This window comes from Microbacterium sp. Leaf161 (assembly GCF_001423645.1).
In the GTDB taxonomy this organism is placed as follows: Bacteria; Actinomycetota; Actinomycetes; order Actinomycetales; family Microbacteriaceae; genus Microbacterium; species Microbacterium forte.
In genome coordinates this window covers 1-225817 of record NZ_LMOW01000003.1, presented here as the reverse complement: position 1 = coordinate 225817, position 225817 = coordinate 1, and the positions used below count along the sequence as shown (strand labels likewise).

The 225817-nt window shown below is 67.5% G+C and carries 219 protein-coding genes, 4 tRNA genes and 1 rRNA gene (1 of these 224 cut by a window edge); 61 read left to right on the top strand and 163 right to left on the bottom strand.

Features of this window, described 5'->3' with window-relative positions; genetic code table 11:
* Positions 1–853: the 5' portion of a 2-isopropylmalate synthase gene (gene leuA, locus ASF87_RS16310; protein ID WP_042537624.1), read on the bottom strand. Its footprint begins 902 nt before the window's first position; 853 of the gene's 1755 nt are visible here — the first part of the coding sequence; its start codon is at positions 851–853; the stop codon falls past the left edge of the window.
* Between the two features lie 197 nt (positions 854–1050).
* Between leuA and ASF87_RS16305 the strand changes: the two genes are divergently transcribed.
* Positions 1051–1689: a hypothetical protein gene (locus tag ASF87_RS16305; protein ID WP_056377382.1), complete on the top strand. Its 639-nt coding sequence runs from the start codon at positions 1051–1053 to the stop codon at positions 1687–1689.
* Here ASF87_RS16305 and ASF87_RS16300 read toward each other — a convergent pair.
* The 12 genes from ASF87_RS16300 to hrcA form a co-directional block, all read right to left on the bottom strand.
* Complete coding sequence (locus ASF87_RS16300) at positions 1686–2636, bottom strand: quinone oxidoreductase family protein (RefSeq protein WP_056377379.1); 951 nt, start codon at positions 2634–2636, stop codon at positions 1686–1688. The two genes, ASF87_RS16305 and ASF87_RS16300, sit on opposite strands and share 4 nt — an antisense overlap.
* A gap of 15 nt (positions 2637–2651) precedes the next feature.
* Complete coding sequence (locus ASF87_RS16295; protein WP_056377377.1) at positions 2652–3137, bottom strand: hypothetical protein; 486 nt, start codon at positions 3135–3137, stop codon at positions 2652–2654.
* Entirely contained in the window at positions 3134–4117 is a 984-nt protein-coding gene (locus tag ASF87_RS16290) for a hypothetical protein (RefSeq protein ID WP_056377376.1), read from the bottom strand. The genes ASF87_RS16295 and ASF87_RS16290 overlap by 4 nt, the downstream gene beginning before the upstream one ends.
* On the bottom strand, positions 4107–4634 hold the full coding sequence (locus ASF87_RS16285) for an RNA polymerase sigma factor (RefSeq protein ID WP_056377373.1): 528 nt from the start codon (positions 4632–4634) through the stop codon (positions 4107–4109). Before ASF87_RS16285 ends, ASF87_RS16290 begins: the two co-directional genes overlap by 11 nt.
* Positions 4635–4685: 51 nt before the next feature.
* Positions 4686–5582: a GTPase Era gene (gene era, locus ASF87_RS16280; protein WP_200933779.1), complete on the bottom strand. Its 897-nt coding sequence runs from the start codon at positions 5580–5582 to the stop codon at positions 4686–4688.
* The gene (locus ASF87_RS16275; protein WP_042537638.1) at positions 5575–6870 is read right to left on the bottom strand and encodes a hemolysin family protein; all 1296 of its coding nucleotides are present in this window, start codon (positions 6868–6870) and stop codon (positions 5575–5577) included. The genes era and ASF87_RS16275 overlap by 8 nt, the downstream gene beginning before the upstream one ends.
* The gene (gene ybeY, locus ASF87_RS16270) at positions 6867–7325 is read right to left on the bottom strand and encodes an rRNA maturation RNase YbeY (RefSeq protein WP_042537641.1); all 459 of its coding nucleotides are present in this window, start codon (positions 7323–7325) and stop codon (positions 6867–6869) included. The genes ASF87_RS16275 and ybeY overlap by 4 nt, the downstream gene beginning before the upstream one ends.
* Before the next feature lie 16 nt (positions 7326–7341).
* Entirely contained in the window at positions 7342–8367 is a 1026-nt protein-coding gene (locus ASF87_RS16265) for a PhoH family protein (RefSeq protein ID WP_235558991.1), read from the bottom strand.
* 64 nt (positions 8368–8431) lie between these two features.
* On the bottom strand, positions 8432–8779 hold the full coding sequence (locus ASF87_RS16260; protein ID WP_042537645.1) for an HIT domain-containing protein: 348 nt from the start codon (positions 8777–8779) through the stop codon (positions 8432–8434).
* A gap of 45 nt (positions 8780–8824) precedes the next feature.
* On the bottom strand, positions 8825–9553 hold the full coding sequence (locus ASF87_RS16255) for a 16S rRNA (uracil(1498)-N(3))-methyltransferase (protein ID WP_056377367.1): 729 nt from the start codon (positions 9551–9553) through the stop codon (positions 8825–8827).
* A gap of 14 nt (positions 9554–9567) precedes the next feature.
* Entirely contained in the window at positions 9568–10683 is a 1116-nt protein-coding gene (dnaJ, locus tag ASF87_RS16250; protein ID WP_042537649.1) for a molecular chaperone DnaJ, read from the bottom strand.
* Positions 10684–10722: 39 nt separating this feature from the next.
* Complete coding sequence (hrcA, locus tag ASF87_RS16245) at positions 10723–11754, bottom strand: heat-inducible transcriptional repressor HrcA (protein WP_042537651.1); 1032 nt, start codon at positions 11752–11754, stop codon at positions 10723–10725.
* Positions 11755–11845: 91 nt separating this feature from the next.
* Here hrcA and ASF87_RS16240 point away from each other — a divergent pair, with 91 nt between their 5' ends.
* Complete coding sequence (locus ASF87_RS16240; RefSeq protein WP_056377365.1) at positions 11846–13261, top strand: carboxylesterase/lipase family protein; 1416 nt, start codon at positions 11846–11848, stop codon at positions 13259–13261.
* A 13-nt stretch (positions 13262–13274) separates the two neighbouring features.
* Here ASF87_RS16240 and hemW read toward each other — a convergent pair whose 3' ends face one another.
* The 3 genes from hemW to lepA all read right to left on the bottom strand — a co-directional run bounded on the left by hemW (position 13275) and on the right by lepA (position 17088).
* Positions 13275–14492 (bottom strand): radical SAM family heme chaperone HemW, encoded by a 1218-nt coding sequence (hemW, locus tag ASF87_RS16235; protein ID WP_056377363.1) that lies wholly within the window; start codon positions 14490–14492, stop codon positions 13275–13277.
* A 16-nt stretch (positions 14493–14508) separates the two neighbouring features.
* Positions 14509–15162: a DUF1990 family protein gene (locus ASF87_RS16230; protein WP_056377361.1), complete on the bottom strand. Its 654-nt coding sequence runs from the start codon at positions 15160–15162 to the stop codon at positions 14509–14511.
* A gap of 72 nt (positions 15163–15234) precedes the next feature.
* Entirely contained in the window at positions 15235–17088 is a 1854-nt protein-coding gene (gene lepA / locus ASF87_RS16225) for a translation elongation factor 4 (RefSeq protein ID WP_056377359.1), read from the bottom strand.
* A gap of 276 nt (positions 17089–17364) precedes the next feature.
* Between lepA and ASF87_RS16220 the strand changes: the two genes are divergently transcribed.
* The 5 genes from ASF87_RS16220 (at position 17365) to ASF87_RS16200 (ending at position 23873) form a co-directional block, all read left to right on the top strand.
* Positions 17365–18348, top strand: coding sequence for an ABC transporter permease (locus tag ASF87_RS16220; protein WP_042537659.1), 984 nt, complete (start codon positions 17365–17367; stop codon positions 18346–18348).
* Positions 18348–19265 carry an ABC transporter permease gene (locus tag ASF87_RS16215; RefSeq protein ID WP_042537660.1) on the top strand — a complete coding sequence of 306 codons (918 nt, stop codon included), beginning with the start codon at positions 18348–18350 and terminating at the stop codon, positions 19263–19265. Before ASF87_RS16220 ends, ASF87_RS16215 begins: the two co-directional genes overlap by 1 nt.
* On the top strand, positions 19262–21193 hold the full coding sequence (locus ASF87_RS16210; RefSeq protein ID WP_056377356.1) for an ABC transporter ATP-binding protein: 1932 nt from the start codon (positions 19262–19264) through the stop codon (positions 21191–21193). Before ASF87_RS16215 ends, ASF87_RS16210 begins: the two co-directional genes overlap by 4 nt.
* A 117-nt stretch (positions 21194–21310) precedes the next feature.
* On the top strand, positions 21311–23023 hold the full coding sequence (locus tag ASF87_RS16205; RefSeq protein ID WP_042537665.1) for an ABC transporter family substrate-binding protein: 1713 nt from the start codon (positions 21311–21313) through the stop codon (positions 23021–23023).
* Positions 23024–23105: 82 nt separating this feature from the next.
* Complete coding sequence (locus tag ASF87_RS16200; protein ID WP_082508961.1) at positions 23106–23873, top strand: alpha/beta fold hydrolase; 768 nt, start codon at positions 23106–23108, stop codon at positions 23871–23873.
* Here ASF87_RS16200 and ASF87_RS16195 read toward each other — a convergent pair.
* Positions 23824–25089: an MFS transporter gene (locus ASF87_RS16195; RefSeq protein ID WP_056377354.1), complete on the bottom strand. Its 1266-nt coding sequence runs from the start codon at positions 25087–25089 to the stop codon at positions 23824–23826. The genes ASF87_RS16200 and ASF87_RS16195 overlap by 50 nt on opposite strands.
* A gap of 236 nt (positions 25090–25325) precedes the next feature.
* Between ASF87_RS16195 and rpsT the strand changes: the two genes are divergently transcribed.
* Positions 25326–25586 (top strand): 30S ribosomal protein S20, encoded by a 261-nt coding sequence (gene rpsT / locus ASF87_RS16190; RefSeq protein WP_042537672.1) that lies wholly within the window; start codon positions 25326–25328, stop codon positions 25584–25586.
* 168 nt (positions 25587–25754) lie between these two features.
* Here rpsT and holA read toward each other — a convergent pair whose 3' ends face one another.
* The 3 genes from holA to ASF87_RS16175 form a co-directional block, all read right to left on the bottom strand.
* The gene (holA, locus tag ASF87_RS16185) at positions 25755–26792 is read right to left on the bottom strand and encodes a DNA polymerase III subunit delta (protein ID WP_056377352.1); all 1038 of its coding nucleotides are present in this window, start codon (positions 26790–26792) and stop codon (positions 25755–25757) included.
* Positions 26793–26832: 40 nt separating this feature from the next.
* Positions 26833–29106 (bottom strand): ComEC/Rec2 family competence protein, encoded by a 2274-nt coding sequence (locus ASF87_RS16180; protein ID WP_200933778.1) that lies wholly within the window; start codon positions 29104–29106, stop codon positions 26833–26835.
* A gap of 342 nt (positions 29107–29448) precedes the next feature.
* Complete coding sequence (locus ASF87_RS16175) at positions 29449–30816, bottom strand: D-alanyl-D-alanine carboxypeptidase family protein (protein WP_056377350.1); 1368 nt, start codon at positions 30814–30816, stop codon at positions 29449–29451.
* 248 nt (positions 30817–31064) lie between these two features.
* Here ASF87_RS16175 and ASF87_RS16170 point away from each other — a divergent pair, with 248 nt between their 5' ends.
* A complete protein-coding gene (locus ASF87_RS16170; protein ID WP_082508959.1) occupies positions 31065–32342 on the top strand; it encodes an NAD(P)/FAD-dependent oxidoreductase in 1278 nt (425 codons plus the stop codon).
* 25 nt (positions 32343–32367) lie between these two features.
* Here ASF87_RS16170 and ASF87_RS16165 read toward each other — a convergent pair whose 3' ends face one another.
* The 4 genes from ASF87_RS16165 to ASF87_RS16150 form a co-directional block, all read right to left on the bottom strand.
* Positions 32368–33264 carry a hypothetical protein gene (locus ASF87_RS16165; protein ID WP_056377345.1) on the bottom strand — a complete coding sequence of 299 codons (897 nt, stop codon included), beginning with the start codon at positions 33262–33264 and terminating at the stop codon, positions 32368–32370.
* 110 nt (positions 33265–33374) lie between these two features.
* A complete protein-coding gene (locus ASF87_RS16160) occupies positions 33375–33974 on the bottom strand; it encodes a ComEA family DNA-binding protein (protein WP_056377343.1) in 600 nt (199 codons plus the stop codon).
* A gap of 117 nt (positions 33975–34091) precedes the next feature.
* The gene (gene leuS / locus ASF87_RS16155) at positions 34092–36668 is read right to left on the bottom strand and encodes a leucine--tRNA ligase (RefSeq protein WP_056377697.1); all 2577 of its coding nucleotides are present in this window, start codon (positions 36666–36668) and stop codon (positions 34092–34094) included.
* A gap of 33 nt (positions 36669–36701) precedes the next feature.
* Complete coding sequence (locus ASF87_RS16150; RefSeq protein ID WP_056377341.1) at positions 36702–38027, bottom strand: anthranilate synthase component I family protein; 1326 nt, start codon at positions 38025–38027, stop codon at positions 36702–36704.
* A gap of 41 nt (positions 38028–38068) precedes the next feature.
* Here ASF87_RS16150 and ASF87_RS16145 point away from each other — a divergent pair, with 41 nt between their 5' ends.
* Genes ASF87_RS16145 through ASF87_RS16135 form a run of 3 tightly spaced genes read left to right on the top strand, consistent with a single transcriptional unit; the run spans position 38069 to position 40647 of the window.
* Positions 38069–38740 carry a DedA family protein gene (locus ASF87_RS16145; protein WP_042537680.1) on the top strand — a complete coding sequence of 224 codons (672 nt, stop codon included), beginning with the start codon at positions 38069–38071 and terminating at the stop codon, positions 38738–38740.
* A gap of 4 nt (positions 38741–38744) precedes the next feature.
* A complete protein-coding gene (locus ASF87_RS16140; protein ID WP_042537681.1) occupies positions 38745–39770 on the top strand; it encodes an App1 family protein in 1026 nt (341 codons plus the stop codon).
* Position 39771: 1 nt separating this feature from the next.
* Positions 39772–40647: a hypothetical protein gene (locus ASF87_RS16135; protein WP_056377339.1), complete on the top strand. Its 876-nt coding sequence runs from the start codon at positions 39772–39774 to the stop codon at positions 40645–40647.
* A 4-nt stretch (positions 40648–40651) separates the two neighbouring features.
* On the opposite strand, the gene ASF87_RS16130 is transcribed toward ASF87_RS16135, so the two are convergent.
* The 6 genes from ASF87_RS16130 to ASF87_RS16105 form a co-directional block, all read right to left on the bottom strand.
* Positions 40652–41839 carry a glycoside hydrolase family 3 N-terminal domain-containing protein gene (locus tag ASF87_RS16130; protein ID WP_056377337.1) on the bottom strand — a complete coding sequence of 396 codons (1188 nt, stop codon included), beginning with the start codon at positions 41837–41839 and terminating at the stop codon, positions 40652–40654.
* 4 nt (positions 41840–41843) lie between these two features.
* Complete coding sequence (locus tag ASF87_RS16125; RefSeq protein ID WP_056377335.1) at positions 41844–42500, bottom strand: SDR family oxidoreductase; 657 nt, start codon at positions 42498–42500, stop codon at positions 41844–41846.
* A 45-nt stretch (positions 42501–42545) separates the two neighbouring features.
* On the bottom strand, positions 42546–43073 hold the full coding sequence (locus ASF87_RS16120; protein ID WP_056377332.1) for a hypothetical protein: 528 nt from the start codon (positions 43071–43073) through the stop codon (positions 42546–42548).
* A complete protein-coding gene (locus tag ASF87_RS16115; RefSeq protein WP_056377330.1) occupies positions 43070–43861 on the bottom strand; it encodes a hypothetical protein in 792 nt (263 codons plus the stop codon). The genes ASF87_RS16120 and ASF87_RS16115 overlap by 4 nt, the downstream gene beginning before the upstream one ends.
* A gap of 66 nt (positions 43862–43927) precedes the next feature.
* On the bottom strand, positions 43928–44992 hold the full coding sequence (locus ASF87_RS16110; RefSeq protein ID WP_056377328.1) for an NAD(P)-binding domain-containing protein: 1065 nt from the start codon (positions 44990–44992) through the stop codon (positions 43928–43930).
* A 42-nt stretch (positions 44993–45034) separates the two neighbouring features.
* On the bottom strand, positions 45035–45475 hold the full coding sequence (locus ASF87_RS16105) for a GNAT family N-acetyltransferase (RefSeq protein ID WP_056377326.1): 441 nt from the start codon (positions 45473–45475) through the stop codon (positions 45035–45037).
* Positions 45476–45583: 108 nt separating this feature from the next.
* Here ASF87_RS16105 and ASF87_RS16100 point away from each other — a divergent pair.
* The 3 genes from ASF87_RS16100 (at position 45584) to ASF87_RS16090 (ending at position 47299) form a co-directional block, all read left to right on the top strand.
* Positions 45584–45656: transfer RNA gene (locus ASF87_RS16100), tRNA-Ala, on the top strand.
* Positions 45657–45877: 221 nt separating this feature from the next.
* A complete protein-coding gene (locus ASF87_RS16095; RefSeq protein WP_153302212.1) occupies positions 45878–46993 on the top strand; it encodes an AI-2E family transporter in 1116 nt (371 codons plus the stop codon).
* 123 nt (positions 46994–47116) lie between these two features.
* The gene (locus ASF87_RS16090; RefSeq protein WP_056377692.1) at positions 47117–47299 is read left to right on the top strand and encodes a hypothetical protein; all 183 of its coding nucleotides are present in this window, start codon (positions 47117–47119) and stop codon (positions 47297–47299) included.
* A gap of 61 nt (positions 47300–47360) precedes the next feature.
* Here the strand turns inward: ASF87_RS16090 and ASF87_RS16085 are convergent, their stop codons facing one another.
* From ASF87_RS16085 to rplU, 11 genes are all read right to left on the bottom strand, one after another.
* Positions 47361–47546 (bottom strand): hypothetical protein, encoded by a 186-nt coding sequence (locus ASF87_RS16085; RefSeq protein ID WP_228385526.1) that lies wholly within the window; start codon positions 47544–47546, stop codon positions 47361–47363.
* Positions 47547–47748: 202 nt separating this feature from the next.
* Complete coding sequence (locus tag ASF87_RS16080; RefSeq protein ID WP_056377323.1) at positions 47749–48438, bottom strand: SDR family oxidoreductase; 690 nt, start codon at positions 48436–48438, stop codon at positions 47749–47751.
* A 1-nt stretch (position 48439) separates the two neighbouring features.
* Positions 48440–48823: a ribosome silencing factor gene (gene rsfS, locus ASF87_RS16075; protein WP_042537705.1), complete on the bottom strand. Its 384-nt coding sequence runs from the start codon at positions 48821–48823 to the stop codon at positions 48440–48442.
* Entirely contained in the window at positions 48823–49977 is a 1155-nt protein-coding gene (locus tag ASF87_RS16070) for a hypothetical protein (protein ID WP_056377321.1), read from the bottom strand. The genes rsfS and ASF87_RS16070 overlap by 1 nt, the downstream gene beginning before the upstream one ends.
* On the bottom strand, positions 49974–50576 hold the full coding sequence (gene nadD / locus ASF87_RS16065; RefSeq protein ID WP_042537707.1) for a nicotinate-nucleotide adenylyltransferase: 603 nt from the start codon (positions 50574–50576) through the stop codon (positions 49974–49976). Before nadD ends, ASF87_RS16070 begins: the two co-directional genes overlap by 4 nt.
* A gap of 6 nt (positions 50577–50582) precedes the next feature.
* Positions 50583–50807, bottom strand: a complete 225-nt coding sequence (locus ASF87_RS16060) for a hypothetical protein (RefSeq protein WP_042537709.1) — start codon at positions 50805–50807, stop codon at positions 50583–50585.
* A gap of 66 nt (positions 50808–50873) precedes the next feature.
* Complete coding sequence (locus ASF87_RS16055) at positions 50874–52127, bottom strand: glutamate-5-semialdehyde dehydrogenase (RefSeq protein ID WP_056377319.1); 1254 nt, start codon at positions 52125–52127, stop codon at positions 50874–50876.
* Between the two features lie 9 nt (positions 52128–52136).
* The gene (gene proB / locus ASF87_RS16050) at positions 52137–52922 is read right to left on the bottom strand and encodes a glutamate 5-kinase (protein ID WP_042537714.1); all 786 of its coding nucleotides are present in this window, start codon (positions 52920–52922) and stop codon (positions 52137–52139) included.
* Complete coding sequence (gene obgE, locus ASF87_RS16045; protein WP_056377318.1) at positions 52919–54421, bottom strand: GTPase ObgE; 1503 nt, start codon at positions 54419–54421, stop codon at positions 52919–52921. The genes proB and obgE overlap by 4 nt, the downstream gene beginning before the upstream one ends.
* A gap of 140 nt (positions 54422–54561) precedes the next feature.
* Positions 54562–54819 carry a 50S ribosomal protein L27 gene (gene rpmA / locus ASF87_RS16040; protein WP_028501603.1) on the bottom strand — a complete coding sequence of 86 codons (258 nt, stop codon included), beginning with the start codon at positions 54817–54819 and terminating at the stop codon, positions 54562–54564.
* An 18-nt stretch (positions 54820–54837) separates the two neighbouring features.
* Positions 54838–55146 carry a 50S ribosomal protein L21 gene (gene rplU / locus ASF87_RS16035; RefSeq protein WP_072591411.1) on the bottom strand — a complete coding sequence of 103 codons (309 nt, stop codon included), beginning with the start codon at positions 55144–55146 and terminating at the stop codon, positions 54838–54840.
* 211 nt (positions 55147–55357) lie between these two features.
* On the opposite strand from rplU, the gene ASF87_RS16030 reads away from it, so the two are divergent.
* A complete protein-coding gene (locus ASF87_RS16030; protein ID WP_056377315.1) occupies positions 55358–55624 on the top strand; it encodes a DUF4031 domain-containing protein in 267 nt (88 codons plus the stop codon).
* On the opposite strand, the gene ASF87_RS16025 is transcribed toward ASF87_RS16030, so the two are convergent.
* Complete coding sequence (locus ASF87_RS16025; protein WP_056377314.1) at positions 55589–58138, bottom strand: Rne/Rng family ribonuclease; 2550 nt, start codon at positions 58136–58138, stop codon at positions 55589–55591. The genes ASF87_RS16030 and ASF87_RS16025 overlap by 36 nt on opposite strands.
* 281 nt (positions 58139–58419) lie before the next feature.
* On the opposite strand from ASF87_RS16025, the gene ASF87_RS16020 reads away from it, so the two are divergent.
* A complete protein-coding gene (locus ASF87_RS16020; RefSeq protein ID WP_056377312.1) occupies positions 58420–59037 on the top strand; it encodes a vitamin K epoxide reductase family protein in 618 nt (205 codons plus the stop codon).
* Between the two features lie 72 nt (positions 59038–59109).
* Here ASF87_RS16020 and ndk read toward each other — a convergent pair whose 3' ends face one another.
* From ndk to ileS, 4 genes are read right to left on the bottom strand one after another with little or no spacing between them, the layout of a single operon-like run.
* Positions 59110–59526 (bottom strand): nucleoside-diphosphate kinase, encoded by a 417-nt coding sequence (gene ndk / locus ASF87_RS16015; protein ID WP_056377310.1) that lies wholly within the window; start codon positions 59524–59526, stop codon positions 59110–59112.
* A 1-nt stretch (position 59527) separates the two neighbouring features.
* The gene (locus ASF87_RS16010; protein WP_056377690.1) at positions 59528–59941 is read right to left on the bottom strand and encodes a DUF4233 domain-containing protein; all 414 of its coding nucleotides are present in this window, start codon (positions 59939–59941) and stop codon (positions 59528–59530) included.
* On the bottom strand, positions 59938–61290 hold the full coding sequence (locus tag ASF87_RS16005; RefSeq protein ID WP_056377308.1) for a bifunctional folylpolyglutamate synthase/dihydrofolate synthase: 1353 nt from the start codon (positions 61288–61290) through the stop codon (positions 59938–59940). The genes ASF87_RS16010 and ASF87_RS16005 overlap by 4 nt, the downstream gene beginning before the upstream one ends.
* Complete coding sequence (gene ileS / locus ASF87_RS16000) at positions 61287–64652, bottom strand: isoleucine--tRNA ligase (protein WP_056377306.1); 3366 nt, start codon at positions 64650–64652, stop codon at positions 61287–61289. Before ileS ends, ASF87_RS16005 begins: the two co-directional genes overlap by 4 nt.
* A gap of 300 nt (positions 64653–64952) precedes the next feature.
* Here ileS and ASF87_RS15995 point away from each other — a divergent pair, with 300 nt between their 5' ends.
* Positions 64953–65603, top strand: a complete 651-nt coding sequence (locus ASF87_RS15995; protein WP_056377304.1) for a pentapeptide repeat-containing protein — start codon at positions 64953–64955, stop codon at positions 65601–65603.
* Here ASF87_RS15995 and ASF87_RS15990 read toward each other — a convergent pair.
* The 4 genes from ASF87_RS15990 to ASF87_RS15975 all read right to left on the bottom strand — a co-directional run bounded on the left by ASF87_RS15990 (position 65593) and on the right by ASF87_RS15975 (position 70562).
* A complete protein-coding gene (locus ASF87_RS15990) occupies positions 65593–67101 on the bottom strand; it encodes an ATP-binding cassette domain-containing protein (protein WP_056377301.1) in 1509 nt (502 codons plus the stop codon). The genes ASF87_RS15995 and ASF87_RS15990 overlap by 11 nt on opposite strands.
* Positions 67098–67910, bottom strand: coding sequence for an ABC transporter permease (locus ASF87_RS15985; RefSeq protein ID WP_056377299.1), 813 nt, complete (start codon positions 67908–67910; stop codon positions 67098–67100). The genes ASF87_RS15990 and ASF87_RS15985 overlap by 4 nt, the downstream gene beginning before the upstream one ends.
* Positions 67907–68848, bottom strand: coding sequence for an ABC transporter permease (locus tag ASF87_RS15980; RefSeq protein WP_056377296.1), 942 nt, complete (start codon positions 68846–68848; stop codon positions 67907–67909). The genes ASF87_RS15985 and ASF87_RS15980 overlap by 4 nt, the downstream gene beginning before the upstream one ends.
* A 103-nt stretch (positions 68849–68951) precedes the next feature.
* Positions 68952–70562 carry an ABC transporter substrate-binding protein gene (locus tag ASF87_RS15975; RefSeq protein ID WP_056377293.1) on the bottom strand — a complete coding sequence of 537 codons (1611 nt, stop codon included), beginning with the start codon at positions 70560–70562 and terminating at the stop codon, positions 68952–68954.
* A 156-nt stretch (positions 70563–70718) separates the two neighbouring features.
* On the opposite strand from ASF87_RS15975, the gene ASF87_RS15970 reads away from it, so the two are divergent.
* The 7 genes from ASF87_RS15970 (at position 70719) to ASF87_RS15940 (ending at position 76730) form a co-directional block, all read left to right on the top strand.
* Positions 70719–71123 (top strand): YbaB/EbfC family nucleoid-associated protein, encoded by a 405-nt coding sequence (locus ASF87_RS15970; RefSeq protein ID WP_056377291.1) that lies wholly within the window; start codon positions 70719–70721, stop codon positions 71121–71123.
* Complete coding sequence (locus ASF87_RS15965) at positions 71123–71416, top strand: WXG100 family type VII secretion target (protein WP_056377290.1); 294 nt, start codon at positions 71123–71125, stop codon at positions 71414–71416. The genes ASF87_RS15970 and ASF87_RS15965 overlap by 1 nt, the downstream gene beginning before the upstream one ends.
* Positions 71417–71456: 40 nt before the next feature.
* Entirely contained in the window at positions 71457–71780 is a 324-nt protein-coding gene (locus tag ASF87_RS15960; RefSeq protein WP_056377287.1) for a hypothetical protein, read from the top strand.
* Complete coding sequence (locus ASF87_RS15955; RefSeq protein ID WP_056377286.1) at positions 71777–73348, top strand: hypothetical protein; 1572 nt, start codon at positions 71777–71779, stop codon at positions 73346–73348. Before ASF87_RS15960 ends, ASF87_RS15955 begins: the two co-directional genes overlap by 4 nt.
* Before the next feature lies 1 nt (position 73349).
* Positions 73350–73823 carry a hypothetical protein gene (locus tag ASF87_RS15950; RefSeq protein WP_056377284.1) on the top strand — a complete coding sequence of 158 codons (474 nt, stop codon included), beginning with the start codon at positions 73350–73352 and terminating at the stop codon, positions 73821–73823.
* 97 nt (positions 73824–73920) lie between these two features.
* On the top strand, positions 73921–76515 hold the full coding sequence (valS, locus tag ASF87_RS15945; RefSeq protein ID WP_056377280.1) for a valine--tRNA ligase: 2595 nt from the start codon (positions 73921–73923) through the stop codon (positions 76513–76515).
* The gene (locus ASF87_RS15940; protein ID WP_056377278.1) at positions 76515–76730 is read left to right on the top strand and encodes a hypothetical protein; all 216 of its coding nucleotides are present in this window, start codon (positions 76515–76517) and stop codon (positions 76728–76730) included. The genes valS and ASF87_RS15940 overlap by 1 nt, the downstream gene beginning before the upstream one ends.
* Positions 76731–76796: 66 nt before the next feature.
* Here ASF87_RS15940 and ASF87_RS15935 read toward each other — a convergent pair whose 3' ends face one another.
* The 4 genes from ASF87_RS15935 to tdh all read right to left on the bottom strand — a co-directional run bounded on the left by ASF87_RS15935 (position 76797) and on the right by tdh (position 79931).
* Positions 76797–77015 carry a hypothetical protein gene (locus tag ASF87_RS15935; RefSeq protein WP_056377276.1) on the bottom strand — a complete coding sequence of 73 codons (219 nt, stop codon included), beginning with the start codon at positions 77013–77015 and terminating at the stop codon, positions 76797–76799.
* Positions 77012–77635 (bottom strand): ArsR/SmtB family transcription factor, encoded by a 624-nt coding sequence (locus tag ASF87_RS15930; RefSeq protein ID WP_056377274.1) that lies wholly within the window; start codon positions 77633–77635, stop codon positions 77012–77014. The genes ASF87_RS15935 and ASF87_RS15930 overlap by 4 nt, the downstream gene beginning before the upstream one ends.
* 74 nt (positions 77636–77709) lie before the next feature.
* Positions 77710–78888 (bottom strand): glycine C-acetyltransferase, encoded by a 1179-nt coding sequence (locus tag ASF87_RS15925; RefSeq protein WP_056377272.1) that lies wholly within the window; start codon positions 78886–78888, stop codon positions 77710–77712.
* Positions 78888–79931: an L-threonine 3-dehydrogenase gene (gene tdh / locus ASF87_RS15920; RefSeq protein ID WP_056377270.1), complete on the bottom strand. Its 1044-nt coding sequence runs from the start codon at positions 79929–79931 to the stop codon at positions 78888–78890. The genes ASF87_RS15925 and tdh overlap by 1 nt, the downstream gene beginning before the upstream one ends.
* 81 nt (positions 79932–80012) lie before the next feature.
* Between tdh and ASF87_RS15915 the strand changes: the two genes are divergently transcribed.
* Together ASF87_RS15915 and ASF87_RS15910 are read left to right on the top strand one after the other, a co-directional pair.
* A complete protein-coding gene (locus ASF87_RS15915; RefSeq protein ID WP_056377268.1) occupies positions 80013–80921 on the top strand; it encodes a LysR family transcriptional regulator in 909 nt (302 codons plus the stop codon).
* Entirely contained in the window at positions 80918–82969 is a 2052-nt protein-coding gene (locus ASF87_RS15910) for a M3 family metallopeptidase (RefSeq protein ID WP_056377266.1), read from the top strand. The genes ASF87_RS15915 and ASF87_RS15910 overlap by 4 nt, the downstream gene beginning before the upstream one ends.
* A gap of 25 nt (positions 82970–82994) precedes the next feature.
* On the opposite strand, the gene ASF87_RS15905 is transcribed toward ASF87_RS15910, so the two are convergent.
* The 11 genes from ASF87_RS15905 to ASF87_RS15855 all read right to left on the bottom strand — a co-directional run bounded on the left by ASF87_RS15905 (position 82995) and on the right by ASF87_RS15855 (position 92937).
* Positions 82995–83531: an NUDIX hydrolase gene (locus tag ASF87_RS15905; protein WP_082508956.1), complete on the bottom strand. Its 537-nt coding sequence runs from the start codon at positions 83529–83531 to the stop codon at positions 82995–82997.
* On the bottom strand, positions 83528–84796 hold the full coding sequence (clpX, locus tag ASF87_RS15900; RefSeq protein ID WP_042540765.1) for an ATP-dependent Clp protease ATP-binding subunit ClpX: 1269 nt from the start codon (positions 84794–84796) through the stop codon (positions 83528–83530). Before clpX ends, ASF87_RS15905 begins: the two co-directional genes overlap by 4 nt.
* A gap of 168 nt (positions 84797–84964) precedes the next feature.
* Positions 84965–85816, bottom strand: a complete 852-nt coding sequence (locus ASF87_RS15895) for an aldehyde dehydrogenase family protein (RefSeq protein ID WP_056377262.1) — start codon at positions 85814–85816, stop codon at positions 84965–84967.
* The gene (locus ASF87_RS15890) at positions 85813–87255 is read right to left on the bottom strand and encodes an aldehyde dehydrogenase family protein (protein WP_056377259.1); all 1443 of its coding nucleotides are present in this window, start codon (positions 87253–87255) and stop codon (positions 85813–85815) included. The genes ASF87_RS15895 and ASF87_RS15890 overlap by 4 nt, the downstream gene beginning before the upstream one ends.
* An 11-nt stretch (positions 87256–87266) precedes the next feature.
* Positions 87267–88268, bottom strand: coding sequence for a deoxyribose-phosphate aldolase (gene deoC, locus ASF87_RS15885; protein WP_082508955.1), 1002 nt, complete (start codon positions 88266–88268; stop codon positions 87267–87269).
* A complete protein-coding gene (locus tag ASF87_RS15880; RefSeq protein WP_056377254.1) occupies positions 88265–89200 on the bottom strand; it encodes a sugar-binding transcriptional regulator in 936 nt (311 codons plus the stop codon). The genes deoC and ASF87_RS15880 overlap by 4 nt, the downstream gene beginning before the upstream one ends.
* A 154-nt stretch (positions 89201–89354) precedes the next feature.
* Positions 89355–89996, bottom strand: a complete 642-nt coding sequence (locus ASF87_RS15875) for an ATP-dependent Clp protease proteolytic subunit (protein ID WP_042540774.1) — start codon at positions 89994–89996, stop codon at positions 89355–89357.
* Positions 89997–90016: 20 nt separating this feature from the next.
* Positions 90017–90613, bottom strand: a complete 597-nt coding sequence (locus tag ASF87_RS15870) for an ATP-dependent Clp protease proteolytic subunit (RefSeq protein WP_042540775.1) — start codon at positions 90611–90613, stop codon at positions 90017–90019.
* A gap of 81 nt (positions 90614–90694) precedes the next feature.
* Positions 90695–91192, bottom strand: coding sequence for a tetratricopeptide repeat protein (locus ASF87_RS15865; protein ID WP_235558977.1), 498 nt, complete (start codon positions 91190–91192; stop codon positions 90695–90697).
* Positions 91193–91274: 82 nt separating this feature from the next.
* Entirely contained in the window at positions 91275–92801 is a 1527-nt protein-coding gene (gene tig / locus ASF87_RS15860; RefSeq protein ID WP_042540776.1) for a trigger factor, read from the bottom strand.
* Positions 92802–92863: 62 nt separating this feature from the next.
* A tRNA-Pro gene (locus ASF87_RS15855) sits at positions 92864–92937 on the bottom strand.
* Positions 92938–93046: 109 nt separating this feature from the next.
* On the opposite strand from ASF87_RS15855, the gene ASF87_RS15850 reads away from it, so the two are divergent.
* A tRNA-Gly gene (locus tag ASF87_RS15850) sits at positions 93047–93117 on the top strand.
* A 119-nt stretch (positions 93118–93236) separates the two neighbouring features.
* Complete coding sequence (locus ASF87_RS15845) at positions 93237–94442, top strand: hypothetical protein (protein ID WP_056377253.1); 1206 nt, start codon at positions 93237–93239, stop codon at positions 94440–94442.
* A 73-nt stretch (positions 94443–94515) separates the two neighbouring features.
* Here ASF87_RS15845 and ASF87_RS15840 read toward each other — a convergent pair whose 3' ends face one another.
* The 16 genes from ASF87_RS15840 to ASF87_RS15765 all read right to left on the bottom strand — a co-directional run bounded on the left by ASF87_RS15840 (position 94516) and on the right by ASF87_RS15765 (position 110434).
* Entirely contained in the window at positions 94516–94869 is a 354-nt protein-coding gene (locus ASF87_RS15840; protein WP_042540778.1) for an RNA polymerase-binding protein RbpA, read from the bottom strand.
* Positions 94869–95117 (bottom strand): preprotein translocase subunit SecG, encoded by a 249-nt coding sequence (secG, locus tag ASF87_RS15835; RefSeq protein WP_042540779.1) that lies wholly within the window; start codon positions 95115–95117, stop codon positions 94869–94871. Before secG ends, ASF87_RS15840 begins: the two co-directional genes overlap by 1 nt.
* Positions 95118–95198: 81 nt before the next feature.
* Positions 95199–95990, bottom strand: coding sequence for a triose-phosphate isomerase (gene tpiA / locus ASF87_RS15830; RefSeq protein ID WP_056377250.1), 792 nt, complete (start codon positions 95988–95990; stop codon positions 95199–95201).
* Entirely contained in the window at positions 95981–97195 is a 1215-nt protein-coding gene (locus ASF87_RS15825; RefSeq protein ID WP_056377248.1) for a phosphoglycerate kinase, read from the bottom strand. The genes tpiA and ASF87_RS15825 overlap by 10 nt, the downstream gene beginning before the upstream one ends.
* Before the next feature lie 10 nt (positions 97196–97205).
* Positions 97206–98216 carry a type I glyceraldehyde-3-phosphate dehydrogenase gene (gene gap / locus ASF87_RS15820; RefSeq protein WP_042540782.1) on the bottom strand — a complete coding sequence of 337 codons (1011 nt, stop codon included), beginning with the start codon at positions 98214–98216 and terminating at the stop codon, positions 97206–97208.
* Positions 98217–98331: 115 nt separating this feature from the next.
* The gene (locus ASF87_RS15815) at positions 98332–98958 is read right to left on the bottom strand and encodes a superoxide dismutase (protein ID WP_042540783.1); all 627 of its coding nucleotides are present in this window, start codon (positions 98956–98958) and stop codon (positions 98332–98334) included.
* Between the two features lie 187 nt (positions 98959–99145).
* The gene (gene whiA, locus ASF87_RS15810; RefSeq protein WP_042540784.1) at positions 99146–100123 is read right to left on the bottom strand and encodes a DNA-binding protein WhiA; all 978 of its coding nucleotides are present in this window, start codon (positions 100121–100123) and stop codon (positions 99146–99148) included.
* 68 nt (positions 100124–100191) lie between these two features.
* Positions 100192–101064 carry an RNase adapter RapZ gene (gene rapZ / locus ASF87_RS15805; RefSeq protein WP_056377245.1) on the bottom strand — a complete coding sequence of 291 codons (873 nt, stop codon included), beginning with the start codon at positions 101062–101064 and terminating at the stop codon, positions 100192–100194.
* A 29-nt stretch (positions 101065–101093) separates the two neighbouring features.
* Positions 101094–103010, bottom strand: coding sequence for an excinuclease ABC subunit UvrC (uvrC, locus tag ASF87_RS15800; RefSeq protein ID WP_056377243.1), 1917 nt, complete (start codon positions 103008–103010; stop codon positions 101094–101096).
* Positions 103010–105898 carry an excinuclease ABC subunit UvrA gene (gene uvrA / locus ASF87_RS15795; RefSeq protein WP_056377241.1) on the bottom strand — a complete coding sequence of 963 codons (2889 nt, stop codon included), beginning with the start codon at positions 105896–105898 and terminating at the stop codon, positions 103010–103012. Before uvrA ends, uvrC begins: the two co-directional genes overlap by 1 nt.
* Before the next feature lie 63 nt (positions 105899–105961).
* Positions 105962–106486, bottom strand: coding sequence for a hypothetical protein (locus ASF87_RS15790; protein WP_056377238.1), 525 nt, complete (start codon positions 106484–106486; stop codon positions 105962–105964).
* Positions 106483–107742 (bottom strand): DUF58 domain-containing protein, encoded by a 1260-nt coding sequence (locus ASF87_RS15785; protein ID WP_056377237.1) that lies wholly within the window; start codon positions 107740–107742, stop codon positions 106483–106485. The genes ASF87_RS15790 and ASF87_RS15785 overlap by 4 nt, the downstream gene beginning before the upstream one ends.
* Positions 107739–108704 carry an AAA family ATPase gene (locus ASF87_RS15780; protein WP_056377234.1) on the bottom strand — a complete coding sequence of 322 codons (966 nt, stop codon included), beginning with the start codon at positions 108702–108704 and terminating at the stop codon, positions 107739–107741. Before ASF87_RS15780 ends, ASF87_RS15785 begins: the two co-directional genes overlap by 4 nt.
* Before the next feature lies 1 nt (position 108705).
* A complete protein-coding gene (locus tag ASF87_RS15775; RefSeq protein ID WP_157550129.1) occupies positions 108706–109242 on the bottom strand; it encodes a hypothetical protein in 537 nt (178 codons plus the stop codon).
* The gene (locus tag ASF87_RS15770) at positions 109239–109970 is read right to left on the bottom strand and encodes a DUF4129 domain-containing protein (RefSeq protein ID WP_056377229.1); all 732 of its coding nucleotides are present in this window, start codon (positions 109968–109970) and stop codon (positions 109239–109241) included. The genes ASF87_RS15775 and ASF87_RS15770 overlap by 4 nt, the downstream gene beginning before the upstream one ends.
* 20 nt (positions 109971–109990) lie before the next feature.
* Complete coding sequence (locus ASF87_RS15765) at positions 109991–110434, bottom strand: MarR family winged helix-turn-helix transcriptional regulator (RefSeq protein WP_042541605.1); 444 nt, start codon at positions 110432–110434, stop codon at positions 109991–109993.
* Positions 110435–110479: 45 nt separating this feature from the next.
* Between ASF87_RS15765 and ASF87_RS15760 the strand changes: the two genes are divergently transcribed.
* Positions 110480–110722 carry a hypothetical protein gene (locus ASF87_RS15760; protein ID WP_042541606.1) on the top strand — a complete coding sequence of 81 codons (243 nt, stop codon included), beginning with the start codon at positions 110480–110482 and terminating at the stop codon, positions 110720–110722.
* Positions 110723–110731: 9 nt separating this feature from the next.
* On the opposite strand, the gene ASF87_RS15755 is transcribed toward ASF87_RS15760, so the two are convergent.
* Positions 110732–111064, bottom strand: a complete 333-nt coding sequence (locus ASF87_RS15755) for a TfoX/Sxy family protein (RefSeq protein ID WP_082508954.1) — start codon at positions 111062–111064, stop codon at positions 110732–110734.
* Positions 111065–111083: 19 nt separating this feature from the next.
* Complete coding sequence (gene uvrB, locus ASF87_RS15750; protein WP_042541608.1) at positions 111084–113156, bottom strand: excinuclease ABC subunit UvrB; 2073 nt, start codon at positions 113154–113156, stop codon at positions 111084–111086.
* 64 nt (positions 113157–113220) lie between these two features.
* Here uvrB and ASF87_RS15745 point away from each other — a divergent pair, with 64 nt between their 5' ends.
* Entirely contained in the window at positions 113221–113841 is a 621-nt protein-coding gene (locus ASF87_RS15745) for a DUF4126 domain-containing protein (RefSeq protein WP_056377227.1), read from the top strand.
* Here ASF87_RS15745 and ASF87_RS15740 read toward each other — a convergent pair.
* The 10 genes from ASF87_RS15740 to rpsA all read right to left on the bottom strand — a co-directional run bounded on the left by ASF87_RS15740 (position 113814) and on the right by rpsA (position 124725).
* Positions 113814–114605 (bottom strand): GNAT family N-acetyltransferase, encoded by a 792-nt coding sequence (locus ASF87_RS15740; RefSeq protein WP_056377225.1) that lies wholly within the window; start codon positions 114603–114605, stop codon positions 113814–113816. The genes ASF87_RS15745 and ASF87_RS15740 overlap by 28 nt on opposite strands.
* A gap of 60 nt (positions 114606–114665) precedes the next feature.
* Entirely contained in the window at positions 114666–115898 is a 1233-nt protein-coding gene (locus tag ASF87_RS15735; protein WP_056377223.1) for an MFS transporter, read from the bottom strand.
* Positions 115874–116473, bottom strand: coding sequence for a dephospho-CoA kinase (gene coaE / locus ASF87_RS15730; protein ID WP_056377222.1), 600 nt, complete (start codon positions 116471–116473; stop codon positions 115874–115876). The genes ASF87_RS15735 and coaE overlap by 25 nt, the downstream gene beginning before the upstream one ends.
* A 32-nt stretch (positions 116474–116505) precedes the next feature.
* The gene (locus ASF87_RS15725; RefSeq protein WP_079113069.1) at positions 116506–117090 is read right to left on the bottom strand and encodes a CoA-binding protein; all 585 of its coding nucleotides are present in this window, start codon (positions 117088–117090) and stop codon (positions 116506–116508) included.
* Complete coding sequence (locus ASF87_RS15720; protein ID WP_056377219.1) at positions 117087–118391, bottom strand: O-acetylhomoserine aminocarboxypropyltransferase/cysteine synthase family protein; 1305 nt, start codon at positions 118389–118391, stop codon at positions 117087–117089. The genes ASF87_RS15725 and ASF87_RS15720 overlap by 4 nt, the downstream gene beginning before the upstream one ends.
* Complete coding sequence (acs, locus tag ASF87_RS15715; RefSeq protein ID WP_056377217.1) at positions 118391–120400, bottom strand: acetate--CoA ligase; 2010 nt, start codon at positions 120398–120400, stop codon at positions 118391–118393. The genes ASF87_RS15720 and acs overlap by 1 nt, the downstream gene beginning before the upstream one ends.
* A complete protein-coding gene (locus tag ASF87_RS15710) occupies positions 120391–121245 on the bottom strand; it encodes an ABC transporter permease (protein ID WP_056377215.1) in 855 nt (284 codons plus the stop codon). The genes acs and ASF87_RS15710 overlap by 10 nt, the downstream gene beginning before the upstream one ends.
* Positions 121242–122288 (bottom strand): aliphatic sulfonate ABC transporter substrate-binding protein, encoded by a 1047-nt coding sequence (locus tag ASF87_RS15705; protein WP_056377212.1) that lies wholly within the window; start codon positions 122286–122288, stop codon positions 121242–121244. The genes ASF87_RS15710 and ASF87_RS15705 overlap by 4 nt, the downstream gene beginning before the upstream one ends.
* Positions 122285–123136, bottom strand: a complete 852-nt coding sequence (locus tag ASF87_RS15700) for an ABC transporter ATP-binding protein (protein WP_056377210.1) — start codon at positions 123134–123136, stop codon at positions 122285–122287. Before ASF87_RS15700 ends, ASF87_RS15705 begins: the two co-directional genes overlap by 4 nt.
* Positions 123137–123270: 134 nt before the next feature.
* The gene (gene rpsA, locus ASF87_RS15695; RefSeq protein WP_056377208.1) at positions 123271–124725 is read right to left on the bottom strand and encodes a 30S ribosomal protein S1; all 1455 of its coding nucleotides are present in this window, start codon (positions 124723–124725) and stop codon (positions 123271–123273) included.
* A gap of 204 nt (positions 124726–124929) precedes the next feature.
* On the opposite strand from rpsA, the gene ASF87_RS15690 reads away from it, so the two are divergent.
* Entirely contained in the window at positions 124930–125865 is a 936-nt protein-coding gene (locus ASF87_RS15690; protein WP_056377206.1) for a 5'-3' exonuclease, read from the top strand.
* Between the two features lies 1 nt (position 125866).
* On the opposite strand, the gene ASF87_RS15685 is transcribed toward ASF87_RS15690, so the two are convergent.
* Together ASF87_RS15685 and trpD are read right to left on the bottom strand one after the other, a co-directional pair.
* A complete protein-coding gene (locus ASF87_RS15685; protein ID WP_056377682.1) occupies positions 125867–126853 on the bottom strand; it encodes a PHP domain-containing protein in 987 nt (328 codons plus the stop codon).
* 8 nt (positions 126854–126861) lie between these two features.
* Complete coding sequence (gene trpD / locus ASF87_RS15680; RefSeq protein ID WP_042538391.1) at positions 126862–127926, bottom strand: anthranilate phosphoribosyltransferase; 1065 nt, start codon at positions 127924–127926, stop codon at positions 126862–126864.
* Positions 127927–128118: 192 nt separating this feature from the next.
* Between trpD and ctaE the strand changes: the two genes are divergently transcribed.
* From ctaE to ASF87_RS15645, 7 genes are all read left to right on the top strand, one after another.
* The gene (ctaE, locus tag ASF87_RS15675; protein WP_153302215.1) at positions 128119–128772 is read left to right on the top strand and encodes an aa3-type cytochrome oxidase subunit III; all 654 of its coding nucleotides are present in this window, start codon (positions 128119–128121) and stop codon (positions 128770–128772) included.
* Positions 128773–128792: 20 nt separating this feature from the next.
* The gene (qcrC, locus tag ASF87_RS15670; protein ID WP_056377205.1) at positions 128793–129596 is read left to right on the top strand and encodes a cytochrome bc1 complex diheme cytochrome c subunit; all 804 of its coding nucleotides are present in this window, start codon (positions 128793–128795) and stop codon (positions 129594–129596) included.
* A gap of 36 nt (positions 129597–129632) precedes the next feature.
* Entirely contained in the window at positions 129633–130709 is a 1077-nt protein-coding gene (gene qcrA, locus ASF87_RS15665) for a cytochrome bc1 complex Rieske iron-sulfur subunit (RefSeq protein ID WP_042538395.1), read from the top strand.
* The gene (qcrB, locus tag ASF87_RS15660; protein ID WP_056377203.1) at positions 130706–132520 is read left to right on the top strand and encodes a cytochrome bc1 complex cytochrome b subunit; all 1815 of its coding nucleotides are present in this window, start codon (positions 130706–130708) and stop codon (positions 132518–132520) included. The genes qcrA and qcrB overlap by 4 nt, the downstream gene beginning before the upstream one ends.
* 94 nt (positions 132521–132614) lie before the next feature.
* The gene (locus ASF87_RS15655) at positions 132615–133028 is read left to right on the top strand and encodes a RidA family protein (RefSeq protein ID WP_056377201.1); all 414 of its coding nucleotides are present in this window, start codon (positions 132615–132617) and stop codon (positions 133026–133028) included.
* On the top strand, positions 133025–133525 hold the full coding sequence (locus tag ASF87_RS15650; protein ID WP_056377198.1) for a GNAT family N-acetyltransferase: 501 nt from the start codon (positions 133025–133027) through the stop codon (positions 133523–133525). The genes ASF87_RS15655 and ASF87_RS15650 overlap by 4 nt, the downstream gene beginning before the upstream one ends.
* An 86-nt stretch (positions 133526–133611) precedes the next feature.
* Positions 133612–134031 (top strand): rhodanese-like domain-containing protein, encoded by a 420-nt coding sequence (locus tag ASF87_RS15645; RefSeq protein ID WP_056377196.1) that lies wholly within the window; start codon positions 133612–133614, stop codon positions 134029–134031.
* A 55-nt stretch (positions 134032–134086) separates the two neighbouring features.
* Here ASF87_RS15645 and ASF87_RS15640 read toward each other — a convergent pair whose 3' ends face one another.
* From ASF87_RS15640 to ASF87_RS15620, 5 genes are all read right to left on the bottom strand, one after another.
* Positions 134087–134521 carry a cytochrome c oxidase subunit 4 gene (locus ASF87_RS15640; protein ID WP_042538402.1) on the bottom strand — a complete coding sequence of 145 codons (435 nt, stop codon included), beginning with the start codon at positions 134519–134521 and terminating at the stop codon, positions 134087–134089.
* Positions 134522–134524: 3 nt separating this feature from the next.
* The gene (gene ctaD, locus ASF87_RS15635; protein WP_042538403.1) at positions 134525–136258 is read right to left on the bottom strand and encodes an aa3-type cytochrome oxidase subunit I; all 1734 of its coding nucleotides are present in this window, start codon (positions 136256–136258) and stop codon (positions 134525–134527) included.
* Between the two features lie 3 nt (positions 136259–136261).
* Complete coding sequence (gene ctaC, locus ASF87_RS15630) at positions 136262–137161, bottom strand: aa3-type cytochrome oxidase subunit II (RefSeq protein WP_056377194.1); 900 nt, start codon at positions 137159–137161, stop codon at positions 136262–136264.
* A 96-nt stretch (positions 137162–137257) separates the two neighbouring features.
* The gene (gene erpA / locus ASF87_RS15625) at positions 137258–137623 is read right to left on the bottom strand and encodes an iron-sulfur cluster insertion protein ErpA (RefSeq protein WP_056377192.1); all 366 of its coding nucleotides are present in this window, start codon (positions 137621–137623) and stop codon (positions 137258–137260) included.
* Between the two features lie 71 nt (positions 137624–137694).
* A complete protein-coding gene (locus ASF87_RS15620) occupies positions 137695–139116 on the bottom strand; it encodes a dipeptidase (RefSeq protein ID WP_056377190.1) in 1422 nt (473 codons plus the stop codon).
* A gap of 46 nt (positions 139117–139162) precedes the next feature.
* Here ASF87_RS15620 and ASF87_RS15615 point away from each other — a divergent pair, with 46 nt between their 5' ends.
* Entirely contained in the window at positions 139163–139750 is a 588-nt protein-coding gene (locus ASF87_RS15615) for a DUF3043 domain-containing protein (protein ID WP_056377188.1), read from the top strand.
* 74 nt (positions 139751–139824) lie between these two features.
* Here the strand turns inward: ASF87_RS15615 and ASF87_RS15610 are convergent, their stop codons facing one another.
* From ASF87_RS15610 to ASF87_RS15480, 27 genes are all read right to left on the bottom strand, one after another.
* Positions 139825–140847: a quinone-dependent dihydroorotate dehydrogenase gene (locus tag ASF87_RS15610; protein WP_056377186.1), complete on the bottom strand. Its 1023-nt coding sequence runs from the start codon at positions 140845–140847 to the stop codon at positions 139825–139827.
* A 10-nt stretch (positions 140848–140857) separates the two neighbouring features.
* Positions 140858–141328: a transcriptional regulator NrdR gene (gene nrdR / locus ASF87_RS15605; protein ID WP_042538415.1), complete on the bottom strand. Its 471-nt coding sequence runs from the start codon at positions 141326–141328 to the stop codon at positions 140858–140860.
* 10 nt (positions 141329–141338) lie between these two features.
* Positions 141339–142643: a histidinol dehydrogenase gene (gene hisD, locus ASF87_RS15600; protein ID WP_056377185.1), complete on the bottom strand. Its 1305-nt coding sequence runs from the start codon at positions 142641–142643 to the stop codon at positions 141339–141341.
* 2 nt (positions 142644–142645) lie between these two features.
* Positions 142646–144040: a hypothetical protein gene (locus ASF87_RS15595; protein WP_056377183.1), complete on the bottom strand. Its 1395-nt coding sequence runs from the start codon at positions 144038–144040 to the stop codon at positions 142646–142648.
* Between the two features lie 112 nt (positions 144041–144152).
* Positions 144153–147671 (bottom strand): DNA polymerase III subunit alpha, encoded by a 3519-nt coding sequence (gene dnaE / locus ASF87_RS15590; RefSeq protein ID WP_042538419.1) that lies wholly within the window; start codon positions 147669–147671, stop codon positions 144153–144155.
* A 70-nt stretch (positions 147672–147741) separates the two neighbouring features.
* The gene (locus ASF87_RS15585; protein WP_056377181.1) at positions 147742–148869 is read right to left on the bottom strand and encodes a hypothetical protein; all 1128 of its coding nucleotides are present in this window, start codon (positions 148867–148869) and stop codon (positions 147742–147744) included.
* Positions 148856–149440 carry an RNA polymerase sigma factor gene (locus ASF87_RS15580; protein WP_056377179.1) on the bottom strand — a complete coding sequence of 195 codons (585 nt, stop codon included), beginning with the start codon at positions 149438–149440 and terminating at the stop codon, positions 148856–148858. The genes ASF87_RS15585 and ASF87_RS15580 overlap by 14 nt, the downstream gene beginning before the upstream one ends.
* A 31-nt stretch (positions 149441–149471) precedes the next feature.
* Positions 149472–150071 carry a GNAT family N-acetyltransferase gene (locus ASF87_RS15575; protein ID WP_056377177.1) on the bottom strand — a complete coding sequence of 200 codons (600 nt, stop codon included), beginning with the start codon at positions 150069–150071 and terminating at the stop codon, positions 149472–149474.
* Positions 150072–150114: 43 nt separating this feature from the next.
* Entirely contained in the window at positions 150115–151035 is a 921-nt protein-coding gene (locus ASF87_RS15570) for an RluA family pseudouridine synthase (protein WP_056377174.1), read from the bottom strand.
* A gap of 2 nt (positions 151036–151037) precedes the next feature.
* Positions 151038–151688: a signal peptidase II gene (gene lspA, locus ASF87_RS15565; protein WP_082508953.1), complete on the bottom strand. Its 651-nt coding sequence runs from the start codon at positions 151686–151688 to the stop codon at positions 151038–151040.
* A 9-nt stretch (positions 151689–151697) separates the two neighbouring features.
* Positions 151698–152303, bottom strand: coding sequence for a DivIVA domain-containing protein (locus ASF87_RS15560; RefSeq protein WP_056377173.1), 606 nt, complete (start codon positions 152301–152303; stop codon positions 151698–151700).
* 155 nt (positions 152304–152458) lie between these two features.
* Positions 152459–152758: a YggT family protein gene (locus ASF87_RS15555; RefSeq protein WP_042538428.1), complete on the bottom strand. Its 300-nt coding sequence runs from the start codon at positions 152756–152758 to the stop codon at positions 152459–152461.
* Positions 152759–152761: 3 nt separating this feature from the next.
* A complete protein-coding gene (locus tag ASF87_RS15550; protein WP_042538430.1) occupies positions 152762–153238 on the bottom strand; it encodes a cell division protein SepF in 477 nt (158 codons plus the stop codon).
* Between the two features lie 42 nt (positions 153239–153280).
* On the bottom strand, positions 153281–153985 hold the full coding sequence (locus tag ASF87_RS15545; protein WP_056377171.1) for a YggS family pyridoxal phosphate-dependent enzyme: 705 nt from the start codon (positions 153983–153985) through the stop codon (positions 153281–153283).
* A complete protein-coding gene (gene ftsZ, locus ASF87_RS15540) occupies positions 153982–155133 on the bottom strand; it encodes a cell division protein FtsZ (RefSeq protein ID WP_042538433.1) in 1152 nt (383 codons plus the stop codon). Before ftsZ ends, ASF87_RS15545 begins: the two co-directional genes overlap by 4 nt.
* A gap of 176 nt (positions 155134–155309) precedes the next feature.
* A complete protein-coding gene (locus tag ASF87_RS15535; RefSeq protein WP_056377169.1) occupies positions 155310–156257 on the bottom strand; it encodes an FtsQ-type POTRA domain-containing protein in 948 nt (315 codons plus the stop codon).
* 3 nt (positions 156258–156260) lie between these two features.
* Positions 156261–157658: a UDP-N-acetylmuramate--L-alanine ligase gene (murC, locus tag ASF87_RS15530; RefSeq protein WP_056377167.1), complete on the bottom strand. Its 1398-nt coding sequence runs from the start codon at positions 157656–157658 to the stop codon at positions 156261–156263.
* 64 nt (positions 157659–157722) lie between these two features.
* Entirely contained in the window at positions 157723–158799 is a 1077-nt protein-coding gene (locus tag ASF87_RS15525; RefSeq protein WP_056377164.1) for a UDP-N-acetylglucosamine--N-acetylmuramyl-(pentapeptide) pyrophosphoryl-undecaprenol N-acetylglucosamine transferase, read from the bottom strand.
* Complete coding sequence (ftsW, locus tag ASF87_RS15520) at positions 158796–160034, bottom strand: putative lipid II flippase FtsW (RefSeq protein WP_056377163.1); 1239 nt, start codon at positions 160032–160034, stop codon at positions 158796–158798. Before ftsW ends, ASF87_RS15525 begins: the two co-directional genes overlap by 4 nt.
* Entirely contained in the window at positions 160003–161541 is a 1539-nt protein-coding gene (gene murD / locus ASF87_RS15515) for a UDP-N-acetylmuramoyl-L-alanine--D-glutamate ligase (RefSeq protein ID WP_056377161.1), read from the bottom strand. Before murD ends, ftsW begins: the two co-directional genes overlap by 32 nt.
* Positions 161531–162643, bottom strand: coding sequence for a phospho-N-acetylmuramoyl-pentapeptide-transferase (mraY, locus tag ASF87_RS15510; RefSeq protein WP_056377159.1), 1113 nt, complete (start codon positions 162641–162643; stop codon positions 161531–161533). Before mraY ends, murD begins: the two co-directional genes overlap by 11 nt.
* Complete coding sequence (locus ASF87_RS15505; protein ID WP_042538446.1) at positions 162640–164052, bottom strand: UDP-N-acetylmuramoyl-tripeptide--D-alanyl-D-alanine ligase; 1413 nt, start codon at positions 164050–164052, stop codon at positions 162640–162642. The genes mraY and ASF87_RS15505 overlap by 4 nt, the downstream gene beginning before the upstream one ends.
* A 28-nt stretch (positions 164053–164080) precedes the next feature.
* A complete protein-coding gene (locus ASF87_RS15500; RefSeq protein ID WP_056377157.1) occupies positions 164081–165868 on the bottom strand; it encodes a peptidoglycan D,D-transpeptidase FtsI family protein in 1788 nt (595 codons plus the stop codon).
* A gap of 39 nt (positions 165869–165907) precedes the next feature.
* Positions 165908–166483, bottom strand: a complete 576-nt coding sequence (locus tag ASF87_RS15495; RefSeq protein ID WP_056377154.1) for a hypothetical protein — start codon at positions 166481–166483, stop codon at positions 165908–165910.
* Positions 166480–167418 (bottom strand): 16S rRNA (cytosine(1402)-N(4))-methyltransferase RsmH, encoded by a 939-nt coding sequence (rsmH, locus tag ASF87_RS15490; protein WP_042538452.1) that lies wholly within the window; start codon positions 167416–167418, stop codon positions 166480–166482. Before rsmH ends, ASF87_RS15495 begins: the two co-directional genes overlap by 4 nt.
* A gap of 117 nt (positions 167419–167535) precedes the next feature.
* Positions 167536–167967, bottom strand: a complete 432-nt coding sequence (gene mraZ, locus ASF87_RS15485; protein WP_042538455.1) for a division/cell wall cluster transcriptional repressor MraZ — start codon at positions 167965–167967, stop codon at positions 167536–167538.
* A gap of 293 nt (positions 167968–168260) precedes the next feature.
* Entirely contained in the window at positions 168261–168632 is a 372-nt protein-coding gene (locus ASF87_RS15480) for a DUF3040 domain-containing protein (RefSeq protein ID WP_042538457.1), read from the bottom strand.
* Between the two features lie 161 nt (positions 168633–168793).
* Here ASF87_RS15480 and ASF87_RS15475 point away from each other — a divergent pair, with 161 nt between their 5' ends.
* Positions 168794–169819: a polyprenyl synthetase family protein gene (locus tag ASF87_RS15475; RefSeq protein WP_442922280.1), complete on the top strand. Its 1026-nt coding sequence runs from the start codon at positions 168794–168796 to the stop codon at positions 169817–169819.
* A gap of 37 nt (positions 169820–169856) precedes the next feature.
* Here ASF87_RS15475 and ASF87_RS15470 read toward each other — a convergent pair whose 3' ends face one another.
* Positions 169857–170201: an Rv2175c family DNA-binding protein gene (locus tag ASF87_RS15470; RefSeq protein ID WP_327037350.1), complete on the bottom strand. Its 345-nt coding sequence runs from the start codon at positions 170199–170201 to the stop codon at positions 169857–169859.
* Between the two features lie 218 nt (positions 170202–170419).
* Here ASF87_RS15470 and ASF87_RS15465 point away from each other — a divergent pair, with 218 nt between their 5' ends.
* Together ASF87_RS15465 and pknB are read left to right on the top strand one after the other, a co-directional pair.
* Complete coding sequence (locus ASF87_RS15465) at positions 170420–171619, top strand: LysM peptidoglycan-binding domain-containing protein (RefSeq protein ID WP_056377151.1); 1200 nt, start codon at positions 170420–170422, stop codon at positions 171617–171619.
* A 79-nt stretch (positions 171620–171698) separates the two neighbouring features.
* On the top strand, positions 171699–173645 hold the full coding sequence (pknB, locus tag ASF87_RS15460) for a Stk1 family PASTA domain-containing Ser/Thr kinase (RefSeq protein ID WP_042538463.1): 1947 nt from the start codon (positions 171699–171701) through the stop codon (positions 173643–173645).
* A 115-nt stretch (positions 173646–173760) separates the two neighbouring features.
* Here pknB and ASF87_RS15455 read toward each other — a convergent pair whose 3' ends face one another.
* Together ASF87_RS15455 and ASF87_RS15450 are read right to left on the bottom strand one after the other, a co-directional pair.
* The gene (locus ASF87_RS15455) at positions 173761–175101 is read right to left on the bottom strand and encodes a class II 3-deoxy-7-phosphoheptulonate synthase (protein WP_042538465.1); all 1341 of its coding nucleotides are present in this window, start codon (positions 175099–175101) and stop codon (positions 173761–173763) included.
* A 38-nt stretch (positions 175102–175139) separates the two neighbouring features.
* Entirely contained in the window at positions 175140–175838 is a 699-nt protein-coding gene (locus ASF87_RS15450; RefSeq protein WP_042538590.1) for a lysophospholipid acyltransferase family protein, read from the bottom strand.
* 150 nt (positions 175839–175988) lie between these two features.
* Between ASF87_RS15450 and ASF87_RS15445 the strand changes: the two genes are divergently transcribed.
* A complete protein-coding gene (locus ASF87_RS15445; RefSeq protein ID WP_056377148.1) occupies positions 175989–177821 on the top strand; it encodes an AMP-dependent synthetase/ligase in 1833 nt (610 codons plus the stop codon).
* 60 nt (positions 177822–177881) lie between these two features.
* Here ASF87_RS15445 and def read toward each other — a convergent pair whose 3' ends face one another.
* The 3 genes from def to ASF87_RS15430 form a co-directional block, all read right to left on the bottom strand.
* Positions 177882–178373, bottom strand: coding sequence for a peptide deformylase (gene def / locus ASF87_RS15440; protein ID WP_056377146.1), 492 nt, complete (start codon positions 178371–178373; stop codon positions 177882–177884).
* Positions 178373–180505, bottom strand: coding sequence for a nucleotide-binding protein (locus ASF87_RS15435; RefSeq protein WP_157550128.1), 2133 nt, complete (start codon positions 180503–180505; stop codon positions 178373–178375). Before ASF87_RS15435 ends, def begins: the two co-directional genes overlap by 1 nt.
* A 66-nt stretch (positions 180506–180571) precedes the next feature.
* The gene (locus tag ASF87_RS15430; RefSeq protein WP_056377678.1) at positions 180572–183979 is read right to left on the bottom strand and encodes a pyruvate carboxylase; all 3408 of its coding nucleotides are present in this window, start codon (positions 183977–183979) and stop codon (positions 180572–180574) included.
* 94 nt (positions 183980–184073) lie between these two features.
* On the opposite strand from ASF87_RS15430, the gene ASF87_RS15425 reads away from it, so the two are divergent.
* Positions 184074–184886, top strand: coding sequence for a ParA family protein (locus ASF87_RS15425; RefSeq protein WP_042538598.1), 813 nt, complete (start codon positions 184074–184076; stop codon positions 184884–184886).
* An 81-nt stretch (positions 184887–184967) separates the two neighbouring features.
* Here the strand turns inward: ASF87_RS15425 and ASF87_RS15420 are convergent, their stop codons facing one another.
* The 3 genes from ASF87_RS15420 to ASF87_RS15410 form a co-directional block, all read right to left on the bottom strand.
* Complete coding sequence (locus ASF87_RS15420; RefSeq protein ID WP_042538471.1) at positions 184968–185513, bottom strand: MerR family transcriptional regulator; 546 nt, start codon at positions 185511–185513, stop codon at positions 184968–184970.
* A 99-nt stretch (positions 185514–185612) separates the two neighbouring features.
* Positions 185613–186299 (bottom strand): transcriptional regulator FtsR, encoded by a 687-nt coding sequence (ftsR, locus tag ASF87_RS15415; protein ID WP_042538473.1) that lies wholly within the window; start codon positions 186297–186299, stop codon positions 185613–185615.
* On the bottom strand, positions 186299–186784 hold the full coding sequence (locus ASF87_RS15410; protein WP_153302217.1) for an FHA domain-containing protein: 486 nt from the start codon (positions 186782–186784) through the stop codon (positions 186299–186301). Before ASF87_RS15410 ends, ftsR begins: the two co-directional genes overlap by 1 nt.
* A 99-nt stretch (positions 186785–186883) precedes the next feature.
* Between ASF87_RS15410 and ASF87_RS15405 the strand changes: the two genes are divergently transcribed.
* Complete coding sequence (locus ASF87_RS15405; RefSeq protein ID WP_056377145.1) at positions 186884–187543, top strand: copper resistance CopC family protein; 660 nt, start codon at positions 186884–186886, stop codon at positions 187541–187543.
* A gap of 9 nt (positions 187544–187552) precedes the next feature.
* On the top strand, positions 187553–188950 hold the full coding sequence (gene lpdA / locus ASF87_RS15400; protein ID WP_042538477.1) for a dihydrolipoyl dehydrogenase: 1398 nt from the start codon (positions 187553–187555) through the stop codon (positions 188948–188950).
* A 58-nt stretch (positions 188951–189008) separates the two neighbouring features.
* Here lpdA and ASF87_RS15395 read toward each other — a convergent pair whose 3' ends face one another.
* Genes ASF87_RS15395 through ASF87_RS15375 form a run of 5 tightly spaced genes read right to left on the bottom strand, consistent with a single transcriptional unit; the run spans position 189009 to position 192288 of the window.
* A complete protein-coding gene (locus ASF87_RS15395; protein WP_056377142.1) occupies positions 189009–189728 on the bottom strand; it encodes a methyltransferase domain-containing protein in 720 nt (239 codons plus the stop codon).
* Positions 189725–190879, bottom strand: a complete 1155-nt coding sequence (locus tag ASF87_RS15390; RefSeq protein ID WP_056377140.1) for a type III polyketide synthase — start codon at positions 190877–190879, stop codon at positions 189725–189727. The genes ASF87_RS15395 and ASF87_RS15390 overlap by 4 nt, the downstream gene beginning before the upstream one ends.
* 54 nt (positions 190880–190933) lie before the next feature.
* Positions 190934–191578, bottom strand: a complete 645-nt coding sequence (locus tag ASF87_RS15385) for a CYTH domain-containing protein (RefSeq protein WP_056377138.1) — start codon at positions 191576–191578, stop codon at positions 190934–190936.
* A complete protein-coding gene (locus ASF87_RS15380) occupies positions 191571–191783 on the bottom strand; it encodes a hypothetical protein (protein ID WP_042538484.1) in 213 nt (70 codons plus the stop codon). The genes ASF87_RS15385 and ASF87_RS15380 overlap by 8 nt, the downstream gene beginning before the upstream one ends.
* Before the next feature lie 34 nt (positions 191784–191817).
* Positions 191818–192288: a prepilin peptidase gene (locus ASF87_RS15375; RefSeq protein ID WP_056377135.1), complete on the bottom strand. Its 471-nt coding sequence runs from the start codon at positions 192286–192288 to the stop codon at positions 191818–191820.
* A 132-nt stretch (positions 192289–192420) separates the two neighbouring features.
* On the opposite strand from ASF87_RS15375, the gene ASF87_RS15370 reads away from it, so the two are divergent.
* From ASF87_RS15370 to ASF87_RS15360, 3 genes are read left to right on the top strand one after another with little or no spacing between them, the layout of a single operon-like run.
* A complete protein-coding gene (locus ASF87_RS15370; protein ID WP_042538487.1) occupies positions 192421–193218 on the top strand; it encodes a hypothetical protein in 798 nt (265 codons plus the stop codon).
* Positions 193215–194756 carry a DNA polymerase Y family protein gene (locus tag ASF87_RS15365; RefSeq protein ID WP_056377133.1) on the top strand — a complete coding sequence of 514 codons (1542 nt, stop codon included), beginning with the start codon at positions 193215–193217 and terminating at the stop codon, positions 194754–194756. The genes ASF87_RS15370 and ASF87_RS15365 overlap by 4 nt, the downstream gene beginning before the upstream one ends.
* Positions 194756–198217, top strand: coding sequence for an error-prone DNA polymerase (locus ASF87_RS15360; RefSeq protein WP_056377130.1), 3462 nt, complete (start codon positions 194756–194758; stop codon positions 198215–198217). The genes ASF87_RS15365 and ASF87_RS15360 overlap by 1 nt, the downstream gene beginning before the upstream one ends.
* A 5-nt stretch (positions 198218–198222) precedes the next feature.
* On the opposite strand, the gene ASF87_RS15355 is transcribed toward ASF87_RS15360, so the two are convergent.
* On the bottom strand, positions 198223–198612 hold the full coding sequence (locus tag ASF87_RS15355; RefSeq protein ID WP_056377128.1) for a hypothetical protein: 390 nt from the start codon (positions 198610–198612) through the stop codon (positions 198223–198225).
* 270 nt (positions 198613–198882) lie between these two features.
* Complete coding sequence (locus ASF87_RS15350) at positions 198883–199485, bottom strand: TetR/AcrR family transcriptional regulator C-terminal domain-containing protein (RefSeq protein WP_056377126.1); 603 nt, start codon at positions 199483–199485, stop codon at positions 198883–198885.
* Between the two features lie 180 nt (positions 199486–199665).
* Here ASF87_RS15350 and ASF87_RS15345 point away from each other — a divergent pair, with 180 nt between their 5' ends.
* The 4 genes from ASF87_RS15345 to ASF87_RS15330 all read left to right on the top strand — a co-directional run bounded on the left by ASF87_RS15345 (position 199666) and on the right by ASF87_RS15330 (position 203294).
* The gene (locus ASF87_RS15345; protein ID WP_056377124.1) at positions 199666–200901 is read left to right on the top strand and encodes a hypothetical protein; all 1236 of its coding nucleotides are present in this window, start codon (positions 199666–199668) and stop codon (positions 200899–200901) included.
* Positions 200901–202490, top strand: coding sequence for an amidohydrolase (locus tag ASF87_RS15340; RefSeq protein ID WP_056377122.1), 1590 nt, complete (start codon positions 200901–200903; stop codon positions 202488–202490). Before ASF87_RS15345 ends, ASF87_RS15340 begins: the two co-directional genes overlap by 1 nt.
* 188 nt (positions 202491–202678) lie before the next feature.
* Positions 202679–202963 carry a hypothetical protein gene (locus tag ASF87_RS15335; protein WP_235558976.1) on the top strand — a complete coding sequence of 95 codons (285 nt, stop codon included), beginning with the start codon at positions 202679–202681 and terminating at the stop codon, positions 202961–202963.
* Between the two features lie 55 nt (positions 202964–203018).
* Positions 203019–203294 (top strand): hypothetical protein, encoded by a 276-nt coding sequence (locus ASF87_RS15330; protein WP_056377119.1) that lies wholly within the window; start codon positions 203019–203021, stop codon positions 203292–203294.
* 84 nt (positions 203295–203378) lie between these two features.
* On the opposite strand, the gene ASF87_RS17755 is transcribed toward ASF87_RS15330, so the two are convergent.
* Both ASF87_RS17755 and ASF87_RS15325 read right to left on the bottom strand, forming a co-directional pair.
* On the bottom strand, positions 203379–203546 hold the full coding sequence (locus ASF87_RS17755) for a hypothetical protein (RefSeq protein ID WP_157550127.1): 168 nt from the start codon (positions 203544–203546) through the stop codon (positions 203379–203381).
* A gap of 161 nt (positions 203547–203707) precedes the next feature.
* Positions 203708–203784 (bottom strand) — tRNA-Pro (locus ASF87_RS15325).
* A gap of 118 nt (positions 203785–203902) precedes the next feature.
* On the opposite strand from ASF87_RS15325, the gene ASF87_RS15320 reads away from it, so the two are divergent.
* From ASF87_RS15320 to ASF87_RS15295, 6 genes are all read left to right on the top strand, one after another.
* On the top strand, positions 203903–204487 hold the full coding sequence (locus tag ASF87_RS15320; RefSeq protein ID WP_056377118.1) for a GNAT family N-acetyltransferase: 585 nt from the start codon (positions 203903–203905) through the stop codon (positions 204485–204487).
* Complete coding sequence (locus ASF87_RS15315) at positions 204484–204681, top strand: hypothetical protein (protein ID WP_056377117.1); 198 nt, start codon at positions 204484–204486, stop codon at positions 204679–204681. Before ASF87_RS15320 ends, ASF87_RS15315 begins: the two co-directional genes overlap by 4 nt.
* 21 nt (positions 204682–204702) lie before the next feature.
* Positions 204703–205158 carry a hypothetical protein gene (locus tag ASF87_RS15310; RefSeq protein ID WP_056377676.1) on the top strand — a complete coding sequence of 152 codons (456 nt, stop codon included), beginning with the start codon at positions 204703–204705 and terminating at the stop codon, positions 205156–205158.
* A 40-nt stretch (positions 205159–205198) separates the two neighbouring features.
* Positions 205199–205867, top strand: coding sequence for a lysoplasmalogenase (locus ASF87_RS15305; RefSeq protein WP_056377116.1), 669 nt, complete (start codon positions 205199–205201; stop codon positions 205865–205867).
* Positions 205867–206229, top strand: coding sequence for an RNA-binding S4 domain-containing protein (locus ASF87_RS15300; RefSeq protein WP_056377114.1), 363 nt, complete (start codon positions 205867–205869; stop codon positions 206227–206229). Before ASF87_RS15305 ends, ASF87_RS15300 begins: the two co-directional genes overlap by 1 nt.
* Positions 206230–206292: 63 nt before the next feature.
* A complete protein-coding gene (locus ASF87_RS15295; protein WP_056377113.1) occupies positions 206293–207750 on the top strand; it encodes an HNH endonuclease signature motif containing protein in 1458 nt (485 codons plus the stop codon).
* 22 nt (positions 207751–207772) lie between these two features.
* Here ASF87_RS15295 and ASF87_RS15290 read toward each other — a convergent pair whose 3' ends face one another.
* From ASF87_RS15290 to ASF87_RS15215, 17 genes are all read right to left on the bottom strand, one after another.
* Positions 207773–208783 (bottom strand): NUDIX domain-containing protein, encoded by a 1011-nt coding sequence (locus ASF87_RS15290; protein ID WP_056377110.1) that lies wholly within the window; start codon positions 208781–208783, stop codon positions 207773–207775.
* 88 nt (positions 208784–208871) lie between these two features.
* Positions 208872–210392 (bottom strand): ribosome biogenesis GTPase Der, encoded by a 1521-nt coding sequence (der, locus tag ASF87_RS15285; protein ID WP_042541643.1) that lies wholly within the window; start codon positions 210390–210392, stop codon positions 208872–208874.
* Complete coding sequence (cmk, locus tag ASF87_RS15280) at positions 210385–211059, bottom strand: (d)CMP kinase (RefSeq protein WP_056377106.1); 675 nt, start codon at positions 211057–211059, stop codon at positions 210385–210387. The genes der and cmk overlap by 8 nt, the downstream gene beginning before the upstream one ends.
* Positions 211052–212197: a prephenate dehydrogenase gene (locus ASF87_RS15275; protein ID WP_082508951.1), complete on the bottom strand. Its 1146-nt coding sequence runs from the start codon at positions 212195–212197 to the stop codon at positions 211052–211054. The genes cmk and ASF87_RS15275 overlap by 8 nt, the downstream gene beginning before the upstream one ends.
* Positions 212194–212982, bottom strand: a complete 789-nt coding sequence (locus ASF87_RS15270) for a pseudouridine synthase (protein ID WP_042541645.1) — start codon at positions 212980–212982, stop codon at positions 212194–212196. Before ASF87_RS15270 ends, ASF87_RS15275 begins: the two co-directional genes overlap by 4 nt.
* 168 nt (positions 212983–213150) lie before the next feature.
* A complete protein-coding gene (gene scpB, locus ASF87_RS15265) occupies positions 213151–213753 on the bottom strand; it encodes an SMC-Scp complex subunit ScpB (RefSeq protein WP_056377104.1) in 603 nt (200 codons plus the stop codon).
* Positions 213743–214588 carry a segregation and condensation protein A gene (locus tag ASF87_RS15260; protein WP_056377672.1) on the bottom strand — a complete coding sequence of 282 codons (846 nt, stop codon included), beginning with the start codon at positions 214586–214588 and terminating at the stop codon, positions 213743–213745. The genes scpB and ASF87_RS15260 overlap by 11 nt, the downstream gene beginning before the upstream one ends.
* Positions 214589–214655: 67 nt before the next feature.
* Positions 214656–215489 (bottom strand): ParA family protein, encoded by an 834-nt coding sequence (locus ASF87_RS15255; RefSeq protein WP_042541658.1) that lies wholly within the window; start codon positions 215487–215489, stop codon positions 214656–214658.
* Between the two features lie 159 nt (positions 215490–215648).
* Positions 215649–216551 carry a site-specific tyrosine recombinase XerD gene (gene xerD, locus ASF87_RS15250; RefSeq protein ID WP_056377101.1) on the bottom strand — a complete coding sequence of 301 codons (903 nt, stop codon included), beginning with the start codon at positions 216549–216551 and terminating at the stop codon, positions 215649–215651.
* A 2-nt stretch (positions 216552–216553) separates the two neighbouring features.
* Positions 216554–217132, bottom strand: a complete 579-nt coding sequence (locus tag ASF87_RS15245; protein ID WP_042541648.1) for an NUDIX domain-containing protein — start codon at positions 217130–217132, stop codon at positions 216554–216556.
* Positions 217133–217146: 14 nt separating this feature from the next.
* Entirely contained in the window at positions 217147–218844 is a 1698-nt protein-coding gene (locus ASF87_RS15240; RefSeq protein WP_042541649.1) for a CTP synthase, read from the bottom strand.
* 17 nt (positions 218845–218861) lie between these two features.
* Positions 218862–220577: a DNA repair protein RecN gene (gene recN / locus ASF87_RS15235; RefSeq protein WP_442922806.1), complete on the bottom strand. Its 1716-nt coding sequence runs from the start codon at positions 220575–220577 to the stop codon at positions 218862–218864.
* On the bottom strand, positions 220550–221464 hold the full coding sequence (locus tag ASF87_RS15230) for an NAD kinase (protein ID WP_042541651.1): 915 nt from the start codon (positions 221462–221464) through the stop codon (positions 220550–220552). The genes recN and ASF87_RS15230 overlap by 28 nt, the downstream gene beginning before the upstream one ends.
* Positions 221461–222258: a TlyA family RNA methyltransferase gene (locus ASF87_RS15225; protein WP_042541652.1), complete on the bottom strand. Its 798-nt coding sequence runs from the start codon at positions 222256–222258 to the stop codon at positions 221461–221463. Before ASF87_RS15225 ends, ASF87_RS15230 begins: the two co-directional genes overlap by 4 nt.
* On the bottom strand, positions 222255–222431 hold the full coding sequence (locus tag ASF87_RS17855; RefSeq protein WP_164481691.1) for a hypothetical protein: 177 nt from the start codon (positions 222429–222431) through the stop codon (positions 222255–222257). Before ASF87_RS17855 ends, ASF87_RS15225 begins: the two co-directional genes overlap by 4 nt.
* Positions 222432–222492: 61 nt before the next feature.
* Complete coding sequence (locus ASF87_RS15220) at positions 222493–223530, bottom strand: HAD-IIA family hydrolase (protein ID WP_056377097.1); 1038 nt, start codon at positions 223528–223530, stop codon at positions 222493–222495.
* Positions 223530–224309 (bottom strand): hypothetical protein, encoded by a 780-nt coding sequence (locus ASF87_RS15215; protein ID WP_056377095.1) that lies wholly within the window; start codon positions 224307–224309, stop codon positions 223530–223532. Before ASF87_RS15215 ends, ASF87_RS15220 begins: the two co-directional genes overlap by 1 nt.
* A 102-nt stretch (positions 224310–224411) precedes the next feature.
* Here ASF87_RS15215 and ASF87_RS17750 point away from each other — a divergent pair, with 102 nt between their 5' ends.
* On the top strand, positions 224412–225578 hold the full coding sequence (locus tag ASF87_RS17750) for a hypothetical protein (RefSeq protein WP_157550126.1): 1167 nt from the start codon (positions 224412–224414) through the stop codon (positions 225576–225578).
* 150 nt (positions 225579–225728) lie between these two features.
* Here the strand turns inward: ASF87_RS17750 and rrf are convergent.
* Positions 225729–225817, bottom strand: a 5S ribosomal RNA gene (gene rrf / locus ASF87_RS15205); the annotation flags it as partial.

Here is a 225817-nt window from a genome sequence, read left to right as displayed (position 1 = left end):
CGCCGTTGCCGAACAGGCAGCCCTCGATGCGGTCGGCGCCGGCCATGTATCCGAGCTCGGCGGCGGCGATCGCGGTTCCGCGGTCGTTGTGGGGGTGCAGCGAGAGGATGACGTTCTCGCGGTGTGCGAGGTTGCGGCTCATCCACTCGATCGAGTCTGCGTAGACATTCGGCGAGGCCATCTCGACAGTGGCGGGGAGGTTGATGATCACCTTGCGGTCGGGAGTCGGCTCGAAGACCTCGATCACCTGGTTGCAGACATCGACCGCGAACTCGAGCTCGGTGCCGGTGTAGCTCTCGGGCGAGTACTCGTAGTAGACCTTGGTGTCAGGGATCGTCTTCTCGTACTGACGGCACAGACGTGCACCCTCGAGCGCGATATCGATGATGCCCTGCTTGTCGGTGCGGAACACGACCTCACGCTGCAGCACGCTGGTCGAGTTGTAGAGGTGCACGATGGCCTGCTTCGCGCCGGCGATCGACTCGTAGGTGCGCGCGATCAGGTGCTCGCGAGCCTGCGTCAGCACCTGGATCGTCACGTCGTCGGGGATCAGGTTCTCTTCGATGAGCTGACGGACGAAGTCGAAATCGGTCTGGCTGGCCGAGGGGAACCCGACCTCGATCTCCTTGTAGCCCATGCTGACGAGCAGTTCGAACATGACGCGCTTGCGCTCGGGCGACATCGGGTCGATGAGCGCCTGGTTTCCGTCGCGGAGATCGACCGCGCACCAGCGAGGAGCTTCGGTGATCCGGGCGTCGGGCCAGGTGCGGTCGGGCAGGTTGACCGTGATCTGCTCGTGGTACGGCCGGTACTTGTGGATCGGCATCGCGGACGGGCGCTGAGTGTTCTGCATGATGGGGCTTCTTCTCTTCGTCAGAAATGTGAACGGGCCAACACAAGCGCCGCGACGAGGAAGGCCCTAGCTTTAGGACTCGTCGCGGCAGCTAAGAAGAAGCAGACCGCCGAAAGGCATGCGGCCATGGTAGCAGGGATCCGGAAGTCGTCTGACTCGCTGCTGAGACGATCCACCGACACGAGACACTGTCAGACATGGGCACATCGCGCAGTCGCATGCTTCTCGCCGTCGTCGCACTCGTGGGGGCACTCGGCCTCGCCGCGTGCACCGCCGGCATCGGCTCCTCCCCCGCGCCCACGAGCTCGGGATCGCCCACGTGGGATGCCGCGAACGCGGCACCGCCGGAGGGCCGCGTCATCGGCACGGGCACGGTTCTCGACGTCGCCGGCGAGGCGCAGCTGTGCCTCGGAGTCGTCGCCGAGTCCTACCCGCCCCAGTGCACGGGGATCCCGCTCGATGGCTGGACGTGGGAGGGGGTCGACGGCAGCGAGACCAGCGGAGACACGACGTGGGGCACCTACGCCGTCTACGGCGCCTTCGACGGCGAGCGGTACACCGTCACCGACCCGCCCATCATGCTCGCGCTCTACGATCCCGTCCGCCCGGAGGACCCGGCGAACGGTGTCGACGGCACGAGCTCCGAGGCCGACCTGATGCGAGTACATGATGACCTGTCGGCGTCACTGGGACGCGATGCCCTGACCCTCTGGACCGAGCGCGGCTATGTCTGGGTCAGCGTCGTCTGGGACGACGGCACGCTGCAGGATGTGGTCGATGAGGCATACGGTGACGGAGTCGTCCTCGTGACGTCGGCTCTGCGCCAGATCGACTAGGACGACGGGATCAGCGCGAGCTTGCCGCCGGGGTGACCGCCGGAGAGCAACCGCAGTGCAGCAGGCGCCTCGTCGAGCGGGAAGGTGCGCGCCATAGGGACGACGAGGTCGCCGTTCTGCGCGAGCGCGACCAGCTCGGCACGGATGTCGTCGCGGAACCGGGCGCTCTCAGGCATGGATCCTGCTATCACCTGGATGCCGTCGGCACCGGCCCGCTGCGCCGCGGCGATCGTCACGATGCGACGACGTTCGTCGACCAGTTCGAGGGACACGTCGATGGCTTCATCGGTACCGACGGCATCGAGCGCCGCGACCACCGCGCCGCCGGCCGCTGCCGTTCTCACGCGGTCAGCCAGCCCCGGGCCGTAGGTGACGGGGATGCCGCCGAAGCGCTCGACGACGTCGAATCTCTTCGCACTCGCGGTGCCGATCACGCGGATGCCGCGCAGCGCCGCCTGCTGAAGCACGCTCACCCCGACCGCACCTGATGCGCCGTGGAGCAGAATCGTCTCGCCCGGGGCAGAGCCCGTGACCCAGAGCATCTCGGCTGCCGTGGTTCCGGCCAGCAGCAGGTTCGCCGCCTCCGGGTGAGTGAGGGTGGTCGGCTTCGCGAAGATCTTCTCGGCGGGGACGGTCAGCTCGGTCGCGTAGCCCCCGCGCACCCGAAAAGCGACGACCTCGTCGCCCACGGCCGCGTCACCGGATCCGATACGGGTGTCCGGGCCGAGCGCGCTGATCCGTCCGGAGACCTCGTAGCCGATCGGAACCGGGAGCTGCGCCCCGGAGCGGGCGGACGCGACATGCTTGGCGTCCGCCGGATTCACGCCGGCCGCGTGCACCCGGATCGTGACCTCCCCGCGGCCCGGGGGCGAGACCTCGTGCTCGACGAACTCCCATGTGTCAGGGGCGCCCCACGAAGACGCGATCCAATGCTCGGCGATTGTCATGTCGCGACCCTACCCTCAGAAGACGCACCGGACATTGGTCGCCGTTCCGGCGATGTTGGCCCACCCTCCTGCGGGTGCGGTGGCGAGCACCGTGGAGTTGTTGCGTGCCTGGGCATAGCCCGCCGACCGCGCGTCCGCGATCGACTTCGCCGAGAACGACGACGGGATCGAGAGTATCCCGCAGATGCTCCAGCTCAACTTCGCGCCGCTCAACGACGATCCGGTGTAGACGCACACGGTGCCTGTGGCGCAGCTGCCCACCGAAGCCGCCGAGACAGCGCTGCGCTGTTCCAGCACGACGAGATCCATCCCCAGCCTGGGCCACACGGCATGCTGCGCATCGACGATCACCCCGCCGGGAACCTCCGCCATCACGTCGAGGATCAGCGGGTCGATGCTCCCGCCCGTGTCGGCTCCGGCGTCCGCGAATGCCGGAGCGCCGAGCATCAGTATGCTGAGCAATCCGCCGACGACTGCGGCGAGCAGCCCCCGACGTCTCATCTCACGAGATCCTCATCGACGTCCCACATCGTGTACGAGATGATCGTGCCACCGGCCATCAGATCGTTCGTGATGAGGTTGGTCCGCTCGACGCCGATGATCCTCCCGGTGTCGAGAGACAGGAGCACGACGTCGCTCGCAGCCCCGTCCGTCGTGATCACTCGCAGTCCTGCGGCCTGCCGTCCCAGGCGGTCGGCAGTCGTGCCGAGCGCCTCCACTCCGTCCGCATCCGCGAGGATGTCGAGCACCTGCGACTCCTGGGCGTTCGTGAGGGTCCATTGCTCGAGCACCGATGTCGCAGCGGCGACGACTTCGGACCCGGTCGGATCCGACGGCATACCGAACGCCATGAGGGCCGCGGACACGTCCTCGCGGGAATCGCCGAAGACGTCGGGAACGGGGGTCGAGAACTGACCGGGCTCGATGGGCAGGTCTACGACGACCTCGCCCGAGCTGCTGATCTCCGCGCCGACGTTCGCAGACGCGTCGGTCGGGTCATAAGGCACACCCCTCACCGAGACCATCCGCCCCGAGAGGTCGGGTTCCCAGCGAAGGGTGTTGAGCTGCGGGACCACCTTCGTCGCCCCGGTGCTGCCGTTGATGTCCAGCCCCCACGTCGCCGACCTCACGACGCGCTCCGGATCGGCAGGTCCAGGCGTCGCGCGGAGCGTCGCCTGCGCCGTGTCGAGCGTCTCGGCCGTGCCCTCCCCTGCAGCGAAGTCCAGGGGTGCGGGCGAGCCTGCGACCGCCGCCCACTGGGGAACCAGGACGGCGACGGCCACGACCACGGCCGCGGCCGCCATCGCGATGCCGGAAGCCCATCCGAGAGCACGCCTCCGCTGAGGCCGAGGCTTCGAAGCGGTGCGGATGATCCGATCCCTTGTCCGCTCCGCCGCGGGGTCCGGCTTCGCATCGCGTGGCGTCCGGGCGGGATCGGCCTCCGTCAGGACGCGTTCAAGCAGAGCATGGTCATCCGTCATGATCCCTCCGCCCCTCCAGTCCGAGCTCCGCACACAACTTCGCCTGTGCACGCGAGAGCGTCTTCCGTACCCGGAGACGCGGGCTGCGCAGCAACTCGGCGATCTCCCCCACTGCGAGCCCATCCCAGTACGTCAGCATGATGATACGCCGCTCACGCCCGGTGAGGACACCCAGAGCTGCGAGCACCCTCGCGCGAGTGGCCAGGGCAGGCGGGTCCTTCTCTCCGGACACACCACCGTGCACGGCGTCGATGGCCGTGCGCCGCAGCGTCGACCGACCCGATCGCCCTCCGAGCACCCGATCGGCCGCGCGGATCAACCAGATCCGATCCATCGGCTTCGTCGGAACGAGCCGGGACCATGCCAGGAGGAAGATCTCGGAGACGATCTCCGTCACCTCAGCGGGGTCCTCGACGACGCCTTCGACATGATGCCTGACCGCCGCCCAGTTGGCGTCGAAGAGCCGGGTGAAGGCTTCGTCCCTCTGGGTCTCACGGTTCTCACCGCGGGCGCTCATCTCTCTCGTCCGCCGGAGCACCCGATCCGCGTCGCGTCTCGGAGTCGCATGTCAGAAGCCGAGGCGGCCGAGCTGCTTCGGGTCGCGCTGCCATTCCTTCGCGACCTTGACGTGCAGGCCCAGGAAGACCCTCGTGCCGAGGAGCTCTTCGATGCCGGCACGGGCGCGGCGTCCGACGTCGGCCAGACGCTTGCCCTTGTGACCGATGATGATCGCCTTCTGGCTGTCGCGCTCCACCACGATCGACGCATGCACATCGGTCAGGTCGGTTCCTTCGCGGGGGGCGATGTCGTCGATCACGACCGCGATCGAGTGGGGAAGCTCGTCTCGGACCCCGTCGAGCGCCGCCTCGCGGATCATCTCTGCGATGCGATCCTCTTCCGACTCATCGGTCGTGATTCCCTCGCCGTAGAGGGCGGGGCCCACCGGCATGAGGGAGAGGACTTCATCCGCGAGGACCTCGAGCTGGTCGTTCGTGAGCGCCGAGATCGGGATCACCGCATCCCAGTCCTCGCGCAGCGCATCGACCTCCAGGAGACGCTCGGTGATCTCGTCGCGGTTCGCGGCATCGGTCTTGGTGACGATGGCGATCTTCTTGGCGCGACGGTATCCGTCGAGCGAGGCAGCGATGCGGCGATCGCCCGGTCCGACCTTCTCGGTCGCCGGCACGCAGAAGCCGATCACATCGACATCGCCGAGCACCTGCTCGACGAGGTCGTTCAGGCGCTCGCCCAGAAGCGTACGGGGCTTGTGGATGCCGGGGGTGTCGACGATGACGAGCTGCCCCGCGGGGCGGTTCACGATCCCGCGGATCGCGCGGCGGGTCGTCTGCGGCTTCTCACTCGTGATGGCGATCTTCTCGCCGACCAGCGCATTCGTGAGAGTCGACTTTCCGACGTTCGGGCGCCCCACGAAGGTCACGAACCCGCTTCGCGTCTGCTCAGTCATCGTTTCCGTCTCTCTCATCTGCGGCGTTATCCGCGTCGTCTGCCGCGCGTTCGACGAACACGGTCGCGATTCCGCGGCCGCGTCCTCGAGACGCGCCGCCGGTGAGGGTCAGCCCCTCCACCGTCGCCGTCGATCCCGGTTGCGGAACCTGGCCCAGTGCCTTGCCCAGCAGACCGCCGATGGAGTCCACGTCCTCGTCCTCGAGTTCGAGACCGAACAGATCGCCGACGTCCTCCAGCGAGAGTCGGGAGCTCACGCGGTAGCGTCCGTCGCCCAGTTCGACGACTTCAGCTGATACCTGATCGTACTCGTCGGAGATCTCGCCGACGAGCTCCTCGATGAGGTCCTCCAGCGTGACGAGGCCCGATATGCCTCCGTGTTCATCGATCACGAGGCACACGTGCACGGCGTCGCGCTTCATCTGCTGAAGCAGCGTCTCGGCGCGCATGGACTCGGGCACGAAGGTCGCCGGACGCGAGATGGGGCGGATGGACGCCGTGCGCCAGGCGTTCTCATCGCGGAAGGCGAACAGCACCAGGTCCTTCAGGTACAGCACGCCGACGACGTCGTCGGCGTCGTCGTCGACCACCGGCATGCGTGACACACCACGCTGCAGGAACAGCGTCATGGCCTCGCTCGTCGTCGCGGTCGCATCGACCGTCACCATCTCGGTGCGGGGCACCATCACGGCACGGACGAACTGGTCGGTGAAGTCGAACACCGAGTGGATGAGGTCGCGATCGTCGGCCTCGATCAGGTCGTTCGAGGCGGCCTCGTCGACCATGCTGAGCAGCTGCTCCTCGGACGTGAACGAGCTGCGGCCGCGTCCGGGGGTGACCCGGTTGCCGAGCAGCACCAGTCCCTGGGCGAGCGGCCCGAGGATGATGCGAAGCCCGCGGACGATCCGCGCATTCGCGCGGAGCATGCCTTCGGCGTGATGCCGGCCGAAGGAACGCGGGCTCGCCCCCACCAGCACGAAGCTGATGCCCGTCATCAGCAGAGCCGCCGCGAGCATCGCCCACCAGATGTTGTCGAACAGGATGCTGAACGCGACCGTGACGAGCACGGCGGCTGCCGTCTCGGCGAGCACGCGGATGAACGCGACGGCGTTGACGTGTGCGTCCGGGTCAGCCGCGATCCGCACCAGCTGGCTGCCGTTGCGCCCTTCGGCCCCCATCTCCTCGATGTCCGAACGCGACGTGACCCCGAAGGCCGCGTCGATCGCCGCCATGAGCCCGCCGAACGCGACGAGCAGAACAGCGCCTGCGAGAAGGAGAGCGGCGGTCATCGTCGACGTTCAGCCGCGGCGAAGCCCTGGATGAGCTCCTTCTGCAGTCCGAACATCTCGCGCTCCTCTTCGGGCTCGGCGTGATCGAAGCCGAGGAGGTGCAGCAGTCCGTGCGTGGTGAGCAGGATCAGCTCATCCATCAGAGTGTGGCCGGCTGCCTGCGCCTGGGCCTCGGCGACCTGAGGGCACAGCACGATGTCTCCGAGCAGCCCTGGTGCCGTGGGGCGATCTTCGGTGCCGGGGCGCAGCTCATCCATCGGAAAGCTGAGAACGTCGGTCGGACCCGGCTCGTCCATCCACTGCACGTGAAGGGCCTCCATGGCGCCCTCGTCGACGAGGACGATCGCGACCTCGGCATCCGGGCTCACGTGCATCTGCGCCAGGTTGAAGTCGGTCAGCCGCTGCAGCACGGTCTCGTCGACATCGATCGCCGACTCGTTGTTGATCTCGATCATGGCTGTGCTCGTTTCATCAGGAGAGGCCTCGCTTCGGCATCCGGTCCCGGGGTCCTGGTCGTTGAGCGCCTCGGCGGTCGGCGCGATTGGCGAACTCCGCGGCTTGCTCGCGCTCGAAGCGCTGCGCAGTGCGGCGCTCGTCGTACTCGCTGTACGCGTCGACGATGCGTCCGACGAGCGAATGCCGCACGACGTCGTCGCTCGTGAGTCGTGCGAAGTGGATGTCGTCGATGCCGTCGAGCACTCGGGTCACGAGGCGGAGCCCCGAGGATCCCTGCGGGAGGTCGACCTGAGTGATGTCACCGGTGACGACCATCTTCGAGCCGAAGCCGAGACGCGTGAGGAACATCTTCATCTGCTCGGGCGTCGTGTTCTGCGCCTCGTCGAGAACCACGAACGAGTCGTTCAGCGTGCGGCCGCGCATGTACGCGAGCGGCGCGACCTCGATGGTTCCCGTCGCCATCAGGCGAGGGACGATCTCGGGATCCATCATCTCGTTGAGCGCGTCATAGAGCGGACGCAGGTACGGGTCGATCTTGTCGGTGAGAGTGCCGGGGAGGAAGCCGAGACGTTCCCCTGCTTCGACAGCGGGGCGCGTCAGGATGATCCGGGTGACCTCCTTGCGCTGCAGCGCCTGGACGGCTTTCGCCATCGCCAGATAGGTCTTGCCCGTTCCGGCCGGACCGATGCCGAACACGATCGTGTTCTCCTCGATCGCGTCCACGTACTCCTTCTGTCCCAGGGTCTTGGGCCGGATGACCTTGCCGCGAGTCGACAGGATGGCCTCGCCGAGCACCTCGCTCGGGCGGGGTCCTCCGTCGTTTCGGAGCATGCGCGCCGAGCTCGTGACGTCGCTGGGAGCGAGGTCGTGGCCGGCCTTGGTCATGGTCATCAGCTCGTCGACGAGACTCTTCGCCTTCGCGACGGCGTCCGCCGTGCCCGTGAGAGTGATCTCGTTGCCGCGGACGAGCACCTGCACGTCGCGGTGCTCCTTCTCGAGTATCCGCAGCAGGCGGTCCTGCGGTCCGAGCAGCTGCACCATGGCGACGCCGTCGGCATAGATCTTCTCGACAGCGGTGTCGGATGCGGTGACAGGGTCGTTTTCGTCAGAAGCCAACGAGCTTGTTCTCCTCGATATCGGCGAGCACATGGGCGTGCACGTGGAAGACGGATTGGGCGGCGCTCGCGCCGTTGTTGAAGATGAGGCGGTACTCGCCGTTCGCATGCTCTGCGGCGAGCTGCTTGGCCGCGGCGACCATCTCGGCGAGAAGCCCCGGGTCGCCCTGAGCCAGCTCGGTGACGTCTCGGTAATCCTCGGTCTTGGGAACCACGAGCGCGTGCAGAGGTGCCTGCGGGTTGATGTCGCGAATCGCGAACACCCGGCCGGTGTCCAGCAGGATCTCACCCGGGATGTCGCCGTTGAGGATGCGCGTGAAGATCGAGGGCTCGGACATGCTCTCAGTCTACTGACCGCAGCCCGGCGGGGTCCGTTCCCTCGTTCACCAGCGGCCGAGCGCCACCGACAGCACGGCGATCGCCGCAGGACCCGCAGTAGAGGTTCGCAGCACCGTCTCCCCGAGGAGGACCCGTTCCGCACCGGCCTCGGAGAGCTTTGTGAGCTCCTCATCGGAGATCCCGCCCTCCGGGCCGACGACCAGCACGATGTCGCGGCCGTCCGGCTCGAGCTCGGACAATCGCGTCGATGCGCCTGGATCCAGCAGCAGCAGTTGCTGGGACGCTGCACGCGCCGCGAGATCTGCCGTCGTCGCCGGAGGCAAGACCTCGGGAACCCACGCGCGGTGCGCCTGCTTGGCGGCCTCTCGGACGATCGTCGACCAGCGTTCGCGCCCCTTGACGGCCTTCGGCCCCTCCCAACGGGACACGCTGCGGCTGGCCTGCCACGGGACGATCTCGTCGACCCCGAGTTCACACGCCGCCTGCACCGCCAGCTCGTCGCGGTCGCCCTTCGCCAGAGCCTGTGCAAGAACGATCCGCGGATGCGGTGCGGGTTCTTCGGATCGGGCCGACACGCGCACCTCGACGCGAGACGGTGACACCTCCTCGGCGACGCCGCTGAGCCAGACCCCTGCACCATCGCCGACCGTGACCGCCTCGCCGACGCGGAGCCGCCGGACGACCGCGGCGTGCTTGGCCTCAGCCCCGGTGAGCGACACGAGGTCGCCGACCGCGGCATCCGAGGAGTTCTCGACGAGGAAGTGGAGTGCCATGATCGCCGACCGGATCAGTGCGAACGGAAGCGGTCGCGGAGCTTCGAGAACAGTCCCTGCTGGAACTGCGCCAGCTGCGGACCCGGGGCCTTCGTCTTCTTCGCGAAGTCCTCGATCAGCGCGCGCTGCGCAGAGTCCAGCTTGGTCGGGGTGACCACCTGCACGCCGACACGCAGGTCGCCCCGCTGGTTGCCTCGCAGCGGAGTGATGCCGCGGCCCTTGATGGTCAGCACGTCGCCCGACTGCACGCCCGAGCGGATCTCGAGGTCGACCTCGCCGTCGAGCCCCTGGATGGTCGTCTCGGTGCCGAGGACGGCGTCGGGCATCGACACCTCGAGTGTGGCGAGCAGGTCGTCGCCGTCACGGCTGAAGGAGGGGTGCGGGTTGACGGAGACCTCGACGTACAGGTCGCCGTTCGGGCCGCCGGCCTTGCCGACCTCGCCGGAGCCGGGAAGCTGAAGACGGAGTCCGGTCTCGACGCCGGCAGGGATGTCGAGAGAGACGGTGCGGCGTGAGCGCACCCGACCCTGTCCTCCGCACGTGCCGCACGGGTACGGGATGGTGGTGCCGTAGCCCTCGCAGGTGCCGCAGGGCTGAGACGTCACGACGTTGCCGAGCAGGCTCCGCACCTGACGCTGAACGTGACCGGAACCGCCGCAGATGTCGCAGGTGACGGGCGACGTTCCCTCCTGGCAGCACGAGCCGTTGCAGGTCTCGCACAGCACGGCCGTGTCGACCTCGATGTCGCGGTGCGCGCCGAAGACGACGTCGCCGAGATCCAGGGTCACGCGCACCAGCGCGTCCTGGCCGCGCTCGCGCCGTGACCGCGGACGCGCTCCGCGCCCGCCGCCCTGGCCTGCGCCGAAGAACGTCTCGAAGATGTCTCCGAAGCCCCCGAACCCGCCGAAGTCGTTCGCTGCTCCGTCTCCCCCGCCCATGTCGTAACGGCGGCGGGAGTCGTCGTCGCTCAGCACGTCATAGGCGTGCGTCACGAGCTTGAACCGCTCAGCGGCGTCTTCACCCGGGTTCACGTCGGGGTGGAGTTGACGGGCGAGGCGCCGGTACGCCTTCTTGATCTCATCGGTGGAGGCGTCGCGAGAGACGCCGAGTACCTCGTAGTGGTCTGCCACAATGGCCCTTCTGCGTGTGCTGTCATCTGGGCGGCCGCGTCAGCGGGCCGCCTCGTCTTCGTCGAGCATCCGCGACAGGTAGCGGGCAACCGCCCGCGCCGCCGCAAGATTGCTCGGATAGTCCATGCGCGTCGGCCCCATCACGCCGACGCGCGCCGTGCCGCTGGGGGCGGCGTAGTTGCTGGCGACGATCGATGCCTCACCGAGTCCGAATGACGCGTTCTCGGTGCCGATGCTGGCTGCGAGGCCATGAGAGTCCGCCTCCATCTCGCTCATCAGGCGCAGCAGAGTCACCTGTTCTTCGATCGCCTCGAGGATGGGATGGATGCTGCCGCGGAAGTCCTGCTCGCGCTTCGCGAGGGTCGCCGCACCCGCCATCACCAGGCGCTCTTGACGGAACGCGCCGAGCTCGTCGATGACGATGGTCGCGAGTGCGCGGAGCACGATGTCGTGCGAGTGCTCGTCGTCGGTGAGCAGGGTCTGCAGCCGCTCGGCCGCATCGCTCACCGCCCGTCCGGTGATCAGCGCCGACAGCCGCGCACGGAGCAGGGCCATGTCGGCATCGTCGACATCGACGGGCAAGGGAGCGATCCGCTGCGAGACGCCGCCCGCGTCGGTGACGAGCACGATGAGTAGCCGATTGGGAGCGAGCGCCACGAGCTCGAGATGCGTCAGGTGCGCGCGGGCGAACGACGGGTACTGCGCGAGGGCGACCTGACCCGTGAGCTGCGTGAGCACCCGGACGGTGCGCACCATCAGGTCGTCGAGGTCGGAGGGGGCGGTGAGGAAGGACTCGATCGCCGTGCGCTGGGCGACCGAGAGCGGCCGCAGCTGCGCGAGGTGGTCGACGAAGACGCGATACCCCTTGTCGGTGGGGACTCGACCGGACGACGTATGCGGGGCGGCGATCAGCTCTTCGTCTTCGAGAAGTGCCATGTCGTTGCGGATCGTCGCAGCCGACACGCCGAAGGAGTAGCGGTCGACGATCGACCTGCTGCCGACGGGCTCGTGGGTCTCGACGTAGTCCTGCACGATCGCGCGGAGAACCCGGAGGCCTCTTTCACTGACCATCGCAACTCCCTCCCTTTGGCACTCACTGGCTACGAGTGCCAATTCTACCCGCCCGTGCCGACCGCATGCTGATCGCCATACGATGACGGGTATGAGTGTCGCCCCACAGGTCGCGGTCTCCGCCGGAATCGTGCGCGGCGAGGTGGTCGATGGTGTTCGGCGTTTCCTCGGCATCCCGTACGCGGCGGCGCCCTTCGGACCGAATCGCTTCCGCGAGCCTCAGCCGGCTCCTTCACGGGACGGCATCCGGGATGCCACGGCGTTCGGGCCGACCGCGCCTCAGCTGCCATACCCCGCTGCCATCGGCGAGCTGTTGGGCTCGGTCGAGATTCCGGGCGACGACATCCTCTCCGCCAACATCTGGACGCCCCAGGACGCCGACCGCGCCCCGGTCGTCGTCTGGATCCACGGTGGCGCGCTCGAACGAGGCACCGCAGCCATCCCGCTGTATGACGGCGCCGGCTTCGCACGCGCCGGGATCGTCTTCGTGTCGATCAACTATCGCCTGGGATCCGAGGGATTCTCCGTGCTCGAGGACGCTCCCCGGAACCTCGGATTGCAGGATGCAGCAGCGGGGCTCGCCTGGGTGCACCGCGAGATCGCCTCCTTCGGCGGAGAGCCGGAGCAGATCACGGTCATGGGCGAGTCCGCGGGCGGTGCGATCGTCGCGGGGCTCCTCGCGAACGCTTCGTCTCGGGCGCGGATCGCGCGGGCCATCATCGAGTCGGGCCCGCTCGAAGCGCAGACGGCGAAGAAGGCCGGCCGCGTCACGGCGCAGCTCGCCAAGCGGCTCGGAGTCGCCGCCGACCGAGCGGGTTTCGCGACGGTCTCCCCCGAGCAGCTGCTGGAGGCACGGCGCCAGCAGGCCGCAGGGTCATCTCCGCTCGGCGGAGCCCCAGGATTCCAGTTCGCTGTGGATGCCGGGTCTCTGCCGCGTTCTCCGCACGAGGTCCTCGCCGGCGCCGACGTGCCGCTCCTCATCGGGAGCAACACCGACGAGTACCGGCTCTGGTTCCCACCCGCAGCCCTCGCCCGGATCAGCGAGATGAAGCTGCTGCTCGGACGACTCGCTCTGCGGATCCCCCGCCGAGCGGTGGCCGCCTATCGCTCGGCCTTTCCCGGCGCGACCACGGGCGAGATCTTCGGCCAGCTCGCGACCGACATCATGCTGCGAGGGCCGCTGACGACGCTGGCGAACGCGCGCACGGCACCGACCTACGTCTACGAGTTCGCGTGGCGGAGTCCCGTCCGCGACCTGCGTGCCGCGCACGCGCTCGAGCTGGGGTTCGTCTTCGATCGCCTCGGCGACCCCGAGGCGAAGCGCCTCGCAGGCGCTGAGGCGCCGCAGGGGCTCGCCGATGAGATGCACTCCGCGTGGGTCTCCTTCATCAAGACCGGGGACCCCGGCTGGCCGGTCTTCGGTGCGGAGCGCAACACCCGCCTGTTCGACACCGACAGCGCCACGGTGCCGCAGCGACGGACCGACGCGCTCGACCTGCTTCCGTAGCGCGCGTCTCTGCTCAGTCGGTGAGTTCGCGTACGACGGCGTCGGCGAGCAGCCGACCGCGCAGAGTGAGCTGAACGCGTCCGCGCACTGCGGCGGCCGGGTCGACGAGTCCGTCCGCGATCAGGCCGGCGACCCTGGTGCGTTTGTCTGCCTGGAGGTCGGCGACCGCGATCCCCTCGCGGATCCGGCTCAGGAGCAGGACCCGCTCCAGCATCGTGGACTCCTCGTCGGGGCGCTCGGTGCCCGCCGCGGGCGACTCCGAGGCCGCGAGACGCTGAGCGTAGGCGGCCGGGTGCTTGACGTTCCACCACCGCAGACCAGCGACATGGCTGTGCGCACCGGGGCCGAACCCCCACCAGTCGCTTCCCCGCCAGTATGCGAGGTTGTGTCGCGAGCGCTGGTCCACGCTGCGAGACCAGTTGCTGATCTCGTACCATTCGAAGCCCGCCGCCGCGAGACGCGCATCGGCGAGCTCGTACATGTCGGCCTGCAGATCGTCGTCCGGCGATGGCACCTCGCCCCGGCGGATCTGCCGGGCGAGCTTGGTGCCGTCCTCGATGATCAGCGCATAGGCCGAGATGTGGTCGGAGTCGAGCGCCAGCGCCGCATCGATCGAAGATTCCCAGTCAGCCAGCGACTCCCCCGGCGCTCCGTAGATCAGGTCGACGCTGACCGCGAGACCCGCATCCTTCGCTGCCGCGACGGCTGTCGTCACGTTCTCGGGCCGGTGGGTGCGGTCGAGAGCCGCGAGCACATGGGGAACGGCCGACTGCATGCCGATCGACAGCCGCGTGACCCCGGCATCCGCGAGGGTTCGAGCGACTGCCGGCGTCACCGTATCGGGGTTCGCCTCGACCGTGATCTCCGCGCCATCCGTCAGACCGAACGCGTCGGTCGCCGCACCCAGCATCCGGGCAAGATCCCCGGCGGGCAGCAGGGTCGGCGTGCCTCCGCCGAAGAACACCGTGTCCATGGGGCGCAGCGCGCCCGCGTCCGCGAGGACGCGTCTCGCGAGGTCGATCTCCGTGATCAGCGTCGAGGCGTAGTCCTCCTGCTTCGCGCCTCGGAGTTCGCCGGACGTGTAGGTGTTGAAGTCGCAGTAGCCGCAGCGCACCCGGCAGAACGGGACGTGGAGATAGGCGGAGAACGGCACAGCGGGGTCGATCGGCAGATCGGACGGAAGACGGCCGTCGGCCGGTGCCGGATCGCCGAGAGGAAGCGGACCGGCCATCAGAGAGGTGCGGCCATCAGACGGGGGTCGCGTACAGCGGCGAGATCGCCCGCAGATAGCGCGCGAAGAGCTCACGTCGGCGACGCTTCACGAGAGGCGGGATGACGCGGTAGAGCAGGGAGTTGGGGGCGTCGAACGCCCGCACCGTGAACCAGACCTCGTCGTTGTCTTCGCGCCAGTCGATGTCGAACGACTCCTCGCCCCGCACGACCGACCCGCCGACGGTGCCGAGCACGAAGCCGATCCGTCGCTTCTCCTCGGTCACCGAAATCACGCGAAGCTCGGCATCCGCTCGCATCCCGCTCACACGCCCATGCAGACGAAGAGTCATCCCCGGCCCTGCGAACGGAGTTCCCTCGGCATCGAAACGCTGCTCGACGTCGTTCTTGCTCGGGGCGATCGGATTTCCCTCGGCATCGAAACTCACCCCGGCGTACCCGGGGCCGGGAGCCGGACGGACATCATCGACGCTCAGACCTGAGGCACGCTGCGCCGTCCAGGTGAGGAGTGCTTCGCCCGCAGACTGGAACCGCTCGACACCGCTGCCGATCCGCCAGGAGTTCTCCGCAGGGATGCTGCGCTCCGGCGGGTACTGCATCAGGTCGGGCGCGTGGGTCGCACCCACGGCCGCATAGTCCACCGTGTCGTCTCGGAAAGTCCCGCGCCGCATGTTTTCGAGCCTACTTCCCGTTCCCTGGAGGATCACCCTGTACGCGCCGGAACAGCCCGACCCGGAGAACTCCTACTTCTTTTCCTTGCCTTCGACATCTCCCGAGAGCGCAGCGATGAACGCCTCCTGGGGGACCTCGACCCGTCCGACCATCTTCATGCGCTTCTTGCCCTCCTTCTGCTTCTCGAGGAGCTTGCGCTTACGGCTGATGTCACCGCCGTAGCACTTGGCGAGCACGTCCTTGCGGAGCGCCCTGATCGTCTCGCGGGCGATGATCCTGGCGCCGATGGCGGCCTGGATCGGCACCTCGAAGTTCTGGCGAGGGATCAGCTTGCGCAGTCGCTCCGTCATGAGGGTGCCGTACGCGTAGGCCTTGTCACGATGCACGATCGAGCTGAACGCATCGACCTTGTCGCCCTGCAACAGGATGTCGACCTTCACGAGGTCCGCCTCCTGCTGTCCGGCGGGCTCGTAGTCGAGCGACGCGTAGCCCTGAGTCTTGGATTTGAGCTGATCGAAGAAATCGAAGACGATCTCGCCGAGCGGCATCATGTAGCGCAGCTCCACGCGCTCCTCCGAGAAGTACTCCATGCCCAGAAGCGAGCCGCGGCGGGACTGGCAGAGCTCCATGACGGTGCCGACATAGTCCTTGGGCAGCAGGATGGCCGTCTTGACCATGGGCTCGGACACGGAGCCGATGCGCCCGTCGGGGTATTCGCTCGGGTTCGTGACCGTAACGGTCTCGCCGGTGTCGCTGGTGAGCACCTCGTAGATCACGCTGGGCGCGGTCGTGATGAGGTCGAGACCGAACTCGCGCTCGAGACGTTCGGTGATGATCTCGAGGTGCAGCAGGCCGAGGAAACCGCAGCGGAACCCGAATCCGAGGGCGACCGAGGTCTCCGGCTCGTACTGGAGCGAGGCGTCGGAGAGCTTCAGCTTGTCGAGCGCCTCGCGAAGGTCGGCGTAGTCGCTGCCGTCGATCGGATAGATGCCCGAGAAGACCATGGGCTTCGGATCCGTGTACCCCGGAAGCGCCTGGGTCGACGGCTTCCGTGCCGTGGTCACGGTGTCGCCGACCTTGGAGAGCCGCACGTCCTTCACGCCGGTGATGAGGTAGCCGACCTCGCCGACGCCCAGCCCCTTGGTGGGCACCGGCTCTGGGCTCGACACGCCGACCTCGAGCGCCTCGTGCGTCGCGCCGGTCGACATCATCTGGATGCGCTCGCGCGGCGACAGACTTCCGTCGATCATGCGGACGTAGGTGACCACGCCTCGGTAGGCGTCGTAGACAGAGTCGAAGATCATGGCGCGGGCCGGGGCGTCGGCATCGCCGACGGGCGCCGGGATCTCCTTGACCAGGCGATCGAGCAGCTCCTCGACCCCCACACCGGTCTTGCCCGAAACCCGCAGCACGTCCTCCGGCTTGCCGCCGATGAGCGATGCAAGTTCCTTGGCGTACTTGTCGGGATCGGCCGCCGGCAGATCGATCTTGTTCAGCACCGGGATGATGTGCAGATCGTTCTCGAGCGCGAGATAGAGGTTCGCGAGCGTCTGGGCCTCGATGCCCTGGGCAGCGTCGACGAGCAGGATCGCTCCCTCGCACGCGGCGAGAGAACGTGACACCTCGTACGTGAAGTCGACGTGCCCCGGGGTGTCGATCATGTTGAGCGCGAAGGTCTCGCCGTCGATCTCCCACGGCATCCGCACGGCCTGGCTCTTGATGGTGATGCCGCGCTCGCGCTCGATGTCCATGCGGTCGAGGTACTGCGCGCGCATGTCACGGTCCGAGACCACGCCGGTGATCTGGAGCATGCGGTCGGCGAGGGTCGACTTGCCGTGATCGATGTGCGCGATGATGCAGAAATTGCGGATCTGCGCCGAAGGCGTCGCGGCAGGCTGAAGCGGAGTGAGGGCGCGTGGTGACATGTCCTGACGATTCTACGGTGAGGCGCGACTAATGCCCGCTTCGTCCGATCCGACCCGGCCAGCGATATGCCGATTCAATCAGGATGGTGATATTCTGCCGAGGTTGCCCGGGAGCCATCCGTGACACCGGATCCCGTGAGCGATAAGACTCCGTCACACACCAGGTGCCGAGGTCGATTCGCGCAGATCGGCAGACGGTGAACGACTGTCTCCCTCCGGCTCAGCGTTGCGTCGGCAGGCTCCGTGCGCGTCTGAAATAGAGAGAGAACCATCACCTTGATCAAGTATCTGTTGCGCCGCCTGCTGGGTTGGGTGCTGATGATCGTCATCGCGACGAACATCACGTACTTCCTCGCGTGGCTGTACCTCGACCCTGAGAACAACTACGTCGGACGGCGTCCTCCTCTCTCCGCCGACCAGATCGACAATCTGCTGGGTCCTCGCAACCTCAGCGAGTCGGTGCCTCTCATCGAGCGATGGTGGACCTGGTTCTCGAACATCCTCTTCCACTGGAACTGGGGCCTCAGCCCGACGGGCGAGTCGATCAACGAGCAGGTCGCCTACCGCGTCTGGATCAGTGCCGAGCTCGTGCTCGGTGCGACGATCATCACGACGATCCTCGGCATCGCCCTCGGCGTGTACACCGCCTCGCGGCAGTACAAGCTCGCTGACCGCATCGGTCAGGGCACGAGCATCATCACGATGAACATCCCCACCGTCGTCGCCGGCTTCGCTCTGGTCCTCCTGGCGATCAACTTCAACAACGCGGTCGGCACGACCGTCTTCTACGTGGTGGGTTCGTCCAGTCAGGGGGTGGAGGGCTTCTTCCCCGTGCTCGTCGATGTGCTGCAGCATCTGACCCTCCCCACGCTGGCCCTCGTACTCACGGGGTATGCCGGCATCCACTTCCTCCAGCGCTCGCTGCTGCTCGACAACATCAAGGCCGACTACGTGCGCACCGCGCGGGCGAAGGGGCTGACCAAGCAGCAGGCGATCCGCAAGCACGCTCTGCGAACGTCGCTGATCCCCGTCACGACGCAGGTCGCGTTCACCATCCCGGCCGTCTTCACGGGTGCGGTGCTGACCGAGACGATCTTCAACTGGAACGGGATGGGGCGCTACTTCATCCAGACCCTCAACAACAACGACATCCACGGCGTCGTCGCGGTCGCGGCATTCGGCGCCCTGATGACCGCGATCGGCGCGATCCTCGCCGACATTGCCGTCGTCGTCCTCGATCCGAGAGTGCGGGTGAGCTGATGGCTCTGGAAAGCATCGGGGTCTCCCCCGAAATCGCAGACAAGCCGAAGAACCGCAAGCGCACTTCGATGCTGACGCTGTACACGCGTCGCTTCATGCGCAACCGCGGCGCGCTGATCGGCGTCGTCATCCTCGCCCTGCTGGTGGTCTTCGCGATCGTCGGTCCGCTGATCTCGCCCTATTCGCACACCGACCTCGACTTCCTCGCGCTGCGCACGGGGCCGTCGGCCGAGCACTGGTTCGGGACGAACGGATCGGGCAACGACAACTTCGCGCAGGTCGCCGTAGGCCTCCAGCGCTCGATGATGATCGCTGCGCTGGTGGCGATCGGCACGACCGTGGTCTCGGCCATCGTCGGTGCGACGGCCGCGTACTTCGGCGGACGCTACGAGCGCATCATGCTCGCCATCATCCACTTCATGATGGTCGTGCCGAACTTCCTCATCCTCGCGATGATCTCGAACGACGCCGGCGGAAACTGGCTCGTGATCTCGCTCGTGATGATCTTCATCGTCGGATGGTTCTTCCCCGCGCGCGTCATCTGGACGCTGTCGCTGTCGATCCGTGAGCGCGAGTACGTCCACGCCGCCCGCTACGCCGGCCTGTCGGGCATGCGGATCGTGATCCGCCACATGCTGCCGAACATCGGCTCGCTGCTGGTGATCAACTTCACCCTCGGCGTCGTCTCGGCGGTGCTCACCGAGACCGCCCTGTCGTTCCTCGGGTTCGGTGTGAAGCTGCCCGACGTCTCGCTCGGTGCGCTCATCGGATACGGCTCGAGCACGCTCGTGAGTGCGCCGTGGCTGTTCTACTTCCCCGCGGCGGCGCTGACGCTGCTCACCGTCTCGATGGCACTCATCGCCGACGGTCTGCGCGACGCCCTCGATCCGACCTCGGCGGCTGGAGGTCGCGCATGAGTACTGTTCTTTCGGTCCGAGACCTCAAGGTCAGCTTCCCGTCCGAAGCTGGTCGCGTGGACGCCGTGCGTGGCGTCTCCTTCGATCTCGAAGCGGGCAAGACGCTCGGCATCGTCGGCGAGTCCGGCTCCGGCAAGTCCGTCACCTCGCTCGCGATCATGGGCCTGCTCGACGACAATGCCAAGGTCAGCGGCTCCATCATCTACGACGGCCAGGAGCTTCTCGGCAAGTCCGACAAGCAGCTCTCGGTGATCCGCGGCAACGGCATGGCCATGGTCTTCCAGGACCCGCTGACCTCGCTCACTCCGGTCTTCACGATCGGCGACCAGCTGATCGAGGCGCTCACCGTGCACCGTCGACTGTCGAAGAAGGATGCCTGGGACCGCTCGGTCGAGCTGCTGAAGCTCGTGGGGATCCCCGAGGCGGAGCGCCGGATGAAGGCGTTCCCGCACGAGTTCTCCGGCGGCATGCGTCAGCGCGTCGTGATCGCCATCGCGATGGCCAACAATCCGAAGCTGATCATCGCCGACGAGCCGACCACCGCGCTCGACGTCACCATCCAGGCTCAGATCCTCGAGCTCATGGAGAAGGCGCAGGAGGAGACCGGCGCCGCGATGATCATCATCACCCACGACATGGGCGTCGTCGCGAAGACCGCCGACGACGTACTCGTGATGTACGCGGGAAAGCCCGTCGAGCACGCACCGGTGCGCGAGCTGTTCTACCGCACCCGGATGCCGTACTCGATCGGCCTGCTCGGAGCCATCCCCCGCGTCGACAAGACCGAGAAGGTGCCGCTGATCCCGATCAAGGGCAACCCTCCGCTGCTGATCAACCTGCCGGATGCGTGCCCGTTCGCGGCGCGCTGCCCGATCGCGATCGATGCGTGCCGTGAGCGTGAGCCCGACCTGCTGCCGATCACCACGAGCGGGCACACCGATCACTCGGTCGCCTGCATCCGCGCGAACGACATCGACGACGATGGGAAGATCGGCGGGCTGCCGGTGTTCCCGATCCCCGAGATCCCCGAGAGCACGCTCGCCAAGGTGCCGCGCGAGGATCGCCCGATCACGCTGGAGGCGGTCAACCTCAACAAGATCTTCCCGCTGATGAAGGGTGCCTTCTTCAAGCGCAAGGTCGGCGAGGTGCACGCTGTCAAGGGCATCAGCTTCGACATCCGCCAGGGTGAGACCCTCGCGATCGTCGGCGAGTCCGGCAGCGGCAAGACCACGACGCTGCTGCAGATCATGGACCTGGTCGAGCAGGAGGACGGCGACATCCGGATCGGCGGCACCAGCGTCGCCGACATCAAGAACCGTGCAGAGGAGCGCAAGCTCCGCCGCGACCTGCAGATCGTGTTCCAGGATCCGATGGGGGCACTCGACCCTCGAATGACCGTCTGGGACATCATCGCCGAGCCGATGCTCGCGATCGGCATGAGCAAGGACGATGTGTTCGACCGCGTCGAAGAGCTCATGGGGCTCGTCGGTCTCGACCCCGCGCACAGCGATCGATTCCCCCAGGCGTTCTCGGGCGGCCAGCGTCAGCGCATCGGCATCGCACGAGCACTGTCGACGAACCCCAAGATCGTCGTGCTCGACGAGCCCGTCTCGGCGCTCGACGTCTCGATCCAGGCCGGCGTGATCAACCTGCTCGACGAGCTGAAGGCCAAGCTCGGCCTGTCGTATCTGTTCGTCGCCCATGACCTCGCGGTCGTGCGGCACATCGCCGACCGGGTCGCTGTGATGTACAAGGGATCGTTCGTCGAGCACGGTGATGTCGATCAGGTGTTCGACGATCCGCAGCATCCGTACACGAAGGCGCTGCTGTCGGCGATCCCGATTCCCGACCCTGACATCGAGCGCACCCGCGAGCGGATCATCCTCCCGGTCGAGGGCTTCGATGCCGAGGCGATCGCCGCCAGCTGACCTGTATACCGATGTGCACAGTCCGGTAACGGTTCCGTGTCCCTGGGGTTTCGCCCGCGAGTTGCGGGGTTAGTCTGCCCCTATCCCAAGTAAGGCCGACAGGCACTAAGGAGTACCATGAAACGGCATCAGAAGCTGATGGGCATCGCTGCTCTCGGCGCCGCCTTCGCACTCGTCATGAGCGGGTGTGCACCGGCAGGCAACGGCGGCGGCAACAGCGGCGAAGGCGAAGCTCAGACGGTCGAGGGCGCGGACTACAACCCGCAGCCCCGCGAGAACCTCGCAGAGGGTGGCGAACTCCGCATCCCGATCTCGAACATCGCCGAGCAGCTGAACTACTTCCACAGCGACGGCGACGCGCGCGTCACGCAGGTCGGCACGTGGTTCCGCCCGCAGATCCTGCTCATGGATCCTGACGGCACGGTCAAGAAGAACGACGCGTACCTCGACGACTACTCCTTCGGTGTCGAGGACGGCAAGACCGTCCTGCACTTCAAGGTCAACGAGAAGGCGGTCTGGAACGACGGCACGCCGATCGACGTCACCGCGTTCAAGGCCACCTGGGAAGCCCAGAACGGCGAGAACGAGGAATACCAGCCGAACGCGACCGACGGCTGGAAGGAGATCGAGTCCGTCGAGGCCGGCGAGAACGACCGCGACGTCATCGTCACCTTCAAGGGCGAGTTCGCCTGGCCCGAGATGGTCTACTCGCAGCTGCTGCACCCGGCGGTCAACACGCCTGAACTCTTCAACACCGCCTTCCTCGGCGACTGGCACCCGGAGTGGGGCGCTGGCCCCTACACGGTCGAGAACTTCGACAAGACCGGCGGCGTCGTCACCCTCGTCCCGAACGAGAAGTGGTGGGGCAACGCTCCGCTGCTCGACAAGGTCTCCTTCATCCAGATGGAGCCGACCGCGGCGGTCAACGCACTGCGCAACGGCGAGGTCGACATGGCCGAGACCGGCAGCGCCGAGCTGCTCGCACAGGTCGAGGGCCTCGAAGGTGTCAAGACCTACAAGGGTCAGGCCACCGCGAACGCGATCTTCACGCTGAACTCGACCAACCCCGTGCTTGCCGACCTCGAGGTCCGCAAGGCCGTGTTCGAGGCCATCAGCATCGAGCAGGTCAAGGACATCGTCTTCAACGGTCTGAACTACACGGAGGAGCCCGCCGGTTCCCTCACGCTGTTCTCGTTCCAGCCGAACTACATCAACGCTCTGGAAGAGGCCGGCCGCAAGGACGGCGACACCGAGGGCGCCAACAAGCTCCTCGATGAGGCCGGCTGGGTCGCCGGTGCCGACGGCATCCGCGAGAAGGACGGCCAGCGCCTGTCGCTCGTCTTCCCGAACCACTCCGACACCGAGACCGCTCGTGCCCGCACGCTCGCGGTGCAGGCTCAGCTGAAGGAGGTCGGTGTCGAGGTCGTCATCGACCAGCGTCCGTCGGCGGACTTCGCAGAGGACTACACCACGCAGAACGGTGACATCTTCTTCCTCAACTTCACGTCGTCCGACCCGTTCGGTGCTGCCTGGTTCTGCCAGCTGTACTGCTCGGACAGCGGTCTGAACCTCTCGGGCACCGGCACCGAGGAGATCGACAAGATGATCCACGATGAGCTCGAGACGATCTCCGACCCGGTCGAGCAGACCAAGAAGGCCATGGAGATGGAGTCCGAGATCTTCGCGAAGACCTGGGGCGTCATCCCGGTCCTCAACGGCCCGGAGATCTGGACCGTCAAGGAGGGTCTCGCCAACCTCACGCCCGAGCCCTACGTGGGTCTCGACCTCTTCGGCATCACGCCGGTGGAGAACGTGGGATACGAGAAGTAATCCATTCGGAGCCTGACTCGTCAGTGCTTCGCAGCGGGGTCGGTGGTTCATCCACCGGCCCCGCTTTCTCTATGCTGAAGGCGTGAACGTCCAGATCGTCTTCGTGCACGGCATCCGCACGTCCGCGACGATGTGGCGCTCGCAACTCGAGTTCCTCGCCGACCAGGGCATACCCGCCATCGCTGTCGATCTTCCCGGCCACGGCACGCGGATGGACGAGGACTTCACCCTGCACGAGGCGCTTCACACGATCGACGTCGCCGTGCGCGACGCCGCCACTCGAGGGCCCGTACTGCTCGTCGGACACTCGATGGGCGGCTTGCTGTCGCTCGCCTATGTCGGGGGCGCCGAGGCGCCGAGAGTCGCCGGACTGGTGGCTGCGTCGTGCACGTCGCTCCCCCGCGGCGCCGGGCTTGCGGCGTATCGTGCGATCGCCCGGGCGGTCGATCGCCTGCCAGATCGCGGGATGTGGCTCACACGGCGGTTTCTCGCCGCGACGATCCCGATCGAGACGCGCGGAGACTTCGCCGCGGGAGGTTACGCCCTGGATACGCAGGACACGGCCCTCCGGAACCTCGCCACCCTCGACCTCGCGACGGCCGTCTCTCGCATCGAGGTGCCGCTGTGGTTCGTGAACGGGCAGTGGGATCAGCTGCGGGTCAACGAAGCCCTCTTCCGACGGCTCGCGCCGCACGCCGAGCTGATCGTCGTGCCTCGCACCACCCATCTCGTCACCGCGATGCGTCCGCAGATCTTCAACGCCGTCCTGCGTCTGGCCGTCGCGACCATCGAGTCCGAAGCTACGGCTGCGGCAACGGATCCCGGGCAGGCTGCCTCGCGAGAGCGGTGAGCCCGCCGCCGACGAGCGACAGCACGGCGGCGACGACGAACACGAGCCAGAACCCGCCGACGAGCGCCACGAGTCCTGCGCCGAGTACAGGGCCGATCAGCTGGCCGAGGGCGGCGGTGACGTAGACGATGCCGAGGTCGCGGGCGTGATCCTTCTCGTCGGGAAGCAGATCGGCGGCGAAGGCGAGTCCGACTGTGGAGAACGCGCCGTAGCCCAGCCCCATGAGCGCCGCCGCGACCATCGTCGCCTCGAACGTCGGGACGACGGCGATCACGATGCCGGAGGCCGCCTGCACGAACGTGGCCAGGATGGTGAGGGTGCGTCTGTTGCCGGTGCGATCGGACAGCACGCCCGTGACCACCGACGCGAGCACCACGAACAGCGTGTAGTCCACGATCAGGAGCAGCAGATTGTCTTGCGCCACCGTCGTCTCCTGGTTCAGCCCGTGGAGCAGGAAGAAGAGGAACAGCGCGGTGCCCAGCGCGTTGCCGATGTTGGTCACGAGGCGGCCTGACAGCATCCAGGCGAAGTCCCTATCGCGCAGCGATGCCAGCAGACGACGATCACTTGTGCCCGGCCGGGTGCGGACGAGCGCAGGCGGGTCGGGAAGGAGCAGCGCCGCGGCCGTTCCCACGACACTGATCACCGCAGCGAGCAGAAGGTAGGCGTCGCGGATGCCGAGGCCGAGGAGCACCACGAGGCCGACCCCCAGGACGATCCCCACCGCCTGACTCGACCCGACGGCAGCGGCTGCCGCGCCCCGCTGCGTCGTCGGGAGCTGGTCGGCGATGAGTGCGGTGAAGGCGGCCGACGACACCGAGACTCCGATGGAAACCCCGACCCATGCGGCGCCCACGGCCCAGGGGCCTTCGCTGAAGCCGGTGACGACGAGGAAGACCGCGGTGACGAGCACGCCGCCGATCGCCCACGGACGCCGGCGTCGGCGTGCGACTCGTGCTCGGTCTGACAGGGTGCCGGCCACCGGACCTGCGACGATGCCGGCGAGACCGCCGATGCCGAGCACGAACCCCGAGGAGATGACGCCGCTGATCCAGTCGTCCTCCGCAGTGTCGAGCTGGAGTGGCAGCAGAAGCTGCACGGGCGTGAGCTGCACCGTCCAGATGGCCAGCCATGCGAGGGTGAACACGGTCATCCATCCCGGCCCGACCCTGCGCGAGCTGGGCATCGGCGAGACAGCTGGGAGGGCGGGGCTCATGTCGCTCCTTGACGTCGATCTCGCGACGCGAGTGTCGGGATACTGATGATTGTGCACCCGCAAGCACGGATGCCGCACCCGCAAAAGGGTGCATGATCCCGTTTAGGGTGAACCGGCCGGATGCTGGTAGAGTTGGTTCTTGGCTTGCGTGTGGGTTCTTCCCTCACGACCGCCGAGTGGAAGCCCTCTTCTTCTGCCGGCATTTCCTAACAACTCCGTACAGAAAGCGTCCACACGTGGCAAACATCAAGTCGCAGATCAAGCGCAACAAGACCAACGACAAGGCTCACGAGCGCAACAAGGCCGTGAAGAGCGAGCTGAAGACGCACATCCGCGCGACGCGCGCTGCTGTCATCTCCGGCGACAAGGCTGCAGCCGAGAAGGCTCTGAAGGCCGCCTCCCGCAAGCTCGACAAGGCCGTCAGCAAGGGTGTCATCCACCAGAACCAGGCTGCGAACCGCAAGTCCTCCATCGCCAAGCAGGTCTCCGCTCTCTGAGCTGATTCCACGCCTGACGGTGTGACAAGAGCCCGTCCCGTTCGCGGGGCGGGCTCTTTCGCGTGCGCTGATGTGCACTTGCCATACGTCGGGCATGCGTGGCGGCGCTCATTCGCCGGGGCGAAGAGCGTGGATGTCAGTGATGGTGCCGCGCGACCGCAGCGACGCTCACTCGCCGAACGGCTGACGGGTCGCGATGACCGTGAGCATGCGCTCGAGCGCGAAGATCGGGTCGCGCGCCGCGCCCTTGACCTCGGCATCGGCGCGCGCCGTCGCCTGGATTGCCATGCCGAGCGAGCGCTCGTTCCACCCGGCGAGGTCGCGCCGCGCGCGGTCGACCTGCCAGTCCTTCATTCCGAGCCGCTGGGCGAGCTGACGGCTGGGTTCGCGGTTGCCGGCGACGCGTGCCATCGTCCGCAGCTTCATCGCGAAGGCGGCGACCATCGGCACCGGGTCGGCGCCGGATGCGAGCGCATGGCGCAGCGCGACCAGGGCGTCGCCGTAGCGTCCGGCGATCGCCGTGTCGGCGACGACGAAGGCCGACACCTCGACGCGCCCGCCGTAGTACTTCGTGACGACATCTTCGGTGATGTCGCCCTCGACGTCGACGATCAACTGCTGACATGCCGCCGCAAGCTCGGTGAGGTCATCGGCGAACGCCGAGACCAGGGCGCGCAGCGCAGGCGGTGCGATCCGCTTCTTGGCCGCCTTGAACTCCCCTGCGGCGAAGTCGACGCGATCGCTGTCACGCTTGACCGCGGGGCACGGGATCTCGATGCCGTCGCCTGTGCCGGCGCGCACGGCGTCGAGCAGCTTCTTGCCTCGGACGCTGGCTCCGGTGTGCCGGAGGATGACCGTCGCACCCTCCTGGGGGTGATCCAGATAGGAGACAGCCTCCTGCAGGAAGGCATCCGAGCACTTCTCGACACCCGACACGCGCACGAGACGGGGCTCGCCGAACAGCGACGGCGAGGTCAACGAAAGGAGGGTGCCGGGCGCGTAGTCATCAGCGCGGACATCGGTCACCTCGAGCGCAGGGTCTTCGGTGCGGAGGTAGTCGCGCACTCCGGCGATCGCACGCTCTGCGCAGACCTCTTCAGGGCCGAACACGAGCACGACGGGAGCCGGTCGTGGCTCGCGCCAGGAGACCTGCGCGATCTTGGCTGCCTTCGCTCCGCCGCGGGAGGGGGTACGAGAAGCAGCCATGCTTCCAGACTACCGGGGGCCGCAGACGTCGCCCTCGTCGTCAGGGCGGCTGTCTCTCTGTCCAGACCTGCAGCTCGTCCCCATCGAGACCGACGAGCAGTCGGCCCTGCTGGTCGGTGCGCAGCACCCGCGCTCCGGCGGCCGCGAGCGACGCGAGTGACTCTGCTCGCGGATGCCCGTAGTCGTTGTCGATGCCGGCACTGAACAGGGCGATGATCGGGCGCAGGTCCTGATAGAGCCGGACGTCCTGGTCGGCGCTGCCGTGGTGTGCGACCTTGACCACCGCGTAGCTGCCCCTGAGATGCGCGGTGCGCACCAGCATCCGCTGAGCCTCCGCCGACAGGTCGCCGAGAAAGAGAGCCCGCGGCACACCGCCGCCTTCGACCTCGAGAACCACGCTCTGGTCGTTGCCTGGCGGGAACACCTCGGATCCGCGCTGCGGCCACAGCACCTGCCACGATGCGGTGCCCAGCTCCCCCTGCATCCCCGCCGTCGCGAGGGTGACCGCCGCGCCACCGTCAGCGAGGCGCTGCAGCATCAGCTCGTCGCCGCTCTCCCCCGGCGGTCCGTGCAGCACCGCCCCGACTCTCCCCTGCACGGCGGTGACGCCGCCCACGTGATCGAGGTCGAAGTGCGTGAGAACGAGCATGTCGATGTACTCGACGCCGAGACTGCGCAGGCAGGCAGCCAGGGGCTCGGGCTCCGGGCCCGTGTCGATCAGCGCGATCCGGCCGTCCGACCTGACGAGGAGCGCATCTCCTTGGCCGACGTCGCAGGCGGCGATCGACCAGCCGTCCGGGCTGGTGGCGCTCGCGAGCGGCCCGTCGAGGGCGACGTGGGCGCTGCCCAAGGCGAGCATCACTGCGATGACGGATGCTGACGCAGCTCTGACAATCGGGACCGTGCGGCATCCGCCGGTCAGAATCACCCCGGCCGCCGCGCTCACGATGCCGACGAGCGCTGCGCTTGGGATGCCGGGAGCCACGGCGACCTGCGCGTACGGAAGTCGCGCGGTGATGCCGGCCGTCTGAGCGATCCAGGCGGCCGGCAACCACGCGGAGGCGGCCAGAAGGTCTGCGAGCAATGGCAGCGGAGCCGCGAGGCATGCGAGGAGGCCGATGATCGTGGCGATCGGTGCCGCAGGGGCGGCCAGCAGGTTCGCCGCCAGACCGACGAGTGACTGCTGCTCGGCGAACAGGGCGATGACGGGACCGCACACCAGCTGTGCTGCCGTCGGCACGGCGATCGCGAGAGCGAGCGGCTGCGGCATCCACCGTGCGAGTCCGCGGGTGAGTGACGGCGAGAGCATGATCAGCGCACCCGATGCGGCGACCGACAGTGCGAACCCCGCGGTGGAGGCCAGCCATGGGTCGGCGATGAGGATGCCGCTCGCGCTGAGCGCCAGCATTCCGGCCCCGGCGCTCGGCCGGCCAAGCAGCAATGACAGCATCGCGACGCCGGCCATGACCGCCGCCCGGATCACGCTGGGTTCCGGCGTCACGAGGACGACGAAACCCGTGAGCGCGACGGCAGCTGCGACGACCCGCGTCACACGTCCGGCCCCGCACAGCGCGGCCAGCCAGAAGACGGCCCCGACGACGATCGCGCAATTCGCACCGCTGACCGCGGTCAGATGACTGAGTCCGCTCGTGCGCATGTCGTCGCTCAGTTCGGTCGACACCGCGCGAGTATCCCCGACCGCGAGGCCAGGGAGCAGGCCGGCTCCCGGTTCGGGAAGGCGTGTGGACCGCTCGATGAAGGCGCTCCGGGCATCGGCCGCCACCGCGAACGCGCCGGACGCCGCAACCTCGACCGACGCGGTGCTCGCGAACACCACGAGCGCCGACCTCTCCCCCGCGTCCGTCGCCGCTGCCTCGCCTGTCACTGTGAGCGTCGCGCCGAGATCGAACCCGTCGGCCGGATCGATGCCGACCCGCACCGGAGCCGATGCCCCACGCACCGACCCCGGTGACCCGATGCCGGTGAGCTGCACTTCCATCCACAGTCGCCCGTCCCGACCCACCGATGCCGACGACGTGACCTCCCCCCTCACCTCGACCACCCGCCCATCCCACGACGCCGCGTTGACGCGGGCGGGCATCGCGGTCATGGCTGCGATGGACACGGCCGCAGCGGCGGCAAGGAGCACCACGATCAGTCCTGCCCTCGACGCAGCATGTTCCCGACGCTTCAGCACGATCCCCAGCACCACGATCGCGCCGCATCCGCTCCCCAGCGCGCACCATCCTGCCGCAGCAGGGACGAACACACAGAGGAGCGCGACCATCCACACAGCCACCGCGATGGGCAGCATCCGCAGATCCCGCCTCACGCGAGCACGACGTCGCGGATCACAGTGAGCATCCCTCGACTGCTCGCCCTCGTCGCGGATGCTCCCATCAGAAGAACCTAGGATCCCCCGAAGCAGCCTCGCCGACATGGACCCGAGCACTGTGCACAAGCGTCGACGACGCCGCAGTGTGCAGAAGCGTCGAGCGACACCATGGCGGCTCCTGCACGACCTCGAGGAGTGCGCGCGGCCACACTTGGTGCTAGCTGAGGGAAGGCGGAACAGCCAGCACTGCTCTCAATGTCCCCAGCACGAGGATCGTGTGCGAGATCGCTGTGGTTGCAGTCCCCGTGTTGCTGAACAGCTTCAGTCCCCGGCATCCATCAGGGAGCCGAGCTCGGACGGGTGGGTGAGCCGCCACCATTCGGTGGGCTGGTCGATGCTCCCCGCGATCTTCACAGGAGCGGTGACCGTGTTCGGTCCGGCTGTCCAGGTGACACTTCCCACGACCGTGCCGTCGCGGTACGTGGGCGGGGTCTCGATGTCCATCGTCAGCTCGATCGGCGTGTCCGACCAGGTGAAGATCGACGCACTCTCGGCGATGACCATCTTGGCGGCAGACCCCCAGGGCGTTGAGATAGATCCGACCTCCTGGCCCTCGGTCGCGACGGGCACCTGGTGGAAACCGGAGCGGATGCTCTCGAGTACGGCGATCACCGTGGCATTCACCGCCGCATGCGATGATCCCCCGAGGACGACGCCGGTGACCGCGAGCGGATCGGCAGCGCCCACGTCGAGTGTCGCCGTGTACAGCAGGTTGTGCGTGCCCTCGCCCAGGTTCCCGGTCTTCAGCCCCGTGATCCCCGCTGTGCCGAGAAGGTCGTTGGTGTTGTACAGCGGACCGGCGCCGGGGATGGAGACCGACGACGTCGCGACGATCTTCGCGATCGCCGGATGCGCGGCAGCGAGCTTCGCGATGGCCAGCAGGTCGGCGGGTGTGCTCGTGTTGCGCGGACTGATGCCCGTGGGCTCCGCGACCGTCGTTCCAGAGAGTCCGCGGGCTGCGAGCCAGTCGCGCGTCGCGCCGAGGAACGCGTTCTGCGAGCCGAAGATCTGCGATGACAGCGCCTGGGCGTAGTTGCTCGCGGAAGGGATGAGCATGACGGCCAGGGCATCATGCAGCGACATCGAGGTGCCGGTGGGCATCGGAGCGATGGTCGCGCCCTGCACGTAGTACTCGTCGTACAGATCGTGGTCGGCCTTGCCGAACATGATGGTCGGTCCGGGGTCGTCCGCGGAGGCGAGCGGCGCCGCGTCGAGGATGACGAGGGCGGTGATGAGCTTGGTGATGCTCGCGATCGGGAGCGGTTCGCCCGTCCCTGTCGCCGACCAGGTCCCGCTGGCTGCGTCGCCCAGATAGGCGTCGGCGCCGGCGATGCTGATCGCTGATGCTGCGGCCGTATGCGTGGGGATGGCAGCAGCGTCACCAACCGGAACCTGCGGTGCGCGAGTGGTCACCGCCGGCGGATTCACCGGCGCCGTGAGTGCCGACCCGACATAGCCTCCTGTCACGGCCAGCAGCAGAACGAGGCAGACGGCGGTGATGACGAGCCCTCGTCGCCTGCGTCGTCTGCGCGCCGCAGGATCGATCCCGTCACCGCTGAACTCCTGCTCGTGCGCCATGAGCTCAGCGAAATCGGACAGCTCATCCACCGGCTGGTCGGGTGCCGTCATCGAAAGACCCTCATCGCGCCCCACCTGTCACTCGCACTCCTCAGAAGAACCCATCCTCGCGTATGTCCGCAGTCTCCGGTATCGGCCGTTCGGGGGACAGATGTGCGACAGACGGCGGACCACCCTGCTCGCCAGGGCATCCCCGTACGCTGGTGCCATGGAGCGGACGCTGGATCGAATCGACGGTGACGAACGCGCGACGATCGGCCGGCGCGCGGCGACGATCCGCCGAGGGAAGGTTGTCGCGAATGCATGACGTGATCGTGATCGGCGCAGGACTCGCGGGGCTCCGATGCGCCGGGCGGCTCGCCGCGCAGGGCCTCGATGTCATCGTCCTCGACGCCGCGGATGCGGTGGGGGGACGCCAGCGCACCGACATCATCGACGGGTTCCGGCTGGATCGCGGCTTTCAGGTGCTCAATCCGGCCTACCCGGCGCTCCGCCGCAGCGTCGATCTCGACGCGCTCGCGCTGGGGACCTTCCCGGTCGGTGTGGGGGTGCGCACCGCGGATGGGATGGCCGAGCTGCGGCATCCGTTGCGGCACCCGATGTCGATCGGCACGTCGTTGCGCAGCGGCCTGGTGAACGGTCGGGATGCCGTCGCGCTGGCACGCTGGGCCGCGCCGGCATTGGTGCGTCCGCTCTCTCGTCTTGCCCGGAGCGATGTCACCGTGCGCGAGGGCTGGGAGGCCGTGGGCCTGCGTGGCCCGCTCCGCACCGCCGTGCTCGAGCCGTTCCTCGCCGGGGTCCTGGCGGAGAGCCAGTTCGAGACGTCGAACGCGTTCGCCCGGCTGCTCGTGCGGTACTTCGCGCTCGGCCGCCCTGGCCTGCCCGCACAAGGGATAGCTGCGGTCCCGGAGCAGCTCGCCGCCCGCGCACGCACGGCGGGCGCCGACATCCGTCTCGATTCCCGTGCGGAGCGGATATCGGCGCGCGGCGATGGCGTGCGGGTGGCACTGGCCGACGGCGACTCCGTCGGGTCTGCTCGGGTGGTCGTCGCGGTCGGTCCCCATGACGTCGCCGGTCTCACCGGACTTCTCACTCCCGCGACGAACGGCCTGCAGACATGGTGGTTCGCCGCCGCCGAACCACCGACCGGATCCGCGTTGCTCACCGTCGATGGGCGCCGAGACCGCGGCCCCGTCGTCAACACCGTCGTGATGACGCACACAGTGCCCTCGTACGCGCCGGCCGGACGTCACCTCATCGCCGCGACATGCCTGCTGCCACGCGGCGGCGATCCGGCCGAAGAGCACGAAGTCCGCCTCCACCTGAGTGAGATCTGGGGTGCAGACACCAGCACGTGGGAGTTGATACGGCGCGACGACATCGAAGACGCGCTCCCGGCCCAACTGGCACCCCTCGGAGCAGCGCGACCGCCGCGCTACGCCGAGCGCCTGTACGTCGCAGGGGACCATCGAGACACCGCGTCGATTCAAGGCGCCCTCGCGTCTGGCGAGCGTGCCGCGCGTGCGGTGCTGTCTGACGCGGGGTATTCGGGGAGCACCGCACCGCTTCACGGCTGACGTGCGATGACGTCGCGGCTCGCGGTCACGGCCGACGAGGCGTCAGCAGCGATCGGTAACCTCCGGTGACGGACACGCCGACGCCCAACGGCATACCCGCTCTGAAGAACTGCGTGCATGTCAGCAGGCCGAGCGTCAAGAGCGCCGCTCCGCCACCCAACGTCACTGCTGTGCCTCCGGCGCTGGTGAGCTGCCACGGCAGGGGCGCCAGACCGAGCAGGAGGACACCCAGCGCGACGAGCCATACATCGAGCCGCCAGTAGAACGAGAAGCTCCACCAGAACGCCGAGGACGAATCGGGAACACCGAATCGCCGCACCACGGCGAGGAACCAGAGCTTCTTGAACAGCGATCCCACAACCGCTCCGGTCATCAGCGCGGCAAGGCCTCCGTAGACGCCGATGAGGAACACGGCATCCGATTCCGCGTCGAGGATCATCGCGTCCTGCCCCGCATCCGCGTGCCGGACCAGGAGAGAGAGCAGCCAGGGCATCGCGATCAGCCACGCGACGAACGGCGGGAGGATCCACGCGGCGTGGACGACGACAGGGAGCGGTCGGAAGACGGCGACATTGGTGACCTCGTTCTTGATCATCGTCCCGCGACGAAGGAGCTCGCCCAGGAACGTGAGGATTCCTCCGATGAAGAACGCGAAGAACGGCGGGAGCAGGATCTCGACGACAGTGGGGTACTCGTCCACGAAAGGCAGATTCATGCGTCCGGGCTCATCGATCGCGTAGGGGATGCTGTAGACGGCCGCCATGACGAGGCCGAGCGCGATCGAGAGCACCCCGACGCAGAGAAGCACCCACCACCAGCGACGCGGGATCAGCTCGATCGACTCCGCATCCATCGCGGAGGCGATCCCCGCGGAGGACTTCCTCGCGGATGCCTTCTTCTTCGTCCCGTTCTTCGCAGCCATGATGACTCCCCCTCCGGCTGCTCAGTCTGTCACTCCCACGCGCGACGACGACGACGGGACGATCGAGCTGTGCGGCAGCCCGACCAGCTCCGGGGGCGATCCCTCGCGCGTCACACGCGCACCGCGTCACGGATGCCGGCGAGCATCTTCTCTCCGATGCCCGGCACGGCGAGCAGATCATCGACCGAGGCGAACCGCCCGTTCTCCTCTCGCCACGCGATGATGCGCTCCGCCAGCGCAGGACCGATACGCGGCAGAGTCTCGAGCGCTGCCTGATCAGCCGTGTTGAGATCGACTCGGTCATCGCCAGGCGTGGATCCTCCTGTGTCTGCAGCAGCTGCTCCGACCACCGGCACGATGATCTGCTCGCCGTCCGAGAGCACGCGGGCGAGATTGATCGCGGCAAGGTCGGCGTCTTCGGTCGTTCCCCCGGCAGCAGCCACCGCGTCGACCAACCGCGCATCGAGGTCGAGGACGTAGAGCCCAGGATTCGCCACGGCTCCGAGCACATGGACGTACAGCTCGCCCGATGAGCCTGCGGTCCTCTCACCTCCGGTCGACAGCGGCACGGACTCCGTGGGTGCGGCCTGGCCCCGCATCAACCCGAGCCCGACTGCGGCCGAGAGCACGACGAGCGCAAGCACGATCGCTGCGCCGACGCCCAGCCTCAGCCGTCGCGGGGGTGTCGACGCAGACGGGGACTCGGGCATGCGACAACGCTAAGGGGCCCGCCGAGGGAGGAAAGACGTCCGGCCGCCCATCGGGGAGAACCCCCGCAGGCGGCCGGATGTGCAGAGCGGATGAGTCGGCGGTGATGAACCGCGGGATCAGCCCTTGACGACTATGCTGACGATCTTCGGAGCGCGCACGACGACCTTGATGATCTCGCGGTCGCCGATCGAACGGATGACCCGCTCATCGGCGCGAGCCAGTGCTTCGAGCTCGGCCTCGCCGATGCGCGCCGGCACCTCGAGCTGGGCGCGGACCTTGCCGCCCACCTGCACGACAGCGGTCACCGTGTCTTCGACGAGGAGAGCCGGGTCGGCGGACCGCCACGTGACGAGACCGACGGAGGGCTCGTGGCCGAGGATCTCCCAGATCTCCTCCGCGGTGTGCGGGGCGATCAGGTCGAGCATCACCGCGACCGTCTCGGCGGCTTCGCGGACAGCCGGATCAGCCGCACCGGCAGCACCGTCGATGGTCTTGCGGGTGATATTCACCAGCTCCATCAGACGGGCGACGAGAACGTTGAACTTCGTCTGCTCGACGAGGGCCGGAGCATCGGCGAGGAGCTTGTGCGTCGCACGGCGCAGCGCCGAGTCGCCTCCGGCGAACACCACGTCGACCGGGGACGACACCTCACGGGCGATCCGCAGCGCACGCGCCAGGAATTTCTGGGCGCCCGTGGTCGAGACGTCTGCCCAGTCCTTGTCGTCTTCGACCGGGCCGGCGAAGGCGAGGCCGACACGCAGTGCATCGGCACCGTAGGCGTCGAGCTCCTCTTCGAAGAGCACCAGGTTGCCCTTGCTCTTCGACATCTTCGCGCCGTCGAGCAGGACCATGCCCTGGTTGATCAGGTTCGAGAAGGGCTCGGTGAAGTCGATCAGCCCCATGTCGAACAGCACCTTGGTGATGAAGCGCGCGTAGAGCAGGTGCAGAATGGCGTGCTCGACGCCGCCGATGTACGAGTCAACCGGCGACCAGCGAGCCGCCTGAGCCGGATCGAATGCCACGGTGTCGCTGTTCGGCGAGAGGAAGCGCAGGAAGTACCACGAGCTGTCGACGAACGTGTCCATCGTGTCGGGGTCGCGCAGCACCGGGTCGCCGCTCGCGGAATCCACCGTGCGCACCCAGCTCTCGGCCGCGCCGAGAGGCGAGGATCCCTTGGGCTTCAGGTCGAGTCCTTCGACGCTGGGCAGCTTCACCGGCAGCTGGTCTTCAGGCACGGGGATGATCCGGCCGTCCTCGGCGTGCAGCATCGGGATCGGCGTGCCCCAGAAGCGCTGGCGAGAGATCAGCCAGTCGCGCAGTCGGTAGTTCTTCGCCGCCCGACCGGTGCCGGACGCCTCGAGCTGCTCGATCGCGCGGGCGATCGCGTTGCGCTTCGACAGACCGTTGAGGGGGCCGGAGTTGATCATCCGTCCCTCGCCGGTCAGCGCGATGCCCGTGGACGCGGGGTTCTGCTCGTCGAGTGCCGCGCCGGTGTCGATGGGCACGCCCTCCTCGTCGACCTCGATGACCGGCATCGCGCCGGTGATGGGAGCCGTCGTGTCGACGACGACCTTGACCGGCAGGTCGAAGGCACGCGCGAAGTCGAGATCGCGCTGGTCGTGCGCAGGCACGGCCATCACTGCTCCGTGCCCGTAGTCGGCCAGCACGTAGTCGGCCGCCCAGACCGGCAGCTTCTCGCCGCTGACAGGGTTGATCGCGTACCGCTCGAGGAAGACGCCGGTCTTCGGGCGATCCGTCGCCTGACGGTCGACATCGGTGGTCTTCTGCACATCGGCCAGATACTTCTGGAAGCGCTCGCGCACCTCGACAGGAGCATCCGCCGCCAGCTCGGACGCCAGGTCGGAGTCAGGTGCCACCACGAAGAAGGTCGCGCCGTGCAGCGTGTCAGGCCGCGTCGAGAACACCGTGACCGGCTCCTCACGTCCCTCGATGCGGAAATCGACGTCGGCGCCGATCGAGCGGCCGATCCAGTTGCGCTGCATCTGCAGCACCTTGTGCGGCCAGAAGCCCTCGAGTTGGTTCAGGTCGTCGAGCAGTCGGTCGGCGTAGTCCGTGATCTTGAAGTACCACTGCGTCAGCTTCTTCTTCACGACCTCGGCGCCGCAGCGATCGCAGCGTCCGTCGACGACCTGCTCGTTCGCGAGCACCGTCTGGTCGTTCGGGCACCAGTTGACGGCGCTCTTCTTGCGATAGGCCAAGCCACGCTCGTGCAGCTTCAGGAACAGCCACTGGTTCCAGCGGTAGTACTCGGGGTCAGAGGTGTGCAGCACGCGCGACCAGTCGAACGAGACGCCGTAGTTCTGGAACGCCTGCTTCTGCTGGGCGATGTTCTGGTACGTCCACTCGCGCGGGTCGGCTCCCTGGCGGATCGCCGCGTTCTCGGCCGGCAGACCGAAGGAGTCCCAGCCGATCGGGTTGAGCACGTTGTGCCCGCGGTGGCGCCAGAACCGGGCCACGATGTCGGAGTAGAGGTAGTTCTCGGCGTGGCCCATGTGCAGGTCACCCGAGGGGTACGGGAACATCGCCAGCACGTAGCGGCGGGGCCGCTTGTCGTCGTCGCCGCCGGTGAGGAACGTCTCGTTCTCCGCCCAGTACTTCTGCCACTTGGCCTGGATAGCGTGCGCCGAGGAGGTCTCCTCGTCGACGGGAGAGGTGGACAGGTTCTCAGACAACGAACGCACGACCAATCTGAAGGGAAAAGGGGGTCAGTTCAGGATATCGGAAGCCCAGGCCGCAGGCATTTCCGCTCCCAGCGCCGAGAGGGGTGCGCGCGCCTTCGTCGCGACCTCTGCGACCTCGGATGCGGCAACCGATCGCCACGTGATCCCGCCGCCCGCACCGACGACCGCCTCTGCACCGTCGAGGACGATGCTGCGGATGACCATCGCGAGATCGAGTGCCCCGTCATCGCCGATATACCCGAAGCATCCGGCATACACACCCCGCGGCGCGCCCTCCAGGTCGTGCAGACGCGTCATCGCCGAGAGCTTCGGCGCGCCTGTCATGCTGCCGGCAGGAAAGGATGCCTCGAGGAGGGCACTCGCCGTCGTGCCTGCGGCCGCGGTGCCGCTGACAGTGCTGACGAGCTGATGCACCGCCGGATAGGTCTCGACCGCCCACAGCGCGTCGACACGGATCGACCCCGGTTCGCAGACCCTCGACAGGTCGTTGCGCATCAGGTCGACGATCATGACGTTCTCGGCGCGCTCCTTCGCATCGACGGCGAGCTCGGACGCGAGTGCGGCGTCGTGCGCGTCGTCAACGCCGCGGGGTCGCGTCCCCTTGATCGGACGCGTGCGGATGACTCCGTCTTCCGCATGGAGGAACTGCTCAGGGCTGGCACTGAGCAGCGAGCGACCGCCGATGCGGATGAAACCGCCGTGATGCGCCGGGGTGGCCGCGCGGAGTCGTCGATACACCGCGACGCCGTCGTGCACCCCGGGGACGGTGAAGCGCGTGGTCAGGCACAACTGGTAGGCGATTCCCGCGCGGATCAGCTCGCGGCAGCGCTCGATGAGTGCGGCGTACTCGGTCGGAGTGTGCCGCGCCTCGACGCGCCTCGACGCGCCACCATGCAGGGCCGGTTCGCCATCGAGTGCCGTCATCGCCGCGGCGTGCGTCACGAAGACGCCCCACTCTTCGAGATCCGTCTCGGCCGCGGCCACCCAGACGTCACCGGTCGCGTGGTCGAAGGCGGCCAGCCGGGAGATACGCAGCCAGGCCCCGCCCGGCACGTCGGCCGCCTCCGAAACAGGGGCTCCCGCTGCTCGGGCGCCGCTCTCGTAATCGCACCACCCGACCCACCCTCCCCGCAGCAGCGGGCCCGCGTCGGAAGCAGCAGTGCCTACATCCAGTCGGACGTCCCCGGGGAATGACGACGCAAGGCCGGTTCCGATGAAGCTCCATCCTTCGGACGCATCGGCCCCGGCGTCGAGCCAGAACACGTCTGCGCACTCACGCTCGAGCGCGAGGAAGAGCGCTTCGGGCGCCACCCGGTCGCCGAGGACGCGGGCGCTCAGAGGTTCGGGCACGTTCTCAGCCTAGGCCGCGGCGAGTCCCGTATTCTCAAGGAGTGGACGAGTTCGTGCCGTGGCTGATCGACTTCATGCGGTCCATCGACCCGGTCGCCCGCACGCTCGTCGCGGGGCTCGCCGTGATGCTCGAGACCAGCGTTCTGATCGGTCTCGTCTTCCCCGGCGACACGGTCGTGCTCGTCGCATCCATCGGCATCACCAGCCTCCCTCAGGCCGTGGCGATGGTCGTCTCCGTCGTGCTCGGCGCGTTGATCGGCGAGAGCATCGGTTTCTGGCTGGGGCGATGGATCGGCCCCCACATCCGCGCCTCCTGGGTCGGTCGTCGGGTCGGCGAGGAGAACTGGGTGCGTGCCGAGCGATACCTCGCGCGCCGCGGGGGCATCGCGATCTTCCTCTCGCGCTTCCTGCCCGTGCTGCATTCTCTCGTGCCCCTGACAGTGGGCATGAGTCACTATTCGTACCGCCGGTTCCTCGCGTGGACGGCGCCCGCCTGCCTGCTCTGGGCGACGGCCTACGTGAGCATCACATCGCTCGCCGCCGGCAGCTTCGATGAGCTCGCCGACCGGGTGCACTACGCGGGGTACATCTTCGTCGGCATCATCGCGCTCTTCCTCATCGCTGTATTCGTCGGCAAGAAGGTGATCTCGCGCCTCGAGTCGCGTCACCTCGACATCTCCGACACGAAGGACTCGACCGACGTGAAAGACTGAAGCAATGGCTTCGTCACCTCCGGCGCCCCGGATCCACTGGTTCGCACGCCTCGAACACCGCCTCCACGTGTGGCGCGAGGGACGAGCGCGCCGTCGCGGTCGTACCGCGACCATCCTCCCCTTCCCCGGTTACGGCGGGCCCGGGTGGGTACGAGTCGTCGGACGCGTGCTCATCGTCCCGCCCGCGCGGAGCACGAAAGACGGCGAGCCGGCGAGCGTCCGCGGCTGGCGGAGCTTCGTCGGAATCCCGGTGAGCTTCGCGAAGGTCGCCGTGCAGATCGGCGACTCGACGCACTACGTCGTCGCTGACCGAGGCGGGGTGATCGACTCGGTCGTGCACGCCGACCTCGAGCCCGGGTGGCAGACGTTCACGTTCTCCGTCGAGGGACAGGATCCGGTCGAGACGACCGCGTTCATCGTCGCCGAGTCGACGCACTTCGGCGTGGTCTCCGACGTCGACGACACCGTGATGGTGACGGCTCTCCCCCGTCCGTTCATCGCCGCCTGGAACTCCTTCGTCGTCGACGAGCACGCGCGCATCCCCGTCCCGGGTATGGCCGTGCTTCTCGATCAGGTGCTGCGCGAGTACCCAGGCGCCCCGATGGTCTACCTGTCGACCGGTGCCTGGAATGTCGCCCCCACCCTCCGGCGCTTCCTCGGGCGCCACCTCTTTCCTGCAGGCTCCATGCTCCTGACCGACTGGGGTCCCACGCACGACCGTTGGTTCCGCAGCGGCCGAGAGCACAAGCTCACCAACCTGCGTCGCCTGGCCACCGAGTTCCCGCACGTGAAGTGGCTGCTGATCGGCGACGACGGCCAGCACGACGAGTCCATCTATTCGGAGTTCATGGACGAGCACCCCGATTCGATCGCCGGCGTCGCCATCCGGCGGCTGCTGCCGGCCGAGGCGGTTCTCGCGGGTGGACGCGCCGGTCACGAGCAGCATGCCGAAGGCGTCGCCCCCTGGGTCAGCGCCGAAGACGGCGCGGGACTCCGTGACCTGCTCGGCAAAGCCGGCATCCTCCGCTGACATGATCACGTCGCTTCCGCGGACCGACTGGCTGGAGCGTGAGCGAGCGCACCAGGCGAGAGCCGACGCGCTCACGGCAGAGCACAGGGAGCGGGCTGCCCGAGGCGAGAAGCACCCGGTGTGGGACTTCCTCTTCACCTACTACAGCTACAAGCCTGCGCAGCTGCGTCGGTGGCACCCGGGCGCCGGGATCGAGCTGGAACACGCCCCCGAGCGGCTGACGTGGCGCTGGTACTCCCCCGGCCGGACCGAAGACGGTGCGATCCCGGATGCCGCCGTGTTCGCGCGCGAGAAGGCAGACCTCGCCGGTCTGGTAGAGCGGATGCTGCGCCGCACCGCCTCGCGCCCCGGTCAGTTCGGATGCTTCGGGCTGCACGAGTGGGCGATGGTCTACCGTGCCGACGAACACAGGCATCCGGTGCCCTTGCGTCTCGGACAGGCAGGCACCGATCTCGTCGTCGAGAGTCACGACCTCAGGTGCACGCATTTCGATGCCTTTCGGTTCTTCACGCCCGAAGCGGTGCCGCGCAACCGCACAGAGCTGACCCGCGACGACCAGCCTCTGTTCGAGCAGCCGGGTTGTCTGCACGCCGGCATGGACCTGTACAAATGGGCGGTCAAGCTCGGCCCTCTGGTGCCGGGCGATCTGCTGCTCGATGCGTTCGAGCTCGCGAGGGACATCCGCCTTCTCGACATGCAGGCCGCTCCTTATGATCTGGCACCGTGGGGCATCGTGCCCGTGCCGATCGAGACCGCCGAGGGCAAAGCGGACTACGTGCGTCAGCAGCGCGTCTTCGCCGAGCGAGGCACGCGACTTCGCGGCGAACTCCTGCACGCGTGGCTCGGCTCGGCTGAGCCCGCCGCAGTCGCGAGCTGACGAGTCAGCCCGCCGGCTCGCACTCCGGGCACAGCGCCCAGTCCGTCGTCGCCGACATGGACTGCAGGCGCAGCGACATCACCCGTGTCGCCGCCTCGGCGAGGCGATCGGCGGGGAGCGAGCCTGCATCGACCGCCGCAGTGAGCCCCTGCACGATCTGGCCGGCGGTGTCGGGCGTGGAGCCCGCGATCATGAGCACGAGATCGGTTCCGGCGACGACCGCCGACACCGCGTTGCGCACCGGGTCGGAGTACTCCGGAATCCCCGAGGACTGCAGCATCCCGAGGTCGTCTGTCACGATCACTCCGTCGAAGCCCAGTTCCTCCCGGGCGATCTCGTGCCAGCGCGCCGAGAGGGACGCAGGGGCCGGATCCACCGACGTGTAGGCAAGGTGACCGAACATGAGCAGTGAGGCGCCGGCGTCCACACCGGCGACGAACGGCACCGCATCGGTCGCACGCCATTCGTCGAGGGTCTCACCGGTCGTCGGGATCGCCTGATGGGAGTCGCCCGGCGCCGCACCGTGACCGGGGAAGTGCTTCAGCGTGGAGGCGACGACCTGCTCCTGCGCCTCCGTGGCGGCCACGACCCGCTCCGCGGCAGTCTGAGGATCGGTTCCGAGTGCCCGATCGTAGATGAACGATGTCAAATCGGCTGTGATGTCTGCGACCGTGCCGAAGTTCACGGTGATCCCGGCCTTCGCCACCAGCGCAGCCCGTGCGGAGAAGGCCGCCGCTGCGTCCGCGACCGGCTGCGACTTGAGACCGGTCGAGGCCGGGAACACGTCGCTGCCGAGGCGCGACACGATCCCGCCCTCCTGATCGACCGCGACGAGCGGCGGCAGTGCAGGATCGACGGTGAGAGCGGCCGTGAGAGTTCGCAGCTCGTCATCCGTCGCGGGGATGTTCGCGCCCATCAGGACGAATCCGCCGATGCCCTGCTGCATGTACGCGTGGAGGGCTGCGGCATCCGTCGTAGGAATGTGCCCCATCACGATGCTCGCCGCCTGTTCGGCCGTCGTCATCTCCGAGACGAGGGCCGCTGCGTGGTCATTCGTTCCCGAAGCGGAGACATCCGACCGGACGTCGCCGACACGTACTGTGTCGTGAGTCGATGCGGACGCGGGTGCGGATGCCAGAGCCAGGCCGGCGATCACCGCCGCTCCGACCGCCCCGAAGCGACGCCGCCGCATGGCCTCAGGCGCTGAGGGCGTCGACGATGGGAACCGCCGTGTCGTCCGTGCCGTTTCCGAATCTGATGGTGCGGCCGAAGGTCGACGGGTTGCCGACGACCTCGGCGATCACGGCTGCCACATCGGCGCGGGCGACCTCCCCCTTGCCCTCGGGATCGAGGACGATGCGACCCGTGGGCTCGTCGAACGTGAGCGTGCCAGGGCCGAGGATCGTGCCGTCGAGGTCTGTCGATCGCAGGTGCTCGTCTGCCGCCCACTTCGCATCGGCGTAGGCGAAGAAGCCGTCGCTCTCGGGCACTCCGTGGTCGGCCTTCGAGCCGAGCCAGGAGACCATGACATAGCGCTTCACACCTGCAGCCTCGGCGGCATCCATGGTTCGGATCGCGGCGTCGCGGTCGACGGCGTAGGTGCGCTCAGGAGAGCCGCCACCGGCCCCCGCCGACCAGACCACGGCGTCGTGTCCGCGGATGATCTCCGCGAGCGCATCGGTGTCGAAGGTCTCGACGTCCGCGACGAGCGCGTGCGCCCCCGTCGCTTCGACCTCTGAGACATGGTCGGGATTGCGGATGACCGAGGTCACCTCGTCGCCGCGGGCGACGAGGATCGGGGCGAGGAGAAGTGCGATGCGGCCGTGGCCGCCGAAGACGATGATTCGCGACATGTCTTCACCCTACGCGCCTGCGCCGACGTCGGCTCGGGCATGCGCTCAGCGCGGCCCCTGCGAGCTGTCGATGACGAACGCCTGAGGGTGCCCGGGAAGATACCGGACGACGACCGGCTCGCCGGAGGGCAGGTACGCGTCGCGATCAGGATAGACCGCAGGAGTGAAGAAGTTGCTCTCGATCGTGTACTCGATGCCCGAAGAGGTCGTGAAGGTGACCCAGTCGCCATCGATGGTTCCGGTCGTCGGCTGACCGTGCTCATGGATGTACGCACGCGTGATGGGGACGCCGGTGAGGCTCAGGATGGGGATCACGAGGTTCGCGACCATCACGAACGCGAGGATCCGGAACATGATCCGCAGGGCCGTGCCGCCTGCCCTCCCCCGCGCCGCGTTCTCACCGTGCAGCAGCCCCTCACGCTCGCGGAGGCGTCGGAGCGCGACGCCGGGCGCTGCGCCGGGTGCGGACACCGCGAACAGTCCGAGGATCGAGAACCCGGCGATGAACACCATCGTGTATCCGTGCGAGGCCGGGAAGTTGATCAGCCAGATCAGAGTGTCGAGAACGTTCATCGTCCGGCCTCCTTCTCGACCGTCACGGCCACGGTGTGCGGATCCTCGCGTCGATAGAAGGCCCAGATCGGCGCGCCGACCTGGAATCGCGAGATCGCCTCGGGAAAGGCGAACACCGTCGTGTCGGCCTCCCAGGTCGCGGCGCCCTCCGGAGCCATGAGCACCTTGAGCGCCAGCTCGCTCTGCCCCTCGAGGCGGCGTCCGGTGGGGCGCACCTCGAGCACGGATGCCGGCACCTGCGTGCCACTCGTTCGCGCTCTCACCAGATGAGGGTCGATCAGACCCCGTTCGATCCGCCACTGCAGCATCGCGTCCCGCACCGCGGGGTCGGTGATGTCGGCGAGCTCGACCGTGTCCTGATCGCTGAGGCTGTATCGGACCGGGACCGGCTGCCCCACCTGCAGGGCCCCGATCTCGCTGTGATCGACGAGCATCCGCAGCTGCCCGACGAAGTCCTCGCCCACTCCTGGAGTGACTCGGATGAACAGGTCGTACTGGGGCACATCGTTCACGGTCAGACCGGTTCTCGAGATCTCGACGAGGCGGCCCACGCCGATCTGCGACTCGCCCCTCACCTTCCGGCGGCGACCGAAGCCCGACATCGTGCCTCCGAAGGTGAGGAGCAGTCCCCACGCGACCCCGATGAAGATCGGCCCTCCGAGGGTGTCCTCTCCCGAGAACGGAAGGATCGACTCCCGCTGGTTCACACCGAAGAGACCCTCTCCGGTCCAGATGACGAGCCAGGCCGACAGCAGCAGCCAGACGACCAGGAGCACGATGCGGATCATGCCCTCAGCGTAGCGACGGGGTATCGCTCGATCACGCGCCCGGGAGACGGCCCCGTCCCGGCCGTTCTACGAGGTGCGCAGGGATTCCCTCGCCAGCGCGCGTTGCACGCCCTTCGCCGCCGAGCGCCCCGCCCGGTTCGCACCGATCGTGCTCGCCGACGGGCCATAGCCGACGAGTTGGACCCGCGGATCCTGCACCGCCGTCGTGCCGCGGCCTCCACGGTCGAGTTGGATGCCGCCGGCCGCACTGCGCAGATGCAGCGGGGCGAGGTGCGCGATGGCGGGTCGGAATCCTGTCGCCCACAGGATCACGTCGACGCGCTCGAACGAGCCGTCGGCCCAGCGGACGCCGTCCGGTTCGATACGAGCGAACATCGGACGGCGTGCGGCGTACGCCCCGAGACGCTCGGCCTCGTGCTCCTGCGGTCGCAGCATGAGTCCGGTCACGCTCACGACGCTCTGCGGAGGCAGCCCCTGTGCGACTCGCTGTTCGACGAGAGCGACCGCCGCTGCCCCGGCCTCGGGAGTGAAGTCATCGTCGCGCCACACCGGCTCGCGACGCGTGACCCAGAGCGTGTCGGTGAGGGGTGCGAGGGCTCCGAGGAACTGGACGGCCGACGCACCGCCGCCCACGACCAGGACCCGCTTGCCCACGAAGTGCTCCGGTCCCGGATAGTCGACCGTGTGCAGCTGCTCGCCGAGGAACGTCTCCATGCCCGGGTAGTGCGGCAGGAACGGATGCGTCCAGGTGCCGGTGGCGTTGACGAGGGTGCGGGTGCGCCACTGCCGGTCCCCGGCGTGGACCACCAGGAACCCGTCGTCGTCGATCACCCGGTCGACGCGGACAGGCCGGATCACCGGCAGACCGTGAGCATGCTCGTAGGCGGCGAAATAAGCCGGGACGGCGACGTTGGCGCGCTGTCCATCGCGCGAAGGAGGTGACTCCCCCGGCAGCTCGGCCACTCCGTGCACGTCGCGCATCGTCAACGCATCCCACCGGTGCCGCCACGCGCCCCCTGGCTCGGAATCCGAGTCGAGCACGACATGGGAGATGCCCAGACGGGTCAAATGGAAGGAGGCCGACAGACCGGCCTGACCGGCGCCGATCACGACGCTGTCCAGGATGCTCACGGTGGTGACAACACCCGCGATCGCGCCGTTGTTCCGCAGGCCTCAGAGTGCGATCTGGTAGTGGGTGTACCCCGTGTGCGTCGCCACGCTGTCGTAGAGCGCGCGAGCCGTCATGTTGGTCTCCTGAGTCAGCCAGTAGACCTTCTCGCATCCGTGCTCCGCGGCCCAGCCCCGCACGTGCGCGATCAGCAGCCGCCCCGTTCCGGAGCCTCGCGATGCCGTATCGACATAGAGATCCTCGAGGTAACAGTAGGCAGATCTGCTCCACGTCGCCGGGTGGGTGAGCCAGTGCACGATGCCGATAGCGCGTCCGGCGTCGTCGCGGGCGACGGCGCCGTGCAGCTCCCGATCCTCGACGAGCCGCCGGAACGTGTCAGCCGTGATCTCGTCCGAGAGCTGGGTGCCGTAGAACGTCAGATATCCGCGCCACAGACCCGACCATTCGTCGAAGTCCGCCTGTGTGATCGCGTTGATCGTCGTCATGCCGTCGAGCCTAACGCGACGCGCCCGGGAGGCCCTCGTCGATTGGTGTTGCGCGCGATCCGTGTAGTACTCTGTTCAAGTTGCTTCGAGCACTGAGGAAGCAGTTCTGGGCCTGTGGCGCAGCTGGTAGCGCACCTGCATGGCATGCAGGGGGTCGGGGGTTCGAGTCCCCCCAGGTCCACATACAGAAGGCCCCGCGAGAGATCGCGGGGCCTTCTTTTTGTCTGCCCCTGCTCAGCGTCGGTGGAGGCTCGGCGAACGCGTGTCATCACGAGGCGGAGCGCCAGGGACTTGCCATCGCCTGCCGCTCCGGATAGAAAGGCCAGGCCGTCCTCGTCAGTGAGACGGTCTTCGACGAGGTGGAGGACGCACGTGCTGGGACTGTTCCGACGACAGGAGATCATGTCGTCCCCGCCATCAGACGGCCCGCGGCCGATCGCAGAACCCGGCCTCTGGTCACGCGGTGTCGGACTCGCCGCCACCCGAAGCCTGCAGACGCTGTCGGTGCTCGCCCTGGTCGCCGTCGGCGTCCTGGTGATCACGCAGCTCTCGCTGGTGTTCATCCCGGTGACGATCGCGCTGATCCTCGCCTCGGCCATCCACCCGCTCGTCGCTCTCATGCGCCGTCGCGGGGTGCCGTCGATCCTGGCGACGTGGATCGCACTGATCGGGATCCTCGCGATTCTCGGCGGGATCGTCTGGGTGATCGTCCTGACGGTCCGCTCGCAGTGGGACGACCTCATCGACTCGGCCACCGACGGCATCACCCAGGTGACGGCCTGGCTCGACACCCTGCCGTTCAACCTCGCGTCGTTCGACCTCGATGAGGTGTGGGCCGGTGTCGGAGACTTCCTGACGAGCGCATCGTTCGGACGCGGAGCGCTGGCCGGCGTCTCAGCCACCGCGAGCTTCTTCACCGGCCTCGCGCTGATGATCGTCGTGCTGTTCTTCTTCCTCAAGGACGGACCGCGCATCTGGGAGTTCCTGCTGCGGCCCTTCACCGGAGCCAGCTACGACCGCGCCCGCCGCATCGGCGACAAGACGGTCGATGTGTTCGGGGGCTACATCCGCGGGACCTCGATCGTCGCGGCGGCCGACGCCCTCGGCATCGGCATCGGCCTGGCGATCCTCCAGATCCCGCTCGCCCTGCCCCTCGCCGTGATCGTGTTCCTCACAGCGTTCATCCCGCTCGTCGGCGCGACCGCGGCAGGGATCCTCGCGGCACTCGTGGCACTCGTCACACACGGACCGGTGGCTGCCCTCATCGTGGTCGGCATCGTGGTGCTCGTGAACCAGCTCGAGGGCAACTTCCTGCAACCGGTCGTGATGGCTCGCTCACTCAAGCTGCACGCCCTCGTGATCCTGCTCGCTCTGACCACCGGGACGATCCTGGGTGGGATCGTGGGAGCGGTCCTCTCGGTGCCCATCGCCGCCGTCGCCTGGGGCATCATCACCGTATGGGACGGACCGCACACGCCCGCGAAGCCGTTCCGCAAGAAGCGCCCCGAGACGGTCTGAGTGCGCCTGTGAAGGTCGGCAGCGGCGCCCGGTACTCCCCCGGGACTGCATCCGTCAACCCGCTCCCTCTCAGACGATGAGCCGCCCTACCGTGGCCCTCACATCCCACGAGAGGAGTCGATGATGACGAACAATCCGATACCCCCGCTCGTCCCGCGGCCGGACGATGACGGAGAGATCGACGGTGTCCCCCACCGCGAAGTCGATGGGGAGCCCGTGCTCGACACGGACGCCGATGCCGACCAGGTCGACGGTGCTGCCGCTGACCGCCTGGCCGCAGAGAAGCCGCTGGGCGAGGACTCCTGAGTCCCACCTTGGCGCAGAAGTGCGCGGCAGGTCCCTCCCCGGGTCCTGCCGCGCAGTCTGTTCAGTTCGAGAGAAGGGGTGGCAGATGCGGGATCGCGATGGGCCTCGTCGCCCGACTCGAATCCTGCACCCGAGTGACCTCTTCGAGGACTTCGGTGGCGGTGGCGTATCGCACTGCCAGAGGCAGATCACGAAGCCACACGACCTCGACCTCGGTGTCGGCGTATTCGTACACACTCGCCACCACGTGCCGCGGATCGTGCGACTCGTACCGTCGGTCGTTTATCACCCATTCCGATGGCGTGACACGATGCAGCACGTATCTAGGATCTGGATCTCCGGACATGTGATTTCCCTCCACGACTTTCTCCCCCACTGCACATCATCCACGGTGCCGCCCCAGGCCCACAGGGGCTTGACAGCTGCGAGAGAGACTGCAGGGAAGGGGATCAGCCGCGAGGACGAATCGTCAGGTCGGTGAGAGCGGCGTCGTCCGGGAGGTCGAGTGCGGTGAGGATCGTCGTCGCGACCGAGTCAGCCGTGATGAAGCGGTCCGGATCGTAGTCGCGCCCCTCCTGCTGGTGCACGCGCTCCTGCATGGGCGTCGCTGTGCGACCGGGATAGATCGAGGTGACCCGCACCCCGTGCTCGGCCTCCTCGGCCCGCAGGGAGTCGGCGAGAGCCTTGAGCCCGTGCTTCGACGCGGCGTACGCCGACCAGCCTGCGTGCGCGTGAAGCCCCGCGCCGGAGTTGACGAACACCACCCGAGCACCGGAGACGCGCAGCAGCGGCAGCAGCAGGCGTGTCAGCTCTGCGGGCCCCACGAGGTTCACGGCGAGCTGACGCTCCCACAGGTTCGCCGCCAGGTCGGCCACCGGCCCGAGGTCGACGACGCCCGCTGCATGGATCAGCGAGTCGACTCGTTCGGGAAGCGCCTGCTTCGACAGCGCCCATGACAGTCTTCCGGGCTGTGCCAGGTCACCGACGATCGCCGATGCACCCGGAAGCGCCGCGGTGATCTCCTTGGCGCGCCCCGCATCACGGGCCAGCACGACGACCTGATCGCCCCGATCGAGCAGTCGGCGCGCGACGACGGAGCCGATGCCGGAACCGGCACCGGTGATCAGGTGGACGCTCACGTCAGTCGCGGTCTGCTGCAGCGGAGTCTGCGAGCTCGAACGGCACCACAGGGCAGTCCTTCCACAGGCGCTCGAGGCCGTAGTAGACCCGCTCCTCCTGGTGGAAGACGTGCACGATCAGGTCGCCGAAGTCGAGGAGCACCCAGCGGGCCTCCGCACGACCCTCACGGCGGACCCGCTTGTGGCCGGCTTCGATGAGCTTGTCCTCGATCTCATCGGCGATGGCGGCGACGTTCCGCTCACTGTTTCCGGTGACGAGCAGGAAGATGTCGACGAGCGGAAGAGGCTCCGACACGTTGAGGGCGACGAGATCTTCACCGCCCTTCGAGACGGCGGCGTCGGCCGCGAGCTGGAGCATCTCTTCGGCGGTTTCAGGTGACTGCATTAGAACACATTCGAGTTGAAGGCGACGATCAGGGAAACGCCCAGCGCGAGCGCAAGACCACCCGCCACGATCGCGAGGATGAGCATGAGTTTGTTGCCCTTTTCGGGGGCGGGTGGGCGGATGACCTCACCGGCGGGCTTGATGGTGCTGACGGCCGCACTGGCGGCGATCGGCGTGGGCGACGATGCCGGAGGCAGCTCGCCGTCGATCAGCACGGCGTCCACATCCTTGCCGTCTGTGGTGCCGTGCGCGTGACCCTGCGAACCGAGGCCCTTGGGCAGTTCGTACGAGCCGGTCACGAGGATCTCCCCCGTGGAGGCGACCGGGCCAGACAGCGACCCGTCTCCCGGAGAGGGGTTGAAGATGAGCGTGTTCGGAGCCAGATGCTGCGATCCGGTCGAGTCGCCGACGGTCAGAAGCTCGTCGAACGACGGTGAGAAGGGCTTGCGGGTCTCCGCGCCGTCGGTGAGCAGCTCCTGCCCGAAGGCGGAGTTCACCGTGGGGCGTTCCCCTTCGGCGATGTCGACGTCATCGGACTCGGCCACATCGGCCAGGACGTCGTCGTTCGCATCGACCGGATCTGCGTCGATGCCGAGTTCGGCCACGACCGCAGAGGTGTCGCCCGCTTCGGGAGCGGTCTGAGCGTCGTCATCCGTGGCCTCGACGGACGTCGAAGCACTGACGGGAGCGGGGAGGCCCTCGACAGCAGTGTCGTCTTCGTCATCGTCATCATCATCGGATGCAGAGGACGCAGAGGACGCAGGAATCTCGCTCTTCGGCTCGGATGCGGGCTCGACGGGCTGCGTCTCTTCGGCCGCATTCTCGGGGGCCGATCCCTCAGGAGCATCGGACTCATCGACAGGAACCGATCCCGTCGTGGCGCGCTCGCGCTCGCGAACCTGTCGACGTGTCAGCCCCACAGTCCCGTGGGAGGTATCCCCCTCGATGTCGCTCGCGCCTGACCCGGCCGGCGGGGTGGGCTCGACCTTGGTCGACTCGGGCGCCTCTGGCTTCGGCGGCACGGGTGGAGCCGCGACGGCAGCCGCGGCTGCAGCCTCCTCCACCGAAATGACCGGCGTGGAACCCGTCAGCCGGATCTCACGCAGCTGCTTTCGCGTCAGCGGACCGTGACTCTGCTGATCCGATGTACTCATGCCTTGCTCCGATACAGATGATGCTTCGCGATGTATTGAACGACTCCGTCGGGGACGAGGTACCAGACCGGCTCGTCGTCGCGGACCCGCACGCGGCAGGCCGTCGACGAAATGGACAGCGCCGGCACCTCCAGTTGGCTGACGTTGTCGCTGGGGAGGCCGTCAGTGCTCAGAACGTGTCCTGGACGCGAGACCGCGACGAAGTGGGCCAACTCCCACAGTTCATCATGGTCCCTCCAACTGAGAATTTGCGCCACGGCGTCGGCACCGGTGATGAAGAAGAGCTCTGCGTCGGGGCGCTTCTCCTTCAGGTCGCGAAGGGTGTCGATCGTATAGGTCGGCCCCTCACGGTCGATGTCCACCCTGCTCACCGTGAACTGCGGGTTGGATGCAGTGGCGATCACCGTCATCAGGTAACGGTGCTCGCTGGGGGTGACATCGGACTTCTGCCATGGGTGTCCGGTGGGGACGAAGACGACCTCGTCGAGATCGAAGGAGTGGGCGACCTCGCTCGCGGCGACCAGGTGGCCATGGTGGATGGGGTCGAAGGTGCCGCCCATCACACCGATGCGCGCAGGACGCGAGGTCGTGTCGTTCATACGGGCCTAGTGGCCGTGCCCTGCCTCGTGGCCGTCCTTGCCGTGCTTCGCCGCCCAGGCGTCGGCCTTGGCGGAGTGGCGGTTGGCGACGTTCTTGTACGACAGCGTGACCAGGCCGAGGAAGGCGAAGACGATGATGGCGATCACGCCGAAGATCAGCGTCTCGAGCTGCACATTGCCGTGGTGCTCGGTTTCGGCAGCGACCATCGCGATCTGTGCGACGAGGTTCATCCTGACTCCGTTTCGTGGCTGGCGGGCATGACTCACGAAGAGCCACAGCGCCCCCTAGTCTAGCCCTCAGCCGCGCGTCTGCCCTGCCCCACGCGCCAGCCATTTCGTGCTGGTCAGCTCGGAAAGCCCCATGGGTCCTCGCGCGTGCAGCTTCTGCGTCGAGATGCCGACCTCGGCGCCGAACCCGAACTCGCCCCCGTCAGTGAACCGAGTGGACGTGTTCACCATCACGACCGCCGAGTCGACCTCGGCCAGGAATCGCTCCGCGTTGCGCGAATCGGTGGTGATGATCGACTCCGTGTGCCCGGTGCTGTAGCGACGGATGTGGTCGAGCGCATCGTCGAGGGTGTCGACGACCTTGATCGCGATGTCGAGACTGAGGTACTCCGTCGCCCAGTCGTCTTCCGTCGCCGGGATCACGTTCGAGACGAGCCCCGCCACCATGTCGTCGCCGTGGATCGCGACTCCCTCGCTCTGCAGTGCGCTCGCGACGAGCGGCACGAGCCGCGGTGCGGCTTGACGGAGCACGAGCACCGTCTCGACGGCGTTGCACACACTGGGACGCTGCACTTTCGCGTTCACCACGATGTCCTGCGCCCAGTCGTCAGGAGCGCTCTCGTCGAGCACGATGTGCACGTTGCCTGCGCCTGTCTCGATCACGGGGACGGTGGCCTCGGTCACGACGGTCTCGATCAGCCCCGCGCTGCCCCGGGGCACGAGCACGTCGATGAACCCGCGTCCGTGCATCAATGCCGTGGCGCCGTCGCGACCGAAGTCGTCGACCGTCTGCACCGCTTCCGGCGTGACGCCCGCAGCCTGCAGCGCGTCGCGCATGATCTCGACGAGCACGGTGTTCGACTCTCGTGCGGCGCTGCCACCGCGCAGGACCACGGAGTTGCCCGAGCGCAGCGCGAGCGCGGCGATGTCGACGGTGACGTTCGGACGCGCCTCGTAGATCGCGCCGACCACTCCGAAGGGCACCCGCACCTGCTCCAGTGCCACGCCGTTGGGCATCCGATGCCCTCCGACGACGCGACCGACGGGGTCGGGCAGGGCCGCGACCTGGCGGACTGCCGCGGCGAGAACGGCGACGCGCTTCTCGTCGAGGCGCAGCCGGTCGATCAGCGATTCTCCGATGCCGTCGGACCGACCTCGCTCGATGTCTCGACCGTTGGCCGCGATGATCGCGGCAGCATTCTGCTCGAGAGCCACCGCGATGGCCTCGAGAGCCCGGGCCTTGTCATCGCTGGTCAGCCTGGCCGTGGCGCGGGACGCCTCTTTGGCGAGCTCCAGGCGCGTCTGGGGGGTCTGGTCGGTCATCCGCCCAGTCTAAGAGAGCGCGGGTTCGAACCAGGTCCCTATGTCGGCCCCGGAGAGGGCCTTGTCGACCAGGTCGGCACTCGTCACGAGCACGCCGATCCCGGACGCGGCAGCCAGTCGAGCGGCCGAGACCTTGGTCGCGGCTCCTCCGGTGCCGACGCTGTTGACGACTGTCGATCCGAACTCGAGTCCCGACAGATCGGCATCGGGGGCGACGACGTCGATGGGCTCGGCTGTCGGGTCGGACGGCGGCTTGGTGTAGAGCGACTCGATGTCGCTCAGCAGGACCAGAGCGTCGGCCTCGATCAGCTGCGCGACGAGCGCTCCGAGTCGGTCGTTGTCGCCGAAGCGGATCTCCTGCGTCGCGACCGTGTCGTTCTCGTTCACGATCGGCAGGATGCGTAGACCGAGAAGACGCTCCATGGCCCGCCGAGCATTGCTGCGCGAGGTCGGGTTCTCGAGGTCGCCCGTCGTGAGCAGCACCTGCCCCGCGACGATGTCGAAGCGACGCAGAGACTCCTGATAGCGGTAGACCAGGATGTTCTGTCCGACCGCGGCCGCGGCCTGCTGCGTGGCCAGGTCGGTCGGGCGGGCGTCGAGACGCAGGAACGGAATGCCTGTGGCGATCGCTCCGGAGGAGACGAGGATCACCTCTGCTCCGCGCGCGTGCGCTGCGGCCAGCGCCTCGACCAGAACGGGGATCCGCCATGACGACTCACCGCTGATCGATGAGGACCCGACTTTGACGACGATCCTCGAGGCTGTGGCGAGATCCGCCCTCGTGCGAGCGGTCACTCCCCGTCCTCGCGGTAGGCCGCGAGCCGCTGAGCCTCGACCTCGGCGCGAGCCTCGGCCTTGGCATCCATGCGCTCGTAGTAGTTCTCACGACGCTCGGAGGTGGTGCGACGGGCGTTGGGCGCCAGGCGCGGATCGGTTCCGCGGGGCGCCGTCATGAGTTCGGCCGCAGACGTCATGGTGGGCTCCCAGTCGAAGACGATGCTCTCGCCTTCGCCGATGACGACCGTGGATCCCTGCACTGCACCGAGGCGGAAGAGCTCGTCTTCGACGCCCAGCTTCTCGAGGCGATCCGCGAGATAACCCACGGCCTCCTCGTTCTGGAAGTCGGTCTGCTGAACCCAGCGGACGGGCTTCTCGCCCAGGATGCGATAGATGTTGCCGTAGCTGCCACCCTCGACCCGGATCTCGAAGCCCTTCTTGGGGCCGCGCGGGCGAAGCACGACGCGCTCACGCGGGACCTCGGTCGCGGCGAGCTCTGCGCGGTGTGCGTCGACGATGTCGCCGAGCGCATAGGTCAACTGGCGCAGGCCCTCGTGCGAGACGGTGGAGATGTCGAAGACGCGGAATCCGCGAGCCTCGAGATCCGGACGCACGAGATCGGCGAGGTCGCGGGCCTCCGGCACGTCGATCTTGTTCAGCGCGATGAGCTGGGGGCGCTCGAGCAGCGGAGTCTGTCCCTCGGGGACCTCGTACGCGGCCAGTTCGCCGAGGATGACGTCGAGGTCGGAGATCGGGTCACGACCGGGCTCCAGCGTCGCGCAGTCGAGCACATGCAGCAGTGCGGTGCAGCGTTCGACGTGGCGGAGGAACTCCAGTCCGAGACCACGCCCCTCGCTCGCTCCCTCGATGAGTCCGGGGACATCGGCGACGGTGTAGCGCGACTCCCCCGCCTGCACGACACCGAGGTTCGGGTGGAGCGTGGTGAACGGGTAGTCGGCGATCTTGGGGCGGGCCGCCGAGATCGCACCGATCAGGCTGGACTTGCCTGCAGAGGGATAGCCGACGAGAGCCACGTCTGCGACGGTCTTGAGCTCGAGGACGACATCGCCCTCGTCTCCCGGGGTGCCCAGAAGCGCGAATCCGGGCGCCTTGCGCTTCGGCGTCGCCAGTGCGGCGTTGCCGAGTCCGCCATGGCCGCCCTTCGCGACGACGAATCGCTCGCCGGGCTCGATCATGTCGATCAGAACCTCGCCGGCCGCGTTCCTGACCACGGTGCCGACGGGAACGGGAAGCTCGAGGTCCTCACCCATGAACCCTGCACGGTGGTCGCCCATGCCGGGTCCGCCGTTGCCGGAGCTGCGGTGGGGCGAGTGGTGGTACGAGAGAAGCGTGCCCGTCTGCGTGTCGGCGATGAGAACGATGTCGCCGCCGTCGCCGCCGTTGCCTCCGTCGGGGCCGCCGAGCGGCTTGAACTTCTCGCGGTGCACCGAGACACAGCCGTTGCCGCCCTTGCCCGCACGCAGGTGAAGCGTCACGGTGTCGACGAAACTGACCATGTCTCTCTCCTCAATAAAGAACTCGGCCGGAACCGAGAGTTCGGCCGGCGATTCGGCCGGGAACACATGTCCCGCCGAAAACGCAAATTCGGGACGGGCCGAAGCCCGCCCCGAATCGCATGACTACTGTCGTGCTGTGATCACTCAGCAGCGGCGACGATGTTGACGACCTTGCGGCCGCCCTTCGCGCCGAACTGCACCGCACCGGCGGCCAGAGCGAACAGGGTGTCGTCGCCACCGCGGCCGACGTTCACGCCGGGGTGGAAGTGCGTGCCGCGCTGGCGGACGATGATCTCGCCGGCGAGAACCTGCTGTCCACCGAAGCGCTTGACGCCAAGTCGCTGAGCGTTGGAGTCACGACCGTTGCGGGTGGAGCTTGCGCCCTTTTTATGTGCCATGTCCTGGTCTCCTCGGTCTTACTTGATGCCGGTGATCTTGACGCGCGTGAGCTCCTGACGGTGGCCCTGGCGCTTCTTGTAGCCGGTCTTGTTCTTGTACTTCTGGATGATGATCTTCGGGCCGCGGAGGTTGCCGATGACCTCTGCCGTGACCTTGACCTTCGCCAGCGAGTCGGCGTCGGTGGTCACCGAGGCGCCGTCGACGAGCAGCACTGCGGCCAGCTCGATCTTCTCGCCCTGGGCAGCCTTGACACGGTCGAGCTGAACGATCGTGCCGACCTCGACCTTCTCCTGCCGCCCACCGGCGCGCACTACTGCGTAAACCACTTCATACCTGTTTCGTTGGGGAGCTCGCGGCTCCGATATCTCACGGGAAGACTGTTGCTTGCATGCGACGCTGGGCGACGGGCACGAACGCAAGACTCTCCGCTTCGACCGTCCAGGACGACGCGGCATACGCACCAAGGGACTACTTTACCGGATGCAGGACACTGTGGCAAAACGCGCCGCCTGGTGTGTCCGGTCATAGGCTGAACGAATGACCGTTCTCGTCGATGACCCCATCTGGCCCGCACACGGGCGCCTGTGGGCCCATCTCGTCAGCGACGACAGCCTGCAGGAGCTGCACGCCTTCGCGAGGTCGCACGACGTTCCCGCACGCGCCTTCGACGTCGACCACTACGACGTCCCCGAAGAGCTCATCCCCCAGCTCCTCGCCGCCGGCGCACAGCATGTCGGCGGCAAGGAGCTGGTCAGGCGACTGATCGCCTCAGGACTGCGAGTCCCCGCCCGCGACCGGCGCTGACGGCTCCGAGTTCACGGAGATCGGCGTGCCGGTGAGCGCGGCGGTGGAGACACGGCGACGACCGCGTCCCTGCCCCGGAGCCTTCGGCTCGGGAAGCGCATCGAGCACGGAATCGAGCAGCGCCTCAGCCGGGGACTTGGGCGACTTGCGGTCGGATCCGCGCTTCTTGCGGGGCTTCTTGGCTCGCTCCTGCGTAGCGGGGGCTTCCGTCGTCGTCTCCACGGCGGGAGCGACGACCTCCGTCGGCTCGTCGGCGTTCGGAACGCGCGTCGAGGCCGCGATCTGCGCGAGCGCGGACTTCGCCCCCTCGGGGATGCTGTGCGTCGTCACCGCGGCGGGCGCCGAGTTCTGCGACTGGCCGTTGCCGCCGCGCTGGCGACGGTTGGACTGCGAGTTGCCGTTGCCGTTGCCATTGCTGCTCGAGCGGTGCTTCACGACCGGGTCGTGGTGCACGATGACGCCGCGACCGGCGCACACGTCGCACGCCTCGCTGAACGTCTCGAGCAGGCCGAGGCCGAGCTTCTTGCGGGTCATCTGCACGAGGCCGAGCGAAGTGACCTCGGCGACCTGGTGCTTCGTCCGGTCACGGCTGAGGCACTCGATCAGGCGGCGCAGCACGAGGTCGCGGTTCGATTCGAGCACCATGTCGATGAAGTCGACGACGATGATGCCGCCGATGTCGCGCAGACGCAGCTGGCGGACGATCTCCTCCGCCGCCTCGAGGTTGTTCTTGGTGACCGTCTCTTCGAGGTTTCCGCCCGAGCCGACGAACTTTCCGGTGTTGACGTCGACGACCGTCATGGCTTCGGTGCGGTCGATGACCAGCGAGCCACCGGACGGCAGCCAGACCTTGCGGTCGAGCGCCTTCTCGATCTGCTCCGTGATCCGGAACACATCGAAGGGATCGCTCTCGTCCTCGTACGACTCGACGCGCTCGAGCAGATCGGGTGCGACGCTCTCGAGGTAGGCGCGGATGGTGCGCTGCGCGTCCTCGCCCTGGATCAGCATCTTCGTGAAGTCCTCGTTGAAGACGTCGCGGACGATCTTGACCAGAAGGTCGGGCTCGGCGTGCAGCAGCGCCGGTGCCTGCTGGCTCTCGACCTGCTTGCGGATGTGCTCCCACTGGCTGGTGAGCCGCTGAACATCGCGAGTGAGCTGGTCTTCGGTGGCACCTTCGGCCGCCGTACGGACGATCACCCCGGAGGACTCGGGGAGAACCTCCTTGAGGATGCGCTTCAGGCGCGTGCGCTCGTTGTCGGGCAGCTTGCGGCTGATGCCGTTCATCGATCCGCCCGGCACATACACGAGGTAGCGACCCGGAAGCGAGATCTGGCTGGTCAGACGGGCGCCCTTGTGGCCGATCGGATCCTTGGTGACCTGCACCAGGACGCGGTCGCCCGCTTTGAGCGCGAGCTCGATACGACGCGGCTGGTTGCCGGTCTCGACGCCATCCCAGTCGACCTCGCCGGAGTAGAGCACGGCGTTGCGGCCACGGCCGATGTCGACGAACGCGGCCTCCATGCTCGGCAGCACGTTCTGCACGCGGCCGAGGTAGACATTGCCGATCAGCGAGGCATCCTGGTTGCGCGCGACATAGTGCTCGACGAGCACGCCGTCTTCGAGGACACCGATCTGCGTCCGGCCGTTCTTGGAACGGACGACCATCTTGCGGTCGACCGACTCACGACGCGCGAGGAACTCGGCCTCGGTGACGACCGGACGCCGACGGCCGGCATCCCGTCCGTCGCGACGGCGCTGCTTCTTCGCCTCGAGTCGCGTGGAACCCTTGATCGCCTTGGGCTCGGTGATGTATTCGACGACGCGCTGGCGGGGCTGGCGCGGTTCGTCACGCTGCTCACGCGGCTCGCGCTGCTCGACATCGTCGGAACCACCGCGACGGCGACGGCCACGGCGGCCGGCCGGCTCCTCCGGCTCCCGCTCGGCGATGCGGTCGAACACGCGCTCGCGGCCCGGACGGGCCGGGAGCGGAAGGACCTCGGGAGCGTAGAAGTGCAGCTGCGTCGATACCTGAGAGACGAAGACCTCGGGCAGCAGCCCCAGTGACACAGCCGTGAGGGGCTGGGGCACCTCGGGCTTCTCCTGGGCAGGCTCAGCAGCGCTCTCTTCGGAAGAGGCTTCGGCCGCGGGAGCGTCGACGGCAGGAGCGTCAGCGGCAGGAGCATCCGCAGCAGGAGCATCCGCAGCAGGAGCATCCGCAGCAGGAGCATCCGCAGCAGGAGCATCCGCAGCAGGAGCATCCGCAGCAGGAGTAGGAGCCTCAGCGGCAGGAGCTGCCTCGGCGGAAGCCTCCGCAGGAGGTGCGTCGTCGGCGGGAGCATCCTCCGCAGGAGTCTCCTCCGCCGGAGCGGGCTCAGCGGTCGAACCCGCGCCGTCCTCCGAAGCGTCGGACGTGCCGTCGGCCTCCGGAGCGTCGGCGACTACCTCTGCGGGTGCGTCAGCATCCGCAGAGAAGTCGAGGGTAGGGGCGTCGTAGTCATTGTTGTCATCGGCCATCTCTGGCTTGCTCCTCGCGCGGACACTTCGTGTTCCGCTAACTCTCATGCGGCACCCGCAGGTGCCGCGAACTCATTCGGTGTGCGACCGGCTCATGGCTCTGATCACGAGGGGCATACGGCCCCGAAGTCTGCGTCGATGCCCGCCGCGACAGGGTCGAGCGATGCATCACAGGCCATTATCGCACCAAGTGCGCCGGTTCGCGGCATCGCCGGGGCACTGAGTCGTTTTCTCCGGCGCGCTCACGCCCGATACATAGCGATCACTGAGAGAATCCAGACATGAGCGAGCAGCGCACCCGCCCCGTCGTCTATGCCGTGTGGTTGATCATCGCGAGCGTCATCGGCTGGTTCGCCGCCTTCCAGCTCACGGTCGAGAAGTTCGTGCTTCTCGAGAACCCGACCGATGCCCTGGCCTGCGACGTCAGCCCCTTCATCCAGTGCAGCAAGAACCTGGGCTCGTGGCAGGGCGAGATCTTCGGCTTCCCCAACCCGCTGCTCGGACTGACCGGGTGGATGGCGCCGTTGGTCGTCGGGGTCGCGATCCTCGCTGGAGCCCGCTTTCCCCGCTGGTTCTGGGCTGCGTTCGGCGCCGGCATCACGTTCGCATTCGGACTCGTCTGCTGGCTGATCGGCCAGAGCCTGTATGCATCGAACCTCGGAGTGCTGTGCCCGTGGTGCATGGTGACCTGGGCCGTGACCATCCCGACGTTCTTCGCGACCATGCTGCATCTCACTCGGAACGGCACGTTCACCAAGAGCGAGAAGGCCCAGGCGCGTGCGGACAAGCTCATGGTCTGGGTTCCGCTGGCGACCATCCTGGCCTACGCGATCATCATCGTGATGGCTCAGCTGAAGGGTCTCGACTTCCTCGGCGAGATGGCGCGCATCATCTTCTGATTCCTCTCACCCCTGAATCGACGAAGCCCGCCGCACGATCTCGTGCGGCGGGCTTCGTCGTGAGCGGATCGGTCAGTCGAACCAGATGCCGAGCTCGCGTGCGGCCGACTCGGGGCTGTCCGAGCCGTGCACGAGGTTCTGCTGCACCTTGAGGCCCCAGTCGCGACCGAAGTCGCCACGGATCGTGCCGGGTACGGCGGTGGTGGGGTCGGTCGTGCCGGCGAGCGACCGGAAGCCCTCGATCACGCGGTTGCCCGCGAGGCGGATCGCGACGGACGGCCCTGAGAGCATGAACTCGAGGAGCGGCTCGTAGAACGGCTTGCCCTCGTGCTCGGCATAGTGCTCGGCCAGCAGGTCGCGGTCGGGCTCGACCAGGCGGATGTCGACGAGGGAGTATCCCTTCGCTTCGATGCGAGCCAGGATCGTGCCGGTGAGGCCGCGGGCGACGCCATCGGGCTTTACGAGGACGAGGGTTTCTTCGGTGGCCATGTCATTCACTCTCTGTCTGAGTCTCGGTCGTGGGCCCGTCAGGACGTCGTGCGTCCAATCGGGCCCCCATGATCGTCGCATACCCCCACATGCCGCCGAAAACCACGACGACGAGCAGGATCGCGGGCACCAGGATAGCCGCCAGCGCGATGACGACCTGCAGGATCCACCCTGCGGTGATCGCCCAGGGCTTCGTGATCATCCCGGCGACGGCGATGCAGGCGAGTCCCACGACCGCGCCGCCGACGATCCCCCACCACTGCGGGATGCCGGCAGGCAGCGACTTCAGACCGAAGACCGTGAGGCCCGCGAGGAAGACGACGATCGACTCGAACCCGAGCACGATCGGCGCCAGCTTCTGTACGAGCGTGCGGGGCGGACGCGGAGGACGCGCAGACGGGGAGACGGCGGTCATGCGCGCCACCCGGACTTCCAGTCCTCTGCCTCAGCGAGGGCGATCGCCTCGCCCGCGAGCACGACCGACCCGGCGATCACGACGGCTCGGCGATCGGACGATGCCGCCCATTCCCGTGCGGCATCAGCAGCCTCAGCGAGGGTCGGATGGACGGTCGCACGCTGTCCCGTCGCCTCGACGAGGTCGGCGATGAGATCCGCGTCGCTCGCGCGGTCGGACTCCGGCGCGGTGGCGAAGACGTGCGCTGCTGCAGGTGCGAGCTTCGCGACGATGCCGGCGGCGTCCTTGTCGGCGAGCACACCCAGCACGACGCCCCACTCGTCGAAGTCGAAGCTGTCGTCCATCGCGAGAACGAGCGCGGCGGCGCCGTGCGGGTTGTGCGCGGCATCGACGATCACCGTCGGAGCGACCCCCAGCAGCTGAAGACGTCCGGGCGAGGTCGCTCCCTGGAGCCCCTCCGAGATGATGTCGGCGGCGATCGGCTGCTCGGCGCCTCCGATCAGCGACTCCACGGCGGCGACCGCGAGGGCGGCGTTGTGCCCCTGGTGCGCACCGTACTGCGGCAGATACTCCTCGACATAGGCGCCGGCGAGTCCGCGGATGGTCAACAGCTGTCCACCGACGGCGAGCTTCTGGTCGGCGAGCCCGAACTCCTCACCCTCGAACGCGATCGTGGCGTTCTTCTCGGCGGCGACGCGACGCAGCACTTCAGCGGCCTCTGCGGGCTGCTGCGCCGAGACGACGGCCGCGCCTTCCTTGATGATCCCCGCCTTGACCGTCGCGATCTCGGCGATCGTGCTTCCCAGACGATCCGCGTGGTCGATGTCGATGGGCGCGAAGACCGCCACGTCGCCGTCCGCCGTGTTGGTCGAGTCCCACTCGCCCCCCATGCCCACCTCGAGCACGAGCACGTCGACAGGGGCATCGGCCACGGCCACGAAGGCGAGCACGGTGAGCAGCTCGAAGAACGTGAGCGGCTCCTCCCCTGCGGCCTCGAGCTCGGCGTCGACGATCTCGACGAAGGGCTCGATCTCATCCCACGCGTCGGCGACAGCGGCATCCTCGATCGGCTCGCCGTCGATCATGATCCGCTCGGTGAAGCGCTCGAGATGAGGACTCGTGAACAGCCCGGTGCGCAGCCCGTGCGCCCGAAGCAGAGTCTCGATCATCCGAGCCGTCGACGTCTTGCCGTTGGTCCCCGTGATGTGCACGACGCGATAGGTGCGCTGCGGGTCGTCGAGGTATGTGAGGATGCGCGCGGTGCGCTCCTTGCGCGGCTGCACCCAGCGCTCCCCCGCGCGGCTCAGCAGCGTCTCGTAGACGGCATCCGCCCTGTCACGTGCGCTCATGCGCTCGGCTCCTCGATGTTCGTGTCGATCGTGACGATGATCGGGCGCTTGTCGGCGCCCAGCGCGGTCGCCCCGCTGCGGAACACGCCGCCTCCTGGGCTGGTGACGTCCTTCACGAGAGCGTTCATCTCGTCGGTTGCCTGCACAGCGAACGCCACGGCCAGGGTCTCCCCTGCGATCAGCTCTGCATGCGCCTGCAGCGCCTCGGCGTCGTCCGGGCTCACGTTGAGCGCGAGCACGATGCGATCGCTCACGTCGAGGTCAGCGTTCTTGCGGGCCTCCTGCACGACGCGGATCGCGTCGCGTGCGAGTCCCTCCGCTTCGAGCTCGGGTGTCGTCTGCGTATCGAGCAGCACGACGCCCCCCGTCGGCACGAGGGCGAGAGCCTCGCCCTCCGGACGACCGGCGGTCTCGAGCGCGAGCTCGTACTCCGACGGCTCGAGAGCGATACCGCCCGCGGTGACGACGCCGTCGCTCTCCGACCAGTCGCCTGCCTTCGCGGCTTTGATCACGGTCTGCACGTTCTTGCCGAGCCGCGGGCCAGCGGCACGCGCGTTGACGCTGAGCCGGTGGCTGATGCCGTAGTCCGCAGCAGTCGTCTCCGACTGCGGGACGAGCTCGACCGACTTGACGTTGAGCTCCTCGCGGAGGATGTCCTCGAACTGGCCGAGCGTCCCTGCCAGCGGTGACACGACCGTGAGGCGGGCGAGCGGCAGACGCACGCGCAGCTTCTCCTTCTTGCGCAAAGCGTTGCCGACGCTCGAGAGCTCGCGGACGGCATCCATGGCATTCCGGATCTCGTCGGCGGCGGGGAACGCGGTGGCGTCGGGCCAGTCCTGCAGGTGCACGCTGCGTCCGCCTGTGAGCCCCTGCCATACGCGCTCACTGACGAGCGGCACGAGCGGAGCCGCGACTCGGGTCAGGGTCTCGAGCACGGTGTAGAGCGTGTCGAAGGCCTCGGTGTTCGAGCCCTCCCAGAACCGGTCGCGCGAGCGGCGGATGTACCAGTTGGTGAGAACCTCGGCGAAGTCGCGCAGACGAGCGGACGCCGTCGTCGAGTCGAGTCCCTCGAGGTCCGCCCGCACGTCGCGCACGAGGTCGCCGAGCCGAGCCAGGATGTACCTGTCGAGCACGTCGGTCGAGTCCGTGCGCCAGGTCGCCTCGTAGCCGCCCGGCTTGGCCGCGTTCGCATACGTCGCGAAGAAGTACCACGAGTTCCACAGCGGAAGCAGGAACTCGCGGACGCCCGATCGGATGCCCTCTTCGGTGACCGCGAGGTTGCCACCGCGCAGCACGGAGCTCGACATGAGGAACCAGCGCATCGCGTCGGAGCCGTCGCGGTCGAGCACCTCGGAGACATCCGGATAGTTGCGCAGCGACTTCGACATCTTGTAGCCGTCGTTGCCCAGCACGATGCCGTGGCAGCTGACACCGGTGAAGGCCGGACGATCGAAGAGCGCGGTCGACAGCACGTGCATGACGTAGAACCAGCCACGCGTCTGCCCGATGTACTCGACGATGAAGTCGGCGGGTGCGTGCGTGTCGAACCACTCCTGGTTCTCGAACGGATAGTGCACCTGCGCGTACGGCATCGAACCCGAGTCGAACCACACGTCGAAGACGTCCTCGATGCGGCGCATCGTGCTCTTGCCGGTGGGGTCGTCGGGGTTCGGACGCGTGAGGTCGTCGATGTAGGGGCGGTGCAGGTCGATCTCGCCCTCGGGGTTGCGCGGCAGCGTGCCGAAGTCGCGCTCCATCTCTTCGAGAGAGCCGTATGCGTCGATGCGCGGGTACTCCGGGTCGTCGCTCTTCCAGATCGGGATCGGCGAGCCCCAGTAGCGGTTGCGGCTGATCGACCAGTCGCGCGCCCCCTCGAGCCACTTGCCGAACTGGCCGTGCTTGACGTTCTCGGGCACCCAGGTGATCTGCTCGTTGTTCGCGAGCAGGTCGTCCTTGATGTCGGTGACACGGATGAACCAGCTCGACACGGCCTTGTAGATCAGGGGGTTCCGGCAGCGCCAGCAGTGCGGGTACGAGTGCACGTAGCTCTGCTCGCGCAGCAGTCGTCCCTCGGCGCGGAGCAGACGGATGAGCGGCGTGTTCGCATCCATCCAGAGCTGGCCGGCGACGTCTGTGACGTTCGGCAGGAAGCGCCCGCCGTCGTCGAGCGACAGGATCGTCGGGATGCCGGCGGCACCGGCGACCCGCTGGTCGTCCTCACCGTAGGCGGGAGCCTGGTGGACGATGCCGGTGCCGTCGCTGACGGTGACGTAGTCGTCGACCAGGATGCGCCAGGCGTTCTCGGTGCCGTAGGTCTCGGAGTCGGCGTAGTAGTCGAAGAGTCGGTCGTAGGTGACGTCCTCCAGGTCGGCTCCTCGCACCGTCGCGTCGACAGCGGCGAGCGCATCGCCGAGGCTCTCGTAGCCGAGATCCTTGACGTAGCCGCCGAGCAGTTCGCGGGCGAGGAGGTAGCGGTGCGCGGACGCCTCGATCGCGGCATCCGTGGTTCCTGCCACCGCATGCACGTCGGCGGCTCCGTTCGGGCCCGCCGGAAGCACGATGTACTCGATGTCGGGTCCCACGGCGAGCGCGAGGTTGGTGGGCAGGGTCCAGGGCGTGGTCGTCCAGGCGAGCGCGCGCACGGCGGTGAGTCCGAGGGCCTCGGCCTTCGCGCCTGTCAGCGGGAACGTGACGGTGACCGACGGGTCCTGACGGTTCTGGTAGACGTCGTCGTCCATGCGCAGCTCGTGCGCCGACAGCGGGGTCTCATCGCGCCAGCAGTAAGGCAGCACCCGGTATCCCTCGTAGGCGAGCCCCTTGTCGAACAGGGTCTTGAACGCCCAGAGCACGCTCTCCATGTAGCCGAGGTCGAGCGTCTTGTACCCGCGCTCGAAGTCGACCCAGCGAGCCTGACGCGTGACGTAGTCCTGCCACTCGTGCGTGTACTTCAGCACCGAGTCCTTCGCCTTCGCGTTGAAGACGTCGATGCCCATCTCTTCGATCTGGCTCTTCTCGGTGATGCCGAGTTGCTTCATGGCCTCGAGCTCAGCGGGCAGACCGTGCGTGTCCCAGCCGAAGACGCGATCGACCTTCTTGCCGATCATGGTCTGGAAGCGTGGGAACACATCCTTGGCGTACCCGGTGAGCAGGTGCCCGTAGTGCGGCAGGCCGTTGGCGAACGGCGGGCCGTCGTAGAAGACCCACTCGTCGTTGCCCTCGCGCTGCTCGATCGAGGCGCGGAAGGTCTGGTCGGTCTCCCAGAAGTCGAGCACTTCGCGCTCGATCTGGGGGAACCGAGGGCTCGGTGCGACGGAGGCAGCCTGGTCGGCGGCGGGGCCGAAGGAGGAACGCGGGTAGGTCATGTCGTCTCGCAGGAGTCGTGGCGGATGCTGCTGCGAGGACGATCCGTCCGGAATCTCATCCCGGGGAACCGCGGTACCACCTCACGTGCCGCGCCTCACGGCGGAGCCACTCTCACTGCGGCTGTGACGGGCCTGCCCCGCTCGGTTCTACTGAGTCGACCCGTGCGAGCCCGACCGTTCTTCCGAGAGCTCCCCGGTGATGTCCGGATCGATGCTCGTGTCTCCATTGTACGCGCGGCGGCGGGGGTGCGCCTCCTGAGCACTCTGGGCGCTGTCGCACCCACCCCCTACCCTCGAAGCATGGCCCGTTCCCCCGAATCCCCCGTGGCTCCCCGCGTCTCGGCGCCCGACCTTCCGCGGGAGTTCACGCCCGCCGCAGCACATCGCAGCGCCGATCTGCTCGCAGCGAGTCTCGATCTCGAGGGCACGGTCGACCTCGCCCATGCCTCGCTCGAGCAGTGCACGGTCGCCGCCGATGCCGACGCGGTCGACCTGACAGGTGCCACGCTCATCGACGTCGACCTCACCGGCGTGCGGATCGCATCGCTCAAGATGCGGGATGCGAGCATCCGCCGCGTGCGCATCAGTGGAGGCCGCATCGGCACGCTCGATCTGAGCAGCGCTCGCATCGACGAGCTGCTGCTCAGCGACGTGCGCATCGACTATCTCAATCTCGGGGCGGCGAAGGCCACCGACATCGAGATCCGCGACTGCGGCATCCGCACCCTCGACATGCCTCAGGCCGAACTCACGCGCGTGGGCTTCACCGGCAGTCGTTCTGACGAGGTCGACACCCGGGCGATGCGGGCCAGGCACGTCGACCTCCGCGGACTCGACGCCTCTGCGTTCCTCGATGCGAACAGCCTGCGAGGCACGACGCTCACCGGTTTCCAGGTGCAGCAGCTCGCGCCGCTGCTCGCGGCGGGGATCGGCATCCAGGTCATGGACTGACGGGCCGGTTCGCCTCGAGCAGCTCCCGGGTGAACGGATGCTGCGGCGCGGCGAACACGTCGATCACCGCCCCCTGCTCGACGATCACGCCGTCCTGCATCACGAGCACCTCGTCGGCCACCGCGCCGACGACATCGAGGTCGTGCGACACGAAGATCATCGTCAGCTCCCGTTCGCGCTGAAGACGCAGCAGCAGCTGCAGCACCTTCTCGCGCACCGAAGGGTCGAGAGCCGACACCGGCTCGTCGAGAACCAGCACCTCGGGCTCGGCGGCGAGCGCCCGCGCGATCGCCGCACGCTGACGCTGCCCGCCCGACAGGGCGATGGGCCTACGGCTCGCGAGCACCGGATCGAGATCGACCTCGGCGAGCAGCTCGGCGACGCGAGCCGCTCGCCGCTGACGAGGCACACCCCCGGCGGCGAGCGCCTCTCTCAGCGACCTCCCGATCGTCCACCGCGGGTCGAAGGCGCCGAGAGGGTTCTGGTGCACGAGCTGCACCCGATGCTGTCCGATCCACCGCAGGCCGCCGTCATCGGCATCCTCGACGCCCACGATCATGCGGGCGAGAGTCGTCTTGCCCGACCCCGATTCCCCGACGATGCCGAGTGTGCGTCCGGCGGGCACAGCGAACGACGCATCCTGCACCGCGACGAGATCGTCGAACGCCTTCGTGACCCCGGCGGCGACGAGCACCGGTGCGGCCGCGCCTTCACGCTCCGCGCGCGGCTCGTGGATCGTGGCGGCGATGAGCTGACGGGTGTACTCATGCTGGGGATCCTCGAGCACCTCATCGACGCGCCCGGCCTCGACCACGATGCCGTTGCGCATCACCAGCACGCGATCCGCTATCCTGCGCACCGCCGCGAAATCGTGGCTGATGAACACGATGGCGGTGCCCGCGTCGGCGATGTCTCGCAGGAGCCCGAGGATCCTCGCCTGCACGGTGGCATCGAGCGCAGTGGTGGGCTCATCGGCGACGAGGACTACGGGGTCTGCTGCGATCGCCGAGGCGATCAGCGCCCTCTGCCGGAGCCCCCCGGAGAGCTGATGCGGATACTGGCGTGCCCGCCGAGCCGCGTCCGGCATCCAGACCCGGTGCAGCAGGTCCCGCACCCGCTCGCGCAGCGCGGCCCGCCCGGACGCGAGCCCGTGCAGACGAAGCGGCTCGGCGATCTCCGACCCCACCCGCTGCAGCGGGTCGAGAGACACCAATGCATCCTGCGAGACGAGTCCGATGCGGGCACCGCGCAGCGCCCGCCACCCGCGCTCGCCGAGACGGGCGGCGTCCGTGCCGTCGACGACGAGACGATCGAACGCCACGTGAGCGCTTTGCGGAGCGAGCCCCAGCAGAGCCCTCGCCGTGACGCTCTTGCCGGCTCCGGACTCTCCGACGATCGCCACGCATTCACCTCGCGCGACCGACAGCGACACACCGTTCACCACGGGTATCCCTCCGAAGTCGATGCGCAGCCCCTCGAGTTCCAGCGCGGCGGTCACGGTGTCAGCCCCTCTGCTCTGGCTCGCAGCACACGACCGACGATCGTGGCCGAGATGACGGTGACCGTGATCGCGATGCCGGGGAAGACGGCGATCCACCAGGCCTGACCGAGCACGTTGCGTCCGCCGGCGAGCATCAGTCCCCATTCGGGCGTCGGCTCCGATGGTCCGAGACCGAGGAAGCTGAGTCCGGCCGCGGCGAGGATGCTCGATCCGATGCCGATCGTCGCCAGGACGCTGAGCGACCCGAGCACGCCGGGCACGACGTGCCTCACGAAGGCGGGCAACGGCCGCACCCCGAGGATGCGGGCGGCCTCGACATGCTCTGCGCCGCGCAGCGTGCGCGTCTGCACGCGGGCGAGGCGGATGTAGACGGGCACGGCCGCGAGGGTGACGGCGATCGCGATGTTCACGGGACCCGGTCCCAGCACGGCCACCACCACGAGCGCGACCAGGAACTCGGGGAACGCCATCAGCACGTCGTTCACCCGCATGAGTGCGGCGTCGACGCCCCGGGGAGCGAGACCGGCCAGAGACCCGACGACGAGTCCGACCGCGAGGGCGACGCCCGTAGCGAGCAGTCCGATGCCGATCGAGCGCCCGGCTCCGTAGACCACCCGTGAGAAGACATCGCGCCCGCTCTGGTCGGTGCCGAAGAGGTGGTCGGCGCTCGGCGGCAGCAGCGAAGCCCGCACGTCCGTCTGCAGGGGATCGTGCGTGGCGAGCACCCCGGGGAACACCGCGGCGAAGGCGAGCACGAGGAGCACCGCCGTGGCGCCCCACAGCAGCACGGGCTGCGCCCGCCTCACCGCACGCCTCCTCGGTCGATGCGCAGACGAGGATCGATGAGCGGATGCAGCAGCTCGACCACGAGATTCACGACCACGAAGACGAGGGCACTGAGCAGGATGATGCCGGTGATGACCGGCAGATCACGATTGGTGATGGCGGCGAGAGTCACCCGACCGAGACCTGCTCTGGCGAACACCGTCTCGACGAGGACCGCTCCTCCGAGCACGGATCCGGTCAGGTACGCGGCGAGCGTCACCGCATTCGCCGCGCCGTGCCTGAGGCCGTGACGCAGAGTGAACCAGGACGCGCTCGCACCCCGCGCACGCACGGTCTCGGCGAACGGCATCCGCTCGGCCTGTGCGAGGCCGTCTCGCAGCACCTGGCTGAGCAGAGCAGCCACCGGCAGGGCGAGCGTGATGGCCGGCAGCACGATCGTCGCCGGGTTGCGTGCACCGGACACGGGGAACCAGCCGAGTCCGAACGCGAAGACGCTGAGCAGGATCAGGCCGATCCAGAAGACGGGTGAAGAGAGGATGACGAGTTCGACTGCCGCGGCGACGGTGCGCCCGGCGCGCCCTCGCACGAGCAGCGCGACGGCGAAGGCGAGCACCACGGCCATGAGCAGCGCCAGCGCGGAGAGCTGCAGCGTGGAACCCAGCTGGCGGCCGATGACCTCGACCACCGGCATCCGCAGTTGATACGACTCGCCGAGGTCTCCTCGCGCGAGCTGTCCGATGAACGTGACGTACTGCTCGAGTGGGGGACGGTCGAGTCCCAGTTCCGCGCGGATGCTGTCTTTGACCTCATCGCTCACCTGCGCCTGAGGCCCGAGCATGACGGAGACCGGATCGCCCGGGATCACCCGGAACGCGAGGAACACCAGCGTCGCCGCACCCCAGAGCACGATCACGACGGATGCCGCGAGTCCGGCGACCCGGGTGAGCGCTGTCTTCACCGTTGACGCCCTCTCGACGGATCCTGAGCGCCCCTCGACTCACGGCGCGCGCTCACGAACGATATCGCAGTGCGCGAGCGAGGGGCGCTCGATGATTCGGGTGTCAGCCGACGCTCACGTCGTAGAACAGCGGACGACCGTAGAGGTCGTACGCGAGCCCGTCCACCCGCTCGCCGACAGCCGTGATCGCCGACGGGCTGTAGAGCGGGACGATCGCGGTGTAGTCGGCGTTCCACTCCTGCAGCTGGGTGTAGATCTCGTTGCGCTGACCCTGATCGTTCGACGCGACCGCCTGCTCGAGCAGCGCATCGATCTCGGGATCGGTGACCTGCGAGGCGTTCTGGAACCCCTCGGTGTGCAGGTGCGCGCGGAGGAAGTCCGGGTCGACGCCCGAGAATCCCCAGTCGGTGAGGTCGAAGGTCTTCGGCTCGTACTGCTCGTTGTAGGCGCCGGGCTCGAGCGTCTCGCGGACGACCTCGAAGCCGATGGTCTTGAGATCCGACTGGATGGCGTTCGCGAGAGCGGCGCGGTCGTCGGGGACCGGAGTCCATGCGATCCACCGCGCCGAGAGGCGCTCGCCGTCCTTCATGCGGATGCCGTCGGAGTCGCGCTCCGTCCATCCGGCCTCGTCGAGAAGCGTGTTCGCCGCGTCCGCGTCGAACGGTCGGGCGCCCTCCAGCGAGGCGTCGTAACCGGGAGTCGTGGAGCCGAGCACGCTCCAGGCGCGAGGGAATTGTCCGAAGAAGATCTCCTCGACGGCCGCGTCGACATCGATGCCCGACGCGAACGCCTGGCGCACCTTCTCGTCGGCGAAGACGCCGTACTTCTCGTTGAGGTACAGGGAGTAGGGCAGGCCCGGGTATTCGATCGAATCGACCGTGACGCCGTCGCCGAGGTCACCCGCGAGGTTCGGCGGGATGTTGCTCGCGAGGTCGGCCTCGCCGCTCTCGATGACGCCCGTGCGCACGGATGCCTCGGGCTGGATCTCGACCCGCAGCGTCTCGACCTTCGGTGCCTTCTCGCCGTGCGGCCCCCAGGCGTAGTCGTCGTTGCGCGTGTAGACGATCTCCTGATCGGGTGTGTACTCGGTCAGTTCGAACGGTCCTGTTCCGACGGTGATCCCCGGGCCGCCCGCCTTGAGCTGGTCGGCGGACTCCTCCAGCACGGCCGGCGAGTAGAAGCCGAGCTGCGGCGTGCTCGTCGCCTGAAGGAACGGCGCGTACGGCTGGGTGAAGCTCACCTTCACCGTGTGCTCGTCGACGACCTCGGTGCCCTCGTAGAAGTCGGCCCCCATCATGCTGGCCGCCTGCGCGGACTCCGTCTCGGGATCGACGATGCGATCGAAGTTCGCCTTGACGGCCTCGGCGTCGAACGGCTCGCCATCGGTGAAGGTGACGTCGTCACGCAGGACGAAGGTGTACTCGGTGCTGTCGTCGGACACCGTCCACTCCTTGGCCAGCCAGGGGGTGAACGAGCCGTCATCCTCCTGGAAGACCAGGGAGTCGAGCACCGCGCGCTGCACCATGCCCGAGACGTCGAGCTGACTCACCTGCGGGTCCATGTGCCCCGCTGAGAGGTTCGCACCCTCGATCGACCAGACGAGCTCACCGCCGTCGGACTCGGACGAGGGCGCAGCGCAGGAGCTGAGCAGGAGTGCGCTCACGGCGACGGTCGCGCCGAGCGGGATGGCACGGCGCAGGAAGGAGATAGGCATGCTGTTCCTCGGGAGGGAATGCGGGAGATGACGCGGATGCATCAGTTCTTGGACTCGATCCAATTCTAGATCCTCCGCGGTGACGCGGGCGTCGTGGGACCTTCATCCCGTCATCGCTCCCTCATATACTGCGATGACACCGGAGGAGGGGGAACAGTGTCGTCCGAAGAACTCGCTGACACGATCGCCGCAGTGAACGCGAAGATCGATGCCCAGATCGCGCAGTCCCGACAGCTGGCCCAGGAGTCGGCCAGACTCGAGACGGAGGCGTCGCAGACCATGGCGACGGTCACGTCGGCGGACGGCCGAGTGACCGTCACCGCGCGGCCGACCGGGGCCATCGAGTCGGTGAGACTGCAGTCGGGCGCGGCCGCAGATCTGGCATCCCTCGGCGTCACGATCACCGAGACGATCGCGAGGGCGCAGCGGGTCGCGGCGGAGAGGGTGCTCGTCTCGATGGAGCAGACCCTCGGGGCCGACTCCCCTCTCGTGGCCGCGGTGCGCCAGGATGTCGACACCGCGTTCCCGCAGGTCGGCGGCAGCACGATCGAGTACCGCTGATGGGCGTCATCGAGGTCAATCCGGCGCAGGTGGCGAAGGCCGCCAAGGCCATCAGCGTCGCGTCACGCAACATCGACGCCGCCCTGGAGGAGCTCACCGCGCACGCGACGATTCTGCGTCGCTCGTGGTCGGGCGACGCGCAATCGGCGTTCGACGCCGCACAGGAGCGATTCGACGGCAACATGCGTGAGCGAACGGGGCTCGTCATGGCCGTCTCCGATCTGCTCGGCGAACTCGCGACCCAGTACTCGGACGCCGACCTCGCCGGTCAGCGCGTCCTCGGCGGCAGCTGACGTCGGACAGACATCACATCATCGGGGGGAACCGATCATCATGACCGCATCCAATCAGCAGATCGTGATCGACGAGGACGAGCTCCGCGCGCACGTGCGGGCGCTCACCGCAGCGGCCGAGCTGCTCGGCTCCGCCGCCACGACAGCCGCCGGAGGTGTGGGGCAGTCGGCGTTCGGCGCGATGTGCGGCCCCTTGCTCGGGCCCGCGGTCGACGCGCTCGCGGATGCCTCCGAGTCGACGCTCGCTGCAGCGACGACTCTCGCCGACGCGACGGCGACCGGCCTCAAGGGGATCGTCGATGCCTTCGGCGCGATCGAAGACGGCGCCGTCACCTCGTTCCGCGCCATCGAGGGAGAGCTGTGAGCGCCGTCGCAAGCATCAGCAGCCAGGTGCGCTCCGGTTCGTGGGCGGCGGGAGCACCCGGGTACAGCGCCTCGCAGGCCGACTGCGCGAGCATCCCCGGCATCGCCGGCATGCTCATGCAGTACATCGCCCCGCTGCGGGAGTGGTTCGACGATCTCCTCGGCGACCCCGGCACCGTCGGCGGGTTCGCCTCGCGCTGGGAGGGCGCAGAGAGCTCGCTCCGCCGTGTGGTCGAGACGCTCCGCGATGCCGAGCCCCGGCTGGCCGAGCTCGACGGCCGCACGGTCCGGGCGCTGCGGGCCCGGTACGGCGACCTGCTGTCCGTCGCTGAGGATGCCGCCCAGTGGACCGGAGCCACGGCGAGCGCGGTGCGCCTGGTCAGCCAGATCATCGAGTCGACACGAGTGCTGATCTGCGACTTCCTCGGTCGCCTGAGCCGCTTCGCCGACGATCTGTTCCGCTTCAGCCTCAATCCTCTGCAGAAGCTCGAGGACATCCAGCGGTTCGCCGAGTCCGCAGCCGAGTTCGTCACCACCGCCGGCGCGCTGGTCAAGAGTCTCACCGGCGCCGTCGTGTCTCTTGCGCAGCTCCTCTACAAGCTCGTGCCGCTGGTCGGCGACGCGCTGGCCACCCTCCGCGATGTCCTCGCCGACATGCTGCCGCTGGTCGGCGGACTCACCGGCGGGCCGCTCGGACTGGTGTTCGGCAACGTCCTCCACGACTTCTTGACCGATGACGCGCGGGTCCGCGAGATCGATCCGTCGACGTTGAACGAGGATCAACTGGCCGCATGGAACGACGCTCATGAGGTCACCTCGCTCGACTCGCTGTCGGATCTCGTGTCGGTGAACGGCACGACCGACGCGATGGGCGGGGAGAGCTCCACGGCGATCGACATCAAAGAGGTCGTCGGTCCCGACGGCTCGACGCACTGGGTCGTGTCGCTCCCGTCGACACAGGCCTGGGAGTTCGGCCCCTCGAGCGGCGCGATGAACGACCGCGACAACAACCTCGCGCTGATGCTCGACAACCCGCTCTTCCGCACTCAGTACGAGCGCGCGGTGCTGGATGCGATGCAGCAGGCGGGGATCCCGGCGGGATCCGACGTCGTGCTGACCGGCTTCAGCCAGGGCGGCATCATGGCGGCGAACCTCGCCGCAGACTCGTCCTTCCCGTACAACCCGATCGGGGTCGTGACCAACGGCTCCCCCGTCGACAACTTCCACGTGCCGCCGAACGTGCCGGTCTACGCGTTCCAGCACGCGACAGACGTCGTGCCGATGCTGGATGGGAGCCTCGTCGGCGTTCCCGGGCTGCCGGGCCAGTCCCCGTTCGACATCCCGAACACCCCGGTGACCGTACTCCCGCCGAACATCCACCAGATCACGCTCCCGGACCCGGATGGGGCGCACGGGTTCGGAGCACACAACAACCCGAAGTATGCGACGTCCGTGGCAGAGTGGGAAGCCGCCTATCGCGATGCCAACGGCGGAACGGATCCTTGGGACCTCGCCGGTCTCGGCGGCACAGTGGTCGATCACCAGGTATACCAAGGAGTGGAACGCTGATATGAGCATCACCGGCCGTGCGCGAGCCACTCGGGGAGCCGTCGCACTTGCGCTCGCGGCGATGATGCTCGCACTGAGCGGGTGCGGCCCGCTTCTGAAGGAGACCTCCGACGGGGACTTCGCCGAGACGATTCCGGCGGCGCTGATGGATTCAGAGATCGGCGTCACCGATGCCTACGCTGCGAAGACGATCTCCGGGTTCACCTTCTATCTGAGCGTGGGCGTCGATCTCGACCACGAAGACGCCTCCGCCGATGATCTGGCGGGCATCCTGAGGATCGTCCTCGAGCACAACGACGTACCCAGCGACGAGATCGACCTCGGCGTCAACGGAAGTGATGGCGAATCGATCGACCTCGAGGAGTTGGTGCGGAGCATCTCGCCCGACCTGGAGATCGCGTCGAGCACCTACGGCGACATCCAGGTGACGAACGACCAGGCAGCCGCGATCATCGAGGCCGTCTGGGGCGAGTGAGGGACTCCCCTCCGGTTCGGGGCGATTAGACTGTGGGGCACAACCCACACTCAGGCACGCTCACACAGTGCCGCATACATCGCTCGAGGAGACCTCCATGTCCGTGATTCCCGACAAGCCCGTACTCGAAGGTCTCGAAGCGAAGTGGGGTGAGTCGTGGTCCGAGCAGGGCACCTACCTGTTCGACCGACTCCGTGCCGCACAGTCCGGCCGCGAGGGTGTGTACTCGATCGACACTCCCCCGCCGACCGCATCCGGCAGCCTGCACATCGGCCACGTGTTCTCGTACACGCACACCGACGTCAAGGCGCGCTTCGAGCGCATGCGCGGCAAGAACGTGTTCTACCCGATGGGCTGGGACGACAATGGCCTTCCCACCGAGCGTCGGGTGCAGAACTACTACGGCGTGCGCTGCGATCCCTCGCTTCCCTACCAGGACGACTTCACACCGCCGTTCGAGGGCGGCGACAACAAGTCCAGCCGCGCCGCCGACCAGGTGCCGATCAGCCGACGCAACTTCATCGAGCTCTGCGAGCGCCTGACGATCGAAGACGAGAAGCAGTTCGAGGCGCTGTTCCGCCAGCTCGGCCTCTCGGTCGACTGGACCCAGACGTACCGCACCATCTCGGACGACACGATCCGCCAGAGCCAGCTCGCATTCCTGCGGAACCTCGAGCGCGGCGAGGCCTACCAGTCGCTCGCACCGACCCTGTGGGACATCGACTTCCGCTCGGCGATCGCGCAGGCCGAGCTCGAGGATCGCGACCAGCAGGCCGCTTATCACACCATCGATTTCCCCTTCGCCGACGGATCCGGCTCGATCACGATCGAGACCACCCGCCCCGAGCTGCTGCCGGCGTGCATCGCGATCGTGACCCACCCCGAGGGCCCGCACAAGCACCTGATCGGCACGAAGGTGCGCACGCCGTTCTTCGGCGCCGAGATCGAGATCCACGGACACCACCTCGCACAGCCCGACAAGGGCACGGGAGCCGCGATGGTCTGCACCTTCGGCGACGTGACCGACATCATCTGGTGGCGTGAGCTGCGCACAGCCGCGGGCGACCACCTGCCGAACATGACGACGATCGGTCTCGACGGCCGGTTCCTCCCCACCGCCCCGTCGATCGTGGCCGACGCCGAGGCCATCGCCTGGTACGAGGCCGAACTCGCCGGCAAGACGGTGTTCTCGGCCCGCAAGGCCATCGTCGAGAAGCTGCAGCAGACCGGCGACATGACGGCGGTCGGCAAGCCGTTCAACCACGCGGTGAAGTTCTTCGAGAAGGGCGACCGCCCGCTCGAGATCGTCTCGACCCGCCAGTGGTACATCCGCAACGGCGCACGTGACGCGAAGCTGCGCGACGAGCTGCTCGAACGCGGCACGCAGCTGGCGTGGCACCCGGACTTCATGCGCGTGCGCTACGAGAACTGGGTCGGCGGCCTGACCGGCGACTGGCTCGTGTCACGCCAGCGCTTCTTCGGCGTGCCGATCCCGCTCTGGTATGGACTCGATGAGAACGGCGACCGCGACTACGACCGGGTGATCGCTCCCGACCACGCGAGCCTTCCCATCGACCCGACGACCGACGTCCCCGCGGGCTACACCGAGGACCAGCGCGGTGCTGCCGGCGGATTCGAGGCCGAAGCCGACATCCTCGACACCTGGGCGACCTCGTCGCTCACTCCGCAGCTCGCCGGCGGATGGCAGCGCGACGAGGAGCTGTGGCAGCTCACCGCTCCGTTCGACCTGCGCCCCCAGGGGCAGGACATCATCCGCACCTGGCTCTTCTCGACCATGCTGCGCTCGACTCTCGAAGACTCCCGATCGCCATGGCGCAACGCCGCGATCTCGGGCTTCATCGTCGACCCCGACCGCAAGAAGATGTCGAAGTCCAAGGGCAACGTGGTGACGCCGGCGGACATCCTCGAGACCCACGGATCGGATGCTGTGCGCTATTGGGCCGCCTCGAGCCGCCTGGGCATGGATGCCGCCTTCGACCCGCAGAACCCGACGCAGGTCAAGATCGGCCGCCGTCTGGCGATCAAGGTGCTGAACGCCGCGAAGTTCGTGCTGTCGTTCCCGGTGCCGGAGGGCGCCCAGGTCACTCACGCGCTCGACGCATCGATGCTCAGCGGCCTGGACGCCGTGATCGCGGAGGCGACGAAGGCGTTCGAGAACTACGACCAGGCCAAGGCGCTCGAAGTGACCGAGGCGTTCTTCTGGACGTTCTGCGACGACTACCTCGAGCTCGTCAAGGAGCGCGCCTACAACCAGAACGACGTGGGACAGGCATCCGCTGCCCTCGCGCTGCGTCTGGCACTGTCGACACTCCTGCGCCTGCTCGCCCCGATCATCTCGTTCGCGACCGAAGAGGTGTGGTCGTGGTTCGAAGAGGGCTCGGTGCACACCGCGGCATGGCCTGAAGCACTCGGCATCGAGGGCGACACGGCTGTGCTGTCGGCCGCGAGCGAGGCGCTGATCGGCATCCGCCGCGCCAAGACCGAGGCCAAGGCATCGCAGAAGACTCCGGTCTCCCGCGCCGCGATCGCCGCTCCCGCTGCGAAACTCGAGGCCCTCCGCGCTGCGGCCGACGACCTCCGTGCCGTGGGGCGCATCGCCGATCTCGAGTTCACCGAGGCCGACGAGTTCGCGGTCACCGCGATCGAGCTCGCGCCGGTCGAGGGCGCCTGATGCAGCTGGGCACGAGGTGGGCCACCGGTTCCGAGCCACCGGCATCCGTTCCCGCCGCGCTCCGGCCGGCGCTCGCCGAGGTCGAATCGCGCGGTCTCTCCGGGCACTGGACGCTCACGTGGCTCGAAGGCCGCGCGATCGCAGAGCTCGATGCGGGCTGGGAGGTCTTCCAGACCGGGTCCGGCGATGTGGTCGCCCGACCCTTCGAGGACTGAACGGTCCCTGACGACGAACCCCCCTGTCCGCGTCTGCGGCAGGGGGCTTCGCTGCACCGAAGACTGTCAGCGCCGCGAGATCCCCATCTGCGCGAGCAGATGGTCGACGGCATGGGGATCCTGCCGCCCGGCCTGCCGTTGGCGGAGGAGCTGCAGAGTGAGCGCCCTCCTCTCGGCACGTCGCTCGATGCGATGCTCGACGAAGGCCGTGAGGTGTCCCGCGAGGCCGAGCAGCTTGCGCTCGGCTCGCGTCGGAGCGACGAGGTGGACGGTCGCGCTGGTCATGACTCCTCCGTGCTCTGGTCAGCGGCATCGGAGAGCACCGGACGCGACGCCGCGAGGTCGAACAGCTCAGTGCGCAGAGACACGCGACGTACGTCCGGTCCTGTCTGGCCGCGATAGCGCTCCACCGCTCCGTCGATGACGGCCATGAGCTCGTCTTTGAGATCCTCCATCTGCGCGGGGGTCATCTCGAGCAGTGTCGTGGCGATCAGGCCCGCGTCTTTCCACCCCTCGGGGACTTCCGCATCCGGACGGTTCACATAGGCCATCAGGGTCTCGTGACGGAGGCGGAAGAACTCGGACGAGACGATCTGAGCAGCAGCGCGGTTCGCCGGCGACATGCTCTGGCTCGGACCGGGGATGTCGATGCGCCCCTGCGGCAGCTCCCACCATCGCTCCCGAGCCGTGCCGCGTCCCTCGACCTCGTGGATCAGATCATGCGCCGAGAGGGTGCGCAGGTGGTAGCTGGTCGACCCCGAGGTCTCCCCCAGCATCGAGGCGAGCGAACTCGCCGTCTGCGGCCCGTGAGCGCTGAGGAGATCGAAGATCCTCACACGCAGCGGGTGCGCGAGGGCTTTGAGTGCCCCCGCGTCGAGCCGCCGCAACTGCTGTTCTTCTTCCATACCTGCGAAGATACTCTTGCAAAGAATTCTTTGCAAGCAAACTTTTGCAAAGGACTCTTTGCTAAAAGAGGGCGTCAGTTCACGGCGGCCCTCGCTGAGACGAACGCCGCCACGCACCGCTCGATCTGCGCAGTCGTATGCGCGGCCGACAGCTGCACTCGGATCCTCGCCAGTCCTCGGGGGACCACGGGGAAGCTGAACGCCGTCACGTAGATCCCCCGCGCCTGCATCTCGGTCGCGATGCGTGCCGTGAGAGCCGCGTCACCGAACATCACGGGGACGATCGGATGCTCTCCGGGCAGCAGATCGAAACCCTCCGCCGTCATCCGCTCACGGAACAGTGCCGCGTTGTCGCGCAGACGCGCACGGAGATCGGCCGAACCCTCGACGAGATCGAGCGCCGTGAGGGTTCCGGCGACGATGGCGGGGGCGAGCGTGTTCGAGAACAGATACGGACGCGAACGCTGACGCAGCAGGGCGACGATGTCGGCGTGCGAGGCGACGTAGCCACCGGATGCTCCACCCAGCGCCTTCCCGAACGTGCCCGTATAGATGTCGACACGATCGGCGACACCGCAGAGTTCCGGCGTTCCTCGTCCGTTCTCCCCTACGAAGCCGACCGCGTGCGAGTCGTCGACGAACACCAGGGCGTCGTGGCGATCCGCGAGGTCGCAGATCTCGGCGAGCGGCGCGATGTAGCCGTCCATCGAGAACACGCCGTCGGTGACGATCACCCGGAAGCGTGCATCGGATGCCGCCTGCAGCTGGGCTTCGAGATCCGCCATGTCACGATTGCGGTAGCGAAGCCGACGTGCCTTCGAGAGCCGGATCCCGTCGATGATCGACGCGTGATTGAGTTCGTCCGAGATGATCGCGTCCTCAGCGCTGAAGAGCGTCTCGAACACTCCTCCGTTCGCGTCGAAGCATGACGAGTAGAGGATCGAGTCGTCGGTGCCGAGGAACCCCGCGAGTCGTCGCTCGAGCTCCAGATGCTGTTCCTGCGTACCGCAGATGAAGCGGACGCTGGCGAGCCCGTAGCCCCACTCCTGCAGTGCCGCAGTGGCGGCATCCAGGATCCGCGGGTCGTCGGCGAGACCGAGGTAGTTGTTCGCGCAGAAATTGAGCACCTCTGCGCCGTCGGCGGTGATCTCGGCGTTCTGCGGCCCGCGGATGCCTCGCTCGTGCTTCGTGAGGCCCGCAGCCTCGATCCCGGCGAGCTCGTCAGCCACATGCTTCTGGAATGTCCCGTACATCACAGCTCCGTCCAATCGAGGATGATCTTTCCCGTGCCGGCGGACTCGGCCGCGGCAAAGCCCTGTTCCCAGTTCCTGGCGGGGATCACATCCGCGATCACCCGTCCGATCGAGTCGCGCAGCGTCGCACTCGTCTGCAGCATGGCACCCATCGCGTTCCACGTCTCGAACATCTCGCGTCCGTAGATCCCCTTGATCGTGAGCATGTGCGTGACGAGCTTGCCCCAGTCGATCTCGAATCCGGTGCTGGGCAGCCCGAGCATCGCGATCCTGCCGCCATGGTTCATGTTGTCGATCATCGCCGGGAGGGCCGACGCCGCTCCGCTCATCTCGAAACCGATGTCGAATCCCTCGCGCAGACCGAGCGCCTGCTGGGCATCTCGGATCTCGCGGGCTGAGACATCGACGACCTCGTCGGCGCCCATGAGACGCGCCATCTCGAGGCGAGGCGCGCTCACATCCGTCGCCGCGATGAAGCGGGCTCCGGCGTGCCGAGCGACGGCGATCGCCATGAGGCCGATCGGACCGCACCCTGTCACGAGCACATCCTCGCCCACGAGCGGGAACGTGAGCGCCGTGTGCACGGCGTTGCCGAGAGGATCGAAGATCGCGCCGAGCTCCGGCGCCACGTCGGCGTGATGCACCCAGACGTTGGCGGCCGGAAGGGCCAGGAACTCGGCGAAGGCGCCGTCGCGCTGCAGTCCGAGACCGATCGTGCGGATGCACATCTGACGGCGTCCTGCGCGGCAGTTGCGGCACGTGCCGCACACGATGTGCCCCTCGCCCGACACCCGATCGCCCACAGCGATGTCGTGGACGAGCGGCCCGACCTCGACGACCTCGCCGTAGAACTCATGACCGGGGATGAGCGGAGCGTCGATGGCGGATGCAGCCCAGTCATCCCAGCGACGGATATGCAGATCGGTGCCGCAGATCCCCGTGCGCAGCACGCGGATCACGACTTCGTCGGGCGCCGCCGTGGGTTCGGGACGATCCACGAGCTCCAGTCCGGCTGCGCGTTCGGCTTTGAACAATGCCTTCATGTGTCGATCTCATCGCGTTCGACCATGTAGAACAATCGTGGATTTCTGCATCGACCGTGTAGCGAATACTAACCTGAACGGATGGAACTCCATCAGCTGCAGATCCTGAGAGAGCTCGGCGCACTGGGAAGCGTCACCGCCGTCGCCGAGACACTCAACGTCACCCCGTCCGCCGTGTCACAGCATCTGGCGGCCCTGCAACGGAGCTTCCGCACGCCGCTCACGCGCAAAGACGGCCGTCGCCTCGCGTTGACCGCAGCCGGGCACGCCCTCGCGACAGCGGGCGCCGAGGCGATCGACGCGATGGCCGCAGCGCGCAGCGCGCTGGACGACTTCGAGAACGACAGCACCGGCGTGGTCACGATCAGCGGATTCCACAGTGTCGGGCAGGCGCTCTTCGGGTCGCTGATCCGTGAACTCGACGAGTCCCCCGCGCCGCCGACCGTGCAGCTCACCGATGAGGACGTGGCGCAGAGCGAGTTTCCCGCGCTCACGGCCCGGTACGACCTCGTGCTCGCGCACCGCATGGAGCACTCGCCGCCGTGGCCGACAGACGGGGTGCGCAGCCTGGCGCTCGTTCGAGAACCGCTGGACGTCGCCGTCGCGTCTTCCCACCCTCTCGCCGCCCGTGGGCAGGTGACGTCCTTCGACGTCATCGACAGCCCCTGGGTCACGAGTCGCATCGGATACTCGCCCGACGATGTGCTGCGCGCCGTCTCAGCCGTCGCCGGGCGTCCCGTCGAGATCCGCCACCGGATCAACGACTACGGTGCGGTCGCGGCGGTCATCGCTGCGGGCGGGGTCCTCGGGATGCTGCCGCGCTATACGTCCCGCACCGTCGACGACCGTGACATCGTACGGCTCCCGCTGCGGGGAGTGAGCACCCACAGGATGATCGACGTCCTCGCCAGGCCGGAGAACCTGAGACGGCAATCCGTGCGCCTCGTCGTCGACGCCCTGCAGCGGGTGATGGCTAGGCTCAGAGGATGACCGACGCCTCGAACCCTCTGCTTCAGCCGTCTGCACTCCCCTACGGGCTCCCCGACTTCGCGGCGATCACGCCCGAGCACTACCTGCCCGCGTTCCAGGCGGCGTTCGACGAGCATCTCCAGGAGATCTCTCGGATCACCATGGTGCGGTCGATGCCCACCTTCGAGAACACGATCGAGGCCCTGGAGCGCTCCGGAGAACTGCTCGACCGCGTCGCGCACACCTTCTACACCGTCACATCGGCCGACGCGACGCCCGAGATCCAGAAGATCGACGAGCAGCTCGCTCCGCTCATGGCGGCGCATCAGGATGCCATCACTCTCGACGGGGCACTGTACTGGCGCGTCCAGCAGGTGCACGCACGCCTCGAGGATCTCGAGCTCGACGACGAGCAGCGGTACCTCGTCGAGCGGCACCATCGCGAGATGACCCACGCGGGTGCGGCACTCGATGACGACGCGAAGAGCCGGCTCACCGCGCTGAATCAGCAGCTGTCGACGCTGAGCAACACCTTCGAGCGCAACCTGCTCAACAACACGAACGATCTCGCCGTGGTGTTCGACTCCTCCGACGAACTCGACGGTCTCAGCAGTGGGGAGCTCTCCGCCGCGGCTCGTGCGGCGAGCGATCGAGGCCTCGACGGACGGTTCGTCATCACCCTTCCGTTGTTCACCGGGCATCCGTATCTCGCTCAGCTCCGCGACCGGGAGTCCCGCCGCCGCATCATGGCGGCCTCGCGGTCGCGGGCGTCCCGCCCCAACGCGAACGACAACCGGCCGGTGCTCACAGAGATCGTCCGCCTGCGCGCCGAGCGCGCAGCGCTGCTGGGCTACGACTCGCACGCCGCCTACGTCACGGCCGACGAGACGGCCGGCAGCCCTGCGGCCGTAGAGCGGATGCTGCGCGAGCTCGCCGCTCCCTCTGCGCGCAACGCCCGCGCAGAGCGCGACACCCTGCAGGCGATCATCGATGAGACCGAGGACGCCCCCTTCACGGTCGAGGCGCACGACTGGGCGTTCTATACCGAGAAGGTGCGCACTGCCCGCTATGCGATCGACACGAGCGCGCTGCGCCCGTGGTTCGAGGCCGAACGGGTGCTGCAAGACGGCGTGTTCTTCGCTGCCACGCAGCTCTACGGGGTGACATTTGCAGAGCGGCACGACCTGCGGGCGTACCACGCGGGTGCGCGCGTGTTCGAAGTGAGCGATGCGGACGGCGGCGCGGTGGGCCTGTATGTGCTCGATCTCTACACGCGCGATTCGAAGCGCGGCGGCGCGTGGATGAATCCCATCGTCAGCCAGTCCCGCCTGCGCGGAACACTGCCCGTCGTGGTCAACAACCTCAATGTGCCGCTTCCCGGCGAGGGCGAGCCGACTCTGCTCACTCTCGACGAGGTGACGACGCTGTTCCACGAGTTCGGGCACGCATTGCACGGCCTGTTCGCCGTCGTCACCTACCCGCATTTCGCCGGCACGAACGTCTTCCGCGACTTCGTCGAGTTCCCGAGCCAGGTCAACGAGATGTGGATCCTCTGGCCCGAGGTGCTCGACAACTACGCGCGTCACCACGAGACCGGCGAACCGCTCGACCCCGCGATCGTCGAACGCCTTCGCGCCACCGAGACGTTCGATCAGGGCCACGCGACGAGCGAGTACCTCGCCGCGGCGTGGCTCGATCAGGCGTGGCATCGCATCGAGACGAAGACCACCGTCGACGACGTGGCCGAGTTCGAGGCGGCTGCGCTCTCCGACATCGGACTCGACGATCCCGTCGTGCCGACCCGCTACTCGTCGACCTACTTCGCGCACGTCTTCTCGGGCGGATACAGCGCCGGCTACTACTCCTACATCTGGAGCGAGGTGCTCGACGCCGACACGGTCGACTGGTTCCGCGAGAACGGCGGACTCACGCGCGAGAACGGCGACCGGTTCCGCGCCCGTCTCCTCGGCGTGGGTGGCTCGAAGGATCCGCTCGACGCATACCGCGACTTCCGCGGCCGGGATGCGGAGATCGCACCGCTGCTGAAGCGCCGCGGCCTCGAAGCATGAGCGAGTCGCGCGCCGCCTCCTGACGTCAGCGGTCGAGGTGCTCCATCGCCTTGTACCAGGTGAGCTGATGGTAGCTCTGCGAGAGATGCTCGCCGAGGCTGGCGAGAGCGACTCTGTGCACGGCGATCGCCTCGCTGTCATCGAGAGACTGCTCGGCGACGCGCACGCAGCCTCGGGCGAGGAAGTGATGCACCCGGTTGGTGTGGTTGCCGAAGTTGGCCCAGGTGGCTCCGAGACCGATCATCTCCTCGGCCTCGTACCCGGTCTCCTCGCGCAGCTCCCTGACAGCGGCTGCGTCCGGCGATTCGCCAGCCTCCACGCCGCCGCCGATCGTGCCGACCGCGACGATCTCCGCTCCGTGTCGGTACTCTTCGACGACGATCGCGTGGCCCTCTCGGTCGAGGGCCAGCACCGAGATCCAGTCCCCGTATTCGAGCACGTAATACGGCGCGATGGTTCGCTGACGCTCATCGACGCAGTCGTCCGCGCGCACGCGGATCCAGCGATCGGCATGAATCAGCTCACTGCCGACCACCCGCCAGGGCGAGGGAACCGCACTCACGCGCTCTTGCGCTTGCGCTCCATCACGATCGTCGGCGCAGCGCCCTCGTCGACGGCTGCCTGGGTGACGATGACCTTCGCCACGTCTTCGGCCGAGGGGATCTCGAACATGATCGGACCGAGCACGTCTTCGAGGATCGCCCGGAGTCCGCGAGCGCCGGTCTTGCGTTCGACGGCGAGATCGGCGATCGAGCGCAGCGCCTCTGTTTCGAACTCGAGCTGAACGCCGTCGAGCTCGAACATGCGCTGGTACTGCTTCACGAGCGCGTTGCGCGGCCCCGTGAGAATGTCGATGAGCGCACTCTGATCGAGCGGCGAGACCGAAGTCACCACGGGAAGGCGACCGATGAACTCGGGGATCAGGCCGAACTTGTGCAGGTCTTCCGGCAGCACCTCGCTGAAGAGGTCGAGATCCTTGCCCTTGTCGTGCAGCGGGGCGCCGAAGCCGATGCCGTGCTTACCGACGCGCGCAGACACGATGTCCTCGAGGCCGGCGAACGCGCCCGCGACGATGAACAGCACGTTCGACGTGTCGATCTGAAGGAACTCCTGGTGGGGGTGCTTGCGCCCGCCCTGAGGCGGCACCGAAGCCACGGTGCCCTCGATGATCTTCAGAAGAGCCTGTTGCACGCCCTCGCCCGAGACGTCACGGGTGATCGACGGGTTCTCGGCCTTGCGGGCGATCTTGTCGACCTCGTCGATGTAGATGATGCCCTGCTCTGCGCGCTTGACGTCGTAGTCGGCGGCCTGGATGAGCTTGAGAAGGATGTTCTCGACGTCTTCGCCGACGTAGCCGGCTTCGGTGAGCGCTGTGGCGTCTGCGACGGCGAAGGGCACGTTCAGTCGCTTCGCGAGCGTCTGCGCCAGGTAGGTTTTGCCGCAGCCAGTCGGGCCGATGAGCAGGATATTGCTCTTCGCGATCTCGACGCTCTCGGCCTTCTGCTCCGCCGTCTGGAGAGTGCCGTGCGCACGGATGCGCTTGTAGTGGTTGTACACCGCGACGGCCAGAGCCTTCTTCGCGGGCTCCTGCCCGACGACGTATTCCTCGAGGAAGGAGAAGATCTCACGCGGCTTGGGCAGTTCGAAGTCCGCCGTACCGTCGGCGGAGGACTCCGCCATCCGCTCCTCGATGATCTCGTTGCACAGCTCGACGCACTCGTCGCAGATGTACACACCAGGTCCTGCGATGAGCTGCTGCACCTGCTTCTGGCTCTTTCCGCAGAATGAGCACTTGAACAGGTCAGCGCTTTCGCCGATACGGGCCATGCGCGTCCTCCTAGGGGGATCCTGAGATCGTCTACTGAGCCTAACCTCTGCATCCGACACCGGGACGCATTGGCGCGGGGTCTCGCGTCACGAGTCCGCATCGCCCTGAGCGCATCGAAGCCCGCCGCCTGCTCTCGCAGATGACGGGCCTCGTTCTGCTGACGCGTGTCAGACCATGCTCTTGGTGTGCCAGACCGTCTTGATCTCGGTGAAGGCTCCGATGCGCTCGGGCGATGCGACGACCGCGCCGGGTGCCAGCACTCGCTTGAGCGTCTCGGCCGCGGCGATCTGCATGTCGACCCACTCGAGGTCGCCGGCGCCCGCCAGGTCGAGCGCGTTGACGTCCTGATGCGAGGCGAGCCACGGCGCCATCTCCGCCGGAGACCCGGTGAGCACGTTGACGACCCCTCCGGGCACATCGCTCGTGGCGAGCACCTCGGCGAGGCTGATGGCAGAGAGCGGGAACCGCTCGCTCGCGATCACGACGACCGCGTTGCCCGCCACCAATGCGGGTGCGACGACCGACACGAGACCGAGGAGTGCGGAGTCCTGAGGCGCGACGATCGCGACCACACCGGTCGGCTCCGGCACCGAGATGTTGAAGTACGGCCCTGACACGGGGTTGGCGTTGCCCGCGACCTGCGAGTACTTGTCGCACCAGCCGGCGTACCAGACCCAGAGGTCGATCGCCTCATCGACCTGCGCGGCGGCAGCGGATGACGAGACACCCTCCTGCGCAGCGATCTCGTCGATGAACTGCGCACGGCGCCCTTCGAGCACCTCGGCGACCCGGTAGAGCACCTGACCGCGGTTGTACGCGGTCGCACCCGACCAGCCCTTCACTGCGGCACGCGCCGCGACGACGGCATCCCGCGCATCCTTGCGAGAGCCCTGCGCCGCGTTCGCGAGGAACGCTCCCTTGGCGGAGCGCACCTCGTAGGTGCGGCCGGACTCGCTACGCGGGAAAGCGCCGCCGATGGCCAGCTTGTAGGTCTTCGGGACAGTCAATCGCTTGCTCATGCTGCGGCTCCCTTCAGGTAGGCGGTGAGACCCTGGCGTCCGCCTTCGCGGCCGTACCCGGACTCCTTGTATCCGCCGAACGGGCTCGACGGGTCGAATCGGTTGAAGGTGTTCGCCCAGATGACGCCCGCCCGAAGGCGGTCCGCCACGGCCAGGATCCGGGATCCCTTGTCCGACCAGATGCCCGCGGACAGACCGTACGGGGTGTTGTTCGCCTTCGCGATCGCCTCAGCCGGAGTGCGGAACGTGAGCACCGAGAGAACGGGTCCGAACACCTCGTCACGGGCGATCCGGTGCGACGCCTCGACGCCGGTGAAGATCGTCGGAGCGAACCAGAAGCCCTTGTCGGGGATCGCGCAATCAGCGGTCCAGCGCTCCGCTCCCTCGGCTTCGCCGATGTCGCTGAGCTCACGGATGCGGGCGAGCTGCGCCGCCGAGTTGATCGCGCCGATGTCGGTGTTCTTGTCGAGAGGGTCACCGAGCCGCAGCGTCGACAGACGGTTCTTCAGTCGGTCGATGACCTCGTCGTGGATCGACTCCTGCACGAGCAGGCGGCTTCCGGCGCAGCAGACGTGACCCTGGTTGAAGAAGATGCCGTTGACGATGCCCTCGACGGCCTGATCGATCGGCGCGTCGTCGAACACGATGTTCGCCGCCTTGCCGCCCAGCTCGAGAGTGACCCTCTTGTCGGTCCCTGCGACCGCTCGGGCGATGTCGCGCCCGACTCCGGTCGAACCGGTGAACGCGACCTTGTCGACATCGGGGTGGCGCACGAGAGTCGCACCGGTGGCACCTGCGCCCGTCACGATGTTGACGACGCCGGCGGGAAGGTCGGCCTGCTGGAGGATCTCCGCGAAGATCAGCGCCGTCAGCGGCGTGGTCTCGGCGGGCTTGAGCACCACGGTGTTGCCGGCTGCCAGAGCAGGAGCGAGCTTCCACGCGAGCATCAGCAGCGGGAAGTTCCAGGGGATGATCTGCCCCGCGACGCCGAGCGCCCGAGGGTTCGCGCCGAGGCCGGCGTAGTCGAGCTTGTCGGCCCAGCCCGCGTAGTAGAAGAACCAGGATGCGACCAGGGGGACGTCGACGTCGCGACTCTCCTTGATCGGTTTGCCGTTGTCGAGGCTCTCGGCGACGGCGAGCTCGCGGGCGCGCTCCTGCACGAGGCGTGCGATGCGGAACAGGTACTTGCCCCGATCGCGACCGCTCATCTTCGACCAGGTCTTGTCGTAGGCACGACGCGCGGCGGCGACCGCACGGTCGATGTCCGCGTCGTTCGCCGTGGCGATCTCGGCGATGCGGCTCTCATCGGCGGGAGAGATGGTCGTGAAGCTCGCTCCTGATCCGTCGACGAACTCGCCATCGATGAACAGGCCGTAGCTGTCCTTGAGGTTCAGGACCGCCTTCGACTCCGGGGCCGGAGCGTATTCCAGGAATGACATGTGTGGGGCTCCTAGTCGATCGTGACGTAGTCGGGGCCGGAGTAGTGGCCGGTGGTGAGCTTCTGACGCTGCAGAAGCACGTCGTTCAGAAGGCTCGAGGCGCCGAAGCGGAAGAGGTGCGGCTGGAGCCACTCCTCGCCCACGGTCTCGGCGACCGTGACGAGATACTTCACCGCGTCCTTGGACGCGCGGATGCCGCCCGCGGGCTTCACGCCGATGCGCTCGCCCGTGCCGCGGTGCCAGTCGCGCACCGTCTCGAGCATGAGCAGCGTGGTCGGAAGCGTCGCCGCCGGCTGCACCTTGCCCGTGGACGTCTTGATGAAGTCACCACCGGCGAGGATGCCGAGCCACGAGGCGCGCTTGATGTTGTCGTAGGTGTTGAGCTCACCGGTCTCGAGGATCACCTTGAGCGAGGCATACGAGCCGTCCACGCGACGGCAGGCTTCCTTCACCTGGGCGATCTGGTCGTAGACGAGCCCGTATCGGCCCGAGAGGAAAGCACCTCGGTCGATCACCATGTCGATCTCGTCCGCGCCTGCCGCGACTGCCTCTGCGGTGTCGGCGAGCTTGATCGCCAGCGACGAACGACCGCTCGGGAAGGCTGTGGCGACGGCTGCGACCGAGATCAGTCCGTCATCGGGGTCACCGTGCAGCGCACCGAGCGCTTCGACCGCGTCGCCCACCATGTCGCCGTACACACACACGGCGGCGACCTTCGGAGTCGACGGATCTGCGGCATCCGGGTTCTTGGCCTTGGCCACGAGGGACCGCACCTTGCCCGGGGTGTCCGAGCCTTCGAGGGTCGTGAGGTCGATCAGCTTGATGATCGTGTCGAGAGCCCAGGCCTTCGAGGTGGTCTTGATCGACCGCGTGCCGAGCCCGGCAGCGCGCTGCTCCAGGCCGACGGCGTCGACACCGGGCAGTCCGTGCAGGAACCGGCGGAGCGTGGCGTCATCCGGCTCACCGCCGAGAACGTCCACCGCCGTCCTGCGGCTGAGTTCTTGGGTCGTCATCGTTCCTCCAACAATGCTCGTGCTGTGGTCTCATCTGTCACCAGAACGCTGCACAGGCCGCTTGTGACGACTGTGCGCGCGATGTCATGTTTCGCGTCACCGGCGGTGACGAAGATCGAGCGCTTCGCTGCGCGCAGGCGCCCGAGGTCGACTCCGACCGTGCGGGCGTCGAGCTGCGGGTCGACGATGTTGCCGTCGGCGTCGATGTAGCGCCCCAGGACATCGCCCACGGCACCTCGACGTGCGAGCTCCTCGACATCGGATGCCGACAGGTAGCCGTTCTCGACGTGCGCGGAAGACGCATCGCACGGGCCCGCGGTGAACAGGAACGCCTGCGCTTCGGCTGCCTCGACGAGAACGGCCGCGACGGTGCGGTCGGCTTCGATCGCCTGCTTGGTCTCGACGCGCTCGAGGATCGCCGGGCTCGGCAGGAGGGACACGTGTCCGGATGCCCGCTGGGCGATCGTGACGGCGAGGCCAGCGGCTCCGCCGGAGCGCCGGTTGAGGCTCACTCCCCCGTTGAGCTGCACGACCGTCACGCCTGTCGCCCAGCCGTCCGGCAGCGATTCGGCCACGGCACGCAGAGTGCGCCCCCAGCTGACGCCGAGAGTGCGCGGCACAGGCCGCATCGCGGTGAGGTAGTCGGCTGCGGCCTGAGCGACGCGCTCGAGTGTTCCGTCATCGCCGTCCGGAGAGGGAACGACCACCGCGGCGGTGAGCCCGTGACGTTCGACGAGCTGGCGTTCGAGTCCGAGCCGGCGCGCACGCGGGTGCACGATCTCGATCCGGACGATGCCACGCTCCCGGGCCTGAGTGAGAAGCCGTCCCACCTTCCAGCGGGAGAGCTTGAGGAGGGCGCCGATCTCGTCCTGTGTCTTGTCCTCGTCGTAGTACAGCTCGGCGACGCGGACCATGATCAGTTCCTCTTCCATAGCATCCTCCTTCCTCCCCCAGTTTACGACCGCATCACCGTTCGCGCATCCATCTGCTCATATGAGCACTTTCGCCGCGATCGTCGCACATTCGCCGGAGACGACGAAAGGACGCCGACCCCGAGGGGTCGACGTCCTTCTCCATGCCGGATGCCTACATGCGCTTGCGCGAGGTGAGCACCTGGTCGACGATGCCGTAGTCCAGCGCCTCGGCGGCGGACAGGATCTTGTCGCGATCGATGTCGCGGTTGACCTGCTCGACGGACTTGCCGGTGTGGCGAGCCATCGTCTCTTCGAGCCAGGTACGCATGCGGAGGATCTCCGCCGCCTGGATCTCGATGTCGGATGCCTGGCCGTGTCCGGCCTCACCCATCGCCGGCTGGTGCATGAGCACGCGAGCGTTGGGCAGGGCGAGACGCTTGCCAGGGTGCCCACCTGCGAGCAGAACCGAGGCGGCCGAAGCGGCCTGCCCGAGCACCACCGTCTGGATCTGCGGCGCGACGTACTGCATCGTGTCGTAGATGGCTGTCATCGCGGTGAAGGAACCACCAGGCGAGTTGATGTACATCGTGATGTCACGCTCGGAGTCCTGGCTCTCGAGAACGAGAAGCTGGGCCATCACGTCGTCGGCTGACGCGTCGTCGACCTGCACGCCGAGGAAGATCACGCGATCTTCGAACAGCTTGTTGTAGGGGTCCTGGCGCTTGAAGCCGTAAGCCGTGCGCTCCTCGAACTGAGGGAGCACGTAGCGGCTGGAAGGCAGGTCGCCGGCAGAGCGGAAGGTGGGTGCGTACATGGGAGTCCTTTCGCTTTCCGTTACTTGATGTCCTGGTCGGTTCCGCCGCCACCGACGACGTCGGTGGCCGAGTCGCGGATGTGGTCGACGAATCCGTATTCGAGCGCTTCATCGGCGGTGAACCAGCGGTCGCGGTCACCGTCTTCGTTGATCTGCTCGACCGACTTGCCGGTCTGTGCCGCCGTGATCTCGGCGAGGCGGTTCTTCATCGAGGTGATGAGCTGCGCCTGCGTCTGGATGTCGCTCGACGTGCCGCCGAAGCCACCGTGCGGCTGGTGCAGCAGCACGCGGGCATTGGGCGTGATGTACCGCTTGCCCTTCGTTCCTGCAGTCAGCAGCAGCTGACCCATCGATGCGGCCATGCCGATCCCGACGGTGACGATGTCGTTCGGGACGAACTGCATCGTGTCGTAGATCGCCATGCCCGCGGTGATCGATCCGCCGGGCGAGTTGATGTAGAGGTAGATGTCCTTCTCGGAGTCCTCTGCGGCGAGAAGGAGGATCTTCGCGCAGATCTCGTTCGCATTGTCGTCGCGCACCTCCGATCCCAGCCAGATGATGCGGTCCTTCAACAGTCGGTCGAAGACGCTCGTAGCGAGGAGGGGTTCTGCAGCCATGTCAGCTCCTGATTCCGTGTTTCAGTGATTCGAATCTACCGGCGACAACGCAGCGCTCAGGCCGTGTTCGCCGTCGGCATATCAGGCGTCGAGTTCCGCGATCTCTTGTGCGTACGCGGTCATCGAGCGGTGGTAGCGCGGGAGGTGCGGCACGAGTGCGAGCAGCGCCACCGAAAGTCCCTGCGCCGGCTTTCCCGAACTCGCCAGGATCAGCGCATGCACTGTCGCCACGGCATCCCGGTAGGGCCCGTCGGCAGACCGCTCCTGCTCCGCGAGAATCACGGCGAGAGCGTCGTCGTAGGCGCCGAGGTTGCGCAGAGAGCTCGCGAGCTGGATGACGCACTGCGGGCGATGCTCGTCGTCGAGTCCGAGAGCGAGAGCATGCCTGTAGAGCTCCACGGCCTCGGCGGGACGCCCAGCGGAGTCCCTCGCGCCCGCACGTTCGAACTGCGCTCGCGCGTCGTCGAGCCCGCGTTCGGCGGCCAGCGCGTCGATACGCGCGATCGTGTCCTCGCCGACTTCTTCACCCGATGCGTCGTCCCACACCTCATCGATGCGTTCGTCCCAGGTCTTCATCATGTCCTCGCTCTCGGGGTGTCGTCTTCCACGAGAAAGGGGCGGATGCCGCAGCATCCGCCCCTCTCATCGAGATCGTGTTCGATCACTCAGCCTTGTCGGCCGCCTTCTTGGCCGGAGCCTTCTTGGCGGCGGGCTTCTTCGCAGCCGGCTTCTCAGCGGCCTCTGCGTCGTCGGCCTTCTTCGCGGGAGCCTTCTTCGCAGCGGGCTTCTTCGCAGCAGGCTTCTCAGCGGCGTCGGCGTCGTCTGCCTTCTTCGCAGCGGCCTTCTTCGCAGGAGCCTTCTTGGCCGGCTTCTCGTCAGCAGCGGCGTCGGCCTCTGCCTCTGCCTCGTCGTCGGTCACGACGAAGTCGGACAGGTCGACAGGCTTGCCGTTGGTGTCGACGACCTTGACCTTGCCGAGCGCGATGGCGAGGGCCTTGTTGCGGGCGACCTCACCGACGAGCGCGGGAAGCTGGTTGGACGACTGCAGAGCCTCGACGAACTCCTGCGGAGCCATGCCGTACTGCGATGCGGACTGGATGAGGTACTGCGAGAGCTCCTCCTGCGAGACCTGCACGTCGGCCTGCTCGGCGATCGTGTCGAGCAGCACCTGCGTGCGGAACTGCTTCTCGCTGGCCTCGGTCACCTCGGCGCGGTGCACGTCGTCTTCGAGGCGGTTCTCGCCCTCGAGGTGGTTGTGCACCTCGTCCTCGATGAGCTTCGGCGGCACCGGGATGTCGATCTGCTCGAGGAGCGTCTCGACGAGCTTGTCGCGCGCTGCGGAGCCCTGCGCGAACACGCCCTGCTGCGAGACCCGCTCGGCGAGGCTCGCACGGAGCTCGGCGATCGTGTCGAACTCGCTGGCGATCTGCGCGAAGTCGTCGTCGGCCTCGGGAAGCTCGCGCTCCTTGACAGCCTTCACGGTCACGGCGACCTCGGCCTCGGAGCCGGCGTGGTCGCCGCCGACGAGCGCGGAGCGGAAGGTGGTGTCCTCCCCCGCGGTGAGCGACTCGATCGCGTCGTCGATGCCCTCGAGCAGCTCGCCCGAGCCGACCTCGTACGACACGCCCTCTGCGCGGTCGATCTCGGCGCCGTCGATCGTGGCGACGAGGTCCAGCTCGACGAAGTCACCCTTCGCTGCCGGGCGGTCGACGGGAACCAGCGTGCCGAAACGGGCGCGCAGGTTCTCGAGCTCGGCGTCGAGCGCCGCGTCGTCAGCCTCGACGGCGTCGACGGTGACCGTGATGCCGTCGTACGACGGAAGCTCGATCTCGGGACGGACGTCCACCTCGATGTCGACGAGCAGGTCGCCCGAGAAGTCCTTCTCGTTCGGCCACTGCGTGATGTCGGCGGCCGGACGCCCGACGACGCGGAGCTTGTGCTCGACGGTCGCGTCGCGGAAGAACTTGTCGAGGCCCTCGTTGACCGCGTGCTCGATGACCGCACCGCGCCCGATGCGCTGATCGATGATCGGAGCGGGGACCTTGCCCTTGCGGAAGCCGGGGATCTGCACGTCCTGAGCGATGTGCTCATAGGCGTGCGCGATGCTGGGCTTGAGGTCGTCGGGGGTGACCGTGATGCTGAGTTTGACCCGGGTCGGGGTCAGCTTCTCGACGGTGCTGTTCGCCATTCTGGTGTGCTCTCCTTGTGATTTCCGCGCTGAATCGCGGCTGTCAGGCCGTTGAAGCCATGTCGGGGCGACAGGAGTTGAACCTGCGACCTCCCGCTCCCAAAGCGGGCGCTCTACCAAACTGAGCTACGCCCCGGGGAATCCGCTTGCAGATTCAGCCCCACCGAGTCTAACGGACACGAGCACCCGCATGAGTCCGCTATGATCGATGAGTCGGCACAGTCCTCCCGGACCTCGCCGACATCGGGGCTGTAGCTTAGTGGTAAAGCCTCTGTCTTCCAAACAGATGATGCGAGTTCGATTCTCGTCAGCCCCTCATTCCACGACGGCCCCCGCGATCAGCGGGGGCCGTCGTTCTTCCCCGGGATTTCTCCTCTCAGGCGGCGCACTCATTAGAGTCGTGGTACGCCGGTTCCCCACGGAGGTCTCCACAGAATGCCTGCTCCCGTCGATGTGGCCTCCTCCGCGATCGGAGGGCACGCGCTCCCTGCGCGCTTCGCAAGCGTGCCGGAAGCGGCACCGAGAAGGCGGAGGCGACGCCCCACGCTGATCCTGGGCGCAGTCGCGGCGACGGTCGCCGCAGTGACGGTGGGGCTTCTCCAGATCACCGCCAGCCTCGGCTATGACGAGGCTCGCACCGAGTTCGACGCCAGCCTGGCCACGACCGCGAGCACCGGAGAGGCGCTCCAGCAGGAGCTCGACGCGCTCGCGTCCACCCTCGGCGTCGCCGACCTGCTCGTGCAGACCGACTCCGGCGTGCTCGTCTCTCCAGCGGCCCGCGAAACACTGTCGACGGCCGCGACCGATGCCCGCGAGGTCGTGACTCCCGCGGAGGATCTTCTCGACCACGACCTGCCCGCCGCAGATGAGAAACCCGGCACCTTCTGGCAGCTCTTCGCAGCGTCCGGCGAACTGGCCGTGCAGACACGCGATCTCGACGATCTGGCAGCCGACCTCGACAGCATGATGCCCCCGCTGACCGCCGCCGGCACGTCCGTGACCGACGCCGGCGCGGCCCTCCTCCATTCTGCGGCCGATTCCGCACCGGCATTCGAGTCCGCGCATCTCTCGGCGAAGAACGATGCAGTGATCGCACTGCGCGACGCGGCATCGCGAGCATCCGGCACGGCACGCCTCGACGCGTCAGCCGTCGAGACACTCGTGTCACTGCAGGATGCAGCGGCGCAGGTCGTTGCGACCGAGCAGGCTGAGCTCGCCGAGAAGGCGGGGCCCCTGCAGACCGCACGGACGGAGATCGAGGCTTTCGCTCGCTCACTCGCCCCCGGGGTGCTGCTCGAGTTCGACTGGAATCAGATCGTCAACAACGCGGGCTACAACGGCAGCATGGGAGGCCTCACGACCTGGTGGTGGGACGACCCCGATCGCGCGGCCATCGAACTGTCGAACTCGGTCGCGGAGCAGTGGCCTGCCGACCGCAGCAAGGCCCTCGTCGCACACGAGGTCGGCCACGCGATCAGCGTGAAGTGCGAGGACATGTATGACTCGTCGACCCAGGACAGCATCGAGAAGTGGGCCACCGCCTGGGCGATCAGCATGGGCTTCAGCGACGATGCCAACGGCGTCTGGGCGTACGGGTACCCGCCCCAGTCCTATATCGACGCCGCGTATGGATGCCGGTGACTACGCCCCCTTGATACGAGAGAAGCCGCCGCGATCGGATCGCGGCGGCTTCTGCCATGAGTTCAGCTGGAGGTCACTGACCTCGACGCTCACGGAGCTGGGTGAGCGCGTCTTCGAGAAGCTGGACGGCTTCTGCGTCGGTGCGACGCTCCTTCACATACGCGAGGTGGGTCTTGTAGGGCTCCGGCTTCGCGAGTGCGGGCGGGTTCGCCTTGTCCCGTCCGGCCGGCAGACCTGACTGGGGGTGGTCGATCGTCTCGGGGATCTCCTCTTCAGGAAGTCCCGCGGCGAAGTAGCGGACCGTCTCGTTGCCGAGACCATCCCAGTACGAGACCGCGATGCGGTCGGCGTGGTAGCCGTGGTCCTGCTCGCCCATGGGGCCGGAACCGACACGGGTTCCTCGGATCGCATTGCCGCCGGTAGCCATCAGATCACCTCGAACTTCGTGATGAGACCGAGCGCGACGATCGCCACGAACCACGCCAGAGCGAGGACCACGGTGAAGCGGTTGAGATTGCGCTCAGCGAGACCCGACGAGCCGACAGCCGACGTCATTCCGCCACCGAACATGTCGGAGAGGCCGCCACCGCGACCCTTGTGGAGGAGGATGAGGAGAGTCAGCAGGACGCTGGTTATGCCCAGCACCACCTGCAGGACGAACTCGAGAATTTCCACGAGGAAGAGCCTTTCGCTGGGGCAGGATTGCCCCGGTAACGGTCAAGTATACGGTGCGGCGGGGCCGGAGCCCCGCCGCACTCACACGCCTACGTGCTTCTCGAAGCGGATGATCGCGGCGAACTCGTCGACCACGAGGCTCGCGCCTCCGACCAGTGCGCCGTCGACATCGGGCTCACGCATGAAGCTGGCGATGTTGGCCGCCTTGACCGATCCGCCGTACAGGATCCGGGTGCGCGCGGCAGCGTCGTCACCGAGGACCTTGGCGATCACCGCGCGCAGCGCGGCGCAGACATCCTGTGCCTGCTGCGGCGTGGCCGCCTGTCCGGAGCCGATGGCCCAGACGGGCTCGTACGCCACCACGATGTCGGCATCCTTCGAGAGCCCCTGAAGAGCGACCTCGAGCTGACCGGCCGGAACCGCGCTCGCGCCGAACTTCTCGAGGTCTTCGGCGGTCTCGCCGACGCAGATGACCGGCGAGAGGCCGTGCTTGATCGCTGCCTTCGTCTTGGCCGCCACGACGTCGTCCGACTCCGCGTGGTATTCGCGGCGCTCGGAGTGACCGATGATGACGTACTTCGCGTCGAGCTTCGCCAGGAACGCTCCCGACACCTCACCGGTGTACGCACCGGAGTCGTGTGCCGAGAGGTCCTGCGCGCCCAGCGCGAACGGGATCTTGTCTGCGTCGATCAGCGTCTGCACGCTGCGGATGTCGGTGAAGGGCGGGAACACCGCGACCTCGACCGATCCGTCCTCGTGCTTGGCATCCTTGAGAGTCCAGTGCAGCTTCTGCACGAACGCGACCGCCTGCAGGTGGTCGAGGTTCATCTTCCAGTTTCCCGCGATCAGCGGGGTACGGGCGTTCAGGCCCATCCGAGCACCTCCAGGCCGGGTAGTTTCTTGCCCTCGAGGAACTCGAGGCTGGCGCCGCCGCCGGTCGAGATGTGACCGAACTGGTCGTCGGAGAAGCCGAGCTGACGCACGGCCGCGGCCGAGTCGCCGCCGCCGACGACGCTGAGGCCGTCGACCTCGGTGAGCGCCTGCGCGACGGTCTTGGTGCCGCCGGCGAACGCCGGGAACTCGAACACGCCCATCGGGCCGTTCCAGAACACCGTCTTCGATTCGCGGATGACCTCCGCGAATCGCGCCGCCGTCTCAGGACCGATGTCTAGGCCGATCCCGGCAGCGCCGAAAGCCGTGTCCTCGATCGCGTCCGCAGCCGTCACCTCGTGGTCGGCATCCGCCGAGAACGAGGAGGCGACGACCACGTCGGTGGGCAGCACGAGTTCCACGCCACGCTTCTCGGCCTCGGCGATGTAGCCGCGCACCGTATCGAGCTGATCCTCTTCGAGGAGACTGGAGGCCACTGCGTGGCCCTGCGCCTTCAGGAAGGTGAACAGCATGCCGCCGCCGACGAGGATGCGATCCACGCGAGGCAGCAGGTGCGAGATGACGCCGAGCTTGTCGCTCACCTTCGACCCGCCGAGCACGACCGCGTACGGGCGCTCGGGGTTCTCGGTGAGACGGTCGAGCACGTCGAGCTCTGTCGCGATCAGCAGACCGGCAGCGGAGGGCAGCAGCTCGGCGAGGTCGTAGACGCTCGCCTGCTTGCGATGCACGACACCGAATCCATCGGAGACGAGCACGTCGCCGAGCTCTGCGAGCTGAGCCGCGAAGGCGCCGCGCTCGGCGTCGTCCTTCGAGGTCTCCCCCGGGTTGAACCGCAGGTTCTCGATGACGACGATGTCGCCGTCCTCGAGCGAGGCCACGGCCTCCTGCGCCGACTCGCCGACGGTGTCGCGTGCGAACGCGACCGGCTTGCCGAGCAGCTCGGACAGTCGCTGGGCGACCGGTGCGAGGCTGTACTGCGGGTCGGGCGCACCGTCGGGGCGTCCGAGGTGCGAGCACACGATGACGCGGGCGCCCGCGTTGATCAGTGCGTTGAGGGTAGGCAACGAGGCGCGGACACGGCCATCGTCCGTGATGATCCCGTCCCGGAGGGGGACGTTGAGATCACAACGGACGATGACGCGCTTGCCCTCGAGCGAACCCAGTGAATCCAGGGTGCGCAGAGTCATGGGAGGTGTCTCAGAGACGCTCGGCCACGTACTCGGTCAGGTCGACGAGACGGTTGGAGTAGCCCCACTCGTTGTCGTACCAGCTGGAGACCTTGACCAGGTTGCCGCTGACGTTGGTCAGGGTCGCGTCGAAGATCGACGAGTGCGGGTTGTGCACGATGTCGCTCGAGACGATCTGGTCTTCGTTGTACTGCAGGAAGCCGGCGAGGCGACCGTCGGCAGCAGCCTTCTTGTAGGCCTCGTTGACCTCCTCGACCGTGAGGTTCTCGCGGTCGGTGATCAGCGTCAGGTCGACGATCGAGCCGGTGGGAACCGGAACGCGGTACGACGAGCCGCTCAGCTTGCCCTGGAGCTCGGGCAGAACCTCGCCGATCGCCTTGGCTGCACCGGTCGAGGCCGGGGTGATGTTGATCGCAGCTGCGCGTGCACGACGCAGGTCGCTGTGCGGGCCGTCCTGCAGGTTCTGATCTGCGGTGTAGGCGTGAGCGGTCATCATGAAGCCGCGGTCGATGCCGAACGCGTCGTTGAAGACCTGGGCCAGCGGCGCGAGGCAGTTGGTCGTGCAGGAGGCGTTGGAGATGATGTGATCCGTCTCCGGGTTGTACGTGTCCTCGTTCACGCCCATGACGAAGGTGCCGTCGACACCGGTGCCGGGAGCTGAGATGAGCACCTTCTTGGCGCCCGCATCGATGTGCTTCTTGGCCGCCTCGGCCTTGGTGAAGAAGCCGGTCGACTCGATGACGATGTCGACGCCCAGCTCGCCCCACGGAAGGTTGGCGGGATCGCGCTCCGCGAACGCCTTGATCGCCTTTCCGTTGACCGTGATGCTCTCGTCGTCGAAGCTGATGTCAGCGTCGAGGACGCCGCCCACAGAGTCGTACTTCAGAAGGTGGGCAAGGGTCTTGTTGTCGGTGAGGTCGTTGACCGCGACGATCTCGATGTCCGCTCCCTGCGCGAGAGCCGCGCGGAAGTAGTTGCGTCCGATGCGGCCGAAGCCGTTGATACCGATCTTGACAGACACTCAGGTCTCCCTGTTTCTCGTGCGCTGTGCGCAGCAAAAGTGCTTACGCGATGCGCGGGGGTTTTTGGCTGAGATGGCGTCCCGACGAGACTGGGCCCGTCGGGACGCGACCCGATTACGACAGTACCAGCAGGCCGTTCGTCTTCTCGCGGGCGACCTCGAAGCGCTGAGCGACGTTCTCCCAGTTGGCGATGTTCCACGCGGCCTTGACGTAGTCGGCCTTGACGTTGAGGTAGTCGAGGTAGAAGGCGTGCTCCCACATGTCGAGCTGGAACAGCGGCACGGTGCCCTGCGCCGTGTTCGACTGCTGGTCGAACAGCTGCTGGATGATCAGACGCTGGCCGATCGAGTCCCAGCTGAGCACCGACCAGCCGGAGCCCTGGATTCCGAGGGCGTTCGCGGTGAAGTGCGCCTGGAACTTCTCGAACGAGCCGAAGAACTCGTCGATGGCTGCCTTGAGCTCGCCCTCGGGCTGTCCGCCGCCGGTCGGCGAGAGGTTGGTCCAGAAGATCGAGTGGTTGACGTGACCGCCGAGGTTGAACGCGAGGTCCTTCTCGAGCTTGTTCACGTTCGCGAGGTTGCCGCTGTCACGGGCCTCGGCGAGCTGCTCGAGGGCGGTGTTCGCGCCGGCGACATAGGTCGCGTGGTGCTTGTCATGGTGCAGCTCCATGATCTTGCCGCTGATGTGCGGCTCGAGGGCTGCGAAGTCGTAGGGAAGGTCGGGGAGCGTGTAGGTCGCCATGTCGCTTTCATCCAATCCGCGCCGCGCCGCGGCGCTTGCCGATCCTCTGCGCCGCCGAGGTGCGGCGTAGAGCGGACTTAACTCATCCTAGTGACGACAACCTGTCGCCGACCCTGATCCTTCCCCCATATGACGAAGCGAGGCGACCCCTTGACAGGGATCGCCTCGCTGATGTCGATGGACAGGCTCAGACGTCGAGTCCGGCGGGCACGGCGGCCTCGGTGCCCGGGATGCCCTCCTGCTGCGCACGCTTGTCGGCCATGGCCAGAAGACGGCGGATGCGGCCGGCGACGGCATCCTTCGTCATCGGCGGGTCGGCGTGGTGCCCCAGCTCGTCGAGGCTCGCGTCTCGGTGCGCGAGGCGCAGCTCACCGGCGACTTTGAGGTGGTCGGGCACCTCGTCAGCGAGGATCTCGAGAGCGCGCTCCACACGGGCGCAGGCGGCGACAGCGGCCTGCGCTGAACGACGCAGGTTGGCGTCATCGAAGTTCACGAGACGGTTCACACCCGCGCGCACCTCGCGGCGCTGGCGCATCTCCTCCCAGGCGACGGCGGTCTTCTGCGCACCCATCTCGCTGAGGATCGTCCGGATGGCCTCGCCCTCGCGGACGACGACGCGGGGCATGCCGCGCACCTCGCGAGCCTTCGCAGCCACTCCGAGGCGATGCGCGGCGCCGACGAGCGCCATGGCTGCCTCAGACGACGGGCAGGCGACCTCGAGCATGGCAGAGCGGCCTGGTTCGCTCAGGGTTCCTGCGGCGAGGAACGCTCCACGCCACAGCCCGGCGACCTCTGCGCGGGATCCTGTGGTGAGACGGTTGGGGAGTCCGCGGACCGGGCGACGGCGCTGGTCGAGCAGACCGGTCTGGCGTGCGAGGGTCTCCCCCGACGCGATCACCCTGACAGCCCACCGCGCTCCGTCGTTCGCCGTGCTCGACTGCACCTGGGCGATCTCGGGCCGAACACCGTAGATCTCTGCGAGGTCGCGCGCGACACGCTGCGCGAGGATCTCGGCATCCACCTCCGCCTCGACGGCGACCCGCCCGGCGATGGAGTGCAGTCCGCCGGCGAACCGGAGGATAGAGGTGACCTCCGCGACACGCACCGTCGGGGGTGCATTACGGATGCTGACAAGCTCAGCCTTGACGTCGGTGGTTAGTGCCACGACACTCCTCTACGCTCACGCGCCGGATCGCGGCGCAAACCTCCAGCCTACTCTGACGGAGGCTCCTGCTATTCCCTGCCGAGGTCCCGATGACGCACGTTGACGGCCACCCCGGGCACGGACGCGAGCCGACGAGCAAGCTCCTCCACCATGGCGACCGAGCGGTGCTTGCCGCCCGTGCAGCCGATAGCGATCGTCGAGTGGCTCTTGTTCTCGCGCTGATACCCCTCGAGCACCGGGGTGAGCGCTGACGTGTAGGAATCGAGGAACTCTGCGGCGCCTTCACGGGAGAGCACGTAGTTCTTCACCGCTTCGTCTTGACCCGTCAGGCCGCGGAGCTCTTCGTTCCAGAAGGGATTGGGCAGGAAGCGCATGTCCGCGACGATGTCGACATCGGTCGGAAGACCGTACTTGAACCCGAAGCTCATGAGCGTCACACGGTGCCGCGCTGCACCCTCTTCGGAGAACAGGTCGGACACCTGCGTGGCGAGCTGATGGATGTTGAGCGCTGAGGTGTCGACCACGAGGTCGGCCGATTCGCGGATCGGCGCGAGGCGGAGGCGCTCGATGCGAATGCCGTCGAGCAGGGTGCCGTCGCCCTGGAGCGGATGCGGCCTGCGGACGGCCTCGAATCGACGCACGAGAACGTCGTCGGACGCATCCAGGAACAGCACGCGCACCGAACCGCGCGATCGCAACGCCCGCGCCACGCCGGGGAAATCGTCGAAGAGGTTGCGTCCTCGGACGTCCACCACGGCGGCGACCTTGGGCAAGGCGTTGCCGCCCATGTCGGTGAGGTCCAGCAATGGACGGAGAATCTGCGGCGGCAGGTTGTCCACGACATACCAGCCGAGGTCCTCGAGTGCGTTCGCGACCGTCGTGCGTCCAGCGCCCGACATGCCCGTGACGATGAGGAACTCGCCTTTGTCCCCGTCAGTCATGGTTACTCCTTCTCCCCCGCTCCCCCAGCCTAGCGAGAAGAGAGATGCGTATGGATGTTCTCAGCGAGCACGGGCCCGATCCCCTGCACCTCCTGGATCGCCTCGGGCGGTGCGGACCGCAGTGCGGTGACGGATCCGAAGTGCTTGAGAAGGACCTTTATCCGCGCCGCACCGAGCCCAGGCACCTCGGCGAGGATCGACGTGATGTCGTTTCTGCGCCGCTTGCGCTGGTGCGTGATCGCGAATCGATGTGCTTCGTCCCTCAGCCGCTGGAGCAGGTAGAGCGACTCACTGGTGCGAGGCAGGATCACCGGGAAGTCATCCCCGGGGAGCCAGATCTCCTCGAGCCTCTTGGCGATGCCGCACACGGCGATCTCGGTGTGACCGGCGTCTCGGAGTGCCCGCGCGGCCGCCTCGACCTGCGGCTGCCCGCCGTCGACCAGCAGCAGTTGCGGCGGATAGGCGAAGCGGGGCCTGCGCTTGACCTCGACGACGACCTCGTCGAGGTCGTCTTCCGACTCTCCAGGGACCCCCACGGCTGCGGCGGGCTCTTCGGCTTCCTCGGGACGATCGAGGTAGGCGAGACGACGTCGCAGCACCTGGTACATCGAGTCGGTGTCGTCCGTGGTCTCGGCGATGTTGAACGAACGATACTGATCTTTTCGCGGCAGCCCGTCTTCGAAGACCACCATCGACGCCACCACGTTCGTGCCGCCGAGGTGCGAGATGTCGAAGCACTCGATGCGCAACGGCGCCTCCGACATCCCCAGCGCCTCCTGAAGATCTGTGAGAGCCTGCGTACGCGCGATGTAGTCGCTCGTGCGACGGGTCTTGTAGCGGATCAACGCCTGCTGCGCGTTGAGTGTCGCGGTGCGCATGAGGTCGGCGCGCTGACCGCGCTGGGCGACGGCGATCTCGACCTTCTTGCCTCGCCGCTCGCGCAGCCACACCTCGAGCTCCGCCGCGTCGTCCGGCAGCGTCGGCACGATGATGCGCCGGGGCACGTCCTGGGCATCCCCGTACGCGCGCTGCAGCACCTGGTCGACCAGGTCGGCCGTCGAGATGTCGATCTCCTTCTCGATCGTCATCGCGCGGACGCCTCGGACGCGTCCGCCGCGGATCACGAAGTGCTGCACCGCTGCGGCGAGCTCGTCCTCCGCGATTCCGAACAGGTCGGCGTCCTCGTCGGTCGCAAGAACCAGCGCGCTCTTGCCCAGCACCGCCTCGATCGCCGTGAGCTTGTCGCGGAATCTGGCGGCGGCCTCGTAGTCCATCGCAGCGGAGGCGGCCAGCATCCTCTTCGTCAGCTCTCGGGTGAAGCGCTCGTCGCCTCCGGCCATGAATGCGACGAAGTCGTCGACCATCGCACGGTGCTCCTCGATGGTGACCGTCATCGAGCACGGCCCGCCGCACTTGCCGATCTGCCCCGGAAAGCACGGACGCCCCGTCTGCATCGCGCGCTTGTAGCTGGAGTCGCTGCAGGTGCGGATCGGGAACGCCTTGACCATCAGGTCGATCGTCTCGTGAACCGCCCAGACCTTCGGATAGGGACCGAAGTAGCGCGCACCGGGGATCTTGCGGTTGCGGGTGACGATCACTCGCGGCGCCTCATCGCCCAGGGTCACGGCCATGAACGGGTAGGACTTGTCGTCCTTGTAACGGACGTTGAAGGGCGGATCGAATTCCTTGATCCACATGTACTCGAGCTGCAATGAGTCGACGTCGGTCGAGACGACCGTCCATTCGACGGAAGACGCCGTGGTGACCATGCGTCTGGTGCGCTCGTGGAGCGTGCGCAACGGCGCGAAATAGTTCGACAGACGTTGACGCAGGTTCTTCGCCTTGCCGACATAGAGCACACGTCCATCGGCGTCGCGGAATCGGTACACGCCGGGGTTGGTGGGGATCTCACCAGCCCGCGGCTTGTACGGCAGGACATCGGCCATCAGCTGGCCTTCCGCGCAGAGCGCCCCTCACCCAGGATCTCGGCGAGGAACTGGCCCGTGTGACTGTCCTCGACTCGCGCGATCTGCTCGGGGGTGCCCGTCGCCAGTATCTCACCACCACCGGAACCGCCCTCCGGTCCGAGGTCGATCACCCAGTCGGCGGACTTGATCACATCGAGGTTGTGCTCGATGACGATCACCGTGTTGCCCTTGTCGACGAGCCCGTTCAGCACCTCGAGGAGCTTGCGCACGTCTTCGAAGTGCAACCCCGTGGTCGGCTCGTCGAGCACATAGATGCTGCGGCCGTTGCTGCGACGCTGGAGCTCCGTGGCGAGCTTGACGCGCTGCGCCTCGCCTCCCGACAGTGTCGTCGCCGACTGACCGAGACGCACGTAGCCGAGGCCCACGTCGACGAGGGTCTTCATGTAACGGTGGATCGCCTGGATGGGCTCGAAGAACTCCGCCGCCTCGGCGATCGGCATCTCGAGGACCTCGGCGATGTTCTTGCCCTTGTAATGCACCGACAGCGTGTCGCGGTTGTAGCGCTTGCCGTGGCAGACCTCGCAGTCGACGTAGACGTCCGGCAGGAAGTTCATCTCGATCTTGATCGTGCCGTCGCCCGAGCACGCCTCGCAGCGGCCGCCCTTGACGTTGAAGCTGAAGCGCCCCGGCTGGTAGCCGCGGACCTTCGCCTCCGGCGTCTCGCTGAAGAGCGAGCGGATGCGATCGAAGACGCCGGTGTAGGTGGCCGGGTTCGAGCGCGGCGTGCGGCCGATCGGCGCCTGGTCGACGTGCACGACCTTGTCGAGGTTGTCGAGTCCCGAGACTCGGGTGTGCTTTCCGGGAACCGTGCGGGCGCCGTTGAGCCGCGAGGCGAGCACCTGGTAGAGGATGTCGTTGACGAGCGACGACTTGCCCGATCCCGACACTCCGGTGACCGCCGTCAGAACACCCAGCGGGAAGTTCACGCTGACGTTCTTCAGGTTGTTCTCGCGGGCACCGACGACGCTGAGCATCCGCTTCTTGTCGAGCTTGCGGCGCTTCGCAGGGGTCGGAATCTCGCGACGACCGGAGAGATACTGTCCCGTCATCGAGTCCGGCTCGTTCAGGAGTGCCTCGTACGAACCGGAATGCACCACCTCACCGCCGTTCACTCCCGCGCCCGGCCCGATGTCGACGACCCAGTCAGCCGACTCGATGGTCTCTTCGTCGTGCTCGACGACGATGAGCGTGTTGCCGAGGTCACGGAGCTTCAGAAGGGTGTCGATCAGTCGACGGTTGTCGCGCTGGTGCAGACCGATCGACGGCTCGTCGAGCACGTAGAGCACACCGGTGAGGCCCGACCCGATCTGCGTCGCGAGGCGGATGCGCTGTGCTTCGCCGCCCGAGAGCGATCCGGCCGAGCGGCTGAGGTTGAGATACGAGAGCCCGACCTGCAGCAGGAAGTCGAGTCGCAAGCGGATCTCACGCAGCACCTGCGCCGCGATCTTCGCCTCGCGGTCGGTGAGAGTGAGGGTCTCCATGAACGAGCGCGCATCGGCGAGGCTCAGGTGCGACACCTCGGCGATCGAGTGACCGTGCACCTGCACCGCGAGCACCTCGGGCTTGAGACGGTTGCCGTCGCACACGGGGCACGGCACCTCACGGAGGTACTCGCCCCAGCGAGAGCGCTGCGTGTCGGACTCGGCCTGCGCGTACTGCCGCTCGATGTAGGGGACGACGCCCTCGAAGCCGGACGCGTAACGCATCTCGCGCCCGTACCGGTTCTTGAACTTGACCGTGACCTTGTAGTTGTCTCCGCGGAGGATCGCGTCCTGCACGTCGACCCTGAGGTCCTGCCACGGGGTGTCGAGCGAGAAGTTGAGGTCGTCGGCCAGGCCCTCGAGCAGGCGCTCGTAGTACTGGAAGAGGCCCTTGCCCTGGGTGGTCCAGGGGACGATCGCGCCCTCGCGGATGGAGAGCTCCTCGTCACCGAGCATCAGGTCGATGTCCACCGACATGCGGGTGCCGAGCCCCGAGCAGGCGGGGCATGCGCCGAACGGCGCGTTGAAGGAGAAGGTGCGCGGCTCGATCTCGGTGAGGGACAGCGCGTGCCCGTTCGGGCACGCGAGCTTCTCGGAGAACGACTGCCAGGCGTCGTCGCCCTCTTCGTCGACGAAGTTCACCTGCACGACGCCGCCGGCGAGTCCGAGTGCGGTCTCGACCGAGTCGGTGACACGACCGAGGATGTCGTCGGCCGCGACCAGACGATCGACGACCACGGCGATGTCGTGCTTGTAGCTCTTTTTCAGCGTGGGCGGCTCGGCGAGCTGGATCAGGTCTCCGTCGACGATCGCGCGGGAGTATCCCTTGGCGCCCAGCTCGCGGAACAGATCGACGAACTCGCCCTTCTTCTGAGAGACGATGGGCGCGACGATCTGGTAGCGCGTCCGCTCGGGCAGCTCCATCAGCTGGTCGGCGATCTGCTGCACGGTCTGTCGCTGGATGCGCTCACCGCACTCGGGGCAGTGCGGAATGCCGATGCGCGCCCAGAGCAGACGCATGTAGTCGTAGATCTCGGTGATCGTGCCGACCGTCGACCGCGGATTGCGGTTGGTCGACTTCTGATCGATCGACACCGCGGGGCTGAGCCCCTCGATGAAGTCGACGTCTGGCCGGTCGACCTGGCCGAGGAACTGGCGCGCGTATGCGCTCAGCGACTCGACGTAGCGACGCTGCCCTTCGGCGAAGATCGTGTCGAACGCGAGACTGGACTTTCCCGAACCGGACAGGCCGGTGAACACGACGAGGGAGTCGCGTGGGATGTCGATGTCGACGTTCTTCAGATTGTGTACGCGGGCACCGCGAACGCTGAGTTTTCCTGGGGTTGCAACCGGGACGATAGGCACTGATCAAGTCTACGAGGGGCCACAGACATTGGCTCCGTGAGGGCTCACAGGGAAGGCATCGCCTCACGGTGCTCGGCGGTTCGCCCTCACGACCAGGGTCACCGCGAGCGCCACGACGGCTCCGGCTCCCGCGACGGCGGCCCACGGCACCGTCTGCGCCGATCCCTGCGCGGCGGCTCCGCCGGCGACCATCACCACGACGGTCACCGGCTGGGCGATCGACTGGACGACGAGCAGCCGCAGCGCGCTGGGCCGGAGCGCGGCGATCACCACGCGGGAACCCGCGGGGATCACGAGCGAGAGCGACATCAGCACGTGGATGAGCTGCACGACGAGCACCGCGATCATCGCGCGCCCGAGATCGGGCTCCGAGATCAGCATCCCGATCACGAGGCAGCCGACCGATCCCCACGCCGCGAACGTCTGCGGGAGGGCGGCGGCGACGATCGCCAGCACGACAGCCGCCACCTGCCACCCGATCAGCGGGCACAGGGCGACGGCCCCGGCGGCGACGACGGCGACGAGCGCGCCCCGCACGACGAGCCAGGAGACGGCCGGCCCGGTCTGCAGCGAGTCGTTGGCCCTCATCGGCGCGCCCTCGCGATCGCGCGCAGCGCCGACGACGGATCATCGGCCCAGGTGACCACATCGACTCCGGCGCCGTGCAGATCGGCGAACACGTTCTCCCGCTCGGCGAGCACGGTGCGAAGGCCGATGAGCTGTGCCCGGGTGAGACGCGTGCGATCGAGCGGCGGAAGCACGTCGACGGCGACGACTCGATGACCGCTCGCCCTCCACATCAGCGCCGTCTGTGCCGCCGCGCCCTCGAAGAACATCGACAGCACGAAGACGACCGAGCCGTGCGGCACGGGAGGCGTGCGGCGGAAGGACGCATCCTCTCGTGCCTGACCCGTCGCGGCGATGGCCGCCACCACGCGCGCGAGGTGCCTCGATCCGCTGCCGCTGCGCAGCGACCGGCCCCCGTGCACGAGCACGTGCAGCGCGACCCGGTCGCCCGCGCCGATGGCCGAGTCGGCGATCGCGCGGGCGGCTTCCCGCGCGAGGTCGAGCGACGTCACGCCACTGCGTTCGAGATCGCCGCTCCCCCATGACGAGGCGACCTCTCCGAGGTCTTCCGACGTGTCCATCGCGATCACGACGGAGGAGTCGCTCAGGGTGTTCGTCCGTCGAACCAGCAGATCCCCCGGCCTGCGTGCCATCCGCGCCGTGGCCCGCCAGTCCACGCGGCGGAGCTCGTCACCCGGAGCGAAGGCGTGGATGTCCCTGAAGTCACCACCCTGGCCCTGACGGCGACCCTCGTGAGCACCGTGCGACCCGATCAGTCGTCGCGGCAACGGCAGCGCATCGATCGGTCGGCGGGGCGGTGCCACCTGGCGTCCGGCCGCGACGGGCCCCGCTGTCTTCGAGAGCGCCGCGCCCTCGAGAGAGAACCCTCTCGCCGCGGCTTGCACAGGAATCGCCGGCCCGGAATGCAGGACGATGCTGCGGGCGGTGACGGATGATCCGCCCCCAGGCACGATCACTCGCCTGGTGCGGCGCTCCGACTGCACGATCACCATCTCGACCGCTTCCGCATCGCTCTCGACGGCGATCGCGGTGAGCAGTTCTCCATCCTGTCCCGGCAGCGCATCGATCGTGACCTTCGCCTCGCCCCCGGCGGTGCCTCGTGCGATCGCGAACCCGCTCCAGAGCGCGAGAGGCAGGCCCATGGCCGCGACGTCCGGTCGGGCCGACAGAAGGCCGACGACGGCGAGGATCACCGCGCCGCCGATCGCCACCGACAGCGCCGGCCCACGACGCCCCGCGTCGGGATCATCCGTCATCCGAATGCCCCGACAGTCGGCGGCACCGCCACCTGACCGACGACCGATCGAACCACATCGGATGCCGACGCACCCTGAGCCCATGCCTGCGGAGTGAGGGTGAGTCGATGGGCGAGCACAGGCACGGCGATGCGCTTGATGTCGTCCGGGCGCACGTAGTCGCGACCGTCCAGCGCCGCCAGCGCTCGTCCGAGCAGCAGCAGACCGAGCGAGCCTCGCGGCGAGGCCCCGACCTCGACATTCGGCGCATTCCGCGTGGCGCGGGTGATCTCGACGCAGTAGCGGGCGATGTCCTGATCGACGTGGATGGCTTCGACCGCGTTCTGCAGGGCGATGAGCTGGTCGGCATCGATCACCGGGGCGACGTGGGTCGCCTCCTCTCGCCTGCTCACCCGGTTCTCCAGGATCCGAGCCTCGTTCTCCGCGTCCGGATAGCCCACGGACAGCCGCACCATGAATCTGTCGAGCTGCGCCTCGGGAAGCGCGTAGGTGCCCTCGTACTCGATCGGATTCGACGTCGCGATCACATGGAACGGCGCCGGCAGCGGGAAGCTGTTGCCCTCGACCGTCACCTGTCGCTCCGCCATCGCCTCGAGCATCGCCGACTGCGTCTTCGGGGTGGTTCTGTTGACCTCGTCGGCGAGCAGCAGACCGGTGAAGATCGGCCCGGGACGGAAGACGAAGTCGCCCGAGTCCGGAGCGTACACGTACGATCCGGTCACGTCGCCCGGGAGCATGTCGGGGGTGCACTGCAACCGACGGAACGACAGCCCCAGCGCCGACGCGAGGCTGCGAGCGGCGAGGGTCTTTCCCAGCCCTGGCACGTCCTCGAACAGCACATGACCACCCGCGAGGATCGTCGCGAGCGCGATCTCGACGGGGTCGTCCATGCCCACCACGACCGTCCTCACTGCGGCGAGGATCCTGGCTCCGGTGTCGGCGATCTCTGCGGGGCTCGTCATGTCATCTCCTTGATCGGCGGAACAGCGAGGGCCGCGCCTGGCCGGTGGCCGGGGCGCGCGACGCGAGCGACGGCTCGCCGGGTGAGGAAGGGTTCAGTCGATCGACGGCATCCAGGGCCCGTTCGATGTCGACGATCGTCGGGGCGGGACCCGTCAGCTGTTCCCAGAGCCCGGGTCCGATCACCGCGGTGAGTCGTGCCCTGTCCTCCGGGTTGTCCGGGTCGATTCCCTGGCGCAGCAGCCGATGGCGGAGGATCGCGCTGACGCGTCGGGTGATCTGCTGTCCGGCGATACCGGTGTGAGTGTTCAGGGCCCACGCCATCCGAGAGATCTCGGTCGGCCGACGATGGCGTTCCGTGTCGATACGCGGGGCGTCGAAGCCGGGCTCGAGCGGCATCACGAGTTGTCCGAGCAGACCGACCGCGCAGATCAGCAGACTCCAGCCGATCACGAACGGCCAGGTGAAGCCGAAGCCGAGGAGGGCGAGAGCAGCGACGACCGCCGCACCGATCGCGAGAAGTGTTCTCCGCGCGCTCATCGCCACACCCCCTCGATGCGCCGCAGTGCCTGTCGCGCCGAGGCCCGATCATCTTCGTCGGCCACCCGCGTTCCGAAGCGGACGCTCTCATAGAGGCGCAGCAATGCCGCAGCGTCGTCGGCGGCGCCCGGCCGCAGAGTGATGATCCGCACCACGAACTCCCCCGGAGTCTCGCTCGCCGCACGCTTCACCCCCGCGTCCGCCGCGCTCTCTTCGAGACCGATCCACGCGGCGACGATGGCATCCGAGGCCGTGGCACGCTCATCGATCGTCGCCAGCGCGCCGGCGATCCCGCGTTGCAGCACCCCGGCCGCGACGTCCGCTGTCTGGGTCGATGCGAGCTGATCGACCTCGGATGCGACGACGGCTGCGTCACGACGCCGGAGCGGGCGATCTCGCCATGCTCGAAGCAGGGCTCTGGCGGCGATCACGAGGAGCGCGACGATCCCGGCCGCGACCAGGAGCATCAGGATCACCGTGAGAGTCTGCGCGAGCGCGGCGTTCGTGGGTTCGACCTCCACCGGCTCGGGGAGCCCGGTTCCACCCGGCGACACGGTGGGCAGCGGCTCTGCCGTCCCCTTGGGAATCGGCTCGGTGGGGCGGAACGTCGGCTGACCCTGGATCGCCGACGCGATCATCGCCGCGCCGAACAGAACGACGACGACGACGGGAAGGACCATCCGATCGACACTCCGGCGCGCAGGACGCGTCTGGTGTTCGATCGGCATGCCCACACCCTATGACGCGGTCACTCCTGGGCTGAACGGCGCCCCGCGAATGCCGACAAACCATCGCGCAGTGTCGCGATCTGCTGCAGGTCCATTCCCACAGCGGTCATCACCTGGCGCGGAACATCGAGGGCTCGGCCACGCAGAGCCCGACCGGCGTCCGTGAGCGTGATGTCGAGACGCCGCTCGTCCTCGACGCTTCGCTGCCTCGCCACCAGACCGTCTGCCTCCAGCCGCTTCACCAGCGGCGACGCCGTCGCAGGCTCGAGCGCGAGGTCGGCCGCGAGATCGTTCAGTGGGCGCGGAGCACGTTCCCAGAGCGCCAGCATCACAAGATACTGCGGATGCGTGAGCCCGAGGGGCTCCAGAATCGGCCTGTAGATCGCCACGACGTTGCGTGCTGCGGTCACCAGAGCGAAGCAGAGCTGGTTGTCGAGCTTGAGCAGGTCATCCGATGCGGTCACGGATTCGAATATACATTGACCCTAATAGTTAGTACACTAAGCAACATGGCCAGTTCTGATGATCGCCCTTCGCTCCGCACTCGGATCCGCGAAGCCGGAGGCCTGTATGCCTGGTTCAACTCGAATCTGATCCGCTTCGCCGGCCCGGCCTCGGTCGGCCCCTACGAGAAGACGCCCCCGCCGAGCCCGTCCGAACGTGCCGAACGCGCCTGTCCGCTGTGCGGCTCCCCGATGAGCGAGCATGAGATCGACCGGTCGGGCCCCAAGACGCTCGTCCATTGCCCCTGAGGCTCGCTCTCAGCCGTCTCGCTTCGCGTCGTCACGCGCGATGTCGAGCCAGGCCGCGAGGTCGTCGTCCTCGATGAGCGCGCTCGGCGATACGTCGAGCCAACCGGTCCCCATGGTCCGCGGACCCATGACCGCGGACGCGACCCCTGGCCGGGTGATCAGCGACGCGCCGTGCTCTTCGTCGACGCGCACGAGCAGCACCCCGCCGGTGCGCGCACCGACGAGGATGTGACCGTCGAGGAGGAACGCGCGCGTGCCGAACATCCGCTTCTCCTCGACGTTCCCGTCGAGGGTGAGAAGCGCTCTCACGCGATCGGCGAGCTCTTCTCCTGATGCGTCCATCCTGGTCGCTCCCGTGTCGTCAGGCGTGGCCGGCCTTCTCCATGGCACGCAGCTCCTTCTTCATGTCCTGCACCTCGTCACGCAGTCGTCCGGCGAGCTCGAACTTGAGCTCCGCGGCCGCCGCGAGCATCTGGTCGGAGAGGTCCTGGATCACGGCTTCGAGCTGCTGAGCGCCTTCGGCGGCGATCCCGGTGCGCCGGAGGTTGGGCGTCGGCGACTTCCCCTTGCCGGTCGCGCGCCCGCGGCCGGACATCATCGCAGCGGTGTCGGCGCCTTCGCGGGCGAGCACCTCGGTGATGTCGGCGATCCGCTTGCGCAGCGGCTGCGGGTCGATCCCGTGCTCCAGGTTGTAGGCGACCTGCTTCTCGCGACGTCGATCCGTCTCTTCGATCGCCTTGGCCATCGAGTCGGTGATCCTGTCGGCGTACATGTGCACTTCACCCGAGACGTTGCGCGCCGCGCGGCCGATCGTCTGGATCAGCGACGTGCCCGATCGCAGGAAGCCCTCTTTGTCGGCGTCGAGGATCGCGACCAGCGACACCTCGGGCAGATCGAGTCCTTCACGCAGCAGGTTGATTCCCACCAGGACGTCGTAGACGCCCGCCCGCAGCTCGCTGAGCAGTTCGACCCGTCGCAGCGTGTCGACGTCGGAGTGGAGGTAGCGCACGCGCACGCCGTGCTCGCCGAGGAAGTCCGTCAGCTCTTCGGACATCTTCTTGGTGAGCGTCGTCACGAGCACACGCTCGTCACGCCCGACACGCTGCCTGATCTCCTCGAGAAGGTCGTCGATCTGGCCCTTCGACGGCTTCACGATGATGTGCGGGTCCACCAGACCCGTCGGGCGGATGATCTGCTCCACCACGCCGTCGGCGATGCCCATCTCGTACTTGCCGGGAGTGGCCGACAGATACACGGTCTGCCCGATCCTGTTCTTGAACTCGTCCCACCGCAGCGGCCTGTTGTCCATCGCGCTCGGCAGCCGGAAGCCATGGTCGACGAGCGTGCGCTTGCGGGATGCGTCTCCCTCGTACATCGCGCCGATCTGCGGCACCGTGACGTGCGACTCGTCGATCACGAGCATGAAGTCGTCGGGGAAGAAGTCGAGCAGCGTGTGCGGCGGCTCGCCGGGCTGACGCCCGTCCATGTGCCGGGAGTAGTTCTCGATTCCCGAGCAGAAGCCGAGCTGCTGCAGCATCTCCAGGTCGAAGGTCGTGCGCATCCGCAGCCGCTGGGCCTCGAGCAGCTTCCCCTGACGCTCGAACTCCTTGAGCCGCTCCTCGAGCTCGTGCTCGATCGTGCCGATCGAGCGCTGGATCACGTCGGTTCCCGCCACGTAGTGCGAGGCGGGGAAGATCGGCACGGAGTCGAGCTTCTCGATGACCTCTCCGGTGAGCGGATGCAACGAATAGAGCGCTTCGATCTCGTCACCGAACAGCTCGATGCGGATCGCATGCTCCTCGTACACCGGGATGATCTCGATGGTGTCGCCTCGCACCCGGAAGTTGCCCCGAGAGAAGTCGACGTCGTTGCGGTTGTACTGCATCGAGATGAACTGCCTGATGAGCGCGTCGCGGTCGTACCGCTCTCCCACCTGGAGGGCGACCATGGCGCGGAGGTACTCTTCTGGCGCGCCGAGGCCGTAGATGCAGGAGACGGTGGAGACGACGATCACGTCGCGGCGGCTGAGCAGCGAGTTCGTGGTCGAGTGACGCAGACGCTCGACCTCGGAGTTGATCGAGGAGTCCTTCTCGATGAAGGTGTCGGTCTGAGGCACGTACGCCTCTGGCTGGTAGTAGTCGTAGTAGGAGACGAAGTACTCGACGGCGTTGTTCGGCATCAGCTCGCGGAACTCGTTGGCCAGCTGCGCGGCGAGCGTCTTGTTGTGCGCGAGGACGAGCGTCGGACGCTGCACCTGCTCGACCAGCCAGGCGGTCGTCGCCGACTTTCCGGTACCGGTGGCGCCGAGCAGCACGATGTCGGTCTCGCCGGCGTTGATACGCGATGCGAGTTCGGCGATCGCCTTCGGCTGGTCGCCGGCAGGCGCATATTCGCTGATGACCTCGAAGGGACGAACACTGCGCGTGGGTTGCATACCTCCAGCGTATGCCGGGCCACCGACATCCGGGCCACGAGCGGCCTCCGCCTAGAGTGGGGGCGTGATCGAGTTTCTCATCGGCACCAGTCTCGCCGCGTCTGCGGGCCTCAACGCCTGGATACCGCTGTTCCTGCTGGGCCTCGCCGATCGGCTGCTTCCCTCCGTGGTGCTGCCGGCCTCGTGGTCGTGGCTGTCGAGCGATCTCGCGCTCTGGATCCTCGGCGGGCTGCTGCTGCTGGAGGTCGTGGCCGACAAGATCCCTGCGCTCGACTCCCTGAACGACGTGATCCAGAGCATTCTGCGCCCGGCATCCGGTGGCATCTCCTTCGGCGCCGGCTCGGGCGCTCAGACGATCGCGGTCGACGACCCTGCCGCGTTCTTCACCGACAACGCCTGGGTGCCGGTGGTCTCCGGCATCGCGATCGCCCTGGTCGTGCACATCGCGAAGGCCACGGCGCGTGTCGCCGCCAACACCGTGACCGGCGGCCTTGCGGCTCCTGTCCTGAGCGCGGCTGAGGACGGGGCATCGTTCATGCTCGCGATCACGGCGATCGTCATCCCCGTCGTGGCCGCCCTGCTGCTGGTGGGCCTCGTCATCGTCGTCATCGTGGGCGCGCGCCGCCTGGCGCGCAGGCGTCGAGAGGGCGGTGCCGGTCAGTCAGCCGGCCGCGTCCACACGTAGGGCGTGGTGGTCGAGACCTTGACGAGTCCCGCACGCTCGAGGATCGGCCGCGAGAACTCGGTGCAATCCGATTGCAGGTACCGCTTGCCGAGGGCGAGGGCGGATCGCGCGCGCTCGGCCGTCAGCGCTCTGAAGACCCCTCGACCCCGCCATTCGGGCAGCGTCGCCCCGCCCCACAGACCGGCGAAGCGGGTGTCGGCCACGGGCTCCAGGCGTCCTGCGCTGATCACCGCTCCATCAGCCACAGCCGTCCAGAGCTCCACGGTGTCATCTTCCCGGATGCGCTGCAGCGTCGCCTCGACGCGCACGCGCCACTGCGGGTCGCCGAAGACCCGCCCCTGCATCTCCTCCATCGCGAACACCTCGGCCTCGGTGCGCGCCCGCCGGAGCTCCACCTCAGAGGGAAGGTCGACGGGCTGGGCGAGCGCCGCCGCCTCGCCGATCATCACGGACTCCTCGTCCTCAGGCACGAACCCACGGCTCTCCAGAGCCTGGCCGAGCCCAGGCGCACGATCATGCCCTCGCGTCTTCCACTCGATCGAATCGATGCCGCTGAGGGTCGTGAAGTGCGCGAGCGCGACGTCGATCAGCTCTTCGATTCCGCCGGAGTCGTGGCCATCGAGGTCCGAGTACGACACGAACCCGCGACCGCCGGGGAAGACGGCGAGTCGCAGCGGTCCGTGCATCGCCACGCTGAGCGCGTGCGTCACCTCGGCGTCCGTGCGCAGCTCGCGATCGTAGGCGGCGAGATAGGTCTCGCGCATGAGGCGATCCTCCCGGTCGACAGTGGCAGCGAGCGACGGCGATGAGGTGCCGCTTCGTGATCATACGCGGCCAGTCGATGCCTGCCGCAGGGCGCGTGCCGCCAGCGCCGCGGACACCGCGCACATCGCCACGATCACCGCCACGAACCACGCCCAGTCAGCCCTGCCGAACACGATCCCCAGCGCCCAGCCGAAGAGGCTCGACCCCGCGTAGTAGCCGAAGTAGTAGAGCGACGATGCCTGCGCCCTGCTGTCAGAGGCGGCTGCGGCGGGAGCCCACCCCGAGGCGACGGCATGCGCGCCGAAGAAGCCGGCGGTGAAGAGCAGCAGCCCGACGATCACCGCGAAGAGCACCTGGCTCAACATGGCAAGGGCGCCGACGGCCATCACGGCGATCGAGGCGAGCAGCACCGGATACCGGCCGAAGCGGGATGCGAGCGCACCCGCTGTCGGCGACGAGACGGTGCCTGCGAGATAGGCGAGGAACAGCAGCGTGACCACCCACCCCGGAAGAGCGAACGGCGCATCGATCAGGTGGAAGCCGAGGTAGTTGTACACCGCGACGAAGGCGCCCATCAGAAGAAAGCCCTGCATGTAGAGCGCGAGCTGCGTCGCAGAGCGCAGCGGCATCGCCAGGCGCGCGAGCATTCGCGGCGACGCATCGTCGCGAAAGCGACCGGGCACGAACCCCTGAGCCTTCGGAGTGAGCCAGAGGAACAGGACCGCTGCCACCGCGCACACACCGGCGACGGTCCAGATGCCCGCGCGCCATCCCCACGGCTCGCCGGCCAATCCCGACAGCACACGACCGAGCAGACCGCCCACGGTCGTCCCGGCTATGTAGCTCCCCGCTGCAGTCGCCGCATCGCGTGCGCTCACCTCCTCGCTGAGATATGCGAGCGCCACCGCTGGCACGGCCCCCAGCGCCACGCCCTCGAGCAGCCGCAGTGCCAACAGCATCTCCATGCCGGTGCTGAGGGGCGCGAGAAGCCCCAGAGCCGTCGCAGTGAGGATGCCGATCCCCATGGCGGGAACCCGCCCGATGCGGTCTGCGACCATCGACCACGGAACGACGGCCGCCGCCAGACCGAGCGTCGCAGCCGAGACCGCGAGCGCTGCGGTGGCGGGCGTGATCCCGAGGTTCGACGAGAGTTGCGGCAGCACGGCCTGCGGCGAATACAGTTGCGCGAACGTCGCGATGCCGGCGAAGAACAGCCCGACGATGAGACGCCGATAGGCGGGAGATCCGGGTGTGTGACCGGTGAAGGTCACGACGAGCGGATCCGCTCCCACAGGGCGTCGGTCTGCCGGATCGTCTCCTCCAGTGAACCTGCGGTCTCGATGACCTCGTCGGCGATCGCGAGCCGACGCTCGTCGGACACCTGCGCGTCGATCCGTTCCTGCGCCGCCTGCTCCGCCATGCCGCGCAGCTCGACGAGCCGCCGCCTGCGCTCGTCCGCGGGTGCATGGGCCACGACGATCAGATCCCACGGGTCATCGACCCGCGCCTCGACCAGGAGAGGGACGTCGTACACGACGACGGTCTCGGGACCGGCGGAGGCGGCCTCCTCGAATCGACGCTGCGACTCGGCACGCACCGCGGGGTGGACGATCGCGTTCAGCCGTGCCAGCTGCTCGGGATCGCCGAACACCTTGGCGCCCAGGGCAGCCCGGTCGAGTGCGCCGCCCGCGTCGATGACATCGGCGCCGAAGACGTCCTCGATCCGTGCCAGCACCGCAGATCCTGGCGCCTGCACGTCGCGCACGATCTGATCGGCGTCGACGACGACCGCTCCGAGTTCTGCGAGTCGTCGCGCGATGGTCGACTTGCCCGAGGCGATGCCGCCGGTGAGAGCGATGAGAGGCATCTCGCCAGTCTAGGCTCGACCGCGAGCTCGGGTCATCGCGCCAGCAGCTGCCGACGCGAGCTGATGACCCCGGTGTCGAATCCGGCGAGGTGGAGCCCTCCATGGAACCTGGCGTGCTCGATCTTGATGCACCGATCCATCACCACCGAGAGCCCCGCCCCCTCGGCGATCGCGGCGGCATCCTCGTTCCATGAACCCAGCTGCAGCCAGAGCGTGTGGGCGCCGGCCTCGATCGCCTCCTGGGCCACCCCCGGCAGGTCGTCGTGCCGGCGGAACACGTCGACGATGTCGGGCACCACAGGCAGGTCTGCAAGTGAGGCGTAGACCGGCTGTCCGAGGATCTCCGCCTCCCGCGGGTTGACGAGGTACACGTCATACGCGGTGCTGGAGAGCAGGTAGGTCGCCACGAAGTACGACGCCCGCGCAGGGTTGTTCGACGCACCGACGATGGCGACGGATCTCGCGCGCCGGAGGATGCTGAAGCGCTCCTGCTGGCCGGGTCCGATCCAGGTGCGGTCGGGCTGCGCCGGCGAGGACCCGGGGAGCGCGCAGGATGCGATGTCCTGCGCAGTCGGAAGCGCGCAGGCCTCGGCGCCCGTGGTCTCGATTCCGCTCATCGGGTCGCTCCTGTCGCTGTCGTGAGGGCCTGATCGAGATCCCAGATGATGTCTTCGGCGTCCTCGAGACCCACCGAGATGCGGATGAGGTCAGGGCGCACGCCCGCAGCGACGAGCTGCTGTTCCGTGAGCTGACGATGGGTGGTGGATGCCGGATGGATCACGAGCGTGCGCGCATCGCCGATGTTCGCGAGATGGGACGCGAGCTGGAGGCTCTCGATCAGGGTCTCCCCCGCGGCCCGGCCGTCATCGGCCTTCACTCCGAAGGCGAACACCGACCCAGGGCCGAGCGGCAGGTACTTCGCAGCGCGCTCATGGTGCGGGTGATGAGCCAGACCCGCCCAGGTCACGTACTCGACCCGGGGGTCCGAGTCGAGCCACTCGGCGACGACCCGCGCGTTCGCGAGGTGCGCGTCGATGCGCTGCGGCAGCGTCTCGACTCCCTGCAGGAGGTTGAACGCGGACTGCGGACTGAGTGCCGGACCGATGTCACGAAGCTGCTCGGTGCGGAGCTTGGTGAGGAACCCGTACTCGCCGAAGTTGTCCCACCATTTGATGCCGCCGTAGGACTCGACGGGCTCTGTCATCTGCGGGAATCGTCCGTTGCCCCAGTCGAACGTGCCCTTCTCGATCACGACGCCACCGAGTGTGGTGCCGTGGCCCCCGAGGAACTTCGTCACCGAGTGGATGACGATGTCGGCGCCGTGCTCGAGCGGACGTGCGAGGTACGGAGTGGCGAGGGTCGCGTCGACGACGAGCGGCACACCGGCGGCATGCGCGACCTCCGCGAGGCCTTCGATGTCGGCGATCTCACCCGACGGGTTGCCGATCATCTCGACGTAGACGACCTTGGTCTCCGGGCGGATCGCGGCAGCGTAGTCCGCGGGGTCGGTGGATGCGACGAAGGTCGTCTGCACGCCGAACCGGCGCAGCGTCACATCGAGCTGCGTCACCGTGCCGCCGTAGAGCTGCGCGGAGGCCACCACGTGGTCACCGGCTCCGACGAGGGCAGCGAACGTGATGAACTCGGCGCTCATGCCGGATGCTGTCGCGACCGCGCCGATCCCGCCCTCGAGCGACGCGAGGCGCTCTTCCAGAGCAGCGACGGTGGGGTTGCCGATGCGCGAGTAGATGTTGCCGTACTTCTGCAGCGCGAAGAGATTGCCCGCGTCCGCCGCGTCCTCGAACACGAAGGACGTCGTCTGGTAGATCGGCACGGCGCGGGCACACGTCGCGGCATCGGGAGTGCCGCCGGCGTGGAGAGCCCTCGTGCGAAAGCCGAAGCGGTGTTCTTCCGTCATCATGTCCTCAGTTCAGCGGTCTCGAGCACGGCGGCGATGTCGTCGACGGCCCACGGGTTCTGCAGAGATGTCGTGTCCCCGAGCGGAGCGGGTGCGCGCCCGGCGCGCCGGTCCTGCTCGGCGTCCCACAGCTGTGCGAGCAGCCGGCGCATGATCTTGCCGGAGCGTGTCTTCGGGAGGTCGGGGACCACGACGATGTGCTTCGGCTTGGCGACGGGGCCGATCGCCGTGGCGACCTGGCCGCGCAGCTGCGAGGTCGAGACCTCCGCGCGTCCTGATGCGGTGACGAACGCGACCACGGCCTGCCCGGTGACGGGATCGGAGACGCCTGCGGTACCGGCCTCCCCCACCGTGTCGTGGGCCACAAGCGCGGATTCGATCTCGATCGTCGAGAGCCTGTGGCCGGACACGTTCACGACGTCGTCGAGGCGGCCGAGGATCCAGATGTAGCCGTCGGCATCGCGCGTCGCCCCGTCACCGGCGACATAGTATCCGCCGTGCTCGCCGTGTCCGGCATACGCCGACCAGTACGCATCGCGGTAGCGCTGCGGGTTGCCCCACACGGTCCGCGCCATTCCCGGCCACGGGCGCCGCACCACGAGCGTTCCGGACCGCCCTGGTGCGACCTCCTCGCCGTTCGCGTCGACGACGGTCGCGTCGATGCCGGGCAGCGGCACGGATGCGGAGCCCGGCTTGAGCGTCGTCACTCCGGGAAGCGGCGCGATCATCGCCGCCCCGGTCTCGGACTGCCACCAGGTGTCGACCACCGGCAGCTCATCGCGCCCGAAGTTGCGACGGAACCAGATCCAGGCTTCGGGGTTGATCGCTTCCCCGACCGTTCCGAGCAGACGCAGCGTCGAGAGGTCGTGCCCCTGCGGCAGCTCTGCGCCGAACCAGGTCATGAAGGTGCGGATGAGGGTCGGGGCGGTGTAGTAGACGGTCACGCCGTAGCGCTCGATGATCTCGAGATGGCGTTCGCGGTTCGGCGTGTCCGGCGTCCCCTCGTAGATGACCTGCGTCAGCCCGTTCGAGAGCGGGCCGTAGATCTCATACGTGTGGGCCGTCACCCACGCGAGATCCGCCGTGCACCAGTGCACGTCGTCGGGTTTCGCGTCGAAGTGAGCCCAGTGCGCCCAACTCGCGTGCGTGAGGTACCCGCCCGAGGTGTGGACGAGCCCCTTCGGCTTCCCCGTGGTGCCTGACGTGTAGATGATGAAGAGCGGATGCTCGGCATCGAATGCGTCGGGCTCATGCCGGGAGGAGGCAGTGTCGACGACGTCGTGCCACCACACGTCGCGCCCTTCCGTCCACGGGACGTCCTGTCCGGTACGCCGGAGCATGAGGACGTGCTCGAGGTCGGGAAGATCCGCGGCAGCGGTGTCGGCTGTCGACTTGACCTCGGTGGCGGTGCCCCGGCGGAACTGGCCGTCGCTCGTCACGAGCAGCTTTGCGCCGGTGTCCGCGAGCCGGAACCGCACCGCCTCGGCGGAGAACCCGCCGAACACCAGTGAGTGCACGGCACCGATGCGCGCACAGGCAAGGGTGATCACGACCGTCTCGATCAGCACCGGGAGGTAGATGACGACGCGGTCGCCCGGTCGGATGCCGAGCGCGATGAGGGCGTTGGCCGCGCGCGACACCCTGTCCTGGAGGTCGGAGTACGTCACGGCGATGCGGTCTCCCGGCTCGCCCTCGAAGTGCAGCGCGACCTTGTCGCCTCGGCCCGCTTCGACATGGCGATCGACGCAGTTGTACGCGACGTTGAGCCGTCCGCCGACGAACCATCGCGCGGCGGGGACGGCGTCCCCCACAGGCGGATCCCATTCATGAGCCGTATGCCACGGCTCGGCCCAGTCGAGCCGTGCGGCCGCCTGCTCCCAGAAGAGGGTCGGATCGGCGGCAGCTCGCGCATAGGCCTCGGCGGTCACGTTCGCCGTCGAGGCGAACCCTGCGGGCGCCGGGTACGTGCGGGTCTCGTTCAGTCGTGCTTCCGTCACGGTCACACCCATCGCCGGAGGAGGTACTTCTCTACCAGCACGAGAAGAGCGTTCGTGATCGTGCCGAGAAGCGCGAGCAGGACGATCGACAGGATGATCCTGTCGACGCGTCCGCTGTTCTGCGAGTCCGTGAGCAGGAATCCGAGCCCCATCGACGAGGCGATCAGCTCGGCGGCGACGAGGAACAGCCAGGCCTGCGCGAGAGCGAGTCGGAGACCTGCGACGACCGACGGCACGACAGCGGGCAGCTGCACGGTGCGGAACAGTGACCATCCGCGGAGGCTGAACGAGCGCCCGGCCTCGACCAGGAGTGGATCGACATGGCGGAGCGCCGACGCGACCGTGGTGTAGACGGGGAAGAAGGCGCCGATCGCGATCAGCGTCACCTTAGACTCCTCGCCGATCTGCATCCAGAGGATGAGCAGCGGCACCCAGGCCAGAGACGGGACCGCACGGACTGCCGAGAGCGTGGGGCTGAGCAGCACGTCGCCTATCTTCGAGAGCCCGACGATCCCCGCGATCGCGAGTCCGATCACGGATCCGATGGCGAAGCCGAGCAGCACGCGCTGCACCGAGATCGCGATGTGCGTCCAGAGCAGACCCCGCTCGGCCAGCTCGACACCGGCGGCGAAGACGGATTCCGGAGACGGCAGCAGGTAGGGCGCGACGACTCCGGTGGTCGTCACGACCTGCCACGCGACGAGGATGAGGACAGGCAGCAGGAACCCGCCGGCGATCCGCACCGCCGGACGGTCCCACGCATGCCGCGCGCCCACCTCGGGCCGCCGACGGACACCTCGAGCGGCGTCGAGCGCCTCACGCGCGTCGGCGGGGACCACCACCGTCTGGTCGGTCACTCGCCTCCGACCGCCTTCTCTGCGAAGGTGGCGTTCACGATCGAGTCCAGCGCCTTGGCGACCGAGTCCTCGCCGCCCTGGACATCACCGGAGTCGACGAGCACGGGAGCGATCTTCTCGAGCACCGCGACCTGGTCGTCTCCTGGGATGCCGCTCACATCGAGGTTCGAACGCTCGGTGATGACGGTCTTCGCGACCTCGATGTCGATGCCCGCGACCTCGGCCAGCAGCGAGGCCGTCTCGTCGGGGTTCTCGAGCGCCCACTCGCGCGCCTGCTCGTACGCGTCGACGACGGCCTGGGCGAGGTCGGCGTGGTTCTCGATGAAGTCCTCGGTGGCGTTCAGGAATCCGTAGGTGTTGAAGTCGACGTTGCGGTAGATGAGCTGGTCGCCCGACTCCACCTCGGCTGCGGCCATGATCGGGTCGAGTCCGGCCCAGGCGTCGACCGAACCGCCGTCGAGCGCTGCACGTCCGTCGGCGTGCTGGAGGTTCTGCACCTCGACGTCGTCGACCGAGAGTCCTGCTTCCTCGAGGGACTGCAGGAGGAAGAAGTAGGGGTCCGTGCCCTTCGTCGCAGCGACCGACTTGCCCGCGAGCTCCTCGACCGAGGTGATGTCGCTGTCGGGTCCGACGACGATCGCCGACCACTCCGGCTGCGAGAAGATGTCGATGACCTGAATGGGCGATCCGTTCGCACGGGCGAGGAGCGCGGCGGAACCCGCAGTCGATCCCACATCGATCGAGCCGGAGCGCAGCAGCTCGTTGGCCTTGTTGGAGCCGGCGGACTGCACCCACTCGACGTCGACGTCGTCACCCAGGATCTCCTCGAGGATGCCCTGGTCACGGATCACGAGGCTCAGGGGGTTGTAGGTGGCGAAGTCGATCGACAGGGTGTCGGAAGACCACTCGCCGGCCGCGGCGGCGTCATCCTTCGACGCGTCGGAGGCCGTGGCGTTCTCACCGGCGACGCACCCGGTGGCGACGAGCATCATCGTCCCGGCGACAGCGATCGCAGGGATGATTCGGCGGGTGATGGTGCTCATCGGGTCTCCTCGGCGGCAGTGCGGTGGTGGGTGTCGACGCCGAGTCCTTCGAGGAGCTCGGCGCGGAGGTCCGCGAGCCCGCGATCGGCGCGGTCGCGGAGGCGGATGCCCGGCACGGTGATCGTGCGCACGATCGAGCGCGCATCCGTGCCGGCGTCGGCGTCGAGTGTGCGCAGCAGCAGCACGCGGTCAGCCAAATAGAGGGCCTCTTCGACATCGTGCGTGACGAGGAGGACGGTGGTGGGTTCTGCCGCGTGGATCTTCAGCAGCAGATCGTGCATCCGCAGGCGGGTGAGGGCGTCGAGCGCGCCGAACGGCTCATCCAGCAGCAGCACTCCGGGGTTCCGAGCGAGGGCGCGTGCGAGCGAGGCACGCTGTGCCATACCGCCTGACACTTCGCGCGTGCGCTGATCAGCCGCCTGTTCGAGGCCGACCAGTTCGAGCAGCTCGCGCACGCGTTCGCGGCCGTCTCGGCGTGCCGTGCCCCGCGGAAGGCCGAGCTCGACGTTCTGCGAGATCGTCCTCCAGGGCAGAAGCCGTGGCTCCTGGAAAGCGACAGCGGTGCGCTCATCGACATCCGCGACACCCGAGTCATCGAGCAGGATGCTGCCGCTGGAGGGCGCGTCCAGTCCGCCGATGAGGCGCAGGAGAGTCGACTTGCCGCATCCCGAGGGTCCGACGACGGCGATGATCTCGCCGGCCGCCACCTCGATGTCCACTCCGCGGAGAACATCGCGGCGTCCTCGCCCGAGCGGAAAGCTCCGCCCGACCTCTCGCAACCGCACGGGCTGCGCCGTGCGGTCGTCGACCGACGCGTCGACGCGCGGGTGTGCGAGCAGGGATGTCATATCCCCATGCTGGCGGGGCCCGCGCAATGTTACGAATGCCGCCGTAATGTTCGGTCACGTAGCCGCCACAGGCGACGACAACGCAGAACGGGCCGCCATCCCCAAAGGATGACGGCCCGTTCAGAGCGTGATGCTTATGCGTTGCCGCCCGAGAGCTTCTCGCGCAGAGCGGCGAGAGCCTCGTCGTCAGCGAGCGTGCCCGCGCCTGCGACCTCGCTCGAGAAGACCTGGCCACCGAAGTCGTCGCCAGCGGCCGCCTCGGCCTCGGCTGCCTTGGCAACCTGAGCCTTGTGGGCCTCCCAGCGAGCCTGGGCTGCAGCGTACTCCTGCTCCCATGCCTCGCGCTGGGTGTCGAAGCCTTCCTTCCACGCACCGGTCTCGGGGTCGAAGCCCTCCGGGTACTTGTACTCGCCGGCCTCGTCGTACTCGGCGAGCATGCCGTAGAGCGCCGGGTCGAACTCGGTGCCGTTGACGTCGACGGCCTCGTTCGCCTGCTTCAGCGAGAGCGAGATGCGGCGACGCTCGAGGTCGATGTCGATGACCTTGACGAAGACCTCCTCGCCGACCGACACGACCTGCTCGGCCAGCTCGACGTGCTTGCTGGAGAGCTCGGAGATGTGGACCAGGCCCTCGATGCCGTCTGCGACGCGAACGAACGCACCGAACGGAACGAGCTTGGTGACCTTACCCGGCGTGACCTGACCGATCGCGTGGGTGCGGGCGAAGACCTGCCACGGGTCCTCCTGCGTCGCCTTCAGCGACAGGGAGACGCGCTCGCGGTCGAGGTCGACCTCGAGGATCTCGACGGTGACCTCCTGGCCGACCTCGACGACCTCGGAGGCGTGCTCGATGTGCTTCCAGGAGAGCTCGGAGACGTGCACGAGGCCGTCCACGCCGCCCAGGTCGACGAACGCACCGAAGTTGACGATCGACGACACGACACCCTTGCGGACCTGACCCTTGTGAAGGTTGTTCAGGAAAGTGGTGCGCGACTCCGACTGCGTCTGCTCGAGCAGCGCACGGCGGCTGAGCACGACGTTGTTGCGGTTCTTGTCGAGCTCGAGGATCTTGGCCTCGATCTCCTGGCCGAGGTACGGCGTGAGGTCGCGGACGCGGCGCAGCTCGATGAGCGAGGCCGGCAGGAAGCCACGGAGGCCGATGTCGACGATGAGTCCACCCTTGACGACCTCGATGACCGTTCCGGTGACGACGCCGTCGTTCTCCTTGATCTTCTCGACATCTCCCCAGGCGCGCTCGTACTGCGCACGCTTCTTGGAGAGGATCAGACGGCCTTCCTTGTCCTCCTTCTGGAGAACCAGGGCCTCGACCTCGTCGCCGACCTTGACGACCTCGTTGGGGTCGACGTCGTGCTTGATCGAGAGCTCGCGCGAGGGGATGACGCCCTCGGTCTTGTATCCGACGTCGAGGAGGACCTCATCGCGGTCGATCTTGACGATCGTTCCCTCGATGATGTCGCCGTCGTTGAAGAACTTCAGGGTCTTCTCGACCGCGGCCAGGAAGTCTTCAGCAGATCCGATGTCATTGATCGCGACCTGCTTGGTGGCCGGGGCGGTCGTTGCGGTAGTCATGTAGTGGGTTGTCCTTGTGAATGGAGACTCGGGCTGAGCGCTCCGGCCGCGCACGGCCGACGATGAGCTCTGCAGCGATTGATTTGGTTTTCGACACCAGGGCATGCATAGACACGCCACGAGTGACAATCAAGGCTATCAGATCACGGGGCGATATGACGGACTCGATAGCATCCCCGCTCGGCGCGCTGACAGACTGTCTCCATGCCCCGCGCCGACAAGCTTCTCCTGCTCGACACCGCAAGCCTCTACTTCCGCGCGTTCTACGGAGTGCCCGACAAGGTCACGGCCCCCGACGGGTCTCCCATCAACGCCGCGCGAGGGCTGCTCGACATCATCGCGAAGCTGGTCACCCTGTACGAGCCGACCCACGTGGTCGCATGCTGGGACGACGACTGGCGGCCCCAGTGGCGCGTCGACCTGATCCCCAGCTATAAGGAGCATCGAGTCGTCGAGGTCGTCACCGCCGGTCCCGACGTCGAAGAGGTCCCGGATCCCCTCGAGGCGCAGATCCCTCTGATCCGTCAGACGCTCGGAGCGCTCGGCATCCCGATCATCGGGGTCGCCGAGCACGAGGCCGATGACGTCATCGGGACCCTCGCGACGCACGCGACCATGCCTGTCGACATCGTCACAGGCGATCGGGATCTGTTCCAGCTCGTCGACGACTCGAGGAACATCCGCGTCATCTACACGGCTCGGGGCATGAGCAACCTGGAGATCGTCACGGATGCCGTCGTGGTGGCGAAGTACGGCGTGCTGCCCAGCCAGTACGCGGATTTCGCGACGATGCGCGGCGACGCCTCCGACGGACTGCCCGGCGTCGCAGGCGTCGGAGAGAAGACTGCAGCCACTCTCCTCCAGGCCCATGGCGACCTGGTGGGCATCCGAGAGGCGGCCGCAGCCGGCGAGGGCATGAGCGCTGGCGTCCGCGCGAAGATCCTCGCCGCGGAGCACTACCTCGATGTCGCCCCGACCGTGGTAGCCGTGGCGCCCGACCTCGACATCGTGGCGCCGAGCGACGCACTCCGTCCGCTCGACCCGTCCGAGGTCGATGCTGCGACCGTGCTCGCGGAGAAGTGGAACCTCGGGGGTTCGATGACCCGCGCCGTGGCCGCGATCGCGACGATCGAGGGCTGACTCAGCTCGCCCAGGCGAGCAGCCGGTCGAGTCCCCAGGTGGTGACGATCCTCGATGCGGGGACGCCGGCTCGCTCCGCCCGTTCCGCACCGTGATCGAGCAGCGAGAGCTGACCCGGTGCGTGCGCGTCCGAATCGATCGAGAACAGGCAGCCCGCCTGCAACGCGATCGCGATCAGCTCGTCGGGCGGATCCTGGCGTTCGGGCCGGGAGTTGATCTCGACAGCCACTCCGTTCTCCGCGCACGCCGCGAAGACCGCTGCTGCATCGAACTGCGATTCAGGGCGAGTGCCGCGCTCGCCCTGCACGAGGCGGCCCGTGCAATGGCCGAGGACGTTGACCCGCGGGTGCGAGACGGCCGCGATCATGCGAGCCGTCATCGGCCTCGCGTCCATGCGCAGTTTGGAATGCACGGACGCGACGACGATGTCGAGCTCGCCCAGCAGCGCGTCGTCCTGGTCGAGGGCGCCGTCTTCGAGAATGTCGACCTCGATGCCGGCGAGGAGCGTGAATCCGTCCCCCGTCTCGGCACGCACGAGCGGGATCTGCTCGCGCAGCCGTTCGGGTGAGAGCCCTCGGGCGACCCTGAGGCGCGGTGAGTGGTCGGTGACCGCCTGGTACTCGTGTCCGAGCGCTCGCGCAGCCGCCGCCATGACGGGGATGGGCGTCGTCCCGTCCGACCAATCCGTATGCGCGTGCAGATCGCCCCGCAGCTTCGCTCTCAGTTCAGAGACCCGCTCCGGCTCGACATCGCCGCGCAGCTCGACGAGATAGTCGGGCACTTCTCCGCTCTGCGCCTGCCGGATGACCGCGAACGTCGACTCGCCGATCCCCTTCGCCGCACGCAGCCTCGTAGGATCTGCGCGCACATCCTCCGGCAGCTGCTGCAAGGTCGCCGCGGCCTGGCGGAAGGCCTTCGCCCGATATCGAGATGCCCGTTCGCGCTCGAGCAGCGAGGCGATCTCGAGCAGAGCGGCTACGGGATCCATCGTGGTGTCTACGCCGACGCGAGCTCGCGGCTCACGCCGATCCACTCGTCGAGTTTGGCGATCGCGCGGCCGTCGTCTACCGCGGCGGCCGCTCGCTCGTATCCCTCGCGCAGACGCTCGAGGATAGGGCGCTGCACCTGCGTCGCATCCTGCGAGAGCTCGAACGCGACGATCCCCGCAGCGGCGTTGAGCAGGACGATGTCTCGCACGGCTCCCGTCTCGCCGTCGAGCGTCCTGCGCAGCACGGCGGCGTTGTGATCGGGGGTTCCGCCGATCAGATCCGCGAGGTCCGCGATCGGGATGCCGAGGTCGCGCGGGTCGAGGTCGTGCTCGTGGATGTCGCCGCGCGTGACCTCCCAGATGCGACTGTGTCCCGTGGTGGTCAACTCGTCGAGCCCGTCGTCTCCGCGGAACACCAGCGCCGTCGCGCCTCGTGTGCGGAACACACCCGTGATGAGGGGAACACGCTCGAGCTGAGCCACGCCGACGGCGTTCGCCTCCGCGCGAGCCGGGTTGCACAGCGGGCCGAGCATGTTGAAGACGGTGGGGACGCCGAGTTCGGCCCGGACAGCCCCCGCGTGCTTGAACCCCGGGTGGAAGGCGCCGGCCCACGCGAACGTGATGCCGGTGCGGTCGAGGATCGACGAGACGGCTGCGGGATCGAGGGTGAGTTCCAGCCCGAGTGCGCTCAGCACGTCGGACGACCCCGAGGCCGAGCTGGCAGCACGGTTCCCGTGCTTGACGACCGGGATGCCGGTGGCTCCGATGATGACCGCGGCGGTCGTCGACACGTTGACCGTGCCGACACGGTCGCCGCCGGTTCCGACGATGTCGAGGACGTCGGGCGACACGGGCAGTGGGACCGCTGCCTCGAGGATGGCGTCGCGGAAGCCGACGATCTCGTCGATCGTCTCCCCCTTGGCCCGGAGAGCGACGAGGAAGCCGGCGAGCTGAGCCTGGGTGACGTCGCCGCGCATGATCTGGCGCATGGCCCAGGTGGACTCCCAGACGCTGAGATCACGACGCTCCAGAAGAGTGGTGAGCACGTCGGACCAGGTCAGGGAATCAGCCATGTGTGCGATCCTATCGGCGCCGGGAAAACGTGCAGACTCTTCCGAACCACGACCCGAAGTTCGACCATCCCTCGTTTCCCGCGTATTCACCGAGGATTCGCAGCGTTTTCTTAGGGTTACCTAAGTCGCCTGAAGGCGAAACCGGGGCCTCCGGTGCGAGAATCATCCCCGCGGATCGGCCATAATGGAAGGGTGACGACCTCAGCGACGTATGCCCCGGCGGCAAGAACGATCAAGCGCCCCAACCCGGTAGCTGTCGGCACCATTGTGTGGCTCGGCAGTGAGGTGATGTTCTTCGCGGGACTCTTCGCGATCTACTTCACGCTCCGCAGCACCTCCCCCGAGCTCTGGGCCGACCGCACCGAACTGCTGAACGTGCCGTTCGCGTTCGTGAACACGGCGATCCTCGTGCTCTCCTCGTTCACCTGCCAGATGGGCGTGTTCGCGGCTGAGGACCTCCAGCCGTACCGCATCGCCAAGGGGCAGAAGAACGGCGCAGGCCGCCGCCGCCTGTTCGGGTGGGGCATGGTCGAGTGGTTCTTCCTCACCTTCGCGCTCGGCGCGATCTTCGTCTCCGGACAGGTGTGGGAGTACGCACAGCTCGTCGCAGAGGGCCTGCCGATCAGCGCCGACTCGTACGCGTCCGCGTTCTACATCACCACCGGCTTCCACGCCCTGCACGTCACCGGCGGTCTGATCGCGTTCCTCCTCGTCATCGGGCGTGCATACGCCGTCAAGAATTTCCGGCACAAAGAGGCGACGTCCTCGATCGTGGTGTCCTACTACTGGCACTTCGTCGACGTCGTCTGGATCGTGCTGTTCGTCGTTATCTACTTCCTGAAATAAGAGCGGAGCTGATCCCCGAGATGGCACGAGAGAAGAAGCGCCGTTCGAATGGCCGTCGCAGCCCACTGGCTGCGGCAGCCCTCATCGGAGCAGGCCTCATGATCACCGGCGCGGTATACGCCGGAACATCCGCAGCCTTCGCTGCGACTGACACTCAGACCACTGCTGCGAGCACGCTCACGGTCGAGGACGGCGAGAAGCTGTTCACGGCGAACTGCGCCACCTGCCACGGTCTCGACATGCAGGGCACGGCGAACGGACCGAGCCTCTACGGCGTCGGCGAGCTCGCGGTCGAGTTCCAGATGTCGACGGGTCGCATGCCCCTGCAGATGCAGGGACCGCAGGCACCCCAGAAGGAGCCGCAGTTCACCGAGGAGCAGATCCTCGCGATCTCCTCCTTCGTGCAGCAGTCGGCCCCCGGTCCCACCTTCCCCGAGGACCACATCCTCGACGGTGAAGGCGACGTCGCCAACGGCGCAGAGCTGTTCCGCGTGAACTGCGCGATGTGCCACAACGTGGCCGCAGCCGGTGGAGCACTCACCGAGGGCAAGTACGCCCCGGCACTGACCGAGACCAGCGCGCTGCACATGTACGCCGCCATGGTCACGGGCCCCCAGAACATGCCCGTCTTCGGCGACATGAACCTGTCGGACGAAGACAAGCGCGACATCATCTCGGCTCTGCTCTACCAGCAGCAGTCCGTGCAGATCGGCGGTTTCTCGCTCGGTTCGCTCGGTCCCGTCTCCGAGGGCCTGTTCGTCTGGATCTTCGGAATCGGCGCGCTCGTCGCCATCACCGTGTGGATCACGGCGAAGTCCAACTGACGCTTATTCATCGAAGAGGAACGTACGAGGAGCACCATGGCACACGACGACGACTCGCAGGCTCTTGACAGGGCCTACCAGCCCTCTCCAGGGCTGGGTGTCGCAGTCAGCGATCCCGTGCAGAACCCGGGGCTGCCGCCGCACCGCGCGCGGATGACCGACAAGGACCCGCGCGCTGAGAAGGCTGCAGAGCGCACGGTCTACACGCTGTTCTATCTCTCGCTGGCAGGAAGCATCTGGGCGGTCGCCGCCTACATGCTCTTCCCCATCGAGAGCGGCGCGCTCATCGACATCCGTCAGAACAATCTCTTCATCGGTCTGGGCATCGCACTGGCGCTGCTCTCGATCGGCATCGGCGCGATCCACTGGTCCAAGGCGCTGATGAGCGACAAGGAGCACATCGAGCACCGCCACCCCACACGGGGCAAGGACTCGACGCGAGAGGCGGTCGTCGAGGCCTTCGCCACGGCGAACGAGGAGTCCGGATTCGGACGACGCACGATGATCCGCAACTCGCTGTTCGCGGCGATCGTGGCCTCGATCATCCCCGGAGTCACGCTCTTCCGCGGTCTCGCTCCGCACAGCACGCCCGACGACCCCACCGCGGGCGACCCGGTGACGCTGCTGAAGCACACCATGTGGGAGAAGGGTCAGCGCCTCGTCCGCGACCCCGACGGCACGCCGATCCGCGCGGCCGATGTCACCCTCGGATCCGCGTTCCACGTGATCCCGGAGGACCTCGCCGAGCTCAGCCACCACGACGGCTACCTCGAGGAGAAGGCGAAGGCCATCGTGCTGATGATGCGCCTGCGCCCCGAGCAGCTCATCGAGGCCGAGGACCGCAAGGACTGGTCGTACGACGGCATCGTCGCGTACTCGAAGGTCTGCACGCACGTCGGATGCCCCGTGGCACTGTACGAGCAGCAGACCCACCACCTCCTCTGCCCCTGTCACCAGTCGCAGTTCGACGTCACGGATCACGCCAAGGTCATCTTCGGACCGGCCGCACGTCCGCTGCCGCAGCTGCCCATCACCGTCGACGACGAGGGCTACCTCGTCGCACGCAGTGACTTCACCGAGCCCGTCGGCCCGAGCTTCTGGGAGCGCCATTGAGCACCGCAACGCTGTCCAAAGAGGACAAGGACAACAAGGCGCCTCTCGGCGGTCGATTCGTCGGCGCCGCGTCGAACTACATCGACGAGCGCACCAGCATCTCCGGCTTCGTCAAGGAGCTCGGCCGCAAGATCTTCCCCGACCACTGGTCGTTCATGCTGGGTGAGATCGCGCTGTGGAGCTTCGTCGTCGTGTTCCTCTCCGGAACCTTCCTGACCTTCTTCTTCCAGGCCTCCATGGTCGAGACGCACTACACGGGCGCCTACGCCCCGATGCGCGGAATCGAGATGTCGGCGGCACTCGAGTCGTCGCTGCACATCTCGTTCGACCTCCGTGGTGGCCTTCTGGTGCGCCAGATCCACCACTGGGCCGCACTCGTCTTCGTGGCCGGCATCGGTGTGCACATGCTGCGCGTCTTCTTCACCGGTGCGTTCCGCAAGCCCCGTGAGCTCAACTGGGTGATCGGCTTCGTGCTGTTCGTCCTCGCCATGGCCGAGGGCTTCACGGGATACTCCCTTCCCGACGACCTGCTCTCGGGCAACGGTCTGCGCATCATCGACGGAATGATCAAGGGCATCCCGCTGATCGGCACCTGGACATCGTTCCTCCTCTTCGGCGGCGAGTTCCCCGGCACCGACATCGTCGGACGCCTGTACACGCTGCACATCCTGCTGCTTCCGCTGCTGGTGATCGGCCTCATCGCCGTGCACCTGATGCTGATGATCGTCAACAAGCACACGCAGTTCGCCGGCCCCGGCCGCACGAACGACAACGTCGTCGGCTACCCGATGATGCCCGTGTACATGTCGAAGATGGGCGGCTACCTGTTCATCGTCTTCGGCACGATCGTGCTGATCGCGACGTTCTTCCAGATCAACCCGATCTGGAACTACGGCCCGTACGACCCCTCCCCCGTCTCGGCCGGCACGCAGCCTGACTGGTACATCGGATTCGCTGACGGCGCTCTGCGACTCGCTCCGTCGAACCTCGATGTGGTCTTCCTCGATCACACCTGGTCGTTCGGCATCCTGCTGCCGCTGGTCGTCCTCGGTCTGTTCATCGTGCTCGTCGCGATCTACCCGTTCATCGAGGCCTGGGTCACGGGCGACAAGCGCGAGCACCACATCGCTCAGCGCCCGCGCAACGCGGCGACCCGCACCGCCATCGGCGTGGCCGGAGTCGTCTTCTACGCCGTCCTGTGGGCTGCGGCATCGTCCGACCTCATCGCGACGCACTTCATGCTCACGATGGAGGGCGTGATCCACGCGCTTCAGGCGCTGCTGTTCGTCGGACCGGTTCTCGGCTACTTCATCGCCAAGCGCATCGCGATCGCTCTGCAGAAGAAGGACCGCGAGATCGTCCTGCACGGCTTCGAGTCCGGCCGCATCGTCCGCCTTCCCGGCGGCGAGTTCATCGAGGTCCACCAGCCCGTCGACAAGTACGACCGCTGGAAGCTCATCGATGTCGACGGCTACGAGCCGCTGGTCGTGCGTCCGAATGCGAAGGGACGCATCTCGTGGACCGAGAACCTGCGCTCCTCCATCTCGCGTTGGTTCTTCGAAGATCGTCTCGCTCCGCTGACGCAGGCCGAGATCGAGGCTGCAGATGCGCACCAGCATCACGTGACCGCCCAGAACGACGAAACCGAAGCGGCCGAGATCCAGGGCGCTCACGAGCGCGCAGGCGTCCCGGATGCCCCGATCACCGTCAGCGAGACCCACGTCGATGAGACGGCGAACACCCCCAGCACGGTCATCTCGACCGAGCCGGTGAAGAAGCCCCGCAAGAAGAAGTCCGAGGACAGCGAGTAAGACCGCCGGTTCTCGCCCGAAAGGCCCTGTTCGATCTCGGACAGGGCCTTTTCGCATCCGGTCGCCGTTCATGTGCACATGGCAGGATCGTGACATGAGCTCAGCAGTCCAACTCATCCGTTCCGCCGACCTCGCCGCAGCACCCTATGCATATGCGGCGACTGCCCCAGCCGGCTCCCGGCTCATCTTCCTCGCGGGTGCATGCCCCCTCGGAGACGACGGCTCGACGACCGCCCCCGGCGATTATGCCGCACAGGCTGCACGCTGCGTAGAGACCCTCGGCATCGCCCTGCATGCCAGCGGCGCCACGCTTTCGGACATCATCAGCACGCGCGTACTCGTCGCCTCGTCGTCCCAGGCTGATCTGGTCACGGCCTGGGATGTCATCCACGACGCCTTCGGCGACCATGACGCACCGAGCACACTCGTGGGCGTCACCGTGCTCGGGTACGACCACCAGCTGGTGGAGATCGAAGCGATCGCGGCAGTCGCGGAGGATGCACGGTGAGCGATGTCATCCGGCCGGCCGACGTTGAGGACGCGGAGATCCTGCACGCCATCGAGATGCAGGCCGACGCGCTCCTGATCGACCGCCTGGGGGCGCCGGAGTGGCCGCCCGCAGGCGATGGCGCTGAACGACTCACAGCTCCGGGGTTCGTCCTCGTGTTGGAAGACTCGAGCGGCTCCCCCGTCGGCTTCGTGCACGTCCTCGATGCCGACGGCCACGCGCACCTCGAGCAACTCTCCGTGCTTCCGACCTCCGGACGCCAGGGGTTCGGGCGCCGACTCGTCAGCGCCGCTCTGGAGGCTGCACGCGAGCATGGCTATACCCGCATGACTCTGCGGACGTACGCGGAGATCCCCTGGAACGCTCCGTTCTACTCGTCGTGCGGGTTTCTCGAGAGCATCCCCGAGACTCCGTTCCAGCGCGGCCTCGTGGACACCGAGACCTCTCTCGGTCTCGATCGATACGGACGCCGGGTGCAGATGACGGTCGAGCTCTGAGACGCCACGTCGACATTGGCGGAATCCGGTCTGTCGTCGTCGGGAAGACGACGGCAGGTGCCCGCGCGTCTTCCTAGGCTGGGGAGATGATCGATCGCACTGAGTATTACGCCGCCAAACTCGCCTACGAGACCGACGCGAGTGACGTGTACGCCGCTCTCCCGGCCGAGGACGGCATCGTCATCATCGATGTCCGTTCCGACGAGGCCTGGGCTCAGGGACGCGTCGCAGGGGCCACGCATATGCACTACAGCGAGATCGCGGATCGCGCGCCGGCTGAGATACCGGCCGGCTCTGCCGTCGTGGTCTACTGCTGGAGTCCGGGGTGCAACGCGGGTGCGAAGGGCGCTCTCGAGTTCGCGAAGCTCGGATATGCCGTTCGGGAGATGATCGGCGGGTTCGAGTACTGGGTCAGGGAAGGCTATCCCGTGGAGGATGCCGACGGCGTTCACCGCCGCCCTGTCGACCCCCTGACCGGCATCGCCCGGATCCGCTCGCGAGCATAGCCCCGACATGCAGAAGGCCCCCGGGAGGGAATCCCAGGGGCCTTCTCGCTGTATATCAGCGGGCGAAGTTCCCGCGGTAGTACTCGTAGACCCAGCCGACGATCGCGACCACGAAGATCGCCAGGCCGATCGGGAGCAGGAAGTGCCCGACGGCGAGACCCACCACGAAGACTCCGGCGGATCCGGCGAGCACGATCGGCCACCAGGACCAGGGGCTGAACTCACCCAGTTCAGGGTCGCCGTCATCGATGTCGCTCGTGAGGATGTCCTCAGGCAGCTCGCCGTTCTGAGCCTTGTGCGTGCGGTCGAGGTAGAAGGCGATCATCGCGCCCATGAACGCGGCGAAGAACAGTGCCACGGTGCCGACCCACTCGATGCGCTCGGCGAAGTTGTCCGACGGCGTGGCGAGGATGTGCCAGCCGGTGTAGACGACTCCGACCAGTGCGAAGAAGGCGGTCAGGACCCACCAGAGGATGACGTTGTCGCGCATGGCTCAGTGGCCCTCTCGCTCGCCGGGTGCGGCCGGTGTGAACTCCGCCGCCTCCGGGTGGTTCAGGTCGAATGCAGGACGCTCGCTGCGGATGCGCGGGATCGACGTGAAGTTGTGGCGCGGCGGCGGGCAGGAGGTCGCCCACTCGAGCGAAGCTCCATAGCCCCACGGGTCGTTGACCGTGACCTTGGGCGCCTTGCGAGCCGTGATCCAGACGTTCAGGAAGAACGGCAGCATGGACGCGCCGAGGATGATCGCACCGATCGTCGAGACCTGGTTCTGCCAGGTCCAGCCGTCAGCCGCCGAGTAGTCGGCGTAGCGACGCACCATGCCGTCGACACCCAGCCAGTGCTGGATGAGGAACGTCATGTGGAAGCCGATGAACAGCATCCAGAAGTGCACGTAGCCGAGACGCTCGTTGAGCATGCGTCCTGTCCACTTCGGCCACCAGAAGTAGAAGCCGGCGAACATCGCGAACACCACGGTGCCGAAGACCACGTAGTGGAAGTGCGCGACGACGAAGTACGAGTCGGAGAGTGCGAAGTCGAGGGGCGGAGCCGCGAGGATCACGCCGGTCAGACCACCGAAGACGAACGACACCAGGAAGCCGAGCGCGAACACCATCGGCGTCTCGAACGTCACGGACCCACGCCAGAGGGTGCCGATCCAGTTGAAGATCTTCACACCCGTCGGCACCGCGATGAGCATGGTCATGAGGGCGAAGAACGGCAGCAGGACCGAGCCGGTCACGTACATGTGGTGCGCCCACACGGCGACGGACAGCGCGGCGATGGCGATCGTCGCGTAGACGAGCGTCTTGTACCCGAAGATCGGCTTGCGGCTGAAGACCGGGAAGATCTCCGACACGATTCCGAAGAACGGCAGGGCGATGATGTACACCTCAGGGTGACCGAAGAACCAGAAGAGGTGCTGCCAGAGCAGAACACCGCCGTTCGCCGGGTCGTAGATGTGAGCGCCGAGGATGCGGTCCGCGGCTGCAGCGAAGATCGCCGCTGCGAGGACGGGGAACGCCATGAGGATCAGAAGGCTCGTGATGAGCGTGTTCCACGAGAAGATCGGCATACGCCACATCGTCATTCCGGGAGCACGCATCGTGATCACGGTGGTGATGAAGTTCACCGCGCCGAGGATCGTTCCGAAACCGGAGATTCCGAGTCCGACCATCCAGAGGTTTCCGCCTGCACCCGGCGAGAACGACGCGCTGGCGAGCGGCTGGTAGGCGAACCAGCCGAACGACGCTGCGCCCTGCGGGGTGAGGAAGCCGGCGACCGCGATGGTCGAGCCGAACAGGAAGAGCCAGAAGGCGAAGGCGTTCAGACGCGGGAACGCCACATCCGGTGCACCGAGCTGAAGCGGCAGGATCGCGTTCGCGAAGCCGGCGAAGAGCGGCGTCGCGAACATGAGGAGCATGATCGTGCCGTGCATCGTGAAGAGCTGGTTGTACTGCTCCTTGGTCGGGATGATCTGCATCCCGGGAGCGAACAGCTCTGCGCGGATGACGAGGGCCATCACGCCGCCGAGGAGGAAGAACAGCACCGAGGCGATGAGGTACATGTACCCGATCGTCTTGTGGTCGGTGGAGGTGATCCACTTGACGACGATGTTGCCCTTCTGCTCGACGCGCGACGTGCTCATGAGAGCAGCCTGGCGTGCGGGCAGAGTGGTGGGTCGAGAGCGAGGGGCCTCGTCGGTGCGGGGGGCTTCAGTGGTCGACATGGCTTACTCCTCTCCTTCCTCGGAGGTCGGGGCGGTGGTCCCGGGGTAGTTCGACAGACGGTCGTAGGCGTCCGTGATGTCTCCGGTGTTGCCTTCCTCCTCGAGAGTCTGGAGGTAGGCGTCGTACTCGTCCTGCTCGACGACCTTGACGTTGAAGAGCATCATCGAGTGGTACTCGCCGCACAGTTCAGCGCACTTGCCTGCGTACTCGCCGACACGGGTCGGGATGAAGGACCAGGAGTTGTCCTTCCCGATGTACATGTCCTTCTTGTAGAGGAAGTCGATGATCCAGAAGGAGTGGATGACGTCGCGAGACTGGAGGTTGATCGTGACCTTCTGGTCGACCGGCAGCACCAGGGTGGGCAGCTGCGCCTGGTCGATGTTGCCGTCCGCATCGGGCTGAGCCTGGATTCCCATGGTCCAGACGGCGTCGGAGTTGTCTTCCTCTTCGCCGTCGTACTGGAAGTCCCACGCCCACTGCTTGGCGATCGCCGTGATCTCGACGTCGGGCTCGTCCCACTTCGCCTCGATCGCCGACTGGTCGCGGGCCGTGAAGAAGAACATTCCCAGCACGAGGATCAGCGGCACGACCGTGTAGAAGATCTCGATCGGCATGTTGTAGCGCATCTGCACGGGCAGACCCGTCTGGCCCTTGCGGCGGCGGTAGGCGATCGCGGCCCAGGCCATCAGGCCCCAGGTGATCACGCCGACGGCGAGCAGGACGATCCACGAGTTGACCCAGAGCGACGACACGCGCTCGGTCTGGTTGGTGGCCGCAGGCTCACCCTCCACGAAGCCCGGGAGGTAACCGTTCAGCTCAGTGGCAGTACATCCCGCCAGGGCCACGGCTGCCGCTACTCCCAGGGGGAGAGCGGCCCAACGAAGGCGGCGTTTCGAGGGCACGATGCACCTTTCAGATTGCGGACAGGGCACACCCAAGTCTAGGGCAACCTCACACCTGATTCATGCCAACCACGCAGGTTGGCGGAGGGGTCCGGGTCAGTGGAAGCTGTCTCCGCAGGCGCAGCTGCCCGCGGCGTTGGGGTTGTCGATCGTGAAGCCCTGCTCGGAGATCGTGTCCTTGAAATCGATGGATGCGCCATCGAGGTACGGGACGCTCATGTTGTCGATGATGACCTCGACGCCGTCGAAGTCGACGGTCTCGTCCCCCTCGAGGAACCGCTCGTCGAAGTACAGCTGGTAGATCAGGCCGGAGCATCCGCCGGGCTGGACGGCGACGCGCAGACGCAGGTCGTCACGGCCTTCCTGCTCGAGGAGGTTCTTCACCTTGATCGCCGCGGCGTCGGTCAGCTTCACGCCGTGCGCCTGGGTGGTCTCTGCTGAGGTCAGTGTGGTTTCGCTCATGTCGCTCCTTCGGACGGGCCGTGCTCGCACGGCTGGTAACTCGATTTTACCCTCAGCCTCGACGATCGGGCTCAGATGATGATGTCGTTCATCCGCGAGAGCAGCAGGGCCTCGGTCGCCACGGCGTGGCGGAACGTGTCGAGATGCAGGGATTCGTTGGGGCTGTGGGCCCGCGAGTGCGGGTCCTCGACGCCGGTCACGAGGATCTGCGCATCGGGGAACTCCCGCACGAGGTCGGCGATGAACGGGATCGATCCGCCGACTCCGAGGTCGACAGGGGCGACGCCGTAGCCGTCCCGCATGGCGTCGCGGGTGAGCGCGACGGCCCAGCCACTGGTGTCGACGAGGAAGCCGTTGCCGAGATCGACGTCCGAGAACGTCAGCTCCGCGCCGTACGGCGCGTTCGCTCGCAGATGCGCCTCGAGAGCGGCATACGCGTCCTCACCGGTCTGACCAGGCGCGACGCGCGCGCTCACGACGACCGTCACCTCGGGAAGAAGGGTGTTCGACGCCGCCGCGACACTGGTCGCATCGATTCCGATGACGGTCACCGCGGGCTTGTTCCAGATCCGGCTGAGGATGCTGCCGCCGCCGATCGGCGAGGTGCCTGGCAGAAGGCCTGCTTCGTCCCGAAGCGTCTCCTCGGTGTATTCGGGAGTGGGCGCATCGCGCTCGGTCATCCCCTCGACCGCGACAGAGCCGTCTTCGTTCCAGAGCGTGGAGAGCATCTTGACCGTGGCCATCATCGCGTCGGGGACGGCTCCCCCGAACATCCCCGAGTGCGATGCGTGGTCGAGCGTGCGCACGCGCACGGTGAATCGTGCGTTGCCGCGGAGCGAGACCGTGAGGCCGGGAGTCACCGAGTCCCAGTTTCCCGAGTCCGCGACCACGATGGCATCCGCACGCAGCGCCTCCTTGTTGTCGGAGAGGAACTGCGCGAAGGAACGGGAACCGTACTCCTCTTCGCCCTCGATGAACATCGCAATGCCCAGTTCCAGATCGTCGCCGACGACCTCGGCGACCGCACGGATCGAAGCGATGTGCGCCATGATGCCCGCCTTGTCGTCCGCAGCGCCTCGACCGTAGAGACGTCCGCCGCGGACGGTGGGCTCGAACGGCGGCGTCTCCCACAGCGCGTCGTCACCCGGAGGCTGAACGTCGTGGTGTGCGTAGAGCAGGATCGTCGGCTTGCCGTTGCGCGCTGCGCGCGTCGCGAGCACCGCCGGCTGCCCGTGCTCGTCGGTGCCGGGGATCGCGGCACGGAGAACGCGCACGTCGTCGAAGACCCCGGTTGCCGTGGCCAGTGCCGCGACTGCTTCGGAGCTGCGTTCGAGCTGCGTCTGATCGAACGCGGGCCATGCCATGCCGGGGATGCGGACGAGCGCGCCCAGGTCGCTCAGCGCCGCGGGAAACCCCGTCGAGACCGCCTCGAGGACGGCGGGCTCGCGTTCGCTGGACAGATTCTGGTCGCCGGGCTGGGCAGGAGATGTCATGCGAGTAATCTTAAGGTGATCCGCCTTCACTGAACCGAGGAACCTCGTGGCCACTACCCCTGTCCCCCCTTCGACGAATGACGACGCCCCCGAGACGACTGCGTCGGGCAAGGGACGCGCGACGCCGACCCGGGCCGAGCAGGAGGCGGCGCGCCGTCGGCCTCTGGTCGCGAACACCAAAGAGGCGAAGGCCGCCGCACGCGCAGAGCTCAACGAACGACGCAACCGCGCACAGGCCGGCCTGGCTGCCGGCGAGGAGAAGTACCTCCCGGCTCGCGACAAGGGGCCACAGCGCCGGTGGGTCCGCGACTACGTCGACGCCGGCTGGCACCCGGCCGAATTCGTCATGGGTGTCATGGTGCTCGTCATCCTGATCTCGCTTCTGCCCGCGAACCTCGCCATCGGCGGATTCGCCATCGCCGGCTGGGCGTACCTGGTCATGATGGCGTACCTGATCCTCGCGATCGGCGGCATGGTGCTGCTGGGGATGCGCGTCAAGCGCAAGATCGCCGCGAAGTTCGGCAAGGAGCGCATGGAGCGCGGCCTCGGCTGGTACGCCGCGATGCGTTCGCTGCAGATGCGGTTCATGCGTCTGCCCAAACCCCAGGTGAAGCGCGGTGAGTACCCCGCCTGATCCTCAGATCTCCCCGAGAGGCGTCTCCTGCTCCCCGAGCACGAGGCGCCTCTCGCTTTCGTGGGTGCGGCGACTCAGCGCGCGACGAGGCCCCGGTTGATCTCGCGCCCCCAAAAGGGACCGCGGTACAGGAAGGCCGTATAGCCCTGCACGAGCGTCGCTCCGGCTTCGAGCCGCTCCTGCACGTCGGACGGCGTCTCCACTCCCCCGACGGCGATCACGCAGAACTCCTCGGGCACAGCCGAGCGCACGAGCCGCAGCACCTGCAGGGAACGCTCCTTGAGCGGCGCTCCGGAGAGTCCGCCCGCTCCGATCTGCGCGACCGTGGCGGCATCCGTCGTGAGGCCGTCCCGGCTCACGGTGGTGTTGTGAGCGATGATGCCGGCCAGCCCTTCGTCGACTGCGAGGTTCGCGATGGCGACGATCTCCTCGTCGGAGAGATCGGGGGCGATCTTGACGAGCAGCGGAGTTCCACCGGATGCGGCGCGCACCGCTCTGAGCAGCGGAGCCAGCGTCTCGACCGCCTGAAGCCCCCGAAGACCGGGGGTGTTCGGAGAGGAGACGTTGACGGCCAGATAGTCCGCGAGTGGCGCGAGCCTCGTCGCCGACGCCACATAGTCGGCGGTGGCGTTCTCGACATCGACGACCCGGCTCTTGCCGATGTTCACGCCGATGACCGTGTCGGGTGCTCCGCGCCGCAGTCGCGCGAGTCGCCGGGCTGCGGCATCTGCACCCTCGTTGTTGAACCCCATGCGGTTGATGACCGCTCGATCGGCGATGAGGCGGAACAGCCGGGGCTTCGGGTTTCCGTCCTGAGGGATCGCAGTGACGGTGCCGACCTCGACATGCCCGAAGCCGAGCGCAGCGAGACCGCGCACTCCGACGGCGTTCTTGTCGAAACCGGCCGCGATCCCGAAGGGCGAGGAGAACGTCAATCCGAGGGCCTGCACCTGCAGCGACGGGTCGGGCTTCGTCAGAGCACGCGTCGCCCAGGAGAAGGGCGGCGCCCCGAGCACGCGAATCACCGCCATACCGGCGTGGTGGGCGAACTCAGGGTCGAAGCGCGACAGGACAGCGCGAAAGAGCAGCGGATACATCCCTGCCAGATTACCGGTCGACGGACTCCGGCTCGACGTGGTCGGCGCGAAGATCGGTGATCGCGCTCTCGAAGTCCTCGAGCGAGTCGAAGGCCTGATACACGCTCGCGAAGCGCAGGTATGCGACCTCGTCCAGGTCGCGGAGAGGTCCGAGGATCGCCAAGCCGATCTCGTTCGTGTCGAGCTGGGAGACACCCGTCTGTCGAACGGCCTCCTCCACCCGCTGAGCGAGGATCGCCAGATCGGCTTCGGTGACGGGCCGCCCCTGACAGGCCTTGCGCACGCCCGAGATCACCTTCTCTCGGCTGAACGGCTCCATGACACCGGATCTCTTGATCACGTTGAGGCTCGCCGTCTCCGTCGTCGTGAAACGACCTCCGCACTCGGGGCATTGACGTCGACGACGGATCGAGAGGCCGTCATCACTGGTGCGCGAATCGATGACCCGAGAGTCCGAGTGACGGCAGAAGGGGCAGTGCATCTGACCGATCCTACGCGGTGAAACGCGCCTCGATCGCCTCACCGTGTGCGGGAAGCGCCTCGGTCTCGGCGAGGGCGACGACTCCCGCGCGCACGTCTGCGAGTGCGGCGCGATCGTAGGAGATGACCTGCTGCGGACGCAGGAACGTGTATGCACCGAGTCCGGGCGCATAGCGCGCCTGTCCCCCGGTCGGCAGGACGTGGTTGCTGCCGGCCATGTAGTCGCCGAGGCTCACGGGCGTGTGGTCTCCGACGAACACGGCACCTGCGCTGGTGAAGCTGTCTGCCGCGGCCTCGGCGTCTTCGAGGTGCAGCTCGAGGTGCTCGGGAGCATACGCGTTGCTGAACGCCGTCGCCATCGCACGGTCGTCGACCAGGACGATGGCCGACTGCGGCCCGTCCAGCGCTGCCGCCACTCGCGTCGCGTGACGCGTGACACCCGCGTGCCGCTCGACCTCCGCGGCGACGCGATCGGCCAGCTCCGGGGAGTCTGTGACGAGCACGGCCGATGCCTGCTCATCGTGCTCCGCCTGGCTGACGAGGTCGGCGGCGATGAGTCGCGGGTCAGCTGCCGCATCTGCCACGACGAGGATCTCGGTCGCCCCCGCCTCGGAGTCGGTGCCGACGACGCCTGCCACAGCGCGCTTGGCGGAGGCGACGTAGTTGTTCCCCGGCCCCGACAGGACGTCGACCGGGTCGAGCCCGATTCCCTCGACGCCGTGCGCGAAGGATCCGATCGCTCCTGCTCCGCCGATCGCGTACACCTCCGTGATGCCGAGCAGGCCCGCCGCGGCGAGGATCGTGGGGTGCACACGGCCACCCTGGTCCTCCTGCGGCGGTGAGGCGAGTGCGATCTGCTGCACGCCCGCGACCTGCGCCGGGACGACGTTCATGATGACACTGGAGGGATAGACCGCTTTGCCGCCGGGGATGTACACCCCTGCACGGTGGACGGGCTGCCAGCGCTGCGTGATCGTCGCGCCGGCCCCGATCCGCGTGATCTGACGCTCGGGGACCTGTGCCGCCGAGGCGATGCGCACCCGGCGGATCGCCTCCTCGAGAGCGAGGCGCACGTCGGGCGCGAGGCGCTCGAGGGCCTCGGCGATGTGCTGCGCGGGCACACGGATCTCGTGTCCGGAGACACGATCGAAACGTTCGGCCTGCTCGCGCAGAGCCTCTTCGCCGCGCTCGCGCACATCGTCGACGATTCGAGCCGCGGTGTCGAGAGCCTCGGCTCGTGCCTGGGTGGCGCGCGGCACAGCCGCGAGCATGTCAGCCGGCGAGAGCGTGCGCCCCCGCAGATCGATCGTGCGCAAGGTCAGCCTCTCGTGATGTCTGAGATGTCGTGCAGGTAGCCAATGCGACCGTCGTCGTGTCTGATGACGTATGCACCACCGCGGTCCTCGATGACGAGAGCCCAGGCGCTCGGACCGACTCGGAAGATGCTCTCGCCGCGCTCGTCGTGCACGTCACGCTCGGTCGGCGCGAGGATCCAGAAAGGCTGCGGCGCCGCGAAGTCGTGCTGCGGGTTCGTCGCGGTGAAGTCGGTCTCGTCGTCGACGGCGGGGAATGCGGTCGTCTCGGCCGACGAGACGTCACGCGCGGTCGTTCCCAGAAGAGACTCGATGCTGCCGGTGTCGGATACGATCTCGGGCTCCTGACCGCGCGATCGACGCGAGTACGTGGGGACGTAGTCCTCGGTGGAAGTCGTCTCCTCGGTACCTGTCCCCCCGCCGGAGGCGTGCGAGGAGAGCGGCACCTGCTCGGCGAGATCGAGACGGGCGACCTCGTCGGTCGCCTGGGCGTCGGACAGCTCCACGTCGAGACCGGCAGCCGGAGCGGCCGCGGTCGTATACGCCGGAGGGGCAGTCTCGATCCTGTGCGGCGCAGGGGTGTCGTCTGTCGTGTGCGTCGGGGCAGGGTCTGTCGAGTACGCCGGGGCAGGGTCTGTCGAGTACGCCGGGGCGACCTGGGGCTCGGGAGCGGCGTCGAACGACCGATCGGCCGTGAGGTGGGGAGCAGCAGCCGCCGCGTGCGGCGCAGCGGCTGCCTCTGGGCCGGCGGGCGTGTCGCTCGCCTCGGGGGCGGGCTCGGGGCGCGGGCGCGCGATGACCGGTCGGACCGGATTGGCATTGCGGTGCGCGAGCGTGACGAGGCGGCCCTGGAAGTCCTCCTTGAGGCCGGGCACCAGCGGAGCGAACACGGTGAGGACGACGAGCGCGAGCGCCGCGAGAAGCTGGACCACGCCGTTCCAGGGCAGACCGAAGACGCCGAACTCGATCACGAAGGCGACCGCGTTCCAGAGGGCTCCCAGCCAGAAGACGGCCGAGACGGAGAACGCGACCGATGCGAACTGGTCGATTCCCAGCGATCCGACGCGGCGGATGCCGTCCGGCGAGAAGCGGCGGAGGATCACCAGGAACACGGCGACCGTCGGCACGCCGATGGGCAGGATCCACTGGATTCCGGCGCCCCAGATCGAGGCGTCGCCGACGTAGGGGAAGAACGAGGCGATGAAGGCTATGAGCCACACGCCGACGATGAGCAGCTCCCTCAGAGTGAAGCCGAGGATGCCGTACTCCGGCGTCACCTCGTCATCGTAGAGAACGCCGTCATCATCGGAGAAGTCCTCCTCGAAGGCCACTTCGGGTGCGGCCGAGGAACGGTCTGCCTCCGACTCGTCGTTGTTCAGGAAGGGTGATTCCGTGCTCATGGGAGGGTCCTTTCGCCACGGTGCAGAGCCTCTGCGTCATGCACCCGAACGCGTCCCGATACTACCCGGTGCATCCGTGAGGACCCCTCGGGCAGCAGCGCTTCGCTGATGCTCAGCCCAGGCAGGTCGGGCCGAGCAGAGATTTGAGATCGCCGAACAGATCGGCGGAGACCTTGACCGGCATCGGCACGTCGAAGACCTTCGCCGTGCCGCCGCGATGCACGCGCAACACCACTTCGGTGTCACCGTTGTGGCGTCGCAGCACCTCTGCGAGCTCGGTCATCACCCGCTCGGTCGCCCTCTGCTCCGCCAGGACGAGCGAGAGGGGGCCCGCGGCGTCGAAGGAGCCGACATCCGGCGCGAAGGCCGACTGCGCATGCAGATTGAGTCCGTCATCGCGCTTCGACACCCGTCCGCGCACCGCGAGGATGGAGTCCTGCTGCAGGATGTGCTGGAACTCGGTGTAGGTCTTGCCCATGAACATGACCGTCACCTCGCCGTTGAAGTCCTCGACCGTGATCATGCCGTACGGGTTTCCACTGGCCTTCGCGACACGGTGCTGGACGCTCGTCACGAGACCGGCGACCGTGACCTGCTCGCCGTCCTGCATGTCGTCGGAGTTGATGAGGTTGTGGATCGAGATCGACGCGTGCTTGGCGAGCGGCACTTCGAGCCCCGCCAGGGGGTGGTCGGAGACGTAGAGCCCGAGCATCTCTCGCTCGAACGCGAGTTTGTCCTTCTTGATCCACTCGGGTCGCGCCGGGACCTTGGCAGGCGCCGCCTCTTCCATGTCGTCGTACAGGCTGTCGAAGTCGAAGCCGATCGCGCCCTGCGCCTCGTTCCGCTTGCGATCCACAGCCGCCTCGACGGCATCCTCATGGATCTCGAGAAGGGCTCGGCGGGAGTCCCCCATCGAGTCGAATGCACCGGCCTTGATCAGCGATTCGACCGTGCGCTTGTTCGAGACATGCAGCGGCACCTTCTCGAGGAAGTGATGGAACGAGGTGAATCGCTCGTCCTTGCGCGCCGCGATGATGCCCTCGACCACGTTGCTGCCGACGTTGCGGACGGCACCCAACCCGAAGCGGATGTCGTCGCCGACGGCGGCGAAGTACTTGATCGACTCCGAGACATCGGGGGGGAGCACCTTGATGCCCATTCGACGGCACTCGTTGAGGTACAGCGCCATCTTGTCCTTCGAGTCGCCGACGCTGGTGAGCAGCGCGGCCATGTACTCGGCGGGATAGTGGGCTTTGAGATAGGCGGTCCAGTACGAGACGACGCCGTAGGCCGCCGAGTGCGCTTTGTTGAAGGCGTAGTCCGAGAACGGAAGCAGGATCTCCCAGATCGCGTTGACGGCTCCGTCGGAGTACCCGTTCGCGTGCATACCCGCCTGGAAGCCCGCGAACTGCTTGTCGAGCTCTGACTTCTTCTTCTTGCCCATCGCTCGGCGGAGGATGTCGGCCTGTCCGAGCGAGAACCCGGCCACACGCTGCGCGATGGCCATCACCTGCTCCTGGTAGATGATCAGGCCGTAGGACTCGTCGAGGATGTCGGCGAGCGACTCGGTGAACTCCGGATGGATCGGCGTGATGGGCTGCTGACCGTTCTTTCGCAGCGCATAGTTCGTGTGCGAGTTCGCGCCCATGGGCCCTGGACGGTAGAGCGCGATGAGTGCCGAGATGTCACCGAAGTTGTCCGGCCGCATCAGCCGCATGAGCGATCGCATCGGACCGCCGTCGAGCTGGAAGACTCCGAGTGATTCGCCTCGGCCGAGCAGATCGTAGGCCCCGCGGTCGTCGAGCGCGAGGTGTTCGAGGTCGAGCTCTTCACCGCGGTTGGTGCGGATGTTGTCGAGCGCGTCCGAGATGATCGTCAGGTTGCGGAGCCCGAGGAAGTCCATCTTGATCAGGCCGAGCGACTCGCACGAGGGGTAGTCGAACTGCGTGACGATCTGGCCGTCCTGCTCGCGGCGCATGATCGGGATGATGTCGATCAACGGCTCGGACGACATGATCACGCCCGCCGCGTGCACGCCCCACTGGCGCTTCAGACCCTCGAGGCCGAGTGCGCGGTCGAAGACCGTCTTCGCCTCCGGGTCGGTCTCGATGAGAGCGCGGAACTCGCTCGCCTCTTTGTAGCGGGGGTGCGCCGAGTCGAACATTCCGTCGAGGGGCATGTCCTTGCCCATCACGGGCGGCGGCATCGCCTTGGTCAGGCGCTCCCCCATGCTGAACGGGAAGCCGAGCACGCGGCCGGCATCTTTCAGCGCTTGCTTGGACTTGATCGTGCCGTACGTGACGATCTGGGCGACCCGCTCGGATCCGTACTTCCTGGTCACGTAGTCGATGACCTCGCCGCGGCGCCGGTCATCGAAGTCGACGTCGAAGTCGGGCATCGAGACGCGGTCGGGGTTCAGGAACCGCTCGAAGATGAGGCCGTGCTCGAGCGGATCGAGATCGGTGATCTTCATGGCGTAGGCGACCATGGAACCGGCTCCGGACCCACGGCCCGGCCCCACACGGATGCCGTTGTCCTTGGCCCAGTTGATGAAGTCGGCGACGACGAGGAAGTAGCCGGGGAACCCCATCTGCAGGATGATGCCGGTCTCGTACTCGGCCTGCTTGCGCACCTTGTCGGGGATCCCGTTCGGATACCGGTAGTGGAGGCCGGCTTCGACCTCCTTGACGAGCCAGCTGTCTTCGGTCTCTCCGTCCGGCACCGGGAAGCGCGGCATGTAGTTGGCCGCCGTGTTGAACTCGACTTCGCAGCGTTCGGCGATGAGCAGCGTGTTGTCGCACGCCTCGGGGTGATCGCGGAAGAGCTGGCGCATCTCGGCGGCGGTCTTGATGTAGTAGCCGTCGCCGTCGAACTTGAAGCGGTTGGGGTCGTCGAGTGTCGAGCCCGACTGCACGCACAGCAGGGCCTCGTGCGCGTCGGCCTCGTGCTGGTGCGTGTAGTGCGAATCGTTCGTGCCGACGAGCGGGATGCTGAGATCCTTCGCGAGCCGGATCAGATCGGTCATGACCCTGCGCTCGATGGAGAGACCGTGATCCATGATCTCGGCGAAGTAGTTCTCCTTGCCGAACAGGTCTTGGAACTCTGCGGCCGCGGCGCGGGCGGCGTCGTACTGACCGAGGCGCAGCCGTGTCTGGATCTCGCCCGAGGGGCAGCCTGTGGTCGCGATCAGACCCTTGCCGTAGGTCTGCAGAAGTTCGCGGTCCATGCGGGGTTTGAAGTAGTAGCCCTCCATGCTCGACAGCGAGCTGAGGCGGAACAGGTTGTGCATGCCCTGCGTGGTCTCGCTCCACATCGTCATGTGCGTGTAAGCACCGGACCCCGAGACGTCGTCGCTCTTCTGATCCGGGGATCCCCACTGCACCCGGGTCTTGTCACTGCGATGCGTGCCGGGCGTGACGTATGCCTCGAGTCCGATGATCGGCTTGACCCCTGCCGCGTTGGCCGCCTTGTAGAACTCGAACGCCGCGAAGGTGTTCCCGTGGTCGGTCACCGCGATGGCCGGCATCTCGTAGTCGGCCGCCGCCTGGGTCATCGCCGCGATCTTCGCCGCCCCGTCGAGCATCGAGTACTCGCTGTGCACGTGCAGGTGGACGAAGGAGTCGGATGCCATGGTTCGAGTCTACTTTCGGCGTGCGACATCGAGCGTCGGCGCGACCCCCCGCGCCCGCCCGTCGTCCACATCAGGGAAGCGAATCCACCACGCTCACGGTGTACACGTACCGCTCGTCCGCCATGGTGGCGGGGACCAGGGCCGAGGGAGTGTCGAGAGTCGCCGTCTTCTCATGCACGATGCCCGTGGTCGTGTCGATCGTGACAGCGCGATTCTGGATGGCTGGCTCTCCGGAGAGCGCCTCGGTCGCCGCCGAGAAGCGCAGCGTCGCGAGGTTTCCGTCGGTGGAGACGATCTCGGAGCCGGGGAGCATGCTGAGAGCCTCGTACATCGTCGCGCGCTGCGTGCTCGACCCCAGATTGTAGGACAACAGGTCGATGAGAACCCAGCCGACCTTGTAGTCCTGGTCGCCGGTGCCGGCTCCCTGGTTCTCGCGGATCCACTGTATGAGTCCCGCCGGATCCGTCGGCATCGCCGCGAAGAACGCCCCGAGACCGTAGCCTTCAGGCGTGCCCCAGGGAGCTGCCGGCCCGTCTGAGAAATAGGGCGCGCCACTCGACGACATCGACTCCTGGTGCGCCTGGGCCAGTTGCGCCGCGTCGGGTCCGAACGTATCGGTCACGGTCCAGGCCTGGTCTGTCGCATACAGCCACTGCTGCGACAGATCGGCCGGGGCGTAGCTGCTCCAGGACGACGTCCCGCGCCAGGCGTTCTGGGCGTTCGATCTGTCAGTCTGATACTGCCCGCCTTCCGGATCGGGCTGGTGATAGACGACCTGCTCCGATTGCGTGTGCATCCGCAGGTACTGTCCTGGTGCCAGCGTCAGCCCCGTGAATGTTCGCGCCGCGGTCGCGGCGGCGCCGAATGCCTGTGCCGACGTCATCGGGGCCTGTGTCGGGGGCCCGGGCTCTGGCTCTGGCGGCGACAGAGTCTGCCCCGGCTCACGTGTCGGGACTGCTTCGATCGCAGGTGACTTCGGCTGTGTGATTCCGGTGACGACCAGAACGCCGACGACGACCGCGGCCGCGGCTCCCGCCAACGAGCCGGCAAGGACCCATCTCGGCCTGGCGGAGCGCATGGCGGCCGGACTCGTGCCTGCCGTGATCTCGCTCATCAGCCGAGCACGAGCCGCGCCGACATGCGATTCTGCATCGTCCAGGTCCGGCTTGGTCTCCTGAACCCTCTCAAACACGTCCACGGAGTTCTCCTTCCTGCTGCTTCTCGAATGCCTGGATCCTTCGCGCGGGATCCAATCGCCTGCGAACGCGATTCAGCCGCGATCGCACGGTGCCCACGGGAACCCCGAGCGCCTCTGCGATGTCGTCGTAGCTCAAGCCCTGCCAGGCGTACAGCAGCAGCGTCTCTCGATCCTTCGTGGGAAGGCCCGCGATCCTCTCTCTGAGCGCGCGCACCTCGCGCTCGGCATCCACGCGTCGCATCGCGTCGTCGAGGCCTCCGAGCGACGTCACGTTCTCACTGACTGCCGCAGCGAAAGAACGCCAGTGCCGCGCCTCGACCGCCCGGTGCCGGCGGATCAATCGCGAGGCGATGCCGAGCAGCCACGGTGCGGCCGACTCCTTGCTCAGGTCGAAATCGGCCCTGCGCCGGAAGGCGACGAGGAACGTCTCGCTGAGCACGTCCTCGGCATCATCGGAACCGACGCGGTAAGCCGCGAACGCGTTGACCGCGCGTGCATGTCGGTCGAACAGCTCGGCGAACGCCTCCGGCCGACCCAGCGACCGCCGGATGATCTCACTGTCTGTGCTCACACTATGTATTGCCCCTGCGACACCTTCGGGTTCACGCTTTCTTCGACCGTCTGTGCGATCCCCGCAGATCGAGGCGCATCAGCACCCGCGGAAATCCGTCGAGAGTGGACCCGGTGTCCGCGGCCCTCTCGAACCCCGCGTCCTCGAACAGTCGTCTGGTTCCGACGTAGGCCATGGTCGGATTCACCTTCTCGCCGTGATTGTCGACCGGATAGCCCTCGATCGCCGGCGCACCTTGCTGCTTCGCATGCGCGACGGCACCCTCGATCAGTGCGTGCGAGATTCCCTGCTTCCGATAGCCGGGGCGGACCCGGATGCACCACAACGACCACACCTCGAGGTCATCGACGTGCGGGATCAACCGGTTGCGCGCGAAACTCGTCGCGCTGCGGGGGTGCACCGCTGCCCAGCCCACCGGCTCGTCGTCGAGATAGGCGATGACTCCGGGCGGCGGGTCCTGATGGCAGAGCTCGCGCACGCGGTCGGCACGCTGTGCGCCCCGAAGCGCGTTGTTCTCCTTGCTGCCTATGCGGTAGCTCAGGCAGAAGCACACGTTCGATGTCGGCTTCTTCGGGCCGACGAGAGTCGCCACATCGTCGAAGTCGGTCGCTGGTCGCACCTCGATGCTCATGCGCTCAGTCTGGCTCAGTCCGCCGACATCCGCCGCAGGCGATTCACTCGCCGCGCAGGATCTCCAGGGCGTGCTCGAAATCCGCGGGGTAGGGCGATTCGAACTGCACCCGGTCCCCTGTCGCCGGGTGCGCGAACGCCAGCTTGTGCGCGTGCAGCCATTGACGCGTCAGGCCGAGTCGCGCCGACATCGTCGGATCCGCGCCGTAGAGCGGATCGCCCGCACACGGATGCCGGAGAGCCGCCATGTGCACGCGGATCTGATGCGTGCGCCCGGTCTCGAGGTGGATCTCGAGCAGTGACGCCCCCGGAAAGGCCTCGAGAGTCTCGTAGTGAGTCACCGACGGCTTGCCGTCCGGCACCACTGCGAACTTCCAGGAGTGGTTCGGATGCCGGCCGATCGGGGCATCGATCGTTCCCGTCAGCGGGTCAGGATGCCCTTGAACGACCGCGTGGTAGATCTTCTCGACCGTGCGCTCCTTGAACGCGTGCTTCAAGGTCGAGTAGGCCGACTCGCTCTTGGCCACCACCATGAGTCCGCTGGTGCCGACATCCAGACGATGCACGACGCCCTGACGCTCCGGAGCCCCACTGGTGGCCACCCGGAACCCCGCCGCGGCGAGAGCACCGACGACGGTCGGCCCCTCCCACCCGAGCGAAGGGTGGGCAGCGACGCCCGTGGGCTTGTCGACCACGACGATGTCGTCATCGTCGTAGACGATTCCGAGTTCGGGAACCGCGATCGGGACGATCCGCGGCTCCTCCCTCGGCTGCCACTCCACCTCGAGCCATCCTCCACCACGCAGGCGATCGGACTTGTCGAGAGTGACTCCGTCGAGGCGCACGCCTCCGGCGGAGGCGACATCGGCGGCGAAGGTGCGCGAGAAGCCCATCAGCTTCGCGAGCGCCGCGTCGACGCGTGCGCCCTCCAATCCGTCAGGAACCGGCAGGGAGCGGGACTCCACGCTCAGCGTCCGTCCGACGCCGGAGCCGGCGCATCGGGAGATGCCCCGTCCGGGCGGGCCACGTCGGGGTGCGGATCCGCGACGGCCTCTTCGGCCAACGCTGCAGCCTCGGCTTCCTCGTCGGTCTCGACGAGCACGTGGTCGCGTTCACGGGTGCCGTCGAAACGAAGCCCGAGCACGACGAGCAGTGCGACCGAGATCATTCCGGTGACGATGAAGATGTCGGCGACGTTGAAGATCGCGGGCATCATCCACGGCATCGAGATCATGTCGACCACATGCCCCATGGGGAACCCAGGGTCGCGGAAGAGACGATCGGTGAGATTGCCGAGGACTCCGCCGAGCAGGCAGCCGAGGACCACGGCCCAGAGGCGCGAGTGGAGTCCGAAGGCCTTCCACACGATAACCCCGGCGACGACCGCCAGAGCGATGGTGAAGATCCACGTGACGTCGGATCCGAGCGAGAACGCCGCACCGGGGTTGCGCACGTAGTACAGCTGAAGGAACTCACCGAGCACCGGGACCGGCTCCTGCAGTGGCAGGTTCTCCGTGGTGAGGTACTTCACAAACTGATCGGCGGCCAGCACGATCGCCGCGAGAATCGCGACGATCGCGCCGGCCGCCGACCGACGAAGGGGACGGCGTCCTGGCAAAAGGACGACCTACAGTCCGATCGCGGAGACCGGAGTCGAGTCCGTCGATGCCGACTTCTCGTCGAGATCGCGGAGCTGACCCTCGATGTAGCCGCGCAGCTGCGAGCGGTAGTCGCGCTCGAAGTTGCGGAGTTCGGTGATCCGGGCTTCGAGTGCATTGCGCTCGCGCTCGAGACGGGCCGACTCTTCGCGCTGCTTGGCCTCGGCCTCGGTGCGGATGCGGTTGACTTCACCCTCGGCCTCGGCAATGAGCTGAGCGCGCTTGGCCTCACCCTCGGCGACGTGCTCGTCGTGCAGGCGCTGCGCGAGCTCGATGATGCCGGCGGTCGCGGTCGCGGAACCCGACGGAGCGGGCTCAGCGGGGGCCGCGGCCGGAGCGGGAGCCTCTTCGACGACCGCAGCGGGTGCCTCTGCAGCGGCTGCGGGAGCGGCCGGCGCGTCGCCGGACTCGTACGCGGCCAGCTTGGCCTTGAGTTCGACGTTCTCTTCGAGGGCCTTGCGCCACTCGATGACGATCTCGTCGAGGAAGTCGTCGACCTCGTCCGGGTCGAAGCCGTCCTTGAAGCGGACGTGCTGGAACTGCTTGGTGACGACGTCATCCGGGGTAAGTGCCATGGTGGCTCCTTCGATGAGTTCGGTTGCCAGTTTTGGAGAATGGCGTGGTCGAGATTCGGCGCGAACCCGGGGCGCGCACCTGGGAGCCAAGCATAGTCCCCGAGCCTGTCAGTCGCGACGCCACGACACCCCAGGGTGTCGAAGTCGCACAGGACTCAGATGAAGCTTCGGACGATGCTCATCAGGATCAGGACGATCAGGATGGTGATCGAGAACCCGAAATCCAGGGACAGCGAGCCGATCCGCAGAGGCGGGATGATCCGCCGGAAGAACCGGACGGGCGGATCGGTCACCGTGTAGACGAGCTCGGCAGCGACGAGTCCGGCGCCCTTGGGCCGCCATTCCCGATTGAACAGCGGGATGTAGCTCAGAATGAGACGTGCGAACAGCACCAGCAGGTACAGCAGAAGTGCCAGATGCACGATGCTGGCGACGATGGAGACGACGAACCCCACGGTCTACGACTGGTCGAAGCCCGCGGACTCTGCGTCCGCGTGCGCGATTCCCCCGTGTCCAGAGACCGCGATGTTCTCCGGCGACAGCAGGAAGACCTTCGAGGTGACCCGCTCGATGCGGCCGTAGAGGCCGAGCGAGAGCCCGGAGGCGAAGTCGATCAGACGGCGAGCGTCTGCATCGCTCATCTGCGACAGGTTGATGATGACCGGCACACCTTCACGGAAGCTCTCCGCGATGAGCTGAGCGTCGCGGTACTGCTTCGGGTGCACGGTGAGGATCTCGTTCACTGCCCCTCCTGCGGGCTGGCGCACGGCGACGGGGCGCCGTAGCGGGGTCACGGGCGCCGGAGCGGGCTCCTCGCGTTCGCGGTCCCGATCACGCTCGCGGTGGGAGCGGGCCGGGGCCGGCTCCTCCTCGTAGACCTCTTCCTCGTCAGCGAGGCCGAGATACACCATGGTCTTCTTCAGCGGGTTACCCATCGTGTCCTCCGGTTCGAACGTGTCGGGTGGTCTTTTTAGAGGTTAACCCCGGTCGGGGCGGGGTCCCGTGATTGCGGACCCGATCCGCAGGTGTGTCGCGCCCGCATCGATGGCCGCGACGAAGTCCCCGGTCATTCCTGCGGATATCCAGTCGGCGGTCGGCTCGACCTCGCGCACTCTCTCGGCGATCGTGCGCAGGCGCGCGAATGCCGAGGCTGGCTCCTCGTCGAGTGGCGCGACCGCCATGACGCCACGCAGGCGCAGCGAGGGAAGCGCGAGGATGTGCTCGGCGAGCGACCGGGCATCGTCGGGCTCGACTCCGCCCCTCCCCGCGTCATCGGTGAGGTTCACCTGGACGAGGACGTCGAGGATGTCGTGCCCCTCTGCGGCCCTGTGCAGGGCATCCGCCAGCCGGTCGCGGTCGACCGAGTGGACGGCGTCCGCGCTGCGGCGGATCGCGGACGCCTTGTTGGTCTGCGCCTGGCCGATGAAGTGCCAGCGAAGATCGAGGTCATCCAGCTCGGCTGTCTTCGAGGAGAGCTCCTGCTGACGGTTCTCCCCCACGTCGCGGACGCCGAGCGAATGCAGTTCGCGGACGAGCGACGAGGGGTGGAACTTCGTCACGACGATCCGAGTGATCTCCCCCGGATCCCTGCCGGCCAGGCGCGCGGCGTCGGCGATCCGATGATCGATCGCCGACAGCCGCGCCGCCAGACCGGATTCGGTCTGGCCCAGCGCCTGAGTCACTTCAGGAATTCGGGGATGTCGATGTCGTCATCCGCGAAAGCCGGCTCGATGCTCGTCGCCGCGACGCGCTGCTGCGCCTTCTCGGGCGCGGGCGTCTCGGCTGCGGGCTTGCTCTCCTCGTCGTTCGAGAGAGCCACCTCAGGCAGCGTGCTGGCCGCGGCCGGACGTGAGACGACCATCGGGTCCAGACGCAGCGACGGCTCGCCGCTGTCGAAGCCGGCGGCGATCACGGTGACGCGCACCTCGTCGCCGAGCGTGTCGTCGATGACGGTACCGAAGATGATGTTCGCCTCGGGGTGCGCAGCCTCCTTGACGAGATCAGCCGCATCGTGGATCTCGAAGATCCCGAGGTTCGAGCCACCCTGGATCGAGAGCAGGACTCCATGAGCGCCTTCGATGCTGGCTTCGAGGAGCGGCGACTCGACGGCCAGCTCGGCGGCCTTGATCGCACGATCGGCACCGCGAGCGGATCCGATTCCCATGAGAGCGGAACCCGCGCCCTGCATCACCGACTTCACGTCGGCGAAGTCGAGGTTGATGAGACCCGGGGTGGTGATGAGGTCGGTGATGCCCTGGACACCCGCGAGGAGCACCTGGTCCGCGGTCGCGAACGCCTCGATCATCGAGATGCCGCGATCGCTGATCTCGAGGAGGCGGTCGTTCGGCACCACGATGAGGGTGTCGACCTCTTCCTTGAGCTTCACCACACCGGCTTCGGCCTGGCTCTGACGACGACGGCCCTCGAACGAGAACGGCTTGGTGACGACACCGATGGTCAGCGCGCCGATCGACTTCGCGATGCGAGCGACCACGGGGGCTCCACCGGTTCCGGTGCCGCCTCCCTCACCTGCCGTCACGAAGACCATGTCGGCGCCCGTGAGTGCCTGCTCGATCTCTTCGGCGTGGTCCTCGGCTGCGCGACGACCCACCTCGGGGTCTGCACCGGCGCCGAGTCCGCGGGTGAGCTCGCGGCCCACGTCGAGCTTGACGTCGGCGTCGCTCATCAGCAGCGCCTGGGCGTCGGTGTTCACGGCGATGAACTCGACTCCGCGGAGACCGAGATCGATCATGCGGTTGACGGCGTTGACGCCGCCACCGCCGACGCCGACGACCTTGATCACGGCGAGGTAGTTCTGGTTCTGGCTCATGGCCGGCCTCCGAATAGTCGAACCTGTCTTAGGGGAGATTCCGCCGGGTTGAACCTTAAACCTCAACTAGAGGTGTAAAGTATTTCCCGGTATTGGTTTCTCTTGTTCGAAGGTAAGCGTCACGCACCCCTGCACTCGCAGCGACACGGGCGTGTCGCCCGTTTGCCGTCGAAACCTCAGCCGACGACCACCGCATGCGGCGAAGTGACGTCGATCGTCGACGCCTCAGGGTTGCTGAGCAGGGTCTTCGTGAGCACTTCGCTCTTCATCGGAGAGTCCTCGGAGCTGCCCCAGACGACCGTCAGGCCGCTGCTCAGCGTCAAAGTCACGTCATCGGCCGTCGTCGCACTCACCCCGGTGAGCAGGGCGCGCAGGTCGGCGGGGACGGAACGCACCACGAGACCCGCGCTCTCGAAGGCCGCCGAGTCCGTGCCCCCGTCGATCTCGAGCAGAGGCTGACCTGCAGGCTGATCGGAGGTCGTGGCGAGAGCGACGCCCGCGGCGTCGACGAGGGTGTAGCCGGCGTCCGAGCGGATGACGCCGACCGGCGTGCGCTCGACGATCCGCACGGTGAGGTCGTGAGGCGGCTTCGCCTCGAGCGCATAGGTCTCGATCAGCGGGAATGCCAGCAGAGCGGCCTTGACCTCGCTCGAGTCGACCAGTGCCAGCGGAGTGCCGACCTGCTCCGCCAGCGCCGCCTCGACTGCGGCGGCGTCCAGCGTCGTCGCGCCCAGCACCGTGATCTCCTCGACGGCGAAGAGCGGACTGTACGCGGCCGCGGTCGTGCCGCCGATCAGGAGCACCACGGCGCCGATGGCGCTCAGCCAGATGATGCGGCGCCGACGCGACCGCTGCGTGAACCGCCGGATCTCCGCCCGCAGCGCCCTGCGCCGCGCTCGCGCAGCTCGCCAGACGTCACGCGTGGACGTCGGCCGCTCCCCGACCTCCCCAGCCGCCTCCGCCCCGATCTCGGGTGCCGGCCTCAGGGGTGCGATTCGTCCGTCGGCCGGTTCGTCATGTTCGACGTCTCGCGCGCGCCCCTTGGTTCCCGACTGCGCCCGTCGTCGGGACGCGCCCTCCGCGAGACCCGCGGGAGGCGTCGGAAGCGGAGGCGGACGACGCATCTGCTAGACCTCGGTGGTCCGCAGCGACTCGAGCACCTGCGGGATGATCTGGTAGACATTGCCGCAGCCGAGAGTGACGACGAAGTCGCCCTCGCGGGCCACCGTCGCCGTGTAATCGGCCGCCTGCTGCCAGTCGGCCACGAAATGCACGTGCGACGGGTCGCGGAACGCGCCGCTCACCAGTTCGCCGGTGACGCCGGGAACAGGATCCTCCCGGGCGCCGTAGACGTCGAGCACGACCGTGTGGTCGGCGTACGTCTCGAGCACGTCTGCGAACTCACGGAACATGTGCTGCGTGCGCGAGTAGGTGTGCGGCTGCTGGATGGCGATGATCCTGCCCGAGCCGGCGATCGATCGCATCGCCTCGAGTGCCGCGCGCACCTCCGTCGGGTGGTGCGAGTAGTCGTCGTAGACCGTGACACCGCGCTCGACGCCGTGCTGCTCGAGGCGACGGACCGTGCCGGCGAACCCCTCGACGGCGCGCGCGGACTCAGCCAGACCGAAGCCCACCGAGAGGAGGACGGCGATGGCGCCTGCCGCGTTGATCGCGTTGTGCACGCCCGGCACGGCGAGCTGCAGGCGCACGCTCTCCGATCCCCGACTCACCGTGGCCGCGACGGGCCCGTCCGTCACGATGTCGGTCACGCGGACATCCGCACCCTCCGCCTGCCCGAAGGTCATGACGTTCGGGTGCGAGAGGCCCGCTCCCACGCGCAGCGCACCGGGGTCGTCACTCGAGATGACGACGGCCTCCGTCGCTGCGTCGGCGAAGCGCACGAATGCATCGTGGAATGCCTCGTCCGACCCGTAGTGGTCCAGGTGATCGGGGTCGACGTTCGTGATGAGAGCGACGGCGGTGTCGTAGAGCAGGAAGGTGCCGTCGGACTCGTCGGCCTCGATCACGAAGAGCTCACCCGACCCCGTCGCGCTGGAGACGCCGAGCTGTTCGATCACGCCGCCGTTGACGAAGTTCGGGTCGGCGCCGAGCTCCTGCAGCGCGGTCACGATCATGCCGGTCGATGTCGTCTTGCCGTGGGCGCCGGCGACCGAGACGAGCCGCCGCGAGCCGATCAGCCAGTGCAGCGCCTGCGAGCGGTGGATGACGTGCAGCCCGCGCTCCTTGGCGGTGACGAACTCGGGGTTCTCGGGCCAGATCGCCCCGGTGTGGACCACGGTGTCCGCGTCGCCGAGGTGGGCGGCGTCGTGCCCGACGTGCACCACGGCTCCTGCTGCCTCGAGTGCGCGGAGGTTGTCGCTGTCAGCGCGGTCGCTGCCCGACACGCGGATGCCGGCGTCGAGGAACATCTTGGCGAGTCCGCTCATGCCGGACCCTCCGATGCCGATGAAGTGCGCAGAGGAGATCGACTCGGGAATCGGGAGGGAGAGGTCAGGTCTGATCATGTCGGGTTCAGTCTACTTTTCGGTGATGACGTTGCGGCGTCGCGGAGGCGTGTCCAGGGCGATGTCAGGAGGCCCCGAGCGCGCGATCCACCAGGGCGATGAGATTCTCTGTGCCACTGCGGGTGCCGACGTGCCCCGCGGCCGCCTGCATGGCCGCGAGTTGCTGCTGATCCTTCATGACCGGCAGCACGAGGCGGCGCACCGCATCGCCGTCGAAGGTGGCGTCGTCGAGGAGACGGGCAGCCCCGGCGGCCACGGCCGATGCCGCATTCAGTCGCTGCTCGCCGTTGCCCACCGAGTACGGCACGTACAACGCAGGAATCCCCAGCGCGCTGATCTCGCTCACGGTGGCGGCGCCGGATCTCGCGACGATGAGGTCGGCCAGGGCGAACGCGAGATCCATCCGATCGACATAGCGACGCATCGCGTACCCGGGCACCTCGGGGTCCGCGAGATCGCTTCGTTCGCCCGTGACGTGCAGCAGCTGCCACCCGGCGGCCAGGATGTCGCCCCACGAGTCGGCGATGGCCTCGTTCAGCCGTTGAGCGCCGAGCGAGCCGCCGAAGACGAGAAGAACCGGGCGAGCAGGGTCGAGCCCGAAGCTCGCGGCGGCTTCGTCGCGAAGAGCCGCGCGGTCGAGCTCGATGACCTCTCGTCGCAGCGGCATGCCCACCACCTCGCCGCCTCGCAGGGGTGTGCCCGCGAAGGCCACTCCCGTGGCAGCGGCCCGACGCGCACCGAGCACGTTCGCGAGGCCCGGCTTCGCGTTGGCCTCATGCACGACGAAGGGCACGCCCTCACGGCGCGCCGCGACGTAGGCGGGGGCGGAGGCGTAGCCCCCGAATCCGACGACGACGTCGACGCCATGAGCGCGGATGTGATCGCGCACCTGAGCGATCGCTCGGCGGAACCGGGCCGGGAACATGGCGGCCTGCCTGTCGGGACGCCGAGGGAACGGGACCTTGTCTACGACGAGCAGCTCATAGCCCCTGGCCGGGACGAGACGGGACTCGAGCCCCTCGGCCGTTCCCAGCACCAGGACGGCGGCCTCCGCGTCGCGGGCGCGCAGCGCGTCAGCGACGGCGAGCAGGGGGTTCACATGACCGGCGGTTCCACCGCCGGCGAGAAGGTACGTGGTCACCGTGTGACCTTACCCCGCCCTGCTGAAGCGGCTCGTCCAGCCGAACGTGCCTCGGCGACGGGGATGGTGCGCGCGAAGGAAAGCAGCACTCCGCAGGCGATGAGAACAGCCAGCAGCGCCGTGCCGCCCTGCGACATGAAGGGCAGCGGAACGCCCATGACGGGGAACAGCCCGATCACGACACCGATGTTGAAGACGGCCTGACCGGTGATCCACACGGTGATGCCGCCGGCCGCGACGCGGATGAACGGGTCTGCCGTCTTGCGGATGATGTGGAAGGCGCCGACGGTGAAGAGTGTGAACAGGGCCAGCACGACGATGCAGCCGATCAGGCCCAGTTCCTCACCGACGATCGCGAAGATGAAGTCGTTGCCGGCGGCGGGGAGCCAGCCGTACTTCTCCTGCGAGTTGCCGAGGCCCACCCCGAAGATGCCGCCCGAGGCCATGCCCCAGATCCCGTGGATCGACTGATAGCAGTCGCCCGTGTAGGCCGTCATGTCGGAGCATGTCGCGGTGATGCGCCGCATACGGTCAGGGCTGGTGACGGCCAGGGCGATGACGGCGACGACCCCGAGCAGCACCGGCAGGATGAACAGCCGGAGCTTCACGCCCGAGAAGAAGAGGCAGCCGAGCAGGATGATGACCAGCACCATCGCGGTGCCCAGGTCCTTGCCCGCTATGACCGTCCCGATCGCCAGCGCGCCGACGGGCACCACCGGTATGAAGACCTGGTGCCAGGTGCCGAGCATGGTCTGCTTGCGCAGCAGGACGTACCCGATCCACAGCGCAAGGGCGAGCTTGAGGAACTCGGAGGGCTGCAGGGTGAACCCTGCGATCATGATCCAGTTGCGGTTTCCACCGTCCTCGATGCCGAGCGGCGTGAACACGAGGAGCTGCAGTGCGATGGCGCCGAACAGTGCCGGCCACGCCATGCGCTTGAGGAAAGCGATCGGAAGTCGTGAGATCAGGAACATCAGCGGCACGCCGAGCACCGCGAAGATCCCCTGACGCAGAGCGCCGTCCATCGGGTTCTCCCCCTTGGACACGGCGGTAGCGCTCGTCGCCGAGAGCACCATCACGAGACCGAAGATGGTCAGCATCAGCGCGGCAGATGCGATCATCAGGAATTCGGTCGAGACCGGAGTGAAACGACGACCGAGCGACACTCTGGCGGCGAGGCCCCCTGAGCCGGTGCTGCTCGGGTCAGAGCGGTGGGGGCGTTCGACCTGTGTCATCGGCGCTCCCCCGGTCTATCCAGTCCTGCACCGCTTCGGCGAAGCGGTGTCCTCGATCCGCATAGCTGGAGAACTGATCGAAGGAGGCCGCTGCGGGGGCCAGCAGGACTGTGCCCTCGTCTTCGACGATCCCCGCGGCGATCTCCACCACGCGACTCATGACCTGACCAGTCTCGCCAGCATCCACCTCGAACACCGGAACCTGCGGCGCGTGTCGCTCGAATGCCGCGACAACGGCTGCGCGCTCCACTCCGATGACCACGGCTGCACGGGCGGTCGTCCCGGCCGTCGCGACCAGGTCGGCGATGTCGACTCCCTTGAGGTCACCACCGACGACCCAGACCGCACCGGGGTAGGCGCGGAGCGACGAGGCGGCCGCATGGGGGTTGGTCGCCTTGGAGTCGTCCACCCAGGTGACGCCGCGGTGCCGGGCGATGATCTGAATCCGATGCTCGTCGAGTCGGAAGGACTGCAGAGCGGAGTGGATGGCCTCGGGCTCGACTCCCAACGAGCGGGCGAGCGCACTCGCCGCCAGGATGTTCTGCACGATGTGCGGCGCGGCGAGACCTGCTTCCTGGAGGTCCGCGACGGTCGTGATCTCGAGCGCGCTTCGTGCCCGGTCGTCCAGGAATGCGCGATCGACGATCAGCCCCTCCACCACACCGATGTCGCTCGGACCGGGGATGCCGAGATCGAAGCCGATCGCGCGCGCCCCATCGACGACCTCGGCCTCCTCGACCATGATCCTGGTCGCTTCGTCCGCCTTGTTGTAGACGCAGGCGACGCGGGTGTTGCGGTAGACGAGTGCTTTCGCGTCCCGGTACGCCCGCGCGCTCCCGTGCCACACCAGGTGGTCGTCCGCGAGGTTCAGGCACACCGAGGCATGCGGATACAGTTCGCCTTCGGCCTGGGACAGCCCGAGGTACCAGAGTTGATGACTCGAGAGTTCGACGACGAGAGCATCGAAGCCCGCCGGGTCGCGCACCGCGTCGAGCACCGGCACTCCGATGTTGCCGCAGGGTGCTGCACGCAGCCCCCCTTCGACCAGCAGCGAGGCGGTCAGCTGCGTCGTGGTGGTCTTGCCGTTGGTGCCCGTGATGAGCACCCAGTCGGCCGGAGTGCCATCCGGGCGCGGCACCTTGTCACGCACGCGCCAGGCGAGCTCGACGTCACCCCAGAGCGCGATGCCGGATTCCTGTGCCCAGCGGATCACGGGGTGCGACGGAGCGAACCCGGGAGACGCGATGACGACCTCCGGTGCGAATTCCGTCAGCGCCTCGGGAACCTGATCGAGAGGACCGAGCTCGAGTCGGGCACCGATCACCGGCAGGAGCTTGGCGTACTCCTCCTCGGCCGATTCGGCCAGCACGAGCACGTCCGCGCCGAGTTCGGTGAGCGTGTCGGCCACCGAGAACCCGGTCATCGAGAGCCCGAGCACGGCGACGCGCAGGTCAGACCAGTCGGAGTTCCAGCTCGTGAGCGTCGTGAGCCTCGTCTCAGTCGACACGCGTCAGCCACTCCACGTAGAACAGACCGACCGCCGAGATGGCGAGGAGTCCGGCGATGATCCACATGCGGACCACGATCGTCACCTCTGACCATCCGCGCATCTCGAGATGGTGGTGGAACGGACTCATCAGGAACAGTCGCTTTCCGCGGGTGATCTTGAAGTACGCGCGCTGGAGGATCACAGACCCGGAGGCGAGGACGAAGACGCCGGCGATCACGAGAAGCAGAAGCTCGGTGCGGGTGAGGATCGCCATCGCGGTGATGACGCCTCCGATCGCCATGGAGCCGACATCGCCCATGAACACCTTCGCCTTGGGAGCGTTCCACCAGAGGAAGCCGATCAGGCTCGCGGCGAACGACGCGGCGATGATCGCCAGGCTGAACGGATCGCGGACCTCGTAGCATCCGCCCAGCGCTGCGGTCTCGACCCCCTCGCCCACGCACGACTGCTTGAACTGCCAGAACGCGATCAGGCTGTAGGCACCGACGACGATGACCCCGGCGCCCGCGGCGAGACCGTCGAGTCCATCCGTGAGGTTGACGCTGTTCGAGGTCGCGACGCCGATGACGGAGATCCACAGCAGATACAGCGCCCACCCGAGGATCGCGGTGAAGGCGAAGAGGTTCAACCAGGGGATGTCGCGGAAGAGCGAGATCGAACCGGATGCCGGGGTCTGATCGAACGCGTTCGGGAAGTTCAGGGCGACGATGCCGAACGGGATGATCACGACGAGCTGACCGATGATCTTGCGCCAGCCCGAGAGTCCGAGGCTGCGCTGGCTGCGCACCTTCATGTAGTCGTCGATGAAGCCGACGGCTCCGAAGCCCACCATCAGCCAGATGACGAGAAGCGCGGACAGCGCGGGGGTGCCCCCGCCGACGTACGTGCCGGTGAAGTAGCCGACCATGGTGCCGACGATGAAGATGACGCCGCCCATGGTGGGCGTTCCGCGCTTCGCCTCGTGGTTCGGGTTCTCGATCGCCTCGGGCGTGCGGATGACCTGGCCCCAGCCCCACTTCCGGAAGAGCCGGAGGAAGACGGGAGTCAGAAAGAGTGTGAAGGCGAGCGAGATGGCAGCCGCCATGATGAGAGATCTCACGAGAACAATTCTCCCAGACGATCGCCGAGGTGCCGGAGGCCCACGGAATTGGAGGACTTCACGAGCACGCGGTCGCCGTCTCGGAGTTCGGTGCGCAGGTAGTCGAACGCTGCGTCCTGGTCGGGGAAGAAGATGGCCTCGCTGTCCCAGGAGCCTTCGCCGATGGCCGAGATGTAGAGCCTGCGGGCCTCGGGGCCCACGACGACGATCCGCTGGATGTTCAGCCGGACGGCCAGCAGTCCGATCCGGTCGTGCTCCTCGCCGGCGGTCTCACCGAGCTCGCTCATGGCGCCGAGCACCGCGACCGTCCGCTCCCCCGGGCCGGTGATCTGGGCGAGAGTGCGCAGCGCCGCCGACATGGAGTCCGGGCTGGCGTTGTAGGCATCGTTGATGATTCGCACCCGGTCGCTGCCCATGGGCTGCATCCGCCAGCGCTCCGCGATCTCGACCGTCTCGAGACGCGCGATGGCGTCAGACGCCGACACGCCCAGAACCCCCGCTGCTGCGATGGCCGCAAGCGCGTTGCCGATGTGGTGCGCGCCGAGCACCCGCAGGCGAAGGGGCAGGCTCTGCCCCGCCGCTTCGATGATGCACGAGGTGCCGGACGCGGTGACCTCGAGGTCGTGGGCCTGCACGTCCGCCGCGGTGCTCTGCCCGAAGCTGACGACCTGCATTCCCCGCGACCGCGCGAGCTCGCCCATGGCGGCCACACGGGAGTCGTCGATGTTGAGCACAGCGGTGCCTTCGGGCCTCGCAGCGGCCACGAGCTCGGACTTGGCCTTGGCCGTCGCCTCGATGCCGCCGAAACCGCCGGCGTGAGCCATGCCGACCATCAGCACCACCGCGATGTCGGGCTCGACGAGTCCGGCGAGGCGGGCGATGCTCCCCGGCGCATCCGCACCGAACTCGCTGACGAGGAAGCGTGTGTCGTATGTGACGCGCAGCATGGTGACCGGCGCGCCGACCTCGTTGTTGTACGAGTTGATGGGCGCGACGGTCTCGCCCTCGTCGGCGAGGATGCGGGCGAGGAAGTTCTTGGTCGTCGTCTTGCCGTTCGACCCGGTGATCCCGACGATCTTGAGGTCACCCGCTGCGCGCACGCGCGCGACGACCTCCCGTGCGAGGTCTGCGAGGGCGACGATGACGTCGGGAACGATGATCTGCGTGATCTCGTCATCGACTGCGTGCTCGACGATCGCGAGCGCAGCACCGGCGGCCAGCGCCGAGCCGACGAATCGATGTCCGTCGGTCTCTGCTCCCGGCTTCGCGACGAAGACGGATCCGGGCACCATGTTTCGCGAGTCGGTGTCGACCACACCGTCGACGACGGTGTCGGCGGTCGAAGAACCGGCGAGGCGGAGATCACCCCCGACGACAGCGGCGATCTCGGCAAGCGACAGGGCGATCATGACGTCTCCAGGCGCGGCAGGGCGCCGTCTATTCGAACTTCGGAAGCAGTGCGTCCATCGGGCTGGAGGACGGCATCACGCGGTAGGTCTTCATGGTCTGGGTCATCGCCTTCTGGAAGGCCGAGGCGGTAGCAGCAGACGATGTAACTCTAGTCGGCTCATCGAGAGTCACCACCACGACGTACTGCGGATCGTCGACCGGAGCGAAGCCCACCATGCTCGTGTAGTACACGCCGGACTTGTATCCGCCGTTGCCGTCTTCGACCTGCGCGGTGCCCGTCTTGCTGGTCACGCGGTAGCCGGGCACCTGAATGCGGTCGGCGTTGCCGCCCTGAACGGCGACGTTCTCGAGCATCCGCGTCAGGTCGGCCGCCGTCTCGGGCTTGATGATCTGCTCGCGCTCAGGAGCATCCGGCGTGACGACGGTTCCGTCCGAGGTAGTGCATGACTCGATTAGGGAGAGTCCGATCTTCTCGCCGCCGTTCGCGATTGCCTGGTACGCGCCCGCAACCTGCGGGGCGGTCACCGTGAAGTGCTGGCCGAACGTGGTCGTGTAAAGCGACTGGTTGTCCCATTCAGCGGCCGGATGCAGCTCACCTGCCGTCTCGTCAGGGAAGCCGATGGTCGTCTTTCCCACTCCGAAACGCTCGAGATAGTCGTGCCGGACGTCGGGGCTCACCATCGTGCCGAACTTCGACAGCGCGACGTTCGAGGAGTCGATGAGTGCGCCGGCGAGGGTGTACTGGAAGGTGGGGTGGACGAACGCGTCGTTGATCACGGCGCCGTTCTCGAACTTCTCGTGCGAGGACGCCGACACCGTCGGAGTCCCCATCGTCACGCCCGCGTTCTCCATGACGGCTGCAGCTGTCACCGCCTTGAACGTCGAGCCTGGCTCGAACCAGCGCGTGAAGAGTTTGCTGCCCCAAGTGTCGGACGACGACGCATCCAGATCGTTGGGGTCCATGGTCGGCCATTCTGCGGCCGCGCGGATCTTTCCGGTGCCGACCTCGACCACGGTGACCGTGCCGCCCTTGGCGCCCTGGGCCTGCGCCTCCTCGGCGATCATCTGCTGCATGTACCACTGCAGATCGCTGTTGATCGTCAGCTGCACGGTGCCGCCGTCGACGGCATCCACCTTGCTCTCGCTGCCGGGGATGACGACGTTGTTCTTGCCGGTGCGGTACGACTCCTCGCCGTCTGTGGGAGCGAGGCACTTCTCGTCCATCTTCTCGACGCCGGCCTGGGCGGTGCCGGCGCCGTCGAGGAAGCCCAGAAGGTTGCCGGCCACGGCCCCGTTCGGATAAACCCGCGTTTCACGCGGGTCGAAGTGAAGGTATGTGAGGCCAGACTCCTTCAGCTCTTTGAGCTCGATGAACTGAGCCGTGCTCAGGCCGGTCTTCAGCTGGTACCACTGCGAGTCCGGATTTGCCGCATTCTGAGCTTCGACGGCTGTGCGCAGCTTCTCGGCGTCGACCCCGGCGATCTCGGCGATGCGCTGAGACGCCTCCGCCCATGGCATCTTCGGCGGATTTTTCTCGTCCGTCTCCAGGAGGTTCATCACCTTGGGATCGATGCTCGCATCGTAGACATTCACACTCTCGGCGAGCACGGCACCGTCCGCGTCGACCACTGATCCCCGCTCGCCCGGGATCGAGGTGCGGTGGGCGATGAACTCGAGCGACTGGGCGACGTGCTCGTCGGCCTTGACCACCTGGATGTCGACGAGACGCACGACGAACGCGGCCAGAATCGCCAGGATCACCGCGAGCGCGACGACCGTGCGTCGCCGCGGCGTGCGGGTTGCTCGTGTCGTCATGGACTCTCTCCGTCAGGTCTCGGTGGTGGGCGGATTCGGCTAGCGGGTGCTCGGGCTCGGAAGCCCATCGGTGATCGCGGGCGGAAGCTCCTGCGCGGGGTGACCCGTCGTCCCTTCTGGGACGGCGTCGTCTGCCGTCGAGGCGTTGACCGGCACGTCGTTCAGCAGGGAGTTGCTCACTGCGCCCGCGCCGTTCGGATCGATCGTCGATGAGCCCGTCGCTCCGGTTCCCTGACCGAACACGGCGCCGTCGCTCAGTCGAAGATAGGACGGAGCCCCTGCCACGACCATGCCGAGGGATGCGGCGCTGGTGGCGAGGGACTGAGGCGAGCTCATCCCGGTGAGGTCCTCCTGCAGGGCGCTGGCGTGCAGGTCCAGCTCGTGCTGCTGCGCCGACAGCCCAGCAAGCACGAACGAGTCCTGCGTGATCGCCAGAGAGAGTCCGATCTGCACGGCTCCGATGATCATGGCCCCGGCCAGTGCCGCGAGCGCGTAGGCGAGCTTCGGCTTGCGGCGGACCGGGGTGTCGGTCACCGGCTCGAGGCGTCGGCGAGGAGCGCGCTCGGGGGCACCGGGCAGTGCGCTGGGCTTCCGTACTGCGACGTTCAGGCTCATGAGCTCTCCCGCACTTTCTCTGCGGCACGCAGTCTGACCGGAATCGCGCGGGGGTTGCGCGCGCGCTCGTCGTCGTCGGCGAGCTCCGCTCCCTTGGTGATGATGCGGAAGCGGGGCGCATGCTCCGGCAGTTCGACGGGCAGACCCCGGGGTGCTGTGGAGGCGGCGCCGGCGGCGAAGGCCTGTTTCACGAGTCGATCCTCGAGAGACTGGTACGACATGACCACGATGCGCCCGCCGACGGCGAGAGCGTCCATGGCAGACGGGATCGCGTCCGCCAGCACGTTGAGCTCGGCGTTCACCTCGATGCGCAGGGCCTGGAAGACGCGCTTGGCAGGGTGCCCGGCACGCTGAGCCGCCGCGGGCGTGGCCGCTTGGAGGATCTCGACGAGTTCACCGGATCGGGTGATCGGCTGCTTCTCGCGTGCGGCGATGATGAACCGCGCGTATCGGCCGGCGAGCTTCTCCTCGCCGTAGCGCTCGAAGATGCGACGCAGGTTGCCCTCGTTGTAGGTCGCGATGACCTCGGCGGCCGTGACGCCCTTCGTCTGATCCATGCGCATGTCGAGCGGGGCGTCCTTGGAGTACGCGAAGCCGCGCTCCGCCTCGTCGAGCTGCAGAGACGAGACGCCGAGATCGAAGAGGATGCCCGCCGCGCCCTGGGCGTGCAGCCCGATCTCGTCGTAGACGGTGTGCACGAGTGTGATCCGGTCCTTGAAGCGGGCGAGCCGCTCCCCCGCGATGCGCAGGGCGTCGGTGTCACGGTCGAGTCCGACGAGACGGATGTGGGGGAACCGCTCGAGCAGCGCCTCGGAGTGACCACCCATGCCGAGGGTGGCATCGACGAGCACCGCTCCGTCGGCCTGAAGCGCGGGAGCGAGGAGCTCGACGCAGCGGTCGAGCAGAACGGGGGTGTGGATGTCGCGGAGGTTCATGATCTCTCTCGGGTGACCTCTGTGTGTCGGTGACCAGGGCCCTGATCCCCCTCCGCTTCACGACCCGGCACCGGGGAAGTGTGTCGGGGCAGGAGCGGCGGGGCATCACAGCCGTGGTCAGAAGAGTCCCGGAATCACCTCCTGCTCGAGATCGGAGTAGGTCTCCTCGCCGGCTGCGAGGTAGTTGTTCCAGCTCTCGGCATCCCAGATCTCGGCGTGGGCGCCGACTCCGGTGACGATGAGTTCCTTTTGCAAGCCCGCGTACTGACGGAGGTGCACGGGGATGGTGATGCGGTTCTGGCTGTCTGGCATCTCCGCACTCGCACCGGAGAGGAACAGGCGCATGAAGTCACGCGCCTGCTTGTTCGCGAGCGGCGCCTGACGGATCCGTTCGTGCATCGCCTCGAACTCGGCCGTGCTGAAGACGTAGAGGCAGCGTTCCTGCCCTCTGGTGACGACGATGCCGCCACCGAGGTCTTCGCGGAACTTCGCGGGAAGGATGACCCGTCCCTTGTCGTCCAACTTCGGAGAATGCGTTCCCAGCAACATCAGCCATCACCCCCTCTCCGTCCGGCCAACTCGAGGTGCGCCCCACTTTACTCCACTTTCCTCCACAAACCTACGGTCAATCCGCAGCCAGGCGCTGCGAGAGCGTCAGTGCGCGCAAAGAAACCGCGAGATCACGCGGCTTCTCAGAGTGGAGGGAGGTGGAGCGCCAGTGGAGGACCAGCGCAGGGTCGGTACGCCGGTGTCCAATCCCACAGCTCTCCGTGGATTCAGCGCCCGAACACGACGAAGGCCCGGATGCACAGAGCATCCGGGCCTTCGAGGAAGTGGTGGAGTCAGTTGCCGTCTTGGCGGCGATCCCATCGATCGTTCATGCGATCCATGAAGGATGCCGAACTGCGCTGCTTGGGTGCGCGCTCGCGCGGGACTGCAGAGAGCGGCTTCCGAACGGGGGTCACGGCGATCATGACGCCCCCGAGCATGGCGGCGAATCCGATGACGCCGACCACGACGCCCCAGACGTCACCGAGCACGACTCCGACGATCAGTCCGCCTACCCCGGCGAGGAGCAGAAGAGCTCCGTAGACGAGGTTGCGGTAGCTGAGAGCTCGATCGCCTGACGGCGCACTGACGACATCGGCGTCGTTGTGGAGGAGATGGCGTTCCATCTCATCGAGCAGACGCTGCTCCTGTTCGGAGAGTGGCATTTCGTCCCCCTCGGGTATTCGTCCGTCCATTCTACGCGCGGTATGCCGCTGCGGGCTAGCAGTAAGGGCCTCCGTTGGCTTTACGTATGCTGGGAGTCGTGCCGACCCCCTCCTTCGTCTCCGACGCCGTCGCCGCACGCCTGCGGCTGTTCCTCGACCGGATGCGGGGCGAGTCCGCCGACTACGGCGCTGATGCCGAGGGTCTGATCGATTCGGCCGCCGACACTCTCGTGGGCGGCAAGCGACTGCGCGCCCGTTTCTGTCATGCAGGCTGGCAGGCCGTCGCACGCTTCGGCGATCGCGACGCCGAGGAGTCCGCGGCCCTCTGGGATGTCTGCGCAGCTCTGGAGATCTTCCAGTCCGCGGCGCTGGTGCACGACGACCTGATCGACAACTCCGATACTCGGCGCGGCCGGCCGGCCGCTCACCGCGCCCTGGAGAGCGCCCATGTCGGCGCAGGGTGGCGCGGGGACCCGGCGGCGTTCGGTCGCTCGTCGGCGATCCTCCTCGGCGACCTGCTGGTGGCCTGGAGCGACGACCTTCTCGAGGACGCGATCGAACCGCTCCCCCATGCCGCGGCGGTTCGACGAGAGTACGGCCGCATGCGCCGAGATGTCACCGTCGGCCAGTTCCTCGACATCGCCGAGGAGTCCGCCTGGAGCGTTCATGCCACCGACTCGCACGTCGAGCGCGCCCTGCGGGTGGTCTCGTTCAAGTCCGCGCGGTACAGCATCGAGCAGCCGCTGGTTCTCGGCGCGGCGATCGCAGATGCCGACGACGATCAGCTCCTGGCCCTCCGCCGGTTCGGTCATCCGGTCGGGATGGCGTTTCAGCTTCGCGATGACCTGCTCGGCGTCTACGGCGATGCCGCGGTCACAGGCAAGCCTGCGGGCGACGACCTGCGCGAGGGCAAGCGCACGGTGCTCGTCGCCCTCACGAGGCAGACGCTCGACACGTCGGCCCGCAACCTGTTCGATGAGATGCTCGGCGATCCCGAGCTCACGGCAGAGCAGGTCGCGTTCCTGCAGGCGACCATCACGGCATCCGGCGCTCTCGAGCGCGTGGAGCGGATGATCGAGGATTATGCACGGGAAGCCGATCGGGCGCTCTCCGGAGCGCGACTCGACAATGCGGCTGTCGGCGACCTCCGGGATCTCGCACGCGCGGCGACGGTGCGATCGGCCTGAGATCGGGGCCGACTGCGGGCGGTGGCGTCCGCTCGGTTCAGGCGAGGGTTCGGGCGACCCTGCGGACGGCGCTCTTGTGCCCGGCGAGAAGCGCGTCGATCGGCGAGCGACCCAGTTCGTCGTCGGGAGCGAGAAGCCAGTCGATGACTTCGTCATCGGTGAAGCCTGCGTCCTGCAGGACGATGATCGTGCCGCGCAGCGAAGACAGCGGGTGGTCATCGACGATGAACACCGACGGAACCGCGAACACGCCGGAGCGACGCGATCCGATGAGGTAATGCTCGTCGATCAGCCGACGCACGCGGCCCAGCGTCTCATCGAGCACGTCGACGAGATCCGGCATGGTCAGCCACTCGGTGGCGGTGACGCCGGAGGTGCTCACAGCGTTCTCGGACGCGGCCCCGGACTGCGGGGTTTCGGAGGGGTTGCTTTCAGACGACACAGACACCTTGCAACTATCTCACCTCTGAGAGCCGACCGCATTTCCGGCAGGATCGCGGCCTCGAGTCACATTCGCATCGCCAGCATCATCAGTCACTTCTGTTGACTTCCGTATACATACGTGCCACCGTGGGCGGACGTCGAACAAGGGAGAGCACCTTGACAACGCATGCTGTCGCGCGACGGACGCGCTATATCCAGCTCGGGGTACCTGCCGCTGTGCTGGGCACCCTGTCGGCGACGATCGCCGCCACACCCGTCTCTGCGGATGCCGTCTCCTCGCCGATCGAACGGCTCCAGTCCACACCGACGCGCATCGCGTCGGCCGAAGCGCCGCCCGCCTCGTACACCGTGCAGCCGGGTGACACGATCTCCTCCATCGCGAACCGCTTCGGGCTGCGGACAGTCGACGTGCTCGGCTGGAACGGACTCGGCTGGCGCTCGGTCATCTACCCGGGGCAGACCCTGTCGTTGACCGCGGGAGCCACCCCCGCGGCGCCCACCGCGCCCACGGCGCCCGCCCAGACGGGCTCGACTGCCACCCACACCGTCGCTGCCGGCGACACCGTGTTCAGCATCGCTCAGCGGCACGGCACGAGCGTCGACGCCGTGCTCGCCGCGAACGGCCTCACCAGGGCATCCGTCATCTATCCCGGCCAGCAGCTCGCGCTCACCGGCGCTCCGGCGCCCGCTCCGGCCGCGGTCACGACGACCGCACCCGCTCCCGTGGCGGCCGGCGGCCAGACGCACGCCGTTGCGGCAGGCGACACGCTGTTCGCGATCGCGAAGAAGTACGGCACGACCGTTTCACAGCTCTATGCGCTGAACGGCTTGAGCTCTGGGGCGATCATCTACCCCGGTCAGAGCCTGACCGTCGCCGCCGCGCCGGTCGCCGCTCCGTCGCCTGCGCCGGCTGCGGTCGCCACCACGCCACCGGCGCAGCTGTTCGCGACCCTCGATGCCGAACAGGCCGGCAACGCCTCGACCATCATCCGCGTCGGGCGCGAGCTCGGCGTGCCCGACCGTGCCATCGCGATCGCCCTCGCCACTGCGATGGTCGAGTCGAGCATGCGAAATCTGCCGTCGGGCGACCGCGACTCGCTCGGCCTCTTCCAGCAGCGCCCCAGCATGGGCTGGGGCACCCCCGAGCAGGCGGTCGACCCCGACCGCAGCACGCGGGTGTTCTACGGCGGCTCCGCAGACCCGAACGGACAGGCCTCCCGCGGACTCCTCGACATCCCCGGCTGGGAAGCCCTGCGCTTCACGGATGCCGCGCAGACCGTGCAGATCTCGGCATATCCCGAGCGATATGGCCAGTGGGAGACCCAGGCATATCAGTGGCTCGGCATCCACGGCTGACCGCCTTCTGAGCAAACCCGCAGGTGCAAGGGGCGAGCCGCTCCCCGGGCTTTCAGGCAGTTCTCCATAGAATCTTGACGTGACGACCAATCAGCAGGCCGACCCCCTCATCGGGCGGCTTGTCGACGGTCGATACCGTGTGCGGGCCCGGATCGCGCGTGGAGGCATGGCCACTGTCTATGTCGCCACCGATCTTCGACTCGAGCGACGCATCGCTCTGAAGGTCATGCATGCGCATCTCAGCGACGACTCCGCCTTCCAGAGCAGGTTCATCCAAGAGGCGCGCGCAGCGGCACGGCTGGCCGACCCGCATGTCGTCAACGTGTTCGATCAGGGCCAGGACGGCGAACTCGCCTACCTGGTGATGGAGTACCTGCCGGGCATCACGCTGCGCGAGCTGCTGCGCGAGCAGAAGCGGCTCACGATCCCGCAGACGATCACGATCATGGATGCCGTCCTCGCAGGACTCTCGGCAGCGCATCGGGCCGGGATCGTCCACCGCGATGTGAAGCCCGAGAACGTGCTGCTGGCCGAAGACGGCCGCATCAAGATCGGCGACTTCGGTCTCGCCCGTGCGACGACCGCGAACACGGCCACCGGCCAGCAGCTGCTCGGCACCATCGCCTACCTGGCACCCGAGCTCGTCACCCGCGGCACGGCAGACGCCAGGAGCGACATCTACGCGCTCGGCATCATGCTCTACGAGATGCTCGTCGGCGAACAGCCCTACAAGGGCGAGCAGCCCATGCAGATCGCATTCCAGCACGCCACCGAGTCGGTGCCTCGGCCGAGCGTTCGAAACCCCGGCGTACCCGAGCAGCTCGATGAGCTCGTGCTCTGGGCGACGGAGAAGTCGCCGGACGAGCGTCCTGACGATGCCGGTCAGATGCTGGAGCGTCTGCGTGAGATCGAGCGTGGTCTGGGCATCGCTCCCGCGGTCGCCGCCGCCACGGCCTCTCAGCGCTCGCAGGCCGACTCCGCTGACCTCACCAAGGTCATGCCGAGCACGATGGTCATCGCCGACCCCACCGCCCCGGTGCAGGCCGCCGTCGACAACGCGACCCTCCTGCGGCGTCGTTCGTCTCGACGCCGCGCCCGTGGCGCGTTTCTGCTGACGCTGGTGCTGCTCCTCGCGACGGTGGCCGGCGGTGTCGGGTGGTGGTTCGGATCCGGCCCAGGGTCCCTCGTCGCCGTCCCGGGAGTCGCCGGGCTGTCGTACGACGATGCCGCCTCGGCGTTGACCGCCGAGGGCTTCGTGCCCGTGCGCGGCGAGGAGAGCTCCATCGATGTCCCAGCCGGCGAGACCATCCGGTCGGACCCCGATGAGGGCGAGCGGCTCGACAAGGGCACCGAGGTCACCGTCTTCGTCTCCTCGGGTCCCGCGTCGCACACGGCGGAGACCCTCAACGGCAAGACCGAGCAGGAGGCCCGCGATTACCTCGCGGACATCAAGGTCAACGTCACCGAGACTCCCCTGCTGCTCTTCTCCGATGCCGAAGCGGGTCGCGTGATCAACGCCTTCGTGACGCCTCGCGCAGGTGGCGAGGTGTACGCGTGCGCCGAGGGCTGCGAGCTGCTCGAGGACGACACCGTCGAACTCTACGTCTCGGCCGGCGCCTTCCCGGATGTCGCGGGGATGAGCGTGGACCAGGCGACGAACACGCTCCGCGACAAGGGCGTCGAGGTCAACCCCGATTCGCAGTTCGTCTTCAGCGATTCTGTCGCGAAGGATATCGTCATCGGGGTCACCGACCGTGCCGAGGAGGGCAATCGGCGCCCGGGCGACACCGTCCAGCTGATCGTCTCCAAGGGACCCGAGCTGTTCCCGGTGCCGGATGTCGAGGGAATGAGCCGGGATGAGGCGGCCAGGACGATCCGCGATGCCGGCTTCGAACCGACGTGGAACGGCATCTGGAACGCATTCCCCAACGACTTCACAGAGGTCACCGGGTCGGATCCGGGGGCAGGTTCTCAGCGCGCCAAGGGCACGGAGATCACCCTGCAGATCCGCAGCAGCGCGTTCTAGGGCGAAACCCGTCCGAACCCCACTCTTCCGCTCCCCCGTGATGCGTGCTCGCCGCTGACAGAGAGACGGCCCTCTCCGTGTGCGGAGGGGGCCGTCTCTCTGTGAGGCTCGTCGGTCAGCGCTTCTCGAGCTCCTCCGCCACGAGGAACGCCAGTTCCAGCGACTGCATGTGGTTGAGGCGAGGATCGCAGAGGCTCTCGTAGCGGGTCGCCAGTGCAGCCTCGTCGATGTGCTCGGATCCTCCGAGGCACTCGGTGACGTCGTCGCCGGTGAGCTCGACATGGATCCCGCCGGGGAACGTCCCGACCGCGCGGTGCGCCTCGAAGAAGCCACGCACCTCGTCGACCACGTCGTCGAAGCGACGCGTCTTGTAGCCGGTGGGGGTCGTGATCCCGTTGCCGTGCATCGGGTCGGTGACCCACAGCGGCTGCGCGCCCGAATCGCGGACGGCCTCGAGCAGCGGCGGCAGGGCGTCGCGGATCTTGCCCGCACCCATGCGCGTGATGAACGTCAGACGCCCCGGTTCGCGGTTCGGGTCGAGCTTGTCGATCAGTGCGAGAGCGGTCTCCGGCGTCGTGGTCGGACCGAGCTTGACGCCGATGGGGTTGCGGATCTTGGAGAAGTAGTCGACGTGCGCACCGTCGAGCTCGCGCGTGCGCTCACCGATCCACAGGAAGTGCGCCGAGGTGTTGAAGGGGGTGTCCGTGCGCGAGTCGATGCGGGTCATCGGGCGCTCGTAGTCCATCAGCAGACCTTCGTGGCCCGTGAAGAACTCGACGCGGGTGAGCTCGTCGAAGTCGGCTCCGGCCGCCTCCATGAACTTGATGGCCCGGTCGATCTCGGCTGCCATGCGCTCGTAGCGCTGGTTGGCCGGGTTCTGCGCGAAGCCCTTGTTCCACGAGTGCACCTCGCGCAGGTCGGCGAAGCCACCCTGGGTGAACGCGCGGATCAGGTTCAGCGTCGACGCAGCGGTGTGGTAGCCCTGAAGCAGACGACCCGGATCGGCTCGCCGAGACGCCTCGGTGAAGTCGTAGCCGTTCACGATGTCGCCACGGTATGCGGGAAGCGTCACGTCGCCGCGGGTCTCGGTGTCGCTCGACCGCGGTTTGGCGAACTGGCCTGCCATGCGACCCATCTTCACGATGGGCATCGACGCGCCATACGTCAGCACGACCGCCATCTGCAGGACGGTCTTGATGCGATTGCGGATCTGATCGGCGGTGGCGCCCGCGAACGTCTCTGCGCAGTCGCCGCCCTGAAGGAGGAACGCCTTGCCGGACGCTGCGCGCGCGAGACGATCGCGGAGGTTGTCGACCTCACCTGCGAACACCAGGGGCGGAAGCGTCGAGATCTGCGCGGAGACCTCGGAGACACGCTCGGCGTCGAGCCACTGGGGCTGCTGCTTGATCGGGAGCGAACGCCACGCATCAAGCGCGTCGATGTGGTGCTGGAGCATGGTGTCCAGCCTAGTGCTCGCTGCGAAGTCGGGATGCCTCAGGAGCGCTGTGTGACGCGGGCGGGAAGCCTGTCCTTCACGCTCGACGCGTACACATCGTCGTACTGCTGCTCACCCAGTCGCTGGAGTGCCACCATGATCTCGTCTGTGACGGAACGCAGGATGTAGCGGTCGTTCTCCATACCCGCGTACCGGGAGAAGTCCAGGGGTTCGCCGATGACGATCCCGACCCTCACCACTCGCGGCAGACGCTGCCCGATCGGCATCGCCGTGTCGGTGTCGACCATGATCACGGGCACCACGGGGACCTTCGCCTCCATGGCCATCCGCGCGATCCCGGTGCGACCTCGATAGAGCCTTCCGTCAGGGCTGCGCGTTCCTTCGGGATAGATGCCGAGCAGGTCCCCGCGGCCGAGCACCTGCAGACCGGTGTTCAGAGAGGCCTCCGAGGCCTTGCCACCTGAACGGTCGATCGGGATCTGGCCTGTGGCCTTCATGAAGAACTTGGTGGCCCAGCCCTTGAGCCCGCGTCCGGTGAAGTAGTCGCTCTTCGCGAGGAACGACATGGGGCGATCGATCATCAGCGGAAGGAAGATCGAGTCGGCGAACGACAGGTGGTTGCTGGCGAGGATCGCGGCACCGTTGGCCGGAATGTTCGCGCGCCCGACCACCCATGGTCGGAATATCGCTTTGACCACAGGGCCGATCGCCACGTACTTCATCAGCCAGTAGAACATCGAGGTGAAGTCTAGCGCCGCGATCGGCATCCGCCAGCGCCATGTCCGGATGACCTGCGATTGGCGACTGAGTCCCACTAGCGGTGCGACCGAGTCCCATGCTCTAGACTCGTGTGCAACCAGTGCCCGACCGGTACCGAAGGAGCTGCCGTGGTCCAGTTTGAAGTCCCCGCCGTCGTCCCCGCCGATCCCGAGGGGAACATCTCAGACCTCCTGGCGAAGCGCGTGAAGGCGACGCCGGATCGCCCTCTGTTCTCCGTGCCCGAAGGCGAGGGCTGGCGCGACATCACCGCAGCCGACTTCGAGACCGCCGTGATCGCACTGGCCAAGGGCTTCGTCGCCGCCGGCATCCAGCCGGGTGAGAAGGTGGGCTTCCTCGCCCGCACCACCTATGACTGGACCCTCGTCGACTTCGCCCTGTTCTATGCGGGCGCCGTCATGGTGCCGATCTACGAGACCAGCTCGCCCTCTCAGATCCAGTGGATCCTCGAGGACTCCGGTGCCATCGCACTCGTGCTCGAATCGCCCGAGCACTTCGCACGCCTCGACGAGGTGCGCGGCGACCTCCCGCTGCTCCGCGAAGTCTGGCAGCTGCACCTCGGCGCGATCGACTCGCTGACGGCACAGGGTGCGTCCGTGCCTGACTCCGAGATCGAGCGCCTGCGCAGCATCGCTGTCGGCTCCGACATCGCCACGCTCATCTACACCTCAGGCTCCACCGGTCGCCCGAAGGGCTGCGTTCTCACGCACAGCAACTTCGTGGAGCTCTGCCGCAACTCCGCCAAGGCTCTGGATGCTGTCGTGCAGACCCCCGGTGCGTCCACGCTGCTGTTCATCACCACCGCGCACGTCTTCGCCCGGTTCATCTCGATCCTCAACATCCACGCCGGAGTCCGCACCGGGCACCAGCCCGACACCCGGCAGCTTCTGCCGGCCCTCGGATCGTTCAAGCCGACCTTCCTGCTGGCTGTCCCCCGCGTGTTCGAGAAGGTCTACAACTCGGCGGAGCAGAAGGCCGAAGCCGGCGGCAAGGGCAAGATCTTCCGCGCTGCCGCCGACGTCGCGATCCAGCACTCGAAGCTGCTCGAAGAGGGAAAGAGCGTCCCGTTCGGGACACGGCTCAAGTTCGCGCTGTTCAACAAGCTCGTGTACAGCAAGCTGCGCGAAGCGATGGGCGGCAATGTCGTCTACGCCGTGTCGGGTTCGGCTCCCCTCGGTGCGCGACTCGGTCACTTCTTCCACAGCCTCGGCGTGGTGATCCTCGAGGGCTACGGCCTCACCGAGACGACCGCTCCCGCGACCGTGAACCTCGCAGACAAGTCGAAGATCGGCACCGTCGGCCCGGCGCTCCCCGGAGTGGGCGTGCGGCTCGCTGACGATGGCGAGATCGAGGTGCGAGGCGTCAACGTCTTCAAGGAGTACTGGAACAACCCTGCGGCCACCGCCGACGCGTTCAGCGAGGGCGGCTGGTTCCGCACCGGTGACATCGGCAGCTTCGACTCCGAGGGGTTCCTCACCATCACCGGTCGCAAGAAGGAGATCATCGTGACGGCCGGCGGCAAGAACGTCGCACCCGCCGCCCTCGAAGACCCGATCCGTGCGAACCCGATCATCGGACAGGTCGTCGTCGTCGGAGACCAGCGTCCCTTCATCTCGGCTCTCATCACCCTCGACCCCGAGATGCTGCCGACCTGGCTCGCCAATGCCGGGCTCCCCAAGGAGATGTCGCTCGTGGAGGCCTCGAAGAACGACGCGGTCCGAGCAGAGATCCAGAAGGCTGTGGATGCCGCCAACGCCCGGGTGTCCCGCGCCGAGTCCATCCGCAAGTTCACGGTGCTCGACAGCGAGTGGACCGAGGCGTCGGGTCATCTCACGCCCAAGATGTCGATCAAGCGCAACGTGATCATGAGCGACTTCGCCGATGAGATCGCCGCCATCTACGACGAGCCCGTCACCACCACGAACGTCGCCCTCGGCGGCTGACCCACCGAGATACGAGAAAGGCCCCGCCGCGGCGGGGCCTTTCTCGTATCCGAGCGAAGTTCAGAACCAGGCGCTCTCTCGGACCTCGCGCATCGCACGCTTGCGCGTCTCGGCATCGAGTCTCGCGAGGTAGAGCTTGCCGTCGAGGTGATCCGTCTCGTGCTGGAGCGCCTGCGCCATCAGACCGCTTCCTTCCAGCACCACCGGCTCGCTATCGAGGTCGATGCCCTCGACCCTGGCCCACGGGTGACGCAGCGCGTCATGCCAGAGCCCGGGCACCGACAGACAGCCTTCCCCCGTCGGCACGGCCTCTCCACGAACCTCGGTCAGGACGGGATTGAGCACATAGCCGATGTCGCCGTCGATGTTGTAGCTGAAGGCGCGGAGCGCGACACCGATCTGCGGGGCGGCGACGCCGGCGCGCCCCGGCAGCTCGACAGTGTCGATCAGGTCGGCGACGAGCGCTCGAACGCCGTCGTCGACGGCGTCGATCGGTGCGCAGACCGTACGAAGCACGGGGTCTCCGAAGACCCGGATCTCACGCACCGCCATCAGTCGACCTTCGCTCGCAGGCCCTCGACGAGCAGCGCAGCAAGCTCGCGCGCTGCCACTCGTGTCTCCGGCTGCAGGTTGGCGAAGACGATGGTGCCGCCTCCCGCGATCTGCGCGTCGTACGGCATCCGCACGACATGCTTGGCGCGCGTGCGGAAATGAGCCTCGAGTTCGTTGAGACGCACGAGCGGAGCACCGGGGGTCGACTGGTTCAGCACCACGACGGCCTCACGCGCCTGCTCTGCGTATCCGTTGCTCTCGAGCCAGGTGAGCGTCTCCGACGCCAGGCGCGCCTCGTCGACGCTCAGCCCCGAGACGATCACGATCTGATCGGCGAGATCGAGCGTGGCCGACATCACCGAGTGCACGATGCCCGTGCCTGTGTCTGTGAGCACGAGCGAGTAATAGTGTGCGGCGACACCGGCCACATCCCGGTAGTCGCTGTCGCTGAAGGCTTCTGCGATCCGCGGGTCGGAATCCGACGCGAGCACGTCGAGGCGGGTGGCGTCCCGCGCGACGATCGCGGAGATGTCGTGATATCCCCTGACCTCGTCATGGATCCGGACGAGATCGCGCACGGACTTGTTGTGGTGCGGGCGGACCACACGCTCTGCGAGGGTGCCGCGATCGGGGTTGGCATCGACCGCGATCACGCGATCGTCACGGGCGTCGGCGAGAGCCATACCCAGCAGAGCGGTGATCGTCGTCTTGCCGACCCCGCCCTTGCGGGACAGCACCGGAACGAATCGTGCGCCGCCGACGATCGGTGCGGCGATCCTGGCGCTCAGCGCTTTGCGCTCGCGGGCGCGGCGTCCGTCTCCGATGTTGATCCGACGTCCGGAGATCGTATAGAGGAAGTGGCTCCAGGCGCCCTCGGGCTCTGGCTTGGTGATGCGGTGCGGGTCGAGAAGACGATCTGCGGTGAGCAGGTCGGCGCTCTCGCGAGAGGAGTCGCCGAGAGCGTCCAGACGCTTCGCGGACAGCTGCACGTCGGTGCGGCCCGATCGGGTCGCCGGGGTCGCGGCCCGTCGGGGCTTCTCAGCGTTCATGACCGAGCTCTCCTTCTTGGCGAGTGATGCTGCCGCCGACGATCTCCGTGAGCTGGGTGCGGCGTCGATATCGGCTTTCGCCCTGGCGATGAACGCCGCGGCCGCGGCGGCCTCCGCTGCGACCGCGTCACCGGGCGCAGCCGAAGCGGTGGCAGCGGAAGCGGTGGCAGCGGAAGCGGTGGCGCCGACGGCTGTCACGGGTGCCGTCCTCGGAGCACGTTCGCGGGTGCGCGCCGGCTCAGGTTCAGGTTCAGGTTCCGGCTCCGGCTCCGGCGCCGGCTCAGGCTCAGGCTCAGGCTCAGGCTCAGGCTCAGGCTCAGGCTCAGGCTCAGGCTCAGGCTCAGGCTCAGGCTCAGGCTCAGGCTCAGGCTCAGGCTCAGGCTCAGGCTCAGGCTCAGGCTCAGGCTCAATCGCGAGGTCGGGCTCGGATAACGCTTCCGCCTCGGGCGCCGGCTCCGGCTCCATCACGAGGTCAGGCTCGGAGGATGCTTCCGGCTCAGACTCGATCACGAGGTCGGGCTCGGAAGACGCTTCCGCCTCGAGGGCCGGCTCCGGCTCCATCGCGGGGTCAGGCTCGGAGGATGCTACCGGTTCGGGCTCGGCTTCCAGATCCGGTTCGGCTTCCAGAGCCGGCTCGAGCTCGGAGTCGAGGTCGGCCTCAGGCTCCGCCTCGAAGTCAGGCTCCGACTCCGGCTCGAATTCGGGCTCAGGCTCGGGCTCGGGCTCGGGCTCGGGCTCCTGAACCGCGTCGGACTCGGGTTCGGTCGCCCCGGTCCGATCCTCGTCCGCAACAGGCTCCGGTGGCAGCTCGATGATCATCGGAGCAGCGCCGAGCGGTGCCGGTGAGATCTCTGCAGCGGCCTTCGCCGCGGCGACCGGCTCGTCGATGATCAGGTCGGCGACGACCTCGCCTTCGACGACACCATCGTCCTCCAGGTCGTCATCGTCGTCCTTCGGGAGCACGACGCTCACCTGCGCCGTGTTGCCGAGTATGCCGATGGCCGAGGTATCCAGAGACGTAGCGTCGTCCAGCACCCCTCTGGACTCGTCGTCCGGGTTGTCTGCCACGTTCTTCGGGGTCACTGTGTCACTCCAAGCTTGTGCGGGCCTCGGGTGCGTTGCGTCGAACGCGGCCTCGCCCGCACAAGATTAGTGCGCCGGGCGGATGACGACCAAAAGATCTCCGGCTTCGACCTGCTGCGTCGCGCCGATCGCGAGTCTCTCCACCACGCCGTCGACGGGGGCGGTGATGGCCGCTTCCATCTTCATGGCTTCGATGGATGCGACCGGTTCACCGGCGCGCACCGAGTCACCGACGTCCGCTTTCAGGGTCACGACTCCCGAGAACGGCGCGGCCACCTGACCGGGCACCGATGTGTCGGCCTTCTCGATCTCGTGGACGTCGACCGCCACCGATCTGTCGCGCACGAACACGGGCCGCAGCTGACCGTTGAGGGTCGTCATGACGGTGCGCATGCCCTTGTCGTCTGCATCTCCGATGGCTTCGAGACCCACGTACAGCTGGACCCCGCGATCGATCTCGACGACGTGCTCCTGGCCTTGCACGAGACCGTAGAGGTAGTCCGCGGTGTCGAGCACCGAGAGATCACCGAACAGTTCCCGTCTCTCGGTGAACTCGCGCATGGGTGCAGGAAACAGCAGCGTGTTCAGCCGCGCACGACGGGTCGCGCTGTCGCCCGCCAACGCTGCCTCGTCGTCGGCGGAGATCTCCGTCATGCCGATGCGCACGGCACGCCCTGCCAGCACCTTCGTGCGGAAGGGCTCCGGCCATCCGCCCGGCAGGTCGCCGAGCTCGCCCGCCATGAAACCGACGACGGAGTCGGGCACGTCGTACTTCTCGGGGTTCGCCTCGAAGTCAGCAGGATCGGCCTTGACCGCGGCCAGGTGCAGAGCAAGATCGCCGACCACCTTCGACGACGGCGTCACCTTCGGAACACGACCGAGGATTCGATCGGCCGCAGCGTACATGTCCTCGATCAGCTCGAAGTCGTCTGCGAGCCCGAGCGCCTTCGCCTGCTGACGGAGGTTCGACAGCTGACCGCCCGGGATCTCGTGGTGGTAGACCCGCCCGGTGGGGCCGGGAAGTCCGGACTCGAACGGCGCGTACATCCGGCGGACCGCCTCCCAGTACGGCTCGAGATCCGAGACGCTGTCGAGGGAGATGCCGCTGTCGCGATCCGTATGCGCGAGCGCAGCGACGAGCGATGAGAGAGAAGGCTGGCTGGTCGTGCCGGAGAGCGGAGCGGATGCCGCGTCGACCGCATCCACCCCTGCGTCGCTCGCAGCGAGCAGTGTGGCGAGCTGGCCGCCGGGGGTGTCGTGCGTGTGCAGGTGCACGGGCAGGTCGAAGCGCTCGCGGAGCGCCGCGACGAGCTTCGCGGCCGCCGCGGGGCGCAGCAGTCCCGCCATGTCCTTGATCGCGATGATGTGCGCCCCCGCATCGACGATCTGGGCCGCGAGGTTCAGGTAGTAGTCGAGCGTGTAGAGATCCTCGGCCGGGTTCAGAAGGTCACCGGTGTAGCAGAGCGCCACCTCGGCGACCGCGGTGCCCGTGTTGCGAACAGCCTCGATCGCCGGTCGCATCTGCTCGACGTCGTTGAGCGCATCGAAGATCCTGAAGATGTCGACGCCGCTTGCCGCCGCCTCCCGCACGAAGGCCTCTGTGACGGCCGTCGGGTAGGGCGTGTAGCCCACGGTGTTGCGTCCACGCAGGAGCATCTGGATCGCGACGTTCGGAAGCGCCGCCCGCAGCTTGTCGAGACGCTCCCAGGGGTCTTCCCCGAGGAAGCGCAGTGCGACGTCGTACGTCGCCCCTCCCCAGGCCTCGACCGAGAGCAGCTCAGGCGTCAACCGGGCGATGTGCGGTGCGGCTGCGACGAGATCCTTCGTGCGCACGCGCGTCGCGAGCAGCGACTGGTGCGCATCGCGGAAGGTCGTGTCGGTGATCGCGAGAGCGCTCTGCGCGCGCAGGCTCTGGGCGAAGCCTTCCGGGCCCAGCTCGAGCAGACGCTGTCGCGAACCGGCGACCGGGGTCGAGTCGAGGTCGACGGCCGGGAGCTTGGCAGCCGGGTCCAGCGAACCCGGGTGGACCCCGTGGGGCTTGTTGACCGTGACGTCGACCAGCCAGTTCAGAATCCGAGTGCCGCGGTCCTTCGACTCGCGGCCGCGGAGGAGATCCGGGCGCTCGTCGATGAACGACGTACTCACGTCGCCGGCGATGAACGCCTCATCCTCGAGCAGGGCCTGCAGGAACGGGATGTTGGTCGAGACGCCGCGAATGCGGAACTCCGCCAGCGCCCGCCGAGCGCGTGCGACCGCCGCCGGGTAGTCCCGCCCACGGCAGGTCAGCTTGGCGAGCATCGAATCGAAGTGCGGGCTGATCTGCGCACCCTGATGCACGGTGCCGCCGTCGAGGCGGATGCCCGCACCTCCCGGGGAGCGGTAGGTGGTGATCTTGCCCGTGTCGGGCCGGAACCCCTGAGTCGGGTCCTCCGTGGTGATGCGGCACTGCAGCGCCGCTCCGCGCACCTGCAGATTGTGCTGTTCGAGTCCGAGTTCGGCGAGGGTCTGGCCTGCGGCGATGCGCATCTGGCTCTGCACGAGATCGACGTCGGTCACCTCCTCGGTGACGGTGTGCTCGACCTGGATGCGCGGGTTCATCTCGATGAAGACGACCTCGCCGGTGCGCTCCCCCGCGGTCTCGAGCAGGAACTCGACCGTTCCCGCGTTCTCGTATCCGATGGATCGCGCGAACGCGACCGCGTACCCGTGCAGCGCGGTGCGGATGTCATCGTCGAGATTCGGGGCCGGGGCGATCTCGACGACCTTCTGATGACGTCGCTGCACCGAGCAGTCGCGTTCGAAGAGGTGGACGGTCTCGCCGGTCTTGTCCGCGAGGATCTGCACCTCGATGTGCCGGGGACGGATGACGGCCTGCTCCAGGAACATCCGCGGGTCGCCGAAGGCGCTCTCCGCTTCGCGCATCGCCTCTGCCAGTGCCGGCGCGAGCTCCGCCGCAGACTCGACCCGGCGCATGCCACGACCGCCACCACCGGCGACGGCCTTGGCGAACAGCGGGAAGCCGATGTCCGATGCCTGGGCCACGAGCGCGTCGACGTCATCGGAGGCCTCGGTCGAGCGGAGCACGGGAACCCCGGCCTCGATCGCGTGGCGCTTGGCCTCGACCTTGTTGCCTGCCATCTCGAGCACCTTCGAGGGCGGACCGATGAAGACGATGCCGTTCGCGGCAGCCTTCTCGGCCAGTTCGGGATTCTCGGACAGGAAGCCGTAGCCGGGGTAGATCGCGTCCGCTCCCGCATCCTTCGCGACACGGATGATCTCGTCGACGTTCAGGTATGCGCGGACGGGATGACCCCGCTCGCCGATCTCGTAGGCCTCGTCCGCCTTGAGCCGGTGGACGGAGCCGCGGTCCTCATGCGGGAAGACGGCGACTGTTCTCGCCCCGACCTCGAATGCCGCACGGAAGGCACGGATCGCGATCTCGCCGCGGTTCGCCACAAGGATCTTCTGGAACATGCACACCTCTGGAAGCTCGATGCGCACTTCTAATCGGCGCGCATGGGGCGGGGCTGAGTGTGCACCCAGCCTAGGGGAAGGTAACGTGGTGTTCGTGCACGTACTCAGCGTCAGCTCTCTCAAGGGAGGCGTCGGCAAGACGACAGTGACCCTCGGCCTGGCCTCAGCGGCCTTCGCCCGTGGTGTCCGAACGCTCGTCGTCGACCTCGACCCTCAGTCCGATGTGTCCACCGGAATGGACATCCAGGTGGCCGGTCGGCTCAACATCGCCGATGTCCTGGCCAACCCGAAGGAGAAGGTCGTCCGTCAGGCGATCACCTCCAGCGGCTGGGCGAAGGTGCACCCCGGAACCATCGACGTGCTGATCGGCAGCCCGTCAGCGATCAACTTCGACGGACCGCACCCGAGCGTGCGTGACGTGTGGAAGCTCGAAGAGGCGCTGGCCTCCGTCGAAGCCGACTATGACCTGGTCCTCGTCGACTGCGCCCCGTCGCTGAACGCCCTCACCCGCACGGCCTGGGCGGCGAGCGACCGCGTGATGGTCGTCACCGAGCCCGGCCTCTTCTCCGTCGCCGCGGCCGATCGCGCGCTGCGCGCGATCGAGGAGATCCGTCGGGGCCTCTCCCCTCGACTCCAGCCGCTGGGCATCGTCGTCAACCGCGTGCGGCCCCAGTCGATCGAGCACCAGTTCCGCATCAAGGAACTGCGAGACATGTTCGGCCCCCTCGTGCTCTCCCCGCAGCTCCCGGAGCGCACGTCGCTGCAGCAGGCCCAGGGTGCGGCCAAGCCGCTGCACATCTGGCCCGGCGACTCGGCTCAGGAACTCGCTGCCGACTTCGACCAGCTGCTCGATCGGATCATCCGCACCGGGCGCATCCAGGTCGCGGATTCCGGCCCGCAGGCCTGATCCACCGCGGACAGCAGAACGGCCATCCTCTCGCGAGGGTGGCCGTTTCTTCGTGTGGGCGCGGCTCGGAGCCGCGGATGCTCAGGCGGAGCGCTTGGTGCGACGCGCCGACAGCTCGTCGACCGGGTCGGGTGATGTCGCGTCGAATTCGACGAGGGTCGACTCGACCTCGCGAAGCACCTTGCCCACGGCGATGCCGAACACGCCCTGACCGCGGCTGACCAGGTCGATGACCTCGTCGTTCGACGTGCAGAGGTAGACGGACGCACCGTCGCTCATGAGGGTCGTGCCCGCGAGATCGCGGATGCCCGCGCGGCGGAGCTCGTCGACCGCGGTGCGGATCTGCTGCAGGGAGATACCGGTGTCGAGCAGGCTCTTCACCAGCTTGAGCACGAGGATGTCGCGGAAGCCGTAGAGGCGCTGCGAGCCCGACCCGCTCGCGCCTCGCACCGTGGGCTCTACGAGCTCGGTGCGTGCCCAGTAGTCCAGCTGACGGTAGGTGATGCCTGCTGCACGCGCCGCCACCGCACCGCGGTAGCCGACCTCGTCGTCCATGGCCGGCAGGCCGTCGGTGAAGAGGAGTTCTGGCACGAACCGCGGGTCGCCTGCACGCTCATCCGCATTCATTTGAAATCCTCCCTGGAGCTGTTACCTCCACGCTAGAGCAGCCCTCCGGCACCGGCAATGACATCCGAGGGACGCCGAAGGTGTGTCGCAATCAGTTCGTTACGAAAGCAACCTGGTGAGCGCGTCCTTGACGAAGAGCGAGCGCACTTCGTCGATCTTCGCGGCGAGGTTGGGCGCCATGTCGCTCGCCTTCGCCCGCGATGCGGCGTCCGTGCGACGGAGCAGAGACGACATGGCGGACTCGATCAGCGCGACCTCGCGCTCGGCGCCCTGACGCAGCGACCGCAGGTGGCGCGGCTCGATGCCATGGCGGTCGAGCGCGACCAGACCGCGCAGCAGCGTGACGGTCGACTCGGGGTAGCTCTCCTGCGCCACGATGACACCGGTGCTGATCGCATCGTTGAGGAGCTGCGGGCCCGCACCGGCTGCCGACAGGAGCTCGCTGCGGCGGTAGCGACGAGGCGTCGGCGTGATCGACGGCGGCGGAGCGAGGGCGGCTGAGTCGCCGTTCGCCTCAGCGTCGTCGAGCTGCTCTCGGATGATGCTGAGAGGGAGGTAGTGGTCACGCTGCAGCGTGAGGCCGAGGCGCAGTCGCTCGATATCGGCCTGCGAGAACTTGCGGTAGCCCGACTCCGTGCGCGACGGGCTGACGATCCCCTGCACCTCCAGGAAGCGGAGCTTGCTGGAGGTGAGCTCCGGAAACTCTGGTGTGAGCCGAGCAAGCACCTGACCGATGCTCAGAAGGCCCGCGGACGCAGAGCGTTCGCGGGCGGGAGAAGCCGCCATCAGTCGATCGCCGCGACGCGATCGACGGGAGAGGCGAAGAAGTTCAATCGGAACTTGCCGACACGAAGCTCGGTGCCGTCGACCAGAGCGCTGCGATCGACACGCTCGCCGTTGACGTAGGTTCCGTTGAGCGAGCGCTGGTCGATGATCTCGAACGTCGAGCCGTTGCGAGTCACCTCTGCATGGCGGCGCGAGACGGTCACGTCATCGAAGAAGATGTCGGCTTCGGGGTGGCGACCAATGGTCGTCACATCGGTGTCGAGCAGGTAGCGGGCCCCCGCGAGAGCTCCGGAGCGCACCAGAAGCAGTGCGGAACCGGAGGGAAGCGCTGCGATGGCGCCCTGCTCCACGTCGGTGAGCTCCACGCCGAAAGGCACGAAGGAGAGGTCCGAGTCGTGCCCGAACGTCTGCGTCACGTCGTGCCTCTGCTCGCCGGGACGGTGGATCGCGGCGTCTCCGCCCGATCGATTCTGGCTGTCTGTCACTATGCCCTCCTAGTCCTCCAGACTAACTGATCCGATGCCGCTCGCGGGAGCTCGCTTCACACTCAGGCATCGCATACGGACACTTCATAGGCTGAGGATGTGAAAACCACAGCCCGCCGCCTCCCTGCAGCTCCGGTCGCACTCGCCGCCGCCTTTCTGACCGCGTTCCTCGTGCTGTTCGCGCCTCTCTCCGCCTCGGCCCACGACAGTCTGCTCGCGTCATCCCCCGAGGCCGACAGCACGGTCGACACGCTCCCCGCCGAGTCGACGCTCACCTTCAGCGCGAAGCTCATCGACGAGACCGGCGCGACCGAGGTGGTCGTGACGGACCCCTCCGGCAACTCGGTCACCGAGGGCGCTGCCACCGTCGAGGGTGCGATCGTGACGCAGCAGCTCGCCACGGAGGCCCCTGCGGGTGCCTATCACGTGATCTGGAAGGTCGTCTCGAGCGACGGCCACCCGACCTCGGGAGAGTTCGACTTCACGGTCGCGAACAGCACCGAGACCGCCCCGACCGCAGAGCCGAGCGCCGAGCCCACGGAGACGGCCACGGCCGCTCCCGCTCCGGTCGCGACCGCGGGCCCCGGCACCGACGTCACTCCCGCCCCCGAGAGCGACGACTCATCCGCCTCCACGACGCTGATCTGGGTGCTCGCGATCGTCGGAGTGCTCGTGATCCTCGGCATCGTCGTCTGGCTCGTGGTCCGCGGGCGCCGCGACCCGGCTTCGACCGATTCCGACCTTCCCTCGGAGCGATAGGCTTAAGGCATGCCACATTACGATGTCGTCATCCTCGGTGCAGGTCCTGGCGGATACGTCGCTGCGGTTCGCAGCGCGCAGCTCGGTCTGTCCACCGCCATCATCGAAGAGAAGTACTGGGGTGGTGTCTGCCTCAACGTGGGCTGCATCCCCTCCAAGGCTCTCCTGAAGAACGCGGAGCTCGCGCACACGCTCAACCACAAGGCCGACTTCTTCGGCATCTCGGGTGAGTTCACGATCGACTACGGCAAGGCGTTCGACCGCAGCCGTGTCGTCGCCGACGGCCGCGTCAAGGGCATCCACTTCCTGATGAAGAAGAACAAGGTGACCGAGTACGACGGTCGCGGCACCTTCACCGGCCCGAAGGCGATCTCGGTCGCCAAGGCCGACGGCTCGACCGAAGAGGTCACCTTCGACAACGCGATCATCGCGACCGGCTCGAAGGTTCGTCTGCTCCCGGGCGTCCAGCTCAGCGACAACGTCGTCACCTACGAGGAGCAGATCCTCAGCCGCGAGCTCCCGAAGTCGATCGTCATCGTCGGAGCCGGCGCCATCGGCATGGAATTCGCGTACGTGATGACCAACTACGGCGTCAAGGTCACGATCATCGAATTCCTCGACCGCGCGCTTCCCAACGAGGACGCCGATGTGTCGAAGGAGATCGCGAAGCAGTACAAGAACTACGGCGTCGACATCCTCACCTCCACCAAGGTCGAGTCCGTCGTCGACAACGGCTCGTCCGTCACCGTGTCGTACACCGGCAAGGACGGCCAGCAGAGCTCGATCGAAGCCGACAAGGTGCTCATGTCGGTCGGCTTCGCCCCCAACATCGAGGGCTTCGGTCTCGAGGCCACGGGGGTCAAGCTCACCGAGCGCGGCGCGATCGACATCGACGACCACATGCGCACGAACGTCGAGGGCATCTACGCGATCGGCGACGTCACCGCCAAGCTGCAGCTCGCCCACGTGGCCGAGGCGCAGGGTGTCGTCGCGGCCGAGACCATCGGCGGCGCGGAGACTCAGACGCTCGGCGACTACCGCATGATGCCCCGCGCGACGTTCTGCTCGCCGCAGGTCGCCTCGTTCGGCCTCACCGAGCAGCAGGCCAAGGACGAAGGACGCGAGATCAAGGTCGCGACGTTCCCGTTCATGGCGAACGGCAAGGCGCACGGACTCGGCGAGCCCGTCGGCTTCGTGAAGCTCATCGCCGACGCCGAGCACCTCGAGCTCATCGGCGCCCACATGATCGGCCCCGACGTCTCCGAGCTCCTGCCCGAGCTGACGCTGGCCCAGAAGTGGGACCTCACGGCTCTCGAGCTGGCCCGCAATGTGCACACCCACCCGACGCTGTCGGAGGCGCTGCAGGAGGGCTTCCACGGCCTCGCGGGTCACATGATCAACTTCTGATCCGAAGATCAGATCGTCGAAGGCCCGGCACGCTCACGCGTGTCGGGCCTTCGTGCGTCTATGACGCCGCTTCGGCCTTCCAGCTCAACTCCAGCCGTGAGGGGAGGCCGAAGCGAACAGCCCAGCCTGACGGCACGAGAGAGGCGAGCTCTCTCCGCGCGTACGAGCGGCGGATGCTGATGAGGCCGTCCTCCCGGATGAACGAGCCGCGGAAGAGCGTTCCCGAGAGGACCCAGGTCGCGGCGTCGTACAGGGCATAGGCGAATCGGGTGCGGGCGATGTCCCGGTGCACCACGACGCCACCGCCGCCGACGAGCGCCTCGGAGTCGCGCAGCAGGCCGTCGAGCTCTGTCGAAGTGAGGTGGTGCAGCACGTGATTCGAGAAGACCACGTCGTACTGCTCTCCCTCCGCCACGAGGTCTGCGGCGAACGCGCAGCGATATCGGATGCCGGCTCCGTGGTCGTTATCGGCAGCCCAGCGAATCGCCCGCTCGTCGGCGTCGAGCGCCGTGATCTCGGCTTCGAGACCTGCTCGCCGCAACCGCGCCGCGATCATCCGGCACACGTCTCCGCCGCCCGCGCCGATGTCCAGGATGCGGATGGGACCACGGCGGGCGCGCGGCCGGATCTCGCGACGATAGAGCAGCCCCGGCCGTGAGACGAGCGCGTTCACGAGCCGGAAGCGTCTGTAGGTCTGTTCCAGCATCCCGATGTCCGCATCCGGATCGTCCATGAGCTCGCGCACTTCGGTGGCGCGCATCGAGAGGTCGTGTCTCACGAGACGCCGGTGGTGACCGTCATCAATGCGCTCTCGGCCGTCAACCCCGGTCCGAAGGCCATCGCCGCGACCCGCGACCCGTCGGCGGCGCCGTCATCGAGGATCCGCTTGATCACGAAGAGCACCGTCGCGCTCGACATGTTGCCGTTCTCGCGCAGCGTCTCCCGAGCCGGGTGCAGCTGCGCGTCGCTCAGCTGCAGTCGCTCCTGCACGCGGTCGAGGATGCTGCGTCCGCCGGGGTGGATCGCCCAGTGCTCCACGCGCTCCCCCACCCTCCCCTCGTCGAACGCGGCCGCGAGCTCGCCCTCGCGGGCGTAGAGCGGACGGATGGCGCCGATGATGGTCTCGCCGATGATCTGCGGCACCTTGGTCGACAGGATCATCTCGAAGCCGTGGTCGCCGATCGTCCAGGCCATGTCCTTCTCGCCCTCGGCGGCGATGGCCGTGTGGAAGCCGTCGAGGCGGACGGCAGGAACCGGTGTCGGGAGATCGCGCGCTGTGACGATGCCGGCGGCCGCCCCGTCCGCGAAGAGGGAGTTGGCCACGATGAGATCCGGGTCCTCCGACGAGCGAAGGTGCACGGTGCACAGCTCGACGCTGACCACGAGCACCACGGCAGCGGGATCGGCCGCGCAGAACTGGCTCGCCGCTCGGAGCGCCGGCAGTGAGGCGTAGCAGCCCATGAATCCGAGGTGATAGCGCTGCACGCTGTCTGAGAGACCCAGCCCCCGCACGATCTCGTACTCCGGGCCCGGCGCATGGAAGCCCGTGCACGATGCGGTGATGACGTGCGTGACGTCGGCGGCGACGATGTCGGGGTCTGCGTCCAGCGCGCTGCGAGCCACCTCGACGAAGAGACGAGACGCCTCGCGTATGTAGACGTCGTTGCGTGTGGCCGTTCCCGGAGACTGCAGAAGGCCGGACTCCCGATCGAAGAAGAGCGTCGCGTCGGTGCTCGCCGTGGAGGAGAGCTCTTCGATGACCGTGTGACGGGCGTCGATGCCCGATCCGTTGAAGGATGCTCCGATGATCCTCTGCGCGAGGCGCCCGACGTCGGGCTGCGAGGCGAAGATGTCGCGCACCTCGTGCTGCTCGATGACGGTGTCTGGAACGATCGTCCGCAGCGAGCGGAGTACGGCGGAGCGGGTCATGTCTGCCACTCAAGCATGGCCCCGCTCACACGCGGAAGGGGCTTGCGCCGTGAGTCAGAAACCCAGAGCACGGGCGAGCTTGGAGCCGGATGACGCATCGCGACCCCCGACGGCGAAGATCACCCTCTCGACGGCCTCGAACAGGGCCGCTCTCCCCGCCGGGTCGGCGGGCGCAGCGGGGCCGAGCTCGAACTCCCACTCGCGCCATTCACGCTGCACGTCGTGTCGGAGGTCGGTCGCGCGAACGTGATCGTCGACGAACTCGGCGACCACTCCGGCGGTTCCGGTGAGCAGATAGGCCGTTCGGGTGTTCTCGATCCGGGCGAGGGGCGTCAACGGGCCCGTCGCCCATCGAGAGATGGTCTCGGTCACCGCCTCGGGGATCCTGTCGTCGTCACCCAGCGGCCAGCCGATCTCCAGACGGCCGTCGCCCTCACGCGGTCCCTTGATATGCCAACCGGCATCGGGTCCGCCGGTGCGACGACGAAGAGCCACCCCTGAGCGGGAGAGTCCGGCATCCGCGGTGTCGAAGTAGCGTGCGTCGAGTTCGCGCACCTCGCCCGACGACACGGCATCCACTCCCGGGACCCCCACCCACTCCGGAAGAGGGGTGGCGTCGTCGACGTCGTACTTGCGCTCGACCTCGACGACCCTGGAGGGTTCGAGGCCGGACTGCGGAGCGGTGGGGTGCTCAGTCATCCGACGGGCTGATGTCCTCGAGGGATTCGTCGTACCAGTAGTCGATCTCGGTGGGACCGTCGGTGTCGCCGGTGTTCTGCGCGTCACCGCGCCGGTTGTACACCACCTGGGTCTCGCTGTAGGGGACGATCAGCTTGTCGTCCGCATCGCCGAGAGGAATGATCTGCCCGTCGAGCGGGCCGCCGTGAAGTCGTGCAAGTGCCATGTGCTCACCCTAGCGCCGCACGCTGCAAGACGCCTCACCGCACGAGGATGCCGAGGATCGCGCCGAGGATCATCCACGGTCCGAAGGCGATGCGCGTCGAGCCGTCCGCCCTGCGGAGCATCATCAGCGACAGGGAGAACAGAGCACCGAGGACGAAGGCGGATGCTGCTCCCACGGCGAGCGCCTGCCAGCTGTGCCAACCGAGGATCAGACCGATGACGGCGGCGAGCTTGACGTCTCCTCCGCCCATTCCCTCGCGGCTGAGCAGACGGAGCGCCGCATAGAAGCCGCCGAGGATCAGCATGCCGAATGCTGCTCTGACCATCGCCGCGCTCTCACCGGAGGTGATGGCGTCGGCGACCCCGAGGAGGATGAGCGCCGCGAGGGTGGGGAGCACGATCCGGTTCGGCAGTCGATGTGTGCGGATGTCGATGGTGACGAGTATGCAGGCGACCACGAACAGCATCAGATGGACGGTCACGACGGCCACGGTGCGGAGATCCATGCGGGAAGGCTAGGAGAAGGCGGATGCCGGCGAGGACGGCGTGTGGATAACCTCCCCTGCCGATGTCGGAGGTTCGAACTATCGTCATCTACTCCAGTTGCTTTATTAGTACATATCTTCGAGGATGGATTCATGGGGATCGGGCTCGATGCGGTGACCGCGCTCTCTCCGGCTGGCGACTCCCGCGCCGGAGAGGTTCTTCGGCTGCGCCGGGAGATCAGCCGCATGCAGCGCAGACGCAGCGAGCATCCGCTGCTCCCCCTCGAACCCGCCTTCTCCTCCCTGCTCCCCGAAGAAGGACTGCAGACGGGGACGACATACACCGTCTCCCCCTCGCCCAGTCTCGTCCTCGCGCTGCTCGCGGCGGCATCGCGCAAGGGGCACTGGTGTGCGGTGGTGGGCATGCCCACGCTGGGCGTGGAAGCCGCAGCGGCGTTCGGAATCGAGCTGCCTCGACTGATCCTCGTCCCCGAGCCCGGAGACCGCTGGCTCGCCGTGACCTCTGCGCTCGCCGAGGTGGTTCCGCTGATCGCCGTGCAGCCGGGAGGCAGAGCACGCGATGCCGATGTGTCACGACTGAGCGCACGTCTGCGAGACCGCGGGAGCACCCTGCTCATCACCGAGTCGACAGCGTCCGGCGCCTGGCCGCAGAGCGAGGGCTCCATCCGACTGCACGACCAGCACTGGCTCGGCGTCGGTGAGGGGTGGGGGCTGATCGAAGGCTCCACGGCGACGGTGTCAGCCCGGACGCGGCACAGTCCGCTGTCGTCGAGCGTGCGCGTACGCCTTCCCGGCGCCCACGGCGCGGTCGAAGAGCTGCCAGCCGAGCACACCGCCGTCGAGACCATGGCCGAGATGACGACGCTGCCCGGCCTGCGCGGTCACGAGGCCACTCCGCTCGAATACCCGCGTCTGGCGGTGGCCGGATGACCGCTGCTCCGCTGCGGGTCCTCGTCCTGTGGCTTCCCGATTGGCCGTTGCGCGCCGCCCTGGGCGGGCCACCGCCTCATCCGCCGACGGCGCTGGTGCATGCGAACACCGTCGTCGCATGCACCGCTTCGGCGAGGGAGCACGGTGTGCGCGCTGGCCAGCGCCGCCGCGTCGCGCAGGGGCACATCTCGTCGCTGCGCGTGCTGCCGCACGACACCGCCCGCGACGAGAGGGCCTTCCTTCCGGTGCTGCAGCTCATCGAGAAGCACGCCCCCGGCGCCGCGCTGCTGCGTCCAGGACTCGCGGCGGTGCGGGCACGGGGCATCTCCCGCTACCACGACGGCGAGGCCGAAGCAGGGCGGGCCCTCATCGATGTCCTCACCGAGGCGGGCTTCCCCGAGGTGCGCGTCGGCATCGCCGACGGCCCGTTCACGGCAGAGCTCGCCGCCAGAGGAAGCGCCCCGTGCACCGTCGTTCCTGCAGGTCTCGCGAAGGATTTCCTCGCCCCGCTCCCCGTGGGTGTGCTGCGAGACGAACAGCTCACCGGTCTGCTCATCCGGCTCGGCGTGCGCACGCTCGGCGACTTCGCCGGCCTCGACGAGATCGAGGTGCGCGATCGCTTCGGCGAGCGCGGCGCCCGCCTGCACTCCCTCGCGGCCGGTGCCGATTCCCGCGCCGTGGTGGCACGACCGCCCGACCCCGAACTCGTGCGCTCCGTCGAGTTCGAACCGCCGCTCGCCGGAGCCGATCAGGTGGCCTTCGCGGTGCGGCAGACGGCCGATGCGGTCATGCTCGCTCTCGGAGAAGCCTCGGTGGTGTGCACAGAGATCCGCATCGACCTGATCGACGACGACGGCAAGGTGTTCTCCCGTCCCTGGCTGCATCCGACCTGCTTCGATGCCGCTGACCTCGTCGACCGGGTGCGCTGGCAGCTCGAGGCGCTGGGGGCGGAGTCAGCGAGAGGGCCGATCGATGAGGCTCGCGCGTTCGGCGGGATCGCCCTGGTGCGGATCGTCCCCGTGGCGGTCGATGATGCCGCCCATCACCAGCCCGGACTCTTCGGGTCCGGCACGGATGAGCGCCTGCATCACGCCATCTCCCGCGTGCAGACGATGCTCGGCCACGAGGGCGTCGTCACCGCCGCTCTCTCCGGCGGACGCTGGCTCGCCGATCGACAGGTGCTCACTCCGTGGGGCGAACGCCCCGTCGCCCCCAGAGACCCCGGGCAACCCTGGCCGGGAAGCCTTCCCGATCCTCTTCCCGCCGAGGTGTTCCGTCCCCCTCGCCCCATCGGAGTGCTCGCACCCGACGGGGAGACCGTCCTCGTCGACGACCGGGGTTCGCTCTCGGCGGCACCCGCTCGCATCGACGGCGACGATGTGCAGGCCTGGGCGGGCCCTTGGCCGATCCATGAACGCCGGTGGGAGGCCTCCGGCGGCAAGAAGGGACATCGCCTGCAGATCATCGATGACCATGATCGGGCCTGGCTCGTCTTCTGCACGGGAGATCGCTGGTGGGCCGAGGGGAGGTACCGCTGATGGGCTGGCATAACCCTCCCCTGTCCTGGAACGAACTGGAGCGCACTCTCAGCGGCGAGGAATCGCCCTATCCGACCGGAGGCATGCCACCCGGCAGCCGCCCAGACCCGGGCCCCGTCAGCACCAAGCGCAAGCGAAATCCCCCGACCTCCGTGCACCGGCCTGAGGATGCCGTTCCCTATGCCGAGCTGCACGCGCATTCGTCGTACTCGTTCCTCGACGGCGCCTCATCGCCGGAAGACCTGCTCGCCGAGGCCGAGCGTCTGGGGCTCACCGCGCTGGCACTCACCGACCACGACGGTTTCTACGGGGCGGCCCGCTTCGCCGAGGTCGCAGAGCTGATGGATGTGAGCGTCCAGACGGTCTACGGTGCCGAGCTCTCGCTCGGTCTCGACGCCCCGCAGCGGGGCACCCCCGATCCGGTCGGCGACCATCTCCTGGTGCTCGCCGACGGCTTAGAGGGCTATCACCGTCTCTCCGGCGCCATGACGGCTGCTCACTTGCGCGGCGGAGAGAAGGGCCGCCCCGTGTACGACCTCGATGAGCTGGCGGCCACCGCCGACGGGCACTGGACGATCCTCACCGGATGCCGCAAGGGCGGCGTCCGCCGTGGGCTCGAAGCCGGAGACGCGCAGACGCCGCTGCGCCGTCTGGTCGATCTGTTCGGCCAGGATCACGTCGCCGTCGAGCTCTTCGACCACGGCGACCCGCAGGACACACGTCGCAACGATGCTCTCGCCGATCTCGCCCGGCGGATGCGGTTGCCTGTGGTGGCGACGAACAACGTGCATTACGCCGCCCCCGAACGTGCATCACTCGCCGAGGCGGTCGCCGCTGTGCGTGCCGTGCGCAGCATGGACGAGCTCGACGGCTGGCTTCCTCCCCACGGAGGAGCACATCTGCGCAGCGGTGCGGAGATGTCCGCGCGCTTCCGGCGCCACCCCGGCGCGATCTCCTATGGGCTCGAGCTCGCTGCTGCGTCGGCCTTCTCCCTCCGCCGAGCACGCCCGGCCCTGCCGAAGCAGGAAGTGCCAGACGGTCATACCCCCATGAGCTGGCTGCGTCACCTGGTGTGGGAGGCCGTGCCGACGAAATACCCGCACCTCGATGACGACGGTCGCCGCAGGATCGGGCGCGAGCTCGACGTGATCGAGGAGAAGGACTTCCCCGGCTACTTCCTCATCGTGCACGGCATCGTCACAGAGGCGCGCCGTCGCGGCATCCTGTGTCAGGGACGTGGTTCTGCCGCGGCGAGCGCCGTCTGCTATCTGCTCGGCATCACCGCCGTCGACCCGATTCTCTACCGTCTGCCTTTCGAGCGGTTCCTTGCGACGACCCGTCAGGAAGAACCGGACATCGATGTGGATTTCGACTCCGATCGCCGGGAGGAGATCATCCAGTGGGTGTACCGCGAGTACGGAAGAGAGCGTGCGGCACAGGTGGCGAACGTCATCCAGTACCGTCCGAAGAACGCCGTGCGCGACATGGCAAGGGCTCTGGGCTTCTCCCCGGGGCAGCAGGACGCCTGGTCCAGGCAGGTCGACGGGTGGAGCGCCGGGCTCGAGGTGGCAGACGAGCACGACATTCCCGCGAACGTGCTCGACTACGCGGGTGAGCTCCTGAAGGCTCCCCGACACCTCGGCATCCACTCCGGTGGCATGGTGCTCACTGCACGCCCCGTCGGCGAGGTCGTCCCCGTCGAGCATGCTCGCATGGAGAACCGCACCGTGATCCAGTGGGACAAAGACGACGCCGCGTGGATGGGGTTGGTGAAGTTCGATCTCCTCGGACTGGGGATGCTGGCAGCGCTCCAGCACTGCTTCGATCTCATCGACGACGCCACGGGTGAGCGGTGGACGCTCGAGACGCTTCCGAAAGAAGAGCCGGCCGTCTACGACATGCTCTGCCGCGCTGATTCGATCGGGGTTTTCCAGGTCGAATCCCGCGCACAGATCGGCCTGCTCCCGCGCCTGCAGCCGCGCGCCTTCTACGACCTCGCCATCCAGATCGCGCTCATCCGCCCCGGGCCCATCCAGGGCGGCGCCGTGCATCCGTTCGTCCGCCGCAAGATGGCCAAGGATGCGCTCGACGAAGAGAACCGCGCCAGAGCTGCTCGTGGAGAAGAGCCTGTGGTGCTCGACATCCCGTATCCGCATGAGGACCTCAAGCCGATCCTCGAGCGGACGCTGGGCATTCCGATCTTCCAGGAGCAGCTGATCCAGATGGCGACGGCCATCGGCGACTGCACGGCCGACGAGGCCGATCTGCTCCGGCGCGCGATGGGATCCAAGCGCGGGCTCGAGAAGATCGAGAAGGTGCGCGACAAGCTCTACGCGGGAATGACCAGGCGCGGACTCTCCGCCGAGCAGTCGGATCGCATCTACGCGCAGATCCAGGCGTTCTCGAACTTCGGTTTCGCGGAGTCGCACTCGTTGTCGTTCGCGCTCCTCGTCTATGCGAGCTCCTGGCTCAAGCTGCACTATCCGGCGGCGTTCCTCGCCGGACTGCTCCGGTCGCAGCCGATGGGCTTCTACTCCGCCTCGACGCTCACCGCAGACGCGCGTCGGCATGGCGTGGAGGTGCGTCGACCCGATCTGCACGCCTCCGGTGTCACCGAGACTCTCGAACCCCTCGAGGGCGCACCACTGCGGATGCCGACGGGGCTGGACACCTGCGGTGATCCGCTGCAGCCTCGAGTGCCCCGTTTCGACCGGTCAAAGCCCGACGAGTCGGCGGCGCACCGCCGGGATGGCGCATATGCGGTGCGCATGGGACTCAGCGGTGTGCGCGGCATCGGCACACCTCTGGCGGAGAGGATCGTCGCCGAACGCGAGGCCGCCGGTCCGTTCCGCGATCTGAACGATCTGGTGAGGCGCACCGACGCCACCGCCGCGCAGCTGGAGTCCCTGGCGACCGCCGGCGCGTTCGAGTGCCTCGGGCTGCAGCGCAGAGAGGCGATCTGGCTGTCGGGGGCGGCCGCTGAGGATCGTTCGCGGTTCCTTCCCGGCACGACGATCGCCGTCCAGCCCCCGCTGTTCAGCGATCAGTCCAGCTATGAACGGCTCTCCGCGGATCTCTGGGCAACAGGTGTCTCGACCGACGACCATCCGATGGCGCACTTCCGCGGACTTCTGCGCGAGAGAGGCGTGCTCACCTCCTCCGATCTCCAGAGCCATGAGACGGGCAGGCGCATCGAGGTCGCCGGCCTCGTGACCCACCGTCAGCGCCCGGCGACCGCAGCGGGTGTCACCTTCCTCAACCTCGAAGACGAGACCGGCCTCGTCAACGTTATCTGCTCGACGGGGGTGTGGGGTCGTTACCACCGGGTGGCGCGGGATTCTCCTGCTCTGATCATCCGCGGCATCCTCGAGCGCTCAGCAGAGGGGGTCGTGAACGTCCTCGCCGACGCATTCGAAGACCTCCGCACCGGAGTGACGCATCGATCGAGGGACTTCCGCTGAGCTGGTCACCAGAAGCGTTCAGGCTCCGACTCAGGCACACGGTCGCCCCCGCCCCAGCGGTCCGCTTCGGCCTTCGCCGCGTCGACCGCCGCATCCGCGCCGTGCAGGGCGGCCCTGGCGCTCGTCGCTCCCGATCCGTTCCCCTCGGCATCGACGGTGAGAGTCGTCTGCGACGAGTGGCCGCCGATCGTCACCGTGCAGTCGATGACACGACCCAGCCACCGGAGGAGCTCGCCCCGGGGCTCTTCGACGCGGCGATACCGGATGCCGGTGTCGAGGTCTCTGACCGACAGGATCAGGGACTCGCCGGTCAGCTCGTCGATGCGCTCCGTCACCTCGACTCGGTGCCCGTGAGCGATGGCGAGGTGCGCGTTCAGCACGAGCTTTCTGTCCATGAAACCACTCTATGAGTGGACGTTCTCACGGCAAGCCCCAGTCCTGGAAGAAACATTCGTAGATTTCTTTGTCCCCCAAATGGCGGACAAGACGATTAAGCGATATTCTGCTACGAGTAGCGGGGGCTACCGACTGAACATCTGGGGATATATCAGTCGAGAGAGCAGCGAAAATCTTCGCCGCCTCCCCTACCGTCCGGGACGGACGGTGAGCCCTCTCGAGTGATCCAAATGGGGTTGGATGACTCGAGAGGGCAACCACTTCGAGCCTCACCTGCGGAGGCGGGCCCGAAGCGAGTCGACCAGCAGCCCGACACCGAGCTCGAACGTCCGATCCGCACGCGCGGTGCCCCGCTCTGCACCTTCGAGCACGCGACCGAGTGTGCGAGTTCCCTCCCCCGGCTCCCAGACCTCATCGGGCGAAGCCAGGTCGAGACCGAACCCGATCGCGAACGCATCGATGATCGCGATCACCGTGAGCACCTCGTCTTCAGGAAAGCCGGCGTCGACGAGAACGGTTGCCAGGTCGTCGTACGCGGTGATGACTGCCGGATGCGTGATGGTCTTCCCGATGAGGAGCGGCACGAGCTGCGGGTGGTCGGCGTACATCCGGCGCTGCTGCCTCAGAAGCTCGACGAGGAAGTCGTCCCACGCGCTCTCCCCCGGCCGGACCCGGTAGTCCTCGACGAGCCGGCCGCGCATCAGCTCGATGATGCCGTCCATGCCGTCCACGTGGTTGTAGAGCGAAGACGGCCGGACTCCGAGCCTGCGGGCGATCGCGTTCACCCCGAACGGCTCTCCGGCTCTCGACAGTTCGAGGCCTGCCGCCCCGATGATCTCGGGCGAAAGCAATGGACTCGAGGGCCGGGGCATCGCACACTCACTCTCTGTCGACGGGCCCGTCGAGAAATCTCTTCCCTCCGGCATCCCTCCTGTGCATAATAGTGAACACCATTCGTCGACGAACACCATTCGTTTTTGAATTCGCGCCCCACCCGATGCGCATCGGCAGGACCTTCGCGCACATCGCTGTGCCCTCTCAGTGGGAGAACCATGACCGCCATCGACCTCAGCACTCGGGTTCCGCTCCGGCTGCCGACCGCGACCGCCACCTTCGCGATCGGAATCGCGGGCTATCTGGGCGTCAACCTGTCGCCCTACATGATCACCGCGGCACAGACAGGCCTCGGCATCGATGTGCTCGCCGCGAGCTGGCTCGTCACCGCGACCCTGCTGCTCACCGCAGTCACCGGACTCGCGATCGCCCCGCTCTGCGCCGGCAGTCGCAGACGGGCGGTGGCGCGCACCGGACTCGCCATCGCGGCCCTCGGTTTCGCCACCGCCGCGCTGGTGCCGGCGCTCATCCTTCCCGCTCTGCTGGTCGGCGGGGCGGGAGCCGGCGGTGCCGTCGCCGCTTCCGGGGCCGCACTCGCCGCCTTCCGGAATCCTGACAGGGTTGCGGGCTTCAACGGTCTCGCGAACCGTGGCGTGATCACGATCGTGCTGGCGGTGATCCCTCTCGTCGGGCTCGCGCCTATCGATGTCTTCGGCGCGCTCGCTCTGTTCAGCATCCTTGGCCTGCCCGTCTCGGCGTGGCTGCCGGCGGCCCCCGTGATCGATCCTCGGGCCGGGGCCGCTGTCGCCGAGGCGATGCCGATCGACGTGCCGCCCACAGGCGCGGTGCGCCTCTCTCCTGCACGCTCGCGAACCGTCACGATCGCCGGGTTCAGTCTTCTCGTCGTGTTCGCCCTGTGGGCGGTGAGCGAGGACTCGCTCTGGGCCATGGCCGGCATCATGGGCGCAGCGCAGACGGGCCTGACGCCCGAGGGACTGGGCCTCGCGCTCAGCGGCGCGACGGCGGGCGGCCTCGTCGGGTCTGTGCTGTTGATGATCGTCGGATCCCGGCTGGGTCGAGCAGCACCCCTCGCGGTGCTGCTGCTGGCCGGAGGAGTGCTGAAGATCGTCGAGGGGTTCACCACTGATCCGACCGCGTTCATCGTGGTGTTCGTCGCCTGGAACACGGTCTATGCGATCGCCTTCATGTACTTCGTGTCGACCTCGGCGGCTCTCGATGCCGACGGCCGCTGGTCTGGACCTCTGCTCGCGGTCTACCTCGTCGGATCGGCACTGACCCCGGTGATCGGCGCTGCGCTCGTCGGCATGCTCGGGTTCCAGGGGTTCGCCGTCGCGCTGGGCATCGCGAGCTTCGTGCTCGCCGTGCCCGCAAGCGCCATCGCCCTGCTCTCGACACGCCTCGAGCGCGCAGCCACCGCCGAGGAGACACTCTGATGCCCATCACGCTCTATCGCAATGCCCGCTTCTTCACCGCAGACGACACCGCCTGGGCCGAAGCCGTCGTCGTCGACGGCACGGATTTCGCCTTCGTCGGATCCGAGGCCGACGCACCGCCGACCGATGCCGTGGTCGATCTCGGCGGAAGGGTGGTTCTTCCCGGATTCACCGACGCGCACACCCATCTGCTGATGATGGGCGAGGCGCTGGGCCAGATCGGGCTCACCGATGCCGGGTCTCTCGACGAGATCCAGCGCAGAGTGCAACAGGCGCGTGAGACGACCACCGGTGCGGTGCGTGGGCGCGGATGGCTCTTCGACGCGATCCCGGGCGGATCGCCGACGGCAGCGATGATCGACGCCGTCGTCGCCGACATCCCCGTCTATCTCGACGCCAACGACTACCACTCCTGCTGGGTCAACTCGGCGGCGCTCGAGGAGCTCGGGATCACCCGCGGGACGCCTGACCCGATCGGCGGCCGTATCGAGAGGGATGCCGACGGCGAACCGACCGGGATGCTCTACGAGACGGCCGCGCAGCAGCACGCGTGGGCGCACCGGGATGCCACGACCACCGACGAGCAGCGGGATGCAGCGGTGCAGCGCGTCGTGGAGGCGTATCTCGCGGCAGGTGTCACCGGCGCCGTCGACATGGCGTTCGACGGGCTCGCCCTCGCGGCGCTCGAACGGGCGGAGGGGTGCGACGCGCTGCCGTTGCGGATAGCCGCGCACTGGTTCGTCGCGAACACCGGCGATGACGCCGTGAACCTGGCACAGGTCGCCGAGGCGGCGGAGCGGGCCGAAGCTGCCTCGAGTGCTGTGCGGGTGATCGGCATCAAGCTCGTGCTCGACGGCACGATCGACGCGTGCACCGCTGCGATGCGCGCACCGTATGCGGATGGCTCCAACGCGGCGCCGATCTGGCCGGCCGAACGCCTGTTCCCCGTCGTCGCGGCTGCGGATGCCGCGGGACTCCAGGTCGCGCTGCACGCGATCGGCGATGAGGCGAGCACGCTCGCGCTGGATGCGATCGAGCATGCGATCACCGTCAACGGCGATCGTCCGCGTCGGCATCGGATCGAGCATCTCGAGTATGCAGCTCCCGGCACAGCCGAGCGGATGGCGCGCCTGGGTGTGACCGCGTCGATGCAGCCGGTGCACGCTGACCCCGCGATCTTCGCGAACTGGGCGGCCCAGCTCGGCGACGAGCGGGTAGAGCGGGCATTCGCCTGGCCGGAGTATGAGGATGCCGGTGCGCTGCTCGCCTTCTCGACCGACGCTCCCACCGCGCCGCACGCGGCACTCGCGAACATGTACGTCGCCACCACACGGGCATCGGCGCTGGACCCCGATACGCCCGCGGTGCACCCGCAGTTCGCCCTTCCCCTCGCACGCGCGATCGCCCATGCGACTCGTGACGCCGCGGCGTCGATCGGCGACGGTGCGTGGCGTGGCCGCATCGCGGTGGGCCAGGCGGCGGACTTCGCCGTGCTCGACGTCGATCCGTTCTCGGAGGGCAGCCGTTCGCTGCTCACGGCCCGCGTTCTGCGCACGGTGATCGGTGGACGCACCGCATATGAGGCCTGAGGCGCCGGTCCGCGGCGTCCGCTCACGATCCTCTTGAGCGATATACCGGTCTGTTCGTATAATTCTGGTGAACTCTGGCGGGCAGAGGGCGCCCGCCGATCAGGCGGTGATGTCGTCGCCCGATCGCGGAACGCTCCCGCTGTCAGCCGATGGCGAATACGACTGATTGGAGTGTTGAGATGTCCGCGATGCCCGATCCGAGGTTCGAGCTCCGCAGAGTGACTGAGACCGAGTGGCTGATCGTCGACCACAAGTACGAGCCGCACGACGCACGTCAGACCGTCGCCTGCATCTACCAGGTGGATGCCGTCGAGGTCGATGTGCTCTGGTTGCGCAATCTTCCCCTGGCGAGCTCGTATATGTCGGCCGAAGAAGTGCTCAGCGATCTGCAGCGGTTCCACAACCCGCCGAGCCGGTCGACGGCGCCGATCACAATCCCGCACCTTCCTCCACTCGCGACGACGGCCAGTTGATTCCCCTGCGGAGCGGTACCCCGGCTCGGCGACCGCCGCGCCATAGGCTGGCCTCATGCTCATCGCTCTGATCCGTCCCGTCGAGACCAGCACTGCTGACGTCATCGGAACGACACTCGCCGAGGTGCTCGTCGAGCTCGAACAGCACCGCAAGCCGGGTTTCGATCTGGCCTCGGCGCCAGTGCGGATGCTGAAGGGCGTGGCCAAGATGGAGGCGACCGGCACCTTCACACGCGTAGACGGCGTGCAGGAGATCGAGGCTGACGACATGGCGTCGCTCGAGGCGAAGGTGCCAGAAGGATGGCGGATGCTGACCGTGCGCACCGCCTAGCTCGAGAGACCGGCCGACAGTGCAGAAGACCCCCACCGGCTCAACGCCGGGCGGGGGTCTTCGCTCTTTCGGGGCGTGGCAGATTCAGCCGCCCGACGGGTTCTCGAGAGGCGCGCCGTCTTCGTCGGTGGTCTCGTCGTCGAGGATCTCGTCCGTGCTCTTTGACGTCGAGTCATCGGGCGCGCCACCCGAGGCGGTGTCGGCCTCCTCGTGGCCGTCGCTGGTTCCGTGCGTGTTCTGCAGATCGCTCATTGCATCTCCTCTGTCGGTGATGAGGCGACGGTATGCCGTTCGTCCGTTGCTGGAGAGGGGGTTGACGTGTCGACGTGCAGGGTGGTGCGTTCCTGGCCGCAGGGCCGGGCATGAGAAAAGCCCCGGAGTTCCGCGTATTTCTGCGGTTCTCCGGGGCTTTGTGGTCGGGCTGACAGGATTTGAACCTGCGACCCCTTGACCCCCAGTCAAGTGCGCTACCAAGCTGCGCCACAGCCCGTTGTTCTGCACTCTCGCGCAGGCAACTCCCCTATCTTAGCCCCACTCTCCCGCCCTTCGCGAACCGGGTGAGCGCCGGGCGTTGCGTGGTGTCGGAGGCACGGCGTACCGTCACCTGCATGGCGACGATCACGACGGAGGTGGCGACGACCGCCCGGTGGGATGACGTTCAGCATGCGCTGACCGGGGGCGGCGATGGTGCCAGCTGTCAGTGCATCTGGCCGATGCTGAGCAACAAGGAGTGGAATGAGACGACCACGCCGCAGCGCACCGAGATGCTGCGGGATGAGATCGACGCAGGCCCTCCCCCTGGCCTGATCGCCTATGTCGACGGTGACGCCGCGGGATGGATCCGGATCGGGCCGCGCGCGAAGCAGCAGCGGGTGCCGCGCACGCGCATGATCGCCGCAGCATCAGCCGAGCCCTTCGACGACGAATCGGTGTGGGCAGTCACCTGCTTCGTGGTGCGTCGCGAACACCGAGGCTCCGGCCTCAATCTCGAACTCCTGCGCGCCGCCGTCGACTTCGCGCGAAGATCGGGGGCCCGGCTCATCGAGGGCTACCCCGTCGACACACAAGGCGAGAAGAAGCGCACGAACGACCTGTTCCACGGCATGCTCACCACCTTCCTGGCCGCAGGCTTCGAAGAGAGAGCCGAGATGAAGCCCGGACGCACTCTCGTCGCGTTGGAGCTCTCCACATGATCGAAGAGACAGACCTGCCGGCATCCATGGGCAAGGTCGCACGCAGAGAGCTGGCCCTGCAGGGTCTCACCCGTCTCGAGCAATTCGACGGAATGTCCGAGAGCGCACTCCTCGCGATTCACGGAGTGGGCCTGAAATCCATCCGCATTCTGCGCGAACACCTCGAACCCCTCGGCTCGACTCTCCGACCATGAGCGACCGCTAGCGTGGGTGACATGAGCGACGAGAACCCGACCATCGAGGATCCCGAACTGGGCACCCTCACGCGCGCGACCACGGAGCTGTCTGATGGAACCGTGCTGACCCATGACTGGTTCGCCGGCGGCACGGTCGTGAACGGTGAACCCCTGGATCTCATGATCGAAGGGACCGACGCCGATGAGGCGGCCGCTCTGCTCCCCCACGTCCATGAGACGATCGCCGCACTCGGCGTTCTGCGACGTCTGGCTACGGATGCCGTCGTGGCCGCCTTCAGCAACGTCACCCCCGAGCAGCACGAGCTCGACGACGCAGCCTCCGACCTCAGCCTCGAGACGCTCGAGGCCTCAGCCGACGGCACCGTCGTGCTTCATCTCATCGACACCTGCGGCCAGCACTTCCCCGAGGGATACTGGCCCGCCGTGCACCTCGGCACCGACGGCCAGATCACCCAGGTCACCGTCGAGTCCTGAGCGCGTCTGGCGCCGTTCGATCCCGCCCTACGATGGGGAGATGCAGCGCCGCCGTCAGCTTGATCCGCTCCAGTGGGCATTCCTGCCTTACATAGCGGTTTCGGTGACCCACGTGGTGCTGCTGAGCCTCGACAGTCCGATGGCCGGGCCGACCAAGCTGCTCCTGATGCCACTACTCGCTGTGCCGGTGCTGGTGTCGCTGCCCCGGATCCGGGAGCGCGCCGCGCAGGCATTGATTCTCGCGGCCCTCGCGTTCTCATGGCTCGGTGACAGCGCGGGCGCGCTCTTCCCCGCCGCGCCGGAAGTACCGCTGATGCTGATGTTCTTCGGAATCGCGCATCTGGCATACATCACTCTCTTCATCCGTCACCTCGCCGTGCGCCGGATGCCGTGGTGGGCGCTCGTCTACGCCGGATGGTGGGTGGCGATGGTGGCTTTCGTGGGGCCCCATGCCGGTGGGCTGTTGATCGCGGTCGCCGTCTACGGACTCGTCCTCGGTGCCACAGCGGCATTCTCCACTCGGTGCCATCCGCTCGTCGCGATCGGCGGCGCTTTCTTCCTCGCGAGCGACACGGTATTGGCCCTTCGGCTCTTCCTTCCCGGGTCGCTCCCCGCCTGGAGCAGTCCTGCCGTCATGGCCACCTACACGATCGGACAGGGCCTGATCATCGCCGGCGCCCTGATCGCACTGAGAAAGCGAGGTGCCTGATGGCCGATGCCGCACGGGTCGACAGCTGGCTCTGGGCGATCCGCGTGTACAAGACGCGCTCGGCGGCGACCACCGCATGCCGCGCAGGGCATGTGCGTGTGAACGGCGACAAGGTGAAGGCCGCTCAACACGTGCGCATCGGCGACGAACTGCGTGTGCGGATCGCCGGTTTCGATCGGATTCTGATTGTCCGCCAGCTGCTCGTCAAGCGCGTGGGCGCGCCGGTCGCGGCCCTCGCCTACGAGGATCGCACACCGGAGCGCGAGCCTCAGGCCGCACTCGGATTGCGCGATCGGGGTGCAGGGCGACCCACCAAACGCGAACGACGCGACATCGACAAACTCCGGGGGCCGAGGATATGAGGATGACGGCATATTCCACGACTGACACTGTGCCAAGTCGAACATATCTTCTAAACTGAGAACATGGCTCAGCGCACCGATCTCGACCTCGATCTCGAGGAGCGCCGCAGGCTCCTCGACGAGTGGGTCACCACACGGCGCCAGATCGCTGCTCTCGAAGCCAAGTCTTACGCGCTCCTCGTCGAGCGCATCAGCGTGCACGACGCCGATGTCTCCGAGAGCCCCCACCACCGCGATGCGATCTACAGATCGATGATTGCGGAGTACTCCGCAGCGGGGCACATCCCAAAGGGTTCTGTCGAGTACGCCTTCACGGATGCGCGCACACTGACACGAGCGCTTCCCGCCGTGCATGCCACGTTCGCTGCGGGGGCCATCACCGCGCGGCACGTCCGTGAGATCGTGCGAGCAAGCGAGATCGTCGACGATGCCATCCGCGACGGACGCGTGGAGCCCGCCACGATGAGCCTCTACGAGACGGCCGTGCTGGTCGTCGCCGAGCAGGACACGGCGCAGCGGACGAAGATCCATGCCCGCCAGGTGGCGGCGGCTCTCGTCGGCGAGACCGTTGTCGAACGGCAGCGCCGCTTCGCGGCCGAGCGCTGTGTGACGGTCAAGTCGGTCGACGACGGCCTGGCGGTGCTCACAGCGGTTCTTCCCGAGTGGGTCGCCGTGGCGATCTCCGATCGTCTCACGCGAATGGCACGTCACATCGCGCGCACTCGCGGCGAACGGGAGCCGATCCTCGAGTCACTCGACGACGACTGCGAGAACGCGCTCCACCTCTCCGATCTCTCCCCCGAAGACCCCCGGTACGACGCCTACTTCGAGGCCGGAGTGATCGCTGCCGACGGCACCTTCGTCACCGATCCGCTCGCCGGCCTGATCGACCCTCTGACCGATCCAGCGAGTCCCGACCTCGAGCACCTTTCCGGCGATACCCGCACGTTCGATCAGATCCGCGCCGATCTGCTGTCCGATCTGCTGCTCTCCTCTGATCCGAGCGAGGCGAACGGCGCAGGGCTCGAGAACGTCTCGGCCCGCATTCAGGTCACGGTCGCTGCGAGCACCCTCGTCGGAGACGACGATCGACCCGCCGAACTCGACGGACACGGCCCACTCGATCCCGATGTCGCGCGCGGACTCGCCGGGCGCTGCACCGGATGGTCGCGCCTGTTCCTCGGCAGCACCGGCCTGGTGACAGAGACCGACGCATACTCCCCCACGGAGCAGATGCGGCGCTTCCTCCGAGCACGAGATCAGCACTGCAGATTCCCTGGATGCCGGATGCCGGTGCACCGCTGCGAGATCGACCACAACCACGACCACGCTCGCGGTGGCCGAACACGCATCGACAACCTCAGTCACTTCTGCACGACGCATCATTCGCTCAAACACCCCGACATCGATGAGTTGCATCGGTGGAAGGCCCGCCAGACTCCCGATGGGAGTATCACCTGGACCAGTCCGCTCGGCCGAGATTACGTCGACCCACCTCGTCGTCGGGTGATGTTCGTCTGAACGCAGCGACGCGCTGTACCCATCAGGCCTGTTGCGGCAGCACGCCCAAGAGCCAGCCGGCAGGGAGCACCTGCGCGGCGCCCGCCTCGATGACGCGGTTCCGCAGCTCGCGGTCGCTCGTGACGGCGACGACATACTGTCCCGCCCGCGATCGACGCTCGACCTCCGCGACGATCGTGTCGTCACCCGCGGCCTCAGCGCGCACAACCGAAACGCCCCCGGCGGGGAGCAGCTCGGGGGCCATCGCATCTGCACCAGCACCAGCACTCGCACCAGCACCAGCGCCAGCACCAGCACCAGCACCAGCACCAGCAGATGATGACGGCGACGGTGCGGAGATCCCGCGTGCCTTGCCTTCGACGACGAGTGCGACCTCCGGGAACCAGAGCGTCCCGTCGATCCCGAGATCAGACGCCGGCACGGCGACCCCGTCCAGGCGCGAAGCGAGACGAGTCGCCGCGCCCGCGCGATCCTTCCACCAGCCGTCGGGCACTGAGCCGACCACGTTCGCGGCATCGACGACGAGCGCCGGGCGAACCTCGAGCAGGGCGCGAAGAGCAGGCCATGCGTTGCCGAAACCGGGGTGCAACGGTCGCGAATCGACCTCGTCGACCGGCACCCACTCGAGCGCCACACTCTCGGGGTCACTGATCACAGGTTCGAACGGGCGCACCACATCGGCGATGACGGTCGTGTATGACCACACGTCGAGGTCTAGCACACTGGTGAACCGTGGCCGCACGGAGCCATCGGGCACCCCCGCCTCCTCCTGTGCCTCACGCACAGCACCCACGATCGCGCTCTCACCCTCGTGCATCGCGCCACCGGGCAGGCCCCACGTACCCCCGAAGTGGCTCCATGAGACGCGGTGCTGCAGCAGGATTCCGCGCGCAGGGTCGAAGGCGAGCAGACCGGCGGCGCCGAAACGTCCCCAGTACTTCTCCCCCGACGCGGCGACCACCCAGGCGTCACCCGGGTTCCGGGGCCCATCGGGGCGGCGGGGCTCACCTGGGGCAGGAGGTACGACAGTCACCCCTTCAGCCTGTCACAGCATCCGGGCATCGGCATGCATCCGGGTCACACGAGGGAACAGCTGTTCACTCGTGCGACCCGGCTGCGGATCAGCGCTGACGCTTCTCGCGCACCCGCATGTTGATGACGATGGGCGTTCCGTCGAACTCGTACAGCTCGCGCAGACGACGCTGGATGAACCGGCGGTAGCCGGGATCGAGGAACCCGGTCGTGAACAGCACGAACGTCGGCGGACGAGTCGATGCCTGCGTGCCGAACAGGATGCGCGGCTGCTTGCCTCCGCGCAGCGGGTGCGGGTGCTCGGCGACCAGCTCGGCGAGGAACGCGTTGAACTTGCCCGTGGGAATGCGACGGTCCCAGTTCGTGAGCGCGGTCTCGAGCGCGGGCACCAGCTTGTCGAGGTGACGGCCGGTCTTCGCCGAGATGTTCACGCGCGGAGCCCAGGCGACGTGCGCCAGGTCCTGCTCGATCTCGCGCTCGAGGTAGCGGCGACGATCGGCGTTCTCGAGATCGTCGTCGTTCAGACGATCCCACTTGTTGAACGCGAGCACGAGCGCACGACCGGACTCGAGCACCAGGTCGATGATGCGGACATCCTGCTCACTGATCGACTCGGACACGTCGAGGACGACGACACCGACCTCGGCCTTCTCAAGCGCGGCTGACGTGCGCAGCGAGGCGTAGAAGTCGGCGCCCTGCGCCATGTGCACACGGCGACGGATTCCGGCGGTGTCGACCAGACGCCACAGCTTGCCGCCGAGCTCGACGATCTCATCGACCGGGTCGCGGGTGGTTCCTGCGAGGTCGTTGACGACCACGCGCTCTTCGCCGGCGGCCTTGTTGAGCAGCGATGACTTGCCGACGTTCGGGCGACCGAGGATCGCGACGCGACGCGGTCCGCCGATCTCCGCCTTCGCGACGGCCGAGACATCGGGGAGCGTCTTCAACAGCTCATCGAGCAAATCGGCCACACCGCGCCCGTGGATGGCCGAGACCGGGTGCGGCTCGCCGAGACCGAGGTTCCACAGCGCTGCCGCTTCGGGCTCCTGACGGGCGTCATCGATCTTGTTCGCGACGAGGAAGACGGGCTTGCCGCTCTTGCGCAGCATCTTCACGACATGCTCGTCGGTCGACGTGGCGCCGACCATCGCGTCGACGACGAACAGCACGACGTCGGCGAGGTCGATCGCGACCTCCGCCTGCGCGGCGACCGAGCGGTCGATGCCTCGTGCGTCAGGTTCCCAGCCTCCGGTGTCGACGAGCGAGAAGCGACGGTCGGCCCATTCGGCCTTGTACGTCACGCGGTCGCGGGTCACACCGGGAGTGTCCTCGACGACGGCCTCACGGCGTCCGAGGATGCGGTTCACGAGCGCCGACTTGCCGACGTTCGGGCGACCGACGATCGCGACGACCGGCAGTGCGGGGAAGAACTGGATGCCGTCCTCGCCCATCGTGATGCCGGCGAGCAGCGCGGCATCTTCATCGTCGAGGTCGTAGTCGGCGAGACCCGCGCGCAGTGTCTCGGCACGCGCTTCGGCGAGCTGCTCGTCGAGCTGCGCCATCTTCTCGGCGAGCTGGTCGGGGCCGCCTTCGTATTCGTCGTCAGCCATGGTGTACTCCTCGGGTTCGTTCGATCACCGCGAGGACGGCGTCGATGGTCTGTGTGAAATCGAGCTCCGTCGAATCGACGACCTCGACGCCTTCGGCGGCGTTCAGGAAGTCGACGACGGCGCTGTCTGAAGCGTCGCGCTTGTGCAGTGCGGCCGCGACGGTCTCGGCGTTCTCGCCGGCGAGTTCGCCGGCGCGTCGTGCGGCGCGCACCTCGGGCGCAGCCGTGAGAAGGATGCGCACCGGGGCGTCCGGTGCCACCACGGTGGTGATGTCGCGCCCCTCGACGACGACAGCCGGGTAGGGCGCCTCGGCCACGAGGGTGCGGAACAGACGGTTGACATGGTCGCGCACCTCGGGAACACGAGCGACGCCGCTGACGGCGCCCGAGACGGAGGGTTCGCGGATCGCGTCCGTGACGTCCACGTCACCGACCCGCACCGTGCGATCGTCGGGGTCGAGACCGAGGCGCACGGGGAAATCGGCGACCGCGTCGAGCACCGCGGCAGCATCCTCCGTGTCGGCCCCTCGATCGAGCACATGCCAGGCGAGAGCGCGATAGGCCGACCCCGTGTCGAGGTAGCCGAAGCCCAGAGCACGGGCGACCGCCTTGGACACACTGGACTTGCCGGAACCGGCGGGCCCATCGATCGCGATGAAGTCAGTCATTGGTGGTACCTGCAATCCGCCAGCCGCGTTCCTGGAGTCCGGTGATCGCGCCGTGCAGCGCTGCGGGCTCGACACTGATCTCGGCGAGGCCGAACTGTGCACCCGGTGAGTGTTCGAGACGAAGGTCCTCGACGTTGACGCCGAGCTCTCCGAGCTCGCCGAACAGACGGCCGAGCTGGCCGGCGGTGTCGTCGATCATCACGACGAGCGACTCGAACCGCTGGTTCTGTCCGTGCTTTCCCGGGAGCCGCTCGACGCCGTCGTTTCCCTGTCGGATCGTCTCGGCGACCACGCGCCGAGCGCCGGGAGCTTCGGGCGCGCGCAACGCGTCGGACACCTCTCGGAGGTCAGATGCCAGGGCGTCGAGGATCTCGACCACGGGCGCGGCGTTCGCTCCGAGGATCTGCACCCAGAGCTCAGGGGCCGATGCGGCGATACGCGTCGTGTCGCGCACGCCCTGGCCGGAGAGACGCAGCGCGCCCTCATCCGCCTCTGCGAGCCGTCCGGCAAGAAGGCTGGCGATCACCTGCGGAACGTGCGAGGTGAGGGCAACGGAGCGGTCGTGCTCCTCCGGAGTCATCTCGAGGGGCATCGCTCCGACATCGAGAGCCAGCGCCTCGACGAGCGCGAGATCAGCTGCCTTGGTGTCGGCATCACGGCACACGACCCACGGGCGTCCGATGAACAGGTCTGCGCGAGCGGAGATCGCCCCGCCGCGCTCTCGTCCCGCGAGCGGGTGCGAGCCGATGTAGCGCGTCAGGTCGACTCCGCGCCTCTGCAGACTGTGGAAGGGCTCGAGCTTGACGCTCGCCACGTCAGTGACGACGGCGTGCGGAAAACGAGCCAGTTCGGACTCGATGACATCTGCAGTGACGTCCGGCGGCACGGCGACCACGATCAGCACCGGCGAGTCGTCGTCGGCAGCCGAGCGACCGGCTCCGTAGTCGATCGCGAGGCGCAATTGAGCCGGCGACGTATCGGCGAGCACCACATCGACGCCCTTGGCGCGGAGCGCATGACCGATGCTCGCACCGAGCAGACCGGCGCCGACAACACGAACGGTGCCCGAGAGCCTGGCGGCGATTCGCGGCGCGACAGAACTCCGAGCCCCCGTGGGCGCACTCGTCGTATCGGTCACTCGTTCTCCTGTTGCTCGCCTGGCGCCTCGGCGACACCGGAATCACGGCGCGACAGAGTCAAGAGTGCGCCGAGTTCGATTTTAGTCAGTTCGCGGGTCTTCCCAACCGGGAGGGTTCCCAGGTGCAGCGGACCGAATTGACGGCGCACGAGTTCGGTCACCGGGTGGCCGACGGCAGCCAGCATCCTTCTGACGATCCTGTTGCGACCGGAGTGCAGTGTCAGCTCGACGAGACTCGACCCGCGCGAGGTGTCGAGCAGCCGCGCCTTGTCTGCCGCGATCGGGCCGTCGTCCAGATCGATGCCCTTCGTGAGCTTCGAGATCGTCTGGGCTGTCACCTCGCCCTCGACCTTCGCGATGTACACCTTGGTGACACCGAAAGACGGGTGAGCGAGCACGTGCGCGAGGTCGCCGTCGTTCGTCAGGACGAGCAGACCGCTGGTCTCGGCATCGAGTCGCCCGACGTTGTAGAGGCGCTCCTCGTAGTCGTCGGTGAAGACGCGCAGATCGGGCCGGCCGTTCTCGTCGCGAAGGCTGCTGACCACTCCGGTCGGCTTGTTCAGCATCACATACCGCTTCGTCACGTCGAGCTGAACCGCGGTGCCGTCCACGTCGATGAGGTCGGTCTCCGGGTCGACGCGGCGACCGAGCTCGGTGACGGTCTCTCCGTTCACCCGGATCCGTCCCTCGACGATGTACTGCTCGATCACGCGTCGTGAGGCCACGCCCGCCGCCGACAGGACCTTCTGCAGGCGGATGCCCTCTGGTGTCTCGAAGCCGCTCATCGGATGGTCCCTTCGTCGAAACTGAATCTGTGCATCGTGTCCGCGCGACCGGACGAATTCGGACGAGCGGGTTCAACCGAGGTCATCGGATGGTCCCTTCGTCGAAACTGACTCTGTGCATCGCGCCCGCGCGACCGGACGACTTCGGACGAGCGGGTTCAACCGAGGTCATCGGATGGTCCCTTCGTCGAAACCGTCTGCGCCGTCGTCGAGCAGAGGAGAGATCGGCGGCAGATCGTCGAGCGAGTTGATGCCCAAGTGCTGCAGGAGCGCGTCGGTTGTGCCGTAGTTGATCGCGCCGGTCTCGGAGTCCGCGAACAGCTCGGTGATGAGACCTCGAGCGAGAAGAGTGCGCACGACCGAGTCGACGTTCACCGCGCGGATAGACGCCACCTGGCTGCGTGTGACCGGCTGCTTGTATGCGATCACGGCGAGCGTCTCGAGCGCCGCCTGAGAGAGTCGCGCCGGTGCTTGTCCGCCGACGAACTCCGCGACGACATCGTCGTGATCCTCGCGCACGTAGAGGCGCCATCCGCCTCCGACCTCGCGCAGTTCGAAACCACGACGCGGGCCATGCCCCTTGCCGTCATAGTCGTCGACCAGAGTCTCGATCGTCTGCCGTACTGCCGCCACCGGCGAGCCGACTGCCGCGGCGAGGGCGACGAGACCGATCGGCTCGTCGATGATCAGCAGGATCGCCTCGATGCGCTCGGACAGCGGAGACTCCCGCACGGTTGCATCGGTCGCGGATTCGGTCACGTCATCGGTCATAGTCGGCTCCCAGCGATGCGAGTGTCTCGTCCGACCAGGAGTCGGCGGCCCAGCGCAGCGTCAGCTCGCCGAGCGGTTCCAGTTGTTCGAAGGAGAGGGCGGCGTGCCGATAGAGCTCCAGCACGGAGATGAACCGAGCGACGACGATCCCCGGCTCGCTCACACCCGCGACGAGCTCGCGGAAGCTCACCGACTCCGCGGCGCGAAGCAGGGTGACGACGATCGCGGCCTGTTCGCGGATGCTGACGAGCGGCGCGTGCAGATGATCGAGGCCGACATGCGGTATCTCTCTCGGCGCGAAGGCCAGAAGTGCGAGGGCGGCGAAATCGTCGACGCTGAGCGACCAGACGAGCTCTGGCGTCTTCCGCCGGTGCTTCTCGTCGAGCCTGGCCGCGCGCACATGACGTCGGTCCTCGCGCTGCAGGCACCGGGCGAAACAGGCGGACACCTCCTTGAAGGCGCGATACTGCAGGAGGCGCGCGAAGAGAAGGTCTCGGGCTTCGAGCAGCGCGACGGCCTCGGCATCCACCAGCTCACCCTGCGGCAGGAGCCCTGCCACCTTCATGTCGAGCAGCGTCGCCGCGACCACGAGGAACTCCGACGCCTGGTCGAGTTCCTCGTCGTCGTCGAGCTCTCTGAGGTACGCGATGAACTCGTTCGTGACCGCGCTCAGCGAGACCTCGGTGATGTCCATCTCGTGCTTCGAGATGAGGTTCAGCAGCAGATCGAACGGGCCGTCGAAGTTCGACAGTGAGACGCGGAATCCGGCCTCCGAGACGGGAGCTTCTCCCGTGACCTCGGGATCGCGCTCCGCGGCGGCGTCGACAGGTCCGATGGACTCTGCGGGTGAGAAGGACTGAGCTGGCGAGACGGACTCTGCCGGTGTGTCTGACGGCTCGAGCTCAGGCGACAGCGCCACGGGTGACCAGCTCCCGCGCCAGCCGCAGGTAGGCCTGCGCGGCAGCGTGTTCCGGAGCGAACTCGGTGATCGGCACGCCGGAGACCGAGGCGTCGGGGAACTTGACCGTGCGACCGATCACGGTCTCCAGGACATCGTCGCCGAACGCCTCGACCACACGCTCGAGAACCTCGCGCGAGTGCAGCGTGCGCGGGTCGTACATGGTGGCGAGAAGGCCGTCCATGGTGATCGACGGGTTCAGCCGGTCCCGCACCTTGTCGATGGTCTCGATCAGGAGGGCCACGCCGCGAAGCGCGAAGAACTCGCACTCGAGCGGGATGATGACGCCATGAGCCGCAGTCAGTGCGTTCACCGTGAGCAGGCCGAGCGAGGGCTGGCAGTCGATCAGGATGACGTCGTACTCCCCCGCCACCTGACGGAGAACACGGGCGAGGATCGTCTCGCGGGCGACCTCGTTCACGAGGTGCACCTCGGCGGCGGACAGGTCGATGTTCGCGGGCATCACGTCGAGACCATCGACCCCTGAGGGGACGATCGCCTCATGCGCGTCGCGCTTGGTGTCGAGCAGCAGGTCGTACACGGTCGGCACGTCATGTGTCTGGATGCCGAGACCGGCCGACAGCGCACCCTGGGGGTCGAAGTCGACGGCCAGCACCTTGCGGCCGTATTCAGCGAGGGCTGCAGCGAGGTTGATCGCGGTCGTCGTCTTGCCGACGCCGCCCTTCTGGTTGCACAGTGCGATGATGCGTGCGGGCCCGTGAGAGGCGAGCGGTTCAGGGGTCGCGAAGCCGTGATAGGGACGCCCGGTGGGTCCCATGGGGGTGTCGTCGTTCTTCGACGTTTTCGCCCTGGACTTCGCCGCGTTCTCAGCCACCGATTCTCCTGCTCTTTCGTGCTCGGTCGAGTCTACCGATCGCCTGGCGGGATCACTGCCTCGGCCCCGGCGATCCCGCGATTTCGCCGCAGCGCCGCGATCTCAGCGGGCGCGTGGATGAGAAGTGGCGTAGATGTCCCGCAGGGTGTCGACCGATACGTGCGTGTAGATCTGCGTCGTCGCGACCGAGGCGTGTCCGAGCAGCTCCTGCACGACGCGCACGTCGGCACCGCCCTGCAGCAGGTGCGTCGCGAACGAGTGCCTCAGCGTGTGCGGCGACACCTCTGCGGTGATGTGCGCGTGCTCCGCGGCCGAGCGGATGACGAGCCATGCGCTCTGCCGTGACAGCGGGGCACCTCGAGCACCGAGGAAGAGCCGGGCCGATGCCCGCCCCTTCGCCGCGAGACCTGGGCGGACGCGGGTGAGATACGCGTCCACCGCGTCACGGGCGAACGAGCCGATCGGCACGATGCGCTCCTTCGACCCCTTGCCCCGAAGGCGCAGCACGTCGCCGTGAGCGAGGTCGTCGACGTCGAGTCCGACCGCCTCGGACACCCGGGCGCCGGTCGCATAGAGCAGTTCGAGCAAAGCCCTGTCGCGGATCCCTATCGGGTCTTCGGCACTGGGCGCGCCGAGCAGGCGCTCGACTTGGTCGATCGTCAGAGCCTTGGGGAGGCGACGAGGGGCCTTGGGCGGACGAAGACGCCCGCTCGGATCATCCTGTTCGATGCCTTCGCGCGCCAGAAAGCGGTGCCACCCGCGCACCGACGACTGCAGTCGCGCAAGACTGGTCGCGGCAGGGGCGGGATCTGCGGCCGATCGATCCGCGATGAACCGCCCGACCACAGCCGCGCTGATCTGCGCCGTGTCGGTGACCCCGTCGGCATCCAGCCACTCGAGGTAGGAACCGAGATCGCGCCGATACGCGGCGATCGTGTGCTCGCTGAGACCGCGCTCGATCGTGACGTGGCGCAGATACGTGTCCAGCGCACGGTCGAGCTGCATCCTCAGCTCCGGTCGCGCAGCCTCTGGGCGGCGGCGAGCACGCCGATGCCGAGGATGCCGTTGCGCATCCGCCCGTCGAGAACCGCCGCGACCGCCGCGTCGAGCGGAACCCACTCGACGCGGATGTCGGCCTCTTCGTCCTCGCGCGCATGCGCGTCCTGCGCCGCCGAGACGCCGCTCGCGAGGAAGACGTGGATGAGCTCGTCGTTTCCGCCAGGGGTCGTCCACGACGAGACGAGCGGCTCCCAGTGCGCAGCGACCAGGTCGGCCTCTTCGGCGAGCTCGCGTCGAGCGGCCTCGAGCGGCTCCTCCCCTGCGACATCGAGCAGACCGGCGGGAAGCTCCCAGTCACGGTGACGGATCGGATGCCGGTACTGCTGGATCAGCAGCACCCGCCCCGCGTCATCCAAGGCGACGATCGCGACGGCGCCCGTGTGCGCGACATACTGACGGCGGATCTCTCCGTCGCCGTAGCGCACCCGGTCATCGCGGACGTTCCAGACGGCACCCTCGTACGCGAGATCGCTGCGGAGCACTTCCGGTTCGAAGGGCTCGTCGCGCAGGTCGTCGAATTCAGGCATCGGCTTCGACGAACTCACGCATCGGCTTCGACGTCGAACAGCTCACTCGAGCGGTGACGCTCGATCGCGGCTCCGACCAGTCCGCGGAACAGCGGGTGCGGGGCGGTCGGACGCGAGCGGAGTTCCGGGTGCGCCTGCGTCGCGATGTAGTACGGGTGCACATCGCGCGGCAGCTCGACGTACTCGACCAGATCGAGCTCGGGGTTCAGGCCCGAGAACACGAGACCGGCCTCGGAGAGCCGAGCACGGTAGGCGTTGTTGACCTCGTAGCGGTGACGGTGGCGCTCCGATGCCTCGGGCGCGCCGTACAGCTCGCGCGCCAGGGATCCCTCGGCGAGTGCTGCCTGGTACAGCCCCAGACGCATGGTGCCGCCGAGGTCGCCACCGTCGAGGATCTCGACCTGCTCGGCCATCGTGGCGATGACGGGCTCGGTGGTCTGCGGGTCGAACTCGCTCGATGATGCCTCGGTGATGCCGGCGACATCGCGGGCGTACTCGATGACCATGCACTGCAGGCCGAGGCAGAGACCGAGCGTCGGGATGCCCTGCTCGCGCGCGAACTTCAGCGCGCCCAGCTTGCCCTCGATGCCGCGGATGCCGAAGCCACCGGGAACGCAGATGCCGTCGAGCTCGCCGAGCTGCTCTTTCGCACCCTCAGGCGTCTCACAGCGGTCGGAGGGGATCCAGCGGATGTTGACCTTGGTCTCTTGCGCGAAGCCGCCGGCCTTGAGCGCCTCCGTCACGGAGAGGTAGGCGTCGGGCAGGTCGATGTACTTGCCGACCAGACCGATGGTCACCTCGTGCTTGGGGTTGTGCACGGCGTGCAGCACCTTGCTCCAGCGCGTCCAGTCGACCTCTTCTGCCGCCTTCTGGTCGAGACCGAGGCGGCGCACGATGTACGAGTCGAGGCCCTGGTCGTTGAGCGTCGACGGGATGTCGTAAATGCTCGGCAGGTCGACCGTGTTGATGACACCCTCGGCGTCGACGTCGCACATGAGAGCGATCTTGTTGCGGTTGCTCTCGCTGACCGGACGATCGCTGCGCAGCACGAGCGCGTCGGGCTGGATGCCGACCTGGCGGAGGGCGGCGACGGAGTGCTGCGTAGGCTTGGTCTTCTGCTCGCCGGACGCCCCCATGAACGGAACGAGCGACACGTGCACGAAGAAGACGCTGTCGCGGCCGAGCTCGTGACGCAGCTGGCGTGCCGACTCGAGGAACGGCTGCGATTCGATGTCGCCGACCGTGCCGCCGACCTCGGTGATGATCACGTCAGGACGCGGGTCCTCCGTCGCCTGCAGACGCATGCGGCGCTTGATCTCGTCGGTGATGTGCGGGATGACCTGCACGGTGTCGCCGAGGTACTCGCCGCGGCGCTCACGGGCGATCACCTGCGAGTAGATCTGGCCGGTCGTGACGTTGGCGGCCTCAGACAGGTTGATGTCGAGGAAGCGCTCGTAGTGCCCGATGTCGAGGTCTGTCTCGGCGCCGTCGTCCGTGACGAAGACCTCGCCGTGCTGGAACGGGTTCATGGTACCCGGATCGACATTCAGATACGGGTCGAGCTTCTGCATCACGACGCGGAGTCCGCGGGCCGTGAGGAGGTTGCCTAGGCTTGCGGCAGTGAGCCCTTTACCCAAAGACGAAACGACACCACCCGTCACAAAGATGTGCTTGGTCGTGTCGTTCTTGGGCCCCGCAGAAGAAGAGTTCATCACGGGCTTCGATCCTATCAGGAGGTGGGGGTGCCGAGGCTGAGAAGTTCTCGGGCATGGGTGATCGCGGCATCCGAATCGGTCAATCCGGACAGCAGTCGAGCCATCTCGGCCTCGCGCTCCTGACCCTCGAGACGACGGACACTCGATGCGGTGACTGCACCGTCGTTGGATTTGACGACGGAGAGATGGTTGGTGGCGAACGCGGCGACCTGAGCCAGATGAGTGACTGCGATCACCTGCGACTTCTCTGCAAGTCGGGCGAGTCGGCGGCCGACCTCGATGGCCGCAGCACCGCCGATGCCGGCATCGACCTCGTCGAACACGAAGGTGGGCACGGGGTCTGTTCCGGCGATGACGACCTCGATCGCGAGCATGACCCGCGAGAGCTCACCACCCGACGCCCCCTTGCCGACGGATCGAGGTTCGGCTCCCGGGTGCGGGGCGAGCAGGATCGCGACATCGTCACGACCGTGAGCGCTCTCCGTGCCCGGTGTCACCGCGACCTCGAGGGTCGCGTCGGGCATCGCGAGGGCATGCAGCTCCTCGCTCACGGCCACCCCGAGACGCGCGGCGGCCTCGGTGCGCTCCGCCGTCAGGGCCTCAGCACGTGCATCGAGATCTGCGCGGGCGGCATCGCGCTCGGCTTCGAGGCGATCGAGCCGCTCGCCGTCGTCGTCGAGCTCAGCGAGCCGCGTCGACCCCGTCTGCCAGAGCTCGAGAGCCTCGTCCAGCGAACCGTGCGCACGAATGAGCGTGCCCAGAGCTGCGCGGCGCTCTTCGACAGCCGCCAGCTCGTGCGGTCCTGTCTCATCGAGGTCGGCGAGGTATGCCGAGAGCTGCCCCGCGACATCGGCGATGCGGTAGCCGATGTCGGCGAGGGCGGCCGAGATGTCCGTGAGCGCGGCGTCGGAGACGCGCTCGAGCGCGCGACGCGCTTCGGCGATCAGAGCCGACGCATCCGGTTCGCCTTCTTCGCTCGAGAGCGCGCTGTGTGCGAGTGACGCGGCGAGGCGCAGCTCCTCGGCGTTCGCCAGACGTTCTGCCCGTGCGGACAGCTCGACGTCCTCCCCGGGTTCGGGGGCAGCGGCTTCGATGAGTGCCAGCGCTTCACGGAGACGCGATGCCTCTTCGGCACGGCGGTCTCGGTTCTCGGTGATGTCGGCGATCTCGGCGTCCAGCTCGCGCCACCGGGCGAACGACGATGCGTAGGCGTCCAGCGCCTCGGCGATCGGCGCACCTCCGAAGCGGTCGAGGGCATCGCGCTGCGCCGCGGAGGAGCGCAACCTCAGCTGTTCGGACTGGCCGTGCACGACGACCAGCTCCTCGGCCAGAGCCGACAGCACTCCCGCCGGCGCCGCGCGTCCGCCGACGCTCGCGCGGCTGCGGCCCTCGGCACTCAGCGTGCGGGAGACGTACAGCTCGGCGACACCGGACCCCGCAGGCTCCAGCTCTCCACCGGCATCCGAGACGATGTCGGCGACGTCGCCCGTCTCAGGCACGATCCACACGCCGGCGACCGATGCCTGGGCTGCACCCGCTCGAACGGCTCCGGAGTCGGCGCGCTGCCCGAGCAGCAGGCCGAGGCCGGTCACGACCATCGTCTTGCCCGCACCGGTCTCACCCGTGATCGCGGTGAATCCGGCGCCGAGGGGCAGCACGGCGTCGGCGATCACGCCGAGCCCCTGCATCCGCATCTCCTCGATCACGAGGCCGCCCCCTGTCCGCGCCATCCGGCGACCGGCAGCTGGAACTTGCGCACCAGACGGTTGGTGAACTCGGTGGGATGCAGGCGCGCGAGGCGCACCGGACGCGAGGACTTGCGCACCACGACCCGTGCGCCAGGAGGCAGGTCGTGGGAGCGGCGGCCGTCGCACCAGAGGATGCCGGCACCAGAGGTGCCCTCGAGCATCTCGATGGCCACGGCAGCGTCGGGGCTGACGACGAGAGGCTTGGCGAACAGAGCATGAGCCGACAGGGGCACGACCGCGATGGCTTCGACGCTGGGCCAGATGACCGGCCCGCCCGCCGAGAAATTGTAGGCCGTCGACCCGGTCGGCGTGGACACGACCATGCCGTCGCAGCCGAAGCTCGACAGGGGCAGACCGTCGATCTCGAGCACGACCTCGATCATGCGCTCGCGGCTGGCCTTCTCGACCGTGGCCTCGTTGAGCGCGAAGGTCTCGTAGACGACGGCGCCGTCGACGTCTTTGACGCGCACCGACAGCGCCAGGCGCTCTTCGACCTCGTAGTCGCGATCGATGACGCGTCGCACAGCGGCATCCATGTCGTCTCGATCGATCTCGGCGAGGAATCCGACGTGTCCCATGTTGATGCCGAGCACGGGTGCCGAGCAGCCGCGCACCAGTTCGGCGGCGCGCAGGATTGTGCCGTCTCCCCCGAGGACGATCGCGAGTTCGAGCTCGTCCTGCTGCACGGTCTCGCCGAGGATGTCGACGTCAGCGAAGTGCGGGTCGACCGCTCTCAGGTCACCGCTCTCATCGGGCGGGAGCACAGGACGCGCACCGGCACCGCGGAGTTCGTCGATCACCTTGCGGGCCGCCTCGACAGTGGCTTCCCGGCCGGCGTGGGCGACGACCAGGATGTTGCGCTCGTTCATCGTCTCCCTGCCAGTGCGTTGATGCGGTCTGACCATTCTGACGGATCGCTGCCTCGCGCCGGCGCGAGGTGCAGGAGATACTCCGAGTTGCCGTGCGTTCCGAGGATCGGCGAGGGCAGGATGCCGAGCATGCCCAGGCCGGCATCCCAGGCGCTCCACGCCGTTCGTGCGACGGCATCCGCGCGCGTGGCCGGGTCGGTGACGAGTCCGCCGCGCACCGCGGTGCGACCGACTTCGAACTGCGGCTTCACGAGCAGGACGATGTCTGCGCCGGCAGCGGCGACCCCCGCGACAGCGGGCAGCACGTGCTCGAGGGAGATGAAGGACAGGTCGCCGACGATGAGGTCGGGAGCGTCCGCTTCGCCCGTGACCTCCTGGAGATTCTCGGGAGTCATGTGACGGACGTTGTAGCCCTCGACGACCACGACGCCGGTGTCGGATGCCACGGCCGCGGCCATCTGGTCGTGGCCCACGTCGACGGCGAGCACGCGCCGCGCTCCGCGCTCACGAAGCACCTGGGTGAAGCCGCCGGTGGAGGCACCCATATCGAGCGCGAGGCGGCCGTCGGCAGAGATGCCGAATCCGTCGAGAGCGGCGATCAGCTTGTGCGCCCCACGACCGACGTAATGATCGGCGCCGGCGACAGTGATCTCCGCCGTGTCTGCGACAGGTGTCGAGGCCTTCACCACGGGGCGGCCGTCGATGCTCACGAGACCGCCGGCGATGAGCGTGGCAGCATGCGTGCGCGAACGAGCGAGTCCTCGTGCGGCGAGGGCGGCATCGAGTCGCGTCATCGGGAGCCCGGCGCGTCGCGCTGGTCGAGCTTCGCGCCGCTGTCGAGGCGGCGCGACAGCTCTTCGTGAAGCCCGGAGTACGCGTCTGCTCTGGCAGCGAGAGGCTGCCCCTCGATCAGGCGCAGGCGACTCCACAGACCGTCGGTCGGTGCATTCGTCGTCTCATCACTCACGCCTCTACTGTACGCGGCGGCGCCGACACGTCGGCGGAGCCACGGCGGCGCGAGCCGCCGGTCAGGGCCGGTGGAACGGGTCGTCGTACAGGCGCTCGGGCACTCTCAGCACGAACACCGGTGTTCCCGATGCCCAGATCGCAGATGCGCCTGCCCGAAGCAGATCGATCTGCGACTCTCCTTCGGCGACGATCTCGACGTCGGCGCCGACGACCCGCACGGATGCGCCGTTGACCGAATGGATGCCGTCCTTCGACGTGACCTCTGGGTACGGCTGGTGCAGTTCGCGCAGGTCACTCAGGATGTACGTCGGACGCGACCCCTCCGGCGCGGCGAGCACGTGCTTGGGTCGGTCGATGCCGGTGAGCACGAGCGCGGAGTCGATGCCCGCGCGGACGGCTCCGAGGATGTCCGTATCGAGACGGTCGCCGATGAACAGCGGCTTCTTCGCTCCGAAGCGCTCTGTGGCCTCTTCGAAGATCGGAGTCTCAGGCTTGCCGGCGACGGTCGCGAGCCGACCGATCGCCGTGTGCACGGCAGACACGAGCGTCCCGTTGCCTGGGGCGATGCCGCGCTCGCGCGGGATCGTCCAGTCGGTGTTGGTGGCGATCCACGGGATGCCGCCATCCTCCTCGGGAACCTTCAGCGCGAACGCCGCCTCGGCGAGATCCGTCCACGCGACCTCGGGGGCGAAGCCCTGCACGACCGCATCCGGAGCATCCTCGGCGCTGCGAGTGACGGTGTAACCCGCCTTCTCCGCCTCGTCGACGAGTCCCGCTCCGCCCACGATCAGAAGCGTGGCGGGTGGCGGGACGATTCCGGCGAGAAGCCGCATCGCAGCCTGCGGGCTGGTGATCACATCAGCGGGCGCGACGTCGAGGCCCAGGCTGCTCAGGTGCTCGGCGACCGACGCGTCTGTGCGAGATGCGTTGTTCGTGATGTACCCGAGCCGAGCAGTCGTCGCGGCGGCGTTGAGGCTTTCCACCGCATGCGGCAGAGCGCCCGGCCCCGCGTAGACGACGCCATCCAGATCCGCGAGCACGGCGTCCACGCCGTCAAGCGGGGTGCGCAGCGCAGGCTTCTTGGAGAACAGCCCCACTACGCCTCCTTCGACGAATCGGATGCGGTGAAGCCCTCGGCGGTCTCGTCGGCGCCATCGTCAGTGCCGGCAGCCGCGTCGTCTTCGCCGAGAAGCTCGCGGACCTCGTCGTCGATGGACGGCTCGGGCTCGACGTCGTGAGCGTCAGCGTCAGCGTCAGCGTCAGCGTCAGCGTCAGCGTCAGCGTCAGCGTCAGCGTGGTCGTCGTCGAAGTCGCCTTCGATGAGGCCGTCCTCGATGATGATCTCCTCGTCGCCGGCCTCGTCGACACCGAGTGCCTGGGCGGCTACCTCTGCGCGGTGCGCCCAGAACTCGGCTTCATCAGTTCGTCCGAGATCCTCGAGCACTGCTGCACGAGCCGCGAACAGTGCAGGGCTCCACTCGAACGCGCGGTCGGGGTCGAGCTCGGGAATCTCGAGTTCGCCGAGCGCGAGCTCGAGGTCCCCCTGATCCAGGCGCGCACCCGACATCGCGATCGCCAGGGAGACGCGAACGGGCGTGGTGAGCGCAGCCCGGTCAACGGCACGACCGGTCTCGAGGGCGCGGTCGGGGCGTCCGATGCCACGCTCGCTGTCGACCATCAGCGCGATCTGGTCGTCCTTGCCGGAGATGCGACGATACGTGCGCAGCTCGCGGAGAGCCAGAGCGAAGTCCTCTGTGGCGTATGCAGTGATGCCGAGCGTTTCGCGGACGATCGCAATACGGCCGGCGCGGCGAGAAGCGGCGAGAGCGTGCTCGTGTGCACGGGCCGGATCCTCGTCGATGAGCTGAGATGCCATGGCGAGGTGACGCGCGACCAGTTCGGCGTTCTCCTTGCTCAGAGTCTTCAGCTCGTTGCGGGCAGAGGTGTGCAGGTCGCGGGCCGTGACCTCATCCGGAATGTGCGGGTCGTTGAACCGCGGCCGATCTCCGTCTGCCTGAATCGGACGTTCGCGGCCCGCTCCCCCACGCTGCGGGTAGGAGCGCGAAGAGTCGCGGTCCTGTCCCCCGTCGCGGTTGTAGCCACCCGAACGAGGCGCTTCACCATCGCGGTTGTACCCACCGGAGCGCGGTGCGCCACCGTCACGGTTGTAGCCACCGGAACGAGGGGCGTCGCCGTCACGCCGCGGCGCGCCACCGTCACGGGTGTAGCCACCCGAGCGAGGGGCGCCACCGTCACGGGTGTAGCCACCCGAGCGAGGRGCACCGCCATCACGGTTGTACCCGCCCGAACGAGGAGCACCGCCATCACGGTTGTACCCGCCCGAACGAGGAGCACCGCCATCACGGTTGTACCCACGGTTGTAACCGCCCGAACGAGGTGCGTCGTTGTCGCGGCGCGGTGCGCCACCATCGCGGTTGTACCCACCGGAACGAGGAGCGCCACCATCGCGGTTGTAACCGCCCGAGCGAGGTGCGTCGTTGTCGCGGCGCGGTGCGCCACCGTCGCGGTTGTACCCACCGGAACGAGGGGCACCGCCATCGCGGTTGTACCCACCGGAACGAGGATCACCGCCATCACGGTTGTACCCACCGGAACGAGGTGCATCGTTGTCGCGGCGCGGTGCGCCACCATCGCGGTTGTAGCCGCCCGAACGAGGAGCGCCACCATCGCGGTTGTAACCGCCCGAGCGAGGGGCGTCGTTGTCGCGGCGCGGTGCGCCACCGTCGCGGTTGTACCCACCGGAACGAGGAGCGCCACCGTCGCGGTTGTACCCACCGGAACGAGGAGCACCGCCATCGCGGTTGTAGCCGCCGGAGCGAGGGGCGTCGTTGTCGCGGCGCGGTGCACCGCCATCACGGTTGTAGCCACCCGAACGAGGCGCACCACCATCGCGGTTGTAACCACCGGAACGAGGGGCGTCGTTGTCGCGGCGCGGTGCGCCGCCATCACGGTTGTACCCACCCGAACGCGGAGCGCCACCATCACGGTTGTACCCACCCGAACGCGGAGCGCCACCATCACGGTTGTACCCACCCGAACGCGGGGCACCACCATCACGGTTGAATCCGCCCTCTCGTCGGGGCGTGTCATCACGACGCGGACCGCTGCTGCGGTTCTGATCTGAGCGCCCTCCGGAAGGTCGGTGACCGCGCGATCCATTGTCGTCGTTGCGACGCGGACGGCGCTCTTCCTCTTCCGGCATGATGCTCCCTGTTCTAGATGTTGTTAACGCAAAATGGCCACCCAACGATGGGTGGCCATTTGCTTAAAAGAAGTCCGGCGGTGTCCTACTCTCCCACAGGGTCCCCCCTGCAGTACCATCGGCGCTGTGAGGCTTAGCTTCCGGGTTCGGAATGTAACCGG

What these genes read in the sequence shown, in the direction of transcription:
- ASF87_RS16305 (WP_056377382.1), top strand. Translation starts at nt 1,051, where the DNA reads ATGGGCACATCGCGCAGTCGCATGCTTCTCGCCGTCGTCGCACTCGTG.
- ASF87_RS16300 (WP_056377379.1), bottom strand. Translation starts at nt 2,636, where the DNA reads ATGACAATCGCCGAGCATTGGATCGCGTCTTCGTGGGGCGCCCCTGAC.
- ASF87_RS16295 (WP_056377377.1), bottom strand. Translation starts at nt 3,137, where the DNA reads ATGAGACGTCGGGGGCTGCTCGCCGCAGTCGTCGGCGGATTGCTCAGC.
- ASF87_RS16290 (WP_056377376.1), bottom strand. Translation starts at nt 4,117, where the DNA reads ATGACGGATGACCATGCTCTGCTTGAACGCGTCCTGACGGAGGCCGAT.
- ASF87_RS16285 (WP_056377373.1), bottom strand. Translation starts at nt 4,634, where the DNA reads ATGAGCGCCCGCGGTGAGAACCGTGAGACCCAGAGGGACGAAGCCTTC.
- era (WP_200933779.1), bottom strand. Translation starts at nt 5,582, where the DNA reads ATGACTGAGCAGACGCGAAGCGGGTTCGTGACCTTCGTGGGGCGCCCG.
- ASF87_RS16275 (WP_042537638.1), bottom strand. Translation starts at nt 6,870, where the DNA reads ATGACCGCCGCTCTCCTTCTCGCAGGCGCTGTTCTGCTCGTCGCGTTC.
- ybeY (WP_042537641.1), bottom strand. Translation starts at nt 7,325, where the DNA reads ATGATCGAGATCAACAACGAGTCGGCGATCGATGTCGACGAGACCGTG.
- ASF87_RS16265 (WP_235558991.1), bottom strand. Translation starts at nt 8,367, where the DNA reads ATGGTGCAGCTGCTCGGACCGCAGGACCGCCTGCTGCGGATACTCGAG.
- ASF87_RS16260 (WP_042537645.1), bottom strand. Translation starts at nt 8,779, where the DNA reads ATGTCCGAGCCCTCGATCTTCACGCGCATCCTCAACGGCGACATCCCG.
- ASF87_RS16255 (WP_056377367.1), bottom strand. Translation starts at nt 9,553, where the DNA reads ATGGCACTCCACTTCCTCGTCGAGAACTCCTCGGATGCCGCGGTCGGC.
- hrcA (WP_042537651.1), bottom strand. Translation starts at nt 11,754, where the DNA reads ATGGTCAGTGAAAGAGGCCTCCGGGTTCTCCGCGCGATCGTGCAGGAC.
- ASF87_RS16240 (WP_056377365.1), top strand. Translation starts at nt 11,846, where the DNA reads ATGAGTGTCGCCCCACAGGTCGCGGTCTCCGCCGGAATCGTGCGCGGC.
- hemW (WP_056377363.1), bottom strand. Translation starts at nt 14,492, where the DNA reads ATGGCCGGTCCGCTTCCTCTCGGCGATCCGGCACCGGCCGACGGCCGT.
- ASF87_RS16230 (WP_056377361.1), bottom strand. Translation starts at nt 15,162, where the DNA reads ATGCGGCGCGGGACTTTCCGAGACGACACGGTGGACTATGCGGCCGTG.
- lepA (WP_056377359.1), bottom strand. Translation starts at nt 17,088, where the DNA reads ATGTCACCACGCGCCCTCACTCCGCTTCAGCCTGCCGCGACGCCTTCG.
- ASF87_RS16215 (WP_042537660.1), top strand. Translation starts at nt 18,348, where the DNA reads ATGGCTCTGGAAAGCATCGGGGTCTCCCCCGAAATCGCAGACAAGCCG.
- ASF87_RS16210 (WP_056377356.1), top strand. Translation starts at nt 19,262, where the DNA reads ATGAGTACTGTTCTTTCGGTCCGAGACCTCAAGGTCAGCTTCCCGTCC.
- ASF87_RS16205 (WP_042537665.1), top strand. Translation starts at nt 21,311, where the DNA reads ATGAAACGGCATCAGAAGCTGATGGGCATCGCTGCTCTCGGCGCCGCC.
- ASF87_RS16195 (WP_056377354.1), bottom strand. Translation starts at nt 25,089, where the DNA reads ATGAGCCCCGCCCTCCCAGCTGTCTCGCCGATGCCCAGCTCGCGCAGG.
- holA (WP_056377352.1), bottom strand. Translation starts at nt 26,792, where the DNA reads ATGGCTGCTTCTCGTACCCCCTCCCGCGGCGGAGCGAAGGCAGCCAAG.
- ASF87_RS16180 (WP_200933778.1), bottom strand. Translation starts at nt 29,106, where the DNA reads ATGCTGCCCATCGCGGTGGCTGTGTGGATGGTCGCGCTCCTCTGTGTG.
- ASF87_RS16175 (WP_056377350.1), bottom strand. Translation starts at nt 30,816, where the DNA reads ATGACGGCACCCGACCAGCCGGTGGATGAGCTGTCCGATTTCGCTGAG.
- ASF87_RS16170 (WP_082508959.1), top strand. Translation starts at nt 31,065, where the DNA reads ATGCATGACGTGATCGTGATCGGCGCAGGACTCGCGGGGCTCCGATGC.
- ASF87_RS16165 (WP_056377345.1), bottom strand. Translation starts at nt 33,264, where the DNA reads ATGGCTGCGAAGAACGGGACGAAGAAGAAGGCATCCGCGAGGAAGTCC.
- ASF87_RS16160 (WP_056377343.1), bottom strand. Translation starts at nt 33,974, where the DNA reads ATGCCCGAGTCCCCGTCTGCGTCGACACCCCCGCGACGGCTGAGGCTG.
- ASF87_RS16140 (WP_042537681.1), top strand. Translation starts at nt 38,745, where the DNA reads ATGGCTTCGTCACCTCCGGCGCCCCGGATCCACTGGTTCGCACGCCTC.
- ASF87_RS16135 (WP_056377339.1), top strand. Translation starts at nt 39,772, where the DNA reads ATGATCACGTCGCTTCCGCGGACCGACTGGCTGGAGCGTGAGCGAGCG.
- ASF87_RS16130 (WP_056377337.1), bottom strand. Translation starts at nt 41,839, where the DNA reads ATGCGGCGGCGTCGCTTCGGGGCGGTCGGAGCGGCGGTGATCGCCGGC.
- ASF87_RS16125 (WP_056377335.1), bottom strand. Translation starts at nt 42,500, where the DNA reads ATGTCGCGAATCATCGTCTTCGGCGGCCACGGCCGCATCGCACTTCTC.
- ASF87_RS16120 (WP_056377332.1), bottom strand. Translation starts at nt 43,073, where the DNA reads ATGAACGTTCTCGACACTCTGATCTGGCTGATCAACTTCCCGGCCTCG.
- ASF87_RS16115 (WP_056377330.1), bottom strand. Translation starts at nt 43,861, where the DNA reads ATGATCCGCATCGTGCTCCTGGTCGTCTGGCTGCTGCTGTCGGCCTGG.
- ASF87_RS16105 (WP_056377326.1), bottom strand. Translation starts at nt 45,475, where the DNA reads ATGACGACGATCAACGCGATCACACAGGCGGACTTCGACGAATGGTCG.
- ASF87_RS16095 (WP_153302212.1), top strand. Translation starts at nt 45,878, where the DNA reads ATGTCGTCCCCGCCATCAGACGGCCCGCGGCCGATCGCAGAACCCGGC.
- ASF87_RS16090 (WP_056377692.1), top strand. Translation starts at nt 47,117, where the DNA reads ATGACGAACAATCCGATACCCCCGCTCGTCCCGCGGCCGGACGATGAC.
- rsfS (WP_042537705.1), bottom strand. Translation starts at nt 48,823, where the DNA reads ATGCAGTCACCTGAAACCGCCGAAGAGATGCTCCAGCTCGCGGCCGAC.
- ASF87_RS16070 (WP_056377321.1), bottom strand. Translation starts at nt 49,977, where the DNA reads ATGAGTACATCGGATCAGCAGAGTCACGGTCCGCTGACGCGAAAGCAG.
- nadD (WP_042537707.1), bottom strand. Translation starts at nt 50,576, where the DNA reads ATGAACGACACGACCTCGCGTCCTGCGCGCATCGGTGTGATGGGCGGC.
- ASF87_RS16060 (WP_042537709.1), bottom strand. Translation starts at nt 50,807, where the DNA reads ATGAACCTCGTCGCACAGATCGCGATGGTCGCTGCCGAAACCGAGCAC.
- ASF87_RS16055 (WP_056377319.1), bottom strand. Translation starts at nt 52,127, where the DNA reads ATGACCGACCAGACCCCCCAGACGCGCCTGGAGCTCGCCAAAGAGGCG.
- obgE (WP_056377318.1), bottom strand. Translation starts at nt 54,421, where the DNA reads ATGGTCAGTTTCGTCGACACCGTGACGCTTCACCTGCGTGCGGGCAAG.
- rpmA (WP_028501603.1), bottom strand. Translation starts at nt 54,819, where the DNA reads ATGGCACATAAAAAGGGCGCAAGCTCCACCCGCAACGGTCGTGACTCC.
- ASF87_RS16030 (WP_056377315.1), top strand. Translation starts at nt 55,358, where the DNA reads ATGACCGTTCTCGTCGATGACCCCATCTGGCCCGCACACGGGCGCCTG.
- ASF87_RS16025 (WP_056377314.1), bottom strand. Translation starts at nt 58,138, where the DNA reads ATGGCCGATGACAACAATGACTACGACGCCCCTACCCTCGACTTCTCT.
- ASF87_RS16020 (WP_056377312.1), top strand. Translation starts at nt 58,420, where the DNA reads ATGAGCGAGCAGCGCACCCGCCCCGTCGTCTATGCCGTGTGGTTGATC.
- ndk (WP_056377310.1), bottom strand. Translation starts at nt 59,526, where the DNA reads ATGGCCACCGAAGAAACCCTCGTCCTCGTAAAGCCCGATGGCGTCGCC.
- ASF87_RS16010 (WP_056377690.1), bottom strand. Translation starts at nt 59,941, where the DNA reads ATGACCGCCGTCTCCCCGTCTGCGCGTCCTCCGCGTCCGCCCCGCACG.
- ASF87_RS16005 (WP_056377308.1), bottom strand. Translation starts at nt 61,290, where the DNA reads ATGAGCGCACGTGACAGGGCGGATGCCGTCTACGAGACGCTGCTGAGC.
- ileS (WP_056377306.1), bottom strand. Translation starts at nt 64,652, where the DNA reads ATGACCTACCCGCGTTCCTCCTTCGGCCCCGCCGCCGACCAGGCTGCC.
- ASF87_RS15995 (WP_056377304.1), top strand. Translation starts at nt 64,953, where the DNA reads ATGGCCCGTTCCCCCGAATCCCCCGTGGCTCCCCGCGTCTCGGCGCCC.
- ASF87_RS15975 (WP_056377293.1), bottom strand. Translation starts at nt 70,562, where the DNA reads ATGCCTATCTCCTTCCTGCGCCGTGCCATCCCGCTCGGCGCGACCGTC.
- ASF87_RS15965 (WP_056377290.1), top strand. Translation starts at nt 71,123, where the DNA reads ATGGGCGTCATCGAGGTCAATCCGGCGCAGGTGGCGAAGGCCGCCAAG.
- ASF87_RS15960 (WP_056377287.1), top strand. Translation starts at nt 71,457, where the DNA reads ATGACCGCATCCAATCAGCAGATCGTGATCGACGAGGACGAGCTCCGC.
- ASF87_RS15950 (WP_056377284.1), top strand. Translation starts at nt 73,350, where the DNA reads ATGAGCATCACCGGCCGTGCGCGAGCCACTCGGGGAGCCGTCGCACTT.
- valS (WP_056377280.1), top strand. Translation starts at nt 73,921, where the DNA reads ATGTCCGTGATTCCCGACAAGCCCGTACTCGAAGGTCTCGAAGCGAAG.
- ASF87_RS15940 (WP_056377278.1), top strand. Translation starts at nt 76,515, where the DNA reads ATGCAGCTGGGCACGAGGTGGGCCACCGGTTCCGAGCCACCGGCATCC.
- ASF87_RS15935 (WP_056377276.1), bottom strand. Translation starts at nt 77,015, where the DNA reads ATGACCAGCGCGACCGTCCACCTCGTCGCTCCGACGCGAGCCGAGCGC.
- ASF87_RS15930 (WP_056377274.1), bottom strand. Translation starts at nt 77,635, where the DNA reads ATGGAAGAAGAACAGCAGTTGCGGCGGCTCGACGCGGGGGCACTCAAA.
- ASF87_RS15925 (WP_056377272.1), bottom strand. Translation starts at nt 78,888, where the DNA reads ATGTACGGGACATTCCAGAAGCATGTGGCTGACGAGCTCGCCGGGATC.
- tdh (WP_056377270.1), bottom strand. Translation starts at nt 79,931, where the DNA reads ATGAAGGCATTGTTCAAAGCCGAACGCGCAGCCGGACTGGAGCTCGTG.
- ASF87_RS15915 (WP_056377268.1), top strand. Translation starts at nt 80,013, where the DNA reads ATGGAACTCCATCAGCTGCAGATCCTGAGAGAGCTCGGCGCACTGGGA.
- ASF87_RS15910 (WP_056377266.1), top strand. Translation starts at nt 80,918, where the DNA reads ATGACCGACGCCTCGAACCCTCTGCTTCAGCCGTCTGCACTCCCCTAC.
- clpX (WP_042540765.1), bottom strand. Translation starts at nt 84,796, where the DNA reads ATGGCCCGTATCGGCGAAAGCGCTGACCTGTTCAAGTGCTCATTCTGC.
- ASF87_RS15895 (WP_056377262.1), bottom strand. Translation starts at nt 85,816, where the DNA reads ATGAGCAAGCGATTGACTGTCCCGAAGACCTACAAGCTGGCCATCGGC.
- ASF87_RS15890 (WP_056377259.1), bottom strand. Translation starts at nt 87,255, where the DNA reads ATGTCATTCCTGGAATACGCTCCGGCCCCGGAGTCGAAGGCGGTCCTG.
- deoC (WP_082508955.1), bottom strand. Translation starts at nt 88,268, where the DNA reads ATGACGACCCAAGAACTCAGCCGCAGGACGGCGGTGGACGTTCTCGGC.
- ASF87_RS15880 (WP_056377254.1), bottom strand. Translation starts at nt 89,200, where the DNA reads ATGGAAGAGGAACTGATCATGGTCCGCGTCGCCGAGCTGTACTACGAC.
- ASF87_RS15875 (WP_042540774.1), bottom strand. Translation starts at nt 89,996, where the DNA reads ATGTACGCACCCACCTTCCGCTCTGCCGGCGACCTGCCTTCCAGCCGC.
- ASF87_RS15870 (WP_042540775.1), bottom strand. Translation starts at nt 90,613, where the DNA reads ATGGCTGCAGAACCCCTCCTCGCTACGAGCGTCTTCGACCGACTGTTG.
- ASF87_RS15865 (WP_235558977.1), bottom strand. Translation starts at nt 91,192, where the DNA reads ATGATGAAGACCTGGGACGAACGCATCGATGAGGTGTGGGACGACGCA.
- tig (WP_042540776.1), bottom strand. Translation starts at nt 92,801, where the DNA reads ATGGCGAACAGCACCGTCGAGAAGCTGACCCCGACCCGGGTCAAACTC.
- ASF87_RS15845 (WP_056377253.1), top strand. Translation starts at nt 93,237, where the DNA reads ATGCCTGCTCCCGTCGATGTGGCCTCCTCCGCGATCGGAGGGCACGCG.
- ASF87_RS15840 (WP_042540778.1), bottom strand. Translation starts at nt 94,869, where the DNA reads ATGGCTACCGGCGGCAATGCGATCCGAGGAACCCGTGTCGGTTCCGGC.
- tpiA (WP_056377250.1), bottom strand. Translation starts at nt 95,990, where the DNA reads ATGGGCCTGAACGCCCGTACCCCGCTGATCGCGGGAAACTGGAAGATG.
- ASF87_RS15825 (WP_056377248.1), bottom strand. Translation starts at nt 97,195, where the DNA reads ATGACTCTGCGCACCCTGGATTCACTGGGTTCGCTCGAGGGCAAGCGC.
- ASF87_RS15815 (WP_042540783.1), bottom strand. Translation starts at nt 98,958, where the DNA reads ATGGCGACCTACACGCTCCCCGACCTTCCCTACGACTTCGCAGCCCTC.
- rapZ (WP_056377245.1), bottom strand. Translation starts at nt 101,064, where the DNA reads ATGACTGACGGGGACAAAGGCGAGTTCCTCATCGTCACGGGCATGTCG.
- uvrC (WP_056377243.1), bottom strand. Translation starts at nt 103,010, where the DNA reads ATGGCCGATGTCCTGCCGTACAAGCCGCGGGCTGGTGAGATCCCCACC.
- ASF87_RS15790 (WP_056377238.1), bottom strand. Translation starts at nt 106,486, where the DNA reads ATGAGGGCCAACGACTCGCTGCAGACCGGGCCGGCCGTCTCCTGGCTC.
- ASF87_RS15785 (WP_056377237.1), bottom strand. Translation starts at nt 107,742, where the DNA reads ATGACGGATGATCCCGACGCGGGGCGTCGTGGGCCGGCGCTGTCGGTG.
- ASF87_RS15780 (WP_056377234.1), bottom strand. Translation starts at nt 108,704, where the DNA reads ATGACGAGCCCCGCAGAGATCGCCGACACCGGAGCCAGGATCCTCGCC.
- ASF87_RS15775 (WP_157550129.1), bottom strand. Translation starts at nt 109,242, where the DNA reads ATGAGCGCGCGGAGAACACTTCTCGCGATCGGTGCGGCGGTCGTCGCT.
- ASF87_RS15770 (WP_056377229.1), bottom strand. Translation starts at nt 109,970, where the DNA reads ATGCCGATCGAACACCAGACGCGTCCTGCGCGCCGGAGTGTCGATCGG.
- ASF87_RS15760 (WP_042541606.1), top strand. Translation starts at nt 110,480, where the DNA reads ATGGCCAGTTCTGATGATCGCCCTTCGCTCCGCACTCGGATCCGCGAA.
- ASF87_RS15755 (WP_082508954.1), bottom strand. Translation starts at nt 111,064, where the DNA reads ATGGACGCATCAGGAGAAGAGCTCGCCGATCGCGTGAGAGCGCTTCTC.
- uvrB (WP_042541608.1), bottom strand. Translation starts at nt 113,156, where the DNA reads ATGCAACCCACGCGCAGTGTTCGTCCCTTCGAGGTCATCAGCGAATAT.
- ASF87_RS15740 (WP_056377225.1), bottom strand. Translation starts at nt 114,605, where the DNA reads ATGCGCGAGACCTATCTCGCCGCCTACGATCGCGAGCTGCGCACGGAC.
- coaE (WP_056377222.1), bottom strand. Translation starts at nt 116,473, where the DNA reads ATGCCTCTCATCGCTCTCACCGGCGGCATCGCCTCGGGCAAGTCGACC.
- ASF87_RS15725 (WP_079113069.1), bottom strand. Translation starts at nt 117,090, where the DNA reads ATGAGCGGAATCGAGACCACGGGCGCCGAGGCCTGCGCGCTTCCGACT.
- ASF87_RS15720 (WP_056377219.1), bottom strand. Translation starts at nt 118,391, where the DNA reads ATGACGGAAGAACACCGCTTCGGCTTTCGCACGAGGGCTCTCCACGCC.
- acs (WP_056377217.1), bottom strand. Translation starts at nt 120,400, where the DNA reads ATGGGTGTGACCGTGACGGAAGCACGACTGAACGAGACCCGCACGTAC.
- ASF87_RS15705 (WP_056377212.1), bottom strand. Translation starts at nt 122,288, where the DNA reads ATGAGCACCATCACCCGCCGAATCATCCCTGCGATCGCTGTCGCCGGG.
- ASF87_RS15700 (WP_056377210.1), bottom strand. Translation starts at nt 123,136, where the DNA reads ATGACATCCCTGCTCGCACACCCGCGCGTCGACGCGTCGGTCGACGAC.
- rpsA (WP_056377208.1), bottom strand. Translation starts at nt 124,725, where the DNA reads ATGACTACCGCAACGACCGCCCCGGCCACCAAGCAGGTCGCGATCAAT.
- ASF87_RS15690 (WP_056377206.1), top strand. Translation starts at nt 124,930, where the DNA reads ATGCCCCGCGCCGACAAGCTTCTCCTGCTCGACACCGCAAGCCTCTAC.
- ASF87_RS15685 (WP_056377682.1), bottom strand. Translation starts at nt 126,853, where the DNA reads ATGGATCCCGTAGCCGCTCTGCTCGAGATCGCCTCGCTGCTCGAGCGC.
- trpD (WP_042538391.1), bottom strand. Translation starts at nt 127,926, where the DNA reads ATGGCTGATTCCCTGACCTGGTCCGACGTGCTCACCACTCTTCTGGAG.
- qcrC (WP_056377205.1), top strand. Translation starts at nt 128,793, where the DNA reads ATGGCACGAGAGAAGAAGCGCCGTTCGAATGGCCGTCGCAGCCCACTG.
- qcrA (WP_042538395.1), top strand. Translation starts at nt 129,633, where the DNA reads ATGGCACACGACGACGACTCGCAGGCTCTTGACAGGGCCTACCAGCCC.
- ASF87_RS15655 (WP_056377201.1), top strand. Translation starts at nt 132,615, where the DNA reads ATGAGCTCAGCAGTCCAACTCATCCGTTCCGCCGACCTCGCCGCAGCA.
- ASF87_RS15645 (WP_056377196.1), top strand. Translation starts at nt 133,612, where the DNA reads ATGATCGATCGCACTGAGTATTACGCCGCCAAACTCGCCTACGAGACC.
- ASF87_RS15640 (WP_042538402.1), bottom strand. Translation starts at nt 134,521, where the DNA reads ATGCGCGACAACGTCATCCTCTGGTGGGTCCTGACCGCCTTCTTCGCA.
- ctaD (WP_042538403.1), bottom strand. Translation starts at nt 136,258, where the DNA reads ATGTCGACCACTGAAGCCCCCCGCACCGACGAGGCCCCTCGCTCTCGA.
- erpA (WP_056377192.1), bottom strand. Translation starts at nt 137,623, where the DNA reads ATGAGCGAAACCACACTGACCTCAGCAGAGACCACCCAGGCGCACGGC.
- ASF87_RS15620 (WP_056377190.1), bottom strand. Translation starts at nt 139,116, where the DNA reads ATGACATCTCCTGCCCAGCCCGGCGACCAGAATCTGTCCAGCGAACGC.
- ASF87_RS15610 (WP_056377186.1), bottom strand. Translation starts at nt 140,847, where the DNA reads ATGTATCCGCTGCTCTTTCGCGCTGTCCTGTCGCGCTTCGACCCTGAG.
- nrdR (WP_042538415.1), bottom strand. Translation starts at nt 141,328, where the DNA reads ATGCACTGCCCCTTCTGCCGTCACTCGGACTCTCGGGTCATCGATTCG.
- ASF87_RS15595 (WP_056377183.1), bottom strand. Translation starts at nt 144,040, where the DNA reads ATGAGCACGGAATCACCCTTCCTGAACAACGACGAGTCGGAGGCAGAC.
- dnaE (WP_042538419.1), bottom strand. Translation starts at nt 147,671, where the DNA reads ATGGCATCCGACTCCTTCGTCCACCTGCACGTGCACAGCGAGTACTCG.
- ASF87_RS15575 (WP_056377177.1), bottom strand. Translation starts at nt 150,071, where the DNA reads ATGAGCATCGAGGTGCGACCAGCGACCGACTTCGACGATGTGGCGACT.
- ASF87_RS15560 (WP_056377173.1), bottom strand. Translation starts at nt 152,303, where the DNA reads ATGGCACTTACCCCGGATGACGTCGTCACCAAGCAGTTCCAGCACGTC.
- ASF87_RS15550 (WP_042538430.1), bottom strand. Translation starts at nt 153,238, where the DNA reads ATGGGTAACCCGCTGAAGAAGACCATGGTGTATCTCGGCCTCGCTGAC.
- ftsZ (WP_042538433.1), bottom strand. Translation starts at nt 155,133, where the DNA reads ATGAGCCAGAACCAGAACTACCTCGCCGTGATCAAGGTCGTCGGCGTC.
- ASF87_RS15535 (WP_056377169.1), bottom strand. Translation starts at nt 156,257, where the DNA reads ATGCGTCGTCCGCCTCCGCTTCCGACGCCTCCCGCGGGTCTCGCGGAG.
- murC (WP_056377167.1), bottom strand. Translation starts at nt 157,658, where the DNA reads ATGATCAGACCTGACCTCTCCCTCCCGATTCCCGAGTCGATCTCCTCT.
- ftsW (WP_056377163.1), bottom strand. Translation starts at nt 160,034, where the DNA reads ATGACACAGGTCGAACGCCCCCACCGCTCTGACCCGAGCAGCACCGGC.
- ASF87_RS15505 (WP_042538446.1), bottom strand. Translation starts at nt 164,052, where the DNA reads ATGATCGCCCTGTCGCTTGCCGAGATCGCCGCTGTCGTCGGGGGTGAT.
- ASF87_RS15500 (WP_056377157.1), bottom strand. Translation starts at nt 165,868, where the DNA reads ATGACGACACGAGCAACCCGCACGCCGCGGCGACGCACGGTCGTCGCG.
- ASF87_RS15495 (WP_056377154.1), bottom strand. Translation starts at nt 166,483, where the DNA reads ATGAGCCTGAACGTCGCAGTACGGAAGCCCAGCGCACTGCCCGGTGCC.
- rsmH (WP_042538452.1), bottom strand. Translation starts at nt 167,418, where the DNA reads ATGAACCTCCGCGACATCCACACCCCCGTTCTGCTCGACCGCTGCGTC.
- mraZ (WP_042538455.1), bottom strand. Translation starts at nt 167,967, where the DNA reads ATGTTGCTGGGAACGCATTCTCCGAAGTTGGACGACAAGGGACGGGTC.
- ASF87_RS15480 (WP_042538457.1), bottom strand. Translation starts at nt 168,632, where the DNA reads ATGCCACTCTCCGAACAGGAGCAGCGTCTGCTCGATGAGATGGAACGC.
- ASF87_RS15475 (WP_442922280.1), top strand. Translation starts at nt 168,794, where the DNA reads ATGCGGGGCGAGTCCGCCGACTACGGCGCTGATGCCGAGGGTCTGATC.
- ASF87_RS15455 (WP_042538465.1), bottom strand. Translation starts at nt 175,101, where the DNA reads ATGCTCCAGCACCACATCGACGCGCTTGATGCGTGGCGTTCGCTCCCG.
- ASF87_RS15450 (WP_042538590.1), bottom strand. Translation starts at nt 175,838, where the DNA reads ATGTTCTACTGGCTGATGAAGTACGTGGCGATCGGCCCTGTGGTCAAA.
- def (WP_056377146.1), bottom strand. Translation starts at nt 178,373, where the DNA reads ATGGCGGTGCGTGAGATCCGGGTCTTCGGAGACCCCGTGCTTCGTACG.
- ASF87_RS15430 (WP_056377678.1), bottom strand. Translation starts at nt 183,979, where the DNA reads ATGTTCCAGAAGATCCTTGTGGCGAACCGCGGCGAGATCGCGATCCGT.
- ASF87_RS15420 (WP_042538471.1), bottom strand. Translation starts at nt 185,513, where the DNA reads ATGAATGCGGATGAGCGTGCAGGCGACCCGCGGTTCGTGCCAGAACTC.
- ftsR (WP_042538473.1), bottom strand. Translation starts at nt 186,299, where the DNA reads ATGGCGGCTTCTCCCGCCCGCGAACGCTCTGCGTCCGCGGGCCTTCTG.
- lpdA (WP_042538477.1), top strand. Translation starts at nt 187,553, where the DNA reads ATGCCACATTACGATGTCGTCATCCTCGGTGCAGGTCCTGGCGGATAC.
- ASF87_RS15390 (WP_056377140.1), bottom strand. Translation starts at nt 190,879, where the DNA reads ATGACCCGCTCCGCCGTACTCCGCTCGCTGCGGACGATCGTTCCAGAC.
- ASF87_RS15385 (WP_056377138.1), bottom strand. Translation starts at nt 191,578, where the DNA reads ATGACTGAGCACCCCACCGCTCCGCAGTCCGGCCTCGAACCCTCCAGG.
- ASF87_RS15380 (WP_042538484.1), bottom strand. Translation starts at nt 191,783, where the DNA reads ATGGCACTTGCACGACTTCACGGCGGCCCGCTCGACGGGCAGATCATT.
- ASF87_RS15375 (WP_056377135.1), bottom strand. Translation starts at nt 192,288, where the DNA reads ATGGATCTCCGCACCGTGGCCGTCGTGACCGTCCATCTGATGCTGTTC.
- ASF87_RS15370 (WP_042538487.1), top strand. Translation starts at nt 192,421, where the DNA reads ATGGGGATCGGGCTCGATGCGGTGACCGCGCTCTCTCCGGCTGGCGAC.
- ASF87_RS15365 (WP_056377133.1), top strand. Translation starts at nt 193,215, where the DNA reads ATGACCGCTGCTCCGCTGCGGGTCCTCGTCCTGTGGCTTCCCGATTGG.
- ASF87_RS15360 (WP_056377130.1), top strand. Translation starts at nt 194,756, where the DNA reads ATGGGCTGGCATAACCCTCCCCTGTCCTGGAACGAACTGGAGCGCACT.
- ASF87_RS15355 (WP_056377128.1), bottom strand. Translation starts at nt 198,612, where the DNA reads ATGGACAGAAAGCTCGTGCTGAACGCGCACCTCGCCATCGCTCACGGG.
- ASF87_RS15350 (WP_056377126.1), bottom strand. Translation starts at nt 199,485, where the DNA reads ATGCCCCGGCCCTCGAGTCCATTGCTTTCGCCCGAGATCATCGGGGCG.
- ASF87_RS15345 (WP_056377124.1), top strand. Translation starts at nt 199,666, where the DNA reads ATGACCGCCATCGACCTCAGCACTCGGGTTCCGCTCCGGCTGCCGACC.
- ASF87_RS15340 (WP_056377122.1), top strand. Translation starts at nt 200,901, where the DNA reads ATGCCCATCACGCTCTATCGCAATGCCCGCTTCTTCACCGCAGACGAC.
- ASF87_RS15335 (WP_235558976.1), top strand. Translation starts at nt 202,679, where the DNA reads ATGCCCGATCCGAGGTTCGAGCTCCGCAGAGTGACTGAGACCGAGTGG.
- ASF87_RS15330 (WP_056377119.1), top strand. Translation starts at nt 203,019, where the DNA reads ATGCTCATCGCTCTGATCCGTCCCGTCGAGACCAGCACTGCTGACGTC.
- ASF87_RS17755 (WP_157550127.1), bottom strand. Translation starts at nt 203,546, where the DNA reads ATGAGCGATCTGCAGAACACGCACGGAACCAGCGACGGCCACGAGGAG.
- ASF87_RS15320 (WP_056377118.1), top strand. Translation starts at nt 203,903, where the DNA reads ATGGCGACGATCACGACGGAGGTGGCGACGACCGCCCGGTGGGATGAC.
- ASF87_RS15315 (WP_056377117.1), top strand. Translation starts at nt 204,484, where the DNA reads ATGATCGAAGAGACAGACCTGCCGGCATCCATGGGCAAGGTCGCACGC.
- ASF87_RS15310 (WP_056377676.1), top strand. Translation starts at nt 204,703, where the DNA reads ATGAGCGACGAGAACCCGACCATCGAGGATCCCGAACTGGGCACCCTC.
- ASF87_RS15305 (WP_056377116.1), top strand. Translation starts at nt 205,199, where the DNA reads ATGCAGCGCCGCCGTCAGCTTGATCCGCTCCAGTGGGCATTCCTGCCT.
- ASF87_RS15300 (WP_056377114.1), top strand. Translation starts at nt 205,867, where the DNA reads ATGGCCGATGCCGCACGGGTCGACAGCTGGCTCTGGGCGATCCGCGTG.
- ASF87_RS15295 (WP_056377113.1), top strand. Translation starts at nt 206,293, where the DNA reads ATGGCTCAGCGCACCGATCTCGACCTCGATCTCGAGGAGCGCCGCAGG.
- der (WP_042541643.1), bottom strand. Translation starts at nt 210,392, where the DNA reads ATGGCTGACGACGAATACGAAGGCGGCCCCGACCAGCTCGCCGAGAAG.
- cmk (WP_056377106.1), bottom strand. Translation starts at nt 211,059, where the DNA reads ATGACTGACTTCATCGCGATCGATGGGCCCGCCGGTTCCGGCAAGTCC.
- ASF87_RS15270 (WP_042541645.1), bottom strand. Translation starts at nt 212,982, where the DNA reads ATGAGCGGCTTCGAGACACCAGAGGGCATCCGCCTGCAGAAGGTCCTG.
- scpB (WP_056377104.1), bottom strand. Translation starts at nt 213,753, where the DNA reads ATGACCGATGACGTGACCGAATCCGCGACCGATGCAACCGTGCGGGAG.
- ASF87_RS15255 (WP_042541658.1), bottom strand. Translation starts at nt 215,489, where the DNA reads ATGGGACCCACCGGGCGTCCCTATCACGGCTTCGCGACCCCTGAACCG.
- xerD (WP_056377101.1), bottom strand. Translation starts at nt 216,551, where the DNA reads ATGCAGCTCGACCGTGCGCTGGACACGTATCTGCGCCACGTCACGATC.
- ASF87_RS15245 (WP_042541648.1), bottom strand. Translation starts at nt 217,132, where the DNA reads ATGCCTGAATTCGACGACCTGCGCGACGAGCCCTTCGAACCGGAAGTG.
- ASF87_RS15240 (WP_042541649.1), bottom strand. Translation starts at nt 218,844, where the DNA reads ATGAACTCTTCTTCTGCGGGGCCCAAGAACGACACGACCAAGCACATC.
- recN (WP_442922806.1), bottom strand. Translation starts at nt 220,577, where the DNA reads ATGGCGCGGACAGGGGGCGGCCTCGTGATCGAGGAGATGCGGATGCAG.
- ASF87_RS15230 (WP_042541651.1), bottom strand. Translation starts at nt 221,464, where the DNA reads ATGAACGAGCGCAACATCCTGGTCGTCGCCCACGCCGGCCGGGAAGCC.
- ASF87_RS15225 (WP_042541652.1), bottom strand. Translation starts at nt 222,258, where the DNA reads ATGACGCGACTCGATGCCGCCCTCGCCGCACGAGGACTCGCTCGTTCG.
- ASF87_RS15215 (WP_056377095.1), bottom strand. Translation starts at nt 224,309, where the DNA reads ATGGCATCTCAGCTCATCGACGAGGATCCGGCCCGTGCACACGAGCAC.